Source organism: Nocardiopsis alba DSM 43377 (genome assembly GCF_000341225.1).
GTDB classification, from domain to species: domain Bacteria; phylum Actinomycetota; class Actinomycetes; order Streptosporangiales; family Streptosporangiaceae; genus Nocardiopsis; species Nocardiopsis alba.
Genome location: NZ_ANAC01000001.1, coordinates 172101 through 358003, shown reverse-complemented (window position 1 = coordinate 358003; position 185903 = coordinate 172101). Strand labels below are relative to the sequence as shown.

Genomic DNA, 185903 nt, shown 5'->3' with positions numbered 1-185903 from the left:
GGGCCCGCCGTTCGATCGTGTGCCGTTCCAGGCACTCGACGATCGCGGCGGGGTCGTGCTGTGAGGCCATTCGCTCCCGCAGCGCCAAGGCCCCACGGGTGAGGGACTCGCCCTCCAGTGCCCGGACCGCCCCCTCGTACAGGGTCCGCGGATCGACCCGCTCGGGCTCCGGGGCCACGGCCGCGCCCGCCTCCGCCATCCGGCGCGCCAGGACCGGTTCGTCGAACAGACGCGCCCGCCCCACGATGACCTGGGGGACGGCGTGCGCCGCCATGGTGAACACCGTTCCCGGCCCTCCGTGGTTGATGGTGGCGGTGCTGGTCGCGGCCAGAGCGTGCAACGGCACGTAGTCCACCAACCGCACGTTCGAAGGCACCGTGCCCAGGTCCTGGCGGGCCTGGAGCGGGACGGTGGCCACCACCTCGGCGTCCACCTGACCCAACGCCTCCAACACCTCGCCCAACGGCAACGTGTACCGACCGAACCGATCCGTGGCGCTGGTCCCCAACGTCAAACACAGACGCCGACCCTCGGCGGGCCGGCGCAGCCAGTCCGGCACCACCGCGCGACCGTTGTAGGGAACGAACCGCATCCCCAGATACCGCACCCCCAACCGGCCATCGACCGGTATCCGCAACACGTCCGGGACCTGATCGATGGTGGCCTGACCCACCACCAACTCCTCGTCGAAGCCAACCCCGTAACGGGCCGCCAACCCCGACAACCACTCACCCAACGGATCCTCACGGACCTCGGGGACCTGCTCCTCCATCCGCCCCAGGAACAACCCCCGCATCCGCGCGAACAGATCGACGCTCCATAGAAAGCGCACGTGCGCGGCCCCACAGGCACGCGCCGCCACCGCACCGGCGAACGTCGTCGGCTCCCACACCACCAGGTCGGGTTTCCAAGTGCGGCACAGGTCCACGAGATCGCCGACCATGGGCTCATTGACCATCCGCCACCAGAAGGGGACCAGCTGCCGGTGCCCGTCCCTGAGGTGTCGCCAGGTCAGCCTGCTCTCGTCCTCCTCACCGAAGTCGAGCAGGGGAAGCCCGCCGGAGGCGAAACGGCGGCTGATCCGCCCGAAGTGGTGGTCCCGGCCGACCGGGGCGAAGGGCAGCCCGGCGGCGGAGACCGCACCGGCCAGCTCCGGCTGGCTCGCCACCACCACCTCGTGCCCCGCCGACCTCAACGCCCACGCCAACGGAACCAGACCCAGGAAATGGGTCCGCTCGGCCTGCGCGGCGATCACTACGCGCACACGTCCTCCTCCACGCCCTCGGCGCCCCGACCGGGGCACCCCCGGCTCAGGCCTTCGCGGGCCTCGGTTCGGGTTCCGGATCGGGGTGACCATCGACGCGATAGCCGGTCCCCGTATAGGCGAGGTACACGTCGTCCAACGACGGCGGTGTCACGGAGACCGAGCGGATACCGGTGCTCAGCCGCGCGAACAGTTCGGGGAGGAACCTCTCCCCCTCGGCCACGTGGATCACGACCTTGTCGCCCTCGACCGAGGCCGTGACGCCGAACTCCTCCTGGAGCGCCCTACCGAGCTCCGCGCCATCGGCGGAGATCAACTCGACGCGGTCCCTGCCGATACCGGCCTTCAGCTCGCGCGGCGTCCCCTGGGCGACGATCTCGCCCCGGTCCAGAATGGCGATGCGATCGCAGTTCTCGGCCTCTTCCAGGTAGTGCGTGGTCATGAAGACCGAGGTCCCGTCGCGCAGGTTGTTCTCCCGCATGCCCTCCCAGATCACCTGGCGCGTCTGCGGGTCGAGGCTGACCGTGGGCTCGTCCAGGAACAGCACGGCGGGACGGTGCAACATCGCACGGACGATCTCCAGCCTGCGCCGCATGCCCCCCGAGTAGGACCCGGCGACCCTGTGCTGGTGCTCGACCAGGCCGACCATCTCCAGCGCCTCGTCGACGCGCTCATCGGCCACACCCTTGGGGACGCCGTAGATGTCCGCGTGGAAACGCAGGTTCTGCCAGCCGGTCAGGTAGAGGTCCAGCGTCTGTTCCTGGAACACGAGACCGATCCCACGACGCACCTCCTCCTGGGCGGCGACCACGTCGTGTCCCGCGACCAGGGCCGTACCGCCCGTGGGCTCGGTGAGGGTGCACAACATCCGGATCATCGTGGACTTCCCGGCACCGTTGGGGCCGAGCAGACCGAAGATCTCGCCCCGGCCGACGTCCAGGTCGACGCCCTTGACCGCCTCGATCTCCCCGTAGACCTTGCGCAGTCCGCGGGTGGAGATGGCCATGTCCGGGGCGACCTCCGAAGGGGCGCTCACGAGGTCCCCCGGTCCACGAGGTACTCCCGGGTCCCGGCCCCGGCGACCAGGGACTCGACGAAGGCCACGCCGGTCTCCTCCCACTGGGCGCGGTAGAGGGCGAACACGTTCACCGGGCGGAGGGTCCCCTCGTCCAGCAGGTGCTCGGGGAGCGTGCCCTCCCGCGCCGGGACCGCCCCGGTCGCGGCCAGTCCGCGCACCTCGGGCTCCGGGGTCCAGAAGTAGAGTTTGCGGATGCTCCACATGGCGAACGCGTAGTTCACGGTCAGGGCGACCACCGCGGTGTGGACGTCCTCCGGGGCCTCCCGGTCCACGGTCACCGCGCACTTGACGTACCCGCTGTTCGGGTTGAACTCGTGCAGCGAGACGTAGCCGAGGAGCGCGCGTTCCTCGCCGACGCGCACGAAGAACTGCGCGGAGATCTCCTGCATGCGCCGGTTCGGCCAGATCGTGGGGGACGAGAGCACGTCCCGTCGATCGATGCCCCGCACCCCCCGGTCCGCGAACTCGGCGTGGACCTCGCGGCCGGTCCTGGTCCGAGTGGCCTCAAGTGCGATTCCGGGCGTGTGGATGTGTGGAAGTATCACGCCGACACCCCTGCTATCTCGTCTGGGTCGTTCCGTGCCGATGAGCAGGCAGACCCTAGCACCGGGCCGAACGCCGGACCGGGCCCCGCTCGAGGCCGCGAGGTTGAGCGGCCGGACCGTCCGGTGCACACTCTCCCCCGACATCGACACGGCCCGGTGCGACCACCCCGGTGGTCCCGCCGGCGAGACATCCGAACCAGAGGGCCATGGGCACCGCACCCCGGTACGACCCGTCCGAGCAGAGCTTCTCCGACCTGTCGGGAGAGCGCGTCCTGGTGTTCGGCGGCACCGGATTCCTCGGCCGCCACGTGTGCGCCGCCCTGCGCTCGACGGGGGCACGGGTCGTCACCGTGTCGAGGAACGCTCCGGCCGGAGGTACGCCCGACGACTCGGTCCCGATGGACCTCGCGTCCGCGACCGAGGCCGAACTCGTCCGGCTCGTCCACGACCACGCCCCGAGGGTCGTGATCAACGCCGCCGGAAGGGCCCACGGCGGCGAGCCGAGCGAACTCCTCGCGGTCAACGCCGAGGCCGTGGAACGGTTGGCGCACGCCCTGCCCGCGGCACCCGAACCCCCGAGGCTCGTCCACCTGGGCAGCATCCACGAGTACGGAACCGGCGAGGTCGGGACCGGTTTCCTGGAGGACGGCCCGACCCGGCCGGTCGGCGCCTACGCGGCGGCCAAACTCCGCGCCACCCTCGCGGTCATCGAAGCCGTCCGTACCCGGGGACTGGACGGGACCGTGCTGCGCATCGGCAACGTGGTGGGCCCCGGAGCCCCACGTCAGAGCCTCCTGGGCACGGTCGCCCACAGCCTGGCCGAGGCGGCAGAGCGGGCCCGGACCTCCGGCGAACGTCCACGGCTGCGGTTGACCCCCTTGCGCGCGCAACGGGACTTCGTCGACGTGCGCGACGTCGCGGAGGCGGTGCTGGCCGCGGCGACCGCGCCCCTCGCCTCGGTCAGAGGACGGGTCGTCAACGTCGGCTGCGGGCGGGCGATACCCGTGCGACAGGCGGTGGAACGGATGATCGCGTTGAGCGGCGCCCCCCTCGACATCGTCGAGCGGGCCTCGGAGACGGGCCGCTCCGATCCCCGGTGGCAACGGATGGACATCGGCGCCGCCGGCGAGCTGCTGTCATGGCGTCCGCGAAGGGATCTGGAGCGCTCCCTGTCCGATCTGTTGGAGGAGGCACGCCGCTCCCGAGCACGGCGGACCGCCGCGGAGTAGTAGCGTTCTGCGGTCTTCGGTCCATGGAACCCGCTCCGGCGGACCACCGCACCCGGGTGAAAGGAGAAGCGTGGCAGCCGACATCTCGCGGACCGCCATCCCAGGTGTGCTCATCTTCGATCCGGCCCGCATACCCGACGAGCGTGGTGTCTTCTACGAGGGCATCCGGACGGAGGACGTCGAGGCGGCGGGGGAGGCTCCCTTCCGACCGCACCAGATCAACTACTCCGTCTCCCGCCGCAACACTCTGCGGGGCGTCCACTCGGTGACCGTGCCCCCGGGACAGGCGAAGTTGGTGACGTGTGTACGCGGCGCCGTACGCGACATCGTGGTGGACCTGCGCATCGGCTCACCGACCTTCGGCGAGCACCACGTCACCTCGCTGGACGAGGCCTCGGGACGCTCGGTCTACGTACCTCCGGGGGTGGGCCACGGGTTCCTCTCCCTGGCCGACGACACCTGTATCTGTTACGTGCTGTCCACCGCCCATGTGCAGGGCACACAGGTCGACGTCGATCCCCTGGACCCCGAGCTCGCCCTCCCCTGGGGGTTCACCGAACGGCCCCTGATGTCGGAGAAGGACGCTCGGGCGAACGGGGTCGCGGAGGCCGCCGCCGCGGGACTCCTGCCCTTGTGGGAAGAGACCCGTTGAGACCACCCGCGGCGGACGTCCCGCCGGACGCCCCGTGACGTGAACACCGCCGTGCCCCGCCGTCTCGAAGCCCACCGAGACCGCCCCCACTCAGGAGGAGTCGGATGGAGACCAGCGAACGACCAGCACAGATCCTCGAAAGTGTCCGCGCCTATCACCGCGAGATGGACCGGGACACCGGGTTCGTGCCGGGCGAGACCGAGATCTGGACCTCCGGCGCCGTACTCACCGAGGACGACAGGGCGGCCCTGGTCGAGGCCGCCCTGGACATGAGGATCGCCGCCGGACCGCACTCGAGACGTTTCGAGTCGGCGTTCGCGCGCTATCTGGGTCTGCGCAAGGCGCACCTGACCAACTCCGGATCGTCCGCGAACCTGCTCGCGCTCTCCGCCTTCACCTCCCACCTGTTGGGGGACGAGCGGCTGCTCCCCGGCGACGAGGTGATCACGGCCGCGGCGAGCTTCCCGACCACGGTGAACCCGGTCCTCCAGAACGGGCTCGTCCCCGTGTTCGTGGACGTCGAGATCGGCACCTACAACACCACCGTGGATCAGATCGCCCAGGCGATCGGCCCCCGGACCCGGGCCATCATGCTGGCCCACTCACTGGGCAACCCCCTGGAGTCCACCGAGATCCAGCAGCTCGCCGAGGATCGCGGGCTCTTCTTCATCGAGGACAACTGCGACGCGGTCGGGTCCACCTACGACGGTCGGCTCACGGGCACCTTCGGGGACGTGTCCACCGTGAGCTTCTACCCGGCCCACCACCTCACCATGGGAGAAGGCGGGTGCGTGCTCACCTCGAACCTCCCCCTGGCCAGGATCGTCGAATCGATGCGCGACTGGGGGCGCGACTGCTGGTGCGATCCGGGGCAGAGCGACGCCTGCTTCCGCCGGTTCGGCTTCCAGATGGGGAACCTTCCCGCAGGCTACGACCACAAGTACACGTACTCCCACGTGGGCTACAACCTCAAGAACACCGACCTCCAGGCGGCGCTCGGACTCAGCCAGCTCACCAGGCTCGACGAGTTCGTGGCGGCCCGACGCCGCAATTGGAGCCGGCTGCGCGAGGCGTTGGAGGACGTTCCGTGGCTCCGCCTGCCCGAGGCGACCGAACGCAGTGAGCCCAGCTGGTTCGGTTTCGTGCTGACCGTGGATCCCGACGCCCCCTTCGACCGCGCCGCGCTCGTGTCCTTCCTGGAAGCGCGCAAGATCGGCACACGTCTGCTGTTCGCCGGAAACCTGACCCGGCATCCGGCCTACATCGATCGGCCCCACCGGATCTCCGGCACCCTGGCCAACAGCGACGTCATCACCGACCGGTCCTTCTGGGTCGGCGTCTACCCGGGCCTCACCGAGGAGATGATCGACTACGTGGCCTCCTCGATCATCGAGTTCGTCAAGAAGCACGCGGGCGGGACACGTTGACCCTCGGGTGGGTCCGGCGGGGGCGCCGCGCGCTCTCCCGGACCCACCGCAACCGGGTTCCGGCCGAATACCGGCCGCTGTGACCTGCCCGAACAAGCCATCCCCGAATCGGTGTTCAAAACCGGGTTTCCATCGAGATTGCCTTGGGTTAATTTCTACACCGAGGCACTCGAATGGACGAGCCTCGAGCTGTACCGGCAGGCGTCGGAGAAGTCCGATCGCTCGCCTTTCAGAAATCGTCCCATCACTTCTAGGAGCCGAAGAACAATGCCCATGAACGACATCCTCGCGCTCCAGGAATTGGAGCTCGAACTCGCCTCGGAAGAGACCCCGCTCATGTGCAGCAGCCTCAGCGCCGGCACCTGTAGCGTCGCCCAGACTCTTTAGTCGCAAGCCCACGACCTGTAAGATCATGGGCGAATCTTCCTCACCCCGTGTCAAGTGATCACTGAAAGGAACTTCGTCTTGTATCTCAATGACATCCTCGCGCTCCAGGAATTGGAGCTCGAACTCGCCTCGGAAGAGACCCCGCTCATGTGCAGCGGCCTGAGCATCGGTACCTGTAGCGTCGCCCAGACCCTGTAGGACACACAGGAATTTCCGAACCCGCCTACACAGGAGGTGATATCGCCTTGACTCTCAATGACATCCTCGCGCTCCAGGAATTGGACCTCGAACTCGCCTCGGAAGAGACCCCGCTCATGTGCAGCGGTTACAGCATCGGTAGTTGCAGCGTCGCGCAGACCCTGTAGGACCGAGGGCCGTCCAGGCCGCCGACCCCAGGGTGCGTGACAAGGTCGACGCCCCTTGGAACCGGCGCCCACGGCCGAGGCCCCGGAGATGACCGACATCGCGTCGCCACCTCCGGGGCCTTCTCACTTGCGTGAGCGCCCGCTCCGGATCAGGACACCGTCACCGGACCTCTGCCCCGACAGACGCGGCAGGAGCGGCGCGGCGGTCCGCTCGCGGATCGCACCGGACCACATCCCGGCTCCATGGATCAGGTCGTCGGCCAGACCCACCAATGTCCAACGCACCGGGTCGACGGGGGGTCGGAGGGCCAGCCAGTCACGTAGCGCCGGAGCGACGGCCAGGGCCCCCAGAACGGCGATCCTCCGTCCCCGACCGGCACGCCGGACCAGCACCAGGGGCAGGACCGGGAACCCCAGACGGATCAGGGCGCGCCCCATGCCGATCATGGCCGCGCCGACCGGTTTCGCGGTCACCACCTCCGCGACGGACTCGGGCACGCCCTCGCGACGCAGTCGATCCGACAGCCCCAGCACCGCGGCGCCCAGCACCGCTCCGGCCGCCACGGGGGAAAGGGCCGTCAGGGCCAAGGCGGCGGCCGTGGGGCCCGGCCTCAGCATGACGGCGGAGATCCGGTCCGGATGCCGCACCGCGAGCGGTCCGGAGGCCCTCCCGTAATGGAACCTGCGCGACATGTAGGTGCGCCACGACACCGGTTCGGTGTGGCTCACCCGGACGTCGGGGGCGTAGCGCACGCTCCAGCCCGCGTCGACCAGACGCCACACGGCGTCCACGTCCTCGCCGCAACGCAGGCCCCCGTCGAAGGGAACCCCGTCCACGGCCGAGCACCGCACGACCATCGTGCAGGTGGGCAGGACACCGATACGCGTACCCGTCCTCACCAGGGCCTCCGTCTCCCCCATGTCCATAGGGAAACGGGAGACCGAGTACGCGGCGAGCAGCGGATCCCCGGTCGCCACGGGCAGGATCCGCGGAGCGACCGCGCCGACCTCGGGGTCGGCGAAGTGGGCGAGCAGAGGTGGCAGCCACCCCGGTCCGGGCACACAGTCGGTGTCGACGAAGGCCACGAAGTCGACCTTCCCGGCGCACGCCGCGAACCCGGAGTTACGGGAGGCGGCGGGCCCCCCGTTCTCGGACCGGACGACCAGCGTCGCACCATGGCGGGCGGCGATCGCGGCGACGGCCTCGGGGTCCGGGGAGACGTCGTCGACCACGACCACCTCGTCGATCGTCCCGACGTTCCCGGGATCGCCGAGCGCACGAAGGAGCCGATCCAGGTCGTCGACACGGCCGAAGACCGGGATGACCACGGCGGTCCGCGACCGCTCGGGGGGCGCGGGGGGCCGGGGATGGGCGCAGCCGGCGTTGATCAGGCGACGGGCCACGAGGCCCTGTTCGACGGTCTCCACCCGCCGGTCCCAGAGTCCGGCCAGGGCCTCGGCCTCATCGGAGGAGAGGTGGAGGACGCCCGGGGGGTCACCACCGACGACGGCCCGGCCACCGGGGCGGACCATCGTCCCGTCGGCCGGCACGATGCCGAACCCCATGGGGATAGGAGTGGATCCGGTCCTGGGGACCACCGTTCCGACGCTTCGGCCCCCTCCCGACGCGTCCGCTCGCACTTCACCATCGGGGGGACTGGTCATCGGTCGGTCCTCTCCTGGACGCGGGGGCGCCCTCACCGTGGTGGCCACCGACCCGAGGCCGACGGCCGGAGGGAGCGGCGCGCGGGCGGACCTACGATAACCATCCCCGTGCGGAGCGGACCGCAGCACCGATGAAGGAGACCGCCTTGCCCGTCCCCCTGTCCCTGGTGGACCCCCTCCCGATCTTCGCCGGCGCGACCCTCGCGGAGTCGGTCGAATCGGGGATCGAGCTGGCCCGCGACGCCGAGAGGCTCGGCTACCACAGGCTCTGGTACACCGAACACCACAATCAGGGCTGTTACGCGGGTTCCGCGACCAGCGTCCTCATCGCCCACGCGGCCTGCCGGACCGATCGCATCAGGTTGGGCGCCGGAGGCGTGATGCTGCCGAACCACTCCCCCCTCGTGGTCGCCGAGCACTTCGGCACCCTCGCGACGCTGCACCCGGACCGGATCGATCTGGGGGTGGGGCGCGGGGTAGGCGGGCCCGCGCACACCTCCCGCGCACTGCGCAGAAGCACCGACCGCACCGACTCCTACGAGGAGGACCTCGCCGAACTGCGGGGCCATCTGTGGGACTCCCCGGACGACCACGGGGAGGAGTCCGTACGGGCCTTCCCCGGTACGGGCACCCGCGTCCCCCTGTACCTGCTGGGTTCATCGGTCGCCGCGGCCCGGACGGCCGCCTCCTCGGGCCTGCCCTTCTGTTTCGCCTCGCACTTCACGCCCGACCCGTTGGAGGAGGCTTCGCGCGTCTACCGCTCCGAGTTCCGTCCCTCCCCGCAGTGCGCCGAGCCGTGGTTCATCGCCGGTGTCAACGTCACCGCCGCGGAGACCGGGGCTCAGGCGCAGGAGGAGGTATGGGCCGCCCGGCGACGTCTCTCCCCGGCCCTGTCGTCGGGTCGTTCGAACGCCGAGGAGACCCGCGCGGCCTTCGATTCACCGCTCGGGCGACGGTTCCTTCAGCGCTACACCTACTCCGCCATCGGTGCCGCGGAGGAGACCGCCCGCTACCTGAGGTGGTTCGCGGAACACGCGGGCGCCGACGAGCTCATGATCGAGTTCCACACGGGAAGCGCCCGGGCCCGGGAGGTCGCGCTGCGGCTGGTGGCCGACGCGATGCTCACGGGGTGAGCACGTCGCCGGGGGGCCGACCGTTGTCCCGCCGGCGTTACAGCCGAATGCCCGAACCGGGCACCGTCCACCGTCTCGGACGACCGGCCCTATGAACGACCACCGACCCCGGGGAACGACATGCGCGTGCTCTTCGCGAACTTTCCGCTCCAATCCCACCTGCTCTTCATGGTGCCGACGGCCTGGGCGCTGCGCTCCGCGGGACACACGGTCCACGTGGCGGGCCATCCGGAGTCCGCCCCCCACGCCGCGGCGGCGGGTCTGCCCTTCGTCCCCGTGGGCGAGCCCTATCGGGGGTGGGAGTTGATGCGACGCAAGGAGGCCTCGGGCACCGCCGGGCGGGACCGCTTCGTCATCAAACGTGAGTACATCGAGGGAGAGCACACCCGGGAGCTGCTCCTGAAACTCGTCGAGGGACAGGTCAAGTCCGCGGACGTGATCCATGGCCCCACGATCACCGACCTCACCGCCTTCTGCCGCTCCTGGCGACCGGACCTCGTGCTCTGGGACCCGATGTTCCCCGCCGCGCCGATCGCGGCGGAGGCCGCGGGGGCGGCCCACGCGCGTTTCCTTCCCGGGCAGGACTACTACGGCTGGCTGAGGAACCGGTTCCTGGACGTCCACCGGGCCGACGGTGCACGGAACCTCGGAACTTCGGACGTCCCGGAAGAGGACGACGATCCCCTGGGCCACTGGCTGGGCACGTGGGCGTCGCGCTACGGGGTCCCCTTCTCCGAGACCCTCTCCCTGGGGCACTTCACCGTCGACCTGCTACCGGACTGGGCACGGCTCCAGGGCGGACCCGACCCCCTGAGGATGCGCTATGTCCCCTACAGCGGACGCGCCGTCCTTCCCCGCCGCTTCCGGGAGAGGCCGCGCGGGCCACGGGTGTGCCTCGTGCTCAGCACCACCTCGGCGCGCCAGCCCCTCTTCCCCTCGGCCACCCCCGAGGAGCTCCAGGAGATCCTGAACGTGTTGGCCGACCTCCCCGTGGAGGTCGTGGTCGCGGGGGCCGGCCCGTGGCGGGGCTCGGTCGACGCTCCGGACAACGCCGTTCTCGTGGACTTCGTCCCCCTCCACGAACTGCTGCCCACGTGTTCGGCGGTGATCCACACCGGCGGTTTCAATGTCTTCGGCAACGCGCTCCATGAGGGCGTCCCCCAGCTGCCGCTCAGACCCTGGATGCACTTCGACTCGTTGTTGCGGGCCGAACTGCTCGCCGGTCAGGGCGCCGGGATCGTGAGCGCGCCCGAGTCGCCCGCCGCGAGTGTTCGACGCGGCCTGATCAGGCTGCTGGACGAGCCGGGTTTCCAGGAGGAGGCCCGACGGCTGTCCGAGGAGACACGGACCCGTCCCCTCCCGGCCGAGATGGTCCCCGTGTTCGAAGAGCTCGCCCTACGGCACCGCGCGACGTGAGGACCGGGCCGGTCAGGGCTTCCCCGCCGCCCGACGCACCCCGTCCAACAGCCGCGCCAGGTCGAGGATCGTCTCGGGCACACCCGGCCGCTCTCCGAACTCGATCGCCGTCGCGAAGTCACCGAGGACGTTGGCGAACTGGTGGTCGGCCTCCACCTCGATGGTCTCCTCCCCCTGTCCCTCGCGCAGCCGCAACACCGGTCGCATCTCCGCGGGCGGCGTGAACGCGCGGTCCACCGAGAGGGTCCCGCCGGTACCCCAGATCGCGTAGGAGTTCCGGTACTGGACGCCGATACCGAAGGCGAGCCGGGCGGAGGCCCCGTGGGCGTCCGCCAACAGGACCGAGCCGCCGACGTCCACCCCACGATCGGGGTCGTGGCGCAGTACGGCGCCCCGTACCCGGAGTTCCGTGCCCAGGAAGTACTGCGCGAGACGCAAGGGGTAGACCCCCACGTCCAGCAGGGCTCCCCCGCCGAGAGTCGGGTCGTAACGAATGTCGTGGTCGGGGCGCCGGGGCACCCCGAACTCGCTGTCGACGGAGCAGACCCGACCGATCGCGCCGGAGTCCAGCATCTCCCCCACCCGACTCTGCTGGGAGTGGTGGAGGAACCCGAAGTTCTCCCGCAGGACCCTCCCCCGGCTCTTGGCGAGGTCGACCAGTTCGGCGGCGCCGGCGTGGTCGGTCGTCAACGGCTTCTCCGAGAGGACGTGCAGATCGCGGGTGAGCGCCCGTGCCACCCACTCCCTGCGCAGGGCCACCGGGAGGGGGATGTAGACCGCGTCGAGGTCCTCCCTCTCCAGAAGGCGCTCGTACCCGGTCACCGCGTCGCAGTCGAACCGTTCCGCGAACCTGCGCGCCTTCTCGGGGTCACGGCTGGCGATGGCCACCAGTTCCGTACGCGGGTTGTCGACGGCGGCGGGGAGCACCCGCCGCCAGGCGATGTCGGCACACCCCAGAACGCCCAGTCGTACGGTGCTCTCCCTGCCCCTCACGGCCTTCACACTCCAGTGATCCCGATGATCCCGACGAACCGTTCCCACTCCGCCCCCACGTCGACCCGGCCTCGGCCGGAGCCTTCCGCGCCGGCCGCCGTGTACTCCGTCTCCGGCCCAGTACACCATCCTCGAACCGCACGGAGATCGCCGACGGAGACCGTCCCCGCCTCCCTCATCGCTCGGAGGGGCGCGGGTCTCCGGTGGCGGCCCCCGCCCGTACGGACCCCCTTCGCGCGGCCAACCGTTCCAGTTCGACGGTGAGCTCCCCGGGTGCGGGCCGGGAACGGATCCCCGCCGCGATCCGGCGGGCGCCGCGACCCAGTTCCTCGTCCTCGAGGACGCGCCGCGCGCTGTCGGCGAGGAGTTCGGGGGTGGCCCGCGCGACCGGCACGTCCAACGCCGCGCCCAGCGCGCTCAACCGACGCGCGAGCATGGGGTTGTCGAACCAACTGGCCAGGATGGCCTGGGGGAGCCCCGCGGCGAGGCCGGTGAGCACGCTCCCCCAGCCTCCGTGGTTGATGGTGGCGGTGCTGGTCGCGGCCAGGGCGTGCAAGGGCACGTAGTCCACCAACCGCACATTCGAAGGAACCGCGCCCAGGTCCTGTCGGGCCTTGAGCGGGACGGTGGCCACCACCTCGGCGTCCACCTGACCCCACGCCTCCAACACCTCGCCCAACGGCAACGTGTACCCACCGAACCGATCCGTGGCGCTGGTCCCGAACGTCAAACACAGACGCCGACCCTCAGGACGCTCACGCAGCCAGTCCGGCAGCACCGCGCGACCGTTGTAGGGAACGAACCGCATCCCCAGATACCGCACCCCCAACCGGTCATCGACCGGTATCCGCAACACGTCCGGAACCTGATCGATGGTGGCCTGACCCACCACCAGCTCCTCGTCGAACTCCACCCCGTAACGGGCCGCCAACCCCGACAACCACTCACCCAACGGATCCTCACGGGAGTGGACGGGTCTCTCGGCCGACCGCTCCAGGAACAGCCCCCGCATCCGCGCGAAGATGTCGGCGCCCCAGATGTAACGGACGTGCGCCGCTCCACAGGCGCGCGCCGCCACCGCGCCGGCGAAACTCACCGACCCCCAGACGACCAGGTCGGGTTTCCAGGTGCGGCACAGGTCCACGAGGTCGTCGGCCATGGAGTCGTTGACCATCCGCCACCAGTGCGGGACCACCCGGCGGTAGCCCTCGATCAGGTAGTCCCAGGTCACCTCGTGTTCGGGGGCGTCGGCCATCCCGAAGGGCGGGGTGTCCTTCTCCAGGACGCCGAGCAGGGAGTAGGCGCGCATCATGCGCCAGAAACCGTGGTCCCGGCCGACCGGGGCGAAGGGCAGCCCGGCGGCGGAGACCGCGCCGGCCAGCTCCGGCTGGCTGGCCACCACCACCTCGTGCCCCGCCGACCTCAACGCCCACGCCAACGGAACCAGACCCAGGAAGTGCGGTTTCTCGGCCGCCGTGGTCACCAGCACGCGCATCTGCGCCCCTCCTCAGCCTCCGTACACGGGTGCCCCCGGACGGTGATGCTCCGCCGTCCGAAGGACGTACGCGACAGCCGCCCGGGCGCCGGACAAGGAATACCGGAAAGACCGCTTCACCGGGTTTCGACGACCACCTCGGGCGCTGAGGCCCATCTCCGTCGCCCTCTGTTGCTCATGTGAATCCTGGTGGTGCCCATGGGGGCATCACACGTGCTCTGGGCGTCCCGGCCGCGCCGAGCGTCCGGCCCCACCACCAAGGACCGACGGCGCCTGGCCGCCCGACCGATGCCCGGATACTCTGCCCCTCCCCCGCGCCACCGCGGGTGTGGCGACGCGGGCACGACGTCGAACGGGCCCGTTCTCAGAGAGGGGTACAGCGATGCGGGTGGTCGTCGCGACGATCGCGGAACGGACCGATCTGCTCAACCTGGTTCCGTTGGCGTGGGCGTTGAGGTCGGCGGGGCACGAGGTGGTGGTGGCCAGCCAGCCGGAGCTGGCCGGCGCGGTCTCCGCCGCCGGGCTGCCCTTCGCCCCGGTCGGCCGGGATCACGGTTTCTGGCGCATGATGCGCGCCTACTCCCTGTTCGGCGTCCTGGAGAAGGACACCCCGCCCTTCGGGATGGCCGCCGCCCCCGAACACGAGGTGACCTGGGACTACCTGATCGAGGGCTACCGCCGGGGGGTCCCGCACTGGTGGCGGATGGTCAACGACTCCATGGCCGACGACCTCGTGGACCTGTGCCGCACCTGGAAACCCGACCTGGTGGTGTGGGACCCCATCACCTTCTGTGCCCCGGTCGCCGCGCGCGCCGCCGGGGCCGCGCACGTCCGTTACATCTGGGGCGTGGACACCCTGGCCAGAGTCCGGGGGTTGTTCCTGGGGCGGATGGAGGAGCAGGTCCCCGAGGTCCGTGAGGATCCGTTGGGTGAGTGGTTGTCGGGGTTGGCGGCCCGTTACGGGGTGGAGTTCGACGAGGAGTTGGTGGTGGGTCAGGCCACCATCGATCAGGTTCCGGATGTGTTGCGGATACCGGTCGATGGCCGGTTGGGGGTGCGGTATCTGGGGATGCGGTTAGTTCCCTACAACGGTCGCGCGGTGGTGCCGGACTGGCTGCGTGAGCGTCCTGAGGGTCGGCGTCTGTGTTTGACGTTGGGGACCAGCGCCACGGACCGGTTCGGTGGGTACACGTTGCCGTTGGGCGAGGGGTTGGAGGCGTTGGGTCAGGTGGACGCCGAGGTGGTGGCCACCGTCCCGCTCAAGGCCCGACAGGACCTGGGCACGGTGCCTTCGAATGTGCGGTTGGTGGACTACGTGCCCTTGCACGCCCTGGCCGCGACCAGCACCGCCACCATCAACCACGGGGGGACGGGGACCGTCTGGACCGGACTCGTGCACGGTCTGCCCCAACTGTTCGTGCCCCGGCCGACCTTCGACGAACCGATGCTCGCCCGACTGATCCAGGGCCAGGGCGCCGGTCTGGTGGCGGAACCGGACCCGGACGAGATCCTGCGGGCGTCCGAACGAGTCCTGACCGAACCCGCTCTCGCCGAACGGGCGGCACTGCTGCGCGAACAGATGTTGGACCGGCCCACCCCCGCCGCCATGACCGCGGAACTGGAACGGATCGCCGCCTCCCCCTCCCGTTGAGAGCACGGCCCTCACCGGAACGGATACGTATCGCCCGCTCACGCATGGTCGCGATCCGCACCCGCCTTCTCCCCCGTCTCTTTGTGGTTCACTGCGCATCGGCCAAGGTGAACGACCGTTCCCAGAAACGTCTCAGCCGTATTCGCCGACCGTGTTACGGAACACCGGTGGCCGATCATCCGACGATGTCGAACAAGAGAAAGGTGAGAACGTCACCGTGGCATTGCTAGAAGTCGAGAAGCTCTCCAAGAGCTACGGCTCGAACACAGCGGTCGCCGAGGTCGGTTTCCATATCGACAAAGGAGAGACCTACGGTCTCCTGGGCCCCAACGGCGCGGGCAAGAGCACGACGATCTCGATCATCGCCGGCGTGCTCAAGGCCGACTCCGGTTCCGTCCGTATCGACGGACAGGAACACGGTGTGAGTAACGCGGCGACCAAGGGACAGATCGGTTTCGTCCCCCAGGAACTGGCCCTGTACCCGGACCTCAACGCCTGGGACAACCTCATGTTCTTCGCCCGCCTCTACGGCCTCTCGGGGGCGAAGGCACGCAGCAGATGCGGCGAGATCCTGGAGATCATCGATCTCACCGACCGCGCGAAGGAGAACGTCTCCACGTTCTCCGGCGGCATGTCCAGACGTCTCAACATCGGGGTGGGCATGCTCAACCGACCCCGACTCCTCATCCTCGACGAGCCCGCCGTCGGCGTCGACGCCCAGAGCCGGAACGCGATCCTGGAGAGCATCCAACGCCAGGCCGCCGACGGCGTGTCCGTCCTCTACACGACCCACTACATGGAAGAGGCGGAGCGGCTCTGCGACCGGGTCGGCATCATCGACTCCGGCCGGATCCAGGCAGAGGGGACCCAGCGGGAACTGATCTCCCAGGTCGGTGAGGACGACACCATCGTCCTCTCGCTGGGCGGCGGCAAGGACCGGGCGGTCCGAGCTCTGAAGGAACTCTCCGAGGTCCGGGAGGTCAGCGTGGAGGGCTCCGAGGTCCGTCTGCTCCTGAAGGACGCGCGATCGGTGATCGCGAGGATCCTGGAGGTCGTCACCGCGAGCGAGGCCGTTCTGCGCTCGGTGGAGGTACAGGAACCGGACCTGGAGGCGGTCTTCCTGCACCTCACCGGCAAGGCCCTGCGGGAATGAGGAAAGAACCCATGAGCGCCTTCTTCACCCTGGTCCTCAAGGACCTGCGCCAACGTCTCAAAGACGGCACCCTTCTGGTCTTCGCCATCGTGCTGCCCCTCGGTCTCGCCTTTCTCCTGAACATGCTTCTGGGCGGCGATCCCGAAACGGAATTCACCGCGCACTACGGTGTTTCCGACCTCGACGGCGGTGAACTCTCCTCGCTTTTCGTGGACGAGGTCCTGGAGTCCCTCGAAGAGGAGGGGATCGTGGAACTCACGACCCTCTCCTCGGAGGACGAGGCGAACGAGGCGGTGGATTCCGGAGACGTCTCCGCGGCCTTCGTCATCCCCGAGGGGTTCACCGAGGCCCTGCGGAACGACGAGTCCGCCGAGATCCGTGTGATCGGCGACGTCGACTCCCCCGAGGAGGTCGAGGTGGCGGTCGGCATCGCGGAGGCCTTCGCGTCCGAGCACCACCGCGTACAGCTCGCCGTACTGACGACCGATCCCTCCTCCGAGGAGGAGGCCACGCTCACCGAGCAGGCCGCCGGACACCCCACCGCGGTCAGGGTCGTCGAGGACACCGACGTGGACCGGCGACAGCTCGATTCCTCCACCTACTACGCGGCGGGCGCGGCGGTCTTCTTCCTCTTCTTCGCCGCGATGCCGGGTGTGGTCAGTCTCTTCGAGGACCGCCGCACCGGGACCCTGGTCCGGTTGGCCGCGGCGCCGATCGGCACCTTCACGATCCTCATGGCCAGGTTGGCGAGCACGCTCCTCTTCGGGCTGGTCAGCATGGGCCTGGTCATCACCGTGTCCACCCTCACCTTCGGCGCCCGATGGGGTGATCCGCTCGGGGTCACCGCCCTGACCGTCGCGGCCGTCCTGGCGGCGGTCGGAATCGTGTCCGCGGTGGCCGGGTTCGCCGACAACTCCGAACAGGCGACCAACTGGTCGACGGTCGTGGCCCTCCTGCTCGGGCTGATGGGCGGAGCCCTGTTCCCCCTGGCCAATCTGGGCCCCTGGGCCGCCCTGACCTACGTCACCCCGCACTACTGGTTCCTGCGAGGTCTGACGGACCTGACGGCGGGCGGCGGAGCCGTGTCCCTGCTCCTCCCGATCGGCGTCCTGTCGGCCATGGGCGTGGCCGGCGTCGCGGTGGCGCTGAACCGCATGGGAAGGATGCTGCACGCATGAGCAAGACGCTGGCCATCACGGCACTCAACCTGCGTCGAACGTTCCGGGATCGGGGCAACATCTTCTTCATGTTGCTCCTTCCCCTGATCATGGTCTTCATGATGGGGATGTCCTACGGCGGGGACCAGCAACGGCTCGGACTCGTGGTGAACGGCCAGGACCAGCCCCTCGCCGAACGCCTGGCCGACGAGCTGGAGGAGAGCGGACGCTTTCCCATCGAGCGTCTGGGCGACTACGAGCAGCTGCGCGACCGGATCGAACAGGGGCGGATCAACGGGGGTCTGGTCATCCCCGAGGACTACGACGAGACCCTGCGCGACGGTGGGACCGTCGAGATCGGGTTCGTGACCCGCCCCGACGACTGGAGCTCCTACCCTCTCCGGACCTGGGCGAGTTCGATCGCCTCGCAGGAGGCGTCGGTGATCGGCGCGGCCCAGTTCGCCTCCGAGAACGGCGACGAGGGGTTCGACGAGAACCTGCGGCGTTCCGAGGAGGCCGATCCCCCCGGCATCGAGGTGGAGACGGTCACCACCGGAGAGGCCGTCTTCCCCCAGGACGTCGGCCAGTACGGTCTCGCCGCCCCTCCCCTGCTGTTGCTGTTCACCTTCGTCATCTCCCTGACCACGGCGATCGGTGTCGTGGAGATGCGGCAGAAGGGGCTCAGCCGTCGGATGTACTCCACACCGACGCCCCTGAGGACCCTGATCGCGGGGGAGGCGCTGGGCCGGTTCGTGGTCACGATCTCCCAGGCCCTCATCATCCTGGTCGGTTCCTCCCTGCTGTTCGGGGTGGTGTGGGGAGACCCCCTCGCGATCTCGGCGGTGGTGGCGGCCTTCTGCCTCGTCGGCGCGGGTACCGCCATGCTCATCGGCTCGCTGTGCCGCAGTGAGGGCGGCGCTCTGGCCGCGGCCCTGGTCGTGGGCCTTGGGGCCGCCGGTGCCGGCGGAACGATGGTGCCGTTGGAGGCGCTCTCCGGACCGTCCCGAACGGCGGCCTACGCCACCCCGCACGCCTGGGGGTACGAGGCCTTCAGCGAACTCATCAGGCACGGCGGCGGGATCCTCGACATCCTGCCCCAGTTGGGGGCCCTGTGCGGGTTCGCGGTCGTGCTCTTCGGGCTCGGAGCCTGGCGGATGAAGTGGGTCCTCACCCGCTGACATGGAACGGCGGGCCCCCGCGGAACGACTCTCGGTCGTGTCCGTGGGAGCCCGCCGTCACCGCGGTCGTCCCAGGCGGTTCCCCCGCCTCCGACGGTCACACCTCGGCCGCGCCGGTGGAGACCCGTTCGGTGATGAAGGTGGCCAGGTCCTCGAAGGTCTCGCCGCGGAACGAGGTGATCTCCTCAAGGAGCATCACGTCGTAGATGTCCTCGAGGGCGAGGAGCAACTGGACGATGGAGAAGGAGTCGAGGTCCTTCATGCTCTTGGGCTCGGGGAGATCCATCTGTGGTTCGGTGGTGGTGAACATCAGGATGGTGTAGGCCTGCACCCTGATCTGGGAGAGCAATTCGTTCCGGTCGATTGCGGCCATGAATATCCGCCCTTTCTGACAGAGCCGACGGCTTACGAAGCCCGACTCTTCTGTGGTCCGCGCATGATCCAGCTCCGAAATCGGTGGCTCTGGATTTCCCATACTTCTCGCTCGATGGTGAACGCCCTGGCGCGATTCGCGGATTCACCGTCCCGCTCCTCGCCCGCACCCCTGGACTCGCTGATCACCGCCTGACCGACGGGGATCATTCCGACGAGCTCTTCCGTGGACCAGAAGTGAATATTATTCACGTCCCATTCGGAGAAGACGTGTCCGATGAAGAACACATAGGTCTCCACCCCCACTCCCAGGATGGGAGAGCCATCCTCCACGAGGATGCTGACCTGCGCGGACTTCTCATCGGAATCGACACCGAAGACGGCGCACACACCGACCGTGGAGCCCTGGGACCTCTCTTCGACCAAGAAGGCGGCATCGAGAGTACCGAGATCATCCGGCAGGGAACCGAGGAAGACGCCGGCGCCCCTCACATCCTCCAGACCCGATCCATCGAGAACCTCGATTATCTCTTCACGGTTCTCGAAACGAGTCGGACGAAGCATGACCCTACGGCTCGCGAGCTGGGGAGAGGACATCGGGAGCGCACCTCGATTCATTTTCGGTTCTTGTCACGGGGTAACGTTTTCCCGACCGTCTCGCCGGCGGGACGGCACTGAACAGCACCTACGGTGCGCAGCGCGTCGAGATGTTATCCCACATATCGCCGCCCCGGTCATATCCCATATTCGCGACGTTCGGCGAGGACACGACCGGGGTGACGGGCCGGCCCGGGGCGTCGACCATGGGACACCCCCATGACCTGCGCCGCCGTCTCCGAGATCAACCCTCCCGGTAGTACGGGTCCGCCATCACGCCCTCACGTCGTTCCTCGTCGTAGGTGTACACCTCACGGCCGCCGACGAACACCCGCAGAGCGCGACTCATGATGTCGAGCGGATCGCCCGACCAGACCACCACGTCGGCGTCCAGACCCGGCTTCAACGAGCCCACACGGTCGTCCAGGCCCATGATCTCGGCGGGGTTGACGGTGAGCGCGCGGATCGCCGAGTCGCGGTCCATGCCCTCCTTGACGCACAGGATCGCCTGGTAGACGAGGTATTCGATCGGGATGACCGGGGCGTCGGTGGTCAGGGCGACCTTGACGCCCGCCCGGTCCAGGATCCCGGGACCGGCCAGGGTGCGGTTGCCGACCTCGACCTTGGAACGGCTGATCATCAACGGTCCGGTGATGACCGGGATCTCGCGTGCGGCGATCTCGTCCGCCAGCAGGTGGCCCTCGGTGCAGTGGTTGATGATGAGCCGGTAGCCGAACTCGTCGGCCAGCCGCATCGCGGTGTGCATGTCGTCGGCGCGGTGCACGTGCTGGCACCAGGGCACATCGCCGTCGAGTACCTGGACGAGGGTCTCCAGGGTGTTGTCCCGGTCGAAGGGGGTCCCCTCGCTCCGGGCGTGGTCGCGCTTGGCCTTGTAGTCCTGCGCCTTGGTGAAGGCGTCACGGATGACCGCCGCCACACCCTGACGCGTGGACGGCAGCCGGTCCATACTTCCGTAGACGCGCTTGGGGTTCTCCCCCAGGGCGCTCTTGACGCTGGCCGGCTCCTTGAGCAGCCGGTCCTCCACGCTCCGGCCCCACATCTTGATGGCGACGGTCCGCCCTCCGATGGGGTTGCCCGAACCGGGCTTGATCACGGAACTGGTGACACCACCCGAGAGAGCGTCGACGAAACCCTCGTCGGCGGGGTTGATGCCGTCGATCGCCCGCATACGGGCACCGTTGGGGTCGGTCATCTCATTGGTGTCGTTACCCGCCAGGCCGATCGTCTGCTCACAGATACCGACGTGGCCATGGGCCTCGATGAAGCCGGGCAGGACCCACTTGCCGGCGGCGTCGACGACCTCGACGCCCTCGGGCACGGTGACCTCGTGGGCGGCGCCCACCGCGGTGATCCGCCCGTCCGAGATGAGGACCGTCCCGCCCTCGATGGGGTCTCCCACGACGGGCACGACGTATCCGGAGGTGATAGCGATATCCATGGCGGGCAACCTAACGCAGACCGCCTCCCGGCAGGGGCCGACGGCCTCTCCCCCTTCGCCCGCGAACCCCTCCCCCCAGGCGTTTCCCGGGCCCGAGAACATCCGCTCCACACCCGATGGCGCCACCCCCCGGTGGACCCGGGTTCCACTCGTCCGATTCCTCTCGAGAGGGACCGGACGCGGTGGGGGCGTCCGGGCGGACCCGACACGCCCGCCCGGACGCCCTGTGCCGTGGACGCGCCCGTACACGTCCACGCGGGTCTCTTCCCGACCCGCCACATCGACCGGACCGGGCACCGCCGGTCGATCCACCACCACGGAGGGTGAGGATTCGCCCTCCCGACCCTTCGTGGAAAAGAGATGTTACGCATCGGAGCGCCTGATTCCCGGCGGCCGAGGGTTTTTGGCCGAACACGGCCACGCAGGGTGTCGCTCTCAGGTCACTCCCGTCACAGAGACCCCTGTGACCTCTGGCTTCACCACGCCCTACTCCACCCGTTCGGGCTCCTCGTCCTCCTCGCGACGGGCCCGTCGGCCGGCGAGAAGGCTCCCCGCCACCACGAGGGAGACCGTGCCGGACAAGGCGACCAGAGCGATGAGATCGGTGACCCTCCCCAGCCGGGAGAGCGCCTCCTGGGCACGGTAGGTGACATCGGCCGCCCACTCCGCCCCGGGCAGAGGGAAGGACGCGGTACCGTCGGAGGCCACGAACAGGACCCCGACCGCGATGAAGAGCGCACCCGAGAGCAGGGCCGTCGTGTGGGTGGCCAGCGGCCCGATCCGCACGGTGCGCCCCCGCAGCCAGGAGCGTCGCCCCAGTTCATAGCGGTCCCAGAGCGAGGCGAGCAGGAGCAGCGGCAGCGCCATCCCCGCCCCGTAGGCGGCCATGAGCAGCATGCCCCTGACCGGGGTGCCGGTGGCCGCGACCGTGAGCACCGCGCCCAGGATCGGACCGGAACAGAACCCGGCGAGCCCGTAGACCGCGCCGAGCCCCAGCACGGAGAGGTTCCCCCGACCGCTCGCGAAACGGCCCTGCGCCCGCGCGAGGACGCCCCAGGTGAACCCGAGGCCGAGGACCTGGGCGACACCGAAGGCGATGATCAGACCGCCCGCGACCATGATGAGCAGGTCGCGGTGGCCGTAGAAGAGGGTGCTCACCATCGCCGAGCCCGCGCCGAGCGGCACCAGCGTCAGGCACAGCCCCGCGTAGAAGGCACCGGTGCGAAGGAGCAGCCGCCCCGAGTCCCGGAAGGCGTAGGCGAAGAACGACGGCAACAGCATGGCGCTGCACGGGCTGAGCAGGGCCAGCAGGCCACCGAGCAGCGCGGCGACGAACCCGATGTCCACGCGGTCACTCCTCGGCGACGGCGAGCGCGGTGTCGACGCTGCGCACGAACACGTCCAGCGGCAGTGCGCCCATGATGGGATCACCGTTGACGATGAAGGCCGGGGTGGCGCTCACGCCGATCTGCTGCCCCTCGACGAAGTCGTGGCCCACCGCGATCCCGCTCCGGTCCGCCTCCATGGCCTCATGGAAGCGGTCGGCGTCCAAGCCCAACCCCTCGACGATCTCGTCGAGGATCCCGTCGGGGTCGTCGGAGGACTTGATCTCCTCCTGACGCTCGAAGACCGCCTCCTGGTACTCCCAGAACGCCTCCTGCTCGCCGGCGGCGACCGCGCCCACCGACAGGGTCTGCGACAACTCGCCCAGGTAGGGGAACTCGCGCCATTCGATCCGCAGGTCGCCCGACTCGACGTAGCGTTCGACCAGTTCGGGCTGGGTCTCCTGGGCCCACTTGGCGCAGTAGGGGCAGGCGAAGTCGGAGTAGGCGACCAGCACCACGGGGGCGTCGGCCTCTCCGAGCGCCATGGGGTCGTCGGCGTCGCGACGGGCCAGGGCCTGACCCCACTCCCGCTGTTCGGGGTCGATGTGGTCCACCGTCGAGGCGATCTCGGTCGGCGACTCCTCGTCGGCGTCGCCGCCTTCGAGCCTGATCCCCACGACCACCGCGATGACGAGGGCGGTGAGGACCGCACCCCCCAGAAGCAGTGGGGAGATCCCCTTTTTCCCGCCATCCTTCGGCATGCCTGCGTCGTCCCCCCGTCTGCGTGCCGGACAGAGGCCACTCTACGCACCCCGGAGGCGTCTTCGACGCACCCGTTCCCGGGGGAGGGAGGGCTATTCGAAGAGTCGGGTGGCGTACAGGATGGCACCGGCCACGAGCGCGGCCAGAGCACCGGAGGAGACCAGCGACGCCGGCCCGAGGACGACGCCCTCCAGTTCCACCCAGGACTCCAGGAAGTCCCGGACCGGGGATCTGGTGAGGGCGAAGACGAGCATGAAGGCGACGAACGCGATGACCGGGGCGACCTTGTTCACCCGAACATCCTAGATCCGCCGTCGCCCCAGGTGGATCCGGGTGGTGCGGGTTCGTCCGGATCCCGCTCCGGGTACCACCCCGACTGTGACCGGTCCGGGGGAGGCCGGCCGTCGACACGGGAGGGTCACATGCGAGCGTCCATCGGAGACCGTCTGCTCACCCACGGGGTGACCAGCGTCGAGGGAGGGCACGAGGCCGAGATCATCGAGGTGCGCGGGGCCGACGACGGGCCGCCCTACCTGGTGCGCTTCCCCGATGGTGAGGAACGGCTCATCTACCCGGGCCCCGAGACCGTGGTCCGGCCCCGGGAGCCCGAGGACTGACCGGGCCGGCCCCGGCGACTCAGGGGGCCCGGAGCAGGTACTCCCGGTGCGGGCGCCCGTAGGCCTCGCGCTCGCCCACCGGGGTGAAGCCCAGCTTCTCCAGGACCCGCGCCGAAGCGGGGTTGGCCGGGTCCACCACCCCCGTGAGCAGGGGAAGGGACAGCTCGTCGAAGGCCGCCGCCACGCACAGGCGGCCCGCCTCGGTGGCCAGGCCCCTCCCCCATCGGTCGCGTGCCAGGGTGTAGCCGAACTCGGCGCCCACCTCGCGGGCCTCGAAACCGGCGTCGCCGATGAGCCGGCCCGTGGCGATCTCCTCCACCGCCCAGAAGGCGTAGCCGTGCTCCTCCTGATGACGGATGTAGTCGGCCACCATCACGGCGGTCTCCTCGGGAGAGGCCGCCTTGCCGTAGGCGACGTAACGCATCACCTCGGGGTCGCCGTAGACCTCGTGGGCGGCGTCCCGATCCTCGGGCACGAAGGGCCTGATCCGGATCCGTTCGCCCACCAGGGGAAATCGCATACTCATGGGCGCCACACTGCCGCCCGCGCGAACGACCGTCAACGCGTTTTCCCTCGCGCGGACTACGTCCTGCTCGCGCGCAGAGAGTACATGAGGGGCACCCGGGGCCGACCCTCCGGGAAGCGGTAGTACCCGTCCGCCGACCTCTCGAAGGAGGAGAAGCGCGGGAACAGCGAGACGTCGTACTCGTGGAGGAACTCCAGACGCAGCCCCTCGGCGGCCAGAGCGGAGACCACCTCGCCGATCGGATGCTGCCACTGCACGTTGCGGTTGTTCTCGGTCCTGGCCTCCAGGTCCGCGTACGTACCGGCGGACTCCTGCACCCAGGCCTGTCGGGCGAAGTAGTCGTCCACGATCCGCGAGCCGGTCTCGTCGTCGAGGATGTCGGTGAGCGGGTGGAACTCCGCCAGGTACAGGAACCCGCCGGGGGCGACCAGCGACGCGGCGGTCCGGGCCCACCGTCGGATGTCGGGCAGCCAGCACAGGGCGCCGACCCCCGTGTAGACGATGTCGTACCCCCGCTCCGGTACGGCCTCGGCCGCATCGTGCACGTCGGCGTGCACGAAGGCCGCCCGCTCCTCGGGCAGACCGAGTTCGGCGGCCAGACCTCGGGCGACCTCCACGGCGGGTCCGGAGAAGTCGAGTCCCACGACGCGTGATGCCCCGTGCCGGGCCCAGGAGAGCGTGTCCAGACCGATGTGGCACTGAAGGTGCAGCAGGGTCTTCCCCGTGACGTCGCCGACCTCGGCGCGTTCGAAGTCGCGCAGGGCGTCCTCACCGGCGCGGAAGCCCTCCAGATCGTAGAAGTCGCTCGCGACGTGCAGGGGGACCCGCTCGTCCCAGTTGGCGCGGTTGATGGAGAGCCAGTCGTCCGGGGTGGGCGTGTACATGCCGGGAAGCTACCAAGCGCGGACGGGCCGTATCCACCTCTTTTCCGCCGGTCCTCGACCCGCTCCGGTTAGCCGCCTCTTCCAGCGGAAACGACAGGAGGACGCCCTCCGAACAGGGCGTTCCACGAAGGACGATCCTCGCCGCCCGACGGCAGAGAGGTGGGAAGGAAGATGACCGGCAACAGAGGAGTGGTCTACCAGGGCCCCGGTCGGGTCGAGGTCCAGGACATCTCCTATCCGGAGTTCGAACTCAAGGACGGCCCTGGGGTCAACCCCGCCAACGTGGGGCGCAAGGTCCCGCACGGCGCGATCCTGAAGGTCGTCGCGACCAACATCTGCGGCAGCGACCAGCACATGGTCCGCGGGCGCACCACCGCGCCGGAGGGACTGGTGCTGGGCCACGAGATCACCGGCGAGGTGGTCGAGACCGGCCCGGACGTCGAGTTCGTGAAGGTCGGCGACCTGGTCTCGGTACCGTTCAACATCTCCTGCGGGCGATGTACGAACTGCAAGGCGCGGCGCACCGAGATCTGTCTGAACGTCAACCCCGACCGCCCCGGCTCGGCCTACGGCTACGTGGACATGGGCGGCTGGGTCGGCGGCCAGGCGAAGTACGCTCTGGTGCCCTACGCCGACTGGAACCTGCTGAGGTTCCCCGATCGGGATCGGGCCATGGAGAAGATCATGGACCTGACGATGCTCTCCGACATCTTCCCCACCGGTTTCCACGGCTGTGTGAGCGCCGGGGTGGGCGTGGGGTCGACCGTGTACGTGGCGGGCGCGGGCCCCGTCGGCCTGGCGGCGGCCGCCTCCGCAAGGTTGTTGGGCGCGGCCGTGGTCATCGTCGGCGACCTCAACGAGGAGAGGCTGGCCCAGGCGCGCCGGTTCGGCTGCGAGACGGTGAACATCTCCCAGGGGGACCCCGGAGACCTGATCGCGGAGATCCTGGGCACCCCGGTGGTGGACCACGCGGTGGACGCGGTCGGCTTCGAGGCGCACGGCTCCGGAGAGAAGGCCGGGCAGGAGGCGCCGGCGAGCGTCCTGAACGACGCCATGAAGGTCACCAAGGCCGGTGGGGCCATCGGTATCCCCGGTCTCTACGTGACCGGCGACCCGCGCGCGGTGGACGAGGCCGCCAAGGTGGGATCACTGTCGATCCGCTTCGGGCTGGGCTGGTCGAAGTCGCACGCCTTCTACACGGGCCAGTGCCCGGTGATGAAGTACCACCGGCAGTTGATGATGGCGATCCTCAACGACCGTGTGCGCATCGCGGAGGCGGTCAACGCGGTGGCGATCCCGTTGGAGGAGGCCCCGGAGGGCTACCGGTCCTTCGATCAGGGGGCGGCGAGCAAGTACGTGCTCGACCCCAACGGCTACCTCGGCACCGGCTGAGCGGGCGGATGGAGAGCCGCCCCACGGTGGTGGGGCGGCTCATCCGAAGTGCGGATCAGGCGGGCCGCAGCCGCACGTCGAGACGGGTGTGCGAGTTGACCACGATCGACGGGGAGCGCGGCACGTCGCCCACGACCTCCAGGTCGGGCCAGCGGGAGAAGATCCGCTCCAGCGCGATCCGGCCCTCCAGGCGGGCCAGGGGCGAGCCGATGCAGAAGTGCGCGCCGTAGCCGAAGCTCGTGTGCGTCTCACCGCGACGGACGTCGAAGGCGCCCGCGGTCGGACCGTAGCGCTCGGGGTCGCGCCCCATCGAGATGTAGGAGATGAACACCGGGTCGCCCTCGGCGATGCGCACGCCCTCGGCGGCGGGGTGGACGTCGGCGCCGTCGATGTCCTCGGTGGCGAAACGGGTGAAGAAGTTGGCGGTGGGCGAGTCCCAGCGCATCGTCTCCTCCACCAGGTTCTCCCACGGGACCTCGCCGGACAGCAGGAGGTCGCGCTGTTCGGGCCGGGTACTGAGCGCGCGCACGGCGTTGACCAGCAGGTGTGTGGTGGTCTCGTGGCCGGCCGCCAGCACCACGTACATGGTCACGACCAGGTCCTCGCGGGGAAGCCGGTCCTCGGGGGGCAGGGCGAGCATCGCGCTGATCATGTCGTCGCCGGGCTCGCGCTCCAGCCGGGACACGTGCTCGTCGAGCCAGGAGTGCAGGCTCAGTTCGGCGTCGCGCCCGTCGCCCAGGGTGTCGTCGAACAGGGCGGTGTACAGCCGGCCCAGTTCGTCGTGGTCGGCCTCGTCGACTCCGAGCAGGTGGCCGATGACGCCCATCGGCAGCGGCCAGGCGAACAGCGAGCGGAAGTCGACCACGCCGCCCTCGGCCTTGTCGGCGGCCCGCTCCAGGTCGTCCAGGAGCCGCTCCACCAGGGCGGCGACCACCGGGGTGAGCGCCTCGACCCGGCGGGCGGTCAAGGCCTGGGACAGGGGGCGGCGCAGTTTCCGGTGCTCGGGGCCGTCGACGACGGTGATGGCGTTGCCGGCGGGGGCCGCCAGGCTCAACAGCGGCCAGTCCTTCGGGAGCTCGCCGTTCTGGAGCGCCTTCCAGTACGAGGGGCTCTTGGCGAAACGGTCGGAGTCCTTGAGGACGTTACGTCCGGCCTCGTCACCGGTGACCGCCCACATCACCACGCCGCCGGGCAGTTCGACCGGGACGATCGGACCGTGCGCGCGCATCCTCGCGGCGTCCTCGTGCAGGTTCGGGCTGAGGGGATCGAGGTGGTGGATCGGTCCGGACAGGGTCAGAGCCACAGTGAGTCTCCCAGGGGGTCGGTGGAGATGGTGGGCGGGGTGAAGGTGACCGGAAGCGTCTCCAGGGCCCTTATGAGGACCTGGGGCTGCCAGCGCAACCGGTCCGCGGGAACGGCCAGATGCAGGTCGGGCAGGTGGGTGAGCAGGGTCTCGATCCCACCGACCGTGATGATCTCGGCCATGGCCCGGGCCATGTGGGGACATCCGTGGGGGCCGTGCGAGAACGACAGGTAGGCGCGGCTGTGGTGTCGCTCCCTGGGACGGCCGGGCGGCCGGAACAGCGGGTCCTGGTGGGAGGCGGCCAGCCCCAGCAGCACCATGTCCCCACCCTGGATGGTGGTCCCGGCCAGTTGGGTCGTCCGGGTCGCCCAGCGTCCCGCGAAGATCTGCGTCGGGGTGTCGTCCTTGAGGACCTCGCGGGCGGCCTCGGTCACCGAACGTCGGCCGCGGGTGAGGGCGTTGGTGTGGGCCTGGTCGGTCAACATCAGCCTGATGGTGTTGCCGATCCAGCCCGCGCAGGTCTGGTGCCCGGCGATGATGGTGATGAAGATGTCCGCGCTGAGCTGACCGTGCGTAAGGCCGAGCCCGCTGTGCGCCAGGTGGGAGGCGACGTAGGGGCCGGGCTCCTTCATGGCGCGCTCGGCGAGCCGATCGCAGATGGCGCCGACCCGCGCCATCCCCTCGATGGGGTCGCCGCCCGCGCCCATCAGCTGAAGGAAGCCGGTGACCAGGTCGTCGTGGTACTCCTCGGGGACGCCCACCATCCAGCCCAACGCCAGCACGGGCAGCCGTTGGGCGTAGGCGGAGATCAACTCGACCTCGCCGTCCTGGGCGAACTCCTCGATCAGCCGGTGCGAGGCCCGCTGACAGAACTCCTCGAACTCCCACTGGTCGATCCGGGAGAGCGCCTCGGCGAACACCACCGAACGGCGCCGATGCTCCTCCCCTTCCGTGTACAGCATCGCCTCCGACGCGAACCCGCCACCGATCAACGGCCACATCGGCCACTCGGGGGGCAGATCGTCGAACAGGTTCCAGCGGCGGAAGGAGCGCGCGAACAGGTCGGGGTCGGAGGTGACCTGGAGCAGCTCGGAGTAGCCCATCACCAGCCAGGCCGGCACGTCCCAGGCCAACAGGACGGGCGCCACCGGCCCGTGTCGGCGACGCAGCTCGGCGAACAGGGCGGGCGAGTCGCGTCGATAGCCCTCGTCGCCCAGCCGCATCGCGTCCCGATGCGTCTCCGGCAGGGGGATCGAGACCTCCGGACGTTCGACCTCGGTGTCGGGGGCGCTCATCCCACCGGCTCCTGTTCCAGCAGACGTTGCCGGTGCGCGACCAGCTCGGCCAGGGTCGTGCGCACCTGCCCCGGGTCGCGGGCGTCGCAGCGCAGCAACGGCGTACCGGCGTCGATGTCCAGGCTGGCGCGGATCTCCTCCAGACTCCAACGCTCGGCCTCGTCCCCGAAGGGGTTGTGCGCGACGAGGTAGGGCAGACCGGCCCGTTCGACCCGGTCCAACGCGGCGAACGACCCCTCCACGTCACGGGTGTCGACGAGCACGATCGCGCCCACGGCACCCTCGCAGAGGCGTTCCCACAGGGCGTGGAAACGCTTCTGCCCCGGTGCGCCGAACAGGTAGAGGACGATCTGCTCGTCGATGCTGATCCGACCGAAGTCGAAGGCGACCGTGGTGGTCGTCTTGTCCGGCCGGAGTTCCAGCCCCTCGTCCACCCCGGCACCCGCCTGGGTCATCTCGGCTTCGGTGGTCAGCGGCGTGATCTCGCTGATCGACCCCACCAACGTGGTCTTGCCCACGCCGAAACCACCGGTGACGAGGATCTTCATCGAGATCGTCGCGGACGGCGCCAACGGTTCATACGGGGAGGTTGATGAGCCCAACACGCAGTTTCTCCAAGAGTCGACGGTCATCGGCCGGGGACGCGAACCCCGACGCCGCGCGCTTCGCGGGACGGTCGGCGGAACGGATCGCGATGTACCCCTGGTCGACGAGGTCTGCCAGCAGGATCGTGACCGCCCCCAACGGGATCCCCAGCCGCGCGCCGAGCTCGGCCGGGGCGATCGGACGGTCACAGATCCGCACGATGTCGGCCTGTTCCAGGGACAACCCCGAGGTGTCGGCGCGTTCGGTCACCACCAGGGCGAAGGGATCCAGCCGAAGTGTGGTGCCGCTGCGCCCACCGACCACCATGAACAGGCCGTCGGGCACGTCGGGATCTATCACGGGGCCCCCGCCTCGTCGACGTGACGGCTGGGCGTGGCGAGCTGTTCGGGAAGACGTTCCACCAGACGTCCCATCTCCGTGGCGACCACTCCCAGGTCGGCCGAGGGGCTCGACAGGTCGGCGAGCACCGCCAGGGCCGACCCCGAACCGGCGCCCATCACCAGCAGGTGGTGCGGGTCCAGATCCACCGCGACGGTGCGGACCGGGTCCTCGATGCCGAACACCGCGTTGACCTGCCCGCCCGTGGCGAGAAGCCCACAGGCGGAGGCGGCCAGACCGTCGGCCTCGTCACGCTCCAGAGTGCTGTCGGCGGAACGGACCAGACCGTCGGTGGACAGCAGGAGCACGTGGCGCACCCCGGGCAGCTCGCGCAGTTTGTCCATGAGCCAGGTCAGGTTGGTCTGCATTCAGGAGTCCTCACGATTCTCTGCGACGGGTTTCGAGGTCGGCCGTGTGTGGGCGTGCCACTGGGCGATGCGAAGACTGGTGGCCGCGCGGTCCTTCGGCGGCTCGACGGTTCTGGGGGCGGCCGTCTCCTCGGGGAGGGTCGCGCCACGACGTCGTCTGGGCAGGTATCGGGGGCGTTCCTCGTCGTCCTCGGCGTCGTCGACGGGGAGTGACGAGTCCTGGAGCGCGGCGAGCGGGGCGCCGACGGGGGTCGGGACCCGGGACGAGGGCACCGCGGTGAGGGTGCCCGTCGAGAGGGCCGGGGCGCTCGCCCCCACGGCCGCCTCGTCGGTGCGCAGCAGACCCTTGCGCGGGATCCACACGGTCGCCCTCGTGCCGCCGCGCGGCGACGGGGAGAGGTCCACCCGGATGTCCAGCGGGTCGGCGGCCCTGCGGACCACGAGCAGACCGAGCTGGTTGGCGGACAGTTCGGCGATGTCCGGAGGACGGTTCGGGTCGAGGCGACGGCGCACCTCGGCGAGCTGCTCCTCGGTCATGGCCAGGCCGCTGTCGTCGATGTGCACGCCGAGCCGCATCGCGGTGTTCTCGAAGTGCACCACCACGGCCTCGGAGGGCGCGGAGAAGGAGGTGGCGTTGTCGACCAGTTCGGCCAGGATCTGGATGATCGAGTTGACGGCCCGCCCCTCGACCACGATCGGGGTGTTGGGCATGTGCATCTGGACCCGGGCGAACTCGGGGACACTGCCGACCGCCGCGCGCACCAGACGCTCGATGCGCAGAGGCTGGGTCCAGTTACGGCCGATCCGGTCGGCCTCGGCCACGGTGAGCAGACGCTGGATGAGCATCTCCAAACGGGAGAGACCGGCCTCCATCACCATGAAGTCCTCGCGTACCTGCTCCCCCGTGCCGTGGGAGTCGAGGGTCCTCCAATAACGGCCGCTACGTTCCTGCACGTCGGCGCGGAGCTGGGAGACCCCGGCACGGGCTCGGGCCGCGCAGCCCTTGACCACGCTGAGAAGCCGCCGACGCTGCTGGTGCCCCCGCCAGAGGGTGTCGGTGACCGACTCGATGAGAGGTCGGGCGAGCGGGTCGGTGCCCTCCGAGCCGTCGAGCTCGGCCATGACCGTCTGGGCCGAGGCGCCCTCCCGGATCCGCCTGGTCACCAGGGGGAACACGTCCTCGGTCACGACCTTGCCGACGTTGTCGCGTCGGGACAGCTCCGCCCGCAACCGGTCGGCCCGCGCCTCGGCGTGGGCGGCGACCGAACGCGCCTCCTGGATCAGCCGCTCGTCGCGGAGCGCCGCCTCCGCGGCCTCCCGACGGGCCCGGCGTTCACGAAGGAGCGAGCGGACCGCCACGACCGAGAGCACGAGGGTGCTCACCGCCAGAACCCACGTCCAGATCTGTGCGGGGTCGGGTTCCACTGGAACCGTTGTGTCTGTCAACAACATGCGCTGGTCGTTTCACGTCGAGGACCGGCCGGGGGAGGACGTCGAAGGACCCTGGGGCGTCGGTCCGGGGCGGGGAAGGGTCCGGGCGGAGGGGCGGGAAGGGGTCGGTGCGGTCGATCAGGGGTGATTCCCGGGCGAGGACGCCTACGGCTGGTCATTTTGCCACCGTGGAGACCACCTCAAACGGGAGAAGGATCTCCCGAGGGCGTTTTCAACCCTTGTTCCCCCAACGCGGGACGGCATTCTCACTGTTCACAGCAGTCCCATACTGCTCACGAGCGCAGTGGAACTTCCTGAAAATTCTTGGCGAGGCTCTCCGAGCCCGCGTTAGGAAAGTCTGATTCGTCTTGTTCAAGAAGAATCGACACCGTCTCCTCTTCAAAGGACGCGACCAGAGGCCCACGGGCCCCGCGGGAGGGCCTCGGCCTCCTGTACACCGACCACCACGCTCTGTACGTTGGAGATCCGGAACCCGTCGATCACAGTCGAGGTGATCTCATGACCCGGACGACCTGCTGCGTGATCGGAGGAGGACCGGCCGGGATCGTGCTCGGCCTGCTCTTGGCCCGATGCGGCGTCGAAGTGACCGTGTTGGAGAAGCACCGCGACTTCCTTCGGGACTTCCGCGGCGACACCGTGCACCCCTCGACCCTCCGTCTGCTGGACGAACTCGGCCTCTCCGAGGAGTTCTCGCGCCTGCCCCAACGACGGCTGGACCGCGCCCGGCTCCCGGTCGGCGTCGAGGACCGCTGGGTCACCCTGGCCGACTTCACCCAGCTGCCCGCCCCGTACGACCACATCGCGATGGTCCCCCAGTGGGACCTGCTCGACCTCCTGGCCGGGGCCGCGGCCGAAGAGCCCGGCTTCACCCTGCGCATGAACACCGAGGCGACCTCCTTCATCGAGGAGGGCGGCCGGATCAACGGGGTGCGTTACCGGACCCGCGACGGGGAGACCGGCGAGATACGCGCGACCATCACCGTGGCCTGCGACGGCCGCGACTCCCTGGCGCGCGGGCTCTCCGGACTGGGCCTACGGGACTTCTCCGCACCGATGGACGTGCAGTGGTTCCGACTGCCCCGCCACGACGACGACCCCGACGGCGGCATCGGACGGATGAGCGAGGGGAGGTTCAGCCTCCTCATCGACCGGGGCGACTACTACCAGGCGGCGGCGATCATCCCCAAGGGCACCGACTCCCGGAACCGCTCGCACCCGCTGGAGGAGTTCAACGAGACCCTCGTGCGACAGTTCCCCTGGTTGGAGGGGCGCTCCCTGGTGGCCGACTGGGACGACGTGAAGCTGCTGAACGTACGCGTGGACCGGTTGCGCCGCTGGCACACCCCCGGCCTGCTGTGCATCGGCGACGCCGCGCACGCGATGTCGCCGGTGGGCGGGATCGGCATCAACCTGGCGATCCAGGACGCGGTCGCCACCGCCCGCCACCTCCAGGCACCGCTACGCCGCGGCCGGGTCACCAGGGACGACGTGGCGGCGGTCCAGCGACGGCGACAGCCCGTCACGGTCCTGGTGCAGGGCTTCCAGCGCGTGGCGCACCGCAGGGTGATCCTGCCCGCGCTGGAAGGACGCCTCGACCTGCGTTCGACGGAACCGCCCGCTCCGTTGCGCGTGGTCGAACACCTGCCCTGGGCCCGCCGCGTTCCGGCCTACTTCCTCGGCTACGGGGCCCTTCGAGAACGCCCGCCCGCGGCCGCGATGCGCTGACCCGCGCGGGGCCCGTCGTCCGCACGAAGACGCCGGACGACGGGCCCGTTCACGCGGCCGACTCGGAACGGAGCCCCTCCAGCTCCATCTCCAACCACAGGGTTCGTACGCCCTTACGCGGATGGTCCGAGTGGCGCCACCGGCCGGTGCTCCTGGTGAGGAGGAGGATCAGCCCCGAGGACAACACCGGTCCGCTCCCGACCCCTCCCGACCAGGGCAGCCGATAGTCCAGGCAGGTCAGTACGCATCTCCCTCTTCTGCGCATGCCCACCTTCCAGGGAACTCCCCCCGAGCCGGCCACCTCCTCGGCAACCCGACTCGTCAACCAGATCGAGTCCTCCCCTCCGGGCCCCAGTTTCTCGGCCAGAAAACGTCTGACCTGCCGAGATGGATCGCCTCTCGGGTCGAGCCACCTCTCCACAGCACCCATGGAACACCCCCCGGTGTAGGTCACAGGTATCACATGAACAACATCGATGTAAACGTAAGAATCGAATATCGACCCTTCAGTATGTACTCTACAAGTCTTCTACCTGCCAACATGTGGAAAACGTTGAAACCTCAAGAGAACTATGCTTCTCTAATCATCAGTTACCCTCCACGCCTGGAAAGGAAAGAGACCATGCAGGTGAAGCAGATTAGAGGCTGCGAAAACGGGGGCTGCCCCAAGGTGTTCCGCACCGACAAGGGGACATTCCTCGTGCAAGGCGCTACGGTTGACTCGATGCCCACTCCCGAGCATGAAACGGTCATCGAGGTGCCCGCGGAGATCCTGCGGGGTCTGTGATCCCCTGGCTCTCGGGAGGGGCGGGGCCCGTCTGGCCATCATGCCCAGGACGGAGGCGGGCCCCCACCTGGACGCATAGCGGAGAGCAGACAGAACTCAATGGGTGAGTACCGGAGGAAGCGGCAAAGGCAATTCGGGCAAGAACTGAAGAATCTGCGCAGTGAAGCAGGCATGAGCGGCCGAGAGGCGGCCGAACTGGCGGGCACCGACCAGTCCACCATCTCGCGCGTCGAGAACGGCCACATCCGACCGTCGCACGAGCTCCTCACCCGCCTGCTCACCACCTACGGGGCGACCGCGGCGATCAAGGAGGGCCTGGCGTCGGAGCTCACCGAGCTCGACGTCGGCGTCAGCAGCTGGCGGTGGCTGGAAGAGCGCAAAGGCCCGCGCCAGATCTACGTTCGCGATCTCGAACGCGAGGCGCTCAGGCGTCGCGGCTATCACTTGGACGTGATCCCCGGCCTGTTGCAGACGGCCGCCTACGCCGAAGAGGTGATCCGGGCCAGTCCCACGATCACCCCGGAACAGGTGTCCGAGGGCATCGCCCTGCGGATGGAACGACAGAACATCCTCTTCGAGAAACAGCGGAGCTTCAGCTTCGTCATCACCGAATACGCGCTACGCCGCCCGTTCGGCACCTCGGAGACGATGCGGACCCAGTACGAACGTCTCCTGCACCTGGGCACCTACCCCACCATCGGTCTCATGGTGATCCCGCTCTGGGTCCCGCACCCGGTCCTCCCGCACGGCTTCACCATCTTCGACGACTCCTACGTCTACATCGACACCGTCACCAAACCGGTGAACGTCATCGAGACACCCGAGGTCAAGTCCTACATCTCCATCTACGAGGACCTCGTCGAGACGGCCCTGCCCGAGACGGAGAGTCTGGAACTGATCGCCGCACTGGCCAAGGACACCGACTGAGCCGTATCCGAGGAGCGGCCTCGGCGGTGGCCGGGGCCGCGAGCGGCCCTACCGGACCCTCGCCGAGAAAGGACACGACCGCCACGGCGATACGCGGGGCGGGGCGCGGCCCGTACAAAGGCCGGGCATGAGAAGAGCCGACGAGGGGACTTGAACCCCTAACCTATCGCTTACAAGGCGATTGCTCTGCCAATTGAGCTACGTCGGCCGACAGCCGAAGCCCTGTGGCTCCGGAGTGTCCACCCGAATGGTACCGGCTCCGACGACGAGTGTCCTACTCGGCCTCGTTCCGCCGCCGATCACCGAGGGCGCGTCGGCCCGGATCGTGCGACACGAGCCGGGCCGGTTCGATCTCTAGGCCTTGCCGCCACGGTGACGGGCGACCTCGTAGAGGGACACACCCGCGGCCACGGAGGCGTTCAGGGACTCCGCGCCGCTGATCGGGATGCTCGCGATCACGTCGCAGGTCTCCCGCACCAGTCGGGACAGCCCCTTGCCCTCGGCGCCGACCACGATCACCAGAGGCCCGGTGGCCAGGTCCAGGTCGGGAAGCTGGATGTCGCCATCGGCGTCCAGACCGGCGACGAACAGCCCGGCCTTCTTGTAGGCCTCCAGGGCACGCGTGAGGTTGGTGGCCTGGGCGACGGGCAGCCTGGCCAGGGTGCCCGCGGAGGTCTTCCACGCGGTCATGGTCACACCGGCGGCGCGACGCTCCGGAATGAGCAGGCCGTGCGCGCCGAAGGCCGCGGCGGAGCGGGCGATGGCGCCCAGGTTGTGCGGGTCGGTGACCCCGTCCAGGGCGACGATCAGCGGCGGGGTGTCGGACTCCAGCGCCCGGTCGAGCAGCCCCTCGGCCGCCCAGTACTGGTAGGGCCGCACCTGGAGCACGATGCCCTGGTGGGCGGCGCCGGGCAGACCGTTGCTCTCGCAGCGACGGTCCAGCTCGGTGCGGGTCACCTCCTGCACGTCGACGCCCTGGGCGCCCGCCATCTTGGCGGCCTCGTTGACGCGGTCGTCCGGGTCGAGGCTGTTGGACAGGAAGAGGCGGGTGGCCGGCATGCCGGCGCGCAGCGCCTCCACGACCGGGTTGCGTCCGATCAGCAGGTCGGAGTTGTCCGGGCGGTTGGGCGAACGCTCCTGCTGACGCCCGCTCCCGCGACCCTCGCCGCCGGCGGGACGCTTGGCGGCCTTGTGCCGCTGCTTGCCCTCGTACCAGTGACGCTGCTCGGCGGGCAGGGTGCCGCTCTTGGGTTCGAGTGAACGCCGGTTCTTACCGCCGCTGCCCTTGGTCGGGCCCTTCTTGCTCTTCTTCGCCGGCATGGTCGCCGCCTCCTGATACGTGTCGCGAGCATGCCGGAAGAACTCTTCCGGCCGATGGGTCGCCGTCTCGCCGATGGGCGGCGGCGCAAACCCCCAGCCTAATGGTCGCGTGCCACCGCACGCGTCGTTCGGGGCCGGGAGGTCGTCCCGGCCCCGTCCGTCGGCGCGATCAGCCGCGTCGCAGGTCCCAGCGGGGGCCCTGCGGGGTGTCCTCCACCACCACGCCGGCCTCGGTCAGCCGGTCGCGGATGGCGTCGGCCGCCGCGTAGTCCTTACGGCCCCGGGCCGCCTGGCGCTGTTCGAGGGCGACGGCGACGAGCGCGTCCACGACCTCGCGCAGCCCCTGGCCCTCGGAGGCCCACTGGTCGCTGAGCGGGTCCAGTCCGAGCACGCCCAGCATGACGCGCAGTTCGGAGGCCAGCTCCCGGACACGCTCCTTGCCACCGGCCGCCAGGGCGGTGTTGCCCTCGCGCACGTGGCCGTGGACCACCGCCAGGGCCTGAGAGACCCCGAGATCGTCGTCGAGCGCCTCGGCGAAGGCCTCGGGCACCTCGGCGGCGGGGGTGATCTCGCCCAAGACCTCGACCGCGCGGGTCAGGAAGCCCTCGATGCGCTGGTAGGCCGAGGCGGCCTCCTGGAGCGCGGCGTCGGAGTAGTCGATGGTGGAGCGGTAGTGCGCCTGACCGAGGTAGTAGCGCAGTTCGACCGGGCGGACCTTCTCCAACATCTGCGGGATGCGCAGCGAGTTGCCCAGGGACTTGCTCATCTTCTCGCCGCCGACGGCCAGCAGACCGTTGTGCAGCCAGTACCGGGCGAAGCCGTCGCCGGCGGCCCGGGACTGGGCCTGCTCGTTCTCGTGGTGCGGGAAGACCAGGTCCAGGCCGCCGCCGTGGATGTCGAAGCTGGGCCCCAGGTACTTGGTGGCCATGGCCGAGCACTCCAGGTGCCAGCCGGGGCGGCCGCGTCCCCACGGGGTCTCCCAGCTGGGCTCCCCCGGTTTGGCGCCCTTCCAGAGGGCGAAGTCGCGGGGATCGCGCTTGTCGCGTTCGCGGTCGGTGTCGGCGGCCTCCACGACCTGGTCCGGGCGCTGGTTGGACAGCTCCCCGTAGGCCGGGTAGGAGCCGACGTCGAAGTAGACGTCGCCGGAACCGTCGTCGGCGGGGTAGGCGTGCCCCGCGTCGATGAGGCGCCGCATCAGTTCGATCATCTCCGGCACGTGGCCGGTGGCGCGCGGCTCGACGGTGGGCGGCAGGCAGCCCAGGGCGTCGTAGGCGTGGGTGAAGGCGCGCTGGTTGCGCTCGCTCACCTGCCACCACGGGACGCCCTCCCGCGCCGCCGTGGCGATGATCTTGTCATCGATGTCGGTGACGTTGCGGCAGAAGGTGACCTCGTAGCCGAGGTGGGTCAGCCATCGGCGCAGGATGTCGAAGTTGACTCCGGAGCGGATGTGACCGATGTGCGGAGGAGCCTGCACCGTGGCACCGCACAGGTACAGGGAGGCACACCCTTCGCGGAGTGGGGAGAACTCGCGGACCTGTCGGGCACTGGTGTCATAGAAGCGCAGACTCACGCTGTCAAGACTAACCGCTTTCCCCTCACGAGCGCGTCACAAACCTGGAACACCGATCGACCCCGATCCGCTCTGGACAGCCCCGAGCCCCCATATATGCCGAACCGTATCCGGCCCGCTCGGATGTGAGATGCCACCCGCGTCCAAGGCGACTTCCCCTCGACTCGACTCACCACCCACTGCCAATGACTCCATAACAGGACAGAACACCCCTCCTTCCGGAGGTCGGGAAGCAGCCGGAATCGGCCGGAATCTCGTGTTAGTGCCACCGCCTGGACTACGCTGCGGTGACGATGGCCCCTTACAACAACGCCCCCGAGACAGGGACACGTAACGGTCGGAGTGCGGGTCGCGGCACGGGAGCCGGTGCTCTCGTCGGTGGCGCGCTGTTCGTCAGTGTCATCGCCCTGTGCGCCCTCATCCTCGCCTACCAAGGCATCTACGCGTTCGCCGTGATCGTGCACGAGGACAGCCCGCTGGCCCACGTGTTCCCGGTGACCTTCACCCTGCTGGTCCTCATGGCCTTCTGGGTGAGCTACGTGCTGCGCACGGCACCGCCACGGGAACGCCTGTGGGTCGACCTCGGCGTGATCCCCGCGCTGATGCTGGCCGCCGCCGTGCCGATGATCCTCAACAACACGGGACGCGTCGACACCATCGCCGAGAACTCGCCCGGCGCGCTCCGCGTGGTGGTGGCCGTGGCCCCGTTGGCCGCGCTGTTGGTGGCGTTCCTGCTGTGGCTCGCCGTCCGCGCCCACATCCGACGGCGGAACCGCCGCTCCCGACCCCGCCCGGTCCCCTCGGACGACCGCGCCACGGTCGTGCGCGGTACCTCCAGGCCGGAGCCCGCGAGGAAGGCCCCGCCCCTCAAGACCCGGCTGCTGGACCTGGGGCGGGAACCGGAACGGGACGAACCCGCGCCGACGACCGCCGGGTCCGACGAGGAGGGCCGCTCGCGGATCTCGCCTCCGCCCGTGATCGAGTCCACCGAGCCCGCTCGGAAGGACGTGCCGGAGGAGCGCGAGCCGGACACGTCCGAGAGCGTCGACTCCGAGGCTCCCACCGAGCCGATCCCGGCCCCGGAGCCCGCCGAGGACGAGCGACCGGCCGAGACCGTCGCCGACACCGAGCCCCTCGCCCCGGTCCGGGCCGAGGCCCCGGTCGAGAAGACCGCTCCCGCTGAGGACGAGGAACGGGCCGGCGCACCCATGGTCCCCCTGCCCCGCCGCTCCCGCACGGGCGACAACCCGATCAAGCGGGCCGCCGAGGAGCCTCCGGTCGTGCCGGGGGCCGCCGCTCCCCCTCCGGAACCGATCGGGAACGAGAGCGTGCCCGCGCCCCGCGCGGCGGCCGAGCCCGAACCGGAGGAACGGGTCGAGGACGACCGGGACGTCCCGGTGTTCGACGACCGTCTCGACGAGGGGTTCGCCCACGAACCCGAGGTCGGCGACCCCGTCTCGGACGAGGCCGAGGCGCCTCCGCTCGCGCCGGTGGCGGCCGAACCGGAGCCCGCCGAGTGGGAGGCCCCCGTCGCGGAGGAGGGTTCCGAGGTCGAGGAGCGTCCGGAGTCGACGGACGAGGTCGAGTCGGTCACGCCCTCGGACGCGGCCGACCCCGAGGACGACGAGCCGCTGTGGGAGCCCCCGTCCGCCGAAGGACCGGGGTCGATCCTGGCCGACTACGTCCCTCCGGTCTGGACGCCGCCCGAGGACGGCTCCTCCGCCACGGAGGACGACGACGTCGTTCCACCGGTCGAGCCCCTGGGACGGGTCGAGGACCCGAACGTCCCTCTCACCCTGGACCACGACACCGGTCCCACGGTGCGCGCCGCCTTCCGCCTCGGGGCCAAGCGGCCGGAGCCGGAGGAGGACCCGGAGCCGGAGCGGACCTCGGAGACATCGAGCGGGCCCGCCGAAGCCGAACCGGCGGAGCGGGCTCGGGAACCCGAGCCCGAGCGGGAAGAACCCCCCGCTCCGGAGCCGGAGCCCCGACCCGCCCCGAGAACCGCCTCCGAGCCCGCCGTGCCGGTCCGTAAGCGACCCATGGTGCTCAAACCGCCGCGGCCGCCCATGCCGGACTTCGCCTCGGGTCCCCCGTCCCGACGGGTGCGCAGTGAGCCGTTGCCGCCCGAGGACCACTGATCGCCTCTTCGGCCCCGGAGCCCGCCACAGGGCGCCGGGGCCGACGTGTGTCCGCTCCCCCCGCGACCCGAAGGGGGAACACCTCGTGGCCCTCGCGGCGGGCCGGCGCGACGGCGATCCCCTCACCTCGTCCACAGCCTGTGCACGAGCGCCCCGACCTCAGAGCCCCACCCCACGCGGCCAGGGGTTTCGGGCGTAGGCGGGGACTCTCAGGCCGTGGACCGGATACCGGGTCCGGACACACCGATGGGGGCCGTGCCGGGTGGGCACGGCCCCCATCGGAGACGATCGTCCGGTCAGTCCCTGGGCGCGCAGAGGGCGGTCGCGACCGCCGCGATGCCCTCGCCGCGGCCGGTGAGGCCCAGACCGTCGGTGGTGGTCGCGGAGATGCTCACGGGAGCCCCCACGACCTCGGAGAGCGTCTTCTCCGCCTCGTCACGCCTGGGCGTGAACCGGGGACGATTACTGATGATCTGCACGGCCACGTTGCCGATCTCGAAACCGGCCGCGTGCACACGCGCGACGGTCTCGGTGAGCAGGGCCGCGCCCGAGGCGCCCTTCCACCGGGGATCGGAGGTGCCGAAGTTGGTCCCGAGGTCTCCGAGGCCGCACGCGGACAGCAAAGCGTCACAGGCCGCGTGGGCCGCGACATCACCATCGGAATGGCCGCTGACACCGTCTTCTCCCGGCCATTCCAGACCGGCGAGAAAAAGTGTTCTTCCAGGAGAAAACGGGTGGACGTCCGTTCCGACGCCCACCCGAGGCATTTTCGTCATGAATTACGTGATTCCGCGAGTATCAGTTCGTCAGAACCTCGTCGAGGAGGGCTTCCGCCTTGTCCTCGTTGGTCTTTTCCGCGAGCGCGAGTTCGCTGACGAGAATCTGCCGCGCCTTGGCGAGCATCCGCTTCTCGCCGGCGGACAGACCGCGCTCCTTGTCCCGGCGCCACAGGTCGCGAACCACCTCGGCGACCTTGTTGACGTCGCCCGATGCCAGCTTCTCCAGGTTCGCCTTGTAACGCCTGGACCAGTTGGTGGGCTCTTCGGTGTGCGGCGCGCGCAGCACCTCGAAGACCTTGTCCAGGCCTTCCTGCCCCACCACGTCACGAACGCCGACCTCCTCGGCGTTCGCGGCCGGCACGCGCACCGTCAGATCGCCTTTGTCAACCCTCAGAACGAGATAGGTCTTCTCCTCGCCCTTAATGGCGCGAGTCTCGATCGCTTCAATACGAGCAGCCCCATGATGGGGGTAGACAACAGTGTCGCCGACCTTGAAAGCCATGTGACAGGTACCCCTTCCGCTACCACAAGGATACCATGAATCTGTGACTTAACGTACCTATTAGCTTTGCGAACATGCAGGTCAAGCCACACTTTTCAGGGCTTGACAAAGTGTACCCGAGGAGTCTCCGAGACCTGGTCAGAGCACTTCCGAGAGGGCCGGAACCCCCTCTGTTCAGCCGGATCGTGACGAAGCGGAGATAGTCTTCGGATAGGGTTCGCCCTCCCTCCGGACACCCTCCGCGAGGCCCCATCGCGATCTACGTCACGATTTCGGACGGGGGTGACCCTCCATTGACCCGGCCGGATCTCCCGGGCGTGTCCCACCGCGCCCCACACCCCCACCACGCCCTCGTCGATCCGCCCTCCCGGGCCGCTCCGAGAACACCGAGGGCCCCGGAACCCGAAGGTCCCAGGGCCCATCGACGCACCCGCGGTCAGGCCTCGGGTTCGTAATCTTCGCGTTTCTCTCCGGTCACCATGTAGACCAGGTTGTCGGCCACGTGCACGGCGTGGTCACCGAAGCGTTCGTAGAACCGACCGACGAGGGTGACGTCCATGGTCGCCTCCACCCCGTACTCCCACTCCGGGGCGAGGATGCGCTGCAACAACTTGCGACGCAACCGGTCCATCCGGTCGTCGTCCTTGTCGAGTTCGAGGGCGGTGTCGGGGTCCTTCTCGGTGATGACCTCGCCGGCCTTGGTGACGAGCAGCTCCGCCTGGTGTCCCATCTCCAGGACGATCGAACGGACCGGCTTGGGGATGGCCGAGTCGGGGTGACGGCGCCGGGCGATCTTGGCGAGGTGGACCGCGTGGTCCCCCATCCGCTCCAGGTCACCGCGCATGTAGAGGGCCGTGATGATCGTGCGCAGGTCGGAGGCGACCGGCTGCTGTCGGGCCATCAGACTGAAGGCGGTGTCCTCGATCTCCTGGTCCAGGCGGTTGATCGCCTCGTCACCGGAGATCACCTCCTGCGCCGCCGTCAGATCGCTGTCCAGCAGGGCGGTCGTGGCACGCGCGATGGCGTGCCTGGCGAGCCTGGTCATCTCGACGAGGCGTTCGCCCAGGCTGTCGAGGTCCTCATGGTACGTATCGCGCATGTCCCCCATGTTCGCAGTGCCGATCTGAAGGATCGGCCAAGAATCGGTGAACGATGGAAGAACCTCGGTTGTGTCACATGCCCTGACCGGGTAAAGCCCCAGTCGGCACGTTTACGATCGAATCGTGCAAGGGGAACTTCTCGCCGCCGTGACCGGCATCATCGGACTCGTCCTGGGCATCGTCATCGGTGCCGCGGTCGCCGGTCCGCTCTTCCGTACGCGATCCGGACGCCTGGAGCCGAGCCCCTCCCAGGAGGGGGGCGCGCTCCCGCCCGGTATCGCCGAGGTGCTCTCAGCGCTTCCCTCCTCCGCCGTGGTCCTGGACTCCGGCGACAAGGTGTTGCGCGCCTCCTCGGCCGCGCGGGCCTTCGGGCTCGTACGCGGTGAGGAGCTGGTCATCGGCGAACTCCTCTCGCTGGCCCGCAAGGTCCGGCGGGACGGGGTCATCCGCGAGACCGACATCGAGGTGGCCGTCCGCAAGTTCGGCCCCGACGCCACGTCCTTCGCCGTAAGGGTCGCTCCACTCGGCGGGACCGGGTTGGTGCTGGTCCTGGCCGAGGACCAGACGGAGCACCGAAGGGTCGAGGCGGTCCGCCGCGACTTCGTGGCCAACATCTCACACGAGTTGAAGACCCCCGTGGGGGCGTTGTCCCTGCTCGCGGAGACCGTGCAGGACGCCAGCGACGACCCGGAGGCGGTCCGTCGGTTCACCGCGCGTATGCAGACCGAGGCCACCCGGTTGACCGCGGTCATCCAGGACCTCATCACGCTCTCCCGCATCCAGGGCGCCGAGCCCATCGCGGAACCGGCGCCCGTGGACCTGGAGGCGGTCGTCGAAGAGGCGATCGACGCGGTGCGCATGCCGGCCGACGCCAAGGGGATCGAACTGGTGGGCAGCGGCGCCGAGGGGCTGACCGTGCTCGGCGACGAGGCGATGCTGGGCACCGCCCTGCGCAACCTCATCACCAACGCCGTCGCCTACAGTCCGAAGAACACCCGTGTGGCGGTGTCCGTGGGCACCTCCCGGTCGAGCATCGACATCAGCGTCGCCGACCAGGGCATCGGCATCCCCCAGCAGGACCTGGAAAGGATCTTCGAGCGGTTCTACCGTGTGGACGCCGCTCGAAGCCGGGCCACCGGTGGTACCGGGCTGGGCCTGGCGATCGTCAAGCACATCATGACCCACCACCGTGGAGAAGTGACCGTGTGGAGCAAGGAGGGGTCGGGGTCGACGTTCACTCTACGTCTGCCCAGACCCGAGAGCCGGGAGATCGACGTGTCCCGGAACGACAACCACCAGGAGACGGCACAGTGACGCGCGTACTCGTAGTAGAGGACGAGGAGTCCTACAGCGACGCCCTGTCGTACATGCTGCGCAAGGAGGGTTTCGAGGTCGCGGTGGCTCCCACCGGCACCGTGGCCCTGGAGACCTTCGACCGGACCGGGGCCGACCTGGTACTGCTCGACCTCATGCTGCCGGGGCTCTCCGGCACGGAGGTCTGCCGGACCCTCCGGCAGAAGTCCAACGTCCCCGTCATCATGCTCACCGCCAAGGACTCCGAGATCGACAAGGTCGTCGGTCTGGAGCTGGGCGCCGACGACTACGTGACCAAGCCGTTCTCCTCCCGCGAGCTCGTGGCGCGCATCCGCGCGGTGCTGCGTCGTCGGGGCGAGGACGACGTCGTCCTTCCCGCCGCCCTGGAGGCCGGCCCCGTCCGTATGGACGTGGAGCGGCACGTGGTGACGGTGCGCGGCGACAACGTACAGCTCCCGCTGAAGGAGTTCGAGCTGCTGGAGGTGCTCCTCCGCAACGCGGGCCGGGTGCTCACCCGTATGCAGCTCATCGACCGCGTGTGGGGCGCCGACTACGTCGGGGACACCAAGACCCTCGACGTGCACGTCAAGCGCCTGCGCGCCAAGATCGAGGAGGACCCGAGCCACCCGCGCTACATCGTGACGGTGCGCGGCCTGGGGTACAAGTTCGAGCCGGTCACCGTCGAAGCGGAGTGACCCCCGGCCCGGGGCCCTCGGGTCTCCCGTGCCGCCGTCTCCCCGTCCTTCCTCTCTTTCCGACCCGATCCCGGACGGTGACACCACCGTCCGGGATCTCTCATGTCCGCTCTTCTAGGCGTACCGTTCCACGGCGCGGGCCAGGACCTCGCAGGCCCGGCGCAGACCCGTGTAGGAGGCCGTCCCGTAGCCGATGACCAGCCCGTGCACGCTCGGCTCCGCGTGGCTGGAGCGGGAGGTGTCCTCGACCAGGACCCCCTCACGCGCGGCGGCGGCGACCACCGGCGCCACGGCCTCCTCCGGCAACGGCAGCAGGACGTGCAGACCCGCGGTGTCGCCGACCGGCCGGGGGCCCAGGTGTTCCACCAGCAGGGCTCTGCGGCGGGCGTACTCGCGTCTCATCCGCCGCAGGTGTCGGTCCAGGTCCCCACGTTCCAGCAGGAACGCCGTGGCGACCTGCACGGGCCCGCTGGTGCGGTCGGACAGCTCCGCCCGGGTCCGGGCCAGCCGGTCGGCCAGATCGGGTTCGGCGACGATCCAGCCGATGCCCAGGTCCGGGTCGAGGGTCTTGGACAAGGTGCCGAGAAGGACCACCCGTGCCGGATCGAGCCCGTACAGGGCGGGTAGAGGGGCGACGTCGTAGCGGAACTCGGCGTCGTAGTCGTCCTCCACCACCAGCGCCCCGGTGCGCTCGGCCCAGTTCAGAAGGCGTTCGCGGCGGGGAACCGGTAGTCGACCGCCGAGCGGGTACTGATGAGCGGGCGTGGTGTAGACGAGACCGAGATCGTCGGGGAGCTCCTCGGGGCGGATACCGTCACCGTCGACCGGGCAGGGGACGACGTGGTCCCCACGGGCGGCCAGGATGGAACGGGCCCGCCCGTAGCCGGGCTCCTCCACCCCCGCTCGAACGCCGGGCCCCAGAAGCGCCGCGACCAGGTCGAGGCCGTTGCCGGTACCCCGGGTGACCAGGATGTTCTCCGGTCCGATGTGGATCCCTCGGGACCGTCGCAGGTGTTCGGCCAGGAGTTCGCGCAGTCGTGGCAGACCACGGGGATCGGGGTCGTCGGAAGGGACCTGTTCGGCCGCGTGGCGCCAGGCCCGGCGCAGGGCGGCGCGATCGTGGTCGTGGACCCAGGGGGCACCGGCGCGCAGGTCCACCAGACCCTCGTTCCGGGCCTGTTCACGAGAGATCCGTCCACGGACCTCCGCGTTCGACGGGGCCGCCCGCTCCCGACGTTCGAGGTCGCGCCGGTGCCGCGCGCTCGAGAGCTCCCGCTCGGCCACGAAGGTGCCCGAGCCATGACGTCCTTCCAGCCACCCTTCCGCGTAGAGCTGCTGGTAGGCGTCGGTGACGACCGTACGGCTCACCCCGAGACGCGCGGCCAGCGCTCGGCTGGAGGGAAGACGTTCCCCCGGCCGCAACGCCTCGGAGACCATGGCCTCGCGCAGCCCCGACGCCAGTTGGGCGGTGAGCGGCTCGGCGGCCGACCGGTCCAGCCGGAGCACGGGATCGACATCGGGACGGGACAAAGTGGTCCTCCGTTCCGGGTGGAAAGTGGCCATGGTCGGCACGTCCACTTCTTTCTACTTTGGAGCCATGCTCTCCACCACCGAACGCACGCGTCTTCGGCGTGCCAAGCACAAGGCCCGGACCGACCGCACCGAACTGTACGACCTGCTCGACGAGGGCCTGATCTGCCATCTGGGCGTCGTCGTGGACGGCTCGCCCCGAGTGATCCCCACCGGATACGGACGTATCGACGACACCCTCTACCTGCACGGTTCGACCGGGGCCCGCTCTCTTCGAGAGGAGGGGGAGGTGTGCGTCACGGTGACCCTCCTGGACGGGATCGTGCTGGCCAGGTCGGCCTTCCACCACTCGATGAACCACCGCTCCGCGATGATCTTCGGAACACCGCGCGTGGTCACCGACCCCGAGGAGCACGAGGCCGCGCTCCGCGCGATCACCGAACACCTCGCCCCCGGACAGTGGGACACGGTGCGTCTTCCCGACGCCAAGGAGACGGCCGCGACCCGGGTGCTGGCGCTGTCCCTGGAGGAGGCCTCGGTGAAGGTGCGCACGGGCCCGCCCGGCGACGACCCGGAGGACCACGCCCTCCCGATCTGGGCCGGTGTGCTCCCGACACGTATGGTCTTCGACCCGCCGATCACCGACCCCGACCTGGCCCACGACCTGCCCGTTCCCGAGCACGTGGCGGCGCGCGTCACCCTTGGGCACCGGACGGTCTGACACGGGGCCCTCGCCCCGGTTCAGACCTCCAAGAGGACGGTGAAGGGCCCCTCGTTGGTCAGACCGACGGACATCCGCGCCCCGAACACACCTGTGGCCACCTCCGCCCCCAGGTCGCGCAGTTCCTTGACGACGGCGTCGACGAGGGGCTCCGCGACCGGGCCCGGTGCGGCCGCCTGCCAGGTGGGGCGGCGGCCCTTCCGGGCGTCCCCGTAGAGGGTGAACTGGCTGACCACCAGGATCGGGGCCCCGATGTCGGAGCAGGACCGTTCCTCCTCCAGGATCCGCAGTGTCCAGAGCTTGCGGGCGACCTTGGCGGCCTCGGCCCCGGTGTCGGTATGGGTGGCCCCCACCAGGGCCATGAGGCCCGGACGGGTGATCTCCCCGACCACCTCGCCGTCCACCGTCACCGACGCGTGCGACACCCGCTGCACGACCGCGCGCATGGGCTCCCCCGTTCCTCTCGGATCCTCTCGTCCCGGCCGGGACGTTCCTATCTCGATCGTTGCAGCTGGTTGAGCAGGCGGGCGCGGCGGGTGTTGGTGATGACACCGCTGAGGGTGACCACGAAGGTGGTGATGGAGTCGGCGAAGTCCTCTATCCGCCACTCGCGCGGGCCGGTGTACCAGGCCAGGCCGTCACCGGTGAGCTCCTCCGGGGTCAGGTCGGAGATGGCCGCCGAGGCCAGGATGTCGGCCCAGCGCTCCACGTCGTCGAAGATCACCGCGTAGGGCAGGCAGCGCGAGTAGAGCTCCACCCGCTGTCCGGGCGGGGCCTCCTGGGCCCGGGGGCTCAACAGGTAGTCGCGAAAGCCCATGGTGTGGGCGTAGACCGAACTGCCCAGCCTGGTCTTGGCCGGCATGTACTGGGCGCCGGCCGTGATCGCGGCCCCCGCGATGATGACGGCGAGGCCGGTGAAGGCCGCGCCGGTGAACGCGGCCAGCAGCCCGGTCAGGACGACCCCGACCGCGGTGGTGGCCATGCCCGCGGTGGTCCACACGCTCCGGACCCGACTCGGCGAACGGGAGAACCAGCGGAGCCGGACCATGTCCTGGTACAGCTCCTCGCGTACCCGATCGATCCGCTCGGGCAGGTTACGGGAGTAGCGGGGGGAGGCCAGCTCGGACAACCGAACGGAGCGTTCCTCTCCGAAGAACGCGTCGAGCAGAAGCCGTTCGGAGGCCAGCAGGGTGTCGCCCGGCGGGCCTCCCAGACGGACCAGTCGCCAGTCCACCGAGGTGAAGTGCTCGTGCGGAAGCTCCTCCAGGCGGATGTAGCCGCGCACCGCCAGATCCAGGACCGAGGCGGTGAGGTCGGCGATGTCCACACGCTCGTCGATCAGCGTGCCGATCTGGCCGGGGTGGACGTCGTCGGGTGCGTGGAAGCGGAGTCGGCCGTGCTCGCCGGGTTCGAGCGGGGCGTGATCGCCCTGAGCGGCCTCACGTCGCAGGGCCCGCTCGTCACGGCCGCGCAGACGGATGAGCGCGACGAGGCCGCCCACCAGGACCACCAGCAACAGGCCGAACACACTCGCGGTGGCCGGTGTGACCTCGAAGGCGGAGGCCAACGACCAGCGGCGGTCCAGGAGGGGCTCGCCCTCCGCCGTACCGGGCGGATAGTTGACGACGATGTCGAGGCGGTCGCTGGGGTCCATGTCGGTCTGGAGGAAGTGCGCGACGACCGCCTCCCCGCCCATGTCGGAGGCGGTGCAGTACATCGAGCTGCGCGGCTCCCCGGCCAGGCACGACAGAGCTTCGGGCGGCATGGGGGCGGTGACGGTCACGTCGGTGGTGCGGACGGTGTGACTGTAGGCGCCCACCGCCCGCCACTCCAATTGGACGCCCTGAACGACCTCCCCGACCGCCCCGCGCACCTTGTAGGAGAGCCGTACGCCCCGGGTCCCCTCGGTCGGGATACGGACCAGCAGGGCGCCGTCGACCTCCTCGGTCTCGATGTCCAGAGTGGCGCCGTCGGCGTCGACCGCCGAGACACCGTCGATCTCGAACCGGCGGTCGTGGTCGGTGTCGTAGATCATGGTGGAGGTGAGCGCCCGGGTGAAGGTCTCGGGGGCCTCCCCCTCGAAACGGATCGCCTCCTCCCCCGCGAGGACACCGTGCCGGTCCAGTTCGAGGTCGATCTCGTTGGTGATCACCGGGGCCGAGGCGTCACGGGCGGCGATGATCCCGGGGGCGCGCCCCGGTACTGTGGTCTCCGGTGCGGACGCCGTCGCCGCGTGGACCCTTTCCTCCGACCACGCCACGGTGACCGCCGTGACCAGCGAGGAGAACACGAGCAGGGCCGTCGCCCAAGCGACGGCCGGGCGCCAGGAGCCGACCCACCACATGACGCGAGAGCCTATCCGGTCCTCCCCCGGACCCCGTCCGCAGGGCGCCGCCCCACGTGGCGTCGCGTACCGGCGCGCCGATCCGACGTCACCCTCCACCGTCCCCACCGGACCCCTCCGTCCCGTCTTCGCTCGTCCATCGTGCCGAACGCTCCCGACCCTCTCCCTACACGCGGGTGTGATCCCGTGCTGAGGGAGAGACGCCCGGAGGCCGACCTCGACCCCTGGGCCGAGCGCCACGGCCTCCTCCAGCGCATGGGGCTCGGTGTGTCCCTGTCCCTCGGCACCGGACTGGCCGCGATCGGATTCACCGGGTTCCTGGCGATCTCGGCGATGTTACCGGCGGCCGCTCCGGCCTGGGGCGACCCGGTCGGGACCGACCCCACCGAACTACTCTCGGAGGAGGCCTCGCACGCCCCTTCGGAGGGCGGGGACGCTCCGATCGACGACCCCCTCGGCCAGAACCCGCTGTACGTGGCGGACGAACTGGGCGAGGTGACCTGCTCCCCTCCCCCGCTGGACAAAGAGGATCCTCGTTCGGTGGAGGCGTTCGTCCACTCGATCGCCGACTGTCTGGACACGGCCTGGGGAGACTACTTCACCGACGCCGGACTGCCGTTCTCCTCTCCCAACCGGGTGTACTGGTACGCGGAGGGGCACAGCCCGTGCGGCCCCTTCCCCAGCGAGGGCACGGCGGCCTTCTACTGCCAGGCCAACCAGGGGCTGTACCTGGGGGTCAAGGACATCGTGGCCGCCTCCGGCGGGAGCGACGCCCCCGAGGCGTACACGTTCCTCCTCAGCCACGAGTACGGCCATCACGTGCAGGGGCAGTCCCGGATGCTCGCCGAGTTCCACTCCCTGCGGGCCGGCGCCGACGACGAGACCGCCGACGAACTGACCCGCCGCAACGAACTCCAGGCCAACTGCCTGGGAGGCGTGTTCGTGGGCGCGGCCGAGGACTCCCTCGGCTACGGGCCCTCCGAACGGGAGAACATCCTCGACGACGTGGCGCGCCGTTCCGACCACGCGGGCACGAGCACCCACGGATCCGTCGAGAACGGGCGCCTGTGGACCGAACACGGCCTGGACCGCAGGAGCCCGGCCTCCTGCAACACCTGGGAGGCCCGCGAGGAGTTGGTGCGGTGAGCGGGCCCCTCGTCCCGGACACGCCCGACGGGGTCTCACGGCTGGAACACGCGCGCCGGACCCACCGGGCCCACCGTCGGGTGCTCGGCGCCGTCTGCGGCCTTCTCGTGGCCCTGCTGGCGCTGTCGCTGCTGGCGTGGAGCACGGCCCGGGAGGAGGGACCCGCCTCGGAGACGGTCGCCGGAGCCTCGGGGAACGGGGACGACTCCCCCGGCCCCGACGGCGCGGTCCTGGACGCCCCGACCGGCCGCTCGGGGCCCTACGCTCCGGAGGTCCCGGACCGCCCCGTGGGGGAGACGGCCCTGGTCGCCAACCCGCTGTACGACACCGGACGGTTGAGTCCGTTGCCGTGCCCGGTACCGGAACTGGACGTGGACGTGCCCGGCTCGATGGAGCACTTCCTGCACATGGTCGCCGACTGTCTGGACGACGCCTGGCAGACCCAGTTCGAGCGGGCGGGCATCCCCTTCGACCCGCCGAACCGGGTGTTCTGGACCGACCCCGGGGAGAGCCCGTGCCGCTCCTACCCCTCCGCCGCCGGCGCCTTCTACTGTCGTGCCAGTGGCGCCATCTACATCGGTACCGAGGACGTGGTGGACAAGTGGAACGGCTCGGAGGACAGCGTGGTGTACGCGTCCCTGCTGGCCCACGAGTACGGGCACCACGTCCAGGGCGAGTCCGGGCTGCTGGAGTACTACCACGATCAGCGGCGGCTGGAGGAGACCGACATCGGGCGCAACGCCTGGACCCGTCGCAGCGAACTTCAGGCCAACTGCCTGGCCGGCGCCTTCCTGGGCTCGGTCAGGGTGAGCTACCCGCTCTCCGACGACGACCTGGAGACCCTGCTGGACGACGCCGCCGCGACCGCCGACCGTGAGGAGGGGGCCGAGGAGGAGCGTACGCACGGTTCCATCGAGAACAGCGTGACGTGGACCCGCGAGGGCTGGGAGGGCCAGTCGCCGGGGTCGTGCAACACCTGGGATCTGGAGGACGACTCGCTCGTCGATTGAACGAGGTGACGAATCCGCCGTCCACAGGCGGGATCGCCCTCTATACCGGCGGCGACGGTGCGTGGCACCATGGTGACATGACGGATACAGCCGACCCCCTCGGCTCGCACGAGCCCGTCCCCTCCTCCCCGACCCCCCGTCCCTCCCCCACCCCACCGGCCGACCCCCCCTCCGCGGCCCGTACGCCCAACGGGGTGGAGTTGCGCGTACACGGGGTGAGCGGCGGCCACGCCGAGGAGCTGCTGGACGTGGAGCCCGCCATGCGCGTGGGCGGCGATCGGCTGGCCGGGTTCTTCCGCTGGCGTCGAGAACCGGACACCGAGACCGTCCCCGGTGTGCGCCGAGAGATCTTCGCCTGGGGCAACCTCACCTCCGGCAGCGCCTCCCGGGCCTTCTGGCTCCTGCTGCTGCCCTTCATGATGATCAACGTGGCGTACTGGATGCGCCCGGGACACATGGACGGCAAGCGCACCGGGGTGCCCAGAGCGGCCGGGATCGCCTACGGGGCCGGGGTCCGTCTCTCGGCCCTCTCCCTGACCATGCTCATCACCCTGGCCGCCGCCGGTGTCGGAATGGACCTGATCGCCTGGCAGTGCGGCGGTCAGGGACGGGAATGCGCGAGGGCCCTGCCCTGGGCGTCCTTCCTCGTCGCCCCCGGCTCGCCCCTGTCCACCCCGGGATGGTCCCTGCTGGTCGGCGCCGTGCTGCCGATCGCGGTCGTGGGCGTCCTGTGGCGACTGTCGCGCCGGACGGCCGCCGACTACGAGGTGGTGACCGGTCCGGTCCGCTCCGACCACAGCGACGACGCCCCGCTCAGCCACCCCGACTTCTGGCGCAACAGCGAGATCATGGCGAGGCTCCGTTCGGCGCACATCGCGATCGCGGTCGGGACGGTCGCCGCCTTGCTGCTTCTGCCGCCCCTACTGCACGATCTGGCCGGTCGCGACGCCCCGGGGACGACCGGGACCGGGCCGTGGGCGGTGGGAACGGCCCTGGCCATCCTGTTGGGCGTCGTCACCGCGGCGAGCACCGCGAGCGTGCTGATCCCCGGCCGGGACCCGAGATGGAACGTACGCGCCGACCGGCTCTGCCGGGCCCTGCGCGACCTCGCCCTGGCGCTGACCGTCCTCGTGGCCGTGTACACGGTCTGGCCTCGGCCCGGATGGACCGCCGAGGGCAGGCTGCCCGGCGGCGGCACCATGCTCAACACCCTCTTCGCCGTCCAAGGCGCTTTGGTCCTGCTCCTGGTCGTGGCGGCCCTGGTGCTGTTCGCGACGGACCGACCGCACTCGGGCACCGCCATGCGCGGTCTGGCCGGGCCGTCCACGGCCGCCCTGGGCATCCTCTTGGGCGGTGGCTTCTCGGCCGCCCTGGTCTACCAGGGGGCCCGGTGGCTGAGCGGCTGCGGCACGATCGACGCCGCGGAGGCCGGTTGCGTGACCCTGTCACCGCCCACCGCCTACTCCTGGCTCCAGTTGGCGTTCTCCTTCGAGGCCCTCATCGTGCCCCTCGTCGTCCTGGTCCTGGCCCTGAAACTGCGCGCCATGGCACGGGCACGGCTGCCGGAGGTCGCCGCGCTGTACTCGCGTCCGATCGAGGACCGACGGACCCGGGAGATCGCCCGGGCCCGCGCGATGGGCCGGATGACCGAGACCGTGCCCTGGATCCTGGCGACACTGCTGCTGCCGGTGGTGCCACTGGTCGGGCTGGCCCTGTACTCGATCCTCACCGGGACCCTCGTGGCCGGCCCCGTCGACGCTCCGGCCGCGGTCGCGGGCCGGGTGCAGGGGGTCGCGCAGAGCGTCGTCGACGCCATGGTGGCCGTGGGATCGCTCATCGGCGGGGCCGCCCTGGTCGCCCTGGTGTGGATCGGCCGCAGCGCCTATCGGGACCGGCCGACCCGACAGGCGGTGGGCGCGCTGTGGGACGTGGGCACCTTCTGGCCCCGGGCCGCGCACCCCTTGGCCCCGCCCTCCTACGCCGAGCGCGCCGTTCCTCAGCTCACCGCCAGGGTGCGCAGGATGGCCGGGGAGAACACCGGGGTGGTGCTCTCCGGGCACTCCCAGGGTTCGGTGCTGGCCGCGGCCACGGTGTGGCAGTTGCCCGACGAATGCCGCGGGCGGGTCTCACTGCTCACGCACGGCTCTCCCCTGGACCGTCTGTACGCCCGCTACTTCCCGGCCTACTTCGGCCCGGCGGCCTTCGCCGACCTCTCGGGGAGGGTCTCGGCCTGGCGCAACCTGTGGCGGGTCACCGACGCCATCGCCGGCCCCGTGCGTCGCCGAGGTCCGAGTGGCACGGAGACGGTCGCCACGGCCGAGCCGCTCCCGGACCCGCGCTCCTACGACGCCCCTCCGGGCGAGGCGCGCAGACCGGAGATCCTGGGCCACTCGTACTACACCGGCGACCCGGCCTACGCCGAGGCGTTGTGGCGGGTACTGCCGAAGGAACGTTCCGAGGAGGAGAGCACGGGGGTCGAGAGGCCGCCCCGCCAAGGGCCGTAGGCGGCGCGGGGGCCGACCTCGTCACGGAGGGCGGCCGCGTCCGGTCTCCTACCAGGGGCCGTAGGGGCCGCTGTTGCGGTTGCCGCCCGCGCCCTTGACCGCCGGACGCACGTCCAGCAGGAAGATGAGCGTGGCCACCAGACCGAGGATCACGAACATGCCCGTACCCGTGAGGACCGCGAGCAGGGAGACACCGCTGGCGACACCGGTCAGGATCACCCACAGCTTCTTGGTCTGCTTGTCCATGACCTCGAACGCCTGCGGCGGGGTGCGCAGCGCCTCGATGAACGCGTAGAGGCTGGCCACGAAGGTGACCAGGTAGACGAGCTGCCAGATCCAGTAAAACAAGACACTCTCCAGAGCTACGCGCGGCCGAGCGGGGTTCCGTCCCCTCTCCTCGGTCAACGGACCGGATCCGACAATCGTGCCCGTGGGAGGCAGGGATCACAGCCATCGGGGCCTCGGGCGTGTTCGAGGGCTACCCTCGGCCCGGGCCCGAAACACCGGTCCGTCAGACCGGAATGTGCCAGAGACAGGTCACGGCCGCCAAGAGGAAGGCCGAGGAGCCCATGATGATCGCACCCGCGTGGTAGGGGAGCTCGTCATCGGGGCGCAGAAGGCGATTCACCCGACGCATCACGTCCGGCTCGGCGTGCTGGACCGCGGCCATCGCGCCGGCCGGCACCGGAGCGGGACCGGCGGCGCCGAAGCGCAGCAGGGCCATCGCCAGCTCCCGGGAGGAGCTCTTACGGCGGGCCTGGTCGTCGGCGCACATCTCGATGAGGAGGGCCACGGTCTCGTAGTAGGTGCGGACCAGGCGCACCTTCGGGAAGGCCCGCTTGAGCGAGGAGAACGGCAACAGGACGAGGTCGTGCCGCTGCCGTAGGTGGGCGTGCTCGTGGGCGAGGACGGCGGCCAGTTCGCGGTTGTCGAGGACCGCCAGAGCGCCCGCGCTGATCACCACCTGGGACCGCAGGACACCGGGAAGGCAGTAGGCGGCGGCGGCCGGATGGTCGACCACGCGGGCGCCGGGAACGTCGGGGTGGTCGCTGGCGACCAGTTCGAGCAGGTCGTGGTGGCGTCGACGGACCCGGACCACCTGCACGAAGGAGGCGACCAGTCCGGCGAAGAGCACGAGGGTCAGGGTGACCGCCACGACGATGGCGACCAGGTGGCTGATGCCCACCAGCCCCTGGGAGAACTCGGCGAGCAGGAACTCGCCGGTGATCAGGTCGGAGACCATGGCCATGACGCCGCCGGCGGCCCCCAGTTCGTAGGAGGACAGTCCGAAGGCGAGCAGGGCACCGATGGTGGAGACACCCCAGGCCAGGCCGAGGGCCTGCCAGGCGATGACGGCCGTGTAGGGGCCGCGGGAGGGCCACTTCGCCCTGTGGAGAGCTTCCATGGCGACGAGGCAGCAGACCGCGACGATGCTGAGGAGTGCGGCACTGACCATACGGACCTAGTTCCTTGGCTGCTCGATTTCCGCGAGTGCGCGCCGAAGCGCTTCAGCCTCCTGGCCGTCCATGGATTGGACGAAGGCGGCCAGGGCGGCGTCACGGTCCACCGTCTGCCCGAGAGCGTCGAACATCAGCTCGGACACGTAGTTCTCACGGCTGGCTGCCGGACGGTACCGCCACGCACGTCCCTCACGTGCCCGAGTGACGACCTTCTTCTTGGCGAGTCGGTCGAGCACGGTCATGACGGTCGTGTGCGCCAGGTCCCTCTCCGCGAGAGCTTTGCCGACCTCGCGAACCGTCATTGGTTCGTTGCGTGCCCACAGTACATCCATCACCGCGCGTTCGAGTTCGCCAAGCCGATTCATATCGCCAGTCTACGGGCGGTAGTACTACCCCCGGTGGCACCCCCACGTTAATTCGCGATGACCTATGGGGAAGGGGTTCGAGCCCCCCGGGTCGGGGACGTCCTCGCGCGGCCCGGTCACTCCACCGTGCCGGGAGGGTGTCGGATCTCGCCCGTCCTGCCCACTGGTCCCGTGAGTCCCACCTCCGAGCCCCGACGGGCCGTCGTACCCTCCGTTGTATGGGACACCGGCATCCGAGCAGGCTCAAGAACCCCGAGGTGGGTCACGCGCGCGCCCGTTGGTTGTTGCGCGCCGAGCTCGCCGGGTGCGACGACTGCCGGGCCGAGGGCGACGAGGACGCCCTCTCCGATCTGGCCTCGGGCGGCATCTTCGATTCCCTGCTCACCGGCTTCGTCCTCTCCCGCGTCCAGCGCTGGCACTCGCCCGGCCGCCCCTCCCGATATCCGACCACGGTGTACCGCGTCGCCCCCATGGACGAGCGGGAACTGTGGTGGGTGCCGACACGTCACTGCATGAGGGTGTGCACGGTGACGGCCTCGCAGGAGGTGGACACCGTGCCCGCCCTACGTGAGCTGCGCCTGATGTCGGTCCCCGATCGCGCTCTGGTGCTGGACGACGTCATCGACGGGCTGGCCGAGACGGAGGGGTGACCACGGGGGACCCTCGTACGTTCTTCCGGGACCGTCCCGCGACGCCGGGGAACACGGACCCGGTCAGCGGCCGGGGTCGGCGATCGGTCGTGGATAACCGGCCGTACCCTCCCCTTCCGCCTCCTCCCAGGGGGTGTGGGCGCGTCGACCGGGCAGTCCGGCCAGTTCGGGCAGGTGGCGCCGCACGTACTCGCCCTCGGGGTCGAAGCGGCGAGCCTGCCGCAGCGGGTTGAAGGCTCGATTCGGTCGAGTGTCGTTGCCGGTCCCGGCCACCCACTGCCAGTTCCCGTACTCGTCGGCGACGTCCCCGTCGGTGAGATGGGCGTCGAAGTGGGCGGCCCCCTCACGCCAGTGCACGCGCAGGGTCCGGGTGAGGAAGGCGGCGGTGATCATCCGGGTCCTGTTGTGCATGAACCCCTCCGCCAACAGTTGCCGCATGCCCGCGTCCACGATCGGGACCCCCGTCCGTCCCTCCTTCCAGGCCTCCAGGGCCTCCGGGTCGTGGCGCCACTCCCGATCGCGCGGGCGGTAGTCACGGGTGGCGATCTCCGGAAAGGCCGCCGTGACCTGGTGGTGGAAGTCGCGCCAGGCGAGCTGGCGGACGTACTCCGGACCACCGGGGAGATCGCGGGCCGCCGCCTCCACCTCCAACGGTGAGAGACAGCCGAAGCGCAGGTCGGCGGACAGGTGCGAGGTGGCCGCTCCGGGGAGATCGTCGTGCCGGTCCGGATAGTCGGCCAGGCCGCGGTCGATCCACCTCCGTAGGCGTTCGCGAGCCCGGGTCGGACCGCCCCGTGTCCTCTCCGGCGCGAGCGCCCCGATACCGCCGGGTTCGGCGTCCAGGTCGGGGAGCGGGCCCGGGTCGATCCCCTCGGGTGGTCGGACCCGTGCGGGGGCGGTCCGGATCTTCCGTCGCTCCTCGGCCTCCCAGGCCCGCCAGTAGGGCGTGAACACCTTGTAATGATCGCCCTTGGCCGGTGTGATCGCCCCGGGGGGCACGATGGTCGGCCCCGGATGGACGCGCACCTCGAGGTCGGTGGCGCGCAGGGCCGCCTCCCTCCGCGCCGCGAACCGGCTCACTCCCCCGCCCAGGTGGACGGCGCGGGCCCCGGTCTCTCGGGCCAGAGCGCGCACCTCGGTCACGGTGTCGCCCCGCCGCAGGACCAGATCACCACCGAGGTCGCGGAGGCCGGAGCGCAGGTCGGCGAGGGCCTCGGTCAGATAGGCCCGACGGTTACGGGCGGCACGACGCAGGAGGCCGGGTTCGAGGACGAAGAGCGGTACGACCGTCTCGGACTCTTCGAGCGCGGCGGTCAACGCGGGATGATCGTGGAGGCGCAGGTCCTGGGTGAAGAGGACGAGGACGGGGGTGCCCAAAAGGACTCCTTCACTCTATGGAATCATCACACTACCGCCCGTGCGTGTCGACGGTTGGTCGTCGCCGGTCGGGGTAGAGCCCCCACCATGAAGCCGCCTCCTCGCCCCGTGGTCGGGGTCTCCAGTTGCCTGCTCGGCGCTCCGGTGCGTTACAACGGCGGGCACTCGCGCTACCGGTTCCTCACCGACGAACTGGACCGACACGTGAACTGGCTCCCCGTCTGCCCCGAGGCGGAGATCGGCCTGGGGGTACCTCGCCCGACCCTGCGCCTGCGGGACTCGGACGGCTCGGACCGGGTGGTCTCCACCAAGGACGGCGTCGACCACACCGACGACCTCGCGGGTGTCGCGGATCGCCACCTCAAGGAGCTGCGCCGCCTGGACGGCTACGTGCTCAAGAACAAGTCCCCGAGTTGCGGGCTGCTCTCACTGCCCGTGTTCGACGAGAAGGGCGATCGTCGACGCGGTACCGGGCGGGGCGCCTTCGCGGCCAGGCTCACCGCCCTTCTACCCCTCCTGCCCGTCGAGGAGCAGGGCCGGCTGTCCGACCCGGTACTGCGCGAGCACTTCGTGGAACGGGTGTTCGCCCACTCCCGACTGCGCTCCCTACTCGAAGGGGCATGGCGACCGCGCGACCTGGTGGAGTTCCACACTCGGCACAAACTCCAGCTGATGGCGCACTCGCCGGACGGCTACCGGGAGACGGGACGGATCGTGGCCCGGGCCGGCGGGGGCGACCGCGAGGAGATCGCCGCCGCCTACGCGGAGGCCTTCCAACGGACGCTCGCGCTGCGGACCACGCGGGGCAAGCACGCCAACGTGCTCCAGCACATCTTCGGCATGGTGAGCCCGGCACTGGACGACACGCGCAGGCACGATCTCCTGGCCGGAATCGAGGAGTACCGGGAGGGCCAGAGTCCGCTCAGTCTGCCGGTGGCCCTGTTGCGACACCACTGTCTGGCGGAGGACCTGGAGTGGGCCTGTGGGCAGACCTACCTGCGCCCCTATCCCGACGCGCTGCGCCTTCGGCACCCGGTGGCGGTCTGACGGAGAGCGGCGGACCCGCGGGGATTTCGGAGGAGACGTCCAGGGCACGCCGCACCTTCCACACACAACGACCCCACTCGACTACAGTGGGTGACATTCTCGGTCGTATCGAGACCGTTCACCGGTGCCCCCGAACCCCGAGGTCGCGACGTGTTCGTCTCCTTCTCCCGCCGTGTCACCGTGCTTCTCGCGTCCTGCGCCGTGGCCTTCACCGCCGCCTCCCTGGCCACCACGGCCCAGGAGAATCCGGCCGACCGGCTCGGGCCGGAGCTCACCGAACCCGACCCCGAGAGGGTCCTGGGCCACGTACCGCCCCCCGCGCCCACCGATTCCGCCCCCGCTCCGATCCCCCGCCCCGGGCACGTAGCGGTCTGCGGTGAACCCGGCCGGGACGAGATCGTCGCCCTCCCCGACCCGAGCGCCCCGGGGGAGGAACGCCCTCTGTGGATACGCAGACCCCCCGGGCCCGATAGCGCCGACCTTCCCGTGCTGTACCTGCTGCACGGTTCCTCCTCCACCCACACCACCCTCATGGACGCGGGGGTGGGCGAACTCCTGGACCGCCAGATGTGCCGCATGGGGGTCGAGTTCGTGGTGGCCGCCCCCTACGGCCAGGTCGCCGACGGTTCCACGACGGAGTGGGCCGACGCCCATGACGGCCGCTTCGCTCTGGAGGAGTTCGTCACCGAAGCGGCCGTCACCGCCGTGGAGGGGGAGCATCGCCGGTCCCGATCGCTCCGGGCGATCGGCGGGTTCTCCATGGGCGGATACGGCGCGGCCGCCCTGGCCCTGCGCTCGCCCGACCTCTACTCCCAGGTGGTGAGCTGGGCGGGGTACTTCCGGGTCGACGACCCCGACGGCGTCCTCGGCGAGAACACCACCGGCCACTCCCCCGACCGTCTCCTGGGTTCGGAGAAGGCACGGGATCTGCGGTTCCTCCTGGTGGAGGGCCGTGAGGACCACACGCCGCTCCAAGAGGGATCCATTCACGGCGAGGCCGAACGCTTCTCCTCGCTGCTCGCCGAACGCGGTATGACGGTCACCACCCTGCGGCCTCCGGGCGGCCATGATCTGACCACGTGGAAGAGCACCTTCCCCGACGCCGTGGACTTTCTGGTCTCCGGTTGGGCCGCCTCACCCTGATATCCCCGTTCGTCAACCCCCGCCCCCTCGGACGATCGGGTCGGGAACAGTGTGTACCTTCGTCGCTGTTGTCGACTACTGCCCGCACACTCGACCCGGAGGGACCACCGTTGTCCGGACCCGTTCCGTTGGGAGAACAGACGGCGGTCCCCTCGAGGATCGCGACCGTCAGTCTGCACACCTCGCCCCTCGACCAACCCGGCACCGGTGACGCCGGAGGCCTCAACGTCTACGTGGTCGAGGTGGCCCGTCGCATGGCCGAACGCGGAGTGGCCGTGGACGTGTTCACCCGGGCCACCACCCCCTCGCTTCCGTCCGTGGTCGAACTCTTCCCAGGGGTGAACGTCCGGCACGTGCCCGCGGGCCCCTACGGCCACTTGGACAAGAACACCCTCGCCCGCTACCTGTGTCCGTTCGTCTTCGGCATGCTGAGAGCCGAGGCCCAGGGAGACCCGGGCCACTACGACCTCGTGCACGGTCACTACTGGCTGTCCGGCAGGGCCGGTGTGATGGCCGCCCGTCGCTGGGGCGTACCGATGGTGCAGACGATGCACACCATGGCCAGAGTGAAGAACGCGGCCCTCGCCGAAGGCGACACCCCCGAACCCGAGGAGCGGGTGCGCGGAGAGGACCAGCTGGTCCGCCAGGCCGATCGGCTCATCGCCAACACCGACGACGAGGCCCGTCAGCTCGTCGACTTCTACGGCGCCCGCCGTGATCAGCTCCACACGATCCCTCCCGGCGTGGACCTGGATACCTTCACCCCGGGATCGCGCACCGAGGCGCTGGATCGGATCGGTCTCCCCCGCGACACCCACCTTCTGCTCTTCGTCGGCCGTGTGCAGCGGTTGAAGGCACCGGACGTGCTCATCCGCGCCGCAGCCGAACTCCTGGAACGCGACCCCTCCCTGCGCGACCGTCTCGTGGTGGGTGTGGTCGGCGGCCTGTCCGGCGGAGGGACGCGCGAGCCCCGCATGCTCGACGATCTGGCGCGATCGCTGGGCGTCGCCGACGTCGTGCGTATGGAACCGCCACAGGACCGCGCGCGCCTGGCCGACTACTACCGGGCCGCCACCGCGACGGTGGTGCCGTCCTACTCCGAGTCCTTCGGGCTGGTCGCGGTGGAGTCCCAGGCGTGCGGCACCCCGGTGGTGGCCTCACGTGTGGGCGGACTGACCACGGCGGTCTCCGACGGTTTCTCGGGTGTGCTGATCGACGGGCACGATCCGCGCCACTACGCCGCCGAGCTGCACCGACTGATCCACGAACCGGCCCGACGTGCCAAGCTGGCCGAGGCCGCGCCCCTGCACGCGGCGACCCTGGGATGGTCTCGGACCGTGGACGAGTTGTTGGACGTGTACCGGTCCGCCCTCACCCCGAACGACCTCCCCCTGGCCGAGGCCGCGGGCCGATGACGGCGACCGGAAAGGAAGGAAGGCACGTGGAGGAGACGACGGCGCGTGAGAGCGCGATCAAGGCGATCGACGAGGCCGTGACGGAGGCCGGCCTGGAGGTCGAACGTCCTCGTGAGGGCTCCTTCCTGGTCACGATCCCCGGCGAGGCCAAGCTCAAGACCCTGGTCTGGCTGGAGGCCGGGCCGCACAGTCTCACCCTGACCTCGTTCTTCTGTCGCCGTCCGGACGAGAACCACGCCGGTTTCTATCAGTGGCTGACGCGCCTGGGCACGGACATGTACGGGATGGCGTTCACCTCCGACGAGGTCGGCGACGTGTACATCCGGGGCCGGCTCCCCCTGGCCGGAATCACCCCGGAGGAGGTCGACCGGTTGCTGGGATGCGTGCTCACCTACTCCGACGAGAACTTCAACACGGCGCTGGAGCTCGGTTTCGCCTCGGCGATCCGCAAGGAGTGGAAGTGGCGTACCGAGCGCGGCCACGACACACGGAACCTGCGGGCCTTCGCCCATCTGGCCGAGACCGCCGACGAAGGCTGATCCGGGAGCGGAACCGCCCGCCCCGCGCGCGAACGGCCACGGGGCGACGGCCGAACGGAATCGGCGAGTGACTAGGCTTGTCCCCATGGGAACTCTGGTACTGCTGCGACACGGTGAGAGTGTCTGGAACGCGAAGGGCCTGTTCACCGGCTGGGTGGACGTGGACCTGTCCGCACAGGGCGAAGAGGAGGCCCGCCGCGGCGGTGAACTGCTCAAGTCCGCCGGGGTGACCCCGGACATCCTGCACACCTCTCTGCTCAAGCGCGCCATCCGCACCGCGAACCTCGCGTTGGAGACCGCCGACCTGCACTGGCTTCCGGTCGAACGCACCTGGCGCCTCAACGAGCGCCACTACGGCGCCCTCCAGGGCAAGGACAAGGCGCAGACCCGTGACGAGTACGGCGACGAACAGTTCATGATCTGGCGTCGCTCCTACGACACCCCGCCGCCGCCCATCGCCGACGACGACCCCTACTCGCAGGCCGGAGACACCCGCTACAGGCTGCTCCCGCCGGAGCTGCTGCCGCGTACCGAGTGCCTCAAGGACGTCCTCGACCGGGCCCTGCCGTACTGGTACGACCGCATCGTCCCGGACCTGGCCGCCGGCCGGACCGTCATGGTCGCCGCCCACGGCAACTCGCTGCGCGCCCTGGTCAAGCACCTGGACGGGATCGGCGACGCCGACATCGCCGGCCTGAACATCCCCACCGGGATCCCGCTGGTCTACGAGCTGGACCAGGACCTCAAGCCCACGAACCCGGGCGGCACCTACCTCGACCCGGAGGCCGCGAAGGCCGCGATCGAGGCGGTCGCCAACCAGGGCAAGAAGTGACGCCGGACCACGACTGAACCGACCTCCACGTGCCCGTACCGCCCTCGCGGTGCGGGCACGTCGTCCGTTCGGAGTCGGCCCCCGCGAGCACCGTCAGTAGACGAGGGCCTGGGCCCCTTCGCGGATGCTCTCCTCGACGAAGGTCGGTGCCCCCGCGATACGCACACCGTCGATCAGGTCGTCCCGACCGAGCTCCCGGCGGGCCGCGCACTGAGTGCACACCGTCATCCGGCCGGCGGCCAGCACGGAGGCCAGCAGGTCGGCCAAGGGCGCCGCGTGCGGCAGTTCGAAGGTCTCGGCCCGTCCGGGGACGGCGAACCAGGTCGCCTCGCCGGTCAGCCACAGGGAGACGTCGACGCCGCTCGCCAACGCGGCGGCCGCGACGGTGAAGGCCTGGTTGCACCGCTCGGGAGCATCCTCGCCGGCCGTGACCTTGATCACCAGGGAACGAGACATGTGCTTCAGCCTAGCGGCAGGCCGGCGACGGTGAGCGCCGCCCCCACGACCAGGCAGACCATGAAGGCCGTCAGGAGGGCCAACGCCTCGGTCCGACGCGGTGAGACCCGCGAGGGGCGCTCGCGCACACCGTGTTCGATGACCAGGCCGCCCTCGTCCGGGGCGGTCAGGACCACACGGCCGTCGACCACGCGCAGAAGGCCGGTGACACGGACGCGCGCGCCCTGCCGGATGACCCACTCGCGGTACTCGAACTCGATGGTCTCGCCTCGGAAGACCCCGGAGATCGGGCTGCGGACACGGGACAGGAGATCGTCCGCCGCCGCGGCCACCCCGGGCTGAGGCCGACCGACCAGACGCTTGAGGCAGAGCTCGGCGTCGCGCGGCTCGGTACCGTCCGGGTCGACGTAGATCCGTTCGGCGTCCGCCGGACGCCCCTCCCCCACCAGGCCGAACAGGTCATCGGACCCGTAGTCGGCGATCGAGTCGAAGGCGCGTTCGACGACCTGGCCCTCGACCTGGTCGCGGGCCAGGGGGCGATAGTGACGGAGCACCTCGTGGCCGTGCCAGACACATTCGACACCGGCCAGACCGGACTCGATGGGCCCTCCACCGGGACCGGGCGCGGCCACCCCGGTGAGGGTCACACGCTGGCCCTCACGGTCGGCGAGCGCGGAGGGGAGCAGGCGGGCGAGCCCGCGCTGGCGCTGCCAACGGCGCAGGCCGATGATGGTCAGTGGCAGCAGGACCGCCGCGATGGCGAGCAGCGCCACACCGATCACCAGTAACACAGGCAGCCCCTTAGGAGAATGCGTCGGAGGTCGGGACAGCGGTCGACTCCAAGCCCCGTGGCCGCACCGTGTCCGTTCACCATCTTTACCAGTTCTCCGGGAAAGCGGGGCCAATTGGGCATGGCCGGGCCAAGGCTCCGGGGCGCCGCCCGGAGCGCCCGCGCGGCACCGTCACCGGTACCCCCGAGACGCCGATAGTCTCGGTGGTTATGGACTCTGCGGTACACCCTGATCTGGCGAAACTGTCCTTCCTGTTCGGACGTTGGGAAGGCGTCGGCGTCGCCGGATACGTGGAAGAGGAAAAGTTCCAGTTCGGCCAGGAGGTCGAGTTCAGCCCGCGTGCGGGTCTGCCCTATCTGGCCTACACCGGTAAGGCCTGGCGTATGAACCCCGACGGGACCACCGGTGAGCTGGTCACCGAGGAATCGGGCTACTGGCGTGCGCTGTCCGCCGAGGACACCGCGCAGTACGCCGCGGACGATGAGGAGAACATCGTCCACCTCGAGGTGATGATCGCCCACAACGAGGGCTATCTGGAGTCCTACGAGGGCAACGTGTTCGCCAACCGGGTGGAGATGCGCAGCGCGGGCATCGTGCGGACCATCACCGGCCTGGAGGTCGAGGGCTCCCACCGCCTGTACGGCCTGTTCAACGACGGCAGCCAGACCCTGGGCTACGCCTGGGACCTGGCCGCGCGCGGCCACGGGCTCCAGTCGTACATGTCCGCTCAGCTGAAGAAGGTCTCGGAGAGCACCCCGGGCAACGGGAAGTGACCTCGAGGGTCTTCGGACAGAACGAACCCCGGGCCGTTCCCGCCTGAGCGGGGTCGGGTCGGACCAGGTCCGACAGCCCGGGGTTCGGGTGTCCGTCTGGGATTCGCCACGACGCGCGTCGAGCGAACGCTCAGCGTCGTCCTAGCGGACGGCCACCTCGCCAGTCCTGAAATCGATCATTTCTCGGACCACCTCCTTTCCTGCGTGCCTCGAAGGTATGTCGTCCTCCCGGCCCGGGGCAAATGTTTTTCTGTGACGTGTATCCCCAGGTCAGAGCAGCCGCTTCGAAGCCCTGTCGCATCGACCTCCGCTACGGATAACCTCGGCGGTATGACTTCGCCGCTGCTGACCACACACGGTGCCGTGAGCGCCGAGACACCCGACTCCGACGTCGCCGCCCACTACGGCGACCCCTCCCACGAGGGCCGCGCGATCGAACGCTCCGCCGCCTGGGTCGACCGGAGCAACCGGGGCGTGGTGCGGGTGAGCGGACCCGACCGTCTGGGCTGGCTCAACGACCTCACCAGCCAGCTCACCCGGGGCCTCGCCCCGGGCACGGGCACCGAGGCCCTGATCCTGGACACTCGAGGCCACCTGAGGTGGCACCTCTCCTTGGTCGACGACGGCGAGGCCACCTGGATCCACACCGAACCGGGCCAGGGCGCGGAACTGGCCGCCTTCCTGGACTCGATGGTCTTCATGCTGCGGGTGGAGGTCGAGGACCTGTCCGAGAGCCGCTCCGTGCTCAGCGTGCTCGGCCCGAAGCGGGACGAGGTCCTGGCCGCCGTCGAGGGGCCGATCTCCCGCGTCACCGAGGACCAGGTCGACCTGTTCGTCCCCTCAGAGGACCTCGTGGCCATCGCCGAGGGTCTGACCGGGTCGGGGGCCCGCCCGGCCGGCCTGTGGGCCTACGAGGCCCACCGGATCGCCTCCCACCGGCCTCGGGCCGGTATCGACTCCGACGACCGGGCCATCCCCCATGAGATGGACTGGATCGGCTCCGCCGTCCACCTGGACAAGGGCTGCTACCCCGGTCAGGAGACCGTGGCGCGCGTGCACAACCTGGGACGCCCGCCCCGGCGGCTGGTCATGCTGCACCTGGACGGTACCGCCGACCGGCTCCCCCACGTGGGCGCCGACATCGAGATGGAGGGCCGCCGGGTCGGCCGCGTGGGAGGTTCCGCCCGTCACCACGAGATCGGCCCGATCGCCCTCGGCCTGGTGAAGCGGACCGTGCCCACCGACGCCACCCTGACCGTCGAGGGCATCGCCGCCGGTCAGGAGGTCATCGTCGACCCGGACACCGGCGCCAACGCCGACATCGGCGACTTCCGCCGCACACCGCGCTGACGGCCGCACCGCACACGAACATGATGGAGCCCGGTGGGAGAGATCCCACCGGGCTCCATCATGTCCTTCGACGATCAGCGCAGGGCCGCGGCCAGACGCTCGTCGTGCAGACGCTCACCCCACGCCGGCGGCAGCGGGTTCAGCGCGCCCACACGCCAGCGCAGCAGCAGATCGGCCAGCTGCGGGTTGCGCGGCAGCGCCGGCCCGTGCAGGTAGGTGCCGAGGATCTGCCCCTGGTAGGCGCCCTCGGTGCGGTCGTCGTTGCCGATGCCCTTCACCGTGGTCGAGAGCGGACGGGCCTGCGGACCGATCGCGGTGCGGCCCTGGTGGTTCTCGAAACCGGTGATCCGACCCACCCCCAGGGAGGGGTCGACGTCGGCGACGATCTCGCCCACGGCGCGGGTCTGGCCTCGACCACTGCGGATGTCGAGGATGCCCACGCCCGGAAGCGGGTTGGCCTCGTCGTCGCCGTAGCTCTCACCGATGATCTGGTAGCCGGCGCAGACCGCGAAGACGCACGCGCCCCGGGCCGCGGCCCGGGCGAGTCCGCCGTCGGCGCGCAGACGCTCGGCCGCCAGGATCTGCGGACGATCCTCACCGCCGCCGAGCAGGTAGATGTCGCCCTGCTCGGGCACGGCATCGCTGGAGTGGACCCGCACGATCTCGGTGGGGATCCCGCGCTGCTCGGCGCGGCGCTGAAGGATGAGGACGTTGCCCTGGTCCCCGTAGGTACTGAGCAGGTCGGGGTAGATCCACACGATCCGCAGGGCACTACTGGTGTTCGACATGGGGGTCTCCTACTGGACGCGGCCGTACGCCGTGCGGATCTGCTGGAAGGCGGTGTAGTTGGCGATGACGTCGACCTTGGTGATGTCGGGACGCTCCGCCTTGAGGCGGCCCAGGATCTCGTCCACCCGGTCGGCCACCTCGAAGGGGACCTCGTCGGTCTCCAGACGCAGGGCGAGGTCGGTGCGACGCTCGCCCATGACGAACACCCGGCGGCCGCGGAGGACACGGTAGTCCACGTCCCACAGCCAGGAGGTGTCCTTGCCGTCGGGGATCTGGGCGTTGACCGCCAGGATCACCGGGACGCGCGGCGGGTCGAGGACCGCGAAGGACTCCAGCCAACCGGCCGGGTTCTTGGCGAGCAGCAGACGGACCTCGACGCCCATGGTGACCACCGAGGTGTAGCGGCCGGCCACCGAGGAGATCTCGCGCAACCGCTCGACCGTGCGCTCGGGGTGGAGTCCGTACCCGGCCGCGGTGGCGGCGGCGATCGCGGCGTTGGACCGGTTGGCGTCGCCCGGCAGGTTGAGCCGGAGCTTGATCTGCTGACCGCCGGGGGCGATCAGGGTGTCGGAGTCGTTGTCCACCGCCCAGGCGGTCTCGGGCCGGGAGAGGCCGCACTCGGGGCACTCCCAGTACGGGTCCTGGTCGCGCTTGAGGTGACCGCCGCACTCGGGGCAGCACCAGGCGTCCTCCTTCCAGCGCTGACCGGCCGAGACCCAGGTGGCGTTCGGGGCGCCCAGACCGGCCCAGGCCACGAGCGGGTCGTCGGCGTTGGCGATCACGTGGGTGTTGCTCTGCGACAGGGCGGTACGCCACTTCTTCGCGAGCAGGTTGATCTCCGAGGCGCGGTCCATCTGGTCGCGGCTGAGGTTCATCAGCACGACGAAGGCGGGCGAGGTGGCCTTGAGGACCTGGGGCAGGTACTTCTCGTCCACCTCCAGCACGCCGTTGATCGCCGACTTGTTGTCGGAGAGCGCGGTGATGTGCCCGGTGGGCATGTTCGCGCCGTACTCGTTGGTGGCCACCTCACCGAGCTCGCGCAGGGCCTGCGCGATGAGCCGGGTCGTGGTGGTCTTGCCGTTGGTGGCGCTGACCAGGGCCAGCCTGCGCCCTTGGGCGAGCTTGGCGAGCAGGTCCGGTTCGACCTTGAGGGCGACGCGTCCACCGATGACGGAGCCGTCTCCTCGTCCGGTGGCCCTGGACAGGCTTGCCGCGCTCCTGCCCAGTACCGAGGCCAGTTGGGCGCGCAGGGGAAGCTCGCTCATCAAATCTCCACGATCGCTAGATCACCCGCACGAACGCGCTTCGAAGGCGGGCGATGTGTCAGGCCAAGCTTATTCTCCATCGACGCTCAGACCCGCCAGTCCAAACGCTCGGGCGGCGGCCCGAGGTTGGGCGGGACCTGCGACGGATCGAGCCCGTCGTCGGCCGGGACCGTCATCGGGCCCCGAGCCTCCTCGAGGACCACGCCGTCCCCCGACGTGTCGGTCGGCGTGCCGCCCCCCGCGGGGACCGTTCCACGGCCGAGGCCTCCGGAACGCCGTACCCGCGGTGACTCCGGGGAGACGCCCGCCTCCGCTCCCATGGGGACAACGTCCCTGCCGACGCCGGGGTTCCGATGGTCCTCGGCGGTGGCGAGAGTGGCGGTGGCCAGGGTGAGGATACCCGGGTTGGTGTCGGCCGAGACCGGACCGTCGGGGGTCAGGACGAGAGCCGTCGTGGGCGCCAGGGACCTCAGGGAGGCCGTGTCGGGGGCCGTTCCCCCGGTGTCCGCCCCCGCCGCGCCCCGCTCCGGGTTCGGTGTGTCGGCCTCGGCCGCCTTCGCCGTCGCCCGACCCCACACCGTGGCGGATCTCACATGGCGGACCAGGTCCAGCGGGGTGATGGCCGCGGCCGCGTTGCGAATGAGCGCTCCGGACTCGGTGTGCGGCGAAGGGAAGAGAGGCTCGTCGTCGGGCTCCCCCTCCGAGCCGCCGTCCTCTCCCTCGGCCGCCGTCTCGCCCACGGCCCCGCCGACCGCCTCGGTGAGACCGTGCGCGGCCATGTCGACCCCTCGACCTCCAGAGGCCCGTGCCACCAGAGCGGCGAGCCGTTCGACGCCCTCCTCCGGCCCGGACTGACGCATCAGCACGGGGAGCCGGGAGGGGCCGTCGAGATGACGCAACGCGAGGGGCACCGCCTCCCGGAACATGAGCACCACCTCCACCCCGCCGTCCTCTGCGGCGGACAGAACCTGGTCGACCTCCTCCTCGGGGAGGGTCTCGGCTCCGCAGACCACCACGGTGCGGGTCCGCTCCCTCCGCTTCCGGGAGGCGGTCGCCGCCGACCCCCTGGACGGGGTCCGCGCCTCCAGGAGCTCGCTGAGCGCCGCGACCGCGTAGGTGCCGTACACCCGGGCCGCGCCCGGACCGGAGGCCCGGTCGGTGGAGATGATCTTGACCTGCGCGTAGGTGCCGTCCTCGGCCCGGGTGCCCACGGCCTCGAAGGGACTGAGCCGTTGTTCCAATCGCCATGCCCGCCCCCGGGCATCGGGGACGTCGGCACAGCGTTCGCGGACCCGCTCACGCTCCCGGGGGCCGAGCAGGGCCAGGGCCGGATCGTCCTCGGCCATGTCCTCGGCCGGTGTCACCAGGGCGCGCAGACCACCGATCAGGCGGTCGATGCCCACCTCCGGACCGAGCACCTCCAGCAGGCGCAGCAGGAGCGTCTCGTCGGCGTCGGAATCCTCGTCCCGCCCCGAGGCCGCGGCCACCGCGGAGAGGATCCGCGCCCGTTGCCCCGCGTCCAGATCGGTGCCCAGGGTCATCCGGGGCAGGTCGGCCGGGAGCACCCAGTGCCGGGGCCCCACCGCGCAGCGTCGGGCCAACCGGACGAGTTCACGCGTGACGCCGCGGCCGGTGAGGTCGACGACGGTGAGGTCGCCGCCCTCGCGCAGACGTGAGATCCCGACCGTGGTGAGCAGGGCCGACCACCCGGAGTCGGTCCCGCCGACCACGACGACCGCCGAGGTATCGGAGGGGACCGTCACCCCGTACCAGTGCGGCTGGGCCTCGTAGGCGCGGCAGGCCGCCCGCCACTCGGTGTACTTCCGAGCGTGGTCGTGCTGGCGCTCGCGCAGAAGCCGTTCGCGCTCCGCGCGCTCCGCTCCGATGCGTTCCTCGGCCCGGGCCAGCCGCCGGGCCATGACCTGGCGGCTCTGGACGAGGGCGAAGGCGACCGGTGCCGCGATGGCCGCGCAGGCGAACACCCCTCCCAGGGCCAGTGGTCCGGGCAGGACGCGTGTCGACCACAGCAGGGGGAACAGCAGAGCGAGCAGGGCGAGCCCGCCCAGGGCGTAGTAGAGGGGGCGGTTGGTGAGGGCCTCGCTGTCGCGTTGGCCCGCGATCCACTCCTCGCTGAGTCCGTGTGCGTCCTCGGGCGCGGGACGACGCGGTGCGGGACCCGGTGGTGGGATGAGGACCCTGTGCCGCCAGCCGAGGTAGGTGCGCCCGGCATCGTTCCGGGACGTACCGGCGTCGACCTTCGACGACCGTTCTGTGGACATCATCCGAACACCTCCTGCCCGACGGCGGGGAGAGAGGACCGCCGGGGAATCGTCCACGCGGGGGCTCCGGCCGCCGGACGGTCGGAGGTCGGGTACCGGTGGCCGACACCCTGCGCGCTCGTCACGGCCGAACCGCCCGGGGCTCGGACACGCTCCGTGTCCGAGACCCCCGAATGGCGTGGCCGTGACACTCACAGTGAAGCAGGGTGCCCCACCGCTTTCCAGTCCAGGACCACCGCCTGTGGACAACCCCTCGGGCACGTGCGCGAACGCCCGCTCCAGGGCGCGTCGCCCCTTCTCCGGGGCGTCTCTCCCCGACACGGCGCGACGGCGCCGGCGGCGACGGGGGTCCCCATCGTCACCGGCGCCGTCGGCACCGTTCGGTCTCAGAGCACGGTCAGGCCTGGACCTCGAGGTTCACGATCTTTCCGACCTCGGCCAGGACCGGGTACTCGCCGGTGAACCCCTGGGAGGCCAGGACACGTACCTTCCAGGTGCCGTCGGCGGCGAAGAACCGGAAGGTCCCCTCGTCGCCGGTGGCCACCTCTCCGACGAAGTCGTCGGACTCGTTCAACAGCCGGGCGTAGGCGCCGCGCAGCGGTCGACCGTCCCGGGTCACCGTGCCCTGGATGACCGCCTGGTCACCGGCGTCGACGTCGGCCAGGGCCACTCCGCCCTCGGGTGCTCCGCAACCGGTCACTTGGCCTCGGCCTCCCCCAGCTCGACCGGCACGCCCACCAGGGAGCCGTACTCGGTCCAGGAGCCGTCGTAGTTCTTGACGTTCTCCAGCCCGATGATCTCGTGCAGCGCGAACCAGGTGTGCGACGAGCGCTCACCGATCCTGCAATAGGCGATGATGTCCTTGTCCAGGTCGACCCCGGCCTCGGTGTAGAGCTCGCGCAGCTCCTCGGCGGACTTGAAGGTGCCGTCCTCGTTGGCGGTCTTGGCCCACGGGATGTTGCGCGCGGTCGGGATGTGGCCCGGACGCTGCGAGGTCTCCTGCGGCAGGTGCGCGGGGGCCAGCAGCTTGCCGGTGAACTCGTCGGGCGAACGGACGTCGACGAGGTCCTTGACGCCGATGGCCCCGACGACCTCGTCGCGGAAGGCGCGGATCGAGGTGTCCTGCTCCTGGGCCCGGTACTCGGTGGCGGCCCGCTCCGGGACCTCCTCGACGAGCTCGCGGGAGTCGAGCTCCCACTTCTTGCGGCCGCCGTCGAGCAGGCGCACGTTGTCGTGGCCGTAGAGCTTGAAGTACCAGTACGCGTAGGCCGCGAACCAGTTGTTGTTGCCGCCGTACAGGATCACCTGGTCGTCGTTGCCGATGCCCTTGGCGGACAGCAGCTTCTCGAACCCGGTCTTGTCGACGAAGTCGCGACGGACCGGGTCCTGGAGGTCCGTCTTCCAGTCGATCTTGACGGCGCCTCGGATGTGGCCCTTGTCGTAGGCGGACGTGTCCTCGTCCACCTCGACGAGGACGACGTCGGCGTCGTCCAGGTGAGCCTCCACCCAGTCGGCGTCCACGAGGACGTCGGAGCGGCTCATGGGGAACCTCCTGTGTTTCTACGTGCGGTGTCGTGTGTGTCGTTGCGTCGGTTCCGGATATGGGGCCGGAACCGGGGTACGCCGGTGGGCTCCCGCGTCCGGGGGCGTTCGGGGGGTACCCCCGTGGCACCCGGTTCGGGTGTCGATCGGACGTGGAGAACGGGCTGTTCGGGATGGGCGAACGTGGACGCACGGAGCCCGGATACGCGGTGTACGGGGAGTTCGGGTCCGATCACCCACGAGGGTGAGGGGACTCCGTTCTCCGGGTTCCACACGTACGGGAAGTCATCTCGACCGCGGGTGTGGGCACCGAAGGATCCGGTCGCACGGAACGGACTCGGGCTCGAGGCCCGTCCGCCCTAGGAACACGGACAGAGCGCGGCGGCGACGCGGCAGAAATCGACCGCCCGTCGCTTCGTCAGATACGCGCTCGTCAAGGAAGTCACGTTTTAGACGCTACAGGCACGGCATCGTCTTGTCACTGGTGTCCTGGATCACAAGAGGAGCCATCGTCCCCGCTCCACAAGGGGAACCGGAGACGGATGGGGTCCAGGATGTGGGAGAGGCGTCTCGAGAACGCGTGTTCGGGAGCTCAGAGAACGGCTCGACCGAGAGCGGCGATCACGTCCGCCTTACGGGGCTGCCCTTGGGCCCGCCGCACGATCCGCCCCGAGGAGTCCAGGACGAACACCGTCGGGGTTCCGCGGATCTCCAGCCGTCGCACCAGGTCCAGGTGCGACTCGGCGTCGATCTCCACGTGGGTCACGCCCTCGACCATCGCGGCCACCTCCTCCAGGATCCGGCGGGTGGCCCGGCAGGGCTGACAGAACGCGCTGGAGATCTGGACGAGGGTCGCCCTCGCGCCGGGCTCGGCGCCGATGTCCTCGGCGCCGAGCCGCTCCACCGCGACGGACATCAGGCGACCTCGGAGCCCATCAGCGGGATGTCCGAGCCGGTGCCGGTGATCCGCAGCCCGCTGGAGGTGGCCTCCATCTCGGTGACGGACAGGCCGAGCGGGAGCTCGGGCACCTGGGCGCTGAAGCCCAGAGCGTCGGCGACCTGGTCCCCGAGGTCGATCGGCAGATCGCCGATCTGGATGTCGACCGGGGTGACCGTGAGGACGTCGCCGTCGACGGTGAACTCGACACCGCTGGAGACCGGGATGCTGCGGCCCAGCTCGGTCAGGGCGAGCTCACCGCTGATGCGGGCGTCGCCCTCCTCGGTGCCGATGGTCATGCCCTCGGGCAGGTACGGGTTGAAGTAGGTGTAGGGGACCACGAAGGAGCCGTCGACCTGGCCGGCGACCACGTCGGGCTCGTTCATGAGGTCGCTCAGGGGCGCCTCGACGTCGGAGGCGGTCGCCTCGACCTGTTCGACCGTGACACCGCTCATCGTCGCGCTGGCGGCGTCGATGTTCACCTCGGTGTAGGTCCCGCTCAGCACCTGGGGCAGGAAGGCCCAGCCCTCGATGGAGACGTCCGGCTCCTCGGACATGTCCATCTGCTGGGCGAGCCGTTCGGAGAGGGTGCTCTGCGCGAAGGAACGCGCCCCGATGTCGGCCACGACGACCAACGCCGCGAGCAGGATCAGGAGGACGACAAGGAACTTACGCATCGGAATCCCAGCACACTTTCTTTCGCTCCGGCGCGCCTCTCGGCTGGGTCATCCGGCCGGACTCGGTCACACGCCAACGGTGCTCGATGGGCACCGGTCATGGAAAACCTGTAGGGAAGGGTACTTCACCACGCGTTGGATGCCCCGCTTCCCGGATCGGTTGCGACGAGGCGGGGATCGGTTTCGCGTCGAGAGCGCGGGAGCACTTCCGGGGGCGTCTCCCTCCCCGACACAGGGGAAGGAACGCCATCATCGAAACGGCTGTTCGGAGGGGACGCCGGACCCGCTCAGCGGGGCATCAGCATCGCCGCGAGGCCGTCATTGGCCGCCGCGTCGGCGAGGGAGAGTTCGATCACGTTGGTCGCGACCACGTGCCCGGAGAGCAGGCGGCCGAACTCCAGGATGTGCGGCTGACGCTCGTGTTCCTCCTGCGCCAGCTCGTCCCGGTAGATCGCGTAGACGATGCGCTGTAGCGGCGCGCTGGGCACGGTGTGCGCGGCGAACAGCAGGGTGTCGGGCTCGTGGGCGGACACCTGGGCGACCACGGCGGCGGCGAGCCGGTCGAACCCTTCGCCCTCGCCCTCGGCCAGCGTGTAGATCGTGATGACCCCGCGCACCTTGGAGGGCGGGGCCGAGGGGGCCCCTCCGTAGAGGTCCTCCTCGTGGTTCTCGGCGTGGCGGCGCTTACGGCGCACGGGTTCCTCCTGCGGATCGTCGAGTTCGTCGTCCACGTCGTCGTACTCGTCGTCGTAGTAGTCGTCCTCCACCTCGTCGTAGGGGTCACGACGGGGCTTGGCGGCCATCGCGCCCGCGCCCCAGAGAGCGGCGAGCGAGCCGAGCATGAGCACCGGCCCCATGGCGCCCAGGCCCGCACGGCCCACGACGATGGACAGGAGCGCGGCCACGAGCAGCAGGAGGACGACGGTCAGGTCGACCTTTCCTCGGCCTCCAAGGCCTCGGCGCACGATGGCGACCAGCGCGGTGACGAGAAGGACGACGACGAAGACCTGCGCACCGTTCACGAGCGCGCGCGGGATCAGGTCGTAGTGTTCCAGCGGGGGGAAGGAGTCGCCGAAGCGCTCGCTGACGCGATCGACGGCCAGTACCACCAGGGGGACGATGGTGAAGACGCTGAGGAACAGGCGTGAGGTGAAGCGGGCGTTCGGCGCGCGAACCGCGTACTCGAAGGCCCCCCACGCCAGGTAGACGGGGCCTATGAGGCTGATGCCCACGTGCAGGAGCCGGAATGTGGCCCCGCCGAAGTCGAACATCACGCCGATCACCGCGGCACTGAGACCGACCGTGATCCCCAAGGCGGCGATCGACCACGCGATCACGGCGACACCGGGGCGGCGTTGGGCGTACGCGGTCAGCGCGGCGGTGGCGCTCCAGCCCACCAACGCGCTTATGAATGTCAGTCCTACCGTGACCATCTCGATAATGATGCTGCACGTTAGTGGGTGGATGTGCACAGGATGCACTTTTGAGGGCACGTTCCCGGGAGAGATCTCGCAGAACGGAGGCGCAAACCGTGACTTACACTGTGATCTTCATCACCAGGTTTGGTGTCAGGGCACGGAGGCCGCATGAGGCATCCGGAGGGCCTTAGGCTCACAGTACTCGGGGAGCGTCACCCCCGCCCATCGGAGGATCGCCTCCCCCACCCGAGCCAGGAGAGAACCGTGTCACAGGACGTATCGTCCCCGGAACCGGTCGGCCCCGGAGCCGCCTTCTTCGACGTGGACAACACCCTGATGCGGGGCGCGTCGATCTACCACTTCGCCCGGGGACTCGCCTCCCGCGACCTGTTCACCACACGTGACCTGATGCGTTTCGCATGGGGACAGACGGTGTTCCGGGTGACCGGCAGCGAGCAGCCCGAGCACATCAACGCCGCCCGGGAGGCCGCCCTGGCCTTCGTCGCCGGACACGACGTCGACGACCTCGTCTCGCTCTGCGAGGAGATCTACGACGACACCATGTCCGACCGCATCTGGGAGGGCGCCCGCGCCCTGGTCCAGAGACATCTGGACGCCGGCCGGCCCGTATGGCTGGTCACCGCCACCCCCGTCGAGCTCGCTGAGATCATCCGCCGCAGGCTGGGACTGACCGGAGCACTGGGCACCGAGGCCGAGACCGTGGACGGGGTGTACACCGGACGGCTCAACGGAGACCTGCTGCACGGCCCCGCCAAGGCCGTGGCGGTCCGGGCGCTGGCCGGCGCGCAGGGATGGGACCTGCGCTCCTGCTCGGCCTACAGCGACTCCTCCAACGATCTGCCGCTGCTGTCACTGGTCGGCGACCCTCACGCGGTCAACCCCGACGGGGACCTGCGCCGGTACGCGCGCAACCACGAATGGCCCATCCACGACTTCCGCAAGCATCGCAAGGCGTTGAAGGTGGCCGTGCCCGCCGCCGTGGCGGGCGCCGTGGCCGGGGCCGTGGCACTACGCGCGGTCAGACACCGCAAGGCGCTCACGGCGCGCTGAGAGCCGCGCGGAAGGAACGTCCGTCAGCGACCGAAGGTGGCCCGGGCCAGGGCGAGGACGTGGATCGGACGCAGACCCGCGCCACGGGCCACACGGCCGCGGCTGTGCGCGTAGGACTCGAAGGCCTCGATGGAGCTGTAGGCGGGAGCCCAGCCCAGGGCGGCGCACAACGGCGCCGGATCCAGACGGGAGACGTGGGGACCGACCTCGACGCTCCGTGCCGCGCTCGCGCCGGCGTAACCGATCCGTCCATGCCGGGCCACACCCCGCAGCGCCCTCAGACCGCGCGCGGGAACGGGGAGACGCTGTCCGCCGACCCTGCGCAGGCAGTGGGAGAGAGGTACCGTGTCCGCCCCGCAGGCGTCGAAGACACCGGTCTCCTCGCAGAGCGCCATCCGGACGAGCGCCTCGGCGCCGTCGTCCTCGTGCAGGAACTGCACCCTGGGGTCGCGTCCCATCACCGTGGGCACGACGCGGGAGTGCATGTAGCGGGTGAGAGGGGTGTCCACGGAGGGGCCGATGAGGTTCGCGAGCCTCATGACGGCCACGGAGAGATCCGGCCGACGGCGTCGCAGCGCGTGGACGTGCCGTTCGACCTCGGCGGTGTCGTCGGCGTTCAGGGCCGCGTTGGAGCGGACCACGAGTCTGCGGACGGTGTCGGAACGCTGGGCCGCGCCCAGGACCCGCAGAGTGCCCAGGAGGCCGTCCGCCCGGTCGGAGGTCTCGGTGGCGTCCAGACCCAGGTGCAGGACCAGTTCGGCACCGGACTCGGCGACGATGCGGTCCAGGCTCCCGTCGTGCAGGTCGACGTTCTGGTATTCGATCCCCTCGACGCCCGCGGGCGGAGGAGAGGAGTCCGCGCCGATCACCCGGCCGACGCCGGGGTTCTCGCTCAGAGTCTGCGCGACCCTGGCGGCCAGGGGACCTGAGACCCCGGTGACGAGTACGACACGAGCCATGGCGACACGTTCCTTGGGAGGAGACGGTGGTGGTTCCGGGAGGCTCGCGGACCGTTCACCCGGGGAGGGTGAAGCGGCGACCGCGACCCGTGGAACACGACAACGGCGTCCCACCCGGAGAATTCCTTCATCCCGGCCGACGCCGGGTGAGGAAAGAGAGTGTCTCCGCGTCCGGGGCGTGCTCGAAGCGCGCCCACGCCCGCGGAGAGACGTTCGCCGCGAACAGTCCTACTTCTTGTTGCGACGCGCGACGCGCGTGCGCTTGAGCAGCTTGCGGTGCTTCTTCTTCGCCATCCGCTTACGGCGCTTCTTGATGACGGAACCCATGGGATCACCTTCTCGCTGACGAGTGAGTACGGACATGCCGAACCACCGGTGGCGGACACCTTCTGGTTCGGATGCGGTTGCTGGGCTCGCTGAGGCACGCGTACACGAGGCACGCGGCCGGTGCGACCGGGGCGGGCCCCGGGGAGGACTGCGCTGAGCACGCACGTCTACCGCACCCGTGGCCTTAGCTTACCCGTAGGGCGTGTCCCGTGGACACACACCCCGCCACGTGACATGCGGCCTCCACCCGGTGGACCCACGAAGTCCCCGGGTGGAGCGAGCCGAAAAAGGCCTGGTCCCGGCGCCCTCGGGCCCGGGACCGGGCCGGTCAGGCCCCGGGAACGGACGGACCGTCGCCGTAGAGCTCCGCCGCCGGCTCCGCGTAACTGACACTGGCCAGACGCTGATCGGCGAAGGTCAACGACGTGACGCTGGCGAGATTGCACTCACGCAGGTCCGGCCGGTGCCAGAGGCGTTTGCCCTCGGCCGCGCGACGGGCCATCCAGATCGGAAGCTGGTGGCTGACGCACACGGCCTCACGCCCCCAGGCCTCACGGCGGACGACCTTGATGACCTCGACCATGCGGGAGACGATCTCCTGGTAGGGCTCGCCCCACGAGGGCCTGAAGGGGTTGTAGAGCCGCCTGAGGACCTGGGGGTCGCGGGCGGAGGAGGCCGACAACGACATCCCCTCGAACCTGTTGGCCGCCTCGATGAGCCGCTCGTCCAGGGTCACCTGTAGATCGAACGCCTTCCGCAGCGGGGCCGCGGTCTCCTGGGTGCGGTCCAGCGGGGAGGAGTACAGGGCCGCGATGTCGTGCCCCTCGAACCAGTCGGCGGCCATCTCCGCCATCCTCTGGCCCCGGTCGCTCAGGTGGTAGTCGGGCAACCGCCCGTAGAGGACCTTCCGGGGGTTGTACACCTCGCCGTGGCGGAGCAGGTGGACGACGGTGGTCGTGGTCATCGTGGAAGTCCTTCCGTCCTGGGTCCGAGCATGATCAGCCCTGGGCCTCGGCCGCGGCCCGGGCGGCCTTCGGCAGAGCGGAGACCACCTCGTCGATCGCGGCCTCGTCGTGGGCGGCCGAGAAGAACCAGGCCTCGAACGCCGCGGGCGGCAGGTAGACGCCCTGGTCGAGCATCGCGTGGAAGAACGCCGAGAACACCTTCGTGTCGGTCCGACGCGCGGTGTCGAAGTCGACGACCTCCTGGTCGGTGAAGAACACGGTGAACAGGTTCCCGCCGCCCTGGACGCGGTGGGCGACCCCGGCCGCGGACAGCGCCTTGGAGACCTCGCCCTCGACCTGGGCGGAGACCCGGTCGATGTGCTCGTAGACCTCGGGGGTGGCACCGCGCAGCGTGGCCAGGCCCGCGGCCGTGGCCAGCGGGTTACCGGACAGCGTGCCCGCCTGGTAGACCGGGCCGTTCGGGGCCAGACGGTCCATGACGTCGGCCCGACCGCCGAAGGCCGCGGCCGGCAGGCCACCGCCCATGACCTTGCCGAAGGTCATCAGGTCGGGCGTCACACCCTCCAGACCGAACCAGCCCGAGGCGCTGACCCGGAACCCGGTGAGGACCTCGTCGAGGATCAGCAGGGCGCCGTTGGCGTGCGCGATCTCCTTGAGACGGGCGTTGAAACCGTCCTTGGGCGGGACGACCCCCATGTTCGCGGGGCAGGCCTCGGCGATCACGCAGGCGATCTCGTCACCGTGCTCGGCGAAGGCGTTCTCGACGGCCTCCACGTCGTTGTACGGCAGCACGAGGGTGTCGGCGGCGCTGGCGCCGGTGACGCCCGGGGAGTCGGGTAGGGCGAAGGTCGCCAGACCCGAGCCGGCCGCGGCCAGGAGCGCGTCCACGTGACCGTGATAGTTGCCCGCGAACTTGACGATCTTGCTCCGCCCGGTGAACCCGCGCGCGAGACGGATCGCGGACATGGTCGCCTCGGTCCCGGAGTTGACCAGACGGACCTTCTCCACCGGGGCGCGCTCGACGATCAGCTCGGCGAGTTCGACCTCGCCCGGCGTCGGCGCCCCGTAGGAGGTCCCGGCCGCGACCTGGCCGTGGAGGGCCTCCACCACGGAGGGCTCGGCGTGCCCGAGGATGAGCGGACCCCAGGAGCAGACGAGGTCGACGTAGCGACGACCGTCGGAGTCCGTGAGGTAGGGGCCCTCGCCCTTGACGAAGAACGGAGGGGTGCCGCCGACGGCACCGAAGGCGCGGACGGGCGAGTTCACGCCGCCGGGGACGACGGCGGACGCCCGTTGGAAGAGCTCTGCGGAAGTCTGTTGTGTACCCACCTCACCAGTGTGTCAGCCGTCCTCCCCGTTCCGTCCATGCCCCACCCCGAAGACCTGGTCACGATGCCCCTCCCCACCCCCATGGGTCCGGGAAGGGGTGTGCCCCGCCACCGGGGGACGGGGCGGGGCACGGGGAGAGGGATCCCTAGGCGTAGGTGTCGTGTTTCGGTGCCTCTTGGGCGACGCGGTCCCCGGAGCGGACGAGGGGCCGCAGGCGGTCGTTCTCGGCCACCTTGTCGACGAGGAGGGTCATGGGGCGGGACATCGCGAGGCTGACCAGCGTCGCGACGATCGCGCCGACCAGGAGTCCGACCGTGACGTCGTGCGGGTAGTGGACGCCGACGAGGACCCGGGAGAAGGCCTCCAGAAGAGCGAACAGGATCGCCGCGAAGGCGTAGCGGCGCCAGGCCACGATGATGGCCGCGGCCGCGGCGCCCGCGATGGCGGCGTGGTTGCTCGGGAAGGACCAGTCACCTATGGGGTCGCAGGTGGCGATGGTCGTCAGGTCGGTCATGGCCTGACAGGGCCTGAGCTGTTCGAAGAAGGACTTGATCGTCAGACTGACGAAGTAGGCGATGACGGTGGCGACCGGCGCGAAGAGCGCGAGGCCGACCAGGCGTGAGCCGGCGGACCGGGCACGCCACCAGGCCATGAGGAACAGGAGCGCGAAGACACCGAGGAAGAGGTCGGTACCCCACTCGGCGGCGGTCTGCATCCAGGGATCGAGGCCGGCCGCGAACTCGATCACGGCCCGGGACCAGGCGGCGCTGATGGCGAAGATCTCAGAGACCATCTCTCTCCATTGGGGTCGTACGGGGAGAAGGTCGCGCGTGCAGCGGAGAAGGCTGGGCGACGTCCCGGTGACGGGACTCCCACGGGCGAATGAACGGAAGCCCTTATCCTGTCATCAACCCGAAGCCCGCAAAGCCGTTCCGGTGGGGAAATCGACCAAAGAGATGACGAAACCCCACGAAAGAGACGGCCACCCCTGAACAAAAGGCGTGGTGACGGAGGTGGATAGCGTGGCGGGGTCCATCCGTCTCCCACAGACCGGAGTTGTCATGGCCACGAACTTCACCACGGCGGATCTGATCGACGACCACGGTGACACCCTGCGCAGCTGTTCGACGCAGTTCCGTCGGTACGGCGGGCACGACGTCTTCTCCGGGCCGATCCGTACCGTGCGCTGCCACGAGGACAACGGGTTGGTGAAGCGGATCCTCGCCACTCCCGGTGACGGCGCCGTGCTGGTCGTGGACGGCAACGGCTCTCTGCGCACCGCCCTGATGGGCGACATGATCGCCGCCTCGGCGGTGGAGAACGGCTGGGCCGGAGTGGTCGTCAACGGCGCGGTCCGCGACACGGTCGCACTGGCCGGGCTGGAGCTGGGGGTGAAGGCGCTGGGCTCCAACCCGCGCAAGTCGCTCAAGGACGCCGCCGGACGTGCGGACGTCCCGGTCACCTTCGGCGACGTCACGTTCGTCCCCGGCGAGTGGCTCTACAGCGACCACGACGGCATCGTCGTCAACGCCACGAGGCTCTGAGACGGCGGGGGCGGCGGGGACCGCCGCCCCCGCAGCCCCGTCAGATCTCTCGGGCTCCGCTCCTGTTCACCGTCACGAACAGGAGCAACGCGGTTCCCACGAGGCCGACCGCCGCGGCCGGGAGGAGGTCTCCGACCGGCGCCCCCGCGGCCAGAAGGGCCGGTCCGCGCATGAGCGTGCTCGGCACCCACTCGGCGAGAGCGGGGATCTGCCCGATCCCCGAGAGGAGCATCAGGGCGAGTGCGGAGGCCCCCACCACGGCGAGGGCGTTGCGCATCAAGGACGACATCAGCGCCACCACCGCCACGGCCAGGATCGGGAAGACCCCGCCGATCAGGGCTCCGATCAGGACCGACGGCGACAAGGGTTCGAAGAGCGCCGAGGCGAGCGCCCAGGCCACCAGGGAACCCGCCAGGTGGGCGAGGACGGCGGCCGCCGCCGGAAGGACGAAGCGGGGCAGGAGCATCTCCGCAGCCCCGGAGACCCGGGTCCGATAGAAGACGGCCCGTCCGGGCCCGGAGTCCACCGTCAGGGCCATGGTCGCCACCAGGATCACCACGAGCGTCCCCACCGGGGCCGCCAGTTCGACGTAGGAGCCCAGGGCGTCGACCGCGGTCATCTCCGGCAGTTGGAAGTCCATGGCGGCCAACTCCCCTCGAGGGTCGGCCAACGTCAGGAAGTCCTCCATGAAGTAGGAGAGCAGCGGCCCGACCGCCCCGAAGATCCCGAAGACGAGCACCAGGGCGAGCAGGGTGTGGGTACGGAGCAGTCGCCGGGCCTCCAGCCGGTACAGCGTGCCGTTCATCGATCCGTCCTGTTCGTGAGGGAGAGGAACGCCGATTCCAGGTCCTCCTGGAAGCCGGTCATGGACACCAGCGGCATCCCGTGTTCGGCGAGCAGCCGGGGGATCCCCAGCTCCCCCGAGTCGGCGTCCACCGCCTCCAGATGGACGCAGTCCTCCTCCACCCGGGAGGCCCGGGTGACCCAGGGCTCGGCCGTCAGGAGTCCGACGAGACGGTCGACCGGTCCATGCGTCCGCAGGTACCAGGCGTTGGGTCGGCCGCGGTCGGCGATGTCGGCGACCGGCCCCTGGTAGACAAGTCGGCCCCGGACGAGCACCGCGACGTCGTCGCAGATCCTCTGCACGTCGCCGAGCAGATGGCTGGCGACGATGATCGTGCACTCTCCTCTCAGCGAGGTGATGAGGTCGAGGACGTCCACCCGGCCCTGAGGGTCCAGGCCCGAGGCGGGTTCGTCGAGGATGAGCACCTCGGGGCGGCAGACGAGGGCGGCGGCCAGACCCAGGCGTTGACGCATGCCCCGGGAGAAACGGCCGTTGCGCCGGTCGGCGGCCTCGGCGAGCCCGACGCGGTCCAGAGCCCGGGCGATCTCGGCGTCACCGGCCTTCTCCCCGACCATGTGGGCGCTGAGGGCGACCACCTCGGCCGCGGTCAGCCAGGGTTCGAAGTCGGGAACGTCGGGGCAGAGCAGGACCCGCCCCTCGGGGGCCGACACCGTCCCTTCTCCGGGCGCTCGCATACCGGCGAGGATCGACAACAGGGTGGTCTTTCCCGCTCCGTTCGGGCCTACCAGGCCCAGAACGCGGCCACGCGGCACCGCGAGGTCGATGTCGAAGATCCCCGTCTCCGGCCCGTAGGACCGGGTGAGTCCCTTCGTGGTGATCACGTGTTCGTGTTTCATGGGCCGCTCCTGGGCTCCTTCTTCCATTCCCGGTCTCCGACGAAGGGGACGGCACAGCCGACGAGGATCGCGGGCCCCATCAGCATCACCGTGTAGGCCGCGACGGTGGGGTCGGGCAGTACGAGTCCCATGACCCCGGTGGCCACTCCGACCAGGGCGATCGACGCCCCCACCCACCCGCGTGCCTGTTCCCACCAGCGCGCGGCCGGGGTCTCCTCGGGCCGTTCCGCGCGCAGGAGCGGGGCGATCGCCCCCATCCCCACCAGGAAGGCCGCCAGGGTCAGGGCGACGATCCGGTCCGTGGGCAACGACGGGCCTCCGCCCGCCACCTCGTACAGCGTCACGACGTGCAGCGCGGCCAAGAGCAGCGCCAACAGCAGCGAGAAGAGGTCGACGACCCGCCTCAGGGATCGCGTCGACCACGGTGTGGGCGTCTCCAAGGCCCGATGGAACCGATCCCCCACCACCGAGACCAGCGAGAACACGGCCACCATGGTCAGGGACACCGCGGGCAGGATCGACGCGACCGCCCATCCGGGCAGGTCGGAGGAGCCGCGGAGTATGTCGTACTCCGCCGAGTCCACCCGGGCGGGGAGCCCGGGGTACAGATGGATCGACACCGCCACCATGAACACCACCGTGGCCAGGGTGCCCAGCGTTCCCCAGCGGGGAAGGGGGACCCTCCCCGAGGTCCTTCCGCCCATGCGCTCCGCCTCCGTCCCTCGTCTTTCACGAACGACGCTACGGAGCCGCGAGGGATCGGCGCATCGCCCCGGAGGAACGCTCCGGTCATGGCTTCGGGGCGCCTTCGGGCATGCCGGAGGTCATGGTCGTGGACGTGCCCCGGACATGACCTCGGCGGCCGGCCCCGGCCCTGCTCCCCCGGTTACCCTCGATCAATGACGAACAACGGCCGGTTCCCCGACCTGTCCGACTGGGTCGCCCTACGGGAGGGCCGACCGCCCCGGGTCCTGGGGTTGCTCTTCTGGGCCGCCGTCCTCACCACCGCGTTGATGTTCGGGGTCGCCGCGTTCACGGAGGGCATGGAGGAGCTCCGGTCGGCCGGGCCCCTGATCATCGTCTACATCGTCGCCAGCGGCGTGGCCCTGACCCTGTCCTGCGCTCTGTGGCCGTTCCTGGCGTGGAGCCCCGGGGCACGTTGGACGGGACGGCTCGCCAGCGCGACCTTCCTCCTCCTGAGCCTGTGTTCGATGTTCGTCAGCAACCACACCACCTTCCTGTTCGTCTGTGTGGCCGCGATGAACGCGGTGGCGGTCTTCGGGATCCCCGGCCTGCTCTGTTACGCGACGCTCCTCATCGGGTTCTCGATCACGACGATCGGCCTTCCCGAGGGACACCTGTTCATCGGCGCGGCCATGGCGGTCGGACTCACCACGCTGGCCCTGTTGTCCGGGCTGGTGTACATGGGGCTCGTGATCTCCGCCCAACGGGCCGAACGCACGCGGGAGCTCCTCGCCGAACTGGAGGAGGCCCACGCCGAGCTGCGCCGCCATTCCGACCGGGTACGCGAACTGACCGTCGCCGAGGAGCGGGCGCGCATGTCCCGGGAGATGCACGACAGCACCGGGCATTACCTCACCGCCCTCACCATGAACCTCTCCAACGCCCTACGCTTTCGCACCGCCCGCCCCGAGTCCGCCTGGGAGGAGGTCGAACAGGCCCGGGAACTGGCTCGTGAGGCCCTCACCGACACCCGCAGATGGGTCAGGGCGCTACGACCTCTCCGGCTGGAGGGACGCGCGGGCGTGACCGCCATGCGGGCGATGGCCGAGTCCTTCGACGGCGGCGGGGCGCGCATCGTCTTCACCGAGACCGGGGAGTGGCCGGAGCCGTCGCAGGAGGCCGAGCTGGTCTGTTACCGGGCGCTCCAGGAGGGGCTGACCAACGCGATGCGCCACTCCGGGAGCGATCGGGTCGAGGTGACGGTGGCCTCCTCCCCCGAAGGCGTGACGGTGACGGTGACCGACAACGGGAACGGCGCCGATGAGGAGACCGCCCGGAACGGGTTCGGCCTGCGCGGTCTGCGAGAGCGGGTGGCCTCTGTACAAGGGACGATGAGCGCGGAGAGCCCGGCCGAGGGCGGGTTCCGGCTCAGGGTGACCGTCCCGGCGGTCGCACGGGCCGCTACGGTCGTGACGGGAGGTGCGGCGTGACGTCGGTTTCGGTCCTGATCGTGGACGACCAGATCCTGCTGCGACAGGGGCTGCGCAAGCTGCTGGAGATCGAGGAGGGCATCGAGATCGTCGGTGACGCCGCCGACGGGGTCGAGGCCCTGGAGTTCCTGGCCGCGCACCCCTCTCCGGACGTGGCCCTGGTGGACGCCCGGATGCCGCGCATGGACGGGATCGAGCTCATCGCCCGGATGCGCGTCGAACATCCGAAGGTCCCCGCCATCGTCCTCACCACCTTCGACGACGACGAGCTCGTCTTCGGCGGGCTGCGCGCGGGCGCCCGAGGCTACCTGCTCAAGGACGTGCCGCCCGACGAGCTGGTCTCGGCGATCCGTCGGGCCGCGCGGGGCGAGACGGTCCTGGGCGGCCCGGCCGCCGACCGGCTCGTCGCGGCCCTGAACACCACCGTGGCCCCGCCCCCGGTCTCCGAGACGGCGACACCGCTGTCCGACCGGGAGTGGGAGGTGGCCCGCATGGTGGGCGAGGGCGCCACCAATCGGGAGATCGCCCGTGCCCTGTTCATCACCGAGGGCACGGCCAAGAACCACGTCACCAGCATCCTGCGCAAGCTGGATCTGCGCGATCGCACCCGCCTGGCCCTCTGGGTCGGCCGACAGGACACCTGACCGAGAGGATCATCGCTCGCAGAAGTCCAGGACCGGACCACGGGTCTCCGAGACCCGGTCGAGTGCATCCGCGAGTCCGGTTTCGTCTCCGGACTCGAGCTCGACCAGAACCGCGTCGACCGCGTCGGCCCGTGCGGTCACCTCGTGCCCCAGGTCCGTACCGGAGAGCAGGGACTCCAAAAGTTCGACTTCGGCCAAGTGGTCGTTCAATTCGAGCTCGTACCGATCCTGGTAGGGAACCCGGTCGATCAGCAGATCCTTCTCGAGCCCCTCGGCCGCGGCATCGACCGTGTCCATACGTGATCGAACGTCGTCACAAGCACTCTTCACCTCGGGGAGATCGATCTCCGTGGGCTCACCGGCAGTGGCGTCGGACGTCTCGGGAGGAGTCTCGACGGACTGATCGTCCCCGTCACGGCAGGCGCCGACGGACAACACCATGGCGACGCACAGGACCATGAGGCGAAGGGGCAGGGGGTGTTTCTCGGCGCGATCTCTCACCCGAACGAAGCTAGGGCATCACCCCTCATGCCCCGTCCGTCGTGGCCGGATGAGGTCAACGTGCCCCGTTCCGGTCAGGGCCTGGGGGCGGAGAACTCCTCGCTGGCGTCCGACAGGATGTCCAGGACGGCGATGGGGTCGGGCAGGAGCACGGAGCCCTCGGAGTCGGAGGGGGTGCGGATCCAGGTGACCCGGTCGTCGAAGGGCAGGGCCGAGGGGGCCCCGAGGACGAAGCTGTCCCGGCAGTGCCAACGCAGCCCCGGCATCTCCTCGACGGCCTCGGGTACGCAGTCCAGATGGCAGGACCACCACTCCTCCTCGTCCACCGAGGAACGGGTGGCGACGAAGAACAGGTAGCGGGTCCCCATGGCGGCGACCGGACCCGCCGGGATCCCCGCGCGCCCCATCCGTGCCAGGGCCATCACACCGGCCTCGCGGGGCACGTCCAGGACGTCGAAGACGCGGCCGGTCGGCAGTACCACGTTCGCATGGGGCGCCGCGGTCCACCAGCGGCGGATCGTCTCGGTGTCGGTGCTGGCCTCCACGCCCCAAGCGGCGGTGACCGGGTGGGCGGCCGGGTCGGGACAGCCCATCCGGTCGCACGTACACGCGCGGTCCTCCCCCGGGGAGGCGCCCCGGACCACCGGCCATCCGAGCCGGGCGTAGCGCAGCGCGGACTCCAGCATGCTGTCCGTCGCGTGGCGGCGTTTCCTTCGGTACAACACGTCGGCCATAGGAGCTCCCCGGTCTCATCGGTGCGGGCGCGGCCGGGTTCGGATCTGGGGCCCGAACCCCCGGCGACCGCGACCGGGACGAGCCGGTGCGCTCAACGCAGCAGACGTGCCGCCTCGGTGGCCCAGTAGGTCAGGATCTGCTCCGCTCCAGCTCGTCGGTAGGAGGTCAGGGTCTCCAGGATCGCCCGTTCCCGGTCGAGCCAGCCCTTCTCCGCCGCGGCCTCGATCATCGCGTACTCGCCGCTCACCTGATAGGCCGACACGGGTACCGGAGAGGATTCGGCCACCTTGGCGACCACGTCGAGGTAGGCCAGGCCGGGTTTGACCATCACCATGTCCGCGCCCTCGGCCACGTCCAGGGCCACCTCGCGCAGGGACTCGCGGACGTTGGCCGGGTCCTGCTGGTAACCGGAACGGTCCCCGAACCGCGGAGCGCCCTCGGCCGCCTCGCGGAAGGGCCCGTAGAACACGGACGCGTACTTGGCGGCGTAGGCCAGGATCGGCACCTCGGGGTGGCCGGCCCGGTCCAGTCCGGCGCGGATCGCCGCGACCTGGCCGTCCATCATCCCGCTGGGCGCGACCACGGCCGCCCCCGCCTCGGCCTGGGCGGCGGCGATGGACGCGTACCGCTCCAGGGTGAGGTCGTTGTTCACGTGCCCGTCGGTCTCCAGCGGACCGCAGTGACCGTGGTCGGTGTACTCGCACAGGCACAGGTCCGCCATGACGACGATGTCGTCGCCGACCTCCGAGGCCAGGTCGCGCAGGGCCACCTGGACGACGCCGTCCGGGTCGTCGGCCTGCGAGCCGACGGAGTCCTTGTGCTCGGGGATGCCGAAGAGCATCAGCCCGCCGACGCCCGCCTCGGCCGCCTCGCGCGCGGCCTTGCGCAGGCTGTCCCGAGTGTGCTGGACCTGGCCGGGCATCGAGGAGATCGCCACCGGTTCGGTGAGCCCCTCCTTGACGAACATCGGCAGGATGAGGTTCTCCGGAAGCACCCGCGTCTCCGAGACCAGACGACGCAGCGCCGTGCCCCGGCGCAGGCGACGCGGTCGGACGACGGGGAACGCGGCGTCGTGGTCGTTAGAGGTCATCTCGGATGCTCCCGGATCGTGGAGTGGACTGCTGTGTCGTCGTGTCGTGGTGCCCTCGGTCAGAGCTTGCGGCGGCGACCGCGACGCTTCTGACTCGGCTTCAGAACGGGCTTGCCCGCCTCGATCGCCTCTCGGCGCTTGGCCGCACCGTACTCCGCCAGAGCCTCCGTCAGGGCGGAAACCGAGGCTTTCGGTGCCACGACGTCGACGCGCAGGCCGAACTCGATGGCGGTCTTCTCGGTCTCTCGGCCGATCACGGCGATGGCGGTGGTGTTGTGCGGCTTGCCGGCGATCCCCACCAGGTTGCGGACCGTCGAGGAGGACGTGAAGAGCACGGCGTCGAAGCCGCCGCCCTTGATGGCCTCACGGATCGGCTGGGGCGGGGGCGCGGCTCGAACGGTGCGGTAGGCCGTGACGTCGTCGACCTCCCAGCCGAGGTCGCTCAGGCCGGCCGAGAGCACCTCGGTGGCGATGTCGGCCCGGGGCAGCAGGACGCGCTCGATCGGGTCGATCTCCGCGTCGTAGGGCGGCCAGACCGACACCAGCCCCTTACTGGACTGGACGTCCTCCGGCGGCTCCAGGTCGGGCTGGATACCGAAGTCGCGGACGGCCTTCGCGGTGGCGTCTCCGACCACGGCGACCTTGACCCCGGCGAAGGCCCGGGCGTCCAGACCGTAGGACTCCAGACGCTCCCGAATGGCCTTGACCGCGTTGACCGAGGTGAAGGCGACCCACTGGTAGCGGCCGGTGACCAGGCCTCGGACGGCGCGTTCCATCTGCTGCGGGGTCCGGGGCGGCTCCACCGAGATGGTGGGCACCTCCTCGGGGACCGCGCCGTGGTTGCGCAGCTGCTCGGACAGGGAGGCCGCCTGCTCCTTGGTGCGGGGCACCAGGACGCGCCAGCCGAACAGCGGCCGGGTCTCGTACCAGGAGAGCTCGGACTGACGGGCCACCGGAGAGCCCACGACCATCAGGGCGGGCGCGGTGACGTGGTGGTTCTTGGCGTCGGTGGACTTGAGCTCGGCGACCAGACGGGCCAGCGTGGAGGTCACGGTGGTCTGTCGGGTGGTGCCCCCGGCCCGGACGACGGCGACCGGGGTGGTCGCCGGTCGACCGCCCGCGATGAGGTTCTTGCACACCACGTCGAAGCCGGGGCCGCGGTGCTCGAGCGGCTCGCTCTCGTGGGCGTCGGCGCCCAGGATGACGAGCGGGGCGTCGGAGGCGGCCGCCTCCTGCCAGTCGACGTCCTTGCCGGAGTGCGGGCGGGCGTGGAGTACGCGCAGTTCGGCGACGTCGTCCCCGAGCAGGGGGATACCACCGAAGGTCGGCACGGAGGTGACGGAAGAGACCCCGGGAGCGACCTCGACCTCGATGTCCGCCTCCTTACAGGCGGCCACGAGCTCGGCGCCGCGGCAGCCGAAGAAGGGGTCGCCCGAGTACAGGCGGGCGACCCGACGCCCCTCACGGGCGTGTTCGACGGCGAGGGCGTTGATGTCGCCGCCGCACTCGGCGGCCTCCACCACGGAGACGTCCTCACGGCACAGGGCGAGCAGCTCCTCACGGAAGGCCGAGAGCTCCTCCGCCGCGGGCTCGCGCAGAGTGATGACCACGTCGGCGCGGCGCAGGAGTTCTGCGCCGCGCAGCGTCAACAGGTCGGCGCCGCCCGGACCGGAGCCGATCAGGGCGACGTGGCCCGCTCCGCGCGCGTCGCGCTGCGGGTCCTCCGGCTGGGGGTTGACGTTGGCGTTCACGTACTCGCTCCTCTTGTGTGGATCGCCCACGCCTCGGGGCGCGAACTCCGAGGCGGTGATGGTCGGGGCGACCCGCGCGGGTGTCACCCCGGCAGCCGAGGTGCTGCCCGGGTCGTTCTCAGGGGTTGTCCCTTTCGGCGAAGGCCTCGGCGACGATGCGGTCGGCGCCTTCGGCGATCATCTGTCGGGCCAGTTCGCGGCCGAGCCCGATCGCCGTCTCCAGGTCCTCCGGCGAGGCCATCTCCACGGTCCGCTCGCGGCGGACGGAGGTGGAACCGTCGGTGGCGACGACGGCGGCGCGCAGGCGCAGCCGTCCCTCCCCGTACTCGGCGAAGGCGCCGACCGGTGCGGCGCAGCCGGCTTCCAACTCCGCGAGGATGGTGCGTTCGGCGACGACCTCGGCGCGGGTGGGCGCGTGGTCGACGGAGGACAGGTAGGCCAGGTCCCCGTCGGCGCGCTCGGTGCGGCACTCCACCGCGAGGGCGCCCTGGCCGGGGGCGGGCAGCATCTGCTCGGGCTCGAAGACGTCGGTGACGTCCTCGCGGCGGCCCACCCGGCCCAGACCGGCGTAGGCCAGGATCACGGCGTCGAGTTCGCCGGAGGCCACCTTGCCCAGGCGGGTCTCGGCGTTGCCGCGGATCGGCACGTAGACCAGGTCGGGGCGCAGGGCCGCGAGCTGGGCGACCCGGCGCGGGGAGCCGGTGCCGATCTTGGAGCCGGCGGGCAGGTCCATGAACTTGAGGCCGTCCCTGGCGCACAGGGCGTCGCGCGGGTCGTCGCGTTCGGTGATGGCGGCCAGGACCAGACCGTCGGCCGGGGTGGTGGGCAGGTCCTTGAGGGAGTGCACCGCGAAGTCGATGGTGTCGGCGACCAGCTCGTCTCGCAGGGCGTTGACGAACACCCCGGTTCCGCCGAGCTGGGTCAGGTGGGCCTTGGTGACATCGCCGAAGCTGGTGATCAGCTCCAGTTCGATGGCGTGGCCGGTCCGTTCGGTGATCGTGTCGGCCACCTTCTGGGACTGGTTGGTGGCCATGGTGCTGCGTCGGGTGCCGAGCTTGGCGGCGGTGGCGGTCATGCCTTCTCCTGTGCGGGCCGCGCGGCGGTGGAACGCCCGGCGTCGGCCGCGGTCTTCGGGTCGAGGTCGAACAATCGGCGCAGGGCGGCCTCGTATGACTCCCCGTCGGGGGCGGCGGCCAGCTCCTTCACGCGCACGGTGGGTCTGTGCAGAAGCTTGTCGGCGACGCGGCGCATGGCGCGGCCGATCTCCTCGCGGGTGCGCTCGTCGAGGTCGTCGGGGAGACGACCGTGCAGGCGGGAGAGTTCGGCGTCCACGACGCCGCGGGCCTGGGCGCGCAGGGCGACGACGGTGGGGGCGACCTGGTCGGCGCGGCGTACCGCGCGGAACTCGTCGACCTCCTCCTCGACGATCCCGCGTACGAGGGTCAGCGCTCCGGAGCGGCCGGCCTCGGTGTCGGTTCCGGTCGCGGCGGCCTGACGCAGGTCCTCGATGTCGACGAGGTGGACGCCCTCGCGTTCACGGACGGCGGGGTCGATGTCGCGGGGCAGCGCGAGGTCGAGGAAGACGAGGGGCCGGGTACGACCCCGGGTCGCGTCGGCCACGGCGTCGGCGGGGAGCACGAGGCCCTGGGCTCCGGTGCAGGAGATGACGAGGTCGACGTCGGGGAGGGCCTCGGCCGCGTCGGCGAAGGGGACGGTGTCGGCCCGGACGGTCTCGTAGGCCTCGTTGAGGCACTCGGCCAGACGCGCGGCGCGCTCGTGGGTGCGGTTGGCGACGATGACCGTTCCGGCGCCCTGACGGGCGACGGTGTTGGCGGACAGGGCGCTCATGGAACCGGCCCCCAGGACCAGCACGCGGGTACCGGTGAGCGGGCCGGAGGGAAGGTCGGCGGTGAGGGAGCGCGGCTCGGCGGAGGCGGCCTCGGCGAGTCCCTGGCCGGACATCGGGCATCCGGCGGGCGGGGTGACCGACCCGAAGGGGAGGTCGGGGCTGGGGGTGACGGCGAGGTGTCTGGAGGCGACGGTGAGGCCGAAGCTCACCATGTCGGCGCCGGCGTGGTCGAGGTGCGTCTCGGTGTGGGCGCGCTTGCCCACGCGCAGGGCGCGCTGGCCGAGGTCGTTGAGGACGCGGCCCACGGAGCCGGTCTCCTGGCCCTCCTTGAGGGAGTCGCGGACCTGGCCGAGGATCTGACCCTCGCCGACCACCATGGAGTCGAGTCCACAGGTGACGGAGAACAGGTGCTGGACGGCCTGGTCCTCATAGTGGGCGTAGAGGTGCTCGGAGAGCTCGGACAGGCTCACGCCGCTGTGCCAGGACAGGAGTTCGGTGATGGCCGCGAGTCCGTCGTGGTAGCCCGCGACGTCGGCGTAGATCTCCGTGCGGTTGCAGGTGGAGACCACCATGACCTCGTTGACCGCGTCGGAACCGACCATCTCCCCGACCGCCCTGCTGCGCGCCTCCCCGTTCAGCGCGACGCGTTCGAGCAGCGCCACCGGTGAACTCCGGTGGCTCAACCCCACGGCCAGGACACTCATCCGTACTCCTATGCAGGCACTAAGTCTCTCCATGTTCGGGCAGGGCCGCGGCCCCCGGCCGTCGGCCCCCCGAAACGCGGCGCACGCTCGCTCTTCGCCGCCGCCCGTGCGGGTCCGCAGGACCCTGGACGTCTACGTCATCTCCAGCCCTACCCGCTCCGCCTCGCGGCCGTCGCCATCGGCCCTGCGTTGCGCGTGGAAGGCGAGGATCTGGAGTTCGATGGACAAGTCGACCTTACGCACATCGACCCCGTCCGGCACATTCAGCACGACGGGAGCGAAGTTGAGGATGCTGGTCACGCCCGCCTCGACGAAGCGACTGGCCACCCCCTGGGCGGAGCCGGCCGGTGTGGCTATGACCCCGATCGACACGCCCTTGGAATGCACAACCTCTTCCAGGCTGTCAATATGCCTCACCTCCAGCGACGCGACGGTCCTCCCGACCACCTCCGGATCGGCGTCGAGCAGGGCCGCGATCCGGAAGCCCCGGGTGCCGAAGCCCCCGTAGTTGGCCAGAGCGCGCCCCAGGTTGCCGATGCCGACGATGGCGACGGACCAGTCCTGAGTGAGACCAAGCTCACGCGAGATCTGGTAGATGAGGTACTCCACCTCGTAGCCCACCCCGCGCGTCCCGTAGGAACCCAGGTGCGACAGGTCCTTACGGAGCTTGGCCGAGTTCACCCCGGCCGCTCCGGCCAGGGCCTCCGAGGAGACCGTGGCGGTGCCGCGGTCCTGGAGGACCTGGAGAGCTCGCAGATACACCGGGAGCCGGGCGACGGTGGCCTCCGGTATTCCCTTTTCCCGGGGTCGAGGCGGACGACTGATCACAGGCGGGCGCTCCTGAGGTGGGTCGGTTCGGGCGGGGTGCGGGCCACGCCCGTCCCCGGCCTCACCCACCGGTTCCGCGCGTTCCCCGACCTTCGGGATGTACGGGAACTCCAGATTACGTGCTTGTGAAAGCACGCACAAAGTGGGGTGGCATGTGAGCGCCCACGAGCGGGTTCACACAAATCACCCCTCCCCGAGGGCCCTCGAAAACGAAAGATCACATCATCGGCATTTCCGGCGGGAGGGAAAACCCGCCGGCCCCGACGTGGTGCTCGTTCTCCGAGAAAAAGGGCGGGAGAACCCGTCGCCCTCCCGAGCACGCTCAGGAGGAGAGGGCCGAGCGCAGCCGTTCCTCGGAGACCCGCCAGAAATCGTGGCGACGCCCGTCGACGAACGTCACCGGGATCTTGTCCCAGTACTCCTCGCGCTCGGCCTCGGACACCTCGTCGAGGCTCCGCTCCGCGCGGTCCACTCCGAGTTCGTCCGTCACACGGGTGATCACCGACCACGCCTCTTCGCACAGGTGACATCCGGGCTTGCCGAGCATCACCACACGTGCCCGCTCCGTCCAGACCGAGGTCCCCGTCATGTTCCGCTCCGTCTCCACGTTCTCTCCCCGCTCATCCACCGGCGAAGGGCGGTAGGACCTCGATCACGGTCCCGTCCTCGACCACGATCCCGCCATGCTCTCTCCGTCCGACCGGTTTCTCGTCCACGAGAAGCGACGAGGCCCCCAGTACGCGCAGGAAACGGTCGTCGGGGTGCAGACGGCGCGCCGCTTCGAGAGCGGCTTCGAGAGTTCCGGCATCGACCGTGTCCTCGGCCGTCCCGGCCGCTTCCTTCGCCGATGCCCAGTACCTGATAGTGCACTTCGCCATCTGTTGATTATCCTTGGTGTCCTCGGAGGCGACGTATTCGACCATTCTTCACCGGGGGCAACGGCGCCTTCGATCGCCCGCCGGACGCGGGCCGACGAGAAGAGACGCATGAGCCAGCTGCTGCTACTGACGAACTCGAACGAACCGTCCGATCACGTCCTGCCCGCACTCGGGCTTCTCCTGCACTCGGTGCGCGTGGCGCCCGCCGAGGCCGGCGCACTCCTCGCCTCAGGGGTGAGCGGTACGCCCGGAAGCCCGGTCGACGCCATTCTGGTCGACGCCCGAACCGACCTCGCGGCCGCCCGTAACTTCTGCCGCCTGCTCGACACCACCGGCCTGGACCGCCCCCTCCTGGCCGTCCTTACCGAAGGCGGCGTCGCGGCGCTCACACCCGAATGGCCCATCGACGACTTCGTCCTGGCCGACGCGGGCCCCGCCGAGGTGGAGGCGCGTCTACGGATGGCGGTCGGCGCGGCCGAGGCCGGCGCCGACGATCCCGGCGAGATCCGCCGGGGAGACCTGGTGATCGACGAGGCCACCTACATCGCCCGACTGCGCGGACGCATCCTCGACCTGACCTTCAAGGAGTTCGAACTCCTCAAGTTCCTGGCCCAGCACCCCGGCCGGGTGTTCACCAGGGCCCAACTGCTCCAGGAGGTCTGGGGATACGACTACTTCGGCGGCACCCGGACCATAGACGTCCACGTCCGGCGGCTGCGCGCCAAGCTGGGCTCGGAGCACGAGTCCCTGATCGGGACCGTCCGCAACGTGGGCTACCGGTTCGTGCCGGACCCCGTGGCCAAGGCCCCCGCCTCTCCGGCCGGGCTCACCGACGGGCCGGCCGAGGCGCGATCGGCGGAGGCCGGCACCGCGTAGCGGTACCACCGGGGTCGCGACGGGAACCCGCCGGAGAGCCAACGGTCGAGGAACAGACGGTGTGGAGTCTCGTACTCGGAGTCCTCACGCCCTAAGATCGTTGACGCACCCGGCGGGTAACGACAGGCGCGGCGGAGCTCTCCGGGTGTGGACCGAGACGCCCTGGCGCGCCACCGGAGGAGTGAGATCGCCCCGATGCCCGTCCCCGCCGCGACACCCCCCGTCCACCCCACCCCGCTCCGCCGCCGTGTGCCCGCCCTGCTCGGCGTGGTCTTCATCGGCTCCACCATGATCGCGCCCCCGGGCCTGGCCCACGCCGCCCCCACCGACGGGGTGGTGTTGGCGTTCGAGCGGACCACCGACACCGTCGAGCCCGGATCGCCCGCGCCGGGCAACCCGCTCTCGGTGACCAACGGCGGCACGCTGCCCCTGTGCCTCCAGGCCTTGGAGGTGAACGATCCCGGCTTCCGGGTGGACGACTTCTCCGCCCGTGAGGTCGCGCCCGGCGAGTCCGCGCCCGCGGGCGTCGTGGGCGGTTCCCCCGACGACGGGACCACGGTGACCGCCACCCTCTCCTACGCCTTCGCCGACGAGGCGGGGGGCTGCGCCGGAACCGAGCCGAGCGGATCCGCGGCCTCCTCCTGGCGGATCGACGTCCCCGAGCCCGAACCCGAACCCGAGCCGACCCCCACCGAGGAGCCGACCGAGCGGCCCACGGAGGAACCCACCGAGGAGCCGACGGAGACCCCGACCGAGGAGCCCACCGAAAGACCCACGGAGCCTCCGACCCAGCCCCCCACCGATCGGCCCACGGAGGAACCCACCGCGTCGCCGAGCCCCACCGCTCCGCCGACCGGGCCCCCCTCCCCGAGCGACTCCGCGTCCCCCACGGACCGGCCCTCCACGACGCCTTCGCCGACGAACGGCGAGGAGACGACCGCCTCGCCCTCCGACCGGCCCTCGAACACACCGCGGCCCTCCCCCGACCGCACACCGTCCCGAGGCGGGGGCGACGTTCCGCGCGGAGGCACCGTCCCGACCAGCGGCCCCCAGGCCCCGACCCTGCCCCGTGACGAGGCCGACCTGCCCGAACTCGCTCCCGGGGTCCCGGAGGACCTGGCCGACCTGCCCCTGGTCACCCCCACCTCCGATGACGACGCCGAGACCGAGGTCGCCGCCGATCACGACGACCTGGGCCCCTCCATCACCCCGGCGATCCTGCTCGCGGCGTTCCTGCTGGCCCTGCTGTTGGCCGCCCCCTTGGCGCCGACCCGTCGGGTCCGCCTGGGAACGGGGTACCAGGGCAGGCGCCGCAAGGGCTGACCGCCCCATCGCACGTTCGGCACGCGCCCGGCTCCCGCGCGAGGCCGAACAGGATCTAGGATTCCGAGCCATGAGCACCCCGCTGACGGTCACCGATGACCTCTCCTCCGACCTGGTCGAACCCGTCCTGGTCCTCGCCGAGGCGGCCCGCGCCACCGACGGAGTCGCCCCGCTGTCCGAACAGACCCTGCTCCGGGTCAGGCACGGGGCCCCCGCCGGAAGCAGCCGCTTCCACGTCCTCGCCGAGGAGGGCCGCGTCGTGGGCTTCGCCTTCGTCGAGCGTTCCGAGGACGAGCCCGACTCCGGCGAGGTCGTCGTCGACCCCGAGCGGCGCGGCCGCGGATACGGAGCGACCCTGTTGCGTTCGATCCGAGAGGACGCCGGACCGAACGGGATCCGTGTGTGGGCCCACGGGCGCACCCCCGCGGCGGTCGCCACGGCCGAGGCCGAGGGCTGGACCCCGGCCCGGGAGCTCCACAAGATGCGGATGCCCCTGCGGGATCTGGGCCCCGAGGTGCCCGGAGGCCCCTGGACCGCCCCGGAACTCCCCGAACCCGAGCTGCGCCCCGAGGTCGCCGAGCGGGTGCGGATCCGCCCCTTCGTCGTCGGCCAGGACGAACACGCCTGGCTGACCGCGAACTCCCGCGCCTTCGCCGACCATCCCGAACAGGGCTCCCTGACCCTCGACGACCTGCTCCAGCGCGAGGTCGAGGACTGGTTCGACCCGCGCGGCTTCTTCGTCGCCGCCACCGAGAACGGGACGATCGCCGCCTACCACTGGACCAAGACCCACGCCGACGGCGCCGGTCTGAGCGACGACGAGACCGTCGGCGAGGTCTACGTGGTGGGCGTGGACCCCGACTGGCAGGGCACCGGTCTGGGCCGGGCCCTCACCCTCGCCGGTCTACGTCACCTGCGCGACTCCGGGCTGCCGTGGGTGCACCTGTACGTGGACGGTGACAACCGGGCCGCCGTGCGTCTGTACGAGTCGCTCGGCTTCTCGATGTGGGACACCGACGTGATGTACGCGCCTGTCGCTCACGAGGGCTGAACGCGCCCCCGAGAACACCCCACGGGCGTGCGCCTCGTCACATTCACCGATCGAACCCCTTGCCGCCACAAGGGTGCGACACGACGTTCATCTTCCGTTCATCTTCCCTGAGAGAACTGGTCACTTCCGGCGCTTACCTTCGCAATCGTCACGGTAAGGGCGCCTTCGGCGATCCTTCCGTAACACGGCGGTCGTCCCCGCCCCGGCGCCCAGTCGGAGCGGTGGCACCCAGGCCTCGCGTGACCGGCCCCGAACCCTTTCCGAACCGGAGCATCCATGACGACCACGGACTCGCCCAAGGCGGCACCACCGCCCGCGGGCAAGCGCCGTATCGGCGACGTCGTTTTCGCCGGGCTCGCCCGAGGCTCGGGCATCCTGATCCTGCTGATCCTCGCCGGTGTGGCGGCCTTCCTCCTGGTCCAGGCCTGGCCGTCCCTGATGGCCAACACCTCGAACTTCCTGACCGACCAGTCGTGGGACGCCAACAGTCGGGAGAACCCGTCGTTCGGTGTCGCCGCCCTGGCCTTCGGCACGGTCCTCGCCGCGACGATCGCGCTGGCCCTGGCCACCCCGGTCGCCATCGGCATCGCGCTCTTCATCGTCTACTACGCCCCGCGCAGGCTCGCCGCCACGCTCGGCTACCTCGTGGACCTGCTCGCCGCGATCCCCAGCGTGGTCTACGGCCTCTGGGGCATGATGATCCTCGCCCCGAAGCTGGTCCCCGTCTACGAGGGCATGACCCGCTACCTGGGCTGGATCCCGCTCTTCGCCGGCCCCGCCTCCACCTCGGCCCGCACACTGCTCACCGCGGGCATCGTGCTCGCCGTCATGATCCTGCCGATCATCACCGCGATGTCCCGCGACGTCTTCCAGCAGGTCCCGCAGGGACACCGCGAGGCCGCGCTCGCCATGGGCGCCACCCGCTGGGAGATGATCCGCCTCGCGGTCCTGCCCTTCGGCAAGTCCGGGATCGTCGGCGGCGCCATGCTCGGCATGGGCCGCGCGCTCGGCGAGACCATGGCCGTCGCCATGATCCTCTCCCCCTCCCTGGCCATCTCCTTCGACCTGTTGCAGAGCGGTAACCAGACCATCGCCGCGCACATCGCGCTCCAGTACCCGGAGGCCACCGGCTACGGGGTGTCGGCGTTGATCGCCGCCGGTCTGGTCCTGTTCGCGATCACCCTCGCCGTCAACATGGGCGCCCGCTACGTCGTGGCACGGGGCAACAAGGAGTCCGCATGAGCATGACGACCACGCAGCCTCCCGCCCCGGGTTCGGAGGCCGGCTCCCGGACCGAGCTCAGCACCGGCGCCCTGCCGCGCCGCTTCCCGCTCCTGCTGCTCGCCGGCTCCGCCCTGGTGGTCGCCGGCGTACTGGCCGCCTTCTCCTCCTTCGGCCCGGTCGCCTGGGCCCTACTGACCGCCGTGGCCTACACGGTGATCATCGTGACCGCCTCCGTCCGTGTGGAGGGCGGCCGCAAGGCCAAGGACCGTCTGGTCACCGCGATCGTCTACGGCTGCTTCCTGCTGGCCATGGCCCCGCTGGTGTCCCTGCTGTACACCGTGGCCGACAAGGGCCTGGACCGGTTCAGCCCCTACTTCCTGACCGTGTCGATGAACGGCGTCCTGCCGAGCATGGACGCGGGCGGCGTCTACCACGCCATCGTCGGCACCCTGGCCATCACCGGCATGGCCACCCTGATGGCGGTGCCGATCGGTGTTCTCACCGCCGTCTACCTGGTCGAGTACGCCCAGGGGCGGTTGAAGAAGGTCATCACGTTCTTCGTCGACGTCATGACCGGTATCCCGTCCATCGTCGCCGGTCTGTTCGTCGTGGCGCTGTGGATGATGCTCTTCGGCCCCGGCAAGACCAACGGCGCCGCGGGCGCCATCTCGTTGGCCGTGCTCATGATCCCCGTCGTGGTCCGCTCCAGCGAGGAGATGCTGCGTCTGGTCCCCCAGGACCTGCGCGAGGCCTCCTACGCGCTGGGCGTGCCCAAGTGGCGCACCATCGTCAAGGTCGTACTGCCCACCTCGGCGGCCGGTCTGACCACCGGAATCATGCTGGCCATCGCGCGTGTTATCGGAGAGACCGCTCCACTGGTCCTCACCGCGGGATCGTCCGCGGTCTCCATCAACTGGAACCTGTTCGACGGCCAGATGATGAACCTGCCGGTGTTCATCTTCTCCCAGTTCCGTATGGGCGGGGCCGTCAACTACGAGAGGGCCTGGGCGGCGGCGTTGACGCTGGTCCTGGTGGTCATGCTGCTGTTCTTCCTGGCACGCGTGATCGGCCGCCTCTTCGCACCCAAGACCCGCTAGAGCACACGAGGAACACCCTGTGGCGAAACGAATCGACGTCTCCGGACTGCACGTCTACTACGGCGACTTCCTCGCGGTCGAGGACGTGTCCATGACCATCGAGCCGCGATCGGTGACGGCGTTCATCGGTTCCTCCGGCTGTGGCAAGTCCACCTTCCTCCGCACCCTCAACCGGATGCACGAGGTCACCCCCGGCGCCCGCGCCGAGGGCAAGGTGCTCTTGGACGACCTGGACATCTACGGCGCCGAGGTCGACCCGGTCCTGGTCCGCAGCGAGATCGGCATGGTCTTCCAGAAGGCCAACCCCTTCCCCACGATGTCCATCTACGACAACGTGATCGCCGGGGCCCGGCTCAACAACAAGCGGATGCCCAAGTCCGAGGCGGACGACCTCGTCGAGGAGTCCCTGCGCGGCGCCAACCTCTGGGAAGAGGTCAAGGACCGCCTGGACAAGCCCGGCTCGGGTCTGTCCGGCGGCCAGCAGCAGCGTCTGTGCATCGCGCGCGCCACCGCGGTCAAGCCGTCCGTGCTGCTGATGGACGAGCCCTGCTCGGCCCTGGACCCGATCTCGACGCTGGCGATCGAGGACCTCATTCACAAGCTGAAGGAGGACTACACGATCGTGATCGTCACCCACAACATGCAGCAGGCCGCGCGCGTCTCCGACCGCACCGCCTTCTTCAACCTCTCCGCCCCGGGCAAGCCCGGCAAGCTGATCGAGATGGGCGAGACCAACCAGATCTTCACCCGTCCCGAGAAGAAGGAGACCGAGAACTACATCACCGGCCGCTTCGGGTAGATCGAACGGCACGAACACGGAGAGGGCGGGACCTCGTCATGACGACGCCGCTCATCATCGACACCGATACCGCGCAGGACGACTGCGTGGCGCTGTTGGTGGGTCTTCTCGACCCCGAGGCGGACCTGCGGGCGATCACCATGGTCGCCGGGAACGTCGGGTTCGAACAGCAGGTGCGCAACGCCCTCCTGACCCTGAACGTCGCCGGGCGACTCGGGGAGGTGCCCGTGCACCTCGGATGCCGGCGCCCGCTCGTACGCGAGTGGGTGAGCGCGGAGAACGTGCACGGGGACGGCTCCGGCGGGCTGGACATGGACCGCGAGGGTCTGGCCGTCGAGTCCGAGCACGCGGTGGACGCCCTCGTCCGGATGGCCGCTGAGAACCCCGGTGAGCTTTCGATCGTGGCGATCGGTCCGCTCACCAACATCGCCATGGCGCTCGCGAAGGACCCCGCCTTCGTCGACAACGTGAAGGCGTTGTACGTCATGGGCGGTTCCAACAACGGCCGGGGCAACATCACGGCCGCCGCCGAGTTCAACTTCTACGTGGACCCCGAGGCGGCGAAGTCGGTGTTCGCCGCCGGGTTCGACGTCACCGTGGTGCCCTGGGATCCGCTGACGCTCCGGCAGGCGGTGTTCGGGCAGGAGCGGCTGGATCGGATCGCCGCTCTGGGGACGCCGCTGTCCTCGTTCTTCACCCGGGTGTGCTCGGCCACGCTGGAGTTCGACCGCAAGGTGGGGATCGACGGCACCACCCACCCCGACTCCCTGACCGCCGCGGCCCTGATCCGGCCGGAGCTGGTGCGAAGGGCCACGCCCTACCACGTGGACGTGGAGACCGCCGGTGAGCTGACCCGCGGCTACTCGGCGATGTCCTGGGGCGTCCACGGGCTGGAGGCCAACGCCCGGGTCGTGGAGGAGATCGATTCCGAGGGGTTCTTCGAGTACCTGGTGTCGCTGCTGTCGCGGCGCACCGTCCCCGCCCGGGAGATCGGCGGTCTGTGACCCGACCTCCCGGGCGCGGGGCGGTTCACGAGGTCACATGGTGTTGATGACCAGGCCGATGTGCGTGTAGTAGTTCAACGCGCCGAAGAGCAGGAACGCGATACCGGCGATCCCCCACACGATCCCGATGACGGTCCACAGGGGGCCGCCGAGCGCTCTGAGCGCGAACGGGAACAGCACCGCGCCGATGCCCACGAGCACGTAGAGGCCGGAGATGAAGGTGGCCTCCAGCCACGGGTAGGCGCCGAACACGCCGGAGATCGGTTCCTGCGGCGGTGCGGCGAACAGGGTGAAGGCCCATCCGGCGGCGGCGATGCCGAACGAGGCCAGGCCGATACCGAAGATCAGCACCGAGACGGGGCCGGCCACTCGGGCGGCGTGCTCGACGGGACGTTCACGCCCGTTGAGGTCCTCGCCGCGCTTCCACAGGTAGAAGGAGGCGACCAGCAGGAGGACACCGAACACCAGGCTCGGCTCTCCGAAGATGATGTTGTCGAAGGGGAACCCGCCGGCCGCCAGAGGCCACGTGAGCGTCATGTGCAGGCCGGTCGTCGTCAACAGCAGGCCCAAGGCCGCGAAGGCGAGCGCCCAGCCGTCAGGGACGATCCTGCGCCCCTGGAGCAGCGCGCGCCCCAGGGCCACCACCAGGATCAGGCCGGCCCCGCCGCGAGCGCCATCACCGTGTTGTAGGTCGGCATCGTCGCCCAGTCGATCCGAAGACCGCCTTCGACACCGGTGAGAAAGTCCCCCATCGTCGCGCACCCACTTCAGAGCCGATGTGCCGTCATGCACAGAGTGTGACTCTGCCACGTTCACACATCACTCCGCGTGATGTCACGTATGTGATGGTTGTTTTTCCATGCCCGATTCGCCCGCTTGGCTCAAAGGAGAGGTTCACTCGATCCGGGTGATCGTCCCCTGAGCCGCCGCGACGGTCCGCTCCCCCTCGTCGCCGACCATCACCAGGTCACAGCGGCACAGCGCGCGCCGTCGCGTGGACTCCACCACGTGCGCGCGGGCGGAGAGCGTCCGGCCGACCGCCGGACGCAGGTACTCGATCGTGAACCCCCCGGTGAGCACGGAGGCGCCCAGGACGCTGCCACCCGCGAAGGTGAGGGCGTTGTCCGCCGCGTAGGAGAGCACACCGCCGTGCAGGAAACCGTTCTGCTGGAGGAGTTCGTCCCGGACGTCCACCTCCAGGACGGCGCTCCCCTCCTCGAAACCGACCAGCCGCGCCCCGATCAGCGAGCTGAACGGCTGGGCGTCCAGGACCAGGCGGGCGAGGTCGAGAGTGATCTCTTCGGACATGGCACCTCCGAACACGGGGCCCTCACCGTAGCGCGGCGTGGGCCGCCCTCCAACGGGCGGCCCACCGCTTCAGGCCTGGTAGGGAACCGCGTCCACGAGGGTGACCTTGACGGTCCGGCCGCTGGGGACCGCGTAGGAACGCTCCTCGCCCCGTACCGCGCCGAGCAGGGCCTGCCCCAACGGGGACTGGGGAGAGTAGACGCTCAGTTCCTCGTCGAGCGCGCCCTCGCGCACACCGAGCAGGAAGGTCTCCGTGTCCTCCTCGCCGCCATAGCGGACGGTCAGGATCATGCCGGGCTCGGCGACACCGTCGTCCGGCGGGGCCTCACCGATCACCGCGTGCTTGAGGAGCTCCTCCAGCTTGTGGATCCGCGCCTCACGGGCGTCCTTGCCCTCGGCGAGACGGATCCCCAGACTCTCGGCCTCGGCCGTGTCGGTGTGGCCGTTGAGGGCGGCCAGCTCCACGGTGAGCCGACGGTGGGCGCCCGGCGTGAGCCAGGCCGTACTGTCGTTGGACATCGTTGACTCCTTGGAAGAGGAAGGGCGCCCCGCCGATGTTCGGCGGGGCGCCCGGTGGACGAGAACGTCGTTCACCGGAGAGGGTCGAAGGGGCGTAGCGTCGCCGGAACGCTTCCGGTCGCCACCGCCCGGGCGAGCAGCCGGCCGGTCGCCGGCCCCTGGGTGAAGCCCCACATGCCGTGGCCGCCGGCCACGTACAGTCCCGGGATCCGGGTGGCTCCGATCACCGGCAGTCCGTCCGCCGTGACCGGACGCGAGCCGACCCACGTGTCGGTGCGGGCCTCCAGGTCGACCCCTGTCAGGTAGGGGGCGGCCGAGGTCGCGATCGCCGAGATCCGGTCCGCCGCGAGTGGGGCGTCGATGTCGCGGAACTCCATCGTTCCGGCGACTCTCAGCCCCTCGGCGAGAGGCGTACACGCCACCCGCGCCTCCGGCAGGTAGAGCGGCCCGGGTACCGGACCGTCGGTCGGGGCGGTGAAGCTGTATCCGCGTCCCGCCCTGAGTGGAACGGTGACGCCCCAGGGACGTCCCTGACGTCCCAGCCAGGCACCGGTGGCCACGACGACCGCGTCCGCGGACTCGGTCTCGCCGTGCGCCGAACGGAGTCGGAAGCCGTCCCCGCGGGCCTCCACCCCGGTCACCCGGAAGCCTTCGACGACGCTGCCGCCGCGTTCCCGTACCGAGTCCGCGAGCGCGTGCGTGAACAGGCCCGGATTGACGTAGCGCTGCCCGTCGATCCGTACCCCGGCCCGAACGGTCCCGGAGACGAACGGGCTCTGCGAGCGCGCCGCCTCCCCGTCCAGGGCCGCGTAGGAGAGAGGCAGGCCGGCGGCCCGCACCTGGTCCAGTTCCATCAGGAGGTGCGCCGCGCGCTTCTCACTGGTGAACAGGGCCGTGACCGGGGCGTCCTCGGTCTTGGGGCCGTCCTTCAGACCCACACCGGCCTCGGTCAGCTCGGTGAAGGCGTCCAGGCTGACGGAGCTGAGCGGCACGTTGCCGACCAGCGCCCTCTCCCAGGTGGAACGCCTGCTGTTGATGGCGAAGGCGGCCAGGAAGCCCAGCAGACCGGTGTCGGTGGTGGGCGGAATGGACAACGGCGCCTGGGGGTCGAGGAGGGCCCTCACCCCGTGGCCGAACACCGACGGGTCGTTCAGTGGAATCGTCAACCCTGGAGCGATCCAGCCCGCGTTACCCCAGGACGATCCCGCCGCGACCGTGTCGCGTTCGACCACCGTGACCCCGACCCCGTACCGCTGGAGGTACCAGGCGGTCGACAGGCCCACGATCCCGGCGCCGACGACGATGACGGTACGCGGTACCCCCGCGCCCTTCACGGACATGGCTCGTTCTCCCTAGTGCATGCTGATGAGCGGACCCGGTGCCGCGCCCGCTCCGAGTCTCCCCCGTCGACACGGGAAGATCCTTGTCAGGACAGCACAATTTCGCCCTAGTGTGAAGTGGGTTTCGAACAATGGGAGGGGTGGCGGGATGGTTCTGCTGGACCGGTTGGTCACCATCCTCGGCACATACGGGACCCGTCTGGTGGGACCACGACCGTCGCCGGAAACGGTACTGCGCGGCGTGGCCCTGCACGACCCCGGGGTCCCCGGCCGGGAGAAGGGCGACGTCCTGTTGGCCATGGGGGTGAGCGACCCGGCGCACGCCGTCGCGCTCGCCGAGCGTGCCCGCGCCATGGCCGTCGTGGTGCGGCCACCGCATGTTCCGGAGGCCGCCGAGAGCGGCGAGCCCTACGTCGAGGCCGCCGAGGCGGCCCGTGAGCACGGCATCGCCCTTCTGGTGGTCGACACGTCGGTCTCGTGGGGTCAGGTCGCCGGAGTGGTCTACGGACTGGTGCTGGAGGGCGGCGAGACGGAGGCCGGGCGCGGACCGGCCGACCTGCCCGCGCTGGCCGACACCATCGCCTCCCAGGTCGGCGGGGCGGTGACCATCGAGGACCCCCGTTACCGGCTCCTCGCCTACTCCGACCGACAGACCGATGCCGACCGGGCCCGGCTGGACACCATCCTCGGCCGTCGCGTCTCCGACGAGATGCAGCGCCATCTGGAACGCCAGGGGGTCACCGCGCACCTGGAGTCCTCGAACGAGCCCCTGTTCCTGCCGCCGGAGCCCTCCCTGGGCCTGAGCGGCCGCACCGCCGTGGCCGTCCGGGTGGGTCGCGAGTTCCTGGGCTCCCTGTGGACGTCCTGCGAGCGTCCACTGGACCCCGAGCGTTCGACGCTGCTGACCGAGGGCGCCCGGACCGTCGCGCTGCACATGCTGCGCACCCGAGTGAGCGCGGACCTGGAACGCCAGGTGGAGTCGGACCTGGTGAACCGGCTGCTGGCCGGGGCCATGGATCCGACCGAGGCGGCCGGACGGCTCGGGCTGGCGGCGACGCCCCACCGTGTGGTCGCCCTCCAGGCGCACACGTCCGACGAGCGCCATTCCGCCACCCTGCTGACCTTCGAGCGGGCCACCACCGGCTTCGGCTGGTCGAGGCCGGGCCGCAGCACGGTGTTCGGCAGCACCGTCTACACGGTCCTGCCCTGCGGAGCCGACCCGGCCCCGGCGCGCGCGTGGGTGTCCGAGACCACACGAGGGCTGCCCCCGCACGTGGTGGTGAACGCCGGGATCGGAGGCCCGGCGGACCTGGCGCGGCTGCCCGCGAGCCGTCGCGAGGCCGACGAGAGCCTCGCCCTGCACGCCGACCGCCCCGACGGGACCGACCGGCCCGCCGTGGCCTACGACGAGTCCTGGGACGAGGTCCTGGTGCACCGGCTCCGGATGGCCTCCGCCTCGGGCCGTCGGCCGGCCGACGGCCCGGTCGCCGACCTGACCCGTTACGACGCCGAGCACGGCACCCGCTACGCCGAGACGCTGCGCGCCTGGCTCGGCGCCCAGGGCGACCCGAACCGGGCCGCCCATGAACTGGGCGTCCATCCGAACACGATCCGACACCGCATGCGCAGGATGGCCGACGTGACGGCACTGCGCCTGGACGACCCCCGCGCCCGGCTGGCCCTGGCCATCACCCTGGAGGCCTACGCCGACAACCCCTGACCCGGAGACCGGCACGGAAGGGCGTGTGCACCGACCCCCGGACTAACCCCGGCCTTATCCGTGCTTGACCACAATGGTCTCGACCGTGTTGGCGACGTGTTCGAAGGCGTCGGCGGCGGTCTCGAGTTCCTCGATCACGTCCTTGAGCTTGAGCACGGTGAGGGCGTCGTACTCGCCGCTGAACAGCTTGGCGAGGAGTTTCCGGTAGATGCGGTCGGCCTGGTTCTCCAGCTGATTGATCTCGATCCAGTAGCGGGTGAGATCCTTCATCGTCCGGAGCCGGGGCATGGCCTCCGCGGTGAGTTCGGCGGCGCGTTCGAGCACTTCGATCTGGTCGATGATCCCCTTGGGGAGACGCTCCAGGCCGTACAGGCCGATGAGGTCGACGGCGGCCTCCATCGAGTCCATGACGTCGTCGAGGTTGGAGGCGAGACGGTAGATGTCCTCGCGGTGGAGCGGAGGTGCCGAGCTCTTGTTGAGTCGGCGCATGATGGCGTGGGTGGCGTCGTCACCGGCGTGCTCGCAGGCACGCATCTTCTCGGTGATGGCCTCCCGGTCGGCTCCGTCGCTCATCAGTTCCACCAGCAGGCGGGCTCCGATGACCAGGTTGTTCGCCGAGTCGGTGAACATCTCGTAGTAGCTGTCATCACGCGGGCGCAAGCGCAGGCGCACGTCGTTCTCCCGATGGTGCGGTGGTCTTCCTTGGTGGATGTTAAGGGCGCTGACCAGTTGCTTCAGCGCGACAGCGCAGGGCTCGCCGGGCCCGGGCCCCGGTGTGGGGGAGGTGGGTCCGGTCCGGGTCACCCCTTGTTCATCCGCCTGTGTCGGCGCGGTGAACACCAGCAGGGCGTGGGTTCCACCGCAATCCTCCCAATCTCAACGACACCGGGACGCTTCGGGACGCTACCGTGTCCCGCCCCGGCCGGCCAGCGGAACGATGAGACAGGAATCACCCAGGGGGGTGGAGAGAGGCGGACTCCTCCACCTCTCTCCTCCGACGTCCACCTTGGGTCCAACTCCTCGACATGACAAGTACCCCTTCCGTTCACCCGATCGTCACCCGCCCCTCCCGAGTGTCGGCGTGCCTTCTCGCGGGGCCGTCCTCACCTTTCTCCAGCGCGCGCGGGTCGTCGCGCCCGTAGGCTTCGGGCATGCCTTCAGCTCTGTCCCCGGCGTCCGTCCGGCGTCTGCGCGCCGCTCTGGACGAACAGCTCTCCGCTCTGGGCGAACCTCCCTTCTCCGGAACCGACGAGGAGGCCGTGGCCGCCTGTGCCCGCGCGGTCCTGCGCGCCGAGGGGCCGTCGCGGCCCGCGGTGAAGGCCGCGGTGCGGTGCAGCCTGGCGATCCTGGCCGACCGGGCCCCGGGTCGGAGCCTGGAGGTACGGGTGCCTCCGTACGGGGCGGTCCAGGCGGTGGAGGGGCCCCGGCACACACGGGGGACCCCGCCCGGGGTGGTCGAGACCGATCCCGTCACCTGGCTGCGCCTGGCCTGTGGGCTGCTCGGTTGGGAGGAGGCCGTCGCCGGGCACGACGTGCGCGCGAGCGGGGTCCGGGCCGACCTCTCCGAACAGCTGCCCTTGTGGCCCTCCGACCCCGCCGTGTGAGGGGTTCCCGGCCCCACCCCGCCCCCACGTGCCCGTGCGCCATCGGCCAGCGGCTAAGCTGTGCGTGTGTCGTTCTCCGACGGCCGGCTCTCCATGGACCTCGATCCGCTCGAACGCGGCCCGCAGGACGCCTGCGGCGTTTTCGGGGTCTGGGCACCCGGCGAAGAAGTCAGCAAGCTCACCTACTTCGGCCTCTACGCGCTCCAACACCGCGGACAGGAATCCGCGGGCATCGCCACCAGCGATGGAGAGCGGATCGTCGTCTACAAGGACATGGGGCTGGTCTCCCAGGTCTTCAACGAGGCGACTCTCGACTCTCTGAGAGGCCACCTCGCGATCGGCCACTGCCGTTACTCCACCACCGGGTCGCCGGTGTGGGAGAACGCCCAGCCGACGTTCTACACCGCGCGCGAGGGGGGTCTGGCGCTCGGCCACAACGGCAATCTGATCAACACCCCCGAACTGGCCGCCGCCCTGCCCGAACAGCGTGGTGGGGCCACCACGGACACCGAGGTCCTCACCCACCTGCTCGCCGCGAAGGTCCGCGAGGGTCTGCGTCTGGAGGACGCGGCCCTGGAACTGCTCCCCCAGGTCAAGGGCGCCTTCTCCTTGGTGTTCATGGACGAGGACACCCTCTACGCGGCCCGCGATCCCCAGGGAATCCGCCCGTTCGTGCTGGGGCGCCTCGGTGAGACCTCCGGCGCCGGCGGCTGGGTCGTGGCCAGCGAGACCGCGGCACTGGACATCGTGGGCGCCGAGGTCGTCCGCGAGATCGAGCCCGGAGAGCTGCTGGTCATCGACGGCGACGGGGTCCGCTCCCGCCGTTTCGCCCCGGCCCGCCGCAAGGGCTGCCTGTTCGAGTACGTCTACCTCGCCCGCCCCGACACCACCATCAACGGGCGCAACGTCAACTCCACCCGGGTGGAGGTCGGCCGCCGGCTCGCCAGGCAGCACCCGGTCGACGCCGATCTGGTGATCCCCGTGCCCGAGTCGGGCACCCCCGCGGCGGTGGGGTACGCGGAGGCCAGCGGCATCCCGTTCGCCCAGGGCCTGGTGAAGAACTCCTACGTGGGGCGCACCTTCATCCAGCCGAGCCAGACCCTGCGCCAGCTGGGCATCCGGCTCAAGCTCAACCCGCTGCGCGAGGTCATCGAGGGCCGACGGCTGGTGGTCGTGGACGACTCGATCGTGCGCGGAAACACCCAGCGGGCCCTGGTCCGCATGCTCCGCGACGCCGGAGCGGCCGAGGTGCACGTGCGCATCTCCAGCCCGCCCGTCCTGTGGCCCTGCTACTACGGCATCGACTTCGCCACCCGCGCCGAGCTGATCGCCGCGAACCTCTCGGTGGACGAGATCGCCGAGTCCGTCAACGCGGACTCGTTGGCCTATGTGGACCTGGACGAGCTCATCGCCGCGTCCGAGCAGCCGAAGGAACGGCTGTGCCGCGCCTGCTTCGACGGTGTCTACCCGCTGGAGGTCGACGCCGACTCCCAGGGCAAGTACCTGCTGGAGAAGTCCTGTGGCACCCCTGAGGGGTCCACGGTGGCCGCAGGCGGCCATTGATCCACGTGGCGGGCCGTTCGGCCCGCCACGTTCACGTCCGGCCGGTTCCTCCGGCGTTCCCGAAGACGGGGCGGCGGAGCGTTCCCGCACATCACCGCAGAGAATCACGAGGAGAACTCGCGTGGCAGCCGACAGCACAGGGGCGACGGGCGCGTACGCGGCCGCGGGTGTCGACATCGCCGCCGGGGAGCGCGCCGTCGACCTGATGAAGCGTCACGTCGCACGGACACGCCGGCCCGAGCAGGTCACCGACGCCAGCGGGTTCGCGGGCCTGTTCCGCCTGGACACCGCGAAGTACAAGGACCCGGTCCTGGCCACCTCCACCGACGGGGTGGGCACCAAGGTGATGCTCGCCCGACAGATGGACACGCACGACACCATCGGCATCGACCTGGTCGCGATGGTCGTCGACGACCTGGTGGTCAGTGGCGCCGAACCCCTGTTCATGACGGACTACATCGCGACCGGTTCCGTGGTGCCCGAGCGGATCGCGGAGATCGTCGGCGGGATCGCGGAGGGTTGCCACCAGGCGGGATGCGCGCTGGTCGGCGGCGAGACCGCCGAGCACCCGGGATCGATGGACCCCGATGAGTACGATCTGGCCGGCGCCGGCACCGGCGTGGTCGAGGGCGACGCGATCCTCGGCCCGGACCGGGTCCGCGAGGGCGACGTCGTGATCGCGATGGGCGCCTCCGGTCCGCACTCCAACGGTTATTCGCTGGTGCGGCACATCGTGGACGGCGCCGACCTGGATCTGTTCTCGGAGGTCCCGGAGCTGGGCGGGGTCCTGGGAGAGGTCCTGCTCACCCCGACCCGGGTCTACGCCAAGGACTGTGTGGCGTTGACCGAGGCGGTGGAGGTGCACGCCTACTCGCACATCACCGGCGGTGGTCTGGCCGCGAACCTGTCCCGTTCGCTGCCGGAGGGCCTGGACGCCCGACTGGACCGTTCCACCTGGTCACCGCTGCCGATCTTCGGATACCTGGCCCGCGAGGGCGACGTGTCCCGGGAGGACATGGAGTCCACGTTCAACATGGGCGTGGGCATGGTGGCGATCGTCGCGGAGCGGGACGCCGAACGCGCGCTGGAGGTGCTCACCGACCGCGGGGTCCCGGCGTGGCGCCTGGGTGTGGTGACCTCCGGCTCCGGTCGGGCCGTGCTGGACGGCGAGTACCGGAACGCGTGAGAAAAACGGACGCGAATATAGCCGGTGCGAACCACCTGGGTGGTTCGCACCGGCTATATCCACCTGTCCGCGGCGACTTCCATGAGAAAGCCGCGGCCGCTACAGGTCAGCGGTTGTCATCCGAGCGACCTGAAAGTCTCGGCCGACGTGCGACTACTTGTCGGAGTCCGAGTACTTGTCGGCAAGATCCGCGTAACGGTCGACCAGGTCGTCGTGAGCATCCGCGTAAGGATCTTCCGGACCGGATGGTCCGGAGGTAGACCCCTCGCCCTCAGCGACACCCAGCTCCGACCGCAGCCGATCAAGGTCGGTGCCACCGGTGCTGTACTTGAGCTTCCGGGCGACCTTCTGCTGCTTGGCCTTGGCTCGGCCGCGCCCCATTGGCTCGACCCCCTCAACGATTGGGTTCCGACGAACCCCAGATCACTTACTAACCCGCACTACCAGGCTGACGGCCGTCAAACGAGACTGACGGCAGGCGTCAGCTTACGTACACACACAACCGTACCTGGTCGGACCACGCCCTGCCTACGCCACCCGGGGGTGATGGATGTGGCGTGCGTACCAAACCCCCTGCGACCTGGCCTTTCCCAAGGTGAGTGCCTGACGCAACGATCTGTGCCACGATGCGATCGTGCTGCCCTACACCGCCTACCTCCGCGTCTATCAGCCGATCACGGCCTTCTCTCCCCATGACCGCAGGTACTGGGAGGGATACTCCGCGTCCCGGAACCGGCCCAAGCGGATCAACGCGCTGACCGCCGAGCACGCCGAGAGCCTGGGGCGGGTCATCACGACCCCTCCGGTGATCGCCCCGCCGGAGGAGAGCCGCGACGCCTATCTGCGCCGGGTGAACGAGCGACTGTACGTGTGCCCGTGGCAGACCCGTCTGCGTTCGTGGCGCGCCTTCGCGGAGTTCTCCGACGCCACACCCGAGCCCCTGCTCGACGCCTTCGTGCCCACCACCGAGGTCTCTCGGGCCGAGGTGGGCTATCGACGATGGCGCGATTCGGGGGGCGAGACCAGCCCGGGCATCCTGTCGAGCAATTGGACGATCCCGGTGCCGTGGTTCATCCCCTTCGAGCATCGGGAGCGGTGTCTGGTCCTGTCGGCCGGGACCACCAGGACCCTGTTGTACCTGACCCGGACCTCGCAGGCCCGGCGACGGTTGGAGCACACCGTGGCGGTGTTGCGCGAGCACATCGGGGACCACGCCGTCTCGGCCTCGACCGAACGGCTCATCGAGTGGCTGTCCCTGGTGGCCCACCCCGAGTCCCTGCTCGAACTGGACTACGGAGGGCTCCCCCATCTGCTCAGCGACGACCATCTGAGCGAGGACCATTCGGTGGCCGAGATCTCCGACGCCATCGAGGCGCTGGCGAAGGGTGACGGAGGTCGCGTGGTGGAGCTGCGCAGGAGGATCACTCGACGTTGGAGGTCGGTGCGCGCTCTGGAGCACGCCAACTGAGTGTCACGTTCCTCCCAGGTTTTCGTGGACACGACCCCCGCGTTCGTCGTCATCATCCGCTCCGAAAGGGCGAGCGCCACGCCGTCGGACAACCTGGTACACCAGGTTTCTCGGCCCCCTCCGACCTTCTTTTCGCATGTGAAGGCGGTAGGAGGACCACTTCGAGGGGGAGACGACATCAAGCATCGTGAAACTGGGCATAACGCCCGATAGGTATCGACGTAGACTGTAGCGAGACGGTCACCGATCGCACACACGACGACAACGCAACCCCCGCCACGTCGAGGATCCGCGTGGCGCCACCCACCGACCGAAGCGGACGAGCGGCCTCGCCCACGATCCACCCCGCATCCCCCTCGAAACCCGGCCGAGCAGGGACGACCTCTCCCCGATCAGGCCTCCCCACTCGGGTTTCGGCCAGGTCCGCCCTAGCACTTCGGGCACACCGGATCGCGAAAAACGAGGCCTGAGAATGAAGTTTTGACCGAATACGCCACATGCCACTAAACGTGTCGCTAGAATCACTTAGCGTGACGCGGCCACGGGCGGCTTTCAATGGCCTCCCACGTGCAAAGTTGCTTGGTGTGGTCGCGCAATCACCTCGGGTGATGCCAATATGGACCTAGAGGAAATATTGGACATCCGGGCCAAGTGCCAGGAACAAGGCTCAAGGATCGGCACACAGATCCAGGAGGAGAGGCCGTACACATGTCAACTCGCACGCCCGAGGCGGAGCCCCTGTTGACCCCCGCCGAGGTTGCCACCATGTTCCGCGTGGACCCCAAGACCGTGACACGCTGGGCCAAGGCGGGCAAGCTGACCTCGATCCGCACCTTGGGCGGCCACCGCCGCTACCGCGAGACCGAGGTTCGTGCCCTGCTGGCCGGCATTCCGAGCCAGCGTACGGAGTGATCTCCCCGGTCTGTGCCGATTCCGGGGGGAGCGGCCGGACGTACTCCGGCTACCGATGACGGATTCAGGTGGGTCATCCGGCCAGGGTGACCCACCCGCCCTTCTCTCAGCCGAGAAGGACGCCTCTCGCTCCGTTCCCGACCGACCCCGAGTCGGGAACGGAGCCGAGCGGCGCTCGACCCATCTTGACCGGAAACCAGGGACCACCTCTGTCCGGAACACGCCCGGGCGGATCGGCACCACGGAGCCCGGAAGGACCGCCGCTCAGTCCTCGATCCGGTCGTCCAACGCGGTGGTCCGCTTACGCGCCAGGAACGTGGCGGCCGTCCCACCACCGACCGTCACCGCCGCCGCGGTGACCAGCGCCGCGATCGAACCCCCCGTGGTCGCGAGCAGATGCGGCGACGCGGCCTCCCGTCCGCCGGCCTCCTCGACCCCTTCCTCGCCCGACACGCCATCGCGGCCGAAGCCGCTCGCCCGGGTCTCGGCGAAATCGACCACGAACCCGTTCTCGTCCTCGGGGTCCCCCACCTGGACCGACACGGTGAGCGAGGAGCGGATCCCCTCCCCCCGGCCCTTCTCATGCTCGTCGTCGAAGGAGGCCTCGTCCGGGAGGAAACGGACGCTGACGGGGACCTCCTCGACCACACGACCGTTCTTGTCGAAGACCTCCAGGACCTCCTCCGCCACGTACTCATCCTCGAAGTCGGGCACCGTTCGACCGAACGCCGTCAACTCCCCGTACTCCAGGTCCGCGCGGGTCCGCCCGTCGTAGCGGGCGTCGGCACTGCTGTACACGTCGGCCACGGTGAACTCCACCGCGTTGTCGTCGGCGAGCACGTTCGTGGTCTCGTTCTCGCCCAGGATGAGAGGTTCCTCCCCTTCCGGCTCCGACTCGGAAGGGGGCGTGGAGGTGGCGCCGGGGGGCTCGCCCGTCCCTCGCTCCTCCGCGGGCGCGGTATCCTCCGCGCCCGCGGGGGGCTCGGGCGTTTCGAGGGGGACCCCGGGCAGGTCGATCATGCCGAGCGCGACGAGGGCGGGGACGTCGAGGCGGACCTCGGCCGTGTCGACCCGAGACCAGGCGCTCGCGCCGGACTCCCGGTCGACCTCGCTGAGACTCTCACCCTGGATCCGGGCGTAGCGGGCGAGCGGCCCGCGAAGGGTCTCGGAGCCGGCCCGGTCCTCGCCGTCGTCACCGAAACCGGTCATGGCGGAGTAGCCGGTGACCAGGTCTCCGTCGGCGACCCAGGCACGTGCGTCGGCCTGAACGAGCGAGGTGGCCGAGGCCTGGTGGGGAACGGAGACCGCGCCGAGCGCACCCAACGCCACGAGGAGGGTTCCGCCGGTGAGGAGACGGCGGAGGAAGGATGGTTCGGCGGGAGTCACCACATACTCCTGTTGTGTCTGGGGGATGCCCGACCGCGGGGTCGGCCCCGTCCGGCGCGGAGACGACGGCGCGGGGTGTTCCGACCGATCGGGTCGGTCGGGCGCGGTGTTCATGGTTCGGGAGCGGTCCTCGGACCGATCGGGTACCGATCGTGTGGGACGCCGTGCGCAGAGCGATCCACACGTCGAGCCTAACGCCTTGATCACAAAACGGAAACCGTTCCGGAGGCGGCGGCCCTGTCGCCCAGCGCGACCTTTTCTCTTCGATGATCCCTGTGACCTGCGGAGAGTTGCCCCTCTCTCCCCACCAGTCCCTGCTTTCCCAGCAGCACAGATGGTCCGTACGGACAGTACGGACGAGTCGTGGTGATGCCCGAGACCGCACCCTTCGTGGGCCACTCTCCGACACCGTCCCGAACATCACGGAAAGGGAGGACGAGCACGGAACGTCCACCGCCGATCAGGGCGATTTCACGCCCCCACCCCCCGGTCGACTGTTCTACATGTGCGTTTTCTCCGCCTTCGTGTAGGTACGGCGGGGTCGTGTCCAACGGCTAGGTTGTGGAACATGCTCGACTCCACACCCTCAGGGCGCCCGAGCCGCGCCGTTCGCGCCCTGACCCTGCTCGCACTCGCGGCGCTGTGGACCACGGCCTGCTCCGCGCCGGGCGGCGCCCCGAACGGCGACCCCACGGCCGCCCCTCCCCTCCCCGGCCCCGAGGACGGCGAGGGCGGAGGAGACGGCGCCGACGGCGGAGAGGACTCCTCCGTGCCCCGGGGCGACGGCCCCCTGGGAGACCGGGTCGTGGTGATCGACCCCGGCCACAACGGCGGCAACGCCGATGCCCCGAGCGAGATCAACGCCCAGGTCCCCGCCGGCAACGGGGAGAAGGCCTGCGACACCGTGGGCGCCGAGAGCGTGAACGGCTACGCCGAACACGAGTTCAACTGGGACCTGTCCCTCCTCGTCAAGGAGCGTCTGGAGGCGGACGGGGTGACGGTGATCCTCACACGGGAGGACAACGAGGGCGTCGGCCCCTGTGTCGACGAGCGGGCCGAGATCGGCAACGAGAACGAGGCCGACGCCGCCCTGTCCATCCACGCCGACGGCGGCCCCGAGTCGGGGCGCGGCTTCCACATCATCACCCCCGGAGAGATCCCGGGGCTCACCGAGGAGATCGTGGAGCCCTCGGCCCTGCTGGCCGAGGACATCCGTCGCGAATACCTGGAGGGCGGCGACGTCCCCTACGCGGACTACCTCGCCGATGAGGGCCTGGACGAGCGCACCGACCTGGGCGGGCTGAACCTGTCCACCGTGCCGAAGGTGTTCCTCGAGGCCGGGAACATGCGCAACCCGGAGGACGCCGCTCTGCTGGAGGACCCCGAGTGGCGGGAGCGGGCCGCCGACGCCATCGCCCGAGGCATGGCCGCCTACCTGATGCGCGGCTGACGGGTATCGAGAACGCGCGAGGGCCCCGGGGAGATCTCCCCGGGGCCCTTCACCGTCTCGGTGTCGATCGGCGTCTCACGGCCCCGTCGACGACGGTTCGGATCAGCCCTCGTCGGTCGCGACGGCCTCGGTGTTCTTCTTACGGCGGGCCAGGAAGGCGGCGGCGCCACCGCCGGCGGTGATCGCGGCACCGGCGGCGATCAGGCCGAGCAGCGGGGTACCGGTCTGGGCCAGCGGCTCCGAGCCGCGCGCCTCGGTCTTGGGCAGCGTGCTCGGGTCACGGTCGCCGGTCGGGGTCTTGGAGGTGTCGCCGCCCTCGCCACCCTCGCCGCCCTGACCGTCGTCGATCACGCCGGTGGTGATGCCCGCGAAGCTCTCGGCGATCGAATAGCCGTTGATGAACTCGTCGTCGATGAGGAAGTTCATGTACAGGAGGGTGTAGGCGTCGTTCCAGACGAAGCCTCCGGCCTCGGTCGTGACGACGCCCTCGCTGACGGCCGGCTGGAGGGTCAGCTCGACCTCGTCGCCGTCCTCGGAGGAGTAGAGGACCGGGGCCGTGTCGAACCTGCCCGCGTCGACGTTGTGGGTGACCTCGCCGTCCCAGCTCTGGGTGGTGGTGACGCTGATGCCGGTGATGGTGCCCTCGATGATGACGGTGGAGGAACCGTCGACGAGGTCGGAGTTCTCCTCGTCCAGCACGATGACGTCGGCGGAGTCGGTGGTGACCTTCTCCTCGTCGTCCCCGCCCGGGGACTCCTCGCCGGAGCCGGGGAGGCCTTCGTCGTCGTCCTCGACGTTCTCGTTCGGGGCCTCGCCGCCACCGGAGCCGTTCTCGCCCCCGTCGCCGGGAACGGTGCCGGTGCCGTCCTCGCCGCCACCGGAGCCGTTCTCGCCCTCGGAGCCGCCCTCGTCACCACCCTGGGAGCCGTCGTCCTCTCCCTGGTCCGGGTCCTCGTCCTCGGACTCGTCGTCACCGTCCTCGTCGGTGTCGTCGTCCTCGGTGTCGTCCTCGGGCTCGTCCTCGTCGTCGTCATCCTCGTCATCCTCGGGGTCGAGGATGTCCTCGATGTTCTCGACGGTGATGAGGATGTCGGCCCGATCGATGACCGTGGTGGCGCTGGCGCCCTGGGCGTCGACCTTGGCGGTGGTGGTGCCCTGGACCGTCAGCCAGTCGCCGATACCGGTCGAGAACGACTCGGAGACCGAGTCGCCCTGGGTGATGGGCGTCTGCGCGACGGTCCCATCGCCACCACCGAGAGCGGAGGCGTAACCCCAGCCATAGGTGTCGGCGTGGGCCGGCATGGCCGAGGCGAGGCCGAGGGCGCCGAAGGCGACGAAGGCCGCGCCGCCTTGGAGCACGCGGCGAGCATGGATTCGGGGAGAGTTCTTCACGAGAATCCTCTTCGAGTCATCCGGAATCGAATGCTTCCGGTCCTGGCCGCGGTCGTTGCCGCAGAATTTCACGAGGTGCGGGAGTTCTCGAAGATCATGGCCAGGGGCGTTTGTGGGGGACGTCCTCTAGAGCGCGAAGGCCCGAGGATCGGGGCGATGAAGTGGCCGCAACGGCCGCGTTCCACCGAGTGCGTTCCACCGAGTGAAAGGGCCGGGGGCCGATTCCTCTCTTCGACCGCCTGACCGCAACAGTACACGGCCGCCGGGTCGAATAACCCGAATCGGATGTATCGAAAGAATCACAGAGAATGGCTTTCGCGACCATGAGTAATCGATACTAATGGATTCCGTCATTCTTTTCGATCAAGGTAAACCGAACTCGGATACATGCGTCTTATAAGGAAGACGCGCAGGTGGAGAGCGCTTCACGGCCACCGTTCCGAGGTCATCGCGAACGGATACCGACCGCCTGTCCGAAGTCGGCCACGGACGGGCCTCACCGTGGCGCGGGACACACCGTGAACCTCATGTCGGGGCCCGGCCCACCCCCTCCACGCCCGGCCTCCACGAAATCGCGTCACGGATGAGCCCGTGACGACACCCCTTCGAACCTCATGAACTGCACAATGGGGACCATGCCTCTGACACCGGCGGACATCCGCAACAAGAAGTTCCACACGGTGCGTCTACGCCCGGGTTACAACGAGGAGGACGTGGACGCCCTCCTCGACCGCATCGAGGAGACCCTCATCGCCCTGGAGGGCGGTCCGCGCCGCGGTGCCCTGATCACCGCCGAGGAGATCCGCAACTCCCGCTTCCGCACCACCCGCATGAGTCCGGGATACCGAGAGGACGAGGTCGACGACTTCCTCGACGTCGTCGCCGCCGAACTCGCCGGCCGCGGTCTGGGCCAGGTCGTACCGCCCCCGCTGCCGCCGCGCCCCGGCCAGAGCGTGCCGGGACACCCCATGCCGCCCGGCCTTCCCGGAGCCCATGGAGCGCCCGGCGCGACCCCCCGGATGACCCCGGAGGACATCCGCAACTCACGGTTCGCCACCACCCGCCTGACCACCGGCTACAACGAGCAGGAGGTGGACGACTTCCTGGACCGCGCCGAGCACACCCTGGGGGTCCTCCTCCAGGGCAGAACCGACCGGGCCACCCTGACCTCGGCCGAGGTGGAGCGGGTGCAGTTCACCACGACCCGCGCCCGCCCCGGATACGACCCCGCGCAGGTCGACCGGTTCCTGGACGCGCTCGCCGACGAGCTGCGCCGCTACGAGCACCCCTGAACCGGGAACACGCCGGCGCCATCACCCCGCGAAAAGGGAAGCAGAAAGTAATATTTAGGCACAGAGAGTAGCCATCCCACGCCTCCGGTGGCCCGAGGGGAGCAGCATGACGCACACTCGCCCGCACGGGTACATCCGGGACGCGTACATCGAGGACACGGACGCGGAGATCGTCCCGCCTCCCGGGCATCCCTGGGAGAGACCCTTGTTCCTCCTGTGCGTACTGGTGTCGCTGCTCCTGGCCGCCGTTCTGCTCCGCCTTCTGTGGACGGTGTCCGGCACCTCCCCGTGGATCCCGATCCTCGCGGTGTCGGTGCCTCTGGGGTGCTGGTGGGCGCGCGGGCTCAGGTACGCGCGAGAACGCGCCGAGTCGGTGCGGATCTCCCCCACCCAGTTCCCCGAGGCCTACCGTCTCGTCATGACCCTGTCCGCCGAGACCGGTCTGACCCGGGCTCCGGAGGCCTACGTCAGGATCGGTACGCCCTCGGCGAGCCTCGACGCGGCGGCGCACGGGCTGCGCCGTTATCTGATCCTGCCCGGCGCGATGTTCGACGGAGAGGGGCGGCTCCGCGACCCGGACGCCCTGGCCTTCCTGGTCGCCCACCAGATCGGGCACATCGCCGCGGGCCACACGGGCTACTGGCAGCGCCTGGCGACCCTGGGGGCCGAGCTCGTCCCCGGCCTGGGCGCGGCGCTGGCCCGGGTCCGCGAGTACACGGCCGACGACCACGCGCTGGCGCAGGCCCCCGAGGGCGCCCACGCGGTACGTCTGTTCGCGGGCGGCGCCGAGCTGTACACCCGGGTGAACCTGGGCGAGATGGCCGCCAGGGCCACCGGCGAGCGCGGCGTGTCGCTCTCCCTCTACCACCTGCTCTCCCGGCGACCGAGCAACGTCAGGCGCATGGCCGCCCTACGGGACCGGGGCCGGCGCGGCCGCGTGTTCCTCTGAACCGTTCGACCGATCCGCCCCCTTCCTCCCGCGCGCCGAACTGCGCTCCGCGCCCTCGTACCCCTAGGGTGTTCGCGACCCTCCGAGAGAGTCGACTCTCTCGAACACGTGTTCGATAGGCTGTCATAGTGAGTCTTCTGAACGAACAGATCGACGTACGTTCCACCGATGGTGGGAACCCCGCGCAGTTCATCTGGCGAGGACACACCTTCCGGGTGCGCAGAATCATCGGCGACTGGCCCGCCCGCGCCGAGGCCCCCGGGGTACCGGCCACTCGAATACATCTGCTCCGAGTCTCCGCGGAGTCGGAGTCGGGCGAGCCGAGCATCATCGACATCTCCCGGGACGACGCCTCGGACCGTTGGACGATGCGTCGGCAGTGGAACTGACCGCACGACCGCGATGGGCGCCCGTCGGAACGTTTCCGACGGGCGTCGACCTCCGTCCCCGAGACCACGCCCTCGGCGCCGAGAAGGCTCAGAGCGGGAAGTAGGGCGCCCCTTCGCGCTCACGCGCGTGACGGATCCGTTCGAGGATGCGCTCGGCCATCCGCGGCATCTCCTCCGGGGCGAACCAGGCCACTTCCAGACTCTCGTCCCCGTCGACCCTGGGCTCACCTCCGATCGGCCGGCAGCGGAAGGCCAGATCGAGGAACTGCACCCGGTCGCCGTTGGGGTAGGTGTACGGCTCCTGCGCGATCACGGTGGCCAATCGCTCCACCCGCACCTCCACCCCGGTCTCCTCGCGGACCTCCCGGACCACGGCCCGAGCCGGCTGTTCCCCCGGTTCGAGAATGCCTCCGGGGGTGGCCCAGCGGCCGTCGTCCGAGCGCCGGTGCAGCAACACCGCGCCGTCGTCGTCGAGCACCACGGCGGTCACGCCCACCAGGGGCAGAAGGCCGTGACCCACGTGTTCGCGCAACCGCAGGAGAAAGTCGGGAACCATGCTCCGACGGTAGCGCCGGAAGGGGCCGGTCTCAGCCCCGCGCCGCGCGCGAGGCCCGGTACTCGTCGTCGAGGATCGACATCAGGATCGCGTCGTGCCACGCGCCGTCCCACCTCAGGTGCCCGCGCCAGACGCCCTCGCGTACGAACCCCGACTTCTCGTAGGAGCGCCGCGCGCGGGTGTTGAAGTCGAACACCTCCAGCGCGACCCGGTGCAGTCCGACCGTCTCGAAGGCGTACTCCAGGACCGCGTCGGTGGCGGCGGTGCCGTACCCCTTCCCCGTGACGGCGAGACCGTTCAGAGAGATCCGGTAGTGCATCTCGGCGTTGTCGGGGTCCAGGTCGATGAGCGCGCACTCACCGACGTAGGCCCCGGTGTCACGGTCGTGGATCAGCCAGTCGGCCCGGTCGTGCCGGTCCGGCCTGCTCGCGGCGAAGGCGCGCAGCTCCTCCTCGGTGAACCGCTTGTGGGTGCCGGTCATCCGCCGGACCTCGGGATCCATGTCGAGAAGCGAGGCGATGAAGGGATCGGCGTTGTCGGCGTCGAGAGGGACGAGGCGGACACCGCGTCCGAGAAGAACGGGCTGGTCGCGAAGGGCGTCGACGGGGATCATGGATCGCATTCAAGCAGCGTGCCCGACCGGGGACAACGGGTTTTCCCTCCGCGTCCCGGGGAGGAACTCAGGCCCCGTCCCCGTGGCGTTCCAGAAGGGTCCGCGCCCGTCGGAGTTCACGTGCGCCCATCACCAGGACGAAGGCCCCACCGAGGGCCGGGAGTCCGGCGAACCACAGAAGACCCGCGGGGGCGGTGGACCACCCCTGCTCACCGTAGGGCCCCTCGGCCGGCGAGAGCGCCGCCACCACCCCCGAGATCATGAGAAGACCGAGGAGGACGAGGGGCCACGGTCCGCGCCTTCGGATCGACGCGGCGTAGAGCAGGGCACGACGGTCCGTTTCCAGGGCTCCGGAGAGCTCGCCCGTCCAGAGCACCCGTTGCGCCGTCCGACGCTCGAGAAGGGTGGCCCCGACCCACCACGGCGGCCGACGGCGGGCCGAGAGGAGGAACAGCGCGGCGACCACCGCACCGAGCACCGTGGCCACGAGGAACCCCGAGACGAGCAGTCCGATGGGGAGGCCCGACCACGGGTCCTCGCCGACTCCGCCGAGAAGACCGAAGGCGAACCCGGAGAACAGGAGGAGGCCGATCCCCGCCCCGAGCGCCCCTCCTCGGCGGCGGACGGCCTTCACGTGCCCGGGATCGTCGAAGGGACGGTCGGCACCCTGGGGGACGGGTTCGCTCATGCGGACGAATCTACTCGAATCGAGCATGGCCCGTACGGCCGGACCTCCCGGCGAGAACGTGAGAGGGCGTCAGGGGTAACGTCGGAAGGTCCGCCGTCCTGGGGAGGCCCATGCTCATCACCCTGCTCGTCAGTTCCCTCGTCACCTACGGTCTGTTGTTCGTGCTCGGAGTGGCCTTCGTGGTGTTCACCGCCCTGGCCCCGCCGGGCCGCAGAGGACCCGCGCTGACCGGTGCCCTCCTGTTCTGCCTGGGAGCCCTGATGGAGTTGATCCGGTCCCTGACCGTGCATCTGGCGATCATCGACCTGTCCCAGGACGGGGGCGCGTTGAACCTGATCCTCAACATCGCGGCCTCCCTCTGCCTCCTCGGCGGACCGGCCCTGCTCGGAGCGGCCGTCGTCAAGTCCGTTCGGGAGGGACGCTGATGTTCGGAACCTACGCCGCCGTCGGCCTGGTCACCGGCCTGCTGTTGCCCATCGCGCTGGGGGTGACGCTTCTCGTCCTCGCCGGACGGGCCGTCGGTGCCGCCGGCCTGGTGCGCACCGCGGCGATCCTGATCATGGTGCTCCCCTTGCTGTCGCTGGGGATCACCCCTGTGGCCATGGCCCTGACCGACCCGATCACCGCCCTGACGGTGGGCGGTGTCGTACGAAGCCTCCTGACCCTGGTCACGTACGGCCTCCCGGTGATCCTGCTGCTGGTGGCGCTGCGCAAGGTCTCCCGTCCGAGGTCCGCGGGCACCCCCGGCCGCAGGCCCCCGTACGGGCCGGACCCCCGGGCTCCGCGCCCTCAGTGGCCGACACCGGGTCACGGCCCCGGCCACGGGCCGCCGCCCGGGCAGGGCGGACCCCCCGGACCACCGGCCCAAGGATCTCCCTTCCCCGAGGGGCCACCGCCCGCTCAGGGGCCGCACGGAGGTCCGCCGCATCGACCCCGCCCAGGACAGAACCCGCCACCGGGTCGGTGACGTTCGTGAGAGCGGTGCCGCCGGGTGGGGTCGTCCTTCGCACGACCCCACCCGGACACGCCGTTATCCCCCCGTGACCTCAAGGGCACGCGGGGGCCGCTGTCGGTCCCGGGGTGGGGGGACTCGGGGGCCGATCGACGAGGCGTCAACCCGCCTGACGCTTGGCCTCCAGGGCCTCCATCGCCGCGACGGCGGTGGCGACGGTCTGGTGGACCGGTACCTGACGGTGCAGGCCGACCAGTCGGACGACCTTGGTGACGCGTTCGTTGAGAGCCGCCAACGACAGGGATCCGTTCTGCTCGCGAACGGTCCTGTAGGCGTTGATGATGACGTTCAGCCCGCTGGAGTCCATGAAGTCCAGCGTGGACAGGTCCAGGATCAACCACGGACCGTGGTCCTCGATCGTGGCCCTGATGTGCTCCTGGAGGTCGGCGGCGGTCGCGATATCGAGTTCTCCCTCGATCGCGACGATCACGCTGCGGCTTTCAACCCGCGTGCTCAGTCCAAGCCTGTGCACGTTCACTCCTCCCGGCCCCACGTTCCGATGGTGAGGGGTCCCTTCGCTTAACCATACGCAGCCCGACCGGGAACGACTACCGGGCTCGGCTCCACTCCCACGAAGCCGGTCCGGTGAGGGGAACGCCTGCGCGCCCGTGCGGCCTGGTAAGTCGTTGGACACACACGGTATAAGCGAACCGCCGTCACGGGAATGCCATCGGACAAGAAATTTTCGCCTCATGGGCGCGAACCCCGGTCGAGCGGCCCGATATCTCCCGATCACACTGTGTCATTTCACGACATCGGAACCGGCGTTGTCCGATGTTCCTCAGAGGTCCCCGGTGTCTCCTTCAGGGCGTTCACGTTCCCTTCGCCCTTCTCGCCGACCCTCACTCTGAGTGAAGGAATCCAATAAGGCTCCGGCGGCCAGTGTGGCCGTCGTATCGCCCGAACGGACCCTGCTCTCCATGTCGGGGATGAGATCGGCCACGGTCGCGTCCCTCAGGAACGTGTCCATGAGCCGGTCTCGCACCTGATCCCACATCCAGTCCACGCCCTGGGCGCTGCGCCGCTCGGCCAGGGACCCGTCGCGTTCCAGCACCGCGCGGTGCTCGACCACCGTGTCCCACACCTCGTCCAACCCGTCCCCGGTCATACCGCTACAGGTCAGCACGGGAGGACGCCATTCGGGGTGGACCGGCCGCAGCAGCCGCAGGGCCCGGGAGAGTTCCCGGGCGGCCTTCCTCGCGTCGGCGGCGTGCGGACCGTCGGCCTTGTTCACCGCCACGACGTCCACCAGTTCCAGGACGCCCTTCTTGATGCCCTGGAGCTGGTCGCCGGTGCGGGCCAGTGTGAGGAAGAGGAAGCAGTCGACCATCGCCGCGACCGTGACCTCGGACTGGCCGACGCCGACGGTCTCCACCAGGATCACGTCGAACCCGGCCGCCTCCATCAGCAGCATGGTCTCCCGGGTCGCCCGGGCCACCCCTCCCAGAGTGCCCGCCGTGGGAGAGGGTCGGATGAAGGCGTTCGGATCCACCGCCAGGGCCGCCATACGCGTCTTGTCCCCGAGGATGCTCCCGCCCGTCCGGGTCGAGGAGGGATCGACCGCCAGCACCGCGACCCGGTGCCCTCTGGAGGTGAGCCGGGTGCCGAGCGCGTCGATGAAGGTGGACTTCCCGACCCCCGGGACCCCGGTGATCCCCACCCTCTGGGCCTTGCCGGTGTGCGGCAGCAACCGCACCAGGAGTTCCTGGGCGGCGCGCGCGTGGTCCGGCCTGCGCGACTCGACCAGGGTGATCGCCCTGGCCAGGGTCGGCCGGTGCCCGGACAGGACCCCCTCGGCCAGGGCGTCCACGTCCACCGAGCGCCTCCTGCGCGCCGTCACGCTCACTCCCCTTCCAGGTCCGGGTCCACCCGCTCCTCCAACTGGTCGAGCAGATCGATGGCGGCCTCGGCGATCACCGTACCGGGCGGGAAGATCGCCGCCGCCCCGGCCTCGCGCAGCTCGGCGAAGTCCCCGGGAGGGATCACCCCGCCCACCACGATCATGATGTCCTCCCTGCCCAGCCCGGCCAGCTCCTCGCGCAACGCGGGCACCAGTGTCAGGTGCCCCGCGGCCAGCGAGGACACCCCGACCACGTGCACGTCGGCCTCCACCGCCTGCGCCGCGACCTCGGCCGGGGTCTGGAAGAGCGGACCCACGTCGACGTCGAAGCCCAGGTCCGCGAACGCGGTCGCGATGACCTTCTGGCCCCGGTCGTGACCGTCCTGCCCCATCTTCGCCACCAGGATGCGGGGGTTGCGCCCCTCCGCCTCGGCGAACTCCTCGACCCGGCGCGTCACCCGCTCCATCAGGTCGGCGGCGTTCTCGTTGCCCGCGGCCTCGTCCTTGTACACACCCTGGATGGTACGGATCTGACCGGAGTGACGGCCGAACACCCGCTCCATCGCGTCGGAGATCTCCCCGACCGTGGCCTTGGCCCGGGCCGCGTCGACGGCGGCCGCCAGCAGGTTGCCGGTCAGCGCCTCGTCGGTCCTGGACTCGCCCTCGGCGGCCCGGGTGAGGGCGTCCAGGGCCGAACGCACCCGTTCCTCGTCCCGTTCGGCGCGCAGACGGGCCAGCTTCTCCAACTGCTGGGCCCGCACACGGGAGTTGTCGACCTTGAGGACCTCGATCTCGTCGAGGCCGTCGGGGCGGTACTTGTTGACCCCGATCACCGGCTGACGCCCCGAGTCGATCCGCGCCTGGGTACGGGCGGCGGCCTCCTCGATCCGCATCTTGGGCAGACCGGCGTCGATCGCCGCGGCCATACCGCCGGCCGCCTCCACCTCCTGGATGTGCGACCACGCCTTGGCCGCCAGGCTCCGGGTGAGGCTCTCCACGTAGTAGCTGCCGCCCCAAGGGTCGACGACACGGGTGGTGCCCGACTCCTGCTGCAACAGCAGCTGGGTGTTGCGGGCGATGCGGGCGGAGAAGTCGGTGGGCAGCGCCAGCGCCTCGTCGAGGGCGTTGGTGTGCAACGACTGGGTGTGCCCCTGGGTGGCGGCCATCGCCTCCACGCAGGTGCGGGCCACGTTGTTGAACACGTCCTGGGCCGTCAGCGACCATCCCGAGGTCTGGGAGTGGGTGCGCAGGCTCAACGACTTGTCCTTGGCCGCGCCCAGGTCCCTGACCAGCCGCGCCCACAACAGGCGGGCGGCCCGCAGTTTGGCGACCTCCATGAAGAAGTTCATGCCGATCGCCCAGAAGAACGACAGGCGAGGCGCGAACACGTCCACGTCCAGCCCCGAACGCTGCCCGGCCCGGATGTACTCGACCCCGTCGGCCAGGGTGTAGGCCAGCTCCAGGTCGGCCGTGGCCCCGGCCTCCTGCATGTGGTAGCCGGAGATCGAGATGGAGTTGAAGCGCGGCATCCGCCGAGAGGTGTAGGCGAAGATGTCGGAGATGATCCGCATCGACGACTCGGGCGGATAGATGTAGGTGTTGCGGACCATGAACTCCTTGAGGATGTCGTTCTGGATGGTCCCCGACAGCTTCTCGGGGGGAACGCCCTGTTCCTCCGCCGCGACGATGTACAGGGCCAGAACCGGCAGCACGGCGCCGTTCATGGTCATGGACACGCTCATCCGGTCCAACGGGATGCCGTCGAACAACTGCCGCATGTCGTAGATGGAGTCGATGGCCACGCCCGCCATGCCGACGTCGCCGGCCACACGCGGGTGGTCGGAGTCGTAGCCCCGGTGGGTGGCCAGATCGAAGGCGACCGACAGCCCCTTCTGTCCGGCGGCCAGGTTGCGCCGGTAGAAGGCGTTGGACTCCTCCGCCGTGGAGAACCCGGCGTACTGGCGGATCGTCCAGGGCTGGTTGACGTACATGGTCGGATAGGGGCCGCGCAGGTAGGGCGGGATCCCCGGAAGACCGTCCACGAAGTCCAGCCCGGCCCGGTCGGCGGGTGTGTACAGGGGCTTGACCCCGATCCCTTCGGGGGTCTCCCACTCCAGGGCGTCGGCGGCCTTGCCGGTCGCCTCCTCCAATGCGCGTCGCCAGTCGGCCTCGCCCTTCTCGGCCGGGCCGGTGAAGGCGGGCGGGCGGGCCGGAACGTCGGAGAAGTCGGGGATCATGCGCTCTCCCCCTGTACGGAGTCGGTCGTGACGCTCGGCGGTTCGATGGTGAGGACGTCGAGCAGATCGGTGAGCAGGGCGACGGCGTCGCCGCCCTTGAACGCGAAGGAGTCCACGCCGGCCTCGCGGTAGGCGTCGCGGGGCGCCCCGGCCAGGATCACCCGGCGGGCCCCCGCGCCCTTCAGGGCACGGGCGAGCGTCTCGGCGTGCTCGGCGTAGAGGGCGTCGGAGGAACAGATCACCGCGACGCGGTGTCCGGAGTCGGCGAAGACCGTCACCGCCGTGTCGGCGTTCTCCAGCGGTCCGGGCGTGGCGGCGGCGATCCCACCGGCGGCCAGGAGGTTGGTGGCGAAGGAGGCCCGGGCGGTGTGCGCGGCCACCGGCCCCAGCGTGGCCAGGAAGGCGGTGGGCCGGTCCCCGGTCCGCTCCGTCCAGGCGTCGGAGCGGTCGCGCAGGGCCTCGTAGTCCCGGCCGCGGCGGCGCACCGGGAAACCGCCCGGAACCGGGGCCGGGGAGGCCACAGGGTCGGGGTCGCGTTCCAGCGGCGTCTCGTCCGGGTTCGGGAACTCGCTCAGACCGGTGAGCGGGGCGGCACGGGTCGCCAGGGCCTCACGACGGCGCTCCCACACCCGGTCCACCTCGGCGAGCAGGGTGCCGTCCACGATCACCGAGGCGATGCCTCCGGCGCGTTCCAGGGTTCGGAAGAACTCCCAGCCGGTCCGGTAGAGGTCGGCGGTGAGCGACTCCACGTAGAAGGAGCCGCCCGCCGGGTCGATGACCCTGGCCAGGTGGGACTCCTCGATCAGCATCGACTGGGTGTTGCGGGCGATCCGGCGGGCGAAGTCGTCGGGGCGACCGACCGCCGAGTCGAAGGGCGCGACGGTGACCGCGTCGGCCCCGCCGACCCCGGCCGCGAAGCAGGCCACGGTGGCGCGGAGCATGTTCACGTGCGGGTCGCGGCGGGTGAGCATCGCCTCGGAGGTGGTGGCGTGCACACGCGTCCCCCGACGGTCGGCGGGCACGCCCGAGGCCTCCAGGACCTGGTTCCACATGGCGCGGACGGCGCGAAGCTTGGCGATGACGGAGAACTGGTCGGCGTCGGCGGCCAACCGGAACTCGATCCGACCGGCGGCGTCGGCGACGTCGACCCCGGCTTCGACGAGCGCCCGCAGGTAGGCGGTCCCTGCGGCGACGGCCGCGCCGATCTCCTGGGAGACCGACCCGCCCGCATTGTGCACCAGGGTGCCGTCGGCGACGAACAACCCCAGGTGGGCGAAGCGCGCGGCGTGTTCGGCGGCGAAACGGGCGGCGTCGGCGACCTCGGGGCGTTCCCCGGCCAGGGCCGCCGTCGAGAGCGGGTCCAGCCCCAGGTGGGAGATGACCCGACCGTCGGGCACACCGGCGTCGGCGTGGACGCCGAGCAGGGCCGTGGCCGCTTCCAGGGCCTGCGGGCCGGCGGCGCTCAGGACGACCGGGGCCAGGTCCAGGTGGACGTCGGTGAGGGCCTCGGCCAGGCCGGAGACCGGCAGCCCCGCTCCGCCCACGTGGATCCACAGGGATCCCACACCGTTCATCAGGTCGTCGTGCGCGCGACGGCGGAGCACGGCCGGGTCGGGGTCGGTGTGCCGGGCCCGGATGTCCCATCCCTCCAGGACCCCGCCGCCGGGCCGGTGACCGCGGGTGAAGGGGGCGATCCCGGGAAAGCCGGGATCGGCCGCCGGAGGAGAGGAGGTGTAGAGGGGTTCGATGTCGAACCCGTCCAGGGTGGGGGTGTTCAGCACCGACTCCGGGGTGTCGGCGAGCCGTTCCTCGGCCACCCCGCTCTTGCGCAGCACACCCGCGACGAGCTCGCGCCACCGCTCACGGGTGGCCGGGGCGAAGCCCTCCGCCGGGTCGAGGGCCTCGGCGGACCCGCTCTCTGGGACGTCCATACTTCGAGATGGTAGAGAATCGCGCTCGGTTCCGGTACGTCGGGGTGCGGCGTACGACACACGGGTGGGAGAAACGCGCCTCGTCGCGGGCGGCCTCGTCCCTCCCCGTACGCGAACGGCCCCGCTCTCGGGCGGGGCCGTCCATCGGTTCGGGGGTCGGTTCAGCCGCAGTTGGTGCCGGTGCGCACGACCCACGCGTCACCGACCACGCCGCCCCAGTCCACGCACCGGCCGGCGGCGCTCAGGTAGACCGGACCCGCGTAGGCGGTCCAGTTCCCCGGGTCGCTCTCCCAGGAGGTGCTGTCACTGGTCTTGAGCACCGCGTCCATGTTCATCGCGGCTCCGGAGGAGGAGCGCACCACGACGACGCAGTTCTTCCCGCTGGAGTTGTTGTAGGCGAGGTAGACCGTTCCACCGCTGATGTCGGCCTGGTTGACCACGCCGTAGCCGCTGCCGCACTCTCCCCCGTAGGAGGCCGCGGCGGCCGGGACGGCCTGGGCGAGGACGGCGACCAGGGCGATGGCGATCCCGCCGGAGGCCCGGCGGACAAAAGACTTCAACACTTCTCCTCCTACCAGGGCGGGGTGCCCGTGCCGCTGGTCTTGTGATGTTCCACGAGCCGGGTGATCGTGATGGTGCCGTCGGCGTTCTCGGTATAGGTGACCTCGGCGGAGATGGTGCGGCCGCCGGAGTTGACGTAGGAGGTCAACGCGGACGGGCTGGAGGAGACCGAACCGGCCTCCCCGTCCCCGATGGATCCGGCCTGCCCCTGACAGAAGCTCCACGCGCAGACCACCGTCGCGCCGTCGAGCGAGCCGTAGTGCCCGGAACCGCCCGAGGGCTGGAAGGCGACCACCTCGCCGCCCGAGGGGCGTTCACCGGAGGCGGAGACCCCGGATCCGACGGTGGCCATGGTGGTGACCGGTTCTCCGGCCTCTTCCTCGTCGTTCTCGTCGTCCTTCTCGTCGTCCTCGTCGGAGGCGTCGTCCGAGGGCTCGTCCGAGGGTGAGGCATCCTCCGAGGGTTCCGTGCCGACCGGCCCGGGGCGCCGGATCTCCTCGCCGGAGGCCTCCTCGGTCCCCTCGTCCTCCCCGGGCTCGTCCCCACCGGAGAACCAGGAGGCCATGGGGAGGGAGCCCCAGTTGGAGGCCAGGGCCACGCCGCCGAAGCCGAGTCCGGCGATGAGGGCCAGGGCGCCCACACCCGCACCGACGAAGGCCAGGACCCTGCCGGTGTTCCCTCCGCCTCGTGCCACGGCGAACTCGCGTTCGGGCGCGGTCTGGACGCCGTGCCAGTTGTCGTCGACCAGAGCGCCCATGGCGTTGCCCGCGGCGGCGGCCGAGGCCACCGGGGCGTAGGAACGGCCCGGGGCGCTCACCTCCACCATCGCGGTGACCAGTTCGAGGGCGGTGGGCCGTTGGGCCCCCTCCTTGACCATGGCCCGTGAGGCGAGGTCGGCGAGCGGACCGGTGAAGCCCTCCATGTCGGGCGCGCCGCTGATGACCCGATGGGCGATGGCGGCCGGGTCGCCGCTGCCGAAGGGGGGACGTCCGGTCGCCGCGTACGAGACCAGGGCTCCCCAGGCGAAGATGTCGTCGGCCGTGCTGACCGGGGCGCCCTGGTAGTGGTCGGGGCTGATCCAGCCGGGAGAGCCCATGATCGAACCGGTGCGTGTGAGCGCGGTCTGGTCGACCGCGCGGGCCACACCGAAGTCGAGGACACGGGGCCCCTCGGGCGACAGGACGATGTTGGCGGGCTTGAGGTCGCGGTGCGCGATGCCCACCTCGTGGATCTGGGAGAGGGCCTCGGCCACACCGGCGGCCAGACCGATCAGCAGACGTTCGTCGAGGGCGCCGTGCTTGCGCATGTAGGCGCTGAGGGTCATCCCCCGTACCAGCGGGGTGACCAGCCAGGGCCGTTCGGCCTCGGGGTCGGCGTCCAGCAGGGGCACGGCGCAGGCGCCGCCCACCTTGCCGAGCAGTTCGACCTCACGGGCGAAACGCGCTCGGAACTCGGGGTCGGAGGCGTACTCGGGATGGATGAGCTTGACCGCGACCAGCTCTCCCCCGTCCTTCCGCGCGGCGTAGACGACGCCCATGCCGCCGGAGCCCAGACGCTTGAGCGTCCGGTAGGGCCCGATCCTGGCCGGATCGGTGGAGGTGAGGTCGGTCGCGGTGACCGGAAGCGTGATGGCTGAGGGGGTCGGATTCACTGGGAAATGGTCCTGGTCGGCGTATAGGTGGGAAGGGCGAGACAGGCGGCATGCTCAGGCGCCCGCCGAGTACAGGGGGAGGAAGAGGGGGAAAGGGGGAGTAAGTGGATACTACTCCTCCCCCTCTCCGTCGAAGGGTCGTGGCGGTCAGGGCATCGGTACCCTCACCTGCTGAATGCGCCCGTCGCCCAGGTGCAGGTAGGCGGTTCCGGGCGTGAGGCGGGGGCTGGACACCCCCTTGGGCAGACGCAGCCCCAGGACCTCGCCGTCGGCCTGGCTCTGCGGGGACAGCAGGGCGCCGACCCGGTTGCGCTTGAGGTGCACGTGCCAGCCGTTGAAACCGCCCTGGAGCGCCTCGTTGGTGCCGGCGGCGACGATGCCCCACCCGGCGCCCACCATGCCCCGCGCGATCCGGGTGAACTCCTTGCCCAGATCGCTCTGGAGCAGGAGTTCGGCGTCGTCGATCATCACGACCGCCGTCTCGCCCTCGAAACTTCCGAGCGCCTCGTGGAGCTGGGAAAGTCGGGGTTCGGCGGCGTCGATGACCGCCCGGACACCGCGTCGGGTCCTCAGGTCCCCCAGTCGCGAACCGCGCGGGGTGACCAGCAACAGTTCCGTGCCGCCCTCCAGCAGGGACTCGGCCATCACGGTGAGCATGCTGGACCGCCCGGACTGGGGCGGACCGCTCACCAGGAAGGTGGGGATGCGCGACAGGTCCGCGGTGACCGCTCCGAGCTCGTTGCCACCGACACCGATCAGAGCGTGCAGCGGACGGGGCGGGGCGGAACGAAAGCGGGACATGTCCGCCATGGTGAGTCGGTCGGGAAGGACGTCGACCCGGAAGGGGCGCGGCCCGCCCTCGGGCCGGGGGCGCCTGGACACGAAGTCGGCGATCCGCCCCAGTTCGGCGCCCTGCGCGGCGCCCTGCGGGTTCCGGGTCAGCAGGGCGATCTGCACCTCCAGGGCGTCGGAGGCGCGGAAGGCGCGGCCGTCCGGGACCTCCTCCGGCAGGGAGCGGGCCTGGAGCCCGGCCGAGCTGTAGTCGCCGGCGTCGTTGCAGCGCAGGACCAGCAGGTCCTCGGTGGTGGAGGAGTACTTGGTGCGGGTCAGGAGGCGGTCTCCGGTGGCGACCACGTGCACGCCCACGCCGGCGCCGTCCCGCATCAGGGTGGTGACGTCCTCGACGAGGGCGCCGTAGTTGTACTCGCCGAAGGCCTGCTCGAAGGCGTCCAGCCGGTCGATGAACAGCACGATGTGAGCGGGACGCTCCGTCGCGGGCACCTTGGCCCGCAGCTCCTCCAGGTCGGCGCATCCGTGCGCCGCGAGGAGCTTCTGACGTCGGTCCAGCTCTTCGCCGAGCAGCCCCAGCAGACGCACCACCCGGTCGCCCTGGGTCCGCTGGGCGACCGCGCCGCAGTGGGGCAGCCGCTCCAGCGGCAGGAGCGCGCCGTTGCCGCAGTCCAGGCCGTACATGTGGACGTCGTCGGGATGGTGTCCCAGCGCCAGGGAGGCCGCGAGGGTGCGCAGGGTCTGGGAGCGGCCGGTCCGGCCCGACCCCATGACGTGCAGGTGTCCGGTCCGGGACAGGTCGAACGTGTAGGGCGTCTGCCGCTGCTGCGCGGGGATGTCCACGAGACCGACCGGGACCGGTCGGACCGTTCCGGGCTCGGGCGTGGGCGGACGTCCCCCCAGCAGCGCGGACAGGGTGAGCGTGGTGGGCAGCGCCTCCAACCAGGGGCTCGGCTGACGTCGGGCGCCGACCTGTTCGGCCGCCTCCTTCACGGCCGCCACCAGGGCGGTGAGGTCGGTGGACTCCACGTCGCCGCTCTCCTGGCCCTCGCGTACGGCGACCGGTGCCGGAAGGGCCAGGTCGGACCACTTCACCGCGTGGGCGATCGGGTCGGAGGCGTTCTCGACCGCGACGACCCGGCGACCGCCGACCCGTCCGGACTGGAACGGCAGGAGGGAGGCGTGTCCGAGCCTGGCGTAGGCGCGACCGGGTGTGTCGATCCCGATGTGGGCCGACTCCGGGGCGTCGATGACGTCACGGCTCTCGGTCTCGTCGGTCATCCGCAGGGCGATCCGCAGGTTGGTGTTGGCACGGATGTCGTTGGTGACCACACCGCCGGGGCGTTGGGTGGCCAGCACCAGGTGGATGCCGAGCGACCGGCCCCGCTGGGCGATGTTGACCAGGCCCTTGACGAAGTCCGGCAGTTCGCGCGCCATGGACGCGAACTCATCGATGACCAGCATCAGACGCGGCATCTGCGGCATGCTCGGGTCTCGGTCCAGGAGTTCGAGATAGTCCTCGATGTCCTTGGCCCCGGCCTTGGCCAGGATGTGCTCGCGGCGGTGGAGTTCGGCGCCGAGCGAGACCAGCGCGCGCCCCACCAGGTGGGTGTCGAGGTCGGTGACCATGCCGACGGTGTGCGGCAGGTCGACACAGTCCTTGAAGGCGCTGCCGCCCTTGTAGTCGACCAGGACGAACGACATCGACTCGGGCCGGTTGACCGCGGCGAGAGAGGCCACCAGGGTCTGGAGCAGCTCGGACTTACCGGAACCGGTGGTGCCCGCGATGAGCGCGTGGGGGCCGTCACGGCGGATGTCGACCGCGAAGGCGCCGTCCAGCCCCACACCGAGCGTGGCGACCGTGCTGCGACCACCGCTCACCCAGTGGGCGGCGATGGCCTCGCCGTTCGGGGGCTCCAGTCCGATCACGTCGAGCAGGCGGGCGCTGCGCGGCAGCGCTCCCCCGGCCTCGCCCACGCTGCTGTCGCGCAGGGGCGCCAGCGCCCGGCCCAGCCGTTCCGCCCAGGCGGCGGAGGGGACGTCGGCGCGCACGTCCTCGACGTTGTCGAAGGAGGTACGGCGCAGGCGCATCCCGTGCGGGGTGATCCCGACGACGGCGCGGCATTCCTCGGGGAGCAGTCGCTCCTCCGCGTCCAGGCACAGAACGTAGATGCCCACCTCGGGGCCCTCTCGCAGCAACTGCACCACGCCGGGAAGGGAGCGGATCCGGCGGGCGCCGTCGAGCACGACCACGATCGCCGGTTCCTCGTCGGCCGCTCCGCGCGGCGCCTGGGCCCGGGCCTCCATGATCATCTGGAGTTCGGAGATCCGCCGGGCGCAGGTGGTGGCGTCGATACCGATCCTGCCCAGCGAGAGTCGGGGGTGTTCGCCGCGCAGGTGCGGGACGTAGCGGGTCCAGCGCCACCGGTTGTGGTCGCCCTCCATCGACAGCAGGTAGAGCTGGAGCTCGGCCGGGCTGTGCAGGGTGACGAGCTGGGCGACCAGCCACCGTTCCAGGGCCTGGGCCCCCTCGCCGCTCCCGGCCACGCCCACGACGCCGTTGTCCTTGACCGAGACGCTGACCGGCACGTCCTTCATGTCCCAGGTGACCTCCTTGCGGTGGTCGTCCTTGGTGGGGTCCATGAGGACCACCTGGGAGGGGATGCTGCCGGTGCCCATCCTCAGCAGGGTGAAGTCCTCGTCGATCTGGCGGCGTTCCCACAGTCGGGAGCGGGGCCCGGTCGCCAGCAGGAGCACGGCGGCGGGGTCGGGGCAGGTGTCTCGCAGCCGACGCTGCTCGGAGACGAGGGCGTCGCGGGCGTCCTTGGTGACCCGCTCCGTCTTCTCCTCGAACTCGCGCATCTGCCGGTCGTAGCGGGCCTTGCTGGTCTTGCGCTGCATGAGCTGCATGAACAGCACCGAGACCGGCGCGAGCAGCCCGATGAGCAGCATCTGCGGCCGGTTCATGATGAGCGCGCCGCCGACCGCCATCGTGATCGGCATCAGGATCATCATGATCAACTGGGCGATCGGCCGGTCCGGCGGTTCGGGCGGGCTGGGCAGTTTGAACTTGGTCTTGCTGGGCGCCGGGTGCAGGCGGGGAGGCCGGTTGTAGTCCAGACCGGTGCCGTCCTCGGAGGGCACGATCGCGGCATCGGGGCGGTGGTTGGGCCAGACCTCGAAGAGGGTGCCGCCCAGGGTCAGCTGTTCGCCCTGCGGCCAGGCCGTGTCCGCCGCGACGTTCTCCCTCTCCAGCCGGACCCCGGAGCCGTCGCTCGTGCGCAGGATGGTGACGGTCCCGTCGGGGGCCACCCGGATCCGCGCCCAGTGGCCGTCGGCGTCGACGACCAGCACCGCGCTCTCGTGGTCGCCGATCACGTAGTCGCCCGGGTCGAGTCGGACCACGCGTCCGGCGTCGAACCCCGAGACCACCCTGATCTCGACGACGCCCGGCGGCTCCGCCTTGACCTCCGCCGGCCCGCCCACACCGATGACGGCGCCGTCGAGGATGCCGGCCTCGGACAGGGAGACGGCCGGATCGACCTTGCGCTCACCGACGTAGAGCGGGACCTCGCGGCCCGTCCTCGGCAGGGTACGGACCATGGGGTCCACGACCTCGATGAGCTGACGCACCGTCGCGCCGGGGTCGGCGTCGACGAGCATGTCCAGTCGCAGAGGCGATGAGGCGACGGGGCCGGAGCCGTCCGGACCGTCCACTGACGGACCGGTGGCCGGGGTCGCGGTGAAGAGGAGGCGCACGGTGGACTGTTTCCGATCGATCTACGGGCGGGGAAGGGTGCGGTGAAAACGGTCGGGGCGGTTCGGAGCGCTCCGAACCGCCCCCACACCCGACCGGGGGATCGGGCAGGGGGATGTGCGGTGCCGGCTAGCCCTTGAGGCCCTCGCCGAGCTTCTCGTCGGTCTCGCTGAAGGTGGTGCCGACCTGCTTGATGTACTTGGCGATGCCCTCCAGACCCTTGTTGACGTCCTCGAAGCCGCTGTTGAAGTCCTCGAAGAAGGGGCGGAAGTGCTTCTCGGCGGCGGGCGTGCTGTAGCCGTCCGAGATCAGGCCGTCGACCTTGTTCTTGATGCCCTGGAGTCGCTCGGTGAACTCGTTGAACTCCTGGGTGAGGGAGCCGGAGGTCTCCTCGGTCTTGTCGCTGTCGACGTTGTAGGCGGGCATGTGGGGCTCCTTGTGTTCTGCTCGGTGGCCGCGTCCGGCCGGGTTGTCGAGGTGAAGGCCGGGGCTCCGTGAACCTGACCATTGTGGTGGATAACCGCACCGACCAGGAGGTTCGCCCCCGCTTTCACCGTTTTCACGGCTACCGCCCCGGGTTCACTTCGCGTTCCCAGAAGCGGGCCGTACCGGTGATCGCGTCGAAGAGGTCCAGGACCTCCTCCGCCTCCCGGGAGTTGGGGCTGGTGCAGCTGACCATGATCCGTTTGTTCAGATCGGGGTATTCGAAGGCGGTGTGCATGGCCACCGTGCGGACGATCGCCTCGTCGGTGTCGTAGTCGGTGATGCCGTAGATGCGGCCACAGCGCCCGAGCCCGGATTCGGCCAGGTCGACGGTGGTCTTGCGCAGCCACGTGCCCTCGCGCGCGGTGGCCGAGGCCGGGTAGACGTGCTCGACCAGCTTCAGGGGATCGAGGGCGTTCTCGCCTCGACCCGACGGGAAGACGAACACGCAGACGTTCGCCATGAAGAAGCCGTCGTCGTACTCCTCGAAGGTCCCCGCCGCCGAGACCAGCCCGGAGCCGGTCGCGTCACCGGTCACCTGGGCGATGTCGGTGAACAGGTCGTTGAGGGCGTCCGCGTCCTCGGTCCGGTTCCCGTACCTCTCCAGCGCCCGGGAACGCATCTCGGCCAGCGAGTCGCCGGACAGGTCGTACTGCGCCCAGTGCTCCGGGATGTCGATGTCGAACATGACGTCCGCCTTCGGGACGTCCTCCTCGAACAGGTACGGCATGGCGATGGTCCTCTTCGTTTCGACGGTCTACGCGTAGGCCTGGCCCTGGCCGCCCCCGGCGCCGGACCCCTTCTTGTCGTCCGTCAGGCTCTTGCCCAGCTCCTCGTCGGCCTCCTCGAAGGTCTCGATGACGGGGCCGAGCGCCTCCAGCAACTTGCCCAGGTCCTCGGCCTGCCGCTCGTAGTTCTTCTTGCAGTCCTTGCCGTAGTCCTTGGCCTTGTCCACCAGGTTCCCCGGGCCGATGTCCTCGGCCCGGTCCTCCGGACTCTTGACGTCCTCGCCGGCGAAGGCGTTCGCGATGCGCGCGAGCGAGGTCTCCATCTCGATCACCGCGTCCATGTCGATCTTGACGATCTTGGCCATCGGGCCCTCCTCTCACACGACGTCAGCCGTCGTCCCGTTGCTTCCTGAGTTCCTCGACGTCGATGCCCCGCAACTCGGCGAGCTCCTCTTCCAGACGCTCCCGCTCCCGCTCCGCCTCGGCGAAGGCCTGGTCCATCCGGGCCTCCTCCTTGAACTCCGCGGGGCCGGCCCGCGGGTCCTGACGGCTCTCCAGATAGTCGCCCTTGACCTCGTCGGAGAGCAGTTTGTCGAGGAGGTCCAGCTTCGCTTCGACCTTTTCCGCCTCTTCCGCCCGCTCCTCCTCGTTCAGGAAGTCCTCGTGGAACTCCTCCAACATCCCGTCCCTGAGCCGGTTGCGCATGGCCTGGTGGCTCAGCTCCAGGATCGCGCCGGAACCGCCCCCGAAACGGGTCTCCGCCGCCGCCTTGGGGATCGCGGTCCCCATCTGCATGAGCGACTGCTCCAGGTACCTGGGGTTGGGCAGACCGTCGGGGCCGAACTCCAGCTTGTCCGCGAACCAGTCGAGGTGGTACCGGAGCATGTCGACCCCGAACCCGAGGGTGATGTTGAGGGCGTTCTTGAAGAGCTCCAGGGGGATCGCCTCCAGAGCGGCCATCCTCGTCGAACGGACCGAGGTGACCGGTGTTCTCTCTCCGGAATCGGAGGAGCCGCGTGCGCCGTCGCCGGAACCGTCCGTCTCACCGCGGTCCGCCGAGCCCCGGTGGGCCTCGGGGACCCCGCCCTCGCCCTCCCTCGTCGGGGAGTCGGCGTCCTCGTCCCGACGCGGGGTCGGGCCATCGGATCCGTCCGGACGCGGGGCCGTCGGTGCGTCGTCCCCGCCGGCGCGCGGAATGTCCACACGCTGCTGGGCGCCGCCGGGCGCGCTGACGCGCACGTGGTCCTCGGTGATCCGCAGGTCGGGTGTGCCCCTTCCCTCGGTGACCACCCGGACACCGCCACGACCGTCCGAGATCCTGGTCCTGCCCCCGTCGTCGCTCATCGAGCTCCGTCCGGCGGGCGTCTGGTCCCCCTCGATGTTCCCCGAGCGGAAGGAGACCTGGTCCCCGTCGTGGAACGGGCGGGCCAGGGAGCCCGGACCGGACTGCGGGCGCGTCGTGATCTCGTGCCGGGAATCCGTCCGGCCGCTCATGCTCTCGCCGTTCGTGGTGGCCCGCCAGTCCGGGGACGACGAACCGTCTCCCTCCGGCCGGGAGCCGCGCATCCCGACCCCGGAAGGACGCACCTCGACGACACGGTCTCCGCTGTGCACGTCCGGCGCGCCTCCGCGCGGCACGTCGGCGACGACCCGGTCGCCTTCGACGTGGACGGTGGTCCCGTCCCCGCTTCGCACGCTGCCTTCGTCTCCCTCGTGCGACACGTGGGTCGTGGGGTCGTCGCTCTCGGAGCGGGTCCGTGCGGCCCCCCTCCCCTGGGAGTCTCCGGGCTCGACCTCGGTCCGGGTCGTCCCGTCGCCGACGTACGCCCCGTCCCGAGAGCTTCCGGCCGTGACCCCGTCAGGACCGTGGACGGACACCCACGAAGGAACGTCCGAGCTCCCGTCGCCGGCGGGAGTGGAGACGACGCTGAGGTCGCCGCTGCCCATCTCGTTCGTGCCGTCGGCCCGGCGGGCCATCTCCAACGAGTTCCCGTCGGCGTCCGGTGGGGTACGGACCCCGGCCGCGTCGGCCCCGTCCGCGTCCACCCGCCAACCGCCCGGGGTGTCCACCTGAAGGGTGACGTCCGAGCCGTCCGGGCTGTTCGGGCCGAGGGCGATCCGGTGACCGTCGACCTGAATCGAGGGGGCCCGCCCCGCTCCGTCCGCTCCATGGACGCTCGTCGTCCCGTCGGGCGCGGTGACCCGGAGGCCGGGCCTGCCGTCGACGTCGACCACCCTGACCTCGCTGCCGGAGCCGGTCCGGACCACGCCGTCCGGAGATCCGGGCTCGTCGAAGGTGATCCGGGTGTCCCCGACGGTGATGGTGCCGTCCGCGTCCCGGGACGCCCGTTGTGGCGAGGCCTCGCCGGCCGTGATGTCGAATCCTCCATCACCTCGGCCGAGTGCGGTGGCGCCCGCTCCGCTCGCGGTGCCGATCCCATCGCGCGAGCGCCACAGGTCGACGCCCCGGCTCTCGTCCGACACACGCGCGTCCCCCGGCGAAGCCGTCGCGCGTGTGCTCCCCGAATCCAGGGTGACCGTGTCGGTGCCCCGGTCGTAGCTCTGGGTGGAGCCATCGGTGACCACCCGGTAGCCGTCCGGGCCCATCTCGGTGGTACGACCACCGAGCCGGTCGGTCACCCTGGTCATCGGCGCGGCTCCGTCGCCATCGACGGCGGGCCTGGTCACCTGAGGACCGGCGTCACCGAAACGCAGGTCGACGGGGCCGCCCTCCTGGACGATCCTGGTGGGGGCGCCGTTCGTGGGACGAGTGACGCTCAGGCCGTCGGAGGTGGAGATCGTGGCGCCCTGGTCGTCCCTGGAGACCGTGACGTCCCCCTGGTCGGTGGGGACCGTCAATCGTCCATCGCGGTAGGAGGCACCGGGCCGCCCTTCCGGGCCGGTCACCTCGACGGTGCCCGATTCACCCCTCTCTCCACGGGAGACGGTGACCCCGGAGCCGTCCTGCGTGGTCACGCCGAAGCCGTTCTCGGAACGGGTCACCGTGCGGTCTCCGACCGTGACGCGGTCCCGGGTCACGTCCATGGTGAAGTCCGGTTCGTTCCCCGGCGTCGGGTGCCGGTAGGAGACCGTGGGCTCCCCGTTCGCGTCGCGTGTGGTCGTGTAGGAACCGTTCCCGTGGCTTTCGACCGTCTCCCGTCGAGGTGCTCCGTCCCCCGCGGCCGTCTCGTCCGGTCGGACGGCAGAGGTCGTGTCGATGGGCGGTGGGGCACCGGTGGTGGTGTCGTCCCCGTCGGTCCGGGACCCCGTGGAAGATCCCGTCGTGGTGGTGTCACCGTCGGCCCGGGGACCGGACGTGTCGCCGCCGCCCGTCTCCGGGTCGTCCGTGGTCGAGCGACCCGTCGAGGAGGTGTCCATCCCGTCCACGTCCGCGATCGTGCTCCGGGGTCGGGCGGATGGCTGGGGCATGGGGGTACCGCCCCCGGACCTGGTCACCGGGGCGAAGTCCTCACGAGGCTCCTCGCCGGAGCGCCGGCCCTCGCCCGCGTCGCTCCGTGCGGACGTGTCCTCCCCGTCGGAGGAACGGTCGGTGCTGCCACCATCGCCTGAGGTCTCCGGGGTGGCGCCACGGTCGGAGGCGTTCGGTTCGGAGCCCGTGGTGGGAGCACCGTCTCCGGTCGTGGAATCGCCCGTGGCCCCGATGGTCCCCGCCGGGGGTCCGCCGGCGTCGCCCTGACCGGAGGTGCCGTCGGCGGCCTCCGGGGACCGGGGGGTGCCCCCGCCGACGGAGGTGTCCGCGGCCCCGCTCTCGGGGGATCCGGTGGAGTCCGTCGTGGTCGGCGCGGCGGAGGAGGCGACCGTCGGTTCGGCTGTCGGTCCACCGGTGGGTTCCGGGCTCGGTGTCGAGGTCGGAACGCCTCCGTCCGAGGTGTTCGCGGCCGTCGACGTCGAGGTGGACGGGCCGCTCTCGGACACACCGCCTCCCGCCGGCGCTCCGGTGGAGGCGTCGGGAGAACCGGTCGCGGCCGGGCCGCTCTCGGACGTCGAGGGGTTCGTAGGGCCGGACTGCACGCTTCCGCCGATGTCCGAGGGACCGCCGGTCGACTCGGGGGCCGTACCGACCGAGGAGGTCTCGACGTCCGGGTTCGAGGGAACGGCCGCGGGTTCGGTCGTCGTACCGCCCCCGCCGTCCGGGGCGTCGAAGGAGGCCTGCGCGGGCGTCCCCTGGCCACCGGTGTCGGAGGGCCGAACGGTCGAGGGGTCCGAGGAGTCGCCGGAACGGGTCCCGGAACCAGCGGTCTCCGTGTCGCCTCCGATACCACTGACCTCCCCACCTCCCGTGGCCGGCTCCGGAGCCTCGCCGGAGCCGACGGGGTCCGGTGTCGGGTCGCCGCCACCGGTGCCGACGCCGGTGCCTCCGTCGCCCCCGGAGCCCAAACCACCGAAGGACGGGAGCATGTCGTGGGTCTTGAGGGCGCCCACGGTCGAGCCCGCGGCGCTGGTCCCCAGAGCGGTCAAGACCTCGTGCCCCAGATCGATCTCCTCCCAGGGCACACCTTCACCGGCCATCTGCACCGTGATCGAGGCGCCCATGCTCGTCGCGGAGTCCTTGACGATGTTGTAGCCGATGTCCGCCGTGACGTGGTCCGATCGGAACCTTCTGACCTGTCCGGCCCGGGTGGTCACCGCGGTGACGCCCCTGCTGTTGCGGACCGCGGTGGCCGCACTGCGCACACCGCCGGCGGCCCGCCCCGGAACCCGGGTGGCCGCCCGGCCCGCGACCCGGCCGACCGCACGGCCGCCGCGGAGGAGGGCTCCACCGGGGATCAGCGAGACGGCGTCCATGCCGAGGGTGAACAGGGTCTCCTTGTTGAAGCCGAGCTTGCCCTCCTTGAAGAGGCCGGCCCCGCTGATCGAGAGGGCCACGAGGGCCAGGGCGATCCCCAATCCGGGGATGAAGATGGCGGCGATACCGGCGACGACCATCGCCACCGCGTAGAGGAGGGGGTTATCCTCCACCCAGGTGACGATCTTGTCGAGCCAGCCCCACAGTTTGCGGGGGCTGCCCTGCTTGGCCTCTTCCAGGGCCCGGGCGCACTCGTCCGCCTTCCCCTGCATGTCGTTGAGGACACGCTCCAGCTTGGCGATGTGCGTCTGACGGACGGGATCGTCCCCGTCCACCTTGTTCTTCCAGGCGTCGGTGTCCTCCAGAGCCAGATAGGCCTCGGCCGCCGCACGCGCGATCGTCGCGCTGTCCGCGCGGGCCGTCTCCAGCGAGGTCTCCCACTTGTCGAGGGCCCGGTACCCCGACTCGTAGGCGGATTGCGCCTTGTCCAGGTACTTGGGCAGCTCGTTGACGAGTTCCTTGAGCGCGTCGACGGTGTCGCCCTCGCCCAGGCGATCGCTCTCCAGACGACGCATGTCGGCGGCGGCCTGCTCGGCCGCGTCCGACAGCCTCTCGTAGAACCTGCTCAGCGAACGGACGTCACTCGTGACCCAGGGGACGGGGTCCTCGGATCGATCGAGAAGATCCCACCGGAGATACTCCCGTGGTTGCTTGGTCACGTCTCGACCTTCCCGCTTCCGCTCCCGATACGGCGCCGTGTCGCGCGCCGGGGGCGCGACGGCGGGACCTGTGGGGGACTCAGGTCCTGTGGGGGCATCGAACACTGTACGAGTCCGACATCATAGACTCCCACCCCGTGAGTGAACAGATGCATCGAAAGCATGCTCGGTTCCCCTGAACCGGAAGAAGTTTTCCGGCATCCTCCCCCAGGCGACCCACCAGTGAAGACACCCATGAGAGAGAGCGCGTGACCCTGACATCGGCGGCACGACCCCTGGGAGCACGGTCGGCGACGGCCCGTACCGCCGGCTCCCTCACCCTCGGCCTCGCCCTGGCGTCGGCCTTGACGGCGGTGGCCGGTTCCCCCGCCGCGGCCGATACGACCGGCGGCTACGAGATGTGCCCGACGGTGTACTACTACGTGGTCCCCGAGGGCTCGCCCGGCCTGGAGGCGATCGCGGACCTCATCCTCGACGACCCGGAACGGGCCGACGAGATCTACGGCTACAACGAGGGCCGTTCCCAGAGCGACGGCACGGCGTTGGGCGAGGACCGCGCGGTCCAGCCCGGTTGGCGACTGGTCGTGCCCTTCGACTCCGGTGGAGAAGGCGTGTACGAGGGCCGCGACCCGCTGTGCGTCGTCGCGATCGACCAGGCCAACGCCCAGGGCGTCGCGCCTCCGTCGCCTCCTCCGGCCCCGCCCGCCTACACCCCGCCCCCCGAGAACGAGCCCTCCGCCTCACCGAGCGAGGAGGCCGACGCCTCGGCCGGCCCGGGTGACAGACCCAAGATCGACCCGCGCATCCTCATCGTCGGCGCGGTCGTCCTCATCCTGTTGACTCTGCTCACCCTGTTCTGGCAGCCGGTGTTCAAGGCGATCGCCTGGCCGTTCAAGAAGATCGCCGCCCTGCCCTGGCGCAAACCGCGCAAGCCCAGATCGGCGCGGATCGCCGCGGCCATGCGGCGACGTCGGGCCGCGACCGAGAGCGTCATCTCCGACCCCGACGCCGTGCACCGGGCGGGCGGCGCCCACACCGACCTGCTCAGTGCCCCCGCCGAGATCCCGGCCCGCCCGGTGGCGATCCTGACCACCTTGGACGAGACGACCGCCATCGTTCCGGTCGGTGCCACTCCCCCCGCCTCCTCATGGCGGGTCGTCGACACCACCACCTGGCGTTACGCCCGAGGTTCGACGGCGCCCGGCCCGTTCAACTTCGCCACCGCCACGCACACCGTCGTGCGGCCGATGACGGCCGGGGTCCTGGCCTGTCTCGGCACCCTGGAGGACGAGCGCACGCTCGTCCACGTCGACCTCACCCGGATGCGCGGGCTTCTGGCCGTGGGCGGTGACCAGCGGGTCGCCTCCGACACGGTGCGCGTGATCGCCGACGCCCTCCACTCCCAGGGGCTGACCGTGCGCGTGCTGCCCTCCGGACGACCGCTGCACTCCCTGATCCCCGAGACGATGCCCGACCTGTCCGCCCCCGACCCCATCGGAGGGATCGAGCACAGCCGGGAGCGTCCGCTGGTGGTGGTCGTTCCGCGTCCGCTCGGCACCGCCGACGAGCACGTGATCGGCAACATCCCGCCGAACACGCTCGTCGTGGCCATGGGCGAGGCCGAGGTGGCCCGCTGGCAGTGGAAGGCCGACGAGGACGGTTCGGTGGACACCGGGGCTCTGGGACTCCGCGTGGTGCTGCGACTTCCCGAACACCGGTCCTGACGTACGAGGCGGGGCGGGCCGACCGGGTCCGCCCCCATCGGTGTCAGCCCTCGTCGTCCTCCGACGGCTCGTCGGAGGCCTCGGGCTCCCCGTCCCCCTCGGCGTCGTCGGTGTCCTCGCCCGGGCCCGGCCCGTAGACGAAGCGCTGCCGATCCTGCACGAGGATGGCGTGCCCGGTCTCGGTGACCGCTTCCACGTACGCGGACAGGTCGTCGGAGACCACGTCCATGGTCTCGGCGTCCAGGACGAGCTGACGATCCTCGTCCTCTCGGGAACGGGAGTCGCCGTAGACGAGGCCGGCGTGCGCGAAGGCCGGGGAGATCGCTCCGGCCTCCTCCTCCAGCCCCCATCGAGTGCGACCGGTCACCAGGTCGACGGCGACCATGGTGGCCCCGCCGCTGGCCTGAGGGAGCAGCAGGGTGGCGGTGTCGGTGTCGTAGAGACCCACCGGGACCCGGGCCTCCTCGAAGGGGGCCGCGACCGGGTTCGCCCCCGGTTCCCGCAGCGTCCACAGGGTGTCGCCGGTGGCGGCGTCGTGCGCGGACAGCAGGGACGGCGCCTCGGGCTGGGCCCAGCGCACCAGGAGGACGTCGCGGGTGGGCTCCGTCTCCTCCTCTTCGCCCTCTTCGCCCTCGTCGCCCTCATCGGCGTCCTCGTCCTCGTCCTCGTCGGACGGCGCGTCGGTGGGCTCGGCATCCGGGTCCGGAACCTCGTAGACCCCGAGGACCTGGGGAACGTTCACCGGGGCGCTGGCGGGCAGTTCGAGATCCTCGTCGGAGGAGGACACCGACCACAGGGCCTCGCCCGCCTCGTCGGGGTCGATCGAGTAGGCGTGCAGGGCGGAGGATCCGTCGTCGAGCAGGACGGTGTCGTCCCAGGCCGTCACCGGGACGCCCAACGGATCGATCTGCTCCTCTTCCTCCGCGTCCTCGTCCTCGTCGGTGCCGGATTCGACGTCCGTGTCATCGGAGTCGGCCTCGTCCGTCTCCTCGTCGCCGGGTTCGGGCTCGGGTTCGAAGGCGTAGGTCCACAGCTCCTCGCCGTCGGTGTCCAGCACCGTGTAGTCGCCGTAGGGGTCCTCGGCGGTCCACCCGTCCGGACGACGCACCGCGGCCCCGTCCAGGTAGAGGTCGCCGGGCTCCGCCGGCTCCCACAGGGTCCGGCCGCGAGAGTCCAGGACGAACGGACGATCGTCGGGGTCGACGAGGGACAGGGCCGACTCCCCCTCCAGGTCGGTGTCGAAGCCGCGGAAGCGCGCCTCCCCCTCCCACAGGGTGTCGCCGGTGGCGGCGTCGTGCAGCAGGTGCCGGTCCTCGCCGCCGGAGCTGATCAGGAAGGCACCGCCCACCGGGCTGATCCGGACACCCAGAGGGTCGTCGAGGATGTCGTGCGCGTCGGCCTCGTCACCGTGCAGATGACGCAGGACCTCGCCCTCCAGACCGGGAGGCGGGTCGCCCTCGAAGTCGGTGGGCAGCGGGGAGGGGCTCGCCTCTCCGGAGGGCTCCGGCGGCTCCGGTTCACCGGTGCACGCCGCGACCAGCAGCGCCACGAGGCCACAGGTCAGGGCCTGGGGCACGCGTGAGCTGCGCATTGACGGTCTCTCCCCACGAAACGATGACGTTCACGGCAAATCCTAAGCCGCCCGAAGGTCAAGTGGATACATGGCGTCCGAAACTCCTCCCGCCCCGCACCGGGTGCGGGAACGGCCCTCAGGAGTCCTGTTCGGGCTCCACCTCGACGGTCGTGGTCCCCCGTACCTCGAACTCGGCCCGTCCCCCGGTCAGCTCGGCCAGCCGGACCTCGAAATCGGACAATCCACTCTCCGGGAGAGCCACCTCGATCCGGATCCGGTCCTCGTAGGCGACCTCGCGCACGGTGAGCGAGGAGTCGCGCAGGTCGCTCTCCAGGCGCCCGCCCAGAACGTAGTCGGCGTAGACGTCCACGACCAGGAGTCGTCGACGTTCCAGCAGGCCGAACTCGTCCACCGCCGCGGACACCGAGTTCCCGTACGCGCGGATGAGTCCGCCCGCGCCGAGCTTGGTACCTCCGAAGTAGCGGGTCACCACGGCGACGGTGTCGGTGATCCGGCGGTGCCTCAGCACCTCCAGCATGGGGACGCCGGCCGTCCCGGCGGGCTCCCCGTCGTCGCTGGAACGCTGGATCGCACCATCGTCACCGAGAATGTAGGCGGTGCAGTTGTGGTTGGCGTTCCAGTGCTCCTTGCGGCGTTCGGCGATGAACGCGCGCGCGGCCTCCTCCCCGTCCACCCGTGCCAGGGCACAGATGAACCGGGACTTCTTGATCTCGATCTCGTGTTCGCCGCCGCGTCTGATCGTTCGCATGTCGCCTGTTCGGCAGGGGTCGTGGGTCGCCCCCAGTCTGCCGGCTCGGAGGAGGGACCCCACGGGCGCCTCCTCGCGCTCCGGTCGGATGACGATCCTCCGGGATCCCCTACGGCTCCGACGGCCCGACCGTGACCGCGGTGGTTCCGACCGGTACCATCCCACAGTCGGGAGGGCCGGACGGCGACCCGACCTGTCGCACGATCGTCGCCCTCTCCCCCGGGTCGGCGCCCCCAGGTCGCCCACCGCTCCCCGACGAACAAGGTTCCGCACCCATGGTCATACCTCGAACACCTTGGGTAACGTTGCGGACGACCACTGAGCTCACATCGGGAGTCCTCATGCGCACCGCCCCGCCCGCCGTCGGCCTGGCCCTGACCATCGCCCTCCTCTCCGGATGCGCTCAGGAGGAGTCCGCCCCCGTCAACGAATCCTCCGCGTCCCAGGCGCCCACGGCTCAGCCCACCACCGAGCCCAGCGTGACCGCATCGATCTTCCTCCCGCCGGGTGAGAGCACCGGGGCCCTCACCTACGACGAGACGGCCGTGCCCGAAGGGGCCACCTCCGACGTCCAGGTCCGGGTCCAGGACGGCTCCACCTACGTGCAGTTCACCGGAACCGGCCTGGAGGCGAACCGGGACTTCGGTGCCCACGTGCACACACAGCCGTGCGGCGACGACCCGGCCGACTCCGGGCCGCACTACCAGAACGAGCTCGACCCCGCGGCCGAGGAGGGCGAGCCCTCCACCGACCCCGACTACGCCAACCCCGAGAACGAGGTCTGGCTGGACATGACCACCGACGACAGCGGCAACGCGTTCGTCACCGCCACCGTCGACTGGGAGTTCCGCGAGGGCGAGGCCCGGGCCCTGGTACTGCACGACGAGCACACCGCCACCCACGAGGGCCACGCGGGCACGGCGGGAGACCGCCTCGCCTGCGTGACCGTCGACTTCTAGGGAGCGGGGACGACCCGGCGCAGGACCAGTTTCTCTCCCAGGGCCCAGGCGGTGGAGGCGCACAGGTACAGCCCCGCCGCCAGCGGAACGAAGGCCGCCACGACCACGGTCGTGAACTGGAGGTAGGACAGGGCTCCGAACATCGGAGGAGCGGCGCCGGGCGTCTCCCCGGCCATCGGCAGCATCACGTAGCGACGGTTGGCCCAGGCCACGACGGCCAGCACGGCCAGGACCGCGACGAAGACCGCGATGTTCCCCGAGGCCCCACCGGCCAGGGTCGCCCCGAGTTCCACCCCGAGGAAGGTGTGGGAGAGCAGTTCTCCCGTCCCCGGGACCGCGCCGATGAACAGTCCGTACAGGGCGATGACGATGGGGATCTGGGCCAAACCGGGCAGGCAGCCGGCGAGCGGGCCGGTGCCCGCCTCGGCGTAGACCTCGCGCTGCGCGGCGAGCAACCGCTCCGGGTTCCCCTTGTGCCGCTCCATGACCTTCGCCAGTTTCGGGGCGAGGAGGGCGCGCTGTTTCTCCGCCCGCACCTGGGCCACGCCCAGGGGCAGGAGCAGCGTTCTCACGATGACGGTGAGCGCTATCACCGCCGCCCCGGCGGCGAGGGTCCCGGCGAGCGGGGTGAGCAGGTCGGTCAGGACGGCGAGAACCGTGCTGAGCACGTCGATGAAGGCCGCGATCGGCCCGAAGGTGTACAAGGAGAAGACCCTTCGTCCAGGTGATGGGAACGGACGTCGGGCCGCTCGGCGTCATCGCGCGAAGGGAGAGGGGTCCCCCGCGGACACAGGCGGAAGGGACCTCTCGAAGGTCAGGAGGGCGCGAACGGGCGAGCGGCCGAAAGGGCCGCTCCGGGCGCTCGGGGACGTGGTCGACCCGCCGCGTCGGGGTCGCGCAGGGACAGGACCGGCAGCCGTTCCGAGCGGCGGCGCATCGCGCGCGCGTCACCGGTGGCGCTGTCGCCGACCGGCCACGGGGCGGTGCCCCGCAGGATCATCCAGGTCAGAGCGGCGCCGACCGCCACGGCCAGGAGGAGCACGCCCGTGCCCTGGCCGGCGCCCGTCAGTTCGACGGGGAGCATCCCCATCGCGAGGAACTCCAGAAGGGACAGCAGGAAGCCCATGTCCCCTCCTCTCCTCGTCGATGGCCTTTCCAGGCCGGGGGGATCGATCCTATCCGTCCACCATAAAGCTCACAAAAGCCCTGTTCAGCCCGGTCACGGGGAGAAATCCGCCGACACTCCGCCGACGTTCCGCACCGTTCACGTGATCCTGTAGCTAAATGACACGGAGCAACCCACTCCGCCATGTCCTTCCGGGCCGGTTCGAGCCCGACGAAGAGGGGATTCCCGTGCCGATCCGCCCTGCGCACCTCGCCACCATGTCCGCGACCATCGCCGACGCCATCTCGGGGCTGTCCAGCGAGGAGGAGGAGACCGCTCCGGTGCACATCACCTTCGAGTCCGGGCATCGACAGACGGTCGATAACGGCGGCTGTCGAGTGCTGGAGACCGGGCAGGGCGGCGTGGTCGAGATCGAGGGGGAGTCCCGATTCGCCCTCTTCGCCGGTACCAGCTGCCAGGGGAGCAGGACGCTGGCCTCCGGGCACGGTGCCGTCCGCTTCGGCACCCCGGTGCTGGCCGGGGCCATCGTCATCGGTTGACCGCGCACGCGTCACGGAGGGGCCTCGGTCGGACCGGGGTCCCTTCGGTGTCGAAGGGGCCTCTCAGCGGCGACCCCCGCGAAGGGAGCGTCCGGGCAGTCGGTCGGTACGCCGCCCGTCCCTGACGGTGAACTCTCCGCCGATCATCACGTGCTCGATACCCGCCGGAGGTCGCCGGGGTTCCTCGTAGGTGGCCCGGTCCGCGATGGTCTCCGGATCGAAGACGACGAGATCGGCGTGGGCTCCGAGCTGGACGACCCCGCGGTCGGTCGCCCCCAGTCGATGGGCGGGCCGGGAGGTCAGGTGCCGGACGCACTCCTCCAGGGTGAGCAGACCGAGTTCGCGCACGTAGTACCCCAGGTAGCGGGGGAAGGTGCCCCAGCCTCTCGGGTGGGGACGCTCACCGACGAGGATGCCGTCACTGCCCGCGGTGTGCGCGCTGTGCCGCATGATGGTGCGGATGTTCTCCTCGTTGCCGATGTGGAGCAGACAGCCGCCGCGCAGCCCGTCGGCGACCAGCAGATCGACGTAGAGCCGTCCCGGGTCCTCTCCTCGCCGTTCGGCCAGGTCCGCGATGGAGTGACCGACCGCCCAGGAGAGCTCCGGGTCGGCGACCCCCGTGACCACGAGGGTCCTCCAGTCCATGGGCATACCGTGGTTCCCGTCGGTGCCCCGCCCCTGGATCTCCTCCAGGATCCGGTCACGGGTCACGGGGTCGCGCAGGCGGTCCAGCGTGGCCCGGGCGCCGCCCTCCTGTGCCCACCCGGGCAGCGGGGCGGCCAGGTAGGTGGCCGCGGCCCGGTAGGGGTAGGTGTCGAGGGTGACGTCGAGTCCGTAGCGGACGGTGGCCTCGTCGATGGCGTCGAGGACCTCCGAGGCCCGACCCCGGTTCCGGGGGAAGTTGACGTGGCAGTGGGCCAGGTGCAGAGGCACATGGGCCCTGCGGGCCACCTCCAGACATTCCCGGTAGGCCTCGACGACCTCGGCCCCGTAGTTGCGGTGATGGGGGCAGTAGTAACCGCCGGCCGCCCGGACCGGTTCGAGGAGCGCGACGATCTCGTCGTCGCTCGCGTACATGCCGGGCGTGTAGGTCAGCCCGGTGGACATCCCGTGCGCGCCCTCCGCCATCCCCTGGGCGACCATCGCGCGCATCCGGTCGATCTCGGCGTCGGTCGCGGGTCGGTCCTCCTCGCCCACGACCGCCATACGCACGTTGCCCTGGGGGACGAGGTAGGCGACGTTGGTGGGCGACCCCCGATCGACGCGGTCCAGGTAGTCGCCGACGCTCCGCCAGGTGTGATCGAGGTCGGGGGTGCCGTTCCAGGCGGCGATCCGTTCCCGGATCGGGTCGACGGTGGCGTCGGTGACGGGCGCGTAGCCGAGCCCGTCCTGACCGAGCACCTCCAGCGTGACCCCCTGGAGGACCTTGGCCTCGTGCGCGGGGTCGGCGAGCACGGCGAGGTCGGAGTGGGCGTGCATGTCGATGAACCCCGGGGCGACGACCAGACCGGTCACGTCGACGGTCTCTCCCCTGCCTCGGGCGGTCCCCGAGGGGAGGACGTGGCTGATACGACCTGCGCTCAGGACGAGGTCGGCGAGGCGGGACGGACCGCCCGTGCCGTCGACGATCCGGCCCCCGGTGAGTACGGTCTCGGACTGCACTGTTCCTCCGTTCGGGTCACCGACACCCGCGGTGGCGACCCCGCCGCCGAGGTGTCGCGCGGCTCGGGATACGCTTCGGGGAAATCAATCGATAACTTTGTTTCCAATAAGCGGGTCGATAGGTCTCTCCCTCATCGTCCCCACCCGGACGGGGGTCGGGAACCTCCCACGCTCGAACCAGGGCATCCCTCGTGGTCGAGGGCGACCGGACCCCGGCCGCGCCCCGCGACCACGGGCCGCGTACCGGCGGCCGCCCCGGACGGCTCCCCCGGGGCGGCCGCCCATCCCCCGGCTACCCCGAACGACGCGCTCGGACCACCAGGTCGTGCACGGTGTAGGTCGTGTCGTCCAGCGTCTGACTCCCGGCGCGCGCCTCGTCGACCAGGACCTCCCACTCTCCGGCGGGGAGCACCGAGGTGACCGCGTCCCCCTCGTAGAACAGCTCCGGCCTCGGCGGGCGGGGCACACCGGTCTCCAGATCACGCGGATGGTGCGCGACCACCAAGAGTTCCCCGCCCGGGGCGACCGCCTCCGCCAGGAGGGAGAACAACCGCTTCCGGGGCTCAGGGGCCAGATGCATGAAATGCACACCGATCAGGTCGTAGGCGCCTCGAGGAGGCGTCCACTCGGTGACGTCCGCCTGCTTCCAGACGATCCGCTCGGCCGCCTCCGGGGAACGCTCGGCCACGTGGAGCTCCGCGCGTTCGAGGGCCACCGTGGAGATGTCGATCGCGGTCACCTCCCAACCGCGTTCCGCCAACCACAGCGCGTCGGCACCCTCACCACTGCCCACGTCCAGGGCCCGCCCCGGGGCGAGCCCCTCCACCTCGGCCACCAGATGCCGGTTGGGACGTCCGCTCCAGATCCGATCCTGTGAGCGGTAGCGCTCGTTCCAGAAGTCGGCGCCCAGGGTCTCCTGCGCGAATTCGTGCTCGTCGGTCATCCGTCGACCACCTCCGCACCCACCTTCGCCCGACACCTCCGGAAGGGCAAGCTCCCTTGCCGTTCCGGCAAGACCACGTGCGAACGATCTCCGATCATCCGTGGCGGTCCGGACTCAGGGGTCGTCCGGGTCCGGAGCGCCGAAGTCGGCCAGGCACAGTTCCAGCAGCGCCAGAACGCGCTCGGTCAGCTGTTCCCGGTCGTGGGCGCGCAACGCGTCCCCGCCCTCGATCCTTCGGACCCGCCCCATCCCCAGCATCACGGCGGCGATCAGGGAGGCGTGCACCCGGGAGTTCTCCCGGTCCAGGTAGACCGCGAGCGGCTCGATGAACGCGGTCTTGAGCCGCCCCTGATAGACCGACTGGAGGTCGGGGTCGCCCGCCGAGTGGTCCAGGGCCCGCTGGAGGAGTGTCCCCTCCCCGTACAACCGGCTGACGATGTGCTCGGCCAGGCGCCGCGTCAGAAGCTCGGGAGGCCCTTCGGTGATGAGCCTGGGGAAGACGCCGTCCTCGCGCAGGATCTCGGTGAGCAGGCCGGCCTTGGAACCGAAGTAGCGGTTGATCAGCGCCACGTTCACCCCGGCGTGCGAGGCGATCATCCGCGAGGAGACCGAACCGAACCCCTCACTGGTGAACAACTCCTTGGCGCTGGTGAGAATGCGCTCTCTGGTCGCCTCACGACCTCTCCCCGGCGCGGGCGCGCCGCCCCCGGCCACTTCCGGACGCTCCATCTGCACACCCTTCGGGAACCACTGTCCGCTTCGAAATTCCAGGGTCGCACCTCGCCGACACATACGCATACCGGTAGAGACGGAGAGATACCGATTTGACAGGTCAACACCGTTTACATATACCGGAGCATGGATGCCCGCCCCCGGCGCTGCGCCGCGGGGCCTTTCGTGCGTCCGGAATCGGGGGACCCATGGAACAGTCGCTGCGCGGGAAGTCGAAACCGAAGGGACCCGCACCCGGTACACGGACACCCGCGGTCGACGACCTCACGACGAACCCCCCGAGCACCCCGGAGACCACCTCCTACCCCTCGCGCAAGGTCGTACGACGGATCATGGCCGGCCTCGTCCTGGCCATGCTCACGTCGATGCTCACCAACTCGATCATCGGCACCGCCCTGCCCACCATCATGGGCGAGCTCGGCGGACAGGACCGGCTGGCCTGGGTGGCCACCGCCGCGCTCCTGACCATGACCGCCTCCACCCCCGTGTGGGGCAAGCTCTCCGACATCTGGGGACGCAAGCTCCTCTTCCAGATCGCCCTCGGCGTCTTCATCGTCGCCTCGCTGGCCGCCGGCTTCGCCCAGAACATCAACTGGCTGATCGCCGCCCGAGCCCTCCAGGGCCTGGGCGTCGGCGGCCTGGCCACGCTGCCCAACATCATCCTGGGCGACGTCGTCTCCCCCCGTGAACGCGGACGCTACAGCGGCCTGATCGGCATGGTCTTCGGCGTGTCCACCGTGCTCGGGCCGCTGGTCGGCGGCTTCCTCGTGGACAGCCCCCTCGGATGGCGCTGGTGCTTCCTCATCACCGTGCCGCTCGCCGTGGTGGCCTTCGCCGTCATCCAGTTCATGTTCCGTATGCCCTTCACCCCCCGGCGCAAGGCCCCCGTCGACTGGCTCGGCGCCGCCCTGATCTTCAGCGCCGCCAGCACGGCGATCGTCCTGCTCAGTCTGGGCGGCACCCAGATCCCCTGGAACTCCCCCGCCGCCTACGCGATGGGCATCGGCACCGTGCTGCTGACCGTCGCCGCGATCCTCGTCGAGCGCCGCGCCGCCGAGCCCATCATCCCCACCCGCCTGTTCCGGAACCGCACGTTCGTGCTGGCCTCCGCCGGTTCGGTGACCGTGGGCATGATGATGTTCGGCCTCATCATCTACATGCCGCAGTACCTCCAGATGGTGCACGGCATGAGCCCGACCGTCTCCGGACTGATGACCCTGCCCCTGGTCGGCTGCTTCCTGGTGACCTCGATCGGCTCCGGCTTCGCGATCAGCGGCAGCGGCCGTTGGAAGGCCTACCCGGTCGTGGGCATGGTGCTGTGCGTCCTCGGTTTCACCGTGCTGACCATGGCCCAGTACGACCCCGGGCTGACCACGGTGGTCGTCGGACAGATGCTCGTCGGCCTCGGCTTCGGGCTCAACATGCAGATCCTGCTACTGGCCACCCAGAGTTCCCTGCCGGTCGAGGACATGGCCTCCGGCACCGCCTCGGTGACCTTCTTCCGCAACCTGGGCGGCGCGATGGGCGTGGCCGCCTTCGGAGCGGTGATGGTCGGACGCCTCAACAACGCGCTCGCCGACGCGATGACGGCCGCGAGGGCCGAACTGGAGGCCGACGTCGCGGCCGGTACCGACTCCGGCGCCGACGAACTCACCGTGGGCCTGGAACAGGCCGCCGAGTCCGCGCAAGGGTCGCCCGAACTCGTGCACTCGCTGCCCGATCCGATCCGCGAGGTCGTCGTGCACGCCTTCGACCACGCCATGCAGGGCGTCTTCGTGGCCGGTGTCCCGATCGCCGCGTGCGGTCTGATCGCGGTGACGTTCATGAAGGGGGTCCCGCTGCGCGGAGGCGGGCCGGCGCGGGCCGAGAAGTGAGCCCGATCGTCCCATGACCGGTTCCGTCCGTACGGCGGCTCCGACCCGGGGCCGCCGTACCGGCGGCGCGAACGCCCTCACCGGTCAGAGATAGCGGCGGAAGCCCTCGGCCGAGTTCTCGAACCCGAGAGCGGCGTAGAAACGATGCGCGCCCTGCCGGCTCTCGTGGGAGAGCAACTCGATCTTGTAGCACCCCGCCTGCGCCGCCCTCTCCAGGGCGTCCTCCATGAGCGCGCGTCCGATGCCCTGGAGACGGGTCTCGGGGTCGACCACGAGGTTGTCGACCACCGCCCAGGGTTGGGCGTCATGGGTCAGGTTGGCCACGACCAGCAGGTCCAGGGTCCCGATGATCTGGCCGCGCCGCTCGGCGACCAGGACCGTGCGGTCGGGGTCGTTCTCCATCCTCGTCCAGGCGCGTACGGCTGCGGAGGACATGCGAACGTGCGCGCTCCGCGTGTGGGTGGTGTCACCGAGTTCGCGCAGGAGTCGCAGGATCGCACCGAGGTCGGACCTTATGGCCGCGCGGATAATCATGGCTGTCGGCATCGTAGCCGACAGCCTGCGACAAGGCGGACGTCACCCTACAACCGACCACAAAACGCCGAGGGCGGGACCAGTGGTCCCACCCTCGTTCCGTGACCGGCTCGAACGCGTTCTCCGCGTCCCTCAGGGCTTGCGGACGACCCGGACGCCCTCGTCCCCGAGCGGAGGCTGCTGAGGCCCCTCCGGACGACGGTAGACGCCGGTGACCCCCGGGTCCCCCGCGTCGGTCGGGGCGGCCGCCTGTCCCTGCGGCTGCTGGGGGCCGCTCTGCGGCTGCTGGGGCGCCGCGACCTGGGGCGGCCGGGGCGCGCCGGGGGCCTGCTGAGGTCCGCCCGTCCCGTCCGCCGGGGCCGGACCCGCGAAGCGGGCGCCCTGAGGAGGACGGGGAGCGGCGGCCTTGGGGTCTCCGCCCTTTCCCTCCTCCTTCTTGGGCTCGGCGACCTGCTCCGGCCTGATCCGCACGGTCGCCTCCTCCGGCTCCGGCTGGAGCGGCGGCATCTGGGCCGTGGTCGTGTTCTCGTTCTCACCCTCGGACGACGGAGCGGCGGCCTTCGGGGCCTTCTTCTCCGGCTCGCCCTCGGGCTTCTTCGCGGCCTGGGGGGCCTTGCCCTCCTGCGGGCGTCCCTGGGCGGGCTTCTTCTCCTCGGCCTTGGGCTCGGGGGTCTCCGCCGGAGGGGTCGTCAGGTCCTCGCGGGACAGCCCCGCCTCCAGGGCACCGGACTTCTCCTCCGCGGTGAGCAGGTCGGCCAGCGTGGAGTGCATGTCCTTGAGCCGGCGCAACGCCTCGGCGTGCGTGGCCGTGAGCGTGGCCAGACGGCGGTCGGCCGTGTCGTGGATCTTCTTGGCGCGGGCCTCGGCCTCGCTCAGCCGACGCTCGCCCTCCTTCTGAGCCTGGTCACGGAGCTGGTCCGCCTCCTTCTTCGCGCCGGTGACCATCTCGGTGGCCTCGGTGCGCGCGGAGGTGATGATGCGCTCGGCGTGCTCTTCGGCGTCCTTGCGCTGCTTGGCGACCTCGTCCTCGGCCTTCTTCTGGGCCTCCTTCACCTCGGACTCGGCCCGGGAGCGACGCTCCTTGGCCTCTTCCTCGGCGATCCTGAGGATCTCCGCCATGCGTTCGCTGATCTGCTCGTGTTCCGGCTTGACCTGGGCCTTCTCACGGGCGATGGCGAGATCGCGCTTGTACTGCTCCAGCTCGTCGTCCATCCGCTGCAAACGCTCGCGGAGGTCCTTGAACTGGTTGTCCACACGCACGCAGTAGTCGTCGACGTGCGCCTTGTCGTATCCGCCCTTGCGTACTGTTTGGAACCTGTCTTGTTGCAGTCCGCCGCCCGGCAACATATTGCTCATGTGCTCTTCATGTCCTTAACACCGTTGACTGCACGTCGCAGATGGTGAGAATTTGCCCCATACATGTTCAAGAACACCCTGGGAGTCTCTTTTGAGATTCATGCCCTGAGTGTCCGTCCCACGCCCCGGCCCGGCACGATGGAGGGGCATCGTCCGAGAGCGGAGCGTAACGCCGTGGACACCGTCCAGACGACCAAGGTAGGCACGCGCCGCGCCGCCGCGTCAAGAGCCCTGACGGCCACGGCGCCATGCGGACCCTGGTCACGTTCTTACTAAGGTATGCGCGATCATCCCCATACGGGGGCCGAGCGGTCAACTTCCTCGCCCCGGCCCCGGGGCCGACTCCGGGAAGGACCTCATCATGGCCGGCACACCTGACGAAAGAGACTTTGAACGGGTCGACGGACCACGGATCGGAAGCGCGCCCTTCGGGGAACCCCGGATCCATCCCACCGCCTGGATCGCCCCGGGAGCGGTCGTGGTCGGCCGGGTCAGGCTGGGCGAGCGGAGCAGCGTCTGGTACGGCTCCGTGTTGCGCGCCGACACCGAGGACATCGTGGTCGGCGACCGCGTCAACATCCAGGACCAGTGCGGACTGCACTCCGACCCCGGACAACCCGCGATCCTCCACGACGACGTGAGCCTGGGTCACAAGGCGATGGTGCACGGCGCCATCGTCGAGGAGGGCGCCCTCATCGGCATCGGCGCGATCGTCCTGGGCGGGGCCCGGGTCGGCAAGGGTGCGCTCGTGGCCGCCGGTTCCCTGGTCGCACCGGGCAAGGTGGTCCCCCCGAACACACTGTGGGCCGGGGTCCCGGGCAAGGTCGTCCGGGAACTGAACGACGACGACCGTCTCGTGCTGGAGCACACGCCGACCGCCTACGCCGGCTACGCGGTCCAGCACCAGGACGTCACCTGGCGCTGACCCCGCGCAGCCGGAACCCATCGCTCCGACCGGTGCCTCGATCGGCCGTATGGTCCTCTCGGGTGAGGGGCCACACGGTCGACGACCCCGATCTCCCCCGAAGGGAACGGACACTCTGTGACTAGCCCGGGTGGTCCGGGCACTGGCCCACACGAGTCATGCGCGATGGGTTCCGGCGTCGTAGCCTGAGAAGTGCTCGCGCCCTATGGGGGCGGTGTTCCGTCGCGCCCGCCCCCTTCCCGAAGGCGTGGGACATCCGGCCGACCGCCGGCGCCCCTGATGTCCAGCGACGCCGTCGTCGGAGGTGAGCGCGCGTGAACCATGGACTCGGGGTACGCGATCGTCTTCACGACCATGTCGCCCTCGACGAGATCGAACTGTACGCCGAGGTGCTCATCGCGGTGGCCGACGTCGACCGCAGACTCAGTCTGGTCGAGATCGACCGTGTCCTCGGGCTCGGTACCGGCTCCGCTCCGGAGGAGACGGGCGAGACCGTCCACGTGTCCGCCCGAGCCCCGAAACCCCGGCCACGCCCCCAGGCCCCCGCTCCTCGGGACCCGGACCCCGAGACACCCCGAGGGTCCGGCCCGGACCACCCCGACCGACCTCCGACGATGCGCGGACCGTTCTCCCAGGACGCCCCGCCGCCGCGGCCTCCCGCGCCCCGCTCCGAGGAGCCGCCGCCCCCGTCGGGGTCTTCTCCGAGGGGCCCCCTCGATCGCCTCCCGGCCCCTGCCGCCCCTGGGCTTCCCCGGGTGATCCCCGGCCCCGCCGGCGGACTGCGCGGTCCGTTGCTCCTCCACGTTCTGACCCGAGGCCTGTGAGACCGAATCGGCGTCGATCGATGCCGATTCGGTCCGTTTCGGCCTGATCCGGCCACCCTTCTCCCGAGCGCCGACCCCCTCCACCGGGTACTGACCCTTCTGAGCCCTCCAGCCGCAGCACGGCAGGCCGCCCCTCAGGAGCACAGATGCGCGAACCCGACACCCCCGTCCCCGACCGCGGCGAAGAACCCGGCCCGCACCGCGTCGACGAGGAGCCCGACAACGCGCGCAGGATCACCTTCACCATCGCGGTCCTGGTGACGTTGGTCTTCCTGCTGATCACCGCCGCCGGCCTCGGCCGTCTCCTGTTGGGCGACGACGACGCGGAACCCTCGGCGGCGGATCCCTCCCCCACCGGTGAAGAGGCCCCCGAGGAACCCGAGACCACGGAGGGTCCCGGCGGAGGGGACACCGTCTCCGACCCTCGCTCCGGTCTGGCCTACGCACTCGCCGGAGAGGGGTGGACACGGCTCGGAGACGACCAGGTCCCGCCCGAGTACACCTCCTACACGGTGTACGGGTCTCCGGAGGATCCGGGGGCCGTCATCGTCACCGGAGGCGAGGAGCTGGGCCCCCTGGAGCCCCTCGCGGCCACCGCCGTCTCCATGGCCACCCGCATGGTCGGCCACCTGGCCACCGACGGCGGCGACCTGTGGGTCGAACCGTCCGGAGCCACGGAGGTGAACGGCCACCCCGCCTTCGGAGCGACCATGGGCGACGATTCCGAGTCCGACGAGGAGGCCTACGGCCGCTTCCTGGTGGTGGAGCTCGAGGGCGACCAGGGCGCGTTCGTGCTCGGCCTCAACACCGACGGCGGGGCCGAGGCCACCGCCGACATCGACGCGGCCTTCGACTCCCTCACCACCCTCTGAACCCCCACGAGCCCCCGTGCCGTCCAGGTCCAGGACGGCACGGGGCAGGGCGTCTCACAGCGGCAGGACCGCACGGAGCAGGAACCCGCCCTCGCCGGTCGGACTCCCGGAGACCGTGCCTCCCTGAGCGGCGACGCGCTCTCTGAGCCCGGTCAGTCCGTTGCCTCCGTTCGTGTCCTTCTCGGCCCCATGGGCCCGGTCGTTGTGGATCTCCAGCACCAGCGTGTCCGCGCTCGCGCCTTCGCCCCGCACCGGGATGAAGGTGATCTGGCACTGCTCGGCGTCGCTGTGCCGCAGCACGTTGGTACCGCCCTCGCGCACCACCCACGCCGCCAGCGCGGCGGTCCGGGGCGGTACGTCGAGCCCGTCCAGGCCGGTGATCGTGGTCGAGGTCCCGCCGGAATCCAGGACCGCGGTGACGGAGGAGATCTCCTGTTCCAGGTCGATCTCCCGATAGCCGTTCACCGCCGACCGCACCTGGCCGAGCGCCTCGCGTGCCAGGCTCCGGACCTCGGCCATCTCCGCGGCGGCGCGCTCCGGGGCCCGGTCCACGAGTCTGCCCGCCAGCTGGGCCTTGACCGACAGCGCGGAGAGACTGTGCCCGAGCAGGTCGTGCATGTCGCGGGCGAACCGGAGCCGCTCCTCGGTGACCGCCAGCCGGGCCCGGGCACGCTGCCCGGCCACCGCTTCGAGACTGACGTCCCACAACCAGATCGTCGAGACCGTGCCGCCGGCGAACAGCAGCGCGATGAGGACGGCGATCAGCCACACCAGGGCGTACAGACCGACGTTGAGCTCCGTTCCGAAGTCGTAGCCGGGCAGGAACAACAGCGGTGTCAGCAGAAGGGCGAAGGAGACCAGAAGGCTGGTCCGCCGTGGCGCGAGGAAGAGCCCGATCCCCCACCAGGTGCCGACCGTGAGCATGCCGGTCTCCGGAGACTGCAACAGGAACCCGGTGGCGATGAGAAGAACCAGGGAGGTCCAGTAGAGCGGCGGGGTCGGGGCCCGGTTCCCGTTCAGCCGTTCCCAGATCAGGACGTTGAGGATGACGCAGTTCACCATCGTGACCACCGTCCCCACGGCCGAGGGCCACAGGGTCCAGCCCATGTTCAGGGCGGTGACGAGGTCGAGCACACCCCAGAAGCACATGACCAGACCGTTGAACCCGAACAGGACCATGATGATGAGCCGGGCGATCCTGATCCGGTGATCGTCTCTCTCCTCCGAGGTCTCACCGACGGCCTCGGATCTGTGGGAAGCGCCCTCGTCGGTGATACCCGGGCCGGACGAAGCGGCGACCCCTGGAGCACCGCCCAGGCCACGTGCGGGGTGCTCGGTCGCGCTCACCACGGAGTGACCGCCCGCCATGGCACCCGGAGGAGGTGTGCCCTCCCGAACAGGAAGGACCGCTCTCAGCAGGAAGCCGCCGTCGGGGGTCCGCGCCGCCGTCAGGGAGCCGGAGTTGCGCTCGACACGATCGGCGAGCCCGGAGAGACCACCGGCCGATCCGGTCTCGTCCTCCTCCCCACCCTCGGCGTGGTCGTTGGCCATCTCCACGACCAGCTCGTGGGAGGTGCCATCGGCCGATTCCGCCATCGAGAAGTCGATCCGACACCGGCGTGCCCCGCTGTGCCGCAGCACGTTGGTACCGCCCTCGCGTACCACCCACGCCGCCAGCGCCGCCGTCTCCGAGGGCGGGTTCAGCCCCTCCAGCCCGGAGACCGTCGTGACGGTGTTGTTCGCCTCCAGGACCGAACGGACCGCGCGCACCTCGGTGCCCAGGTCGAGGTCGCGGTAGCCGCGGACCACCGAGCGGACCTGGTGGAGCGTGCTCCGGGCCAGTTCGTGCACCCGCCCGATCCGTTCCTTGGAGGCCTCGGGGTCGGTGTCCACCAGGGTCTCCGCCCTGCGCGCCCCGACCTCCAACGCGCTCAGCTCGTGACCCAGCAGGCCGCGCATGTCCTCCGCGAACCGGAGTCGCTCCTCGTTCACCGCCAACCGGGCCCTGGCGCGCTCGCCCTCCACCGCCTCCCTGGTGGCGTCCCACAGCCAGAAGACCGGCAGGCAGGCGAACCAGGCCACCAGGACGATCAGGAGGAACACGACGGAGAGGAAGATGAGAAAGGGCCATGACTCGCCGTACGGCCCATAGAGGAGCGTGTGGCCGCCCAGCAGGAGGAGGCACAGGGGGATCACGTAGCGGGTCCGCGACCAGGTGCTCATGAAGGAGAGCAGGCACAGAACGTTCGCGACGAGACCGATCACGTGCAGCGGCGTCCGGAACAGAAGGCACACCAGGACGAGCGACCCCACCAGCCCCCAGTACAGGCGCGGGTCGGCCTCCCGTCTTCCGTTCAACCGCTGCCGGGTCATCGCCCATCCCAGCACCGTCATGACGAGGCAGAGGAGGAGGGCCACCACGGCCGGGCCGCTCTCGGTGACCGGCGTGCCCGGCGTCAGACGACCGGGGAAGTACAGCTCGTAGAGGGCCCAGACGGGGAAGACCAGCGCCTGAGAGGACAGGGTCCACAGGACGATCCACTTCAGGATCCGCTGTCGCCGGGTGTAGTTCCCACCCGCCCCGCCCTCGCCTGAGGTTCCGGCCGCGTCGCCTCCGATGACGGAGACCTCACGGTCGTCGGTCGTGTCCGACCCGCTCGCGACCATCGCCCCACCCACCTCGCCTTCACCGGTATCCGGTACACCCACTCTGTCCGGCACACCCCTTCCACGTTAGGTCGTGGAAGGACCCTCCGAACGCTCGTCCACAGGGCGGATTCCGGTCGTGGACGTGTTCGTGCCGGGAAGGCCCCCGTCCCGGGCCTCCCCGGCATCCCCGTCCGGCACCGTCACGGTCGACGGGGGTCCCACTTGAAGAAGCGACCGACGGCCAGCGCCAGGATCACGATCCACACGAGCATCACCGCGATGGAGGGGAGCGAGGCCGTCCACAGTTCCAGGGTCCCCACCGCCTCGGCGCCCTCGAAGCCACCGAAGACGTCGTACCCGGTGTAGGCGGCCTGGGCCATCTCCGCCGCCGGCGCGACCGGGAGAAGGCCCGCGACCGCCCCCACAGGGCCGGGCATCAGTTCGAGGGGGAAGAAGATCCCGCCGGTCATCAGTAGGAACAGCATCGGGAGGGTCGAGAACATCTGCGCGGACTCGGCGTTGCGCACCAGCGACGTGATCAGCAGGCCTACGAAGGTCATGGCCGTGGTGCACAGCAGCACCGCCACGCCCAGCAGGACGGGGTCGGCCGGCGTCGTACCGTTCATGGCGGAGATCACGGCTACCACCAGGGCGGTGAGCAGCAGGGTGAAGAGCAGGACGAGCAGGGTCACCCCGCCGAAGATCGCCGCCCTCGGCACCCCGCTCACACGGAGCCGCTTGAGGACCAACGACTCCCGGCGCGCGGCGAACACGTTGGAGGCGTGACCGATGCCCAGCATCAGACCGATACCGAGGAGCGCGGCCGCGATCGAGAGGTCGGTGGTGGTGTAGTCACCGAAGGCCGGAGCGCTGGGCATCGACATCAAGGGGACGAACAGCACCATCGGCATCAGCAGGTACAGCCAGGCCGTCTGGTAGCGCACGAAGAGGGTGAACTCGGTGCGGGTCAGACGTAGGGTCTGCGCGAACACGCTCGGGGCGGTCCGGGTGCCGGAGGCCCCCCGGTCGGAGGTTCGTACGGTGGTCGTGCTCATCGTGTTCCTCTGTTTCCTGCGGGTCTGTGGGAGATCGGGGTCGCGCGATGGTCGGCGCGTGGTCCCGGTGGCGCGGATCCGGCCGGTCACTCGGCGAGCAGGTCGGCGGTGCCGTCCGCGACCTGGAGGAAGACGTCCTCCAGGGAGGCACCGCGGACCTGGAGGTGCCGCAGGACCGTCCCCCGAGCGGTCGCCCAGGCCAGCAGGGCGGCGACGGCGTGGTGGGCCCGGTCGGCCACGCCTCCCCCGGTGACCGTGTAGGTGGCCCAGAGGGCCTGATCCCGGGTCTCGACCTCGCATCGTGCGCCCTCGACCTCGGGCAGGTCGGCCGTGCGCACCTCGTCGGGCACCTGGAAGCCCACCCGGTCGCCCCAGCCCGCGAGGACGTCGGCCAGGGTGCCCTCCACGTGGATCTCACCGCGGTGCATGATGGCCAGGCGGTCGGCGAGGCGCTCGGCCTCCTCCAGGTAGTGCGTGGTGAGCAGGATCGCCACCCCGCTCGCCTTGAGGTCGTTGACGATCCGCCAGGTCTCGTGCCTGGCCTCGGGGTCCATGCCCGTCGTGGGCTCGTCCAGGTAGAGGACCTCGGGCCGGGAGATGAGCGCCGACGCCAGGTCCAGGCGGCGCTTCTGACCTCCGGAGAGCTGACGGACGCGCAGCCCGCGCTTCTCGGTCAGGTCGACCAACTCCAGGACCTCGTCGACGTCCCGGGGGTCGGCGGCCAGGTCCCTGGTGAGGACGAGGTTCTCCTCGACGCTGAGATCGTCCATGAGTCCGCTGCCCTGAAGGACCGCGTCGGCGCGCTCGCGGACCCCGGCGGGCTGGCCGAAGGGGTCCTGCCCGAAGATCCGTGCCATGCCGGAGGAGGGCTTTCGGAAGCCCTCCAGGGTCTCGATGGTGGTGGTCTTCCCCGCGCCGTTGGTGCCGAGGAGGGCGAAGAGCTCTCCGGGGCGGATCTCGAAGGAGACCCCCTTGACGGCCTCGAAATCGCCGTACCTCTGTCGAAGGTCGCGGACGACCACCGTCGGTTCCGCGGTGGTGTGGGGGGCACCGTTCTCGACGGCCGTGGCGGTGTTCTGTGTCGTCATGTTCCGAGGATCCCGTGGGCGAGGGTGCTCGCGACAGACGCCGCTGTCACCGTTCCCTCATGTCAGGCGCCCGTCCGGACCACTGACAAATGTCATCTCCGCTCCTCGCCTCGACCCGTTCATACGACGGAAGGGGCGGGACACCTCTCGGTGTCCCGCCCCTTCCGTTCGCGGGTTCGGGCTCCTAAGGGAACCTCACCGCCTGTCAGGCCTCGGCCGGCTCCTTCGTCTCGCCCTCGGCCGGGTTCTCACCCTTGACCGAGCGGAGCAGGAGCTGGGAGACGTCCACGACCTCCAGCGATTCCTTCGCCTCGCCGGCGGACTTCTTCTCGTTGATCGCGTCGCCGAGCATGACCTGGCAGAACGGGCACGCGGTGGACACGGTGTCGGGGTTGGTGGTCAGCGCCTCGTCCACACGCTCGGTGTTGATGCGCTTGCCGATCCGCTCCTCCATCCACATGCGGGCACCACCGGCGCCGCAGCAGAAGCCCCGCTCCTTGTGGCGGTGCATCTCCTGGGTCTTGACCCCGGGCACCTGCGCCATGATGTCGCGCGGCGGCGTGTACACCTTGTTGTGCCGACCCAGGAAGCAGGGGTCGTGGTAGGTGATGTTCTCGTCGATCGAGCTCACCGGGGTCAGACGCCCCTCCTCCACCAGCTTGGCCAGGAGCTGGCTGTGGTGGACGACCTCGTAGGTACCGCCGAGCTGCGGGTACTCCTTGGCCAGGGTGTTGAAGCAGTGCGGGCAGCTCGCCACGATCTTCGTGACACCGGCTTCGTTGAGCGTCTCGACGTTCTGCTGGGCCAGCATCTGGAAGACGTACTCCATGCCGAGGCGACGCGCCGGGTCGCCGGTGCAGGCCTCCATGCCGCCCAGGACCGCGAACTTCACCCCCGCGATGTCCAGGAGTTCGGCGATGGCCTTCGTGGTCTTCTTCGCCCGGTCCTCCAGGGCACCGGCGCAGCCGACCCAGAAGAGGTACTCGGTGTCCTCGTCGAGCTTGTCGTCGACGACCGTCACCTCGACCGGGTTCTCCTGGGAGGCGAGCTCCTCGATCCAGTCCATGCGCCGGTCCTCGGCCATGCCCCAGGGGTTGCCCTTGTTCTCCAGGTTCTTCAGGAGCGTGTTGGCCTCGGAGGGGAAGTTGGACTCGACCATGACCTGGTAGCGACGCATGTCCAGGATGTGGTCGATGTGCTCGATGTCCACCGGGCACTGCTCGACGCAGGCGCCGCAGTTGGTGCAGGACCACAACTCGTCGGGGTGGATGACGCCACCCTCCTCCTCGGTGCCGACCAGCGGCTTGTTGAGGAGGGCGAGGACGTCGACGCCCGCGTGGCTCTCGTCCGGAGCCTCGGCGAGGGTCTCCTCGGTGATGCCCTTGAGGAGGTACGGGGCCTTCTCGTAGGTGTGCGCCTGGAGGTCGAGGATGACCTTCTTCGGCGACAGCGGCTTACCGGTGTTCCAGGCGGGGCACTGGGACTGGCAACGGCCGCACTCGGTGCAGCTCGTGAAGTCCAGCAGCCCCTTCCAGGTGAAGTCCTCCAGCTTGCCCGCGCCGAACGGGTCCTCGTCCGGGTCGGCCTCCTCGAAGTCGAGGGGCTTGGTACCGGACTTGTCCATCATCTGCTTGGCGGCGCCCAGGGACGGGGAACCGTCGGCGTTGCGCTTGAAGTAGATGTTGACCGGGGCGATGAAGCGGTGCCAGCCGATGCCCATGGTGAGCTTGAAGTACAGCACCATGAAGAACAGGTAGCTGATGATCAGCTTGAACGCGGCCACCAGGGCGATGGCCGGTTCGGCGACCGCGGCGTCGGTCGGCATGACGGAGCCGATGGCGTGCGAGATCGGCGTGGCCCAGGTCGGGAACGGGAAGTCGCCGATGCCGACCTTGAGGCCGCGGATCACGAAGATCGAGATCAGCAGGCCCCACAGGTAGGCCTCGACGTAGTACGCGGTCCACGTCTTGGAGTTGTAGAAGCGGGAGTCGCGGCCCTTGCGGTGGGGACCGTTCAGCAGACGGTAGACGGTCAGGCCGACGATGCTGATGAGGCTGGCGCCCGCGATGATCTCGATGGCCAGACCGTAGAGGGTCCAGTCGTGGATGATCGGCAGCTTGAAGTGCGGATCGAAGGTCTCGCCCTGCGCTTCGATGACCGTGAAGACCAGGAGCGGGAAGGAGACCATCACGAACCAGTGGGCGACACCCACCCACGGTCGCTTGAGCATCCTCGTGTGCCCGAGGATCTCGATGAGGGTCATCGTGAGCCGTTGCCCGAACGGCCCCTTCCGCTCCGGCTCCACCGTTCGGCCGACACCCACGGTTCGCACGATCTGGCGGATGCCCAGACCGAACAAGGTGAACGCGACCACGGCGAAGACCGAGGTGATGATGCCCAGCGTCAAGTACAGGGGTTGCATCGTCCGTGGCCTCCCATCCTGCTTCTCGTCGTCCGGTGCGCCACACACCGGCACCGACAGTTGATGTTACTAGCGAGTAATGGCTCGGAGTCCATCGGCCGCCCACTAGGAGCCGGCGCGCCGTCCTTCTCTCGCCTTACGCGCACATGGCACGGCCTCCGGACCGCCTCGCGCGAGAGCCAACCGTAGCCGCCTCTCGCCGACCGAGCGCCACGCGGGCCCACACGAGCCCCGCCCGACGCACCATGCCCCCTATGTAATCGGACCTCGGAGCCACGCGGGAGCATCCGGACCCCCGTGGAGCCGTCCGCCGTGTCGCGCGCCGACCGGGATCACTCCTCCCCCTCGAGCCCCGGACGCCCCCGGAACACCCCTGAGGCCTCCCCCGACTCCCCGGATATTCCGGGTCAAGGATGTCCCCGAGTTCGCCCGGGGTTCCCCCATTTCCACGTGAAAGACGCCCTGGTCGGGAACATCCCCACGCGGCCGACCGTTGTCAGGGCGAGAGAAGTAACTTGAGTCGGGTCGACTCAACTGACTTGACAGCCCCCACCCGACGAAGCAAACTTACGTCCGAACGACTCAACTTTGACGGAGGTACCAACCATGGCACGTGCGGTCGGAATCGACCTCGGTACGACGAACTCGTGTGTCGCTGTCCTCGAGGGCGGCGAACCGACGGTCATCACCAACGCCGAGGGCTCCCGCACCACCCCTTCGGTCGTGGCCTTCGCCAAGAACGGCGAGGTGCTCGTCGGTGAGGTGGCCAAGCGTCAGGCCGTCACCAACGTCGACCGGACCATCCGTTCGGTGAAGCGCCACATCGGCACCGACTGGTCGGTGAAGATCGACGACAAGAGCTTCAACCCGCAGCAGATCAGCGCCTTCATCCTGCAGAAGCTCAAGCGCGACGCCGAGGCCTACCTGGGCGAGGACGTGACCGACGCGGTCATCACCGTCCCGGCCTACTTCAGCGACTCCCAGCGTCAGGCCACCAAGGAGGCCGGCACGATCGCGGGTCTGAACGTCCTGCGCATCATCAACGAGCCGACCTCGGCCGCTCTCTCCTACCACCTGGAGAAGGAGGACGAGGCCACCATCCTGGTCTACGACCTCGGTGGCGGTACCTTCGACGTCTCCCTCCTGGAGGTCGGCGACGGCGTCGTGGAGGTCAAGGCGACCAACGGCGACAACCACCTCGGTGGCGACGACTGGGACCAGGCCGTCGTCAACTGGCTGGTCGAGAAGTTCAAGAACTCCAACGGCGTCGACCTGTCCAAGGACAAGATGGCGCTCCAGCGTCTGCGCGAGGCCGCCGAGAAGGCCAAGATCGAGCTGTCCAGCTCCAGCGAGACGCAGATCAACCTGCCCTACATCACGGCCTCCGCCGAGGGCCCGCTGCACCTGGACGAGAAGCTCACCCGCGCCGAGTTCCAGCGCCTGACCTCCGACCTGGTCGAGCGGACCAAGACCCCGTTCCAGCAGGTCATCAAGGACGCCGGGATCAGCCTGGACCAGATCGACCACGTCGTCCTGGTCGGTGGCTCGACCCGTATGCCCGCCATCGCCGACCTGGTCAAGGAGATGACCGGCGGCAAGGAGCCCAACAAGGGCGTGAACCCGGACGAGGTCGTGGCCATCGGTGCCGCCCTCCAGGCCGGTGTTCTCAAGGGCGAGGTCAAGGACGTCCTCCTGCTCGACGTCACCCCGCTGTCGCTGGGCATCGAGACCAAGGGCGGCGTGTTCACCAAGCTCATCGAGCGCAACACCACCATCCCGACCAAGCGGTCGGAGATCTTCACGACGGCCGACGACAACCAGCCGTCCGTGCAGATCCAGGTGTACCAGGGTGAGCGCGACATCGCCCAGTACAACAAGAAGCTGGGCGTCTTCGACCTGACCGGTCTGCCCCCGGCGCCGCGCGGCGTCCCGCAGATCGAGGTCACCTTCGACATCGACGCCAACGGCATCGTCAGCGTCACCGCGAAGGACCTGGGCACCGGCAAGGAGCAGTCCGTCACCATCTCCGGTGGTTCGGCGATGTCCAAGGACGACATCGACCAGATGGTCCGCGACGCCGAGCAGTACGCCGAGGAGGACCGCAAGCGCCGCGAGGAGGCCGAGGTCCGCAACAACGCCGAGTCCCTCGTCTACCAGACCGAGAAGGTCATCAAGGACAACGAGGACAAGATCCCGGCGGACGTGCGCTCCGAGACCGAGGCCGCCGTCGGCGAGCTGAAGACCGCGCTGGAGGGCACCGACACCGAGGCCATCCGCGGCGCCAGCGAGAAGGTCGCGCTGGCCAGCCAGAAGATCGGTTCGGCCATCTACAGCCAGGGCCAGCAGGGCGAGGGCGCCGGTCAGCCCGGCGGTGAGGGCGCGGACGCCTCCGCCGACGACGCCGACGTCGTGGACGCCGAGATCGTCGACGAGGACAACGGCAAGGGCGACAAGCAGGGTTCCTGAACCCCGAGAGTCCGCTGAGAGCCGAGGAAGGAGGGCACGTAGGACATGGCGCTGTCGGATAAGAGCGACCCCGACACCGGTGACGGTGAACAGAACCAGGGTCCGGTGATCCGCGACAACCGCAGGATCGACCCCGAGACCGGTGAGGTCCGAGACCCCGAGGCGAAGAAGTCCGAGGAGGCCGAGGTCTCCGAGGAGGACGAGGCGACCGAGGTCGAAGCCGAGGTCGAGGACATCCCCGAGATTCCGGACACCCCGGAGTCGGTGGTGAGCGAGGCGATCAACGCCGACGAGCGGGTCGTCGAACTCACCAACGACATCAAGCGGGTGCAGGCGGAGTACTCCAACTACCGCAAGCGGGTCGAGCGCGACCGTGTGGCCGTCCGAGAGGTGGCCACCGCCCAGGTCGTCGGCGAGCTTCTGCCGGTCCTGGACGACATCGGCCGCGCCCGTGACCACGACGAGCTCAACGGAGGGTTCAAGGCGGTGGGCGAGGCCTTGGAGGCCACGGTCACCAAGTTGGGCCTGGAGAAGTACGGCGAGCAGGGCGACGAGTTCGACCCGAACGTGCACGAGGCCCTCACCCTGGTGCCGGTTCCGAACATCTCCGCGCAGACGGTGATCGAGGTGTTCCAGCCGGGGTACCGCATCGGAGAGAGGATTCTTCGTCCGGCCCGTGTGGTCGTCGGAGAGCCCATGGGCGACGAGTCGGAGACCGCCGAGGCGGCCGCCGACGAACCCGCGGACTCCACCGAGGACGGCGAGGACAAGAAGTAGCCGGTCACGCCGGTCCGGGCGCCACGAGGGCGTCCGGCCGCGGGCCCGGGCCCGTGGCGTAGGACCTGTGGCCGTGAGCGACGTGAGATCGTCGGTCACGGCCACAGGCCGACCCCGGCCCCGTACGGAACGGGGCCACGTGTAAACATCGAACACCACCGGCACCAGCGGGGAGAAGGCACCAGTCGATGAGCACCAAGGACTACCTGGAGAAGGACTACTACAAGGTCCTCGGCGTCTCAAAGACCGCCACCAAGGACGAGATCCGCTCGTCCTACCGCAAGCTGGCCCGTGAGAACCACCCCGACGCCAACCGGGACGACCCGAAGGCGGAGGACCGCTTCAAGGAGATCTCCGAGGCGTACAACGTCCTGTCGGACGACAAGCGCCGCAAGGAGTACGACGAGGCCCGCTCGATGTTCGGCGGCTCCTACCGCCCCGGTGGCGGCACCGGACCCGGTGGCTTCGACATGAGCGACATCTTCGGTCAGGGCTCCGGCGGGGGCGGGGCGCCCGGCGGCGAACGCCTGAGCGACCTGTTCGGCGGGTTGTTCGGCAACCGCGGCCGCGCGGGTCAGGCGACCCGCAGCAGGCGCGGCGCCGACGTCGAGACCGAGACCACTCTGACCTTCCGCGAGGCCGCGGACGGGGTGACCCGTTCGTTCCAGCTGAGCAGCGAGGCCGCCTGCCCGACCTGTAAGGGGACGGGCGCACGCGCCGGTTCGGCCCCGCGCATGTGCCCGAAGTGCTCCGGCACCGGGCACGAGAGCACCAACCTGGGCGGCTTCTCGCTGTCCGAGCCGTGCAGCGAGTGCAAGGGGCGCGGCCTCGTGGTCGACGACCCCTGTCCCACCTGCAACGGCAGCGGGCGTGGCAAGAGCACCCGCACCATCCAGACCCGGATCCCGGCCGGCGTGTCCGACGGACAGCGGATCCGGATCAAGGGCAAGGGGGCCCCGGGCGAGCACGGCGGCCCCGCCGGTGACCTGTACGTCGTCGTCCATGTGAAGGGCCACCCGGTGTTCGGCAGGAGCGGTGACAACGTCACCATCAAGGTTCCGGTGACCTTCCCCGAGGCGGCGCTCGGCGCCGACGTGCGGGTTCCGACCCTGGGCGGCTTCCCGGTGACCGTGAAGGTCCCGCCGGGCACCCAGAACGGGCGCACGCTGCGGGTCCGCGGCAAGGGCGCCACCCGTAAGGACGGCACCATCGGCGACATGCTGGTCACCTTCGAGGTGGCGGTGCCGCAGACACTCAACGGCGACGCGCGCGAGGCACTGGAGAAGTTCCGCGCCGCGACGTCGGACTACGACCCGCGCGACGGGCTCGAAGCGCGGGCGAAGGGCGCGTGAGAGTCGTGAACGATCCTTCCTTCGGCGTCGATGCCCCGGTCTACGTGATCTCCGTGGCCGCGGAACTGGCCGGTATGCACCCGCAGACACTGCGCCAGTACGACCGTCTGGGGATCGTGTCGCCCGGCCGTGCGTCCGGGCGGGGCCGGCGCTACTCCATGCGTGACATACAGACGTTGCGCGAGGTTCAGCGTCTGTCCCAGGAGGAGGGCGTCAACCTCGCCGGGATCAAGCGGATCCTGGAGCTGCAACACGAGGTGGACCAGCTGCGTGAGCAGGTGTTCCACCTCGCCAACGAACTGGAGGCGGCGCGCCGGGCGGTGTCCCGGCGCGGCCGCCCCGCCCATCCCGAGGGTGGGCCGGTCCGCGGGGAGCTGGTGCGCCGCACCCGCGTGACGATCTTCAATACGGCCACCGATCCCGAGGAGCGCCCCGAGCGGGGCGGCGGCCTCGGGGACACCGGCGACAACCGCGGACAGAGCGGGCCCGACCAGGGCTGAGAGGTCGGACCGACGGCGCCCGGGACCCCGGGGGTCGATGTCCACGGCGCGGCGGAGTCGGCCGCTTTCGATCACTCTGAGTGACACTTCATGCGGAGGGAGTCACGTAATCATGAACTACAAGCTCACCCGGAAGAGCCAGGAGGCGTTGGCCGACGCCATCCGCCAGGCCACGTCCGACGGCAGCCCCCAGACCGAGCCGCTGCACCTGCTGAACGCTCTGCTGAACCAGGCCGAGGGCATCACCAGGCCGCTGCTCAAGGAGGTCGGGGCCGACCCCGACCTGATCAAGGACAAGGTCGAGGCGGCGATCGGCGGGCTGCCGAAGGCCTCGGGGGCCACGGTCGGCTCTCCCAGCTCCTCGCGCCAGCTCATCGTCTCCCTCAACACCGCCGCCCAGCGCGCGCAGCGGATGGAGGACGAGTACGTCTCCACCGAACACCTGTTGGTGGGGCTGGCCACCGACGGCGGGGAGGCCTCACGGATCCTCAAGGAGGCGGGCGCCGGCCCGGACGAGCTCCTGGAGGCCTTCGAGAGGGTGCGCGGCACCGGACGGGTCACCTCGGAGAACCCCGAGGACACCTACCAGTCCCTGGAGAAGTTCGGTGTGGACCTCACCGAACGCGCCCGCGAGGGCAAGGTCGACCCGGTGATCGGCCGCGACGGAGAGATCCGCCGCGTCATCCAGGTCCTGAGCCGGCGCACCAAGAACAACCCCGTCCTCATCGGCGAGCCCGGCGTGGGCAAGACCGCCGTGGTCGAGGGCCTCGCCCAGCGCATCGTGGCCGGCGACGTGCCCCAGTCCCTGCTCGGCAAGCGCCTGATCAGCCTGGATCTGTCCGCGATGGTCGCCGGGGCCAAGTACAGGGGCGAGTTCGAGGAACGTCTCAAGGCCGTGCTCTCCGAGATCAAGGAGTCCGAGGGCCAGGTCATCACGTTCATCGACGAACTGCACACCATGGTGGGCGCGGGCGCCGCCGAGGGCGCCATGGACGCCGGCAACATGCTCAAGCCCATGCTGGCCCGCGGCGAGCTGCGCATGGTCGGCGCCACCACCCTGGACGAGTACCGGGAACGGATCGAGAAGGATCCCGCCCTGGAACGCCGTTTCCAGCAGGTGTTCGTCGGCGAGCCGTCGGCGACCGACACCATCGCGATCCTGCGCGGTCTCAAGGGGCGCTACGAGGCCCACCACAAGGTGCAGATCTCCGACTCGGCCCTGGTCGCCGCCGCGACCCTGTCCGACCGCTACATCACCGCGCGCTTCCTCCCGGACAAGGCCATCGACCTCATCGACGAGGCCGCCTCCCGCCTGCGCATGGAGATCGACTCCAGCCCCGTGGAGATCGACGAGCTGCGCCGTATCGTCGACCGTCTCAAGATGGAGGAGATGGCACTCGACAAGGAGTCCGACACCGCCAGCCGGCAGCGGTTGGAGCGGCTGCGCTCCGACCTCGCCGACAAGCAGGAACGGCTCAACGGCCTGGTGGCCCGCTGGGAACAGGAGAAGGCCGGCCTCAACCGGGTCGGTGAGCTCAAGGGACGGCTGGACGACCTGCGCACCAAGGCCGAACTGGCCGAACGCGAGGGCCGCTTCGAAGAGGCCTCCCGGCTGATGTACGGGGACATCCCGCAGCTGGAGAAGCAGATCGAGGAGGCCTCCAAGGCCGAGGAGGACGCCGAGGAGTCCGGCGGCGCCCAGGACGACCCCATGGTCAAGGACGAGGTGGGCGCCGACGAGGTCGCCGACGTCGTCTCCTCCTGGACCGGGATCCCCGTGGGCCGGCTGATGGAGGGCGAGACCTCCAAGCTGCTGCGCATGGAGGACGAGCTGGGCCGACGCCTCATCGGCCAGAAGGACGCGGTGGCCGCCGTGTCCGACGCGGTGCGTCGGGCCCGGGCCGGCATCTCCGACCCGGACCGCCCCACCGGTTCGTTCCTGTTCCTGGGTCCGACCGGTGTCGGTAAGACCGAGCTGGCCAAGGCCCTCGCCGAGTTCCTGTTCGACGACGAACGCGCGATCGTGCGCATCGACATGAGCGAGTACTCGGAGAAGCACTCGGTGTCGCGTCTGGTGGGAGCGCCTCCCGGATACGTCGGCTACGAGGAGGGCGGCCAGCTCACCGAGGCGGTACGCCGCCGCCCCTACACCGTGGTGCTGTTGGACGAGGTGGAGAAGGCCCACCTGGAGGTGTTCGACACCCTGCTCCAGGTGCTGGACGACGGTCGCCTGACCGACGGCCAGGGCCGCCAGGTGGACTTCCGCAACACCATCCTCATCCTCACCTCCAACCTGGGTTCGCCGTTCCTGGTGGACCAGACGCTGGAGGAGTCGGTGCGCAGGGAACGCGTGATGAACGTGGTGCGCTCCACCTTCAAGCCGGAGTTCCTCAACCGACTGGACGACGTGATCATGTTCGACGCGCTGTCCACCGAGGACCTGACCCGGATCGTCGACCTCCAGGTCGACAAGCTGGCCCGACGTCTGGCCGATCGGCGCCTCACCCTGGAGGTCACCGAGGCCGCCCGCGAGTGGCTGGGTTTGACCGGCTACGACCCGAACTACGGGGCCCGACCGCTGCGACGCCTGGTGCAGTCCTCGATCGGCGACCCGCTCGCCAGGGAGCTGCTCTCCGGCGACCTCTCCGAGGGCGACACCGTCTTCGTGGACGTGGACGACGCCCGGGAGCGCCTGACCGTGGCCACCCGCAAGGCCGAGGAGCCCGAACTCCCGGCCTGATCCGCGCACCGAGGGGCCGCGTCCGACGAAACGGACGCGGCCCCTCGTGTTCCACGAATTCCACGAACCCCGGGCTCGCGGAGGCTCCCTGGGTACCCTGGTCCCAGGAGTCCGCGACGCGTTCCGGAACCCGCGCCACGGCGGAAGGGGCCGTACACCATGACCGTGATCGACCACCTCTCACCGAGATCTCCCGTCGAGAAGCTGAGCATCGAACAGTTCGAGGTCATCGCCAGGGCCGCGGCCCGTGAGGACGTCACCCTCGAGTACCTCAACGGACAGATGGAGATCCGGACCGTGCCCGACAGCGACCACAACGCGATCCTCATGTGGTTGATGCGTCAGTTCATGACGCAGAGGGCCGATCTGGACCTGAACGTCACCGGCCAGGGTCTGAAGGTGGATTCCTACCGCAAGGGCCGGGCACGCCCGGACGGCATCCTCGCCCCCGTCGACCATTTCGCGGGCCAAGGCGAATGGGCGGACCCCCAGGGAGTCCTCGCCGTCGTCGAGGTCACCTCATGGGACTCCGACACCAACTCCCGAGATCGGGTCGAGAAGGCGCACGCCTACGCCGCCTGCGACATCGAGGTCTATCTGCTCGTCGACCGCGACGATGACAGCGTCACCGTCCACAGCGAGCCGTTGAAAGGCCGCTACCGCAACATCAACAAGCTCGGCTACGGTCACACCGTCGAGATCCCGGGGGTCGAGGTCACTCTGAACACCGACGGGCTCAAGCGCTACGCCCGCTGATCCGCGCACCGAGGGGCCGCGTCCGACGAAACGGACGCGGCCCCTCGTGTCGTACGGGTCAGGCCAGGGCCAAGGCCGATCCGAACAGGAAGTAGAGGATCACCAGGCCCACCGTGATGGCCAGGCCGATACCCATCGTTCTCCAGGCGTAGCGGACGAACCGTTCCTGCTCGGCCGGCTCGTGCTCCTTGGTCATGGCGACCACGGAGAAGACGATCGCGATGATGCCGCAGATCTGGTTACAGCACAGGGTCATCAGGATCGACCAGATCAGCGCGCTGACCGGGCTACCGCCCGAGGACGAACCGTACTGGGGAGCGGGGCCGGAGGGGTACGACACGGGGGAACCTCTTCACGTCGGGGGAAGAACCACCCCCTTGGACGTCGGAGGGCGGGCTCCGGTTTCCACCGTCCCCGAGACCCGGAGGCCACGTCCGACGAGAGGGAGATCCGCGTCCGGTCCGTGGTCCTGCCCGCCACGGGCCCCGGCGCAGGGGTGGCGTCGACTCCGTTCAAGAGGCGAGCAGCCGGGCCTCGACCTCCGGGTCGAGTCCCAGTCGGGGCCACCCTTCGCGTCGAGGAGCCGTGCCGCCGATGGACTCCAGCCACGCCCAGGTGTCGGCGACGGTCTCGGCCACCGGGCGGCAGCGCAGACCGGTGGCGAGCGCGCGCCCCACGTCACCCTGGTGCATGCTCCCGTGCGGCTCGCCCGGTGGAAGCCAGACCGGCAGGTCCGTCCACGGCCGCACACCGGCCTCGACGATCACCTCGGGATCGAACCAGCGGAACACCGCGTCGGATCCGGTCGCCTCCCGACAGGCGGTCAGCAGCCCCTCCATGGTGGCGTGACCGGTGGGAGAGACCAGGTTGAACGGCCCGCCCAGCCCCTTCTCGACCGCGTCCAGCGTCCACACGGCCAGGTCTCTGGCGTCGATGTACTGCAACGGCAGATCACGGGGGCCGGGCGCCAGGACGGTGCCGCCCCGGGCGATCCTCCCCAGCCACCAGGGGAGTCGACCGATGTTCTCGTACGGGCCGAGGATGAGACCGGCCCGCACGAAGAGGGCGCGATCTCCCAGCACCGCCTCGGCGGCCAGTTCACCCCCGCGCTTGGCCCGCGCGTAGTCGGTGCCGTCGTCCTCGGGCGAGGACTCCACCGTCGGAGCGGTCTCGTCCGCCCCCGCCGGGATGATCATCCCGTGCACGGAACGGCTGGAGATATAGGCATAGCGATCGACCCGCTCCGAGAGCAGACGCGCGGCGGCGGTCACCGCGGTGGGCGCGCCCGACCAGGTGTCGACGACGGCGTCCCACTCCCCCGTCTCCAACTCGGCCAGACCACCCTCCTCCGTGCGGTCCCCTTTCCGGACCTCCACCCCGGAGGGCGGCTCATGCCGTCCCCGATGGAAGACCGTGGTCTCCCGGCCTCGGGCGAGGGCCTCCTCCACGACGGCCCGCCCCACGAACTCCGTACCACCCAGAACCAGAAGTCTCATGGGGAGATTCTGATCCGGGACCACCGAACGCGCCAGGGGGTACTGCCACCGGCAGAACCGGGGGCTCCCTACCGTCGATCGCCGGGCCGCGCGCGCTCCACCATCAGTTCGCGTTCGCGCTCGTTGCGGGTGAGCCTCGCGGCCCGTTCGTGCTCGGTCCGCGCCTCGTCCTCGCGTCCCAGCCGCCGCAACAGGTCTCCACGGACCGCGGGAAGCAGGTGGTAGTCGGCCAGGGCACCCGAATCACGCAGCGCGTCGACGATACGCAGGGCGGGCTCCGGGCCGAAGGCCATCGACACCGCCACCGCCCGATTCAGCTCGACCACCGGCGACCCGGTGCGCCGGACCAAGGCCTCGTACAGGGCCGCGATGGCTCGCCAGTCGGTGTCCTCCGCGGTCACGGCGACGGCGTGCGCGGCGGCGATCCCGGCCTGGAGCGAGTAGACGCCCCGTTCGGCGGGGTCCTCCGGAAGCGAGGCCATCAGGGCCTTCATCCCCCGTCCGATGAGCAGCCGGTCCCAGCGTGAACGGTCCTGTTCGGCGAGCGGCACGGGAGACCCGTCGGTGCCCACCCTCGCGCGGAAACGGGAGGCCTGGAGCTCCATGAGCGCGAGCAGACCGTGCGCCTCGGGTTCCGAGGGCGTCAACGCGACGAGGACCCGCCCAAGACGCATGGCCTCGTCGCACAGTTCGGGCCGCAGCCAGCGGTCCCCCGAGGTGGCCGTGTACCCCTCGTTGAACACCAGGTAGAGGACTTCGAGGACGTCGGAGAGCCGCGCGTCGCGTTCCTCTCCGGACGGTACTTCGAAGGGCACCCTCTTCGCGGCCAGGGTCCTCTTGGCCCGCACGATGCGTTGGGCGACGGTGGCCTCCGGAACGAGGAAGGCACGGGCGATCTCGTCGGTGGTGAGCCCGCCGAGCATGCGCAGAGTGAGCGCGATCCGGGCCGAGGTCGACAGCACCGGGTGGCAGCACACGAACATGAGCTTGAGGAGGTCGTCGCCGTAGTCCTCCTCCAGGACCGCGTCGAAATCGGCGCTCCCGTCCTGTTCGACGAGGTCGCGTCCCAGTTCGACCATGTGCCGCTGGAAACGCTCGTCCCGACGCCAACGATCGAGGACGCGGCGTTTGGCGACGGTGGTCAGCCAGGCGCCGGGCTTACGGGGGACCCCCTCCTCCGGCCACTTCTCCAGGGCGGAGACCAGGGCGTCCTGGGCGAACTCCTCGGCCAGGCCGACGTCGCCGACCATACGGGTGAGAACGGCGATCAGACGGGCCGACTCGATACGCCAGACCGCCTCCACCTCGGGTGTGACATCGGTGTGGCCCACGGGAACATCAGAGCACCGCCGTGACCTCCACCGCAAGGGGCGGGCCCGGATCGCGGCCTCACCGATCCGGGCCCCGCCGCGTTCAGCCCTCCTGGGAGGCGCGCAGCTCGCGCTCGCGCTCCTTGAGCTCCTCGGGCATCGTGTCCATGTCCTCCAGCTCGGCGATCCGGCGCAGCTGGAGCCTCATCTCGCCCTCCGGCGGGTGCGGGCACCGCTTGGCCCACTCCACGGCCTCCTCATGGGAGGACACCTGGAGCACCCAGTAACCGGCGATGAACTCCTTGGCCTCGGTGAAGGGACCGTCGACGACGTTCGCGCCGCCGTCCCGGAAGATGACCTCGGCTCCCTCGGAGGTGGGGGCCAGCCCCTCTCCGGTCAGCAGGACGCCGGCCTTGACCAGCTCCTCGTTGTAGGCGGCCATCGCCTCGTAGACCTCGGGCCCGGCCTCATAGGCCGCGGCCTCATCGGCGGGGGTGCTCATGATCGACATCAGGTAACGCATCGTTGTTCGCCCTCTTCCGGGTACGGAACGGTGTCTCTTCCGCCGCTCTCACCCGTTCGTCGAACGGGCCGGCCCCGAATCGACATCCTCCCCGAATCTTTTCTCCTCTTTCTTCCCCTGCCCCGTTTCCCCGCCCCGTCCACCCTGGTCGGAGCCGTTTTCCCAGCCCTTGGAAACCCGCTCGGCCTCCTCTCCTCGATCCACCCTCCCGGTGTCCGTCCGCCGGGCGGGTCTTCTGCGTGACGGGGCCGGAGCGCAGTGCGACGGCCATGGCCACAAGCGGTCAAACCGACCCCTGAGACCCTCCTGAACTGGGACGTTCGGTAGAGTTCCGACACGGTTCCCGAACGGAACGACGGTGTACCGGGGTCTCGGCGTGCCCGACCCCGGAGGACATGAGGAGAGTGGGTCGGGCGGGATGGGACTTTTCCTGAGCACCGCCTTCGGATTCCCCACCGTCCTGTTCACCCCGCTGCTCATCGTCGTCCTCGGCTACTGGATCTTCGTGATCGTCGGCGCGGCCGACACCGAGACGCTCGACAGCGTGGACGCCGACGGCGACGCCACCGGGCTGAGCGCCTTCCTGAGCCGGGCGGGGATGGGAAGAGTCCCGGTGACCGTGGCCCTGACCATGCTCGTCTCCGTGGCCTGGTTCGTCAGCATGATGGGGAGCATCGTGACCAGCCTCGTCGGCACCACCTCGACCCCCCTGCTGTACGCCCTGGGGGCCGTCGTCCTGCTCATCGCGCTGGTCGCCGCCTGGGCGGTCACCAGCGGCCTGGTGATGGGCCTCCAGCGTTTCCTGCCCAAGCGCGCCGGCGGGTCCAAGCACGAGCTGGTCGGCCGCACCTGCCTCATCCGTATCGGTGAGGCCCACGGGTCCTTCGGCCAGGCCGAGATCACCACCGCGGGCGGGGCCGCCATCTCCATCCCCGTGCGCACCACCGGCGGCGAGATCCTCCCCGTCGGCGGTACCGCGCTCATCTTCGACCATCGGCAGGAGGACGACGTCTTCCTGGTGACCGCCTTCGATCCCGCGCTGGATCCCGGACAGTCCTCCTGACGCCACACCCCGTTCCACCGGTTCCGCCCTCTTTCACCCGCCGTGAGCAGGGACTTTCTTTCGTCCGAATGGAACCGTTCGTCCCATCGACGCGTCTCACCCCGTGACGAGCGCTTCCGGTACGGCCCTCCCGCGACCGTCCTCCAGCCTCCCGGTACCGCGCGTCCAGACCCACGTCACTCGTAGAAAAGAGACCCCTACGTGTTGCTGAGCGCCCCCACCACCGGTCAGGACGCGGCCGACGCCGCCTTCATGACCGTCGGCGTAGCCCTCGCCATCGGTATCGTCGTCCTCCTCGCCCTGCTCCTGATGGTGACCAGACTCTTCCGCAAGGTCGAACAGGGCAAGGCCCTGATCATCTCGAAGGTGCGGGACGTCCACGTCACCTTCACCGGCGCCATCGTCCTTCCGGTCCTGCACAAGGCCGAGGTCATGGACATCTCGCTCAAGACCCTGACCCTTGAGCGCGGTGGCCGCGAAGGCCTGACCTGCAAGGACAATATTCGCGCCGACATCAAGGTGTTCTTCTACGTCCGGGTGAACGAGACCGCCGAGGACGTCAAGAAGGTCGCGAAGGCGATCGGCACCGAGCGCGCCAGCGACCAGGACACCCTCCAGGAGCTCTTCAACTCCAAGTTCTCCGAGGCCCTCAAGACCGTCGGCAAGCAGTTCGACTTCGAAGAGCTGTTCACCCACCGCGAGGAGTTCCGCCAGGCGATCGTCTCCCTGATCGGCACCGACCTCAACGGCTACATCCTCGAAGACGTCGCCATCGACGAGCTGGAGCAGACCCCGCTGCACCAGCACGACTCCAACAACATCCTGGACGCGCAGGGCATCTCGAAGATCACGGAGCGCACCTCCAAGGAGCACAAGCGCACCAACGAGTTCGAGAACGACCGCAAGAAGGAGATCGACCGCCAGAACACGGAGACCGCCGAGACCCTCGCCGAGCTGGAGAAGCGTCGCGAGGAGGCGGCCGCCAAGGCCAAGCGCGAGATCGAGATCATCCGTGCCCGTGAGGAGGCCGAGACCGCCCGCGTCCAGGCCGAGGAGCGGCTGAAGGCGGAGACCGCCAACCTGCGCACCAACGAGCAGCTCGGCGTCCAGCACCAGAACCAGCAGCGCGAGATCGCGGTCGCCGAGAAGAACCGCGAGCGGGTCATCGCCATCGAGAGCGAGCGTATCGAGAAGGACCGTCTGCTGGAGGTCATCGGCCGCGAACGCGAGACCGAGCTGAGCCGGATCTCCAAGGACAAGGAGGTCGAGGCCGAGAAGCGCGAGGTCGCCGACGTCATCCGTGAGCGTGTGGCCGTCGACCGCACCGTCGCCGAGCAGGAAGAGGCGATCAAGAAGCTGCGCGCGGTCGAGGAGGCCGAGCGCCAGCGTCAGGCCATCATCATCCACGCCGAGGCCGAGGCCCAGGAGAACCTGGTCAAGGACATCAAGGCCGCCGAGGCCGCCGAGGCCGCGGCCAAGCACAAGGCCCAGGAGGAGCTCACGCTCGCCGAGGCCCGTCAGCAGGCCGCCGAGCTGGACACCCGCGCCAAGATCCGTCTGGCCGAGGGGCTCCAGGCCGAGGCCGCGGCCGCCGGTCTGGCCGAGGTCCAGGTCCGCGAGCAGGACGCCGAGGCCGTCGAGAAGCTCGGCCGCGCCGAGGCCGTCGTGGCCCGCGAGAAGGCCGAGGTCGAGGCCGACGCCATCGAGAAGAAGCTGCGCGCCGAGGCCGCGGGTCTGACCGACAAGGCCGAGGCGATGGCCGCCCTGGACCAGGTCAGCCGCGAGCACGAGGAGTACCGCCTCCGCCTGGACGCGGAGAAGGAGGTCCGCCTCGCCGGGATCGACGTGCACCGCCACATCGCCGAGGCCCAGGCCACGGCCATGGCCGCCGGCCTGGAGAGCGCCGACATCAACATCGTCGGTGGCGACGGCGCCTTCTTCGACCGCATGGTCAACTCGATCGGCATGGGCAAGGCCGTGGACGGCTTCGTCAACGGCTCCGACACCGTCCAGGCCCTGGGCAACGGCTGGCTCAACGGCGAGGGCGACTTCGCCGCGGACATGAAGCGGATCCTGGCCACGGTGGACACCGAGGACCTCAAGAACCTCACCGTCTCCGCTCTGCTGCTCAAGCTGATCGGCGCGGGCGGCGAGGACACCGGCAAGCTGAACCGGCTGCTCGGCACGGCCCGCTCCCTGGGGCTGGACCAGCTGCCCGTGACCACTCTCGCCCCCGTGAAGCAGTGAGGTAGTCCTCCGTGACCGAGGCCCAGTCCCAGGAGACCGAAGGCCCCGGGCCCGAAGCCGAGGACGCGCGGACGCTGGACGCGGGCACCTACGAGGTGCTCCGCGCCCGGCTCCGTGAACAGACCGGCGAGCTGGCCCGGCGGACCGAGGAGCTCAACGACCGCCGTCTGGAGGTGTTCGGCGGCACCGAGCTCTCCCTGCTCGGCACCGAACGCATCCGTACCGAGCACAACTGTGTACCCCGCGACCTGGTGAGCGTGGGGGACGGTACCGACGGGGCCGTGTTCCTGTTCGGCTACAACGTCTACATCGGGATGCAGAGCACCACGCACGTCTCCGACGTGTTCTCGCTGCACCGATACGAACACGACGGCGATTCCTTCTCGTTCGTCGACGCACCCGAGGACGCCGTCTCCGGACTGCTCTCCGACGAGCGTTTCCGGCAGGAGTTCGAGCGGCTCTACCGCTACTACCGCGACGCCCGCCTGCTCCAGTTGAGGCGGGTGGAGGAGCGTCTGCTCGCCGTCTTCCAGACCGGGCCGAGCACGGAGGACGTCCGGGTGCTGCGGTGGTCGGTCTCCCCCACCGGGAAGATCGCCTACCTCGACGACCGGGGCGAACGCGACCACGTGTTCCCGCCCTCGCACGAGTTCGAGTGGGTGGAGGCCACCCGCGAGGACCACGTGCAGGGGCGGCACCCGCACATCTCGATCCACGACGAGTTGTTCGTCGAGACGGTCGGCGGCGACCTGACCATCAAGATCGAGAACAACACCGAGGTCGGCGAGGGCATCTACAGCGAGCCCGTCGACGAGCCGCTCCAGAGTCTGGCCGACGCGGCGGTGTTCCACGCCGAGGTCGGCCCGCTCATCCTGCTGCGGATCCTGCCCTACAACGAGTCCACGTGGCGCTACCTGGTCTTCAACACACGGACCAAGGGGGTCGAGCGTCTCGACGGCATCGGCCAGTCCTGTCAGCGTCTGCCCGACGACCAGGGGCTCATCTTCCCCGGCGGCTACTACCTGTCCACCGGGGTGGCGCGCACCTTCGACACCGACGTCACCGACCTGGAGTTCGAGCGGGTCGTGCGCTCGCCCAACGGTGAGGACGTGCTGTACGTCTTCCACTCGCGGGCGGACGGCCGCAGTCTGCTGCTGCCGTACAACACCATCCGCAAGGAGGTCGCCAACCCGATCGTCTGTCACGGCTACTCGCTGTTCGACGACGGGACCATGACGGTCTTCCGCGACAACTCGGGCGAACCCACACGGGTCCACCCGATGCAGGTCTGGCGGACCCCGTTCGTCTCCGACGTCTACGCGGCGGCCCAACCCGTGGGCACCGGACCACTGGAGCGGATCGGCAACGCCGAACTGGTCCAGGGTGTCTCCGAGTGTCTGTCGGTGGCCCGGATCGCCGAGGACATGACCCCCTCCAGCGAGGTGTTCGCCGCCCTCATCGCCTCCTGCCGCCGGGTCCTGGACCGGTTCCACTGGCTGGGCGACGACGAGCTCGGCGACCTCGCCTCCCCGCTCACCGAGGTGCGCGGTACCGCCGAGCGGGTGCTGGAGGAGTTCGAGACCGTCCAGGCCCTGACCCGTCAGGCCGCCGAGACCCTCGCCGAGACCGAGGAGAAGGTCACCTCGCTGATCCGCCGGTCCCGAGGGGAGACCCCCCGGTCGGCGGAGGGATGGGTGACCCGGCTGACCGAGTTGCGCCGGGCCCAGGGGCGGACCGCCACGCTGCGCGAGACACGCTACGTGGACACCGACCGGATCGACGCGCTCGAAGGGCGTCTCGACGAGGAGATCGCCTCCACCGGCCGGCGCACGGTGTCCTTCCTCGAACAGGAGGACGCCTTCGACGGCTACCACTCCGAGGTGGAGCGGCTGGTCGAGGAGGCCGAGGCCCTGGAGGCGGTCAGCGCCGCCACCGCCGTCGGCGAGCGCATCGCCGAACAGACCGAAGGGCTCCAGGTCGTCACCGAGGTGATCGGTTCCCTGGACATCGGCGACGCCCAGGTGCGCACCCGCATCCTGGAGCGGATCAGCGAGGTGATGGGCGGGGTCAACCGCGCCCGCGCCACCCTGGACTCCCGGCGCAAGGAGCTGCTCGCCCTGGAGGGGCGGGCCGAGTTCGCCGCCGAGTTCGCCCTGCTCGGTCAGGCCGTCACCGGGGCGATCGCCGCCGCGGACACCCCGGACGGCTGCGACGAGCAGCTCGGCCGGATCATGCTGCAACTGGAGAACCTGGAGTCGCGCTTCGCGGAGTTCGACGACTTCCTCCAAGAGCTGGCCGACAAGCGCGAGGACGTCTACGAGGCGTTCTCCACCCGCAAACAGGCCCTGGTGGACGAACGGTCCCGCAGGGCCGACCGCCTGGCCTCCTCCGCCGCCCGGGTCCTGGAGGGGGTGCACCGGCGGGTGGCCACGCTGACCACCCTGGAGGACATCAACACCTATTTCGCCTCGGACGCGATGGTGACGCGGCTGCGCCGCACCGTCGAGGAGATGCGCGAACTCGGCGACACCGTGCGCGCCGAGGAGCTGGAGGGGCGGATCCTCGCCGCCCGACAGGAGGCGGGGCGGGCCCTCCAGGACCGTGCCGACCTGTTCGAGGGCGGCGTCGGCGGCGAGACGATCCGGTTGGGCCGCCACCGCTTCGCGGTCAACACCCAGCCGATCGACCTCACCCTCACCCCGCACGACGGGCGTATGTCGGTGGCCATCACGGGCACCGACTTCCGGTCGCCCGTCACCGATGAGGCCTTCCAGGAGACCGAACGGCTGTGGGACCGGCTGCTGGTCTCCGAGAGCCCCGACGTGTACCGGTCCGAGTACCTGGCCACGTCGATCCTGGCGAGGGCCGAGGACGGCGAGGGCACGCCGACCCTGGAGGCCCTGAACGAGGCCGTCCTGCACCCCGAGAACGGCGACTCCCTGGCCTCTCTGGTCCGCGGGGTCGCCGAGAGCCGCTACGACGAGGGCTACGAACGGGGCGTGCACGACCAGGACGCCGCCCGGATCCTGGCCGCGCTGCTCCGTCTGCGCGCCGGCGCCGGACTGTTGCGCTACCCGGGAGGGGTGCGCGCGGTCGCCCAGATGTTCTGGGCGTTCGGCGCCGACAAGGAACGTCAGCGCGCCTGGCGGACCCGGGCCGGCTCGTTGGCGCGGGCCCGGAGCGTGTTCGGGGCCCGACGGTCGTCGGCGATCGAGGCGTTGCGCGCCGAACTCGCCGGGAGTGTGGACTCCTTCCTCGTCGAGACCGGGCTGTACCAGGACACCGACCTCGACCTGGTGGGCGAGTACCTGTTCGAGGAGCTGGCACTGGACGGCCCCAACGAGCGGGGGTTCGTCTCCGGCGCGGGTGCCCGCACCCTGCTGGACCGCTTCCACCGTGCCCTCGGCAGCACCAGGGAGACCACCCGCAAGGCCTTCGAGGAGGACCTGCGGAGGTTGGGCGACGACGTGTCCGCCCGCCACCAGTTGGTGACGGCGTGGTTGGAGGCCTACGGCACCACGTTGGAGGAACCGATCGCCGAGGGCGACCTGCCCGAGGCCGTCGCTCTCGAGCTGGCCTCCGTGGACCGCTACGAGTCGTCCGCCGCCGTGGAGGAGCGGGTCGCGGGGCTGCTCGGCTCCCACCCCCGCGTCACCGAACGGTCCCTCACGGTCCGGCTGGACGAGATCCTGCCGCGCACCCGACGGTTCCGGACCCTGGACGTGCCCGCCTACCGGGACTTCCAGCGGCGACGCAACGAACTGGTGGCCGCCGAACGCGAACGTCTCCGGTTGGACGAGTACCGGCCGAAGGTGATGAGCGGCTTCGTCCGCAACCGTCTGCTCGACGAGTCGTACCTGCCGCTGATCGGCGACAACCTCGCCAAACAGCTGGGGGCGGCCGGCGACGACAAGCGCACCGACCAGAGCGGGCTCCTGCTGCTCATCTCCCCGCCCGGCTACGGCAAGACCACGCTCATGGAGTATGTGGCGAGCCGCCTGGGCCTGGTGTTCGTCAAGGTGAACGGGCCCGCCCTCGGGCACGGGGTCACCTCGTTGGACCCGGCCGAGGCACCGGACGCCACCTCCCGCCAGGAGGTCGAGAAGATCTCCTTCGCGTTGGAGATGGGCTCGAACACGATGCTGTACCTGGACGACATCCAGCACACCGATCCCGAGCTGTTGCAGAAGTTCATCTCCCTCTGCGACGGCCAACGGCGGATGGAGGGCGTCTGGGAGGGCCGTACCCGCACCTACGACCTGCGCGGCAAACGGTTCGCGGTGTGCATGGCCGGTAACCCCTACACCGAACAGGGCAAGCGCTTCCGGATCCCGGACATGTTGGCCAACCGCGCCGACGTGTACAACCTGGGCGACGTGCTGTCCGGCAAGGAGGAACTGTTCGCGCTCAGCTACATCGAGAACGCGCT

168 protein-coding genes and 1 tRNA gene (1 of these 169 only partly in view) are annotated in these 185903 nt (G+C 70.1%); 68 read left to right on the top strand and 101 right to left on the bottom strand.

Annotated features, from left to right (window positions below):
• From D451_RS26185 to D451_RS26180, 3 genes are all read right to left on the bottom strand, one after another.
• Positions 1-1264 (bottom strand): activator-dependent family glycosyltransferase (locus tag D451_RS26185; protein ID WP_036567647.1); only part of this gene is annotated, 1264 nt, incomplete at its 3' end.
• Between the two features lie 46 nt (positions 1265-1310).
• Entirely contained in the window at positions 1311-2270 is a 960-nt protein-coding gene (locus D451_RS0101610) for a daunorubicin resistance protein DrrA family ABC transporter ATP-binding protein (RefSeq protein ID WP_014909297.1), read from the bottom strand.
• 26 nt (positions 2271-2296) lie between these two features.
• A complete protein-coding gene (locus tag D451_RS26180) occupies positions 2297-2887 on the bottom strand; it encodes a hypothetical protein (RefSeq protein ID WP_017533175.1) in 591 nt (196 codons plus the stop codon).
• 206 nt (positions 2888-3093) lie between these two features.
• Between D451_RS26180 and D451_RS0101600 the strand changes: the two genes are divergently transcribed.
• From D451_RS0101600 to rfbH, 3 genes are all read left to right on the top strand, one after another.
• Complete coding sequence (locus D451_RS0101600; RefSeq protein ID WP_017533174.1) at positions 3094-4116, top strand: NAD-dependent epimerase/dehydratase family protein; 1023 nt, start codon at positions 3094-3096, stop codon at positions 4114-4116.
• A gap of 70 nt (positions 4117-4186) precedes the next feature.
• Complete coding sequence (locus D451_RS0101595) at positions 4187-4768, top strand: dTDP-4-dehydrorhamnose 3,5-epimerase family protein (RefSeq protein WP_017533173.1); 582 nt, start codon at positions 4187-4189, stop codon at positions 4766-4768.
• Positions 4769-4872: 104 nt separating this feature from the next.
• A complete protein-coding gene (gene rfbH, locus D451_RS0101590) occupies positions 4873-6195 on the top strand; it encodes a lipopolysaccharide biosynthesis protein RfbH (RefSeq protein ID WP_014908459.1) in 1323 nt (440 codons plus the stop codon).
• 875 nt (positions 6196-7070) lie between these two features.
• On the opposite strand, the gene mftF is transcribed toward rfbH, so the two are convergent.
• Complete coding sequence (gene mftF, locus D451_RS0101570; RefSeq protein WP_017533169.1) at positions 7071-8513, bottom strand: mycofactocin biosynthesis glycosyltransferase MftF; 1443 nt, start codon at positions 8511-8513, stop codon at positions 7071-7073.
• A 230-nt stretch (positions 8514-8743) separates the two neighbouring features.
• On the opposite strand from mftF, the gene D451_RS0101565 reads away from it, so the two are divergent.
• Together D451_RS0101565 and D451_RS0101560 are read left to right on the top strand one after the other, a co-directional pair.
• On the top strand, positions 8744-9745 hold the full coding sequence (locus D451_RS0101565) for an LLM class flavin-dependent oxidoreductase (protein WP_017533168.1): 1002 nt from the start codon (positions 8744-8746) through the stop codon (positions 9743-9745).
• Between the two features lie 120 nt (positions 9746-9865).
• Complete coding sequence (locus tag D451_RS0101560; protein ID WP_017533167.1) at positions 9866-11161, top strand: nucleotide disphospho-sugar-binding domain-containing protein; 1296 nt, start codon at positions 9866-9868, stop codon at positions 11159-11161.
• Positions 11162-11173: 12 nt separating this feature from the next.
• Here the strand turns inward: D451_RS0101560 and D451_RS0101555 are convergent, their stop codons facing one another.
• Both D451_RS0101555 and D451_RS0101545 read right to left on the bottom strand, forming a co-directional pair.
• Positions 11174-12154 (bottom strand): Gfo/Idh/MocA family protein, encoded by a 981-nt coding sequence (locus D451_RS0101555; RefSeq protein ID WP_241463272.1) that lies wholly within the window; start codon positions 12152-12154, stop codon positions 11174-11176.
• Positions 12155-12329: 175 nt separating this feature from the next.
• Positions 12330-13649, bottom strand: coding sequence for an activator-dependent family glycosyltransferase (locus D451_RS0101545; RefSeq protein ID WP_017533165.1), 1320 nt, complete (start codon positions 13647-13649; stop codon positions 12330-12332).
• Positions 13650-14031: 382 nt separating this feature from the next.
• Between D451_RS0101545 and D451_RS0101540 the strand changes: the two genes are divergently transcribed.
• The 4 genes from D451_RS0101540 to D451_RS0101525 all read left to right on the top strand — a co-directional run bounded on the left by D451_RS0101540 (position 14032) and on the right by D451_RS0101525 (position 18788).
• Positions 14032-15300 carry a nucleotide disphospho-sugar-binding domain-containing protein gene (locus D451_RS0101540; protein WP_017533164.1) on the top strand — a complete coding sequence of 423 codons (1269 nt, stop codon included), beginning with the start codon at positions 14032-14034 and terminating at the stop codon, positions 15298-15300.
• A 217-nt stretch (positions 15301-15517) separates the two neighbouring features.
• Entirely contained in the window at positions 15518-16453 is a 936-nt protein-coding gene (locus tag D451_RS0101535) for an ABC transporter ATP-binding protein (protein WP_036567616.1), read from the top strand.
• Positions 16454-16464: 11 nt separating this feature from the next.
• A complete protein-coding gene (locus D451_RS0101530; RefSeq protein ID WP_017533163.1) occupies positions 16465-17631 on the top strand; it encodes an ABC transporter permease in 1167 nt (388 codons plus the stop codon).
• Positions 17628-18788, top strand: coding sequence for an ABC transporter permease (locus tag D451_RS0101525; protein WP_014911772.1), 1161 nt, complete (start codon positions 17628-17630; stop codon positions 18786-18788). The genes D451_RS0101530 and D451_RS0101525 overlap by 4 nt, the downstream gene beginning before the upstream one ends.
• Before the next feature lie 97 nt (positions 18789-18885).
• On the opposite strand, the gene D451_RS0101520 is transcribed toward D451_RS0101525, so the two are convergent.
• From D451_RS0101520 to D451_RS0101495, 6 genes are all read right to left on the bottom strand, one after another.
• Positions 18886-19161: a hypothetical protein gene (locus tag D451_RS0101520; RefSeq protein ID WP_014911228.1), complete on the bottom strand. Its 276-nt coding sequence runs from the start codon at positions 19159-19161 to the stop codon at positions 18886-18888.
• A gap of 32 nt (positions 19162-19193) precedes the next feature.
• Complete coding sequence (locus tag D451_RS0101515; protein WP_017533162.1) at positions 19194-19757, bottom strand: hypothetical protein; 564 nt, start codon at positions 19755-19757, stop codon at positions 19194-19196.
• A gap of 244 nt (positions 19758-20001) precedes the next feature.
• Entirely contained in the window at positions 20002-21216 is a 1215-nt protein-coding gene (locus tag D451_RS0101510) for an amidohydrolase (protein WP_017533161.1), read from the bottom strand.
• A gap of 486 nt (positions 21217-21702) precedes the next feature.
• Complete coding sequence (locus D451_RS0101505; RefSeq protein ID WP_017533160.1) at positions 21703-22563, bottom strand: cytochrome c biogenesis CcdA family protein; 861 nt, start codon at positions 22561-22563, stop codon at positions 21703-21705.
• A 4-nt stretch (positions 22564-22567) separates the two neighbouring features.
• Complete coding sequence (locus D451_RS0101500) at positions 22568-23302, bottom strand: DsbA family protein (RefSeq protein ID WP_017533159.1); 735 nt, start codon at positions 23300-23302, stop codon at positions 22568-22570.
• A gap of 93 nt (positions 23303-23395) precedes the next feature.
• The gene (locus D451_RS0101495) at positions 23396-23596 is read right to left on the bottom strand and encodes a hypothetical protein (protein ID WP_017533158.1); all 201 of its coding nucleotides are present in this window, start codon (positions 23594-23596) and stop codon (positions 23396-23398) included.
• A 129-nt stretch (positions 23597-23725) separates the two neighbouring features.
• Between D451_RS0101495 and D451_RS0101490 the strand changes: the two genes are divergently transcribed.
• A complete protein-coding gene (locus D451_RS0101490; RefSeq protein ID WP_017533157.1) occupies positions 23726-23920 on the top strand; it encodes a DUF1918 domain-containing protein in 195 nt (64 codons plus the stop codon).
• Positions 23921-23939: 19 nt separating this feature from the next.
• Here D451_RS0101490 and D451_RS0101485 read toward each other — a convergent pair whose 3' ends face one another.
• Both D451_RS0101485 and D451_RS0101480 read right to left on the bottom strand, forming a co-directional pair.
• Positions 23940-24446: a GNAT family N-acetyltransferase gene (locus D451_RS0101485; RefSeq protein WP_036567643.1), complete on the bottom strand. Its 507-nt coding sequence runs from the start codon at positions 24444-24446 to the stop codon at positions 23940-23942.
• Between the two features lie 56 nt (positions 24447-24502).
• A complete protein-coding gene (locus D451_RS0101480; RefSeq protein WP_017533155.1) occupies positions 24503-25330 on the bottom strand; it encodes a class I SAM-dependent methyltransferase in 828 nt (275 codons plus the stop codon).
• 171 nt (positions 25331-25501) lie between these two features.
• On the opposite strand from D451_RS0101480, the gene fdhA reads away from it, so the two are divergent.
• Positions 25502-26722, top strand: coding sequence for a formaldehyde dehydrogenase, glutathione-independent (gene fdhA / locus D451_RS0101475; RefSeq protein WP_017533154.1), 1221 nt, complete (start codon positions 25502-25504; stop codon positions 26720-26722).
• A gap of 55 nt (positions 26723-26777) precedes the next feature.
• Here fdhA and D451_RS0101470 read toward each other — a convergent pair whose 3' ends face one another.
• From D451_RS0101470 to D451_RS0101445, 6 genes are read right to left on the bottom strand one after another with little or no spacing between them, the layout of a single operon-like run.
• Positions 26778-28025, bottom strand: a complete 1248-nt coding sequence (locus D451_RS0101470; protein WP_017533153.1) for a cytochrome P450 — start codon at positions 28023-28025, stop codon at positions 26778-26780.
• Positions 28016-29320 (bottom strand): cytochrome P450 family protein, encoded by a 1305-nt coding sequence (locus D451_RS0101465; protein ID WP_017533152.1) that lies wholly within the window; start codon positions 29318-29320, stop codon positions 28016-28018. Before D451_RS0101465 ends, D451_RS0101470 begins: the two co-directional genes overlap by 10 nt.
• The gene (locus D451_RS0101460; protein WP_326337464.1) at positions 29317-29868 is read right to left on the bottom strand and encodes a GTP-binding protein; all 552 of its coding nucleotides are present in this window, start codon (positions 29866-29868) and stop codon (positions 29317-29319) included. Before D451_RS0101460 ends, D451_RS0101465 begins: the two co-directional genes overlap by 4 nt.
• A gap of 28 nt (positions 29869-29896) precedes the next feature.
• Positions 29897-30265, bottom strand: a complete 369-nt coding sequence (locus tag D451_RS0101455) for a DUF742 domain-containing protein (RefSeq protein WP_014911206.1) — start codon at positions 30263-30265, stop codon at positions 29897-29899.
• A complete protein-coding gene (locus tag D451_RS0101450; RefSeq protein WP_017533150.1) occupies positions 30262-30672 on the bottom strand; it encodes a roadblock/LC7 domain-containing protein in 411 nt (136 codons plus the stop codon). The genes D451_RS0101455 and D451_RS0101450 overlap by 4 nt, the downstream gene beginning before the upstream one ends.
• Entirely contained in the window at positions 30673-32097 is a 1425-nt protein-coding gene (locus D451_RS0101445) for a sensor histidine kinase (protein ID WP_017533149.1), read from the bottom strand. It abuts the gene before it with no gap.
• A gap of 525 nt (positions 32098-32622) precedes the next feature.
• Between D451_RS0101445 and D451_RS0101440 the strand changes: the two genes are divergently transcribed.
• Complete coding sequence (locus tag D451_RS0101440; RefSeq protein ID WP_026124736.1) at positions 32623-33849, top strand: FAD-dependent oxidoreductase; 1227 nt, start codon at positions 32623-32625, stop codon at positions 33847-33849.
• A 49-nt stretch (positions 33850-33898) separates the two neighbouring features.
• On the opposite strand, the gene D451_RS27755 is transcribed toward D451_RS0101440, so the two are convergent.
• Complete coding sequence (locus D451_RS27755) at positions 33899-34174, bottom strand: hypothetical protein (RefSeq protein WP_152472753.1); 276 nt, start codon at positions 34172-34174, stop codon at positions 33899-33901.
• A 138-nt stretch (positions 34175-34312) separates the two neighbouring features.
• On the opposite strand from D451_RS27755, the gene D451_RS28150 reads away from it, so the two are divergent.
• Both D451_RS28150 and D451_RS0101425 read left to right on the top strand, forming a co-directional pair.
• Positions 34313-34636 (top strand): hypothetical protein, encoded by a 324-nt coding sequence (locus tag D451_RS28150; RefSeq protein ID WP_152472751.1) that lies wholly within the window; start codon positions 34313-34315, stop codon positions 34634-34636.
• Positions 34637-34735: 99 nt separating this feature from the next.
• Positions 34736-35563, top strand: a complete 828-nt coding sequence (locus D451_RS0101425) for a helix-turn-helix domain-containing protein (RefSeq protein WP_267880663.1) — start codon at positions 34736-34738, stop codon at positions 35561-35563.
• Between the two features lie 135 nt (positions 35564-35698).
• Here D451_RS0101425 and D451_RS0101420 read toward each other — a convergent pair.
• The 3 genes from D451_RS0101420 to cysS form a co-directional block, all read right to left on the bottom strand.
• Positions 35699-35771, bottom strand: a tRNA-Thr gene (locus tag D451_RS0101420).
• A gap of 146 nt (positions 35772-35917) precedes the next feature.
• Positions 35918-36883 carry a 23S rRNA (guanosine(2251)-2'-O)-methyltransferase RlmB gene (gene rlmB, locus D451_RS0101415; protein ID WP_017533145.1) on the bottom strand — a complete coding sequence of 322 codons (966 nt, stop codon included), beginning with the start codon at positions 36881-36883 and terminating at the stop codon, positions 35918-35920.
• Between the two features lie 169 nt (positions 36884-37052).
• Positions 37053-38453 carry a cysteine--tRNA ligase gene (gene cysS, locus D451_RS0101410; RefSeq protein ID WP_014908988.1) on the bottom strand — a complete coding sequence of 467 codons (1401 nt, stop codon included), beginning with the start codon at positions 38451-38453 and terminating at the stop codon, positions 37053-37055.
• A 293-nt stretch (positions 38454-38746) separates the two neighbouring features.
• Here cysS and D451_RS0101405 point away from each other — a divergent pair, with 293 nt between their 5' ends.
• On the top strand, positions 38747-40594 hold the full coding sequence (locus D451_RS0101405) for a DUF2637 domain-containing protein (RefSeq protein ID WP_026124735.1): 1848 nt from the start codon (positions 38747-38749) through the stop codon (positions 40592-40594).
• 296 nt (positions 40595-40890) lie between these two features.
• Here D451_RS0101405 and ispF read toward each other — a convergent pair whose 3' ends face one another.
• From ispF to phoU, 3 genes are all read right to left on the bottom strand, one after another.
• Positions 40891-41361 (bottom strand): 2-C-methyl-D-erythritol 2,4-cyclodiphosphate synthase, encoded by a 471-nt coding sequence (gene ispF / locus D451_RS0101400; protein WP_187294578.1) that lies wholly within the window; start codon positions 41359-41361, stop codon positions 40891-40893.
• A gap of 31 nt (positions 41362-41392) precedes the next feature.
• Positions 41393-41875, bottom strand: coding sequence for a CarD family transcriptional regulator (locus D451_RS0101395; RefSeq protein WP_014910398.1), 483 nt, complete (start codon positions 41873-41875; stop codon positions 41393-41395).
• A gap of 436 nt (positions 41876-42311) precedes the next feature.
• Complete coding sequence (gene phoU, locus D451_RS0101390) at positions 42312-42974, bottom strand: phosphate signaling complex protein PhoU (RefSeq protein ID WP_014912175.1); 663 nt, start codon at positions 42972-42974, stop codon at positions 42312-42314.
• Between the two features lie 124 nt (positions 42975-43098).
• Between phoU and D451_RS0101385 the strand changes: the two genes are divergently transcribed.
• A complete protein-coding gene (locus D451_RS0101385; RefSeq protein WP_014908148.1) occupies positions 43099-44289 on the top strand; it encodes a sensor histidine kinase in 1191 nt (396 codons plus the stop codon).
• A complete protein-coding gene (locus D451_RS0101380; RefSeq protein ID WP_014912466.1) occupies positions 44286-44984 on the top strand; it encodes a response regulator transcription factor in 699 nt (232 codons plus the stop codon). Before D451_RS0101385 ends, D451_RS0101380 begins: the two co-directional genes overlap by 4 nt.
• Before the next feature lie 114 nt (positions 44985-45098).
• On the opposite strand, the gene pdxR is transcribed toward D451_RS0101380, so the two are convergent.
• A complete protein-coding gene (pdxR, locus tag D451_RS0101375; RefSeq protein WP_051067447.1) occupies positions 45099-46547 on the bottom strand; it encodes a MocR-like pyridoxine biosynthesis transcription factor PdxR in 1449 nt (482 codons plus the stop codon).
• 34 nt (positions 46548-46581) lie between these two features.
• On the opposite strand from pdxR, the gene D451_RS0101370 reads away from it, so the two are divergent.
• A complete protein-coding gene (locus D451_RS0101370) occupies positions 46582-47235 on the top strand; it encodes a pyridoxamine 5'-phosphate oxidase family protein (protein ID WP_017533143.1) in 654 nt (217 codons plus the stop codon).
• A gap of 20 nt (positions 47236-47255) precedes the next feature.
• Here the strand turns inward: D451_RS0101370 and dtd are convergent, their stop codons facing one another.
• Positions 47256-47681, bottom strand: a complete 426-nt coding sequence (dtd, locus tag D451_RS0101365; RefSeq protein WP_017533142.1) for a D-aminoacyl-tRNA deacylase — start codon at positions 47679-47681, stop codon at positions 47256-47258.
• A gap of 47 nt (positions 47682-47728) precedes the next feature.
• On the bottom strand, positions 47729-49579 hold the full coding sequence (locus D451_RS0101360) for a DUF2207 family protein (protein ID WP_017533141.1): 1851 nt from the start codon (positions 49577-49579) through the stop codon (positions 47729-47731).
• Positions 49580-49765: 186 nt separating this feature from the next.
• Between D451_RS0101360 and D451_RS0101355 the strand changes: the two genes are divergently transcribed.
• The 3 genes from D451_RS0101355 to D451_RS0101345 all read left to right on the top strand — a co-directional run bounded on the left by D451_RS0101355 (position 49766) and on the right by D451_RS0101345 (position 54239).
• Entirely contained in the window at positions 49766-50725 is a 960-nt protein-coding gene (locus D451_RS0101355) for a neutral zinc metallopeptidase (protein ID WP_014912414.1), read from the top strand.
• A complete protein-coding gene (locus D451_RS0101350) occupies positions 50722-51735 on the top strand; it encodes a neutral zinc metallopeptidase (protein WP_017533140.1) in 1014 nt (337 codons plus the stop codon). The genes D451_RS0101355 and D451_RS0101350 overlap by 4 nt, the downstream gene beginning before the upstream one ends.
• A gap of 77 nt (positions 51736-51812) precedes the next feature.
• Positions 51813-54239 (top strand): hypothetical protein, encoded by a 2427-nt coding sequence (locus D451_RS0101345; RefSeq protein WP_241463271.1) that lies wholly within the window; start codon positions 51813-51815, stop codon positions 54237-54239.
• Positions 54240-54287: 48 nt separating this feature from the next.
• On the opposite strand, the gene D451_RS0101340 is transcribed toward D451_RS0101345, so the two are convergent.
• The 3 genes from D451_RS0101340 to D451_RS0101330 form a co-directional block, all read right to left on the bottom strand.
• A complete protein-coding gene (locus D451_RS0101340; RefSeq protein ID WP_014909848.1) occupies positions 54288-54587 on the bottom strand; it encodes a DUF2516 family protein in 300 nt (99 codons plus the stop codon).
• Between the two features lie 163 nt (positions 54588-54750).
• Entirely contained in the window at positions 54751-55695 is a 945-nt protein-coding gene (locus tag D451_RS0101335; RefSeq protein ID WP_014913414.1) for a M56 family metallopeptidase, read from the bottom strand.
• Between the two features lie 6 nt (positions 55696-55701).
• Positions 55702-56064 (bottom strand): BlaI/MecI/CopY family transcriptional regulator, encoded by a 363-nt coding sequence (locus D451_RS0101330; protein ID WP_014909290.1) that lies wholly within the window; start codon positions 56062-56064, stop codon positions 55702-55704.
• A gap of 218 nt (positions 56065-56282) precedes the next feature.
• Here D451_RS0101330 and D451_RS0101325 point away from each other — a divergent pair, with 218 nt between their 5' ends.
• A complete protein-coding gene (locus D451_RS0101325) occupies positions 56283-56714 on the top strand; it encodes a hypothetical protein (RefSeq protein ID WP_014911111.1) in 432 nt (143 codons plus the stop codon).
• Positions 56715-56777: 63 nt separating this feature from the next.
• Here the strand turns inward: D451_RS0101325 and D451_RS0101320 are convergent, their stop codons facing one another.
• A complete protein-coding gene (locus D451_RS0101320) occupies positions 56778-58091 on the bottom strand; it encodes a cryptochrome/photolyase family protein (RefSeq protein WP_017533138.1) in 1314 nt (437 codons plus the stop codon).
• A gap of 87 nt (positions 58092-58178) precedes the next feature.
• Here D451_RS0101320 and D451_RS0101315 point away from each other — a divergent pair, with 87 nt between their 5' ends.
• The 5 genes from D451_RS0101315 (at position 58179) to D451_RS0101295 (ending at position 63067) form a co-directional block, all read left to right on the top strand.
• A complete protein-coding gene (locus D451_RS0101315) occupies positions 58179-59138 on the top strand; it encodes a YbgA family protein (protein ID WP_017533137.1) in 960 nt (319 codons plus the stop codon).
• Positions 59139-59288: 150 nt separating this feature from the next.
• On the top strand, positions 59289-60281 hold the full coding sequence (locus tag D451_RS0101310; protein ID WP_017533136.1) for an alpha/beta hydrolase: 993 nt from the start codon (positions 59289-59291) through the stop codon (positions 60279-60281).
• 110 nt (positions 60282-60391) lie between these two features.
• Positions 60392-61696: a D-inositol-3-phosphate glycosyltransferase gene (gene mshA / locus D451_RS0101305; protein WP_017533135.1), complete on the top strand. Its 1305-nt coding sequence runs from the start codon at positions 60392-60394 to the stop codon at positions 61694-61696.
• Complete coding sequence (locus tag D451_RS0101300; protein WP_042284471.1) at positions 61693-62235, top strand: YbjN domain-containing protein; 543 nt, start codon at positions 61693-61695, stop codon at positions 62233-62235. Before mshA ends, D451_RS0101300 begins: the two co-directional genes overlap by 4 nt.
• A gap of 85 nt (positions 62236-62320) precedes the next feature.
• A complete protein-coding gene (locus tag D451_RS0101295; protein ID WP_017533133.1) occupies positions 62321-63067 on the top strand; it encodes a phosphoglyceromutase in 747 nt (248 codons plus the stop codon).
• 93 nt (positions 63068-63160) lie between these two features.
• On the opposite strand, the gene D451_RS0101290 is transcribed toward D451_RS0101295, so the two are convergent.
• Positions 63161-63523, bottom strand: a complete 363-nt coding sequence (locus tag D451_RS0101290) for a DsrE family protein (RefSeq protein ID WP_017533132.1) — start codon at positions 63521-63523, stop codon at positions 63161-63163.
• A 5-nt stretch (positions 63524-63528) separates the two neighbouring features.
• Entirely contained in the window at positions 63529-64314 is a 786-nt protein-coding gene (locus D451_RS0101285) for a hypothetical protein (protein WP_017533131.1), read from the bottom strand.
• Positions 64315-64523: 209 nt separating this feature from the next.
• On the opposite strand from D451_RS0101285, the gene D451_RS0101280 reads away from it, so the two are divergent.
• Positions 64524-65087: a nitrobindin family protein gene (locus tag D451_RS0101280; protein ID WP_014910261.1), complete on the top strand. Its 564-nt coding sequence runs from the start codon at positions 64524-64526 to the stop codon at positions 65085-65087.
• A 330-nt stretch (positions 65088-65417) separates the two neighbouring features.
• On the top strand, positions 65418-66437 hold the full coding sequence (gene ygfZ / locus D451_RS0101275) for a CAF17-like 4Fe-4S cluster assembly/insertion protein YgfZ (RefSeq protein WP_017533130.1): 1020 nt from the start codon (positions 65418-65420) through the stop codon (positions 66435-66437).
• A gap of 74 nt (positions 66438-66511) precedes the next feature.
• Here the strand turns inward: ygfZ and D451_RS0101270 are convergent, their stop codons facing one another.
• The 9 genes from D451_RS0101270 to D451_RS0101230 form a co-directional block, all read right to left on the bottom strand.
• Positions 66512-67225, bottom strand: coding sequence for a type 1 glutamine amidotransferase (locus tag D451_RS0101270; RefSeq protein ID WP_014912774.1), 714 nt, complete (start codon positions 67223-67225; stop codon positions 66512-66514).
• Positions 67226-67234: 9 nt separating this feature from the next.
• Entirely contained in the window at positions 67235-68491 is a 1257-nt protein-coding gene (locus tag D451_RS0101265; protein WP_014909188.1) for a MurT ligase domain-containing protein, read from the bottom strand.
• 86 nt (positions 68492-68577) lie between these two features.
• On the bottom strand, positions 68578-70773 hold the full coding sequence (locus tag D451_RS0101260; protein WP_020379927.1) for a hypothetical protein: 2196 nt from the start codon (positions 70771-70773) through the stop codon (positions 68578-68580).
• A 394-nt stretch (positions 70774-71167) separates the two neighbouring features.
• Positions 71168-71470, bottom strand: a complete 303-nt coding sequence (locus D451_RS0101255; protein WP_014909091.1) for a DUF1416 domain-containing protein — start codon at positions 71468-71470, stop codon at positions 71168-71170.
• Complete coding sequence (locus D451_RS0101250; RefSeq protein WP_014913459.1) at positions 71467-72312, bottom strand: sulfurtransferase; 846 nt, start codon at positions 72310-72312, stop codon at positions 71467-71469. The genes D451_RS0101255 and D451_RS0101250 overlap by 4 nt, the downstream gene beginning before the upstream one ends.
• A 359-nt stretch (positions 72313-72671) precedes the next feature.
• Entirely contained in the window at positions 72672-72758 is an 87-nt protein-coding gene (locus D451_RS28905; RefSeq protein WP_354896066.1) for a putative leader peptide, read from the bottom strand.
• Positions 72759-72904: 146 nt separating this feature from the next.
• The gene (locus D451_RS0101240; protein WP_017533128.1) at positions 72905-73228 is read right to left on the bottom strand and encodes a TlpA family protein disulfide reductase; all 324 of its coding nucleotides are present in this window, start codon (positions 73226-73228) and stop codon (positions 72905-72907) included.
• A complete protein-coding gene (locus D451_RS0101235) occupies positions 73228-73926 on the bottom strand; it encodes an LmeA family phospholipid-binding protein (RefSeq protein WP_017533127.1) in 699 nt (232 codons plus the stop codon). The genes D451_RS0101240 and D451_RS0101235 overlap by 1 nt, the downstream gene beginning before the upstream one ends.
• 287 nt (positions 73927-74213) lie before the next feature.
• Positions 74214-75359, bottom strand: a complete 1146-nt coding sequence (locus D451_RS0101230) for a putative quinol monooxygenase (RefSeq protein ID WP_051067443.1) — start codon at positions 75357-75359, stop codon at positions 74214-74216.
• A gap of 249 nt (positions 75360-75608) precedes the next feature.
• On the opposite strand from D451_RS0101230, the gene D451_RS0101225 reads away from it, so the two are divergent.
• Positions 75609-76415: an HAD family hydrolase gene (locus D451_RS0101225; RefSeq protein ID WP_014912502.1), complete on the top strand. Its 807-nt coding sequence runs from the start codon at positions 75609-75611 to the stop codon at positions 76413-76415.
• A 23-nt stretch (positions 76416-76438) separates the two neighbouring features.
• Here the strand turns inward: D451_RS0101225 and D451_RS0101220 are convergent, their stop codons facing one another.
• The 5 genes from D451_RS0101220 to D451_RS0101200 form a co-directional block, all read right to left on the bottom strand.
• The gene (locus D451_RS0101220) at positions 76439-77374 is read right to left on the bottom strand and encodes an NAD-dependent epimerase/dehydratase family protein (protein WP_026124732.1); all 936 of its coding nucleotides are present in this window, start codon (positions 77372-77374) and stop codon (positions 76439-76441) included.
• 228 nt (positions 77375-77602) lie between these two features.
• Positions 77603-77701: a 30S ribosomal protein bS22 gene (locus tag D451_RS27130; RefSeq protein ID WP_013155353.1), complete on the bottom strand. Its 99-nt coding sequence runs from the start codon at positions 77699-77701 to the stop codon at positions 77603-77605.
• Between the two features lie 328 nt (positions 77702-78029).
• Positions 78030-78665, bottom strand: coding sequence for a histidine phosphatase family protein (locus D451_RS0101210; RefSeq protein WP_014909855.1), 636 nt, complete (start codon positions 78663-78665; stop codon positions 78030-78032).
• Positions 78666-78699: 34 nt separating this feature from the next.
• Positions 78700-79995, bottom strand: coding sequence for a glutamate-1-semialdehyde 2,1-aminomutase (gene hemL, locus D451_RS0101205; protein WP_017533124.1), 1296 nt, complete (start codon positions 79993-79995; stop codon positions 78700-78702).
• A gap of 145 nt (positions 79996-80140) precedes the next feature.
• On the bottom strand, positions 80141-80788 hold the full coding sequence (locus D451_RS0101200; RefSeq protein ID WP_017533123.1) for a phosphatase PAP2 family protein: 648 nt from the start codon (positions 80786-80788) through the stop codon (positions 80141-80143).
• 268 nt (positions 80789-81056) lie between these two features.
• On the opposite strand from D451_RS0101200, the gene rraA reads away from it, so the two are divergent.
• The gene (rraA, locus tag D451_RS0101195; protein ID WP_017533122.1) at positions 81057-81539 is read left to right on the top strand and encodes a ribonuclease E activity regulator RraA; all 483 of its coding nucleotides are present in this window, start codon (positions 81057-81059) and stop codon (positions 81537-81539) included.
• Positions 81540-81579: 40 nt separating this feature from the next.
• On the opposite strand, the gene D451_RS0101190 is transcribed toward rraA, so the two are convergent.
• The 3 genes from D451_RS0101190 to D451_RS0101180 are packed head-to-tail and all read right to left on the bottom strand — an operon-like array spanning position 81580 to position 83944.
• Positions 81580-82344, bottom strand: coding sequence for a hypothetical protein (locus tag D451_RS0101190; RefSeq protein ID WP_017533121.1), 765 nt, complete (start codon positions 82342-82344; stop codon positions 81580-81582).
• Positions 82341-83240 carry an ABC transporter ATP-binding protein gene (locus tag D451_RS0101185; RefSeq protein WP_017533120.1) on the bottom strand — a complete coding sequence of 300 codons (900 nt, stop codon included), beginning with the start codon at positions 83238-83240 and terminating at the stop codon, positions 82341-82343. The genes D451_RS0101190 and D451_RS0101185 overlap by 4 nt, the downstream gene beginning before the upstream one ends.
• Positions 83237-83944, bottom strand: coding sequence for a hypothetical protein (locus tag D451_RS0101180; protein ID WP_017533119.1), 708 nt, complete (start codon positions 83942-83944; stop codon positions 83237-83239). Before D451_RS0101180 ends, D451_RS0101185 begins: the two co-directional genes overlap by 4 nt.
• Before the next feature lie 195 nt (positions 83945-84139).
• Between D451_RS0101180 and D451_RS0101175 the strand changes: the two genes are divergently transcribed.
• Both D451_RS0101175 and D451_RS0101170 read left to right on the top strand, forming a co-directional pair.
• A complete protein-coding gene (locus tag D451_RS0101175) occupies positions 84140-85414 on the top strand; it encodes a sensor histidine kinase (RefSeq protein WP_017533118.1) in 1275 nt (424 codons plus the stop codon).
• Positions 85411-86058: a response regulator gene (locus D451_RS0101170; protein ID WP_014911990.1), complete on the top strand. Its 648-nt coding sequence runs from the start codon at positions 85411-85413 to the stop codon at positions 86056-86058. The genes D451_RS0101175 and D451_RS0101170 overlap by 4 nt, the downstream gene beginning before the upstream one ends.
• Positions 86059-86067: 9 nt before the next feature.
• Here D451_RS0101170 and D451_RS28145 read toward each other — a convergent pair whose 3' ends face one another.
• From D451_RS28145 to D451_RS0101125, 9 genes are all read right to left on the bottom strand, one after another.
• On the bottom strand, positions 86068-86559 hold the full coding sequence (locus D451_RS28145; RefSeq protein ID WP_026124731.1) for a hypothetical protein: 492 nt from the start codon (positions 86557-86559) through the stop codon (positions 86068-86070).
• 74 nt (positions 86560-86633) lie between these two features.
• On the bottom strand, positions 86634-87293 hold the full coding sequence (locus D451_RS0101160) for a bifunctional DNA primase/polymerase (RefSeq protein WP_017533116.1): 660 nt from the start codon (positions 87291-87293) through the stop codon (positions 86634-86636).
• A gap of 92 nt (positions 87294-87385) precedes the next feature.
• Complete coding sequence (gene hemB / locus D451_RS0101155; protein ID WP_017533115.1) at positions 87386-88384, bottom strand: porphobilinogen synthase; 999 nt, start codon at positions 88382-88384, stop codon at positions 87386-87388.
• Between the two features lie 59 nt (positions 88385-88443).
• Entirely contained in the window at positions 88444-90135 is a 1692-nt protein-coding gene (locus tag D451_RS0101150; protein WP_026124729.1) for a bifunctional uroporphyrinogen-III C-methyltransferase/uroporphyrinogen-III synthase, read from the bottom strand.
• A gap of 118 nt (positions 90136-90253) precedes the next feature.
• Positions 90254-91210, bottom strand: a complete 957-nt coding sequence (hemC, locus tag D451_RS0101145) for a hydroxymethylbilane synthase (RefSeq protein WP_014911621.1) — start codon at positions 91208-91210, stop codon at positions 90254-90256.
• The gene (locus D451_RS0101140) at positions 91207-92688 is read right to left on the bottom strand and encodes a glutamyl-tRNA reductase (RefSeq protein ID WP_017533113.1); all 1482 of its coding nucleotides are present in this window, start codon (positions 92686-92688) and stop codon (positions 91207-91209) included. The genes hemC and D451_RS0101140 overlap by 4 nt, the downstream gene beginning before the upstream one ends.
• 132 nt (positions 92689-92820) lie before the next feature.
• The gene (locus tag D451_RS0101135; protein WP_014910427.1) at positions 92821-93516 is read right to left on the bottom strand and encodes a redox-sensing transcriptional repressor Rex; all 696 of its coding nucleotides are present in this window, start codon (positions 93514-93516) and stop codon (positions 92821-92823) included.
• 322 nt (positions 93517-93838) lie between these two features.
• Positions 93839-94105 (bottom strand): glutaredoxin family protein, encoded by a 267-nt coding sequence (locus tag D451_RS0101130; protein WP_026124728.1) that lies wholly within the window; start codon positions 94103-94105, stop codon positions 93839-93841.
• A 31-nt stretch (positions 94106-94136) separates the two neighbouring features.
• Positions 94137-94394, bottom strand: coding sequence for a MoaD/ThiS family protein (locus D451_RS0101125; protein WP_026124727.1), 258 nt, complete (start codon positions 94392-94394; stop codon positions 94137-94139).
• A 108-nt stretch (positions 94395-94502) separates the two neighbouring features.
• Between D451_RS0101125 and D451_RS0101120 the strand changes: the two genes are divergently transcribed.
• The 7 genes from D451_RS0101120 to D451_RS0101090 all read left to right on the top strand — a co-directional run bounded on the left by D451_RS0101120 (position 94503) and on the right by D451_RS0101090 (position 101768).
• Positions 94503-95270 (top strand): winged helix-turn-helix transcriptional regulator, encoded by a 768-nt coding sequence (locus D451_RS0101120; protein WP_014912544.1) that lies wholly within the window; start codon positions 94503-94505, stop codon positions 95268-95270.
• A 195-nt stretch (positions 95271-95465) separates the two neighbouring features.
• Positions 95466-96593: a hypothetical protein gene (locus D451_RS0101115; protein WP_026124726.1), complete on the top strand. Its 1128-nt coding sequence runs from the start codon at positions 95466-95468 to the stop codon at positions 96591-96593.
• Between the two features lie 70 nt (positions 96594-96663).
• A complete protein-coding gene (gene mshD / locus D451_RS0101110; RefSeq protein ID WP_017533110.1) occupies positions 96664-97644 on the top strand; it encodes a mycothiol synthase in 981 nt (326 codons plus the stop codon).
• Positions 97645-97920: 276 nt separating this feature from the next.
• A complete protein-coding gene (gene pstC / locus D451_RS0101105; protein WP_014908526.1) occupies positions 97921-98886 on the top strand; it encodes a phosphate ABC transporter permease subunit PstC in 966 nt (321 codons plus the stop codon).
• On the top strand, positions 98883-99965 hold the full coding sequence (pstA, locus tag D451_RS0101100) for a phosphate ABC transporter permease PstA (protein WP_017533109.1): 1083 nt from the start codon (positions 98883-98885) through the stop codon (positions 99963-99965). Before pstC ends, pstA begins: the two co-directional genes overlap by 4 nt.
• A gap of 19 nt (positions 99966-99984) precedes the next feature.
• Positions 99985-100764 carry a phosphate ABC transporter ATP-binding protein PstB gene (gene pstB / locus D451_RS0101095; RefSeq protein ID WP_014913178.1) on the top strand — a complete coding sequence of 260 codons (780 nt, stop codon included), beginning with the start codon at positions 99985-99987 and terminating at the stop codon, positions 100762-100764.
• Between the two features lie 38 nt (positions 100765-100802).
• The gene (locus D451_RS0101090) at positions 100803-101768 is read left to right on the top strand and encodes a nucleoside hydrolase (RefSeq protein ID WP_017533108.1); all 966 of its coding nucleotides are present in this window, start codon (positions 100803-100805) and stop codon (positions 101766-101768) included.
• 33 nt (positions 101769-101801) lie between these two features.
• Here the strand turns inward: D451_RS0101090 and D451_RS26170 are convergent, their stop codons facing one another.
• The 4 genes from D451_RS26170 to D451_RS0101070 form a co-directional block, all read right to left on the bottom strand.
• Positions 101802-102410, bottom strand: coding sequence for a DUF981 family protein (locus tag D451_RS26170; protein ID WP_202949752.1), 609 nt, complete (start codon positions 102408-102410; stop codon positions 101802-101804).
• Between the two features lie 252 nt (positions 102411-102662).
• On the bottom strand, positions 102663-103076 hold the full coding sequence (locus tag D451_RS0101080; protein ID WP_017533105.1) for a PaaI family thioesterase: 414 nt from the start codon (positions 103074-103076) through the stop codon (positions 102663-102665).
• Between the two features lie 69 nt (positions 103077-103145).
• Entirely contained in the window at positions 103146-103595 is a 450-nt protein-coding gene (locus D451_RS0101075; protein ID WP_014908583.1) for a GreA/GreB family elongation factor, read from the bottom strand.
• Between the two features lie 71 nt (positions 103596-103666).
• Positions 103667-104935, bottom strand: coding sequence for an NAD(P)/FAD-dependent oxidoreductase (locus tag D451_RS0101070; protein WP_014909101.1), 1269 nt, complete (start codon positions 104933-104935; stop codon positions 103667-103669).
• Between the two features lie 148 nt (positions 104936-105083).
• Here D451_RS0101070 and D451_RS0101065 point away from each other — a divergent pair, with 148 nt between their 5' ends.
• Positions 105084-106655, top strand: coding sequence for a PucR family transcriptional regulator (locus D451_RS0101065; protein ID WP_017533104.1), 1572 nt, complete (start codon positions 105084-105086; stop codon positions 106653-106655).
• A 54-nt stretch (positions 106656-106709) separates the two neighbouring features.
• Here D451_RS0101065 and D451_RS0101060 read toward each other — a convergent pair whose 3' ends face one another.
• Positions 106710-107327: a DUF47 domain-containing protein gene (locus D451_RS0101060; protein ID WP_014908919.1), complete on the bottom strand. Its 618-nt coding sequence runs from the start codon at positions 107325-107327 to the stop codon at positions 106710-106712.
• A gap of 479 nt (positions 107328-107806) precedes the next feature.
• On the opposite strand from D451_RS0101060, the gene D451_RS0101050 reads away from it, so the two are divergent.
• The 3 genes from D451_RS0101050 to purM all read left to right on the top strand — a co-directional run bounded on the left by D451_RS0101050 (position 107807) and on the right by purM (position 111008).
• Positions 107807-108259: a sterol carrier family protein gene (locus D451_RS0101050; RefSeq protein WP_014908309.1), complete on the top strand. Its 453-nt coding sequence runs from the start codon at positions 107807-107809 to the stop codon at positions 108257-108259.
• Positions 108260-108325: 66 nt separating this feature from the next.
• The gene (gene purF, locus D451_RS0101045; protein WP_017533102.1) at positions 108326-109822 is read left to right on the top strand and encodes an amidophosphoribosyltransferase; all 1497 of its coding nucleotides are present in this window, start codon (positions 108326-108328) and stop codon (positions 109820-109822) included.
• A gap of 121 nt (positions 109823-109943) precedes the next feature.
• Entirely contained in the window at positions 109944-111008 is a 1065-nt protein-coding gene (gene purM / locus D451_RS0101040; RefSeq protein ID WP_017533101.1) for a phosphoribosylformylglycinamidine cyclo-ligase, read from the top strand.
• 153 nt (positions 111009-111161) lie between these two features.
• On the opposite strand, the gene D451_RS0101035 is transcribed toward purM, so the two are convergent.
• The gene (locus D451_RS0101035) at positions 111162-111389 is read right to left on the bottom strand and encodes a DUF3073 domain-containing protein (protein ID WP_014913176.1); all 228 of its coding nucleotides are present in this window, start codon (positions 111387-111389) and stop codon (positions 111162-111164) included.
• Positions 111390-111642: 253 nt separating this feature from the next.
• Between D451_RS0101035 and D451_RS0101030 the strand changes: the two genes are divergently transcribed.
• Together D451_RS0101030 and bldC are read left to right on the top strand one after the other, a co-directional pair.
• Complete coding sequence (locus D451_RS0101030; RefSeq protein WP_014908467.1) at positions 111643-112476, top strand: hypothetical protein; 834 nt, start codon at positions 111643-111645, stop codon at positions 112474-112476.
• A 708-nt stretch (positions 112477-113184) separates the two neighbouring features.
• Positions 113185-113388, top strand: a complete 204-nt coding sequence (gene bldC, locus D451_RS0101025; RefSeq protein WP_013155387.1) for a developmental transcriptional regulator BldC — start codon at positions 113185-113187, stop codon at positions 113386-113388.
• Between the two features lie 264 nt (positions 113389-113652).
• Here the strand turns inward: bldC and D451_RS0101020 are convergent, their stop codons facing one another.
• Positions 113653-114774: a hypothetical protein gene (locus D451_RS0101020; protein ID WP_017533100.1), complete on the bottom strand. Its 1122-nt coding sequence runs from the start codon at positions 114772-114774 to the stop codon at positions 113653-113655.
• Positions 114775-115342: 568 nt separating this feature from the next.
• Here D451_RS0101020 and D451_RS0101015 point away from each other — a divergent pair.
• Entirely contained in the window at positions 115343-116224 is an 882-nt protein-coding gene (locus D451_RS0101015) for an N-acetylmuramoyl-L-alanine amidase (RefSeq protein WP_017533099.1), read from the top strand.
• A gap of 102 nt (positions 116225-116326) precedes the next feature.
• On the opposite strand, the gene D451_RS0101010 is transcribed toward D451_RS0101015, so the two are convergent.
• Positions 116327-117616 (bottom strand): hypothetical protein, encoded by a 1290-nt coding sequence (locus D451_RS0101010; protein ID WP_026124725.1) that lies wholly within the window; start codon positions 117614-117616, stop codon positions 116327-116329.
• 626 nt (positions 117617-118242) lie between these two features.
• Between D451_RS0101010 and D451_RS0101005 the strand changes: the two genes are divergently transcribed.
• The 3 genes from D451_RS0101005 (at position 118243) to D451_RS0100995 (ending at position 120246) form a co-directional block, all read left to right on the top strand.
• On the top strand, positions 118243-118908 hold the full coding sequence (locus D451_RS0101005) for a DivIVA domain-containing protein (RefSeq protein ID WP_017533098.1): 666 nt from the start codon (positions 118243-118245) through the stop codon (positions 118906-118908).
• 106 nt (positions 118909-119014) lie between these two features.
• Positions 119015-119857 (top strand): M48 family metallopeptidase, encoded by an 843-nt coding sequence (locus D451_RS0101000; RefSeq protein WP_017533097.1) that lies wholly within the window; start codon positions 119015-119017, stop codon positions 119855-119857.
• Between the two features lie 128 nt (positions 119858-119985).
• Positions 119986-120246 (top strand): DUF6504 family protein, encoded by a 261-nt coding sequence (locus D451_RS0100995; protein ID WP_014910526.1) that lies wholly within the window; start codon positions 119986-119988, stop codon positions 120244-120246.
• Between the two features lie 88 nt (positions 120247-120334).
• Here D451_RS0100995 and D451_RS0100990 read toward each other — a convergent pair whose 3' ends face one another.
• From D451_RS0100990 to D451_RS0100980, 3 genes are all read right to left on the bottom strand, one after another.
• Positions 120335-120802 carry an NUDIX hydrolase gene (locus D451_RS0100990; protein WP_014913320.1) on the bottom strand — a complete coding sequence of 156 codons (468 nt, stop codon included), beginning with the start codon at positions 120800-120802 and terminating at the stop codon, positions 120335-120337.
• A gap of 31 nt (positions 120803-120833) precedes the next feature.
• The gene (locus tag D451_RS0100985) at positions 120834-121415 is read right to left on the bottom strand and encodes a GNAT family N-acetyltransferase (RefSeq protein WP_026124724.1); all 582 of its coding nucleotides are present in this window, start codon (positions 121413-121415) and stop codon (positions 120834-120836) included.
• A 67-nt stretch (positions 121416-121482) separates the two neighbouring features.
• Positions 121483-122103, bottom strand: coding sequence for a hypothetical protein (locus D451_RS0100980; protein ID WP_017533096.1), 621 nt, complete (start codon positions 122101-122103; stop codon positions 121483-121485).
• 110 nt (positions 122104-122213) lie between these two features.
• Between D451_RS0100980 and D451_RS0100975 the strand changes: the two genes are divergently transcribed.
• Positions 122214-122528: a hypothetical protein gene (locus D451_RS0100975; RefSeq protein WP_014911351.1), complete on the top strand. Its 315-nt coding sequence runs from the start codon at positions 122214-122216 to the stop codon at positions 122526-122528.
• The gene (locus tag D451_RS28745) at positions 122528-123070 is read left to right on the top strand and encodes a hypothetical protein (RefSeq protein ID WP_026124723.1); all 543 of its coding nucleotides are present in this window, start codon (positions 122528-122530) and stop codon (positions 123068-123070) included. The genes D451_RS0100975 and D451_RS28745 overlap by 1 nt, the downstream gene beginning before the upstream one ends.
• 145 nt (positions 123071-123215) lie before the next feature.
• On the opposite strand, the gene D451_RS0100965 is transcribed toward D451_RS28745, so the two are convergent.
• From D451_RS0100965 to D451_RS0100915, 11 genes are all read right to left on the bottom strand, one after another.
• The gene (locus D451_RS0100965; RefSeq protein ID WP_026124722.1) at positions 123216-123587 is read right to left on the bottom strand and encodes an STAS domain-containing protein; all 372 of its coding nucleotides are present in this window, start codon (positions 123585-123587) and stop codon (positions 123216-123218) included.
• A 309-nt stretch (positions 123588-123896) separates the two neighbouring features.
• Positions 123897-124961, bottom strand: coding sequence for a methylmalonyl Co-A mutase-associated GTPase MeaB (meaB, locus tag D451_RS0100960; protein ID WP_026124721.1), 1065 nt, complete (start codon positions 124959-124961; stop codon positions 123897-123899).
• The gene (scpA, locus tag D451_RS0100955) at positions 124958-127192 is read right to left on the bottom strand and encodes a methylmalonyl-CoA mutase (RefSeq protein ID WP_014911751.1); all 2235 of its coding nucleotides are present in this window, start codon (positions 127190-127192) and stop codon (positions 124958-124960) included. The genes meaB and scpA overlap by 4 nt, the downstream gene beginning before the upstream one ends.
• Positions 127189-129123, bottom strand: a complete 1935-nt coding sequence (locus tag D451_RS0100950) for a methylmalonyl-CoA mutase family protein (protein WP_017533094.1) — start codon at positions 129121-129123, stop codon at positions 127189-127191. Before D451_RS0100950 ends, scpA begins: the two co-directional genes overlap by 4 nt.
• Positions 129124-129284: 161 nt before the next feature.
• Complete coding sequence (locus D451_RS0100945; protein ID WP_014909074.1) at positions 129285-129683, bottom strand: hypothetical protein; 399 nt, start codon at positions 129681-129683, stop codon at positions 129285-129287.
• 11 nt (positions 129684-129694) lie between these two features.
• Positions 129695-131335: a serine/threonine-protein kinase gene (locus D451_RS0100940; protein WP_026124719.1), complete on the bottom strand. Its 1641-nt coding sequence runs from the start codon at positions 131333-131335 to the stop codon at positions 129695-129697.
• A 147-nt stretch (positions 131336-131482) separates the two neighbouring features.
• Positions 131483-135883: an FtsK/SpoIIIE domain-containing protein gene (locus tag D451_RS0100935; protein ID WP_017533093.1), complete on the bottom strand. Its 4401-nt coding sequence runs from the start codon at positions 135881-135883 to the stop codon at positions 131483-131485.
• A gap of 127 nt (positions 135884-136010) precedes the next feature.
• The gene (locus D451_RS0100930) at positions 136011-136307 is read right to left on the bottom strand and encodes a WXG100 family type VII secretion target (protein WP_014912563.1); all 297 of its coding nucleotides are present in this window, start codon (positions 136305-136307) and stop codon (positions 136011-136013) included.
• Positions 136308-136446: 139 nt separating this feature from the next.
• Complete coding sequence (locus D451_RS0100925) at positions 136447-137094, bottom strand: hypothetical protein (RefSeq protein WP_017533092.1); 648 nt, start codon at positions 137092-137094, stop codon at positions 136447-136449.
• A gap of 27 nt (positions 137095-137121) precedes the next feature.
• Positions 137122-137457, bottom strand: a complete 336-nt coding sequence (locus tag D451_RS0100920; protein WP_014913516.1) for a hypothetical protein — start codon at positions 137455-137457, stop codon at positions 137122-137124.
• A gap of 22 nt (positions 137458-137479) precedes the next feature.
• Positions 137480-142618: a hypothetical protein gene (locus D451_RS0100915; RefSeq protein ID WP_026124718.1), complete on the bottom strand. Its 5139-nt coding sequence runs from the start codon at positions 142616-142618 to the stop codon at positions 137480-137482.
• Between the two features lie 248 nt (positions 142619-142866).
• Between D451_RS0100915 and D451_RS0100910 the strand changes: the two genes are divergently transcribed.
• Positions 142867-144342, top strand: a complete 1476-nt coding sequence (locus D451_RS0100910; protein WP_020379926.1) for a hypothetical protein — start codon at positions 142867-142869, stop codon at positions 144340-144342.
• Between the two features lie 43 nt (positions 144343-144385).
• On the opposite strand, the gene D451_RS28045 is transcribed toward D451_RS0100910, so the two are convergent.
• Complete coding sequence (locus D451_RS28045) at positions 144386-145933, bottom strand: outer membrane protein assembly factor BamB family protein (protein WP_017533091.1); 1548 nt, start codon at positions 145931-145933, stop codon at positions 144386-144388.
• A 118-nt stretch (positions 145934-146051) separates the two neighbouring features.
• Positions 146052-146684: a YigZ family protein gene (locus D451_RS0100900; protein WP_014910709.1), complete on the bottom strand. Its 633-nt coding sequence runs from the start codon at positions 146682-146684 to the stop codon at positions 146052-146054.
• A 341-nt stretch (positions 146685-147025) separates the two neighbouring features.
• On the opposite strand from D451_RS0100900, the gene D451_RS0100895 reads away from it, so the two are divergent.
• Positions 147026-147643: a superoxide dismutase family protein gene (locus D451_RS0100895; RefSeq protein WP_014909592.1), complete on the top strand. Its 618-nt coding sequence runs from the start codon at positions 147026-147028 to the stop codon at positions 147641-147643.
• On the opposite strand, the gene D451_RS0100890 is transcribed toward D451_RS0100895, so the two are convergent.
• A complete protein-coding gene (locus D451_RS0100890) occupies positions 147640-148347 on the bottom strand; it encodes a YidC/Oxa1 family membrane protein insertase (protein ID WP_017533090.1) in 708 nt (235 codons plus the stop codon). The genes D451_RS0100895 and D451_RS0100890 overlap by 4 nt on opposite strands.
• A gap of 110 nt (positions 148348-148457) precedes the next feature.
• On the bottom strand, positions 148458-148769 hold the full coding sequence (locus tag D451_RS0100885; RefSeq protein WP_014912229.1) for a DUF6412 domain-containing protein: 312 nt from the start codon (positions 148767-148769) through the stop codon (positions 148458-148460).
• Positions 148770-148996: 227 nt separating this feature from the next.
• Here D451_RS0100885 and D451_RS0100880 point away from each other — a divergent pair, with 227 nt between their 5' ends.
• Positions 148997-149308 carry a hypothetical protein gene (locus D451_RS0100880; RefSeq protein WP_014910161.1) on the top strand — a complete coding sequence of 104 codons (312 nt, stop codon included), beginning with the start codon at positions 148997-148999 and terminating at the stop codon, positions 149306-149308.
• A 63-nt stretch (positions 149309-149371) separates the two neighbouring features.
• On the opposite strand, the gene D451_RS0100875 is transcribed toward D451_RS0100880, so the two are convergent.
• From D451_RS0100875 to D451_RS0100865, 3 genes are all read right to left on the bottom strand, one after another.
• A complete protein-coding gene (locus D451_RS0100875; RefSeq protein ID WP_017533089.1) occupies positions 149372-150970 on the bottom strand; it encodes an N-acyl-D-amino-acid deacylase family protein in 1599 nt (532 codons plus the stop codon).
• 292 nt (positions 150971-151262) lie between these two features.
• Positions 151263-151913: a class I SAM-dependent methyltransferase gene (locus D451_RS0100870; RefSeq protein WP_014913249.1), complete on the bottom strand. Its 651-nt coding sequence runs from the start codon at positions 151911-151913 to the stop codon at positions 151263-151265.
• Positions 151914-152027: 114 nt separating this feature from the next.
• Positions 152028-152642 carry a TetR/AcrR family transcriptional regulator gene (locus D451_RS0100865; protein ID WP_014909400.1) on the bottom strand — a complete coding sequence of 205 codons (615 nt, stop codon included), beginning with the start codon at positions 152640-152642 and terminating at the stop codon, positions 152028-152030.
• Positions 152643-152833: 191 nt separating this feature from the next.
• On the opposite strand from D451_RS0100865, the gene D451_RS0100860 reads away from it, so the two are divergent.
• On the top strand, positions 152834-154519 hold the full coding sequence (locus D451_RS0100860; protein ID WP_017533088.1) for an MDR family MFS transporter: 1686 nt from the start codon (positions 152834-152836) through the stop codon (positions 154517-154519).
• 84 nt (positions 154520-154603) lie between these two features.
• Here D451_RS0100860 and D451_RS0100855 read toward each other — a convergent pair whose 3' ends face one another.
• Both D451_RS0100855 and D451_RS0100850 read right to left on the bottom strand, forming a co-directional pair.
• Positions 154604-155053, bottom strand: coding sequence for a GNAT family N-acetyltransferase (locus D451_RS0100855; protein ID WP_026124717.1), 450 nt, complete (start codon positions 155051-155053; stop codon positions 154604-154606).
• A gap of 132 nt (positions 155054-155185) precedes the next feature.
• Positions 155186-156400, bottom strand: coding sequence for a coiled-coil domain-containing protein (locus D451_RS0100850; RefSeq protein ID WP_017533087.1), 1215 nt, complete (start codon positions 156398-156400; stop codon positions 155186-155188).
• A 370-nt stretch (positions 156401-156770) separates the two neighbouring features.
• Between D451_RS0100850 and D451_RS0100845 the strand changes: the two genes are divergently transcribed.
• From D451_RS0100845 to D451_RS0100835, 3 genes are all read left to right on the top strand, one after another.
• Entirely contained in the window at positions 156771-157334 is a 564-nt protein-coding gene (locus D451_RS0100845) for a gamma carbonic anhydrase family protein (RefSeq protein ID WP_017533086.1), read from the top strand.
• A 314-nt stretch (positions 157335-157648) separates the two neighbouring features.
• Positions 157649-158158 carry a hypothetical protein gene (locus tag D451_RS28140; RefSeq protein ID WP_051067442.1) on the top strand — a complete coding sequence of 170 codons (510 nt, stop codon included), beginning with the start codon at positions 157649-157651 and terminating at the stop codon, positions 158156-158158.
• A 146-nt stretch (positions 158159-158304) separates the two neighbouring features.
• Positions 158305-159030 carry a hypothetical protein gene (locus tag D451_RS0100835; RefSeq protein ID WP_017533085.1) on the top strand — a complete coding sequence of 242 codons (726 nt, stop codon included), beginning with the start codon at positions 158305-158307 and terminating at the stop codon, positions 159028-159030.
• Positions 159031-159084: 54 nt separating this feature from the next.
• On the opposite strand, the gene D451_RS27125 is transcribed toward D451_RS0100835, so the two are convergent.
• The 4 genes from D451_RS27125 to D451_RS0100815 form a co-directional block, all read right to left on the bottom strand.
• The gene (locus tag D451_RS27125; RefSeq protein WP_017533084.1) at positions 159085-161697 is read right to left on the bottom strand and encodes a sensor histidine kinase; all 2613 of its coding nucleotides are present in this window, start codon (positions 161695-161697) and stop codon (positions 159085-159087) included.
• Positions 161698-161879: 182 nt separating this feature from the next.
• Positions 161880-162734, bottom strand: coding sequence for an ABC transporter permease (locus D451_RS0100825; protein WP_017533083.1), 855 nt, complete (start codon positions 162732-162734; stop codon positions 161880-161882).
• Between the two features lie 86 nt (positions 162735-162820).
• Positions 162821-163822, bottom strand: a complete 1002-nt coding sequence (locus D451_RS0100820) for an ABC transporter ATP-binding protein (protein WP_017533082.1) — start codon at positions 163820-163822, stop codon at positions 162821-162823.
• 205 nt (positions 163823-164027) lie between these two features.
• The gene (locus tag D451_RS0100815) at positions 164028-166244 is read right to left on the bottom strand and encodes a (Fe-S)-binding protein (protein WP_017533081.1); all 2217 of its coding nucleotides are present in this window, start codon (positions 166242-166244) and stop codon (positions 164028-164030) included.
• 606 nt (positions 166245-166850) lie between these two features.
• Between D451_RS0100815 and dnaK the strand changes: the two genes are divergently transcribed.
• The 6 genes from dnaK to D451_RS0100785 all read left to right on the top strand — a co-directional run bounded on the left by dnaK (position 166851) and on the right by D451_RS0100785 (position 174835).
• Positions 166851-168710 (top strand): molecular chaperone DnaK, encoded by a 1860-nt coding sequence (gene dnaK, locus D451_RS0100810; RefSeq protein WP_017533080.1) that lies wholly within the window; start codon positions 166851-166853, stop codon positions 168708-168710.
• A 45-nt stretch (positions 168711-168755) separates the two neighbouring features.
• The gene (grpE, locus tag D451_RS0100805; RefSeq protein WP_017533079.1) at positions 168756-169487 is read left to right on the top strand and encodes a nucleotide exchange factor GrpE; all 732 of its coding nucleotides are present in this window, start codon (positions 168756-168758) and stop codon (positions 169485-169487) included.
• Positions 169488-169675: 188 nt separating this feature from the next.
• Positions 169676-170839 carry a molecular chaperone DnaJ gene (dnaJ, locus tag D451_RS0100800; RefSeq protein WP_014908313.1) on the top strand — a complete coding sequence of 388 codons (1164 nt, stop codon included), beginning with the start codon at positions 169676-169678 and terminating at the stop codon, positions 170837-170839.
• Positions 170836-171339 (top strand): heat shock protein transcriptional repressor HspR, encoded by a 504-nt coding sequence (locus D451_RS0100795; protein ID WP_086003582.1) that lies wholly within the window; start codon positions 170836-170838, stop codon positions 171337-171339. Before dnaJ ends, D451_RS0100795 begins: the two co-directional genes overlap by 4 nt.
• A gap of 112 nt (positions 171340-171451) precedes the next feature.
• Positions 171452-174079, top strand: a complete 2628-nt coding sequence (clpB, locus tag D451_RS0100790; protein WP_017533077.1) for an ATP-dependent chaperone ClpB — start codon at positions 171452-171454, stop codon at positions 174077-174079.
• A gap of 159 nt (positions 174080-174238) precedes the next feature.
• Complete coding sequence (locus tag D451_RS0100785; RefSeq protein ID WP_014911122.1) at positions 174239-174835, top strand: Uma2 family endonuclease; 597 nt, start codon at positions 174239-174241, stop codon at positions 174833-174835.
• Between the two features lie 58 nt (positions 174836-174893).
• On the opposite strand, the gene D451_RS0100780 is transcribed toward D451_RS0100785, so the two are convergent.
• The 4 genes from D451_RS0100780 to D451_RS0100765 form a co-directional block, all read right to left on the bottom strand.
• Entirely contained in the window at positions 174894-175175 is a 282-nt protein-coding gene (locus D451_RS0100780) for a CD225/dispanin family protein (protein ID WP_014911898.1), read from the bottom strand.
• 172 nt (positions 175176-175347) lie between these two features.
• On the bottom strand, positions 175348-176331 hold the full coding sequence (locus D451_RS0100775; protein ID WP_017533076.1) for an NAD-dependent epimerase/dehydratase family protein: 984 nt from the start codon (positions 176329-176331) through the stop codon (positions 175348-175350).
• 68 nt (positions 176332-176399) lie between these two features.
• A complete protein-coding gene (locus tag D451_RS0100770; protein WP_017533075.1) occupies positions 176400-177662 on the bottom strand; it encodes an RNA polymerase sigma factor in 1263 nt (420 codons plus the stop codon).
• Between the two features lie 82 nt (positions 177663-177744).
• The gene (locus tag D451_RS0100765) at positions 177745-178164 is read right to left on the bottom strand and encodes a YciI family protein (protein ID WP_017533074.1); all 420 of its coding nucleotides are present in this window, start codon (positions 178162-178164) and stop codon (positions 177745-177747) included.
• 418 nt (positions 178165-178582) lie between these two features.
• On the opposite strand from D451_RS0100765, the gene D451_RS0100760 reads away from it, so the two are divergent.
• From D451_RS0100760 to D451_RS0100750, 3 genes are all read left to right on the top strand, one after another.
• Positions 178583-179227, top strand: coding sequence for an OB-fold-containig protein (locus D451_RS0100760; protein WP_017533073.1), 645 nt, complete (start codon positions 178583-178585; stop codon positions 179225-179227).
• A gap of 201 nt (positions 179228-179428) precedes the next feature.
• Positions 179429-181474, top strand: a complete 2046-nt coding sequence (locus tag D451_RS0100755) for a flotillin family protein (RefSeq protein ID WP_017533072.1) — start codon at positions 179429-179431, stop codon at positions 181472-181474.
• An 11-nt stretch (positions 181475-181485) separates the two neighbouring features.
• A protein-coding gene (locus D451_RS0100750; RefSeq protein ID WP_017533071.1) for a DNA repair ATPase crosses the window boundary here: on the top strand, positions 181486-185903 show its 5' portion. 595 nt of this gene lie beyond the right edge of the window; 4418 of the gene's 5013 nt are visible here — the first part of the coding sequence; its start codon is at positions 181486-181488; its stop codon lies beyond the right edge, outside the window.

What these genes read in the sequence shown, in the direction of transcription:
- D451_RS0101065 (WP_017533104.1), top strand. Translation starts at nt 105,084, where the DNA reads ATGGTTCTGCTGGACCGGTTGGTCACCATCCTCGGCACATACGGGACC.
- D451_RS0100775 (WP_017533076.1), bottom strand. Translation starts at nt 176,331, where the DNA reads ATGAGACTTCTGGTTCTGGGTGGTACGGAGTTCGTGGGGCGGGCCGTC.
- D451_RS0100930 (WP_014912563.1), bottom strand. Translation starts at nt 136,307, where the DNA reads ATGCCCGCCTACAACGTCGACAGCGACAAGACCGAGGAGACCTCCGGC.
- scpA (WP_014911751.1), bottom strand. Translation starts at nt 127,192, where the DNA reads ATGATCCCCGACTTCTCCGACGTTCCGGCCCGCCCGCCCGCCTTCACC.
- D451_RS0100825 (WP_017533083.1), bottom strand. Translation starts at nt 162,734, where the DNA reads ATGAGCACGACCACCGTACGAACCTCCGACCGGGGGGCCTCCGGCACC.
- D451_RS0100900 (WP_014910709.1), bottom strand. Translation starts at nt 146,684, where the DNA reads ATGCGAACGATCAGACGCGGCGGCGAACACGAGATCGAGATCAAGAAG.
- mshD (WP_017533110.1), top strand. Translation starts at nt 96,664, where the DNA reads ATGAGCACCCCGCTGACGGTCACCGATGACCTCTCCTCCGACCTGGTC.
- D451_RS0101530 (WP_017533163.1), top strand. Translation starts at nt 16,465, where the DNA reads ATGAGCGCCTTCTTCACCCTGGTCCTCAAGGACCTGCGCCAACGTCTC.
- D451_RS0101465 (WP_017533152.1), bottom strand. Translation starts at nt 29,320, where the DNA reads ATGAGCGCCCCCGACACCGAGGTCGAACGTCCGGAGGTCTCGATCCCC.
- D451_RS0101360 (WP_017533141.1), bottom strand. Translation starts at nt 49,579, where the DNA reads ATGTGGTGGGTCGGCTCCTGGCGCCCGGCCGTCGCTTGGGCGACGGCC.
- D451_RS0100990 (WP_014913320.1), bottom strand. Translation starts at nt 120,802, where the DNA reads ATGGTTCCCGACTTTCTCCTGCGGTTGCGCGAACACGTGGGTCACGGC.
- D451_RS0101260 (WP_020379927.1), bottom strand. Translation starts at nt 70,773, where the DNA reads ATGATGTCCACAGAACGGTCGTCGAAGGTCGACGCCGGTACGTCCCGG.
- D451_RS0101090 (WP_017533108.1), top strand. Translation starts at nt 100,803, where the DNA reads ATGACGACGCCGCTCATCATCGACACCGATACCGCGCAGGACGACTGC.
- D451_RS0101220 (WP_026124732.1), bottom strand. Translation starts at nt 77,374, where the DNA reads ATGGCTCGTGTCGTACTCGTCACCGGGGTCTCAGGTCCCCTGGCCGCC.
- D451_RS0101005 (WP_017533098.1), top strand. Translation starts at nt 118,243, where the DNA reads ATGGGGACCATGCCTCTGACACCGGCGGACATCCGCAACAAGAAGTTC.
- D451_RS0101075 (WP_014908583.1), bottom strand. Translation starts at nt 103,595, where the DNA reads ATGTCCAACGACAGTACGGCCTGGCTCACGCCGGGCGCCCACCGTCGG.
- D451_RS27130 (WP_013155353.1), bottom strand. Translation starts at nt 77,701, where the DNA reads ATGGGTTCCGTCATCAAGAAGCGCCGTAAGCGGATGGCGAAGAAGAAG.
- dtd (WP_017533142.1), bottom strand. Translation starts at nt 47,681, where the DNA reads ATGCGCGCGGTCGTGCAGCGGGTGTCGCACGCGTCGGTGACGGTGGAC.
- D451_RS0100975 (WP_014911351.1), top strand. Translation starts at nt 122,214, where the DNA reads ATGCTCATCACCCTGCTCGTCAGTTCCCTCGTCACCTACGGTCTGTTG.
- ispF (WP_187294578.1), bottom strand. Translation starts at nt 41,361, where the DNA reads ATGCCTCGGGTGGGCGTCGGAACGGACGTCCACCCGTTTTCTCCTGGA.
- D451_RS0101520 (WP_014911228.1), bottom strand. Translation starts at nt 19,161, where the DNA reads ATGGCCGCAATCGACCGGAACGAATTGCTCTCCCAGATCAGGGTGCAG.
- D451_RS0101345 (WP_241463271.1), top strand. Translation starts at nt 51,813, where the DNA reads ATGACGGATACAGCCGACCCCCTCGGCTCGCACGAGCCCGTCCCCTCC.
- D451_RS0101160 (WP_017533116.1), bottom strand. Translation starts at nt 87,293, where the DNA reads ATGGCCGACGTGTTGTACCGAAGGAAACGCCGCCACGCGACGGACAGC.
- D451_RS0101230 (WP_051067443.1), bottom strand. Translation starts at nt 75,359, where the DNA reads ATGGTCACGGTAGGACTGACATTCATAAGCGCGTTGGTGGGCTGGAGC.
- D451_RS28150 (WP_152472751.1), top strand. Translation starts at nt 34,313, where the DNA reads ATGAACAACATCGATGTAAACGTAAGAATCGAATATCGACCCTTCAGT.
- D451_RS0101190 (WP_017533121.1), bottom strand. Translation starts at nt 82,344, where the DNA reads ATGAACGGCACGCTGTACCGGCTGGAGGCCCGGCGACTGCTCCGTACC.
- D451_RS0101280 (WP_014910261.1), top strand. Translation starts at nt 64,524, where the DNA reads ATGGACTCTGCGGTACACCCTGATCTGGCGAAACTGTCCTTCCTGTTC.
- hemB (WP_017533115.1), bottom strand. Translation starts at nt 88,384, where the DNA reads ATGACCTCTAACGACCACGACGCCGCGTTCCCCGTCGTCCGACCGCGT.
- D451_RS0100815 (WP_017533081.1), bottom strand. Translation starts at nt 166,244, where the DNA reads ATGCAACCCCTGTACTTGACGCTGGGCATCATCACCTCGGTCTTCGCC.
- D451_RS0101070 (WP_014909101.1), bottom strand. Translation starts at nt 104,935, where the DNA reads ATGTCCGTGAAGGGCGCGGGGGTACCGCGTACCGTCATCGTCGTCGGC.
- phoU (WP_014912175.1), bottom strand. Translation starts at nt 42,974, where the DNA reads ATGCGCGATACGTACCATGAGGACCTCGACAGCCTGGGCGAACGCCTC.
- dnaJ (WP_014908313.1), top strand. Translation starts at nt 169,676, where the DNA reads ATGAGCACCAAGGACTACCTGGAGAAGGACTACTACAAGGTCCTCGGC.
- D451_RS0101480 (WP_017533155.1), bottom strand. Translation starts at nt 25,330, where the DNA reads ATGTACACGCCCACCCCGGACGACTGGCTCTCCATCAACCGCGCCAAC.
- D451_RS0101200 (WP_017533123.1), bottom strand. Translation starts at nt 80,788, where the DNA reads ATGGTCTCTGAGATCTTCGCCATCAGCGCCGCCTGGTCCCGGGCCGTG.
- D451_RS0101500 (WP_017533159.1), bottom strand. Translation starts at nt 23,302, where the DNA reads ATGCCGAAGGATGGCGGGAAAAAGGGGATCTCCCCACTGCTTCTGGGG.
- D451_RS0101035 (WP_014913176.1), bottom strand. Translation starts at nt 111,389, where the DNA reads ATGGGGCGCGGCCGAGCCAAGGCCAAGCAGCAGAAGGTCGCCCGGAAG.
- D451_RS0101565 (WP_017533168.1), top strand. Translation starts at nt 8,744, where the DNA reads ATGAAGGAGACCGCCTTGCCCGTCCCCCTGTCCCTGGTGGACCCCCTC.
- rlmB (WP_017533145.1), bottom strand. Translation starts at nt 36,883, where the DNA reads ATGCCGGCGAAGAAGAGCAAGAAGGGCCCGACCAAGGGCAGCGGCGGT.
- D451_RS27125 (WP_017533084.1), bottom strand. Translation starts at nt 161,697, where the DNA reads ATGGTCGCGAGCGGGTCGGACACGACCGACGACCGTGAGGTCTCCGTC.
- D451_RS0100860 (WP_017533088.1), top strand. Translation starts at nt 152,834, where the DNA reads ATGGAACAGTCGCTGCGCGGGAAGTCGAAACCGAAGGGACCCGCACCC.
- D451_RS0101440 (WP_026124736.1), top strand. Translation starts at nt 32,623, where the DNA reads ATGACCCGGACGACCTGCTGCGTGATCGGAGGAGGACCGGCCGGGATC.
- D451_RS0101080 (WP_017533105.1), bottom strand. Translation starts at nt 103,076, where the DNA reads ATGTCCGAAGAGATCACTCTCGACCTCGCCCGCCTGGTCCTGGACGCC.
- dnaK (WP_017533080.1), top strand. Translation starts at nt 166,851, where the DNA reads ATGGCACGTGCGGTCGGAATCGACCTCGGTACGACGAACTCGTGTGTC.
- D451_RS0100785 (WP_014911122.1), top strand. Translation starts at nt 174,239, where the DNA reads ATGACCGTGATCGACCACCTCTCACCGAGATCTCCCGTCGAGAAGCTG.
- D451_RS0101265 (WP_014909188.1), bottom strand. Translation starts at nt 68,491, where the DNA reads ATGAGCGAGCTTCCCCTGCGCGCCCAACTGGCCTCGGTACTGGGCAGG.
- ygfZ (WP_017533130.1), top strand. Translation starts at nt 65,418, where the DNA reads ATGACTTCGCCGCTGCTGACCACACACGGTGCCGTGAGCGCCGAGACA.
- D451_RS0101515 (WP_017533162.1), bottom strand. Translation starts at nt 19,757, where the DNA reads ATGTCCTCTCCCCAGCTCGCGAGCCGTAGGGTCATGCTTCGTCCGACT.
- fdhA (WP_017533154.1), top strand. Translation starts at nt 25,502, where the DNA reads ATGACCGGCAACAGAGGAGTGGTCTACCAGGGCCCCGGTCGGGTCGAG.
- rraA (WP_017533122.1), top strand. Translation starts at nt 81,057, where the DNA reads ATGGCCACGAACTTCACCACGGCGGATCTGATCGACGACCACGGTGAC.
- D451_RS0101560 (WP_017533167.1), top strand. Translation starts at nt 9,866, where the DNA reads ATGCGCGTGCTCTTCGCGAACTTTCCGCTCCAATCCCACCTGCTCTTC.
- D451_RS0100845 (WP_017533086.1), top strand. Translation starts at nt 156,771, where the DNA reads ATGGCCGGCACACCTGACGAAAGAGACTTTGAACGGGTCGACGGACCA.
- pstA (WP_017533109.1), top strand. Translation starts at nt 98,883, where the DNA reads ATGAGCATGACGACCACGCAGCCTCCCGCCCCGGGTTCGGAGGCCGGC.
- D451_RS0101490 (WP_017533157.1), top strand. Translation starts at nt 23,726, where the DNA reads ATGCGAGCGTCCATCGGAGACCGTCTGCTCACCCACGGGGTGACCAGC.
- D451_RS0100820 (WP_017533082.1), bottom strand. Translation starts at nt 163,822, where the DNA reads ATGACGACACAGAACACCGCCACGGCCGTCGAGAACGGTGCCCCCCAC.
- D451_RS28745 (WP_026124723.1), top strand. Translation starts at nt 122,528, where the DNA reads ATGTTCGGAACCTACGCCGCCGTCGGCCTGGTCACCGGCCTGCTGTTG.
- pdxR (WP_051067447.1), bottom strand. Translation starts at nt 46,547, where the DNA reads ATGGCCACTTTCCACCCGGAACGGAGGACCACTTTGTCCCGTCCCGAT.
- D451_RS0100765 (WP_017533074.1), bottom strand. Translation starts at nt 178,164, where the DNA reads ATGCGTTACCTGATGTCGATCATGAGCACCCCCGCCGATGAGGCCGCG.
- D451_RS0101600 (WP_017533174.1), top strand. Translation starts at nt 3,094, where the DNA reads ATGGGCACCGCACCCCGGTACGACCCGTCCGAGCAGAGCTTCTCCGAC.
- D451_RS0100980 (WP_017533096.1), bottom strand. Translation starts at nt 122,103, where the DNA reads ATGAGCGAACCCGTCCCCCAGGGTGCCGACCGTCCCTTCGACGATCCC.
- D451_RS0100870 (WP_014913249.1), bottom strand. Translation starts at nt 151,913, where the DNA reads ATGACCGACGAGCACGAATTCGCGCAGGAGACCCTGGGCGCCGACTTC.
- D451_RS0100760 (WP_017533073.1), top strand. Translation starts at nt 178,583, where the DNA reads ATGGGACTTTTCCTGAGCACCGCCTTCGGATTCCCCACCGTCCTGTTC.
- D451_RS0101235 (WP_017533127.1), bottom strand. Translation starts at nt 73,926, where the DNA reads ATGCGTAAGTTCCTTGTCGTCCTCCTGATCCTGCTCGCGGCGTTGGTC.
- D451_RS0100925 (WP_017533092.1), bottom strand. Translation starts at nt 137,094, where the DNA reads ATGCCGTACCTGTTCGAGGAGGACGTCCCGAAGGCGGACGTCATGTTC.
- D451_RS0101120 (WP_014912544.1), top strand. Translation starts at nt 94,503, where the DNA reads ATGAGCCAGCTGCTGCTACTGACGAACTCGAACGAACCGTCCGATCAC.
- D451_RS0101270 (WP_014912774.1), bottom strand. Translation starts at nt 67,225, where the DNA reads ATGTCGAACACCAGTAGTGCCCTGCGGATCGTGTGGATCTACCCCGAC.
- D451_RS28045 (WP_017533091.1), bottom strand. Translation starts at nt 145,933, where the DNA reads ATGCGCAGCTCACGCGTGCCCCAGGCCCTGACCTGTGGCCTCGTGGCG.
- D451_RS0100985 (WP_026124724.1), bottom strand. Translation starts at nt 121,415, where the DNA reads ATGATCCCCGTCGACGCCCTTCGCGACCAGCCCGTTCTTCTCGGACGC.
- D451_RS0100850 (WP_017533087.1), bottom strand. Translation starts at nt 156,400, where the DNA reads ATGTTGCCGGGCGGCGGACTGCAACAAGACAGGTTCCAAACAGTACGC.
- clpB (WP_017533077.1), top strand. Translation starts at nt 171,452, where the DNA reads ATGAACTACAAGCTCACCCGGAAGAGCCAGGAGGCGTTGGCCGACGCC.
- D451_RS0101370 (WP_017533143.1), top strand. Translation starts at nt 46,582, where the DNA reads ATGCTCTCCACCACCGAACGCACGCGTCTTCGGCGTGCCAAGCACAAG.
- D451_RS0101250 (WP_014913459.1), bottom strand. Translation starts at nt 72,312, where the DNA reads ATGAGCCGCTCCGACGTCCTCGTGGACGCCGACTGGGTGGAGGCTCAC.
- D451_RS0100855 (WP_026124717.1), bottom strand. Translation starts at nt 155,053, where the DNA reads ATGATTATCCGCGCGGCCATAAGGTCCGACCTCGGTGCGATCCTGCGA.
- D451_RS0101015 (WP_017533099.1), top strand. Translation starts at nt 115,343, where the DNA reads ATGCTCGACTCCACACCCTCAGGGCGCCCGAGCCGCGCCGTTCGCGCC.
- D451_RS0100835 (WP_017533085.1), top strand. Translation starts at nt 158,305, where the DNA reads ATGCGCGAACCCGACACCCCCGTCCCCGACCGCGGCGAAGAACCCGGC.
- D451_RS0101300 (WP_042284471.1), top strand. Translation starts at nt 61,693, where the DNA reads ATGACGGCGACCGGAAAGGAAGGAAGGCACGTGGAGGAGACGACGGCG.
- rfbH (WP_014908459.1), top strand. Translation starts at nt 4,873, where the DNA reads ATGGAGACCAGCGAACGACCAGCACAGATCCTCGAAAGTGTCCGCGCC.
- D451_RS0101405 (WP_026124735.1), top strand. Translation starts at nt 38,747, where the DNA reads ATGGCCCCTTACAACAACGCCCCCGAGACAGGGACACGTAACGGTCGG.
- D451_RS0100895 (WP_014909592.1), top strand. Translation starts at nt 147,026, where the DNA reads ATGCGCACCGCCCCGCCCGCCGTCGGCCTGGCCCTGACCATCGCCCTC.
- D451_RS0101315 (WP_017533137.1), top strand. Translation starts at nt 58,179, where the DNA reads ATGAAGCCGCCTCCTCGCCCCGTGGTCGGGGTCTCCAGTTGCCTGCTC.
- D451_RS0101545 (WP_017533165.1), bottom strand. Translation starts at nt 13,649, where the DNA reads ATGCGCGTGCTGGTGACCACGGCGGCCGAGAAACCGCACTTCCTGGGT.
- D451_RS0101330 (WP_014909290.1), bottom strand. Translation starts at nt 56,064, where the DNA reads ATGAATCGGCTTGGCGAACTCGAACGCGCGGTGATGGATGTACTGTGG.
- D451_RS0101185 (WP_017533120.1), bottom strand. Translation starts at nt 83,240, where the DNA reads ATGAAACACGAACACGTGATCACCACGAAGGGACTCACCCGGTCCTAC.
- D451_RS0101510 (WP_017533161.1), bottom strand. Translation starts at nt 21,216, where the DNA reads ATGGATATCGCTATCACCTCCGGATACGTCGTGCCCGTCGTGGGAGAC.
- D451_RS0101180 (WP_017533119.1), bottom strand. Translation starts at nt 83,944, where the DNA reads ATGGGCGGAAGGACCTCGGGGAGGGTCCCCCTTCCCCGCTGGGGAACG.
- D451_RS0101395 (WP_014910398.1), bottom strand. Translation starts at nt 41,875, where the DNA reads ATGGCTTTCAAGGTCGGCGACACTGTTGTCTACCCCCATCATGGGGCT.
- D451_RS0101115 (WP_026124726.1), top strand. Translation starts at nt 95,466, where the DNA reads ATGCCCGTCCCCGCCGCGACACCCCCCGTCCACCCCACCCCGCTCCGC.
- D451_RS0101525 (WP_014911772.1), top strand. Translation starts at nt 17,628, where the DNA reads ATGAGCAAGACGCTGGCCATCACGGCACTCAACCTGCGTCGAACGTTC.
- D451_RS0101125 (WP_026124727.1), bottom strand. Translation starts at nt 94,394, where the DNA reads ATGGCGAAGTGCACTATCAGGTACTGGGCATCGGCGAAGGAAGCGGCC.
- D451_RS0101130 (WP_026124728.1), bottom strand. Translation starts at nt 94,105, where the DNA reads ATGACGGGGACCTCGGTCTGGACGGAGCGGGCACGTGTGGTGATGCTC.
- D451_RS0100950 (WP_017533094.1), bottom strand. Translation starts at nt 129,123, where the DNA reads ATGGACGTCCCAGAGAGCGGGTCCGCCGAGGCCCTCGACCCGGCGGAG.
- D451_RS0101610 (WP_014909297.1), bottom strand. Translation starts at nt 2,270, where the DNA reads ATGGCCATCTCCACCCGCGGACTGCGCAAGGTCTACGGGGAGATCGAG.
- mftF (WP_017533169.1), bottom strand. Translation starts at nt 8,513, where the DNA reads ATGGGGTTCGGCATCGTGCCGGCCGACGGGACGATGGTCCGCCCCGGT.
- D451_RS0101335 (WP_014913414.1), bottom strand. Translation starts at nt 55,695, where the DNA reads ATGGTCAGTGCCGCACTCCTCAGCATCGTCGCGGTCTGCTGCCTCGTC.
- D451_RS0101325 (WP_014911111.1), top strand. Translation starts at nt 56,283, where the DNA reads ATGGGACACCGGCATCCGAGCAGGCTCAAGAACCCCGAGGTGGGTCAC.
- D451_RS0100865 (WP_014909400.1), bottom strand. Translation starts at nt 152,642, where the DNA reads ATGGAGCGTCCGGAAGTGGCCGGGGGCGGCGCGCCCGCGCCGGGGAGA.
- D451_RS0101295 (WP_017533133.1), top strand. Translation starts at nt 62,321, where the DNA reads ATGGGAACTCTGGTACTGCTGCGACACGGTGAGAGTGTCTGGAACGCG.
- D451_RS0101485 (WP_036567643.1), bottom strand. Translation starts at nt 24,446, where the DNA reads ATGAGTATGCGATTTCCCCTGGTGGGCGAACGGATCCGGATCAGGCCC.
- grpE (WP_017533079.1), top strand. Translation starts at nt 168,756, where the DNA reads ATGGCGCTGTCGGATAAGAGCGACCCCGACACCGGTGACGGTGAACAG.
- D451_RS0101175 (WP_017533118.1), top strand. Translation starts at nt 84,140, where the DNA reads ATGACGAACAACGGCCGGTTCCCCGACCTGTCCGACTGGGTCGCCCTA.
- D451_RS0101425 (WP_267880663.1), top strand. Translation starts at nt 34,736, where the DNA reads ATGGGTGAGTACCGGAGGAAGCGGCAAAGGCAATTCGGGCAAGAACTG.
- D451_RS0100885 (WP_014912229.1), bottom strand. Translation starts at nt 148,769, where the DNA reads ATGGGCTTCCTGCTGTCCCTTCTGGAGTTCCTCGCGATGGGGATGCTC.
- D451_RS0100920 (WP_014913516.1), bottom strand. Translation starts at nt 137,457, where the DNA reads ATGGCCAAGATCGTCAAGATCGACATGGACGCGGTGATCGAGATGGAG.
- D451_RS0101290 (WP_017533132.1), bottom strand. Translation starts at nt 63,523, where the DNA reads ATGTCTCGTTCCCTGGTGATCAAGGTCACGGCCGGCGAGGATGCTCCC.
- D451_RS0101000 (WP_017533097.1), top strand. Translation starts at nt 119,015, where the DNA reads ATGACGCACACTCGCCCGCACGGGTACATCCGGGACGCGTACATCGAG.
- D451_RS0101450 (WP_017533150.1), bottom strand. Translation starts at nt 30,672, where the DNA reads ATGCAGACCAACCTGACCTGGCTCATGGACAAACTGCGCGAGCTGCCC.
- pstC (WP_014908526.1), top strand. Translation starts at nt 97,921, where the DNA reads ATGACGACCACGGACTCGCCCAAGGCGGCACCACCGCCCGCGGGCAAG.
- D451_RS0101050 (WP_014908309.1), top strand. Translation starts at nt 107,807, where the DNA reads ATGCCTTCAGCTCTGTCCCCGGCGTCCGTCCGGCGTCTGCGCGCCGCT.
- D451_RS0101540 (WP_017533164.1), top strand. Translation starts at nt 14,032, where the DNA reads ATGCGGGTGGTCGTCGCGACGATCGCGGAACGGACCGATCTGCTCAAC.
- D451_RS0101240 (WP_017533128.1), bottom strand. Translation starts at nt 73,228, where the DNA reads ATGTCCGTCGCGGTGGAGCGGCTCGGCGCCGAGGACATCGGCGCCGAG.
- bldC (WP_013155387.1), top strand. Translation starts at nt 113,185, where the DNA reads ATGTCAACTCGCACGCCCGAGGCGGAGCCCCTGTTGACCCCCGCCGAG.
- D451_RS0101140 (WP_017533113.1), bottom strand. Translation starts at nt 92,688, where the DNA reads ATGAGTGTCCTGGCCGTGGGGTTGAGCCACCGGAGTTCACCGGTGGCG.
- D451_RS0101460 (WP_326337464.1), bottom strand. Translation starts at nt 29,868, where the DNA reads ATGAAGATCCTCGTCACCGGTGGTTTCGGCGTGGGCAAGACCACGTTG.
- hemC (WP_014911621.1), bottom strand. Translation starts at nt 91,210, where the DNA reads ATGACCGCCACCGCCGCCAAGCTCGGCACCCGACGCAGCACCATGGCC.
- D451_RS0101210 (WP_014909855.1), bottom strand. Translation starts at nt 78,665, where the DNA reads ATGACCACGACCACCGTCGTCCACCTGCTCCGCCACGGCGAGGTGTAC.